This is a genomic window from Streptosporangium oxazolinicum (genome assembly GCF_039537505.1).
Classification (GTDB): domain Bacteria; phylum Actinomycetota; class Actinomycetes; order Streptosporangiales; family Streptosporangiaceae; genus Streptosporangium; species Streptosporangium oxazolinicum.
This window is the reverse complement of the sequence record NZ_BAABAQ010000009.1, coordinates 57,672-288,357: the sequence shown is the minus strand read 5'-3', so window position 1 is coordinate 288,357 and position 230,686 is coordinate 57,672. Positions and strand designations below refer to the sequence as shown.

188 protein-coding genes, 1 tRNA gene, 4 pseudogenes and 1 riboswitch (2 of these 194 only partly in view) are annotated in these 230,686 nt (G+C 71.1%); of the genes and pseudogenes, 86 read left to right on the top strand and 107 right to left on the bottom strand.

Translation table 11 applies throughout. The features are described 5' to 3' along the window. The 17 genes from ABD817_RS24275 to ABD817_RS24195 all read right to left on the bottom strand — a co-directional run. Positions 1–1,101: the 5' portion of a sensor histidine kinase gene (locus ABD817_RS24275; RefSeq protein WP_344920403.1), read on the bottom strand. Its footprint begins 612 nt before the window's first position; 1,101 of the gene's 1,713 nt are visible here — the first part of the coding sequence; its start codon is at positions 1,099–1,101; its stop codon lies off the left edge, out of view. A gap of 134 nt (positions 1,102–1,235) precedes the next feature. Continuing rightward, complete coding sequence (locus ABD817_RS24270; RefSeq protein WP_344920402.1) at positions 1,236–1,814, bottom strand: hypothetical protein; 579 nt, start codon at positions 1,812–1,814, stop codon at positions 1,236–1,238. Positions 1,815–2,017: 203 nt separating this feature from the next. Beyond that, the gene (locus ABD817_RS24265) at positions 2,018–3,841 is read right to left on the bottom strand and encodes a hypothetical protein (RefSeq protein WP_344920401.1); all 1,824 of its coding nucleotides are present in this window, start codon (positions 3,839–3,841) and stop codon (positions 2,018–2,020) included. Then, a complete protein-coding gene (locus tag ABD817_RS24260; RefSeq protein ID WP_344920400.1) occupies positions 3,834–8,111 on the bottom strand; it encodes a DUF6603 domain-containing protein in 4,278 nt (1,425 codons plus the stop codon). The genes ABD817_RS24265 and ABD817_RS24260 overlap by 8 nt, the downstream gene beginning before the upstream one ends. Further along, entirely contained in the window at positions 8,108–9,412 is a 1,305-nt protein-coding gene (locus ABD817_RS24255; protein WP_344920399.1) for a ComEC/Rec2 family competence protein, read from the bottom strand. Before ABD817_RS24255 ends, ABD817_RS24260 begins: the two co-directional genes overlap by 4 nt. Positions 9,413–9,439: 27 nt before the next feature. Beyond that, positions 9,440–12,085, bottom strand: a complete 2,646-nt coding sequence (locus tag ABD817_RS24250; protein ID WP_344920398.1) for a LamG-like jellyroll fold domain-containing protein — start codon at positions 12,083–12,085, stop codon at positions 9,440–9,442. Beyond that, the gene (locus ABD817_RS24245; RefSeq protein ID WP_344920397.1) at positions 12,082–12,246 is read right to left on the bottom strand and encodes a hypothetical protein; all 165 of its coding nucleotides are present in this window, start codon (positions 12,244–12,246) and stop codon (positions 12,082–12,084) included. The genes ABD817_RS24250 and ABD817_RS24245 overlap by 4 nt, the downstream gene beginning before the upstream one ends. A gap of 89 nt (positions 12,247–12,335) precedes the next feature. Beyond that, the gene (locus ABD817_RS24240) at positions 12,336–15,743 is read right to left on the bottom strand and encodes a hypothetical protein (protein WP_344920396.1); all 3,408 of its coding nucleotides are present in this window, start codon (positions 15,741–15,743) and stop codon (positions 12,336–12,338) included. A 706-nt stretch (positions 15,744–16,449) separates the two neighbouring features. Beyond that, positions 16,450–17,853 carry a helix-turn-helix domain-containing protein gene (locus ABD817_RS24235; RefSeq protein WP_344920395.1) on the bottom strand — a complete coding sequence of 468 codons (1,404 nt, stop codon included), beginning with the start codon at positions 17,851–17,853 and terminating at the stop codon, positions 16,450–16,452. Between the two features lie 124 nt (positions 17,854–17,977). Then, positions 17,978–19,516: an FAD-dependent monooxygenase gene (locus ABD817_RS24230; protein WP_344920394.1), complete on the bottom strand. Its 1,539-nt coding sequence runs from the start codon at positions 19,514–19,516 to the stop codon at positions 17,978–17,980. Between the two features lie 351 nt (positions 19,517–19,867). Beyond that, positions 19,868–20,296, bottom strand: a complete 429-nt coding sequence (locus tag ABD817_RS24225; RefSeq protein ID WP_344920393.1) for a nitroreductase family deazaflavin-dependent oxidoreductase — start codon at positions 20,294–20,296, stop codon at positions 19,868–19,870. A gap of 85 nt (positions 20,297–20,381) precedes the next feature. After that, positions 20,382–22,610 carry a hypothetical protein gene (locus ABD817_RS24220; protein WP_344920392.1) on the bottom strand — a complete coding sequence of 743 codons (2,229 nt, stop codon included), beginning with the start codon at positions 22,608–22,610 and terminating at the stop codon, positions 20,382–20,384. Next, positions 22,607–26,299 (bottom strand): vWA domain-containing protein, encoded by a 3,693-nt coding sequence (locus ABD817_RS24215; RefSeq protein ID WP_344920391.1) that lies wholly within the window; start codon positions 26,297–26,299, stop codon positions 22,607–22,609. The genes ABD817_RS24220 and ABD817_RS24215 overlap by 4 nt, the downstream gene beginning before the upstream one ends. Before the next feature lie 257 nt (positions 26,300–26,556). After that, complete coding sequence (locus ABD817_RS24210; protein ID WP_344920390.1) at positions 26,557–27,756, bottom strand: ATP-binding protein; 1,200 nt, start codon at positions 27,754–27,756, stop codon at positions 26,557–26,559. Between the two features lie 372 nt (positions 27,757–28,128). After that, positions 28,129–33,168: a DNA-binding protein gene (locus tag ABD817_RS24205; RefSeq protein WP_344920389.1), complete on the bottom strand. Its 5,040-nt coding sequence runs from the start codon at positions 33,166–33,168 to the stop codon at positions 28,129–28,131. Next, the gene (locus tag ABD817_RS24200) at positions 33,165–34,025 is read right to left on the bottom strand and encodes a DUF4132 domain-containing protein (protein ID WP_344920388.1); all 861 of its coding nucleotides are present in this window, start codon (positions 34,023–34,025) and stop codon (positions 33,165–33,167) included. The genes ABD817_RS24205 and ABD817_RS24200 overlap by 4 nt, the downstream gene beginning before the upstream one ends. A 183-nt stretch (positions 34,026–34,208) precedes the next feature. Beyond that, positions 34,209–34,625: a winged helix-turn-helix transcriptional regulator gene (locus ABD817_RS24195; protein WP_344920387.1), complete on the bottom strand. Its 417-nt coding sequence runs from the start codon at positions 34,623–34,625 to the stop codon at positions 34,209–34,211. A gap of 114 nt (positions 34,626–34,739) precedes the next feature. Here ABD817_RS24195 and ABD817_RS24190 point away from each other — a divergent pair, with 114 nt between their 5' ends. Further along, complete coding sequence (locus ABD817_RS24190) at positions 34,740–35,597, top strand: NAD(P)H-binding protein (RefSeq protein ID WP_344920386.1); 858 nt, start codon at positions 34,740–34,742, stop codon at positions 35,595–35,597. 100 nt (positions 35,598–35,697) lie between these two features. Here ABD817_RS24190 and ABD817_RS24185 read toward each other — a convergent pair whose 3' ends face one another. From ABD817_RS24185 to ABD817_RS24175, 3 genes are all read right to left on the bottom strand, one after another. Next, positions 35,698–36,459 (bottom strand): SRPBCC family protein, encoded by a 762-nt coding sequence (locus ABD817_RS24185; protein WP_344920385.1) that lies wholly within the window; start codon positions 36,457–36,459, stop codon positions 35,698–35,700. A 48-nt stretch (positions 36,460–36,507) separates the two neighbouring features. Further along, positions 36,508–37,368, bottom strand: a complete 861-nt coding sequence (locus ABD817_RS24180; RefSeq protein ID WP_344920384.1) for a helix-turn-helix domain-containing protein — start codon at positions 37,366–37,368, stop codon at positions 36,508–36,510. 89 nt (positions 37,369–37,457) lie between these two features. Continuing rightward, positions 37,458–37,814, bottom strand: coding sequence for an ArsR/SmtB family transcription factor (locus ABD817_RS24175; RefSeq protein WP_344920382.1), 357 nt, complete (start codon positions 37,812–37,814; stop codon positions 37,458–37,460). A 48-nt stretch (positions 37,815–37,862) separates the two neighbouring features. Between ABD817_RS24175 and ABD817_RS24170 the strand changes: the two genes are divergently transcribed. The 4 genes from ABD817_RS24170 to ABD817_RS24155 all read left to right on the top strand — a co-directional run bounded on the left by ABD817_RS24170 (position 37,863) and on the right by ABD817_RS24155 (position 40,823). Next, a complete protein-coding gene (locus tag ABD817_RS24170; RefSeq protein WP_344920381.1) occupies positions 37,863–39,014 on the top strand; it encodes a cation diffusion facilitator family transporter in 1,152 nt (383 codons plus the stop codon). A gap of 213 nt (positions 39,015–39,227) precedes the next feature. Further along, a complete protein-coding gene (locus ABD817_RS24165) occupies positions 39,228–39,827 on the top strand; it encodes a hypothetical protein (protein WP_344920380.1) in 600 nt (199 codons plus the stop codon). A gap of 74 nt (positions 39,828–39,901) precedes the next feature. Beyond that, positions 39,902–40,129, top strand: a complete 228-nt coding sequence (locus ABD817_RS24160; RefSeq protein ID WP_344920379.1) for a hypothetical protein — start codon at positions 39,902–39,904, stop codon at positions 40,127–40,129. A gap of 151 nt (positions 40,130–40,280) precedes the next feature. After that, positions 40,281–40,823, top strand: a complete 543-nt coding sequence (locus ABD817_RS24155; protein WP_344920378.1) for a nucleoside/nucleotide kinase family protein — start codon at positions 40,281–40,283, stop codon at positions 40,821–40,823. Between the two features lie 59 nt (positions 40,824–40,882). Here ABD817_RS24155 and ABD817_RS24150 read toward each other — a convergent pair whose 3' ends face one another. Both ABD817_RS24150 and ABD817_RS24145 read right to left on the bottom strand, forming a co-directional pair. Continuing rightward, the gene (locus ABD817_RS24150; RefSeq protein ID WP_344920377.1) at positions 40,883–41,293 is read right to left on the bottom strand and encodes a RidA family protein; all 411 of its coding nucleotides are present in this window, start codon (positions 41,291–41,293) and stop codon (positions 40,883–40,885) included. A 96-nt stretch (positions 41,294–41,389) separates the two neighbouring features. Continuing rightward, on the bottom strand, positions 41,390–42,262 hold the full coding sequence (locus tag ABD817_RS24145; RefSeq protein WP_344920376.1) for an alpha/beta fold hydrolase: 873 nt from the start codon (positions 42,260–42,262) through the stop codon (positions 41,390–41,392). A gap of 71 nt (positions 42,263–42,333) precedes the next feature. Here ABD817_RS24145 and ABD817_RS24140 point away from each other — a divergent pair, with 71 nt between their 5' ends. From ABD817_RS24140 to ABD817_RS24125, 4 genes are all read left to right on the top strand, one after another. Next, positions 42,334–42,855: a CGNR zinc finger domain-containing protein gene (locus ABD817_RS24140; RefSeq protein ID WP_344920375.1), complete on the top strand. Its 522-nt coding sequence runs from the start codon at positions 42,334–42,336 to the stop codon at positions 42,853–42,855. A 233-nt stretch (positions 42,856–43,088) separates the two neighbouring features. Next, positions 43,089–43,655, top strand: a complete 567-nt coding sequence (locus tag ABD817_RS24135) for an HAD-IA family hydrolase (RefSeq protein ID WP_344920374.1) — start codon at positions 43,089–43,091, stop codon at positions 43,653–43,655. 149 nt (positions 43,656–43,804) lie between these two features. Next, entirely contained in the window at positions 43,805–44,632 is an 828-nt protein-coding gene (locus ABD817_RS24130; protein ID WP_344920373.1) for a helix-turn-helix domain-containing protein, read from the top strand. 135 nt (positions 44,633–44,767) lie between these two features. Then, entirely contained in the window at positions 44,768–45,511 is a 744-nt protein-coding gene (locus ABD817_RS24125) for an SDR family oxidoreductase (protein WP_344920372.1), read from the top strand. Positions 45,512–45,742: 231 nt separating this feature from the next. On the opposite strand, the gene tenA is transcribed toward ABD817_RS24125, so the two are convergent. Continuing rightward, a complete protein-coding gene (tenA, locus tag ABD817_RS24120) occupies positions 45,743–46,429 on the bottom strand; it encodes a thiaminase II (RefSeq protein WP_344920371.1) in 687 nt (228 codons plus the stop codon). Then, positions 46,426–46,537: riboswitch (TPP riboswitch) on the bottom strand. (Overlaps the previous gene by 4 nt.) Positions 46,538–46,674: 137 nt before the next feature. On the opposite strand from tenA, the gene ABD817_RS24115 reads away from it, so the two are divergent. After that, positions 46,675–46,944, top strand: a complete 270-nt coding sequence (locus ABD817_RS24115; protein ID WP_344920370.1) for a serine hydrolase family protein — start codon at positions 46,675–46,677, stop codon at positions 46,942–46,944. On the opposite strand, the gene ABD817_RS24110 is transcribed toward ABD817_RS24115, so the two are convergent. Genes ABD817_RS24110 through ABD817_RS24095 form a run of 4 tightly spaced genes read right to left on the bottom strand, consistent with a single transcriptional unit; the run spans position 46,938 to position 52,146 of the window. Next, positions 46,938–48,320 (bottom strand): aldehyde dehydrogenase family protein, encoded by a 1,383-nt coding sequence (locus tag ABD817_RS24110; RefSeq protein WP_344920369.1) that lies wholly within the window; start codon positions 48,318–48,320, stop codon positions 46,938–46,940. The two genes, ABD817_RS24115 and ABD817_RS24110, sit on opposite strands and share 7 nt — an antisense overlap. A 9-nt stretch (positions 48,321–48,329) precedes the next feature. Next, on the bottom strand, positions 48,330–49,220 hold the full coding sequence (locus ABD817_RS24105; RefSeq protein WP_344920368.1) for a BadF/BadG/BcrA/BcrD ATPase family protein: 891 nt from the start codon (positions 49,218–49,220) through the stop codon (positions 48,330–48,332). Continuing rightward, positions 49,217–50,239 (bottom strand): SIS domain-containing protein, encoded by a 1,023-nt coding sequence (locus tag ABD817_RS24100; RefSeq protein WP_344920367.1) that lies wholly within the window; start codon positions 50,237–50,239, stop codon positions 49,217–49,219. The genes ABD817_RS24105 and ABD817_RS24100 overlap by 4 nt, the downstream gene beginning before the upstream one ends. 20 nt (positions 50,240–50,259) lie before the next feature. Beyond that, positions 50,260–52,146 (bottom strand): primary-amine oxidase, encoded by a 1,887-nt coding sequence (locus ABD817_RS24095; RefSeq protein WP_344920366.1) that lies wholly within the window; start codon positions 52,144–52,146, stop codon positions 50,260–50,262. Between the two features lie 216 nt (positions 52,147–52,362). Between ABD817_RS24095 and ABD817_RS24090 the strand changes: the two genes are divergently transcribed. Then, on the top strand, positions 52,363–53,124 hold the full coding sequence (locus ABD817_RS24090) for a GntR family transcriptional regulator (RefSeq protein ID WP_344920365.1): 762 nt from the start codon (positions 52,363–52,365) through the stop codon (positions 53,122–53,124). A gap of 2 nt (positions 53,125–53,126) precedes the next feature. Here ABD817_RS24090 and ABD817_RS24085 read toward each other — a convergent pair whose 3' ends face one another. The 3 genes from ABD817_RS24085 to ABD817_RS24075 form a co-directional block, all read right to left on the bottom strand. After that, on the bottom strand, positions 53,127–53,969 hold the full coding sequence (locus ABD817_RS24085) for a carbohydrate ABC transporter permease (RefSeq protein WP_344920364.1): 843 nt from the start codon (positions 53,967–53,969) through the stop codon (positions 53,127–53,129). Further along, on the bottom strand, positions 53,966–54,841 hold the full coding sequence (locus ABD817_RS24080; protein ID WP_344920363.1) for a carbohydrate ABC transporter permease: 876 nt from the start codon (positions 54,839–54,841) through the stop codon (positions 53,966–53,968). Before ABD817_RS24080 ends, ABD817_RS24085 begins: the two co-directional genes overlap by 4 nt. Positions 54,842–54,909: 68 nt before the next feature. Next, positions 54,910–56,199, bottom strand: coding sequence for an ABC transporter substrate-binding protein (locus ABD817_RS24075; protein ID WP_344920362.1), 1,290 nt, complete (start codon positions 56,197–56,199; stop codon positions 54,910–54,912). Between the two features lie 217 nt (positions 56,200–56,416). On the opposite strand from ABD817_RS24075, the gene ABD817_RS24070 reads away from it, so the two are divergent. After that, complete coding sequence (locus ABD817_RS24070; RefSeq protein WP_344920361.1) at positions 56,417–57,445, top strand: Gfo/Idh/MocA family protein; 1,029 nt, start codon at positions 56,417–56,419, stop codon at positions 57,443–57,445. Between the two features lie 15 nt (positions 57,446–57,460). Here the strand turns inward: ABD817_RS24070 and ABD817_RS24065 are convergent, their stop codons facing one another. Next, positions 57,461–57,658 (bottom strand): hypothetical protein, encoded by a 198-nt coding sequence (locus ABD817_RS24065; protein ID WP_344920360.1) that lies wholly within the window; start codon positions 57,656–57,658, stop codon positions 57,461–57,463. Next, positions 57,655–58,416, bottom strand: coding sequence for a sugar phosphate isomerase/epimerase family protein (locus ABD817_RS24060; protein ID WP_344920359.1), 762 nt, complete (start codon positions 58,414–58,416; stop codon positions 57,655–57,657). The genes ABD817_RS24065 and ABD817_RS24060 overlap by 4 nt, the downstream gene beginning before the upstream one ends. A 244-nt stretch (positions 58,417–58,660) precedes the next feature. On the opposite strand from ABD817_RS24060, the gene ABD817_RS24055 reads away from it, so the two are divergent. Together ABD817_RS24055 and ABD817_RS24050 are read left to right on the top strand one after the other, a co-directional pair. After that, positions 58,661–59,338 carry a pyridoxamine 5'-phosphate oxidase family protein gene (locus ABD817_RS24055; RefSeq protein ID WP_344920358.1) on the top strand — a complete coding sequence of 226 codons (678 nt, stop codon included), beginning with the start codon at positions 58,661–58,663 and terminating at the stop codon, positions 59,336–59,338. 228 nt (positions 59,339–59,566) lie between these two features. After that, entirely contained in the window at positions 59,567–60,589 is a 1,023-nt protein-coding gene (locus tag ABD817_RS24050) for a zinc-dependent alcohol dehydrogenase family protein (protein ID WP_425583401.1), read from the top strand. Between the two features lie 100 nt (positions 60,590–60,689). Here ABD817_RS24050 and ABD817_RS24045 read toward each other — a convergent pair whose 3' ends face one another. From ABD817_RS24045 to ABD817_RS24030, 4 genes are all read right to left on the bottom strand, one after another. Further along, positions 60,690–61,949 (bottom strand): acetyl-CoA hydrolase/transferase family protein, encoded by a 1,260-nt coding sequence (locus ABD817_RS24045; RefSeq protein WP_344920357.1) that lies wholly within the window; start codon positions 61,947–61,949, stop codon positions 60,690–60,692. After that, positions 61,936–62,715, bottom strand: a complete 780-nt coding sequence (locus ABD817_RS24040) for an HpcH/HpaI aldolase/citrate lyase family protein (protein ID WP_344920356.1) — start codon at positions 62,713–62,715, stop codon at positions 61,936–61,938. The genes ABD817_RS24045 and ABD817_RS24040 overlap by 14 nt, the downstream gene beginning before the upstream one ends. Then, positions 62,712–63,269 (bottom strand): MaoC family dehydratase, encoded by a 558-nt coding sequence (locus ABD817_RS24035; RefSeq protein ID WP_344920355.1) that lies wholly within the window; start codon positions 63,267–63,269, stop codon positions 62,712–62,714. The genes ABD817_RS24040 and ABD817_RS24035 overlap by 4 nt, the downstream gene beginning before the upstream one ends. 215 nt (positions 63,270–63,484) lie before the next feature. Beyond that, positions 63,485–64,372 carry a helix-turn-helix domain-containing protein gene (locus ABD817_RS24030; protein ID WP_344920484.1) on the bottom strand — a complete coding sequence of 296 codons (888 nt, stop codon included), beginning with the start codon at positions 64,370–64,372 and terminating at the stop codon, positions 63,485–63,487. A 410-nt stretch (positions 64,373–64,782) separates the two neighbouring features. On the opposite strand from ABD817_RS24030, the gene ABD817_RS24025 reads away from it, so the two are divergent. Together ABD817_RS24025 and ABD817_RS24020 are read left to right on the top strand one after the other, a co-directional pair. Beyond that, entirely contained in the window at positions 64,783–66,726 is a 1,944-nt protein-coding gene (locus tag ABD817_RS24025) for a serine/threonine protein kinase (protein WP_344920354.1), read from the top strand. After that, on the top strand, positions 66,723–68,666 hold the full coding sequence (locus tag ABD817_RS24020) for a serine/threonine-protein kinase (RefSeq protein WP_344920353.1): 1,944 nt from the start codon (positions 66,723–66,725) through the stop codon (positions 68,664–68,666). Before ABD817_RS24025 ends, ABD817_RS24020 begins: the two co-directional genes overlap by 4 nt. On the opposite strand, the gene ABD817_RS24015 is transcribed toward ABD817_RS24020, so the two are convergent. Continuing rightward, positions 68,659–69,558: a LysR family transcriptional regulator gene (locus ABD817_RS24015; protein ID WP_344920352.1), complete on the bottom strand. Its 900-nt coding sequence runs from the start codon at positions 69,556–69,558 to the stop codon at positions 68,659–68,661. The genes ABD817_RS24020 and ABD817_RS24015 overlap by 8 nt on opposite strands. A gap of 107 nt (positions 69,559–69,665) precedes the next feature. Here ABD817_RS24015 and ABD817_RS24010 point away from each other — a divergent pair, with 107 nt between their 5' ends. Then, entirely contained in the window at positions 69,666–70,526 is an 861-nt protein-coding gene (locus ABD817_RS24010; RefSeq protein WP_344920351.1) for an aldo/keto reductase, read from the top strand. Between the two features lie 76 nt (positions 70,527–70,602). Here ABD817_RS24010 and ABD817_RS24005 read toward each other — a convergent pair whose 3' ends face one another. Then, positions 70,603–72,444, bottom strand: a complete 1,842-nt coding sequence (locus ABD817_RS24005; protein WP_344920350.1) for a discoidin domain-containing protein — start codon at positions 72,442–72,444, stop codon at positions 70,603–70,605. 433 nt (positions 72,445–72,877) lie between these two features. Here ABD817_RS24005 and ABD817_RS24000 point away from each other — a divergent pair, with 433 nt between their 5' ends. After that, positions 72,878–74,491: a serine hydrolase domain-containing protein gene (locus tag ABD817_RS24000; protein ID WP_344920349.1), complete on the top strand. Its 1,614-nt coding sequence runs from the start codon at positions 72,878–72,880 to the stop codon at positions 74,489–74,491. Positions 74,492–74,686: 195 nt separating this feature from the next. Here the strand turns inward: ABD817_RS24000 and ABD817_RS23995 are convergent, their stop codons facing one another. Further along, positions 74,687–75,331 carry a response regulator transcription factor gene (locus tag ABD817_RS23995; RefSeq protein WP_344920348.1) on the bottom strand — a complete coding sequence of 215 codons (645 nt, stop codon included), beginning with the start codon at positions 75,329–75,331 and terminating at the stop codon, positions 74,687–74,689. Next, the gene (locus tag ABD817_RS23990; protein WP_344920347.1) at positions 75,322–76,584 is read right to left on the bottom strand and encodes a sensor histidine kinase; all 1,263 of its coding nucleotides are present in this window, start codon (positions 76,582–76,584) and stop codon (positions 75,322–75,324) included. The genes ABD817_RS23995 and ABD817_RS23990 overlap by 10 nt, the downstream gene beginning before the upstream one ends. 277 nt (positions 76,585–76,861) lie before the next feature. Here ABD817_RS23990 and ABD817_RS23985 point away from each other — a divergent pair, with 277 nt between their 5' ends. After that, the gene (locus ABD817_RS23985; RefSeq protein ID WP_344920346.1) at positions 76,862–77,371 is read left to right on the top strand and encodes a hypothetical protein; all 510 of its coding nucleotides are present in this window, start codon (positions 76,862–76,864) and stop codon (positions 77,369–77,371) included. A gap of 373 nt (positions 77,372–77,744) precedes the next feature. Beyond that, positions 77,745–78,719, top strand: a pseudogene (locus tag ABD817_RS23980) (RNA polymerase sigma factor); the annotation flags it as partial. 191 nt (positions 78,720–78,910) lie between these two features. On the opposite strand, the gene ABD817_RS23975 reads toward ABD817_RS23980, so the two are convergent. Both ABD817_RS23975 and ABD817_RS23970 read right to left on the bottom strand, forming a co-directional pair. Further along, a complete protein-coding gene (locus tag ABD817_RS23975; RefSeq protein ID WP_344920345.1) occupies positions 78,911–79,741 on the bottom strand; it encodes an NAD(P)H-binding protein in 831 nt (276 codons plus the stop codon). 276 nt (positions 79,742–80,017) lie between these two features. Continuing rightward, positions 80,018–80,500 carry an Lrp/AsnC family transcriptional regulator gene (locus ABD817_RS23970; protein WP_344920344.1) on the bottom strand — a complete coding sequence of 161 codons (483 nt, stop codon included), beginning with the start codon at positions 80,498–80,500 and terminating at the stop codon, positions 80,018–80,020. A 34-nt stretch (positions 80,501–80,534) separates the two neighbouring features. Here ABD817_RS23970 and ABD817_RS23965 point away from each other — a divergent pair, with 34 nt between their 5' ends. After that, positions 80,535–81,422, top strand: coding sequence for an SMP-30/gluconolactonase/LRE family protein (locus ABD817_RS23965; protein WP_344920343.1), 888 nt, complete (start codon positions 80,535–80,537; stop codon positions 81,420–81,422). Between the two features lie 121 nt (positions 81,423–81,543). On the opposite strand, the gene ABD817_RS23960 is transcribed toward ABD817_RS23965, so the two are convergent. Further along, entirely contained in the window at positions 81,544–82,023 is a 480-nt protein-coding gene (locus ABD817_RS23960; protein ID WP_344920342.1) for an Lrp/AsnC family transcriptional regulator, read from the bottom strand. A gap of 109 nt (positions 82,024–82,132) precedes the next feature. On the opposite strand from ABD817_RS23960, the gene ABD817_RS23955 reads away from it, so the two are divergent. Next, complete coding sequence (locus ABD817_RS23955; protein ID WP_344920341.1) at positions 82,133–83,245, top strand: Glu/Leu/Phe/Val dehydrogenase family protein; 1,113 nt, start codon at positions 82,133–82,135, stop codon at positions 83,243–83,245. Positions 83,246–83,645: 400 nt separating this feature from the next. Beyond that, positions 83,646–84,692 (top strand): CPBP family intramembrane glutamic endopeptidase, encoded by a 1,047-nt coding sequence (locus ABD817_RS23950; RefSeq protein ID WP_344920340.1) that lies wholly within the window; start codon positions 83,646–83,648, stop codon positions 84,690–84,692. A gap of 181 nt (positions 84,693–84,873) precedes the next feature. Here ABD817_RS23950 and ABD817_RS23945 read toward each other — a convergent pair whose 3' ends face one another. Next, the gene (locus tag ABD817_RS23945; protein WP_344920339.1) at positions 84,874–85,704 is read right to left on the bottom strand and encodes an alpha/beta fold hydrolase; all 831 of its coding nucleotides are present in this window, start codon (positions 85,702–85,704) and stop codon (positions 84,874–84,876) included. A gap of 101 nt (positions 85,705–85,805) precedes the next feature. Beyond that, the gene (locus ABD817_RS23940) at positions 85,806–86,408 is read right to left on the bottom strand and encodes a TetR/AcrR family transcriptional regulator (protein ID WP_344920338.1); all 603 of its coding nucleotides are present in this window, start codon (positions 86,406–86,408) and stop codon (positions 85,806–85,808) included. Positions 86,409–86,479: 71 nt separating this feature from the next. Here ABD817_RS23940 and ABD817_RS23935 point away from each other — a divergent pair, with 71 nt between their 5' ends. Further along, on the top strand, positions 86,480–87,325 hold the full coding sequence (locus ABD817_RS23935) for a class I SAM-dependent methyltransferase (protein WP_344920337.1): 846 nt from the start codon (positions 86,480–86,482) through the stop codon (positions 87,323–87,325). A gap of 32 nt (positions 87,326–87,357) precedes the next feature. Here the strand turns inward: ABD817_RS23935 and ABD817_RS23930 are convergent, their stop codons facing one another. Then, positions 87,358–88,566 (bottom strand): MFS transporter, encoded by a 1,209-nt coding sequence (locus ABD817_RS23930; RefSeq protein ID WP_344920336.1) that lies wholly within the window; start codon positions 88,564–88,566, stop codon positions 87,358–87,360. Positions 88,567–88,997: 431 nt separating this feature from the next. On the opposite strand from ABD817_RS23930, the gene ABD817_RS23925 reads away from it, so the two are divergent. From ABD817_RS23925 to ABD817_RS23910, 4 genes are all read left to right on the top strand, one after another. Then, the gene (locus ABD817_RS23925; protein ID WP_344920335.1) at positions 88,998–90,290 is read left to right on the top strand and encodes an aspartate aminotransferase family protein; all 1,293 of its coding nucleotides are present in this window, start codon (positions 88,998–89,000) and stop codon (positions 90,288–90,290) included. A gap of 213 nt (positions 90,291–90,503) precedes the next feature. Further along, the gene (locus tag ABD817_RS23920) at positions 90,504–91,562 is read left to right on the top strand and encodes an RNA polymerase subunit sigma-70 (RefSeq protein ID WP_344920334.1); all 1,059 of its coding nucleotides are present in this window, start codon (positions 90,504–90,506) and stop codon (positions 91,560–91,562) included. 79 nt (positions 91,563–91,641) lie between these two features. Next, a complete protein-coding gene (locus ABD817_RS23915) occupies positions 91,642–92,163 on the top strand; it encodes a pyridoxamine 5'-phosphate oxidase family protein (RefSeq protein WP_344920333.1) in 522 nt (173 codons plus the stop codon). 34 nt (positions 92,164–92,197) lie between these two features. Next, entirely contained in the window at positions 92,198–92,872 is a 675-nt protein-coding gene (locus ABD817_RS23910; protein WP_344920332.1) for an alpha/beta hydrolase, read from the top strand. Between the two features lie 81 nt (positions 92,873–92,953). Here ABD817_RS23910 and ABD817_RS23905 read toward each other — a convergent pair whose 3' ends face one another. Next, positions 92,954–93,607: a TetR/AcrR family transcriptional regulator gene (locus ABD817_RS23905; protein ID WP_344920331.1), complete on the bottom strand. Its 654-nt coding sequence runs from the start codon at positions 93,605–93,607 to the stop codon at positions 92,954–92,956. A 91-nt stretch (positions 93,608–93,698) separates the two neighbouring features. On the opposite strand from ABD817_RS23905, the gene ABD817_RS23900 reads away from it, so the two are divergent. Beyond that, complete coding sequence (locus ABD817_RS23900) at positions 93,699–94,340, top strand: NAD(P)-dependent oxidoreductase (RefSeq protein WP_344920329.1); 642 nt, start codon at positions 93,699–93,701, stop codon at positions 94,338–94,340. Between the two features lie 263 nt (positions 94,341–94,603). On the opposite strand, the gene ABD817_RS23895 is transcribed toward ABD817_RS23900, so the two are convergent. From ABD817_RS23895 to ABD817_RS23885, 3 genes are all read right to left on the bottom strand, one after another. After that, entirely contained in the window at positions 94,604–95,266 is a 663-nt protein-coding gene (locus ABD817_RS23895; protein WP_344920328.1) for a hypothetical protein, read from the bottom strand. Between the two features lie 703 nt (positions 95,267–95,969). Then, positions 95,970–96,302: a hypothetical protein gene (locus ABD817_RS23890; protein WP_344920327.1), complete on the bottom strand. Its 333-nt coding sequence runs from the start codon at positions 96,300–96,302 to the stop codon at positions 95,970–95,972. Positions 96,303–96,411: 109 nt separating this feature from the next. Continuing rightward, entirely contained in the window at positions 96,412–97,629 is a 1,218-nt protein-coding gene (locus ABD817_RS23885; protein ID WP_344920326.1) for a helix-turn-helix domain-containing protein, read from the bottom strand. A 530-nt stretch (positions 97,630–98,159) separates the two neighbouring features. Between ABD817_RS23885 and ABD817_RS39645 the strand changes: the two are divergent. Next, a pseudogene (locus tag ABD817_RS39645) lies at positions 98,160–98,312 on the top strand (imine reductase family protein); the annotation flags it as partial. 13 nt (positions 98,313–98,325) lie between these two features. After that, positions 98,326–98,631 (top strand): imine reductase family protein, encoded by a 306-nt coding sequence (locus ABD817_RS23880; protein WP_344920325.1) that lies wholly within the window; start codon positions 98,326–98,328, stop codon positions 98,629–98,631. A gap of 56 nt (positions 98,632–98,687) precedes the next feature. Here the strand turns inward: ABD817_RS23880 and ABD817_RS23875 are convergent, their stop codons facing one another. From ABD817_RS23875 to ABD817_RS23865, 3 genes are all read right to left on the bottom strand, one after another. Further along, entirely contained in the window at positions 98,688–99,644 is a 957-nt protein-coding gene (locus tag ABD817_RS23875) for a TIGR01777 family oxidoreductase (RefSeq protein WP_344920324.1), read from the bottom strand. A 235-nt stretch (positions 99,645–99,879) separates the two neighbouring features. Then, positions 99,880–100,707, bottom strand: coding sequence for a class I SAM-dependent methyltransferase (locus tag ABD817_RS23870; protein ID WP_344920323.1), 828 nt, complete (start codon positions 100,705–100,707; stop codon positions 99,880–99,882). Between the two features lie 572 nt (positions 100,708–101,279). After that, complete coding sequence (locus tag ABD817_RS23865) at positions 101,280–102,464, bottom strand: UDP-N-acetylglucosamine--N-acetylmuramyl-(pentapeptide) pyrophosphoryl-undecaprenol N-acetylglucosamine transferase (protein ID WP_344920322.1); 1,185 nt, start codon at positions 102,462–102,464, stop codon at positions 101,280–101,282. Positions 102,465–102,841: 377 nt separating this feature from the next. Between ABD817_RS23865 and ABD817_RS23860 the strand changes: the two genes are divergently transcribed. From ABD817_RS23860 to ABD817_RS23840, 5 genes and pseudogenes are all read left to right on the top strand, one after another. Then, complete coding sequence (locus tag ABD817_RS23860) at positions 102,842–104,068, top strand: leucine-rich repeat domain-containing protein (protein ID WP_344920321.1); 1,227 nt, start codon at positions 102,842–102,844, stop codon at positions 104,066–104,068. A 352-nt stretch (positions 104,069–104,420) separates the two neighbouring features. After that, a pseudogene (locus ABD817_RS23855) lies at positions 104,421–104,789 on the top strand (cellulose binding domain-containing protein); the annotation flags it as partial. A 51-nt stretch (positions 104,790–104,840) separates the two neighbouring features. Continuing rightward, complete coding sequence (locus ABD817_RS23850) at positions 104,841–106,046, top strand: cellulase family glycosylhydrolase (protein WP_425583402.1); 1,206 nt, start codon at positions 104,841–104,843, stop codon at positions 106,044–106,046. 173 nt (positions 106,047–106,219) lie between these two features. Further along, positions 106,220–106,591 carry a VOC family protein gene (locus ABD817_RS23845; protein ID WP_344920320.1) on the top strand — a complete coding sequence of 124 codons (372 nt, stop codon included), beginning with the start codon at positions 106,220–106,222 and terminating at the stop codon, positions 106,589–106,591. Positions 106,592–106,626: 35 nt separating this feature from the next. Continuing rightward, positions 106,627–107,217 (top strand): DUF4865 family protein, encoded by a 591-nt coding sequence (locus tag ABD817_RS23840; RefSeq protein WP_344920319.1) that lies wholly within the window; start codon positions 106,627–106,629, stop codon positions 107,215–107,217. A 7-nt stretch (positions 107,218–107,224) separates the two neighbouring features. On the opposite strand, the gene ABD817_RS23835 is transcribed toward ABD817_RS23840, so the two are convergent. Beyond that, positions 107,225–107,869: a LysE family translocator gene (locus ABD817_RS23835; protein WP_344920318.1), complete on the bottom strand. Its 645-nt coding sequence runs from the start codon at positions 107,867–107,869 to the stop codon at positions 107,225–107,227. Between the two features lie 167 nt (positions 107,870–108,036). On the opposite strand from ABD817_RS23835, the gene ABD817_RS23830 reads away from it, so the two are divergent. Together ABD817_RS23830 and ABD817_RS23825 are read left to right on the top strand one after the other, a co-directional pair. Beyond that, positions 108,037–108,858, top strand: a complete 822-nt coding sequence (locus tag ABD817_RS23830; RefSeq protein WP_344920316.1) for an alpha/beta fold hydrolase — start codon at positions 108,037–108,039, stop codon at positions 108,856–108,858. Next, on the top strand, positions 108,851–109,417 hold the full coding sequence (locus tag ABD817_RS23825) for a TetR/AcrR family transcriptional regulator (protein WP_344920315.1): 567 nt from the start codon (positions 108,851–108,853) through the stop codon (positions 109,415–109,417). Before ABD817_RS23830 ends, ABD817_RS23825 begins: the two co-directional genes overlap by 8 nt. A 19-nt stretch (positions 109,418–109,436) precedes the next feature. Here ABD817_RS23825 and ABD817_RS23820 read toward each other — a convergent pair whose 3' ends face one another. After that, positions 109,437–110,540, bottom strand: coding sequence for a winged helix DNA-binding domain-containing protein (locus ABD817_RS23820; protein ID WP_344920314.1), 1,104 nt, complete (start codon positions 110,538–110,540; stop codon positions 109,437–109,439). A gap of 294 nt (positions 110,541–110,834) precedes the next feature. Next, positions 110,835–111,632, bottom strand: a complete 798-nt coding sequence (locus ABD817_RS23815) for a GNAT family N-acetyltransferase (RefSeq protein ID WP_344920313.1) — start codon at positions 111,630–111,632, stop codon at positions 110,835–110,837. A gap of 198 nt (positions 111,633–111,830) precedes the next feature. On the opposite strand from ABD817_RS23815, the gene ABD817_RS23810 reads away from it, so the two are divergent. The 6 genes from ABD817_RS23810 to ABD817_RS23785 all read left to right on the top strand — a co-directional run bounded on the left by ABD817_RS23810 (position 111,831) and on the right by ABD817_RS23785 (position 119,100). Continuing rightward, positions 111,831–112,805, top strand: coding sequence for a tyrosine-type recombinase/integrase (locus ABD817_RS23810; RefSeq protein WP_344920312.1), 975 nt, complete (start codon positions 111,831–111,833; stop codon positions 112,803–112,805). A gap of 202 nt (positions 112,806–113,007) precedes the next feature. Then, positions 113,008–113,493, top strand: a complete 486-nt coding sequence (locus ABD817_RS23805; RefSeq protein WP_344920311.1) for a hypothetical protein — start codon at positions 113,008–113,010, stop codon at positions 113,491–113,493. 486 nt (positions 113,494–113,979) lie between these two features. Next, entirely contained in the window at positions 113,980–115,260 is a 1,281-nt protein-coding gene (locus ABD817_RS23800) for an Nramp family divalent metal transporter (RefSeq protein ID WP_344920310.1), read from the top strand. Positions 115,261–115,409: 149 nt separating this feature from the next. Then, complete coding sequence (locus ABD817_RS23795; RefSeq protein ID WP_344920309.1) at positions 115,410–116,108, top strand: hypothetical protein; 699 nt, start codon at positions 115,410–115,412, stop codon at positions 116,106–116,108. A gap of 639 nt (positions 116,109–116,747) precedes the next feature. Then, positions 116,748–117,398, top strand: a complete 651-nt coding sequence (locus tag ABD817_RS23790) for a lysophospholipid acyltransferase family protein (RefSeq protein WP_344920308.1) — start codon at positions 116,748–116,750, stop codon at positions 117,396–117,398. A 70-nt stretch (positions 117,399–117,468) separates the two neighbouring features. Further along, on the top strand, positions 117,469–119,100 hold the full coding sequence (locus ABD817_RS23785) for a penicillin-binding transpeptidase domain-containing protein (RefSeq protein WP_344920307.1): 1,632 nt from the start codon (positions 117,469–117,471) through the stop codon (positions 119,098–119,100). Positions 119,101–119,323: 223 nt separating this feature from the next. Here ABD817_RS23785 and ABD817_RS23780 read toward each other — a convergent pair whose 3' ends face one another. Further along, on the bottom strand, positions 119,324–119,611 hold the full coding sequence (locus tag ABD817_RS23780) for a DUF3040 domain-containing protein (RefSeq protein WP_329079866.1): 288 nt from the start codon (positions 119,609–119,611) through the stop codon (positions 119,324–119,326). A 331-nt stretch (positions 119,612–119,942) separates the two neighbouring features. Here ABD817_RS23780 and ABD817_RS23775 point away from each other — a divergent pair, with 331 nt between their 5' ends. Beyond that, positions 119,943–120,398, top strand: a complete 456-nt coding sequence (locus ABD817_RS23775; RefSeq protein WP_344920306.1) for a hypothetical protein — start codon at positions 119,943–119,945, stop codon at positions 120,396–120,398. Positions 120,399–120,674: 276 nt separating this feature from the next. On the opposite strand, the gene tuf is transcribed toward ABD817_RS23775, so the two are convergent. Continuing rightward, the gene (gene tuf, locus ABD817_RS23770) at positions 120,675–121,847 is read right to left on the bottom strand and encodes an elongation factor Tu (protein ID WP_344920305.1); all 1,173 of its coding nucleotides are present in this window, start codon (positions 121,845–121,847) and stop codon (positions 120,675–120,677) included. A gap of 415 nt (positions 121,848–122,262) precedes the next feature. On the opposite strand from tuf, the gene ABD817_RS23765 reads away from it, so the two are divergent. Together ABD817_RS23765 and ABD817_RS23760 are read left to right on the top strand one after the other, a co-directional pair. Further along, positions 122,263–122,442: a hypothetical protein gene (locus ABD817_RS23765; RefSeq protein ID WP_344920304.1), complete on the top strand. Its 180-nt coding sequence runs from the start codon at positions 122,263–122,265 to the stop codon at positions 122,440–122,442. Between the two features lie 70 nt (positions 122,443–122,512). Then, complete coding sequence (locus ABD817_RS23760) at positions 122,513–125,746, top strand: S41 family peptidase (RefSeq protein ID WP_486389324.1); 3,234 nt, start codon at positions 122,513–122,515, stop codon at positions 125,744–125,746. Positions 125,747–125,826: 80 nt separating this feature from the next. On the opposite strand, the gene ABD817_RS23755 is transcribed toward ABD817_RS23760, so the two are convergent. Then, the gene (locus ABD817_RS23755) at positions 125,827–126,675 is read right to left on the bottom strand and encodes a helix-turn-helix transcriptional regulator (protein WP_344920302.1); all 849 of its coding nucleotides are present in this window, start codon (positions 126,673–126,675) and stop codon (positions 125,827–125,829) included. Positions 126,676–127,056: 381 nt separating this feature from the next. Here ABD817_RS23755 and ABD817_RS23750 point away from each other — a divergent pair, with 381 nt between their 5' ends. The 4 genes from ABD817_RS23750 (at position 127,057) to ABD817_RS23735 (ending at position 129,628) form a co-directional block, all read left to right on the top strand. After that, positions 127,057–127,308, top strand: a complete 252-nt coding sequence (locus tag ABD817_RS23750) for a hypothetical protein (protein ID WP_344920301.1) — start codon at positions 127,057–127,059, stop codon at positions 127,306–127,308. Next, a complete protein-coding gene (locus tag ABD817_RS23745) occupies positions 127,241–127,573 on the top strand; it encodes an Atu4866 domain-containing protein (RefSeq protein ID WP_344920300.1) in 333 nt (110 codons plus the stop codon). The genes ABD817_RS23750 and ABD817_RS23745 overlap by 68 nt, the downstream gene beginning before the upstream one ends. A gap of 214 nt (positions 127,574–127,787) precedes the next feature. Next, positions 127,788–129,095, top strand: a complete 1,308-nt coding sequence (locus ABD817_RS23740; RefSeq protein WP_344920299.1) for an MFS transporter — start codon at positions 127,788–127,790, stop codon at positions 129,093–129,095. Between the two features lie 242 nt (positions 129,096–129,337). After that, complete coding sequence (locus ABD817_RS23735; RefSeq protein WP_344920298.1) at positions 129,338–129,628, top strand: DUF1905 domain-containing protein; 291 nt, start codon at positions 129,338–129,340, stop codon at positions 129,626–129,628. A gap of 153 nt (positions 129,629–129,781) precedes the next feature. Here ABD817_RS23735 and ABD817_RS23730 read toward each other — a convergent pair whose 3' ends face one another. Beyond that, a complete protein-coding gene (locus tag ABD817_RS23730; RefSeq protein WP_344920297.1) occupies positions 129,782–131,146 on the bottom strand; it encodes a sigma-70 family RNA polymerase sigma factor in 1,365 nt (454 codons plus the stop codon). Between ABD817_RS23730 and ABD817_RS23725 the strand changes: the two genes are divergently transcribed. The 4 genes from ABD817_RS23725 (at position 131,121) to ABD817_RS23710 (ending at position 134,353) form a co-directional block, all read left to right on the top strand. Then, entirely contained in the window at positions 131,121–131,960 is an 840-nt protein-coding gene (locus tag ABD817_RS23725; protein ID WP_344920296.1) for an alpha/beta fold hydrolase, read from the top strand. The two genes, ABD817_RS23730 and ABD817_RS23725, sit on opposite strands and share 26 nt — an antisense overlap. A gap of 252 nt (positions 131,961–132,212) precedes the next feature. Continuing rightward, complete coding sequence (locus tag ABD817_RS23720; protein WP_425583400.1) at positions 132,213–133,535, top strand: L-lactate MFS transporter; 1,323 nt, start codon at positions 132,213–132,215, stop codon at positions 133,533–133,535. Further along, positions 133,532–133,666, top strand: coding sequence for an MFS transporter small subunit (locus ABD817_RS23715; protein ID WP_344920294.1), 135 nt, complete (start codon positions 133,532–133,534; stop codon positions 133,664–133,666). The genes ABD817_RS23720 and ABD817_RS23715 overlap by 4 nt, the downstream gene beginning before the upstream one ends. Positions 133,667–133,804: 138 nt before the next feature. Then, complete coding sequence (locus ABD817_RS23710) at positions 133,805–134,353, top strand: methionine--tRNA ligase (protein ID WP_344920293.1); 549 nt, start codon at positions 133,805–133,807, stop codon at positions 134,351–134,353. Between the two features lie 17 nt (positions 134,354–134,370). Here the strand turns inward: ABD817_RS23710 and ABD817_RS23705 are convergent, their stop codons facing one another. Next, complete coding sequence (locus ABD817_RS23705; RefSeq protein WP_344920292.1) at positions 134,371–135,186, bottom strand: inositol monophosphatase family protein; 816 nt, start codon at positions 135,184–135,186, stop codon at positions 134,371–134,373. Positions 135,187–135,444: 258 nt separating this feature from the next. Continuing rightward, positions 135,445–137,652 carry a fibronectin type III domain-containing protein gene (locus ABD817_RS23700; protein WP_344920291.1) on the bottom strand — a complete coding sequence of 736 codons (2,208 nt, stop codon included), beginning with the start codon at positions 137,650–137,652 and terminating at the stop codon, positions 135,445–135,447. 112 nt (positions 137,653–137,764) lie between these two features. Here ABD817_RS23700 and ABD817_RS23695 point away from each other — a divergent pair, with 112 nt between their 5' ends. Beyond that, positions 137,765–138,151 (top strand): hypothetical protein, encoded by a 387-nt coding sequence (locus ABD817_RS23695; RefSeq protein ID WP_344920290.1) that lies wholly within the window; start codon positions 137,765–137,767, stop codon positions 138,149–138,151. A 198-nt stretch (positions 138,152–138,349) separates the two neighbouring features. On the opposite strand, the gene ABD817_RS23690 is transcribed toward ABD817_RS23695, so the two are convergent. Beyond that, positions 138,350–140,044: an adenylyl cyclase gene (locus ABD817_RS23690; RefSeq protein WP_344920289.1), complete on the bottom strand. Its 1,695-nt coding sequence runs from the start codon at positions 140,042–140,044 to the stop codon at positions 138,350–138,352. Positions 140,045–140,553: 509 nt separating this feature from the next. On the opposite strand from ABD817_RS23690, the gene ABD817_RS23685 reads away from it, so the two are divergent. Further along, on the top strand, positions 140,554–140,676 hold the full coding sequence (locus tag ABD817_RS23685; RefSeq protein WP_344920287.1) for a hypothetical protein: 123 nt from the start codon (positions 140,554–140,556) through the stop codon (positions 140,674–140,676). Positions 140,677–140,746: 70 nt separating this feature from the next. Then, the gene (locus ABD817_RS23680; protein WP_344920286.1) at positions 140,747–140,887 is read left to right on the top strand and encodes a hypothetical protein; all 141 of its coding nucleotides are present in this window, start codon (positions 140,747–140,749) and stop codon (positions 140,885–140,887) included. Positions 140,888–141,046: 159 nt separating this feature from the next. Here the strand turns inward: ABD817_RS23680 and ABD817_RS23675 are convergent, their stop codons facing one another. From ABD817_RS23675 to ABD817_RS23660, 4 genes are all read right to left on the bottom strand, one after another. After that, positions 141,047–141,367, bottom strand: a complete 321-nt coding sequence (locus ABD817_RS23675; protein WP_344920285.1) for a plasmid stabilization protein — start codon at positions 141,365–141,367, stop codon at positions 141,047–141,049. A 249-nt stretch (positions 141,368–141,616) separates the two neighbouring features. Then, the gene (locus ABD817_RS23670) at positions 141,617–141,934 is read right to left on the bottom strand and encodes a DUF3140 domain-containing protein (protein ID WP_344920284.1); all 318 of its coding nucleotides are present in this window, start codon (positions 141,932–141,934) and stop codon (positions 141,617–141,619) included. Further along, entirely contained in the window at positions 141,921–142,103 is a 183-nt protein-coding gene (locus ABD817_RS23665; RefSeq protein ID WP_344920283.1) for a hypervirulence associated TUDOR domain-containing protein, read from the bottom strand. Before ABD817_RS23665 ends, ABD817_RS23670 begins: the two co-directional genes overlap by 14 nt. A 203-nt stretch (positions 142,104–142,306) precedes the next feature. After that, positions 142,307–143,245 (bottom strand): YihY/virulence factor BrkB family protein, encoded by a 939-nt coding sequence (locus ABD817_RS23660; protein ID WP_344920282.1) that lies wholly within the window; start codon positions 143,243–143,245, stop codon positions 142,307–142,309. A 290-nt stretch (positions 143,246–143,535) separates the two neighbouring features. Between ABD817_RS23660 and ABD817_RS23655 the strand changes: the two are divergent. After that, positions 143,536–143,754, top strand: a pseudogene (locus ABD817_RS23655) (SDR family oxidoreductase); the annotation flags it as partial. Position 143,755: 1 nt separating this feature from the next. Beyond that, on the top strand, positions 143,756–144,754 hold the full coding sequence (locus tag ABD817_RS23650; RefSeq protein WP_344920281.1) for a DNA topoisomerase IB: 999 nt from the start codon (positions 143,756–143,758) through the stop codon (positions 144,752–144,754). Positions 144,755–144,939: 185 nt separating this feature from the next. Here the strand turns inward: ABD817_RS23650 and ABD817_RS23645 are convergent, their stop codons facing one another. From ABD817_RS23645 to ABD817_RS23635, 3 genes are read right to left on the bottom strand one after another with little or no spacing between them, the layout of a single operon-like run. Further along, a complete protein-coding gene (locus ABD817_RS23645) occupies positions 144,940–145,173 on the bottom strand; it encodes a WCX domain-containing protein (RefSeq protein WP_344920280.1) in 234 nt (77 codons plus the stop codon). A 30-nt stretch (positions 145,174–145,203) separates the two neighbouring features. Further along, positions 145,204–145,917 (bottom strand): SDR family NAD(P)-dependent oxidoreductase, encoded by a 714-nt coding sequence (locus ABD817_RS23640; protein ID WP_344920279.1) that lies wholly within the window; start codon positions 145,915–145,917, stop codon positions 145,204–145,206. Then, the gene (locus ABD817_RS23635; protein ID WP_486389323.1) at positions 145,914–147,257 is read right to left on the bottom strand and encodes an NsdA family TPR-like regulatory protein; all 1,344 of its coding nucleotides are present in this window, start codon (positions 147,255–147,257) and stop codon (positions 145,914–145,916) included. Before ABD817_RS23635 ends, ABD817_RS23640 begins: the two co-directional genes overlap by 4 nt. A gap of 255 nt (positions 147,258–147,512) precedes the next feature. Here ABD817_RS23635 and ABD817_RS23630 point away from each other — a divergent pair, with 255 nt between their 5' ends. Next, the gene (locus ABD817_RS23630) at positions 147,513–148,127 is read left to right on the top strand and encodes a hypothetical protein (protein ID WP_344920277.1); all 615 of its coding nucleotides are present in this window, start codon (positions 147,513–147,515) and stop codon (positions 148,125–148,127) included. 242 nt (positions 148,128–148,369) lie between these two features. Then, positions 148,370–148,873 carry an NUDIX hydrolase gene (locus tag ABD817_RS23625; protein WP_344920276.1) on the top strand — a complete coding sequence of 168 codons (504 nt, stop codon included), beginning with the start codon at positions 148,370–148,372 and terminating at the stop codon, positions 148,871–148,873. 17 nt (positions 148,874–148,890) lie between these two features. Here ABD817_RS23625 and ABD817_RS23620 read toward each other — a convergent pair whose 3' ends face one another. Genes ABD817_RS23620 through queC form a run of 15 tightly spaced genes read right to left on the bottom strand, consistent with a single transcriptional unit; the run spans position 148,891 to position 159,650 of the window. Next, positions 148,891–149,709: a methyltransferase gene (locus tag ABD817_RS23620; protein ID WP_344920275.1), complete on the bottom strand. Its 819-nt coding sequence runs from the start codon at positions 149,707–149,709 to the stop codon at positions 148,891–148,893. Continuing rightward, positions 149,706–150,386: a thymidylate kinase gene (locus ABD817_RS23615; protein ID WP_344920274.1), complete on the bottom strand. Its 681-nt coding sequence runs from the start codon at positions 150,384–150,386 to the stop codon at positions 149,706–149,708. The genes ABD817_RS23620 and ABD817_RS23615 overlap by 4 nt, the downstream gene beginning before the upstream one ends. A 22-nt stretch (positions 150,387–150,408) precedes the next feature. After that, positions 150,409–151,071, bottom strand: a complete 663-nt coding sequence (locus tag ABD817_RS23610) for a 3'-5' exonuclease (protein WP_344920273.1) — start codon at positions 151,069–151,071, stop codon at positions 150,409–150,411. Further along, the gene (locus ABD817_RS23605) at positions 151,062–152,150 is read right to left on the bottom strand and encodes a DegT/DnrJ/EryC1/StrS family aminotransferase (protein ID WP_344920272.1); all 1,089 of its coding nucleotides are present in this window, start codon (positions 152,148–152,150) and stop codon (positions 151,062–151,064) included. The genes ABD817_RS23610 and ABD817_RS23605 overlap by 10 nt, the downstream gene beginning before the upstream one ends. Further along, complete coding sequence (locus tag ABD817_RS23600) at positions 152,147–153,184, bottom strand: radical SAM protein (protein WP_344920271.1); 1,038 nt, start codon at positions 153,182–153,184, stop codon at positions 152,147–152,149. The genes ABD817_RS23605 and ABD817_RS23600 overlap by 4 nt, the downstream gene beginning before the upstream one ends. Continuing rightward, positions 153,181–153,852 carry a thymidylate kinase gene (locus ABD817_RS23595; RefSeq protein ID WP_344920270.1) on the bottom strand — a complete coding sequence of 224 codons (672 nt, stop codon included), beginning with the start codon at positions 153,850–153,852 and terminating at the stop codon, positions 153,181–153,183. Before ABD817_RS23595 ends, ABD817_RS23600 begins: the two co-directional genes overlap by 4 nt. Next, entirely contained in the window at positions 153,849–154,406 is a 558-nt protein-coding gene (folE, locus tag ABD817_RS23590; protein ID WP_344920269.1) for a GTP cyclohydrolase I, read from the bottom strand. The genes ABD817_RS23595 and folE overlap by 4 nt, the downstream gene beginning before the upstream one ends. A 2-nt stretch (positions 154,407–154,408) precedes the next feature. Further along, positions 154,409–155,101 (bottom strand): WbqC family protein, encoded by a 693-nt coding sequence (locus ABD817_RS23585; protein ID WP_344920268.1) that lies wholly within the window; start codon positions 155,099–155,101, stop codon positions 154,409–154,411. Then, entirely contained in the window at positions 155,101–155,775 is a 675-nt protein-coding gene (locus tag ABD817_RS23580; RefSeq protein ID WP_344920482.1) for a PIG-L deacetylase family protein, read from the bottom strand. The genes ABD817_RS23585 and ABD817_RS23580 overlap by 1 nt, the downstream gene beginning before the upstream one ends. A 2-nt stretch (positions 155,776–155,777) precedes the next feature. Further along, positions 155,778–156,905 (bottom strand): glycosyltransferase family 4 protein, encoded by a 1,128-nt coding sequence (locus ABD817_RS23575; protein ID WP_344920267.1) that lies wholly within the window; start codon positions 156,903–156,905, stop codon positions 155,778–155,780. Continuing rightward, a complete protein-coding gene (locus ABD817_RS23570) occupies positions 156,902–157,447 on the bottom strand; it encodes a phosphoribosyltransferase (RefSeq protein ID WP_344920266.1) in 546 nt (181 codons plus the stop codon). The genes ABD817_RS23575 and ABD817_RS23570 overlap by 4 nt, the downstream gene beginning before the upstream one ends. A gap of 5 nt (positions 157,448–157,452) precedes the next feature. After that, the gene (locus ABD817_RS23565; RefSeq protein WP_344920265.1) at positions 157,453–157,878 is read right to left on the bottom strand and encodes a DUF6884 domain-containing protein; all 426 of its coding nucleotides are present in this window, start codon (positions 157,876–157,878) and stop codon (positions 157,453–157,455) included. Beyond that, on the bottom strand, positions 157,868–158,566 hold the full coding sequence (locus tag ABD817_RS23560) for a 7-carboxy-7-deazaguanine synthase QueE (protein WP_344920264.1): 699 nt from the start codon (positions 158,564–158,566) through the stop codon (positions 157,868–157,870). The genes ABD817_RS23565 and ABD817_RS23560 overlap by 11 nt, the downstream gene beginning before the upstream one ends. Next, positions 158,563–158,943 carry a 6-carboxytetrahydropterin synthase QueD gene (queD, locus tag ABD817_RS23555; protein WP_344920263.1) on the bottom strand — a complete coding sequence of 127 codons (381 nt, stop codon included), beginning with the start codon at positions 158,941–158,943 and terminating at the stop codon, positions 158,563–158,565. Before queD ends, ABD817_RS23560 begins: the two co-directional genes overlap by 4 nt. 2 nt (positions 158,944–158,945) lie before the next feature. Then, a complete protein-coding gene (gene queC / locus ABD817_RS23550; RefSeq protein WP_344920262.1) occupies positions 158,946–159,650 on the bottom strand; it encodes a 7-cyano-7-deazaguanine synthase QueC in 705 nt (234 codons plus the stop codon). Between the two features lie 328 nt (positions 159,651–159,978). On the opposite strand from queC, the gene ABD817_RS23545 reads away from it, so the two are divergent. The 4 genes from ABD817_RS23545 to ABD817_RS23530 all read left to right on the top strand — a co-directional run bounded on the left by ABD817_RS23545 (position 159,979) and on the right by ABD817_RS23530 (position 164,376). Then, positions 159,979–161,406, top strand: a complete 1,428-nt coding sequence (locus ABD817_RS23545) for an NsdA family TPR-like regulatory protein (protein ID WP_344920261.1) — start codon at positions 159,979–159,981, stop codon at positions 161,404–161,406. Beyond that, positions 161,392–161,453: transfer RNA gene (locus ABD817_RS23540), tRNA-Ser, on the top strand. The genes ABD817_RS23545 and ABD817_RS23540 overlap by 15 nt, the downstream gene beginning before the upstream one ends. A 485-nt stretch (positions 161,454–161,938) precedes the next feature. Beyond that, the gene (locus tag ABD817_RS23535) at positions 161,939–163,483 is read left to right on the top strand and encodes an ApeA N-terminal domain 1-containing protein (protein WP_344920260.1); all 1,545 of its coding nucleotides are present in this window, start codon (positions 161,939–161,941) and stop codon (positions 163,481–163,483) included. Between the two features lie 182 nt (positions 163,484–163,665). Then, positions 163,666–164,376 carry a TIGR02391 family protein gene (locus ABD817_RS23530; protein ID WP_344920259.1) on the top strand — a complete coding sequence of 237 codons (711 nt, stop codon included), beginning with the start codon at positions 163,666–163,668 and terminating at the stop codon, positions 164,374–164,376. Positions 164,377–164,959: 583 nt separating this feature from the next. On the opposite strand, the gene ABD817_RS23525 is transcribed toward ABD817_RS23530, so the two are convergent. Continuing rightward, positions 164,960–168,403 (bottom strand): NACHT domain-containing protein, encoded by a 3,444-nt coding sequence (locus ABD817_RS23525; protein ID WP_344920258.1) that lies wholly within the window; start codon positions 168,401–168,403, stop codon positions 164,960–164,962. Positions 168,404–168,506: 103 nt separating this feature from the next. Here ABD817_RS23525 and ABD817_RS23520 point away from each other — a divergent pair, with 103 nt between their 5' ends. Continuing rightward, positions 168,507–168,728, top strand: a complete 222-nt coding sequence (locus tag ABD817_RS23520; RefSeq protein ID WP_344920257.1) for a hypothetical protein — start codon at positions 168,507–168,509, stop codon at positions 168,726–168,728. Positions 168,729–169,103: 375 nt separating this feature from the next. Here the strand turns inward: ABD817_RS23520 and ABD817_RS23515 are convergent, their stop codons facing one another. Further along, positions 169,104–170,063 (bottom strand): helix-turn-helix transcriptional regulator, encoded by a 960-nt coding sequence (locus ABD817_RS23515; protein WP_344920256.1) that lies wholly within the window; start codon positions 170,061–170,063, stop codon positions 169,104–169,106. 80 nt (positions 170,064–170,143) lie between these two features. On the opposite strand from ABD817_RS23515, the gene ABD817_RS23510 reads away from it, so the two are divergent. The 5 genes from ABD817_RS23510 (at position 170,144) to ABD817_RS23490 (ending at position 174,448) form a co-directional block, all read left to right on the top strand. Further along, entirely contained in the window at positions 170,144–170,890 is a 747-nt protein-coding gene (locus ABD817_RS23510; protein WP_344920255.1) for an alpha/beta fold hydrolase, read from the top strand. Positions 170,891–171,038: 148 nt separating this feature from the next. Further along, a complete protein-coding gene (locus ABD817_RS23505) occupies positions 171,039–171,962 on the top strand; it encodes an ABC transporter ATP-binding protein (RefSeq protein ID WP_344920254.1) in 924 nt (307 codons plus the stop codon). Next, the gene (locus tag ABD817_RS23500; RefSeq protein ID WP_344920253.1) at positions 171,962–172,687 is read left to right on the top strand and encodes an ABC transporter permease; all 726 of its coding nucleotides are present in this window, start codon (positions 171,962–171,964) and stop codon (positions 172,685–172,687) included. The genes ABD817_RS23505 and ABD817_RS23500 overlap by 1 nt, the downstream gene beginning before the upstream one ends. A gap of 22 nt (positions 172,688–172,709) precedes the next feature. Further along, a complete protein-coding gene (locus ABD817_RS23495) occupies positions 172,710–173,846 on the top strand; it encodes a sensor histidine kinase (protein WP_344920252.1) in 1,137 nt (378 codons plus the stop codon). After that, positions 173,843–174,448 (top strand): response regulator transcription factor, encoded by a 606-nt coding sequence (locus ABD817_RS23490; RefSeq protein WP_344920251.1) that lies wholly within the window; start codon positions 173,843–173,845, stop codon positions 174,446–174,448. Before ABD817_RS23495 ends, ABD817_RS23490 begins: the two co-directional genes overlap by 4 nt. Before the next feature lie 86 nt (positions 174,449–174,534). Here the strand turns inward: ABD817_RS23490 and ABD817_RS23485 are convergent, their stop codons facing one another. Continuing rightward, entirely contained in the window at positions 174,535–175,395 is an 861-nt protein-coding gene (locus ABD817_RS23485) for a GDSL-type esterase/lipase family protein (RefSeq protein ID WP_344920250.1), read from the bottom strand. Positions 175,396–175,574: 179 nt separating this feature from the next. Between ABD817_RS23485 and ABD817_RS23480 the strand changes: the two genes are divergently transcribed. Continuing rightward, complete coding sequence (locus tag ABD817_RS23480; RefSeq protein ID WP_344920249.1) at positions 175,575–176,804, top strand: isochorismate synthase; 1,230 nt, start codon at positions 175,575–175,577, stop codon at positions 176,802–176,804. Between the two features lie 383 nt (positions 176,805–177,187). Continuing rightward, positions 177,188–177,742 carry a GNAT family N-acetyltransferase gene (locus ABD817_RS23475; protein ID WP_344920248.1) on the top strand — a complete coding sequence of 185 codons (555 nt, stop codon included), beginning with the start codon at positions 177,188–177,190 and terminating at the stop codon, positions 177,740–177,742. A 103-nt stretch (positions 177,743–177,845) separates the two neighbouring features. Here ABD817_RS23475 and ABD817_RS23470 read toward each other — a convergent pair whose 3' ends face one another. After that, positions 177,846–179,891, bottom strand: a complete 2,046-nt coding sequence (locus ABD817_RS23470) for a hypothetical protein (RefSeq protein WP_344920247.1) — start codon at positions 179,889–179,891, stop codon at positions 177,846–177,848. Positions 179,892–180,016: 125 nt separating this feature from the next. After that, positions 180,017–194,098: a hemopexin repeat-containing protein gene (locus ABD817_RS23465; RefSeq protein ID WP_344920246.1), complete on the bottom strand. Its 14,082-nt coding sequence runs from the start codon at positions 194,096–194,098 to the stop codon at positions 180,017–180,019. Positions 194,099–194,751: 653 nt separating this feature from the next. On the opposite strand from ABD817_RS23465, the gene ABD817_RS23460 reads away from it, so the two are divergent. Together ABD817_RS23460 and ABD817_RS23455 are read left to right on the top strand one after the other, a co-directional pair. Beyond that, the gene (locus ABD817_RS23460; RefSeq protein WP_344920245.1) at positions 194,752–195,171 is read left to right on the top strand and encodes a hypothetical protein; all 420 of its coding nucleotides are present in this window, start codon (positions 194,752–194,754) and stop codon (positions 195,169–195,171) included. Between the two features lie 246 nt (positions 195,172–195,417). Beyond that, positions 195,418–196,047: a hypothetical protein gene (locus ABD817_RS23455; RefSeq protein ID WP_344920244.1), complete on the top strand. Its 630-nt coding sequence runs from the start codon at positions 195,418–195,420 to the stop codon at positions 196,045–196,047. Positions 196,048–196,058: 11 nt separating this feature from the next. Here the strand turns inward: ABD817_RS23455 and ABD817_RS23450 are convergent, their stop codons facing one another. Next, entirely contained in the window at positions 196,059–197,699 is a 1,641-nt protein-coding gene (locus ABD817_RS23450) for a radical SAM protein (RefSeq protein WP_344920243.1), read from the bottom strand. Positions 197,700–198,488: 789 nt separating this feature from the next. Between ABD817_RS23450 and ABD817_RS23445 the strand changes: the two genes are divergently transcribed. Beyond that, positions 198,489–199,829: a helix-turn-helix domain-containing protein gene (locus tag ABD817_RS23445; protein WP_486389322.1), complete on the top strand. Its 1,341-nt coding sequence runs from the start codon at positions 198,489–198,491 to the stop codon at positions 199,827–199,829. Positions 199,830–200,107: 278 nt separating this feature from the next. Here the strand turns inward: ABD817_RS23445 and ABD817_RS23440 are convergent, their stop codons facing one another. After that, positions 200,108–200,857 carry a haloacid dehalogenase type II gene (locus ABD817_RS23440; RefSeq protein WP_344920241.1) on the bottom strand — a complete coding sequence of 250 codons (750 nt, stop codon included), beginning with the start codon at positions 200,855–200,857 and terminating at the stop codon, positions 200,108–200,110. Positions 200,858–201,197: 340 nt separating this feature from the next. Further along, positions 201,198–201,857 carry a class I SAM-dependent methyltransferase gene (locus ABD817_RS23435; protein WP_344920240.1) on the bottom strand — a complete coding sequence of 220 codons (660 nt, stop codon included), beginning with the start codon at positions 201,855–201,857 and terminating at the stop codon, positions 201,198–201,200. Positions 201,858–202,319: 462 nt separating this feature from the next. Between ABD817_RS23435 and ABD817_RS23430 the strand changes: the two genes are divergently transcribed. Both ABD817_RS23430 and ABD817_RS23425 read left to right on the top strand, forming a co-directional pair. Beyond that, entirely contained in the window at positions 202,320–203,060 is a 741-nt protein-coding gene (locus ABD817_RS23430) for a M15 family metallopeptidase (RefSeq protein ID WP_344920239.1), read from the top strand. Positions 203,061–203,266: 206 nt separating this feature from the next. Next, complete coding sequence (locus ABD817_RS23425) at positions 203,267–203,977, top strand: L,D-transpeptidase family protein (RefSeq protein ID WP_344920238.1); 711 nt, start codon at positions 203,267–203,269, stop codon at positions 203,975–203,977. Between the two features lie 164 nt (positions 203,978–204,141). Here the strand turns inward: ABD817_RS23425 and ABD817_RS23420 are convergent, their stop codons facing one another. From ABD817_RS23420 to ABD817_RS23410, 3 genes are all read right to left on the bottom strand, one after another. Further along, on the bottom strand, positions 204,142–204,786 hold the full coding sequence (locus ABD817_RS23420) for a response regulator transcription factor (protein ID WP_344920237.1): 645 nt from the start codon (positions 204,784–204,786) through the stop codon (positions 204,142–204,144). Continuing rightward, entirely contained in the window at positions 204,777–205,913 is a 1,137-nt protein-coding gene (locus ABD817_RS23415) for a sensor histidine kinase (RefSeq protein ID WP_344920236.1), read from the bottom strand. The genes ABD817_RS23420 and ABD817_RS23415 overlap by 10 nt, the downstream gene beginning before the upstream one ends. A gap of 176 nt (positions 205,914–206,089) precedes the next feature. Beyond that, on the bottom strand, positions 206,090–206,782 hold the full coding sequence (locus ABD817_RS23410; protein ID WP_344920235.1) for a MerR family transcriptional regulator: 693 nt from the start codon (positions 206,780–206,782) through the stop codon (positions 206,090–206,092). An 87-nt stretch (positions 206,783–206,869) separates the two neighbouring features. On the opposite strand from ABD817_RS23410, the gene ABD817_RS23405 reads away from it, so the two are divergent. Then, positions 206,870–207,346, top strand: a complete 477-nt coding sequence (locus tag ABD817_RS23405; protein WP_344920234.1) for a DUF6194 family protein — start codon at positions 206,870–206,872, stop codon at positions 207,344–207,346. Between the two features lie 192 nt (positions 207,347–207,538). Here ABD817_RS23405 and ABD817_RS23400 read toward each other — a convergent pair whose 3' ends face one another. From ABD817_RS23400 to ABD817_RS23390, 3 genes are all read right to left on the bottom strand, one after another. Then, complete coding sequence (locus ABD817_RS23400) at positions 207,539–208,174, bottom strand: DedA family protein (protein ID WP_344920233.1); 636 nt, start codon at positions 208,172–208,174, stop codon at positions 207,539–207,541. Between the two features lie 364 nt (positions 208,175–208,538). Next, the gene (locus tag ABD817_RS23395) at positions 208,539–209,168 is read right to left on the bottom strand and encodes a YigZ family protein (protein ID WP_344920232.1); all 630 of its coding nucleotides are present in this window, start codon (positions 209,166–209,168) and stop codon (positions 208,539–208,541) included. A 43-nt stretch (positions 209,169–209,211) separates the two neighbouring features. Next, positions 209,212–211,149: a sigma-70 family RNA polymerase sigma factor gene (locus ABD817_RS23390; protein WP_344920231.1), complete on the bottom strand. Its 1,938-nt coding sequence runs from the start codon at positions 211,147–211,149 to the stop codon at positions 209,212–209,214. A gap of 610 nt (positions 211,150–211,759) precedes the next feature. On the opposite strand from ABD817_RS23390, the gene ABD817_RS23385 reads away from it, so the two are divergent. The 4 genes from ABD817_RS23385 to ABD817_RS23370 all read left to right on the top strand — a co-directional run bounded on the left by ABD817_RS23385 (position 211,760) and on the right by ABD817_RS23370 (position 216,925). Then, positions 211,760–213,178 carry a DUF1996 domain-containing protein gene (locus tag ABD817_RS23385; protein ID WP_344920230.1) on the top strand — a complete coding sequence of 473 codons (1,419 nt, stop codon included), beginning with the start codon at positions 211,760–211,762 and terminating at the stop codon, positions 213,176–213,178. Positions 213,179–213,289: 111 nt separating this feature from the next. Beyond that, entirely contained in the window at positions 213,290–213,889 is a 600-nt protein-coding gene (locus ABD817_RS23380; protein ID WP_344920228.1) for a DUF305 domain-containing protein, read from the top strand. Further along, positions 213,886–215,283: a ferredoxin reductase family protein gene (locus tag ABD817_RS23375; RefSeq protein WP_344920227.1), complete on the top strand. Its 1,398-nt coding sequence runs from the start codon at positions 213,886–213,888 to the stop codon at positions 215,281–215,283. Before ABD817_RS23380 ends, ABD817_RS23375 begins: the two co-directional genes overlap by 4 nt. 655 nt (positions 215,284–215,938) lie before the next feature. Continuing rightward, positions 215,939–216,925 (top strand): sulfotransferase family protein, encoded by a 987-nt coding sequence (locus tag ABD817_RS23370; protein ID WP_344920226.1) that lies wholly within the window; start codon positions 215,939–215,941, stop codon positions 216,923–216,925. Between the two features lie 136 nt (positions 216,926–217,061). Here ABD817_RS23370 and ABD817_RS23365 read toward each other — a convergent pair whose 3' ends face one another. The 3 genes from ABD817_RS23365 to ABD817_RS23355 form a co-directional block, all read right to left on the bottom strand. Beyond that, positions 217,062–217,952 carry a glycoside hydrolase family protein gene (locus tag ABD817_RS23365; RefSeq protein WP_344920225.1) on the bottom strand — a complete coding sequence of 297 codons (891 nt, stop codon included), beginning with the start codon at positions 217,950–217,952 and terminating at the stop codon, positions 217,062–217,064. A gap of 398 nt (positions 217,953–218,350) precedes the next feature. Then, positions 218,351–219,673, bottom strand: a complete 1,323-nt coding sequence (locus tag ABD817_RS23360; RefSeq protein WP_344920224.1) for a lanthionine synthetase LanC family protein — start codon at positions 219,671–219,673, stop codon at positions 218,351–218,353. A gap of 145 nt (positions 219,674–219,818) precedes the next feature. Continuing rightward, positions 219,819–220,622, bottom strand: a complete 804-nt coding sequence (locus tag ABD817_RS23355) for an inositol monophosphatase family protein (protein WP_344920223.1) — start codon at positions 220,620–220,622, stop codon at positions 219,819–219,821. A 267-nt stretch (positions 220,623–220,889) separates the two neighbouring features. On the opposite strand from ABD817_RS23355, the gene ABD817_RS23350 reads away from it, so the two are divergent. Both ABD817_RS23350 and ABD817_RS23345 read left to right on the top strand, forming a co-directional pair. Beyond that, complete coding sequence (locus ABD817_RS23350; RefSeq protein WP_344920222.1) at positions 220,890–221,630, top strand: GntR family transcriptional regulator; 741 nt, start codon at positions 220,890–220,892, stop codon at positions 221,628–221,630. 257 nt (positions 221,631–221,887) lie between these two features. Further along, a complete protein-coding gene (locus ABD817_RS23345) occupies positions 221,888–224,191 on the top strand; it encodes a helix-turn-helix transcriptional regulator (RefSeq protein WP_344920221.1) in 2,304 nt (767 codons plus the stop codon). A gap of 190 nt (positions 224,192–224,381) precedes the next feature. Here the strand turns inward: ABD817_RS23345 and clpB are convergent, their stop codons facing one another. The 5 genes in view from clpB to dnaK are tightly spaced (each overlapping or abutting the next) and all read right to left on the bottom strand, a layout consistent with a single transcriptional unit that may run on beyond the window. Continuing rightward, entirely contained in the window at positions 224,382–226,982 is a 2,601-nt protein-coding gene (gene clpB / locus ABD817_RS23340) for an ATP-dependent chaperone ClpB (RefSeq protein WP_344920220.1), read from the bottom strand. Next, positions 226,979–227,410, bottom strand: a complete 432-nt coding sequence (locus tag ABD817_RS23335) for a chaperone modulator CbpM (protein WP_344920219.1) — start codon at positions 227,408–227,410, stop codon at positions 226,979–226,981. Before ABD817_RS23335 ends, clpB begins: the two co-directional genes overlap by 4 nt. After that, entirely contained in the window at positions 227,410–228,354 is a 945-nt protein-coding gene (locus ABD817_RS23330) for a DnaJ C-terminal domain-containing protein (protein WP_344920218.1), read from the bottom strand. The genes ABD817_RS23335 and ABD817_RS23330 overlap by 1 nt, the downstream gene beginning before the upstream one ends. After that, a complete protein-coding gene (locus ABD817_RS23325; RefSeq protein ID WP_344920217.1) occupies positions 228,354–229,145 on the bottom strand; it encodes a nucleotide exchange factor GrpE in 792 nt (263 codons plus the stop codon). Before ABD817_RS23325 ends, ABD817_RS23330 begins: the two co-directional genes overlap by 1 nt. Beyond that, on the bottom strand, positions 229,138–230,686 hold the 3' portion of the coding sequence (gene dnaK / locus ABD817_RS23320) for a molecular chaperone DnaK (protein ID WP_344920216.1). The gene runs 368 nt beyond the window's last position; 1,549 of the gene's 1,917 nt are visible here — the last part of the coding sequence; the start codon falls outside the window, past its right edge; it ends in the stop codon at positions 229,138–229,140. Before dnaK ends, ABD817_RS23325 begins: the two co-directional genes overlap by 8 nt.

Genomic DNA, 230,686 nt, shown 5'->3' with positions numbered 1-230,686 from the left:
CAGCCGCTCGGCGTCCATCCGCCCCTCCGCCAGCTCCAGGGCGATCGCGGCCTGCCCGGCGAAGGAGTGCAGGGTGCGCAACTCCGCCTGGTTGAACGGGACGCGGCCCTGGCGCTTGCCCAGTGACAGCACGCCCCGCACGCCTCCCGCCGCGCCGATCGGCACCGCCGCCACCGGGCCGAGCGAGGCGTACTCGGCGATCACGATCGGGATCTCGGCCTCGGCCGCGTCGGTGACCATGAGCGGCTCGCCGCCGGTGAACGCCATGCCCGCCAGGGACCCGGCGACCGGGGCCCTCGCGTCGGCCACCCGCTCGTGGTTCGTGCCGTCGGCGACGACCGCCCCCAGGACCCGGCCGGTCTCGTCCGGCAGCAGGACCACCGCGATGTCGGCCCCGACCATCTGCCGCGCCCGCCGCGCGATCAGCGTGAGCACCCGGTCGGGTTCGGCGCCCGACAGCAGGCTGGTGGTGACCTCCGCCGAGGCCTGCAGCCACATCTCCCTGCGGCGCGTCTCCTCGTACAGGCGGGCGTTCTCGATGGCGACGCCGGCCGCGGTGGCCAGCGCGGTCACGATCGCCTCGTCCTCCTCGTCGAACTCCCCTCCCCCGCGCTTCTCGGTGAGGTAAAGGTTTCCGAACACCTCCTCGCGCACCCGGACCGGCACCCCCAGGAACGACCCCATCGGCGGGTGCCCCGGCGGGAAGCCGTAGGACGCCGGATGGTCGGTGATCCGGGCCAGCCGCAGCGTCTGCGGCTCCTTGATCAGCAGACCGAGCAGACCGAGCCCGCGCGGCCAGTGCTCGATCTTGGCGATCTCCTCCTCGCTCAGCCCCACCGGGACGAACTGGACGAGCGTGCTGTGATCCCCGGCCACGCCCAGCGCGCCGTAGGTGGCGTCGACGAGGGTGGTGGCGGTCTCCACGATCCGGCGCAGCATGGTCCCCAGGTCCAGGTCACTGCCCACCGCGACCACCGCGTCCAGCAGCGCGTGCACCCGGTCGCGGGTGGCGAGCACCGCCTCCAGGCGCTCCCGCAGCTCCTCCAGCAGCTCGTCCAGCCTCATGTTCGGGATCAATGGCCCCGGCTCGCCCTTTGCCATGCTCCCGAGTCTGCCACCGGCGCGCGCGACCCCCCACCTCCCGGTGGCACTCGGCGTGTGGTCACCAGCGCCGTGGCCCTCGTACGCGAGAACCCACCCCGGCCGGGGTGGGTTCTCGCGTACGTGCCCGTCGCTCACCTCAGGATCGGCAGACGCCGCACCAGCGGGGTGCGAGCCCACGGCGCGCCCGCGCCGAGGGTGTCACCCGCGTTCGTCAGGGCCAGCCCGGCCAGTACGGCGGCGTAGATCAGGTGGTCGTCGAGGAACGGGTTGGTGTCCAGCGGGAGCGCGGCGGCCCACATGAGCAGCAGCATCAGACCTCCGGCGACGGCGGCGATCCGCATGCCGACGCCGAGGACGAGGGCCGTGCCGACGCCCAGCAGGCCGATCATGAACAGCCAGTCGACCCACGCCTGCCCGGCCAGGCCGCCGAAGATCCCGCCGAGCGCGTTCTCACCGGCTCCCTTCAGGAAGCCGGTGGTCGGGCTGCCGCCCGCGATCCAGGCGCGCTCCGCGGGGGTGGCGAACCCCCAGCCGAACGTCTTGTCCAGGAAGGCCCACAGGAAGATCCAGCCGAGGCCGATCCGGGCGACCGCCCAGACGTAGGCGGCGGGCCAGGGTCCGGTTCCGGCCGGACGGGCGTCCACGGGGACCCCGCCGGCATCGGTGTGATCGTTGCGCTGATACCCCTTGGTGCCCCTGGTGACCGCCATGACCGCTCTCCTTGGTTGCGACGCGCTCTCCTGCTGTGGTTCAAGCACATCGTTTTCCGGGCTCTCGCGGCAGTGCCGTACGGCTCGCCCCCTCGGCCCGGAAGCCCCCGCGCCAAAGGACTTTCGGCCCTCGCCGGCGGACGCACGACGCACGCACGCGGCGTGCGGCGTGCGCCATGCGACGGACAGCGGACAGCGAGCGGTCAGGGGGTACGGAGGAACGTGACGCGTTCGGCGGTTTCGATCATCTGACGGGCGAAGGCGGCCGAGTCGAAGGTGGAGAGGGACACCGGGGACACGCCCAGGGCCGTCGCCATCGCGTTCGCCAGGGCCGTGACGGGCACCGTTCCGGACGCGCCGAGCGTCTGGGGCGGGACCGACGGGCCCGGTGAGCCGTCGGCGGCCCGGAGGGTCTTGCCGAACCGGCCCGCGGCCGGGCCCTGCGGCGGTGGCTCCACGCCGAAATGCTGTTCCTCCGGGGGCTGGCGCAGGTCGAGGCGGCCCAGGACACCTTTGAACAGGCAGAGCAGGACCGTCGGGGAGAGCCGTTCGAGCCGCAGCAGCGGCAGCGGCGCGCTCTCGTCGGCCGAGGCGTACCCGTCGATGAGCAGCCCCGGGTAGCCCGGCACGAGGTCGGAGCGGATCAGCGCCCCGGTGATCTTCGAGGTGTCCACCGGTGGCGGCCGCAGCCGGTCCCGGTCGGCGTCGGCCCTGGTGACCCGCCCGACGCTCGTCGCCCCGTCCAGCAGGTGGGCGATCCAGCGCGGGTCGAGCTGGAGGAACCTGATCGTCTCGACGGGCAGCAGCCGCTCGTCCGGCACGAGATACCGGTAGGGCACCCCGCGCAACCGCGCGAGGTCGTCGAGGAAGGACTTCACGTCGTCGGGCATCGTGTCGTCGATGTCGGCGATCTCCAGCGGGTGGCCGGACGGCTCGTCGCGCCCGTCGGCCATCGCCCGCCGCCGCTTCCAGGTGTAGACGCTCCTGGCCACCGTGGTGTGCTGGAGCGTGAGCAGCCGTCCGAGCTGCCAGGCCGCGGCGTAGCCGATGTCGAGCATCCCGGCCGACGGGTGGTAGCGCAGCAGTTCGTCCGGGGTGCGGACGCCGAAGCGCGTGTCGGCGGAGGAGTCGCCGGTGACGAACGGCCCCCGGTACCAGGACGCCGTCCGCCCGCCCTGCCGCAGCGTGTGCGCGACCGGCACGTACCCCTGCCGCAGGAACGGCTCGGCCTCGGGCACCCCGCTGTCGGGCAGCCGGAAGGGCCGCCCCCCGTGGGCCAGCGCCCGGACCAGGTAGGGGAACGTGAGCTCCTTCGACACGCAGGCGAACCGCCAGCTGGCCAGCGTCACCAGGCGCACCAGCGCGCCGGGCGTGTCGGGTCCCGCCCCGAACCCCGAGTCGCCGTAGCGTCCCTCGATCGAGACCAGGTGGACGGTCGAGGAGACCCCCGGGGCGGGCAGCCGGTTCGCGATGACGACCGCGCTCTCCTCGCCGGCCCGGCGTACGTGCGCGAGCCGTCCCAGGTCGTCCAGGCTCGGCATGATCGAGACCAGCAGGGAGCGCGGCACGTCGATCACGTTCACCGGGTCGGTCGCGTTCTGCCCCCGTTCCAGGGTCGGCGCCGGGATGAAGGCCCCGCCTGAGGCGAGCGTCCCGAGCGTGACGGTCTTCCGCGGTGGCTGCTCGTCCCCGCTGAACACCAGCAGGGCGAGCCAGGGCGGTGCCGTCGCGGAGGCACCGTACGCGCTCCGTTCCCACGGCAGCGTCGCCCGGTCGAGCACCACGTGGGGCAGCACGGCGGAGTGCTCGCCGAGGCCGCCGTCCGGCGGGAACACCGACCGCACCGTCTCGGGCGGCAGCGTGAAGCGGTCCCCGGACACGCTGAACGACCGGGTCGTCTCGAAGGAGGTGGTTTCCACCCTGGTGGCCGGGGCGACGCTCCGCAGTTCCTGCGTCGCCTTGATCGTGTAGTCGCCCAGCGGCAGGGACGGCCGCCGGTACGCCAGGAAGGTCAGGTCGTCAGCCATACGAGCCCACCTCGGGGGCCTGGAGGAAGTCGGTCGCGCCCAGCCCGTTCAGGTCGACGCGCAGGTCGGGCAGGAGTTTGCCGGCGATGGCCGAGCGGGCCTGTGCCCCGGCCGCGAGGTTCAGCGCCTGGCCGGTGGCCCGTCTGAACGCCGGCAGCGCCGTCCAGGAGAAGGCCGGGTCGCTGGACAGGGACGTGGCGGCCTTCAGCCTCGACAGCGGGAGGCTCTGGGTGGTCGCCGGTTCCCGTGGCGGGTTCGGCCGGATGACGTACCCGGTGAGCAGGTTGTCGCGCAGCGCGGGCTTGCCCAGCGACGGGGTGAGCTGGTCGCCCCACAGCGCCGCGGGCAGGCTCTTGCCGACCGGGTCGAAGCGGAAGGCGGAGTTCGCCGTGTCCTTGCCGCGGGTGATCGTGATCGTCTGGGTCGAGGTGAACGTGCCGGGGGCGGCCCCCACCGGCGCGATCCCGAACGGCGCGGCCCCGGTCGTGGCCAGCGCGGTCCCCGCGGACGTGGCCGAGGTGGCGGGCACGGCCGAGTCGACGAGCAGTTCCAGCTCTGCCGGGCTGACCGTGCCCAGGTGGGTGCCCGAGGAGTCCTTCGGCGAGCCGCCGCGCAGCACGACCGTGACGCCATCGGTGGTCTTGGGCAGTTGCGCCGTCCTGAACCGGCTCCACGGGACGGGTTCGGCCGACGCGCCGGACGAGGACCCGAACGAGATCGTGAAGGAGATGACGTCCAGGTCGATCGTCGCCGTCCCGCCGAACTCCGGCCCCCAGAACCGCACGTCGGTGCCGACGTGCGCGGTGATCGTGTGGGTGCCCAGGAAGGTGAACGTGTAGGAGGCCCCGACGGCGATGTGCAGCCCGGCCTCGTAGTGGTAGGGCTGCCAGGCGATGAGGAAGTCCACCGCCGCGTCGAACCAGGCCCGTAGCGACCCGTCCTCGTAGACGGCGCTGAGCGCCGCCCCGGCCATCAGCGCGCCCGGGGTGAGCGCGTAGTAGGCCGAGCCCTTCATGCTGAGCTGCGGTGTGACCTGCCAGGAGAACCCCAGGCGCGGGACGGCCGGGTAGTGGGCGGGCACGGTGAAGTTCGGGTGGTAGCCGCCGACGCTGAGCACGAAGTCGCCCTGGTGCTCCTCGCCGAACCAGGTGACGAACGCGAACCCGCCCGTGAGGCGGCAGGCCCGCGACAGCAGGTAGGAGTTGGACGTGAGCTGCGCCAGCAGCGAGAAGTAGCCGTCCTCCGGCGCGAACGTCGCCTTCAGGGCGAGCTGGATCTCCGCGATGGGCGTGACCCCCGCCTGCGCCGCGTCCGCCACCGGCAGGACCAGGGTCGACAGGCCCAGCACGTTCATCTCGAACCGGTGCCCGAACTGGGCGGTCACCAGCAGGAAGGAGTCGATCATCTTGAACGAGGTGAAGTGGATTCCCGCCGCGAGGAAGAAGTCGCCGGGTGAGGGCGGCAGGTCGTCCTCCAGGCGGGACAGCTCGGTCGCGAGCGTGCCCGGCAGGACCGCGCCGACGGCCTCGGCCACCAGCGGGAAGTCGGCGATCTTCTCGACCGGCGGTGCGACGATCCTCCGGTTGTAGCCGAACCCGGCCGCGATGCCCTCGACGAAGAAGAACGCGGGCCCGCCGATCGGGTAGTCCAGGAAGGCGTACACGAACAGCGACGGCCCCTCGGGCAGCTGCATGTAGGAGCCGAGCGCGCCGACGGTGAACGCGTCGGTCTCGATGACGGCCTTGCCGCTGTAGGCGGGCAGGCTCTTGCCCTCGTACGTCACGGTGTTCTTCAGGAACGCCCCGCTGACCTTGACGGGTCCGCCGCTGTAGGAGACGGCGAGCCCGGCCAGGTCGAACGTCGGCAGCGCGGTCGGGTTGGAGAGCGACACGCCCGCCGACAGCCCGTCGCAGGCCAGCGTGAGCCCGCCCGCCGAGATCGACGCGTCCACCAGCACGGCCAGCCGCGCGGGCCGGTCCGGCACGTGCTCGTAGGCCAGCCCCACCCGTTCGACGTGGACCGGCCCGAAGTCGGTCTGCGCCTTGTACCACAGCACGTCGTCGGCGGTCTTGGCCTGCGTCGGCGTGACCTGGGGTGGCGTGCCGACGGGCAGCGTGACGGCCCGCTCCAGCGGCCCGAGCCGCAGGTGCCCGCTGAAGGCGAACCCCGGGGGATACTCCTTGGACTCCAGCTTCGCCGCGTCCGGCGGCAGGATCGCGTTCAGCGCGGTGACCTGCTCGGGGGTGAGCGTCCCGGTGGTGGCCAGGATGCGCAGCGGGTCGAACCCGACGACCTGGTCCCCGGTCAGCCTCGGCCCGACGACGGGCAGCTTGGACAGGTCCACCTTCGCGGTGAGATCGACCTCGAAGACGTGGGTGTCGCCCTCGACGGCGAGCAGCGCGTCGTCGACGCCCACCACGATGTCGTCCGGGACGTCCGCCGCCGCCGAGGGCACCAGCGCCGCGACCAGTTCCCTGACCGTGGGTGCGGTGCCGCCCCGCCGGTAGGTGGCCGCGAACCGGTTCGCGCCGGCCTGCTGGGCGAAGTGCACCCCGAAGTCCAGTTCCAGTCCGGGTCTCACCAGGACCGCGATCGCCCCGTCGTACGTGCCGGCCCGCGTGTCGATCGCGACGGCCAGGTCCACCTCGGTCGTGTCGATCGGGAAGCGCATGCCGGCCGTGAAGAGGAACCGCACCGGCTTGGTCGCGAAGGAGGCCGCCAGGTCGTGCACGGTGAGCCCGGCCAGCGGCGCGGGCAGCGGCGGCGCGCCGAACCGCGCCGACAGCGAGTCGATCATCTCGCCGATCGGCAGCTGCTGGCCCGGCCTGCTGCCGCCCTCGAACTCCCAGCCTTTGACGGCGTCGTAGGTCGCCGAGACGTACACGCCGACGGAGGAGACCAGCAGCGCCGCCGAAGAGGCGAACGTGATGTCGTCCTGGATGTCGAAGGCGAACCTCAGATCCTCCAGCATCACGCCTTCGACGATCTCCCACTGCCCGTCCACCTCCAGCACGCCCGAGGCTGTCAGCGGAATCGCCCCCGACGGAAGCCGCACCGACAGGTCGAAGTGCTCGACCTTGAGGTCGGGCAGGTGGGTCGCACCGGTCTCGTTCGTGAACTCCTGCCAGACCTCGCGGATGTTCAGCGGCGGGTCGCCCTCGCGCAGGGCGCCGCCGAGCGCGAGGCTGTCGCCGGCCCCCGCGGTGATCTCCAGGGTGCCGTGCTCGCCGATCCCGAACAGGCCGGCCACCGCGACGGTGACGCGGGCGTCGCCGAGCGGGTCGTCCACCCGGAAGGTGAGGTCCACGGCCTGCACGACGAACAGGTCGAGATCCCACTCGTGCGACGTCTGCAGGGTCAGCGAGACGTGGGAGACCATCCGGGTGGCCTTCGGCGTGACCCGGACGGTCAGGTCGCGGGGCACCACCGGGGCGGTGACCTCGAGGTCGACCGGGATGTCCAGCGAGTCCTGCCCGAGGAAGGCGACGATCTCCTCGAAGGCGGCCTCGCCCAGCTCGCCGAGGTCGGCCTTGAGCACGAGGCTCTCGCCCCAGCCCATGATGTCGGCGCCGATGAGCACCTGGTGCGTCGTGCCCGACGCGGTGAACGGGATGGCACCGGTCAGCGCCACCCGGCCGCGCGGGTCCATGTCGCCGGTCGCGTAGTTCAGCCACGGGTCGGCGAAGATCTCGTACCGCAGGCCGGTGAGGGTCACCAGCCCGAGGTCGAGGGTGTGGCCTTCGGGCCCGTACAGCACGATGTCCGGGACGGGCGTGATGTCCAGGCCCAGCCCTTCGATCTCGGTGACCATCTCGATCTCGCCGGTCACCGCGTGGACCGCGCCGGGCATCATCAGGTCCAACGGCGCCATCGGGGTGGTGATGATCAGCGTGCCGGTGAAGGCGAGCCCGGACGGGGTCAGGTGGAGCACCGGGCGCCGGAACCGGAGCGTCTCGAAGAGGGTGGCCTTGAGCACGGGGTAGGCGGTGACGAACGTCCAGGTCTCGTCGCCGGTCCCGGTGATGTCGGCGGTGACCGCCGAGCCGTCGGCGGTGAACGTGGCGGTCACCGCGAGGCCGGTGAACGGGCCGCTCGCGCCGGTGCCCGTCACGGTCATGCCGTTCGCGAGCTCGGTGCGCCCGGTGACGGCGCCGAGGGTGAACCGTTCCCCGAGGTGGGCGGACAGCAGGGCCGAGCCGAGCGCCGCGACGTCCAGGTCCAGGGCGGCGCCCCCGGCACGCAGGGCGGCTTTGAGCTGGTCAGGCGTCATTTCGTGTTGTCCTTGGCGAGGATCGAGTACTGCCAGGTGCCGCGCGAACCGGTGATGTAGATGGGCAGCGTGGTCTTCTCCGACTCGGGGAAGTAGCTGTTGAGCTTGCCCTTGGACCAGAAGTACAGGGTGTGCTCGGGGATCTTCTCCGCCTTCTTCATCACGTCCTTGTACCGGTCCAGGACGGCCTCGGAGGGCAGGTGGTGCATCCTGATCTGCTTGCCCGCGCTCACCAGGAGCTGTTTGGGCTGGACCGCCCTCACGTACGCGGGCAGGGAGGAGGTGTTGTCGCTGGCGTGATGGCTGGCGGTCGCCAGGTCGACGCCCTTGATCCGGTCGGCGTGGTAGTCCACCACGTACTGTTCGGTGTTGAGGGTGGCGTCCCCGGACATCAGCAGCTTCTTCTTGCCGAACAGCTCGATGAGCACCACCAGGCTGCCCCGGTTCGCGGGCGTGCTGTGGTCCTTGTGGGCGATCGTGTTCACGTTGCCCGACAGCAGCGAGATCTTGCAGTTCGGCTCGTCGAGGATCAGGATGCCGCCGTCGCCGTCGAGCACGCCGCCCTCGGGCGGGTCCTCGTCCTCGTCCGGCTCTGGGACGGTCTCGCCGTTGAGCTCGATCACCTGGTCGCCGCCGTTCTCGTGGTGGTCCACCTCGAAGATGAGGCGCTCGTCGGCGGCGTGGTTCAGGATCCAGGCGCTGGTGGAACCCTTGGCGTAGGCGGCCCGTGGCTTGCTGTGGTAGACCTTCAGGAACTCGACGCTGTCGTCCATGACGGCCGAGAGCTTGTTGTAGTGGTCGGCGTCGGGATGGGTGAGGATCAGCAGGTCCACGGTGTTGCTGCTCTTGAGGAACTTCGCGTGGTTCAGGGTCCCGCTGATGATCCGCCGCAGGGCCTCCCGGTCTCCCGCCGTCTCCTTCTCCTCGTCCTCGTCCTCGTCCTCGCCGGCGTCCGGCAGGTCCTCGTCGTCCGTGATCACCTCGCGGTACGAGTCGGAGCCGCAGTCGACCATCACGATCCGGCCCTCGGGGGTACACATGATCGTGCAGTCGCCCTGGCCCATCTGGATGAACGCGGCGTGGAAGTTGACGTCGTTCCTGGTCCCGGCCTTGGCGGCGGGCCGGTCCGCTATCTCCTTGGCGCGCGCCGCCGCCACGGCCTTGGCCCGCTTCCTGGCCTCCTCCGCCTCCCTCTGCTTCTTCTTGTCACGCTCGTCCTTGGTCTGGCTGCGCGTCGAGACGCTTCCGTAGCCCTTGCTCGCGCTCTTGATGTCCGTGCGGTCGCGGGAATTCTTCGGCATGTCACACCTGCTCGGGAGGGAAGGTCTCTAGTAGGGGAAGTCGATGCGCCAGCGGCCCTGGTTGATGCGGTTCTTCTGCCGCCAGGTGTAGACGTAGCGCCGGTCGTTGTCGCGGGGCTCGTAGTCGGCCGCGTAGGCGTACTCGCCCTGCTTGGTGTTGTAGAGGTCGAACTCCAGCTGGCCCGCGGCCAGGCGCTGCAGGATGCGCAGTTCGCTTTCGCCGATGGTGATGCCGCCGATCCGGAGGTTCCGGCCGACGAGGGTCCGGGCGAGGATGTCGATGAGGTCCTCGGAGGGGATGTTGCCGTCCTTGAACGCGATGCCTTCCGGGCGGCCCTCGATCCGGTGCCAGAACTTGCTGGCGTGGTGGAAGCGGATCGTCGGGTACGTGACGGCCGCGCCCGGCGTCTCCTGCTGGAACAGCTCCAGGTACAGCGTCTGCCCGCTCGCGCCCTGGTCGGTGTCGCGGCGGAGCTGCAGGTGGTTGTTGGCGTTCTTGACGGTCACCCTGCCGTCGCCCGGCCCGTTGACGCCGACGTAGAGGCGGCCGTTCCCCGCGGTGACGTCGCCGATGCGCAGGCCCGAGCCGATGACCGTCTTGGCGGTGATGTCGACGAGCGTGTTGCCCGGGGCGGGCCCGTCCTTGAACAGGAACCCCTCGGGGCGGCCCTCGATGCGGTTCCAGAACTTGTGGGCGTGGTGGAAGCGGATGCTGGGGTAGGTGACGGCGCCCCCCGAGGTCTCCCCCTGGAAGAGCTCCAGGTACACCACCTCGCCGACGGCGCCCGCCGAGGTCTCCCGGCGCAGCTGCAGGTGCGTCCCCGACGACTCCCCGATCGTCATCCGGCTCTCCAGCGGCCCCGTGGTGCCCACGGCGACGCGGTTGCCCAGGGGGTTGATCGCCAGCGGGAGCCCGGAGTGCGACTGGATCCAGGTGTACTCGTTGGCGTAGCCCAGCCGCAGGTTGTGCGCGGACTTGCGGCCGATCACCAGCGCGTCGCCGTTGGCGTCCTGCGGGGTGTGCACGATCTGGAACCGCGCCTCGATCTTGTCCGCGGCGATGTTGACCCCGGCGGAGGAGCTGGTGAACAGCAGCGGGGTGCGGTCCACCGTCACCGTCGCCGAGCCGTCGGCGTAGCCGGGGATGTTCTCGTACTCGACGAGGATGGGGGCGTGTCCCGGTTTGGGCAGCGCGAGGATGTTGGTGAGTTCGAGTTCGATGTACTCGCCGGGGGCGAGCACGGTGTTGGCGGTGGGCGTGATCTCCCACGTCCTGACCTTGTCCGGGCGCTTCCTGCCGTTCCAGCGGGTGCCGGTGACCGAGAACCCGACGCCTCCGGCCGCGGCCACCTTGGTGAGCGCCCAGGGCGTCTTGTCGGCGTCGGCGCCGCTGTCGGCCTCGGCGTCGAAGGAGATCAGGAACGTCGAGACCGGCAGGTCCTTCCGCAGCTGGATGCCCTTGCCCGCGCGCATCGTGTTGGCGATGTGCAGCTTCAGCCTGTTGGGCGTCGTGCCGTCGCTGAGCACCCGGTCGCCGCCGACGAGGCGGATGTCCAGCGGGATGTTGTGCAGGCCCCGGTGGTTGATCACGTCCAGGTACTGCACCCGGGTGCCGGTCAGCGGCATGGTCTGGCCGGAGTATCTGATGTTCTTGTACTCCAGCTCCACCTGGGTGCCGTGGGTGCCGTCCGTGCCGTCGGCGTTGAGGCCCGCCACCTCGACCGAGACGACGCCGTCCGGTGGGATCGGCCTGGCGTTCTTCCACTGGAAGTACAGGGCCGTGCCGTCCGCCTCGGGCACCATCGCCCAGTCGGCGGAGTTCAGCGTGGGGGTGATCCCGGTGGCGAGCGTCCCCTTCCGCAGGCGCAGCGCGAAGTGGTACGTGCTGGAGGACACGCCGGTGAGCGGCATCGCCTCCACCGTGCCGCGCGAGCTGTTGGTGAGCCGCAGCGTCATCGTCTGGAGCTTGACGTCGTCGATGTACAGCACCGGCTGGTCGTCATCGTTGACGAAGGCGAAGTCCAGCGGGTGCGACCGGACGAACATCTCCAGGGGCGGCTCGTCGTCGGCCATGTCCCGCAGGATCTCCGCGGCGCTCAGCGCCCGGTCGTACACCCGGAACTGCGCGATCAGCCCGGTGTAGGCCGACGTGCCGTTGCCCCAGCCCAGGCAGAAGTCCTCCCGGTCGGCCACCCGCGCCGCGCCGCGCAGGCCCCACTCCCCCGCGAGCCCGCCGTCCACGAAGATCCGCGCGGTCACGCCGTCGTTGGTGATCGCGACGTGCTTCCACGTGTTCGGGGGGATCGAGCCGGCGCCCGAGCGGTGGCTGTCCAACCCCCGGTTCAGGGCGTAGAGGTGTTCGAGCTGCCCGTTGCTCTCCAGGCGCAGCCGGATGTTGGGCGACCGCTTGCCGAACACGGCGGTGGTCTGGCCGCCGGGCCAGTTGATCCACGCCGAGAGGGTGTAGGTGGTCAGCCCGAGGAGCGGCTGGCCCGCGGGCACGACCGCGTACTGGTTGCCGCCGCCCAGGCGCAGGCAGGCGAACTTCGGGTCGGTGACGACCGTGGGCGGCTCGACGAAGGTGCCCGTCAGCTGGTTGGGACCGCTGTCGAGGACGGCCTTCTGCGGGGCGAGGGCGTCCAGCGGCCAGTGCAGGACCAGGGAGTCGCTCATCCGTGCCTCTCCTCGGGGACCGAGGCGAGGCCGAGCTGGCCCTGGGCCTGCTGCTGCACGGTGGCGACCAGTTCGAAGACCTGGGCGTAGGGGAGTCCGCCGAGCGCGTCGAGGATCTGGTTCACCTCGGGGAGCGTCAGCGTCAGGTTGATTTTCTGCATCAAGGGGTTCCTCTACTCGGTGTTCTGAACGTGGCGTTCTTAACTCGGCGTACGAGCCTCGGTGTCCGGGACTCGGCGTCCGGAATGGGCTACTCGGTGTCGGGGACGAGCGTCAGCCAGCCCTCTCGGGCCGTCGGCAGGGCGGGGGCGCCCGCGTCGTCGTGGACGGGGTCCAGCGGCCGGTCGGTCCAGGCCGACGGGGTGCGCTCGCGCCAGCTCCACCGGTGCCCGGGGACGTCCGGCACCGGCAGCGCCAGGCTGTCGCCGTCCAGGAGCACGGGCGCGGTGAACTCCGGGACGCGCAGCGCGTCCATCGCGGCGCGGTACTGCTCGGCGGGCAGGGTGGCCGTCTTGCCGGGCAGGAAGCCGGACGTCACGTGGATCGGGGCCCGGGGGTCGGCCAGCAGGGTGAGCGTGCGCGGCGGCACGTCGATCCCGACGGTCAGCGGCGGCGCCGTCGTGACGGGCAGGAAGTCGCCGAGGCCGAGGAACAGGCCGGGCTCCTCGCGCCAGTACCCGATGAGCCCGTCGTTCAGCCGGTCGGCCGTGCCGACCCGTACGGGCAGCGCGACGTCCGGGTAGCCGTTGGAGTCGCGGGTGCTGCGCCGCATGTCCTGCCGGAAGACGTTCCAGTCCTGGTGGACGGCGGGCGGCCCCATGATCTGCAGGTCGAGTTCGGCCCGCAGCACGGCCAGCGGCCGGGCGGTGAGCACGTCCAGGCTGTGGTCCTCGGGTTCGACGCCCGCCGTCAGCGTGTCGAGGGTCGACAGGAACGCCGCGAACCCGTCCGGGCCGAGCGCCTGGATCCGGGTGGCCACCGCCCGCAGGTGCGCGTTGCCGATCCCCGGGATGCCGGTGACCGTACTGCCGGGAGAGGGCAGCCAGCGGGCCAGCCCCGCGTTGGACGGCTCCGGGCTCGCGGTGATCAGGCCGAGCTGGGTGCCGTCGTCGGCGTAGAAGGCGAGGCCGTCGTCCAGGTCGTCGGGGACGAGCCACCCGCACACCGGGGAGGTCACCGGCACGTCGTTCATCTCGCGCAGCTCGTGGTCGGAGTCCAGCCAGCGGAACGACAGCCGGGACGGCTGGGCCAGCCTCGGCGGCATCGCGGCCCAGCCGGGACGATCGGGGACGCGCATCCGTGTCGTGGTGGTCGCGGTCTCGATGTCCACGTCGCAGGCCAGCCCGAAGTTGTCGACGATCCGCAGCCGGTTCAGGCGCATCACCCCGGCGCGGATCGGGTTGAACCCCGACAGCGGCTCCGGCGCGTGCCGGGTGTCCTCGCCGACGGCCCGCGCGACGTCCGCCGCGAACCTCTGGTAGCCGGGGAAGCCGAGCGGGTCGGCGATCGGGAGCTGGCGGGTGAGCCGCCGCATGAGCAGGGCGTCGTTGAAGCCGCCGAGCACCTGGGCGAGGTTGCCGCCCTCGTTCTCGGCCAGGTGCCGGTACATCGAGATGATCGTCTTGAGACGGGCGTCCTTTCCGTTCGCGGCGTACCAGGTGATGATCGTTTCGGGGGCCTCCTGGAAGTCGGAGGGGTCTGCCGTCGTCCCGTTCGCCTCGTTGTAGGCGGCGACGACGGTGCCCGCCAGGTACCGCAGGATGCGCGCCGACATCACCGGCTTCGCGCTCTGGGACAGGACCGTGGTGCCCGAGTAGACGCTCGCGGCCCGGGTCGGGGCCTCGTACCCGGGCCGGGTCCGCAGGTCCGCCTCACCGGGGGCGAGCTCGTAGGCGTCGGTGACGAACGTCGGCGCGTAGACGGAGTCGTCCGGGTCGAGGTTGTCGCCGCCGCCGGTGGCGAGGAACTCGACCTCCCAGTGCAGGAGCACCGGGTGCCACGGGTTGTGCGCCCAGACGTCCGGTCGCAGGCCGAGCGTGGGCAGCCCCCGCTGGAGCGCCGCGGGGTCGCGCGGGTCGGCGACCGAGAGCACCCGGCAGGGCAGCAGGCCGCCGGGACTGTCCGCGCCGTCCTGGCCGTGCCGGTCGGAGGGCGTGGCCACCTCGCCGGTCAGCAGCACGACCGGCTCGGCGGGCAGGTAGAAGTGCGGCGCCGGGACGGTGCCGAGGACGAACGTCGCGCCCGACGGCCCCGCCGTCTGGGTGTTGTACGTCGTCAGAGCGGTTTCGAGGGCGGTACGGGCCGAGGTGACGGCGTTCCTCGGGCGGCTCAGCAGGTTGGTCCGCTCGTCCAGGTGGTCGATGTGCCACTCAAGATAGGAGCGCACCTCGTCGGGGTCGGGGTAGCTCTCGCGCAGGCCCGCGTTCGGGTAGGCGCAGATCATGTACCTGTACCAGTCGGCGAACAGCTGCTCGCGCGTGCCGACCAGCGCCTCCTCGGCCCGGTCGAGGTCCTCCTGCGCCACGTTGAGCTGGTTGAGCAGGTCGCCGGCCTGACGCGGCAGGGCCAGTGCCTCGCGCCGCTGGCGGGTGGCGGCGTCCACGCCCGGGGCGTCCTCGCGGCGGATCGTCCAGAGCTGTCCCGAGGGCAGCGGCCGGAAGCCGTCGGCGTGCCGCTCCTCGGCCAGCTTGGCGCCGACGTCGAGCGGCTTGGCCTCCAGTTCGCCGGCGTAGGCCAGGGCTTCGAGCAGGTTCTCGGCCTCGTCGGGGGCGACCCCGTCGAGCACCGTCCCGAGGTGGGCGGCGAGCGCCTCGGTCGCGCTCGCGCCGACGAACACGCCACCTTCCCGGTCGCGCAGCAGCGGGTTGACGGTCCGCCCGTCCGGTCTGAAGATCAGCGACGCGTAGCACACCGTGGACGCCGGGCGGGCGCTGCCGTCCGGGACGCCCCAGCCGAACCCGTCCTTCAGCGCGGTCCGCCATCCGGCACCGGTGGTCAGACCGGCGAGGGTGTCCTGCGCGGCGGCCGAGAACCAGCCCGCGACCTCGTACTGGGTGCCGCTCGGCGGGCGGGAGCCGGCGAAGTCGGTGTCCTGGAAGCCGAACACGCTGTAGCAGCCCGGGTAGAAGGCCGCGAAGGCGGGATCGCCGTGCCCGATCGCCGTCACCTGCGGCAACCGGTCTCCGGGCAGGCCCGGCCGCCACGTCTCAAGGGGCACGGCCCGGCCGAGCCTGCGGAACGGGACGCCGCCGCCGGTCGTCGGGAACGCGACCCCGGCCGCGTTCGCCTCGCCCGGCGCGGCCAGGTAGTCGCTCTCGACCACCCAGGAACGTTCCAACACCCCGTCGCGGCGGCGTGTCACCAGCCACCGGTTGGGCACGGCGGGCACCCGCGTCTTCCCACCCTCCTGGACGAGCCGGGTCAGCGCGTCCGGAAGCGACCAGTGCAGGTGCACTCCGGGCCCGAGCAGGAAGTCCTGGTCCTCGAAGGGGTCCGGGAGGATCTCCTCGCTGAGGTACGGGGTGCCTGGCCGGACATCCCGTTTCGTGATGGGATCGACGTACGGCAACCGGGTGAAGTCCACCGGTTCGACAACTCCGACCTCGTCCTCCAGATAGAGCGCCGCCAGACGCACCGGAACCACGAGCACATCAGCCATTACGCCCCTTTTCGCCCCACTATCAGACCGACCGCCACACGATATCGACACGCACGATATTCCGGGAAGACCGAATTTTAGGGCTGTAACACGGGGAGAATTTCTCCACAATTACCGAGAAGCCTCATTCATCTACCTTCCCCGAAGGTCGAATCCACCCTTCAAGCACTTCTTGCGGCCCTTCTGAGCTGTGCTTACAATTCACGTCACCGATTCTCACGAATTCGCCATTCGCCGCTCACCCCTCCGTCGGCCAACCCGCCAAAGGGGACGCGAAACACCGGTGTAACCTTTATGCACCCCTTATGTGACCCCGTTTATCCGTACGACGTCACCCGTCGTTTCCCGGTCCGGGTTCGCGGTCGACAAACAGCCCTCATGTCCCCTCCGTGAACACGTCGGAGATCTCCGCGACGGGACGGCATTCCGCCCGCGCGTCACCGGCGTGCGTCATCGCTGTGCGTTGTCGGCGTGCGTCCGCCCACGGGACGCCCTCGGCCACGGAAACGGCCCCCGGCCGATGAAAGCGGTCGGGGGCCGATCAGCCGTGCCCCGCCGCCCGCGGACCGGACGACGCGGCGTGGCGCCTCTATGTGATCGCGGCCGGAGACCCGGAGATCTCCTCCGGGCATCCCCCCCTCCTTCGAAAAGGGAAACCACGGGGGGTCAGAGGGTCGGGGGGTCAGAGGGGGTCAAGGGAAGGACGTCACCCGGCTCTCGACTCGTGCGAGACGCCGAGATGCGCTGGAACCGCCGAACCCGCCGGGATCACCACCTCACGCCATGCCGGACCGGGCGGCGTCTCCCCACGCGGGCCGACCCCCACGGTTTCGAGCGCCCTGCGATAGGCGTTCATCTGCTCCTCCGGCGCCCCGGCCCGGCCCCAGAGGTCGCCGATCTCGCGCCAGAGCCTGGCGGACTCCCGGTCGACGAAGGAGGCCACGGAGGCGACCGGGTCGGCGAGCAGCTCCTGCGCCCTCGCCAGCGCCGGGCCGCCGTCTTTGGAGCGTGCCAGAGCGAGTTCGGCCAGAACCACGTGCGCCATCGCGGGCACCGTCCCGCGTACCCCGGTGAGCAGACCGAGAGCCTGTTCGGCCAGGTCGGTGGCGGCATCCTCGTCGCCGGAGCGCAGCCGCACGCGAGAGAGCACGACCAGGCCGCGGGCGTGCTCGATCGTCCCGGGTGACAGCCGCGAGAGAATCCCGGCCGCCGAGGCGGCGAACTCGACCGCCCGGTCGAGGTCGGCGTCCTCGGGACGCACGGTGGCGGCCCACGCCCAGCGCATCGCGCTCCGGACGTAGCGGACGGCCATCCGCGCGGGCCGTCCGGCGGCGATGGCGTCCGCCGTGAGCCGCGCGGCGAGCGCGGAGTCCTCCTCCTCCACCGCGGCCGTGGCGGCCCGCCACAGGCTGAGAACCTCCGGCTCGCGGTCGACGGCGTCGGGCAGGGAGGTGGCGGACAGCACGCGCTCGACGTACGCGAGGTCGATCTCCGTCTCGGCGAGCACCGCGGCGAGGTCGAGGGCGAGCTCCCCCTGGTCGAGCCCGAGCCGGTCGGCCTGGGCCAGGGCCTCCCTCCCGAGATCCCGGGCGCGTAGCGTGTCACCGGCGCGGTGGTAGCAGCGGCAGAGCGCCACGGCGAGTGGCAGGTCGGCGAGGCGCTCGGGATGCGCCGCGACCTCCTGGCGAAGCCGCTCGTAGGCCTCGACCGCCCCCGCCGTGTCCCCCTGGGCCTCCAGCGCGCGAGCCCGGCCGTACCGCGCCTGCGCGGCGAGCGTGGCGCTGTCGTCACTCGCGGCCTCGGCCGTGTCGGCGAAGAGTCCGGCCGCGACGACCGGGTCCCCGTGGCACAGTTCGAGCTCGGCCTGACGCAGGGCGAGCCCGGTGTCGACGCGCTGGTGCGGCTCGATCCCGTGGAGCAGGAACTCCATGCCGCACCCGAGCCGCTCGGCGAGCAGGCGTGTGACGACCGGCGTGGGGGTTCGTTTTCCGGACTCGATGAGCGAAACATAACTGTCAGACAGGTCTGGCCCGGCCAACTGCGCCTGGGACATGTGCCTGCTCAACCGCAATCCACGGATGCGGTCACCGATGGTTGCTTGACCGGCCATCACCAGAGCCGTTCCGTCGGCGGCACGATGAGATCCACGTCCCACTCCTTACGCACGGTTTACTGTTAATTACAGTAGATCGTACTGCCCTTCCCGGCCTGCGGGGCCGTGACGGCCGACCGTTTCACACGGGTTTCGCGGTAACTGTCGCCGGAGGGCGGAGCGCGCACCACGCGGCCAGGGCCGTACGCAGACCGGCGTCGAGGGAGGCGGGGTTCCCGTCGTCGGTGGCCCAGGCGATGTACCCGTCCGGGCGGATCAGCAGAACGGGGAGGCCGGCGCTCGCGGGAACGGCGTGGAGCACCCGCCCGTGCTGCGGGCTCGCCGCGTCGCCCGCGGTCACCGAGGCGACCGTGGAGTCCGAGGCGCCCTCGGGGGCCAAGAGCACGAAGCGCCCGTCCCGCAGTGCCTCGTACAGCCTCTTCGGCTCCCCGGCCAGGCGGATGTCCGGCACCCTCCGGCCGGCCAGCCGATGCGTTCCCGGAAGGGCGGGGTAGGAGACGCCCAGGCCGGACACGGTCTCGGCCAGCCAGCGGTTGAAAGGGCGGACCCGCTTCGCGACGGCCGGCACCACGGTGCGGGCGGCCCGCAGCCGCCGGTTGGAGCCCATGGCGACGGTGAACAGGGTGCTGCTGATCCGCATGACCTTCCTGCCGATCGGATACCGCTCGGCGTGGTAGGTGTCGAGCAGGCCGTCCGGCGCCCAGCCCCGGGCCTCGGCGGCGAGCTTCCAGGCGAGGTTGGCCGCGTCCTGCAAACCGGCGTTCATGCCCTGCCCGCCCTCCGGCGAGTGCACGTGCGCGGCGTCACCGGCCAGGAACACCCGGCCGACACGGTAGCGGAGAACCTGCCGCTCGTCGCCGCGCACCCTCGACAGCCAGCGGGCGTCGTGCATGCCGAAGTCACTGCCCATGACGCGCCGGGTGGCGTCGCTCACCTCCTGAAGGTTGATCCGCGCGGTCTCGGGAAGCTGCCGCCGCCGGTCCCAGGCGATGATTCGGTACCAGCCGTCGCCGTAGGAGGAGACGTAGGAGAAGCCCGCCTCGTTGGCGACGAGGGCCAGCTCCCGCTCCGGCCTCTCGGCCAGGCGGACGTCGGCCAGCATGACCGACTGCACGGCGCAGCGCCCGGAGAACGGGACGCCCAGCAGGTCCCTCACGGCGCTGCGCGCACCGTCGGCGCCCACGACGAACCGCGCGCGCCAGGTGCGCGTCACGCCGCCGACGCACACGTCGACGTCCACCCCGTCCGCGTCCTGGCGCAGCCCGGCCGCCTCGGCACCGCGCACGATCTCCACTCCGAGCCGGGTGGCGCGCTCACCGAGCACGCGCTCGACGTTGTGCTGCGGGGTGCACAGCAGGAAGGGGAACCGGGACGGCAGCCGGGACAGGTCGAGGTCCAGGCCGTTGAACAGCCGCATCGTCTCGACGATCACGCCGGTGTCGATCAGCTCGTCGGCGACGCCCCGGGCGTCGAGCTGCTCCAGCGAGCGGGCGTGCACGGCGAAGGCCCGGCTGAGCTTCGAAGACCGGCTGTCCCGCTCCACGACCGTGCAGGCGACGCCTCTCGCGGCGAGGTCCCCCGCGATCAGCAGGCCCGCCGGACCGGCACCAACAACCAGCACATCCGTGTCGAACGGCACCATCAGCGTCTCCAATCCCACGCGAGGCGGCTCCGTGGCGCGACCACCGGGAGAAAACCGGCGCTGATCTACCCCCGCCTTCCCTCCACGACGAGATCCGGCCTCCCGGGTCCGGCAGGCCGCCGCTCCAGCGCCCCCGTCCTTCGCCGCCGTCCCGTCCGGCCGATGCCCGTACGCCGGGCACATCGGCCACCGGCGGCCATCTCATGCTACGACCAGGCTTTTCACGGCCGGTCGGCGGCCGTCCCTCCCACCCTCGGCATGATCGGCATGATCGGCATGAGGTTCTAGCCCGGCCCGCCGCCACGGACCACAACCCCGGACGCGGACCGCGCCGGGGCCGCCCGGTTGGGCGCACACCGGGCCAGGACCTCAGGAACGGGTGAGGATCACCACCGGGATGTCGCGTGCCGTCTTGCGCTGGTAACCGGCGTACTCACCGTGGATCCCCACCATCTGCTCCCACAGGGCGGGCTTCTCCCCCGCCGTCGCGGTCCGCGCGACGGCGGTGAACACCTCGGCCCGCACCTGCACCTCGACCCGCGGCAGGGCCAGCACGTTGTGGTACCACAGCGGGTGGTCGTCGGCCCCGCCGTTGGAGGCGACGACCACGTAGGAGTCGCCGTCGCGACCGTAGATGAGCGGGGTCCGCCGCCTCAGCCCGGACCTGCGGCCGACGGTGGTCAGCAACAGGGTGGGCCTGCCGTAGTAGAGGTGGCCCTCCGCGCCGTTCGACTCGACGTACTTGCGAAGGTGCTTGGAGACCCAGTCGGTGGGGGAATCGGTGATCTCATCACTCATGCCGATCACGCTATCGGCCCACGGTGACACTCCTTGATCCGCTCCTCCGGTCGCGCGCCGATCCGGCATCGGCCTTCTCGCTCCCTCACTCCCTGGAATCGCACCGGGTGTGGCCGTCGTGCCAGGACGCCTGGACGAGCGCCCGTTCGGTGGCCGTGAGGTGGACCGCCGCGGCGAGCCACGCCCAGGCGTACCGGTCGCCGCCGGAGTCGATCAGGCGGCCGAACACATCGCGGGTGCGGCGGTCGGCCTCCTCGGTGAGCGCGGCGACGAGGGTCGCGGAGGTCTCGAAGCCCGCGCGGCGGAGCGGGGCCCGCTGGGCGAGGGAGTCAGCGCCGCGAGCGGACTCGGCGACCGCCCGCCGCCCTCCGGAGACGGCCAGCTCGACGAGGCGGCGCGCCCGCCACAGGGGCGAGCTCGCCACGGGGTCCGCGTCGGCCTCGGCATGCTCTTGCCAGGGCGGGCAGTCGTCGCGGGACGGGAGGTGGGAACCCTGCAGGCGGTCGTACCCGAGGTCGGCGCGGTCCAGCCACTCGGCGGGCAGGCGCAGGGTGGGCCCGGCGCCTGGAACCGGCCCGACCGCGAGCGGGCGCAGGGTGGCGGCCCTGCCGGGGTCCAACCGGCCGATCACCCGTACCCGCAGTCCCGGTCTGGACGCGAGTCGCCGCAGGTTGTCGACATGGGCCAGCTCGGGGTGGGAGTCGGCCGGTACGAGCCGGATCAGTGGTCCCCCCGCCCGTCCCGCCACCGGGTCGGGCGGAGCCGGTTCGGAAAGAGGGACGGCACCGGAAGGCTCGGGTGACACGGGGAGCGGATCCGATCCGACGCGGTCCAGCTCACCGCGATCCGACTCACTGCGATCCGGCTCACCACGGCCCGATCCACGGCTCGGCTCACCGTGGCCCGATCCTCCGCGATCCTCTTCCGTGGACGGTGGTAGCTCGCGGGCGAGCAGCCGGTCCCCCTCGGCGCCGACGATCACCAGGTCGCATCCGACCAGCGGCTGTCCCGCTTCCCCGCCGTCCTGCGGATCGCTCCACCAGGCCCCGGCCCCGGAGAACGTCGCGTCGGCCGCCGAGGCGAGCGGCTGGGCGAACAGGGCGGCCAGCGGCCCCTCCGACCAGGACAGTCCCGCGACGGGATTGGCCCGCACGCCGCGTCCCGCGCCGAGACGTCCGTCCGGGGAGATCGTCGCGCCGGAGATCAGCAGTCCTCCCCGCGCCAGCTGGGCGTGGTTGACGGCCGCGGCTCCGACGGCGACCGTGGCGGTGGCGGCGCCCAGGGCGCGGGCCGATCCCCCGGGCCTGACGTCGGCGACGGAGAACCGGCTGCCGTCCTCGGCGACGAGGTGGGTGACCACTCCGCCGTAGCCGGTGGCGCTGATCACCGGTTCCCTGCAGACCCCGTACACCCTCAGTCCCTCGCCCTGCCGGTAGGCGCGGCGCGCGGTTCCCACCAGGGCGGGATCGGGGTCGGCCGCCGCGAGCCTGCTCGCGGTCAGCAGGAGTTCCCGGAGCGCGGAGACCAGGTCGGCGAGACGGTGGTCGTCATGGCGCGCGCGAGCGGCCCGCAGTTCGCGGACGACGCGGAGGGCCGCGGCCTCGGCCCGGTGCAGGCCCGCCACCCGGGCCGTGTGGGCCGCGCGGAGCAGCTCGGCCTGGGGCACCGCTCCGGCACCGGGCACCCCGCCCGCGAGAACCCCGGCGGCGGCGTCCCACAACCCGGTCGCGGCGGCCACCTGCCCGGCGTTGGGCCCGGGGAGCGGGGCGGGGTTCGAGTCCGAGGCGGACCCGGAGGCCAGGACGGGACCAGGGCCGGAACCGGGGCCGGGGGCCGGGGAGGCACCCGTCTCCGTGACCGGGGTCGCTTCCCCGCCGGAGACCGGGACGAGGACCGCGCCCGGGTCCACGGTCGTATCCGAGCCCGCACGCGAGCCCGGCCCCGTGTCCGCGAGATCCGTGTCCGCGAGCGGGTCCGGAGGCATCTGCGGGGCGGGGTCCGCGACCGGGCAGGCGCTGAGGACGGCCGCGCGGTGCAGGCAGCGGGGTGCGAGCAGGCAACCGCACCGGGCCGCGCCGGGGTCGGCGATCGTGCCCGACGGTCCCGGCGCGAGGGTGACCGTCGCGTCTTCCCCCCAGCTGACGGAGATGTTCTGACCGTCGGCGGTGATCGGGAGCCCGGCGCACCGCTCGATCGCCGCGTCGAGTTTCTTGCGCAGCCGGGGTGTGAGGTCCTCCACGGCCGAGGCGACCACGTGCGGCTCCACCGGCGGCAGGTGCCCTGCCGGGGAGGCGGCGGAGGCTGGGGGGTTCAACGGTTTTCTCCTCGGAGACGGTCGCCCACCCAGCGGGCGAGGGCAAGCGGGCTGAGTGCGGCGACGGGCATGCCGGCCGCGACGAGCTGCTGGGCGACGGGCACCGAATATCTCGGGGCTCCGGCGTCGTCCAGGGCGGCGCAGCCCAGCAGGTGCACGCCGGAGGAGACGAGGGAGCGGACCTCGCCGAGAAGCCCTCCGAGCGGGTAGCCCTCCTCGAAGTCGCTGACCACCACGACGAGCGTGCGACTCGGCACGGTGACCAGGGAGCGCGCGTGGGCGAGCCCGGCGGCGATGTGCGTACCGCCGCCGACCCGCACGTCGAGCAGCAGGGACAGCGGGTCGGCGACCCGGTCCGTCAGGTCGATCACGCCGGTGGAGAAGGCGAGGAAGTGGGTGGAGAGCGTGGGAACGCCTCCCAAAACCGCCGCTGTCAGCGCGGACCAGATCACCGACGCCTCCATCGAGCCCGACACGTCGACCACGAAGATCAGCCGCCAGTCGGCCTCGTCGCGTACCCGGGTGGTGAAGACCGGTCGTTCCGGCACGACGAGGAGCCTGCCGTCGCCGGTCCGGCGCGTGTGCGCCAGGTTGCCCCTGAGGGTGGCGGGCAGGTTGAGCCGTCCTCCGGGGCGGCGGGTGGGACGCGGCGTCGCCAGGCCGGTCAGCGCGGGACGCATCCGGGTGGCGAGCTCCTTGGCCAGCTCGGCGACCAGGCGGCGCACCAGCGGCCTCAGCCGGGAGAGCCGCTGCTCGGGCAGCCCGCCCGCCAGGGACAGGACGGAGGTCAGCAGGTCGATCGACGGGCGTACCGAGTCGGGGTCGAGTTCGGACAGCACGTCGGTCCGCCCGGCACCGGCCGCGCTGGCCAGCACCTCCTCGCGCACCTCCGCCCCGAACAGGGCGTCGAGCTCCTCGGCCCACTCGCGGGCGGAGGGGAAGGAGGCCCCCTGCCCGCCGCCGTCGCCGCCGGTACCCGATCCGGGCCCGAAGTCGCCCGCTCCCTCTCCCCGGCCCGTCCCGTACAGCTCGTCCAGGGCGTGCGCGTAGCGTCTGGCTCCGGGAGGCAGCCGCTCGGTCTCCCTTCCGAGGAGCAGGCGCCACCGGTCGGCCGGGGCGAGCCTCCGTGGGACGGCCTCCTCCCCTCCCGGCACGGTCTCCTGAGGCTCCGGCTCGCCCCCGCTCGTCTCCCCCGGCGACTCCGGTTCCCCGGCGGCCTCGCCCGCCCGGCCCCGGACGGGTGGCTCGGCCCCGTCCGGCGGGAGGGAGAGGCCGGGCACGGGCAGCCGCAGGGCGGTCAGGGCGGCCAGCCCGGCGGCGTCCGCGGCGGTCCAGAGCGCCAGGAGCTCGGGCGGGGCGCTCAGCGCCAGGTCGATACGGTCGCCGAGGCGGTCGGTCACGGCCCGCAGCAGCCGGTCGCGCGCCGCCGGGGCGAGGGTGTCGAAGCCGCCGCGCAGCGCGGGAAGCCGGTCGAGGAAACCCTGGTCGGTGAGGCCGTCGACGCGGTCGAGCAGCGGGTCGAGGGCCGCCGAGGCCGACTGCAGGAGCGGGCCCGCGGCGACCAGCAGGCCGGTGAGCAGGCGGGACAGGCGGTGGCGCCCCTCCGGCCCCGTGGCGGTGTCGACCCATCCGGCGGCTCGGGCCCCGAGGGTGTCCGGCGCGTCCATGTCGAGCAGGACGCGCGCCGCGAGCGCGGCCCCCTGGATGAGCGGGGAGCCGGTACGCGCGAGGGTGTCCAGCGCGTCGTCGAGGCTCAGGCCGAGCCGGTGCTCGGCGGAGCGGGTGACGAGCGCGATCAGGGCGGCGGCGTCCTCGGGCCGATCGCTGCCGGCCAGGCCGGGCAGTGACCGTACGGCCGCCTCCAGCAGGGTGCCCGCCAGCTCCGCCGCCCGTTCCCGGCTCCGCGGCGTGGTGCCGGGAAGGTGCTCGCGGCGCAGCGCCTCCAGCAGGTCGAGGGCCTGGAGCAGGTCGGGCGGTCCCGCGCTGACGGGAAGTGTCGAGGCGGCGTCCTCGATGCGGTCGGCGACCAGGTCCCGCAGGTCGCAGGCGGCCGCGGCGCGCAGTCCCGCGAGGATCAGCTCGCAGGTGGGGCCGCCCTCCGCGGACTGCCTGCGGAAGGTCTCGCGCAGCGTCCCCTCGGCGGCCAGGGCCGAGGTGACGCCCCGTACGCCCGCCAGGTCCAGCAGCGCGGCGGCCGAGGGCGTCCACGAGAGCAGCCACCGGGTGGTGAGGGCCGTCCCGTCACCCGTACCCGCCACCTCGGTCGGCCTGCCATAGCCGGTGCCGCACACCAGCAGGCGTTGCAGCAGGATCTCGCGGCGGCGGTCCAGGTCCGAACGGAGCGGGTCGAGGCGGACCTCGCGGGAGCCGGGATCGCCGGGGTGCGGCAGCCGCAGCTCCGCCAGTTCGGTCTCGACCGCCGGACCCAGCCCGGAGCGGGGGGTGCCCGGAGCGGTCCTGCCGCGCTCGGTGCCGACGAGGACCGTCTCCAGGGCGCGGGCGAGCGCCCGGCCGCGACCCAGGGGTTCGCCCTGGCCGAGCACGGTCGTCACCGCCTCGAGCAGCTCGCCGCGCCCCGGTGCGGGCAGCCCGCGCAGCCGGGCCAGGTCGCAGGCGAGCCGCAGCGTCTCCACGGCCTCGCCGGTGCCCGCCGTGTGCCCGGCGGCGCGCAGCTCACGGCAGACCTCGGTGATCGTACGGGCGGCGGCGTCCCTGATCCTCCCGGGATCGCCGCCCGCGACGAGGACCGCCTGCTGCCAGCGCGGGTCACGGATGCCCGCCGGGTAACCGGACCTGGAGTCGAGCAGGTCGAAGGCGTACGGGACGAGTGACGTGGCGGGCGAGGGGCCTCCGGCGGCCGGCGCGGCGGGGGTGCCCGTGCCGTGCGCCGGGGTGCCCGCACCGGAGGGCGCCTGACCCGGGGTGGCCTGACCGGAGGCGGAACGGGCCGGGGTGGCGGTGGCCGGATCGCGGGTGACCAGGGCGGGAGCGTGGAAGGCGCCGATCACCGCGGCCACCCTCCGGCCGCCGGTGGCCGCCCCGGCGAGAACCTCGCGCATGTGCGCCTCGCGGGCCAGGTCGCCGGACGACACTCCCCCCGAGTTCTCCGCGTCCCGCCGCAGCGCCCAGCCCACGCCCAGCGCCGCGCGGCGTACCGCCTCGGGCGGGCAGCCGGGGGCGAGCACCTCGACGGCGCGATCCCACATGTCGTCCCCGTCCCTGCCCGTGGCGGAGGCGGCGAGGCCGTCGGCGAAGGTCCTGGACGGCGGTGTCACCGCGCCGGACCTCACCGGATCGCCCTCCGACCAGGCGGGGGCGGAGAGCGGGAGGTCGCAGCAGAGCACCTCGGCCCCGCGTTCGCGCGCCCAGCGGATGGCGGCCAGCTCGGGCGAGAAGTCGGCGAAGGGGTAGAAGCCGAGCCGCCCGTCCCCGCCCGTACCGGCGAGGGCGACCGGCGCGAGGGTCGCCGGATCCGCCAGGTGGACCAGCCACGGCTGGAAGTCGGCGGGCAGCTCGACACAGACCACCTCGGCCCCGGCGGCGTCGAGCAGGGCCGGGACGACCGCCGCCAGCGCGGGGCTGTGGTGGCGTACGCCGAGCAGGTAGGGCCGCCCGTCACCACCCGTCTCGGCGAGCGCCTCCACCGCACCTCGCGGATCGGCACCGGCGCCCTCGCCGTGAGCGTCCACGTCAGGAAGATCGGGACCACGATCGGCCGTCACCCGGACGTCGCCGTCTCGACCATCCCCATCGGAGCCACCGGACCCATGCCCGCCCCTCACCCGGGCACCACCGTCTCGACCGTCCCCACCAGAACCACCGGACCCACCGGCCCCATGCTCGCCTCTCACCCGGACACCACCGCCTCGACCGGCCCCGTGCCCGGCCGTCACCCGGACGTCGTCTTGGGTGTCCGCATCGGGAGTGCTCGCCTGTCGTTCGCTCGTCAACGCAGGTTCTCCCGCAGGTCCCAGAGGCGGCGCCACATCGCGGAGCCGTCCTCGGCGCGGCGTCGCACCGGGCCGTCCCAGTAGCCGAGCAGCCGCGCGTGGTCGGCCGGGTCGTCCTTACGGACCACGCCGAGCAGGTGACCGGGTACCAGGTCGAGGACGTCCCCGCCGGGCAGGTAGGCCGCCGCCACCCCGAGGGAGGCCGCCACCTGCACCGCCTCGGCCGTGGACATCACGGTTCCCGGGCGCTCCACGTCCCAGCCCTCGGCCGAGCGGCCGGAGCGGAGGTCACGGAACACGGTGACCAGCGCGTCCAGCACGACGTCGTCGACGCCGAAGGCGGCACCGGCACGTCGCACCACGGCGGTGGCCTGGCCGCGCACCAGGGCGGCCTCGGCGACGGGGTCGGCGATGGGGACGACGGTCTCGAAGTTGAACCGGCGCTTGAGCGCCGCCGACATCTCCGAGACGCCCCGGTCGCGCAGGTTGGCCGTGGCGATCACGGTGAAACCGGGGGTGGCCGTCGTCAGGGCGTCGGGCGTGCCCGCGAGCTCGGGCACGCTGAGGCGCCGGTCGGACAGGATCGACACCAGGGCGTCCTGCACCTCGGGCAGGCAGCGGGTGATCTCCTCGATCCGGACGACCCGCCCGGCCCGCATGGCGGCCAGCACCGGGGAGTCGACCAGCGCCTGGCGGCTCGGCCCCTGGGCGAGGAGCAGGGCGTAGTTCCAGCCGTAGCGGAAGGCGTCCTCGGTGGTACCGGCGGTGCCCTGCACGGTGAGCGCGCTCGTGCCGCAGACGGCGGCGGCGAGGAGCTCGGAGAGCATCGACTTGGCGGTGCCCGGCTCGCCGACCAGCAGCAGGCCGCGCTCGCCCGCGAGGGTGACCACGCAGCGTTCCACCAGGGAGCGCTCACCGACGAACTTGGGGGTGATGGCGAGCCGGGCGGGCGGCACAGTGGCGCCGTCGCCGCCGTCGCGGTCCTTCGCCTGCCGGGATCTGGGCAGTTCGAGGGTCTCGCCCCCGCTGCCGCAGACGAAGGTGACGACCGCGCGCGGGGTCAGCGCCCAGCCGGGCGGGCGGGGGCCGTCGTCGTGGGCGGCGAGGAAGGCGAGTTCGGTGGCGTGCTGTTCCTCGGCCGGCAGCGTCCGCCGGTTGGGAAGGGCGGCGGAGGCCACCGGTTCGGTCATGGTCATCGGGGAGATCCTTTTGTCCGGGGGGAATGCCCGATCCGGCCGGGACTGGGCGACGAGCCCGCGCCCCGGCCGATCAGGTCTAGCGAAAACGGTGAAAACGGTTAAAACAGTGCAGGCGGCGAAACCGGTGGAAGCGGGTGTTTCCCACTGGAGCGACCCGTGCCCACGGAAATCAGCGCGTACGGTTCGTCCGCGCGGTCCGCCGTGCGAGGTCCGCACCCGCGGAATCCGCGCCTGCGAGCTACGCACCCGCGTGGTCCGCCCCCCACGGGTACGCCCCCCGCGAGGTCCGCACCTGCGAGAAGAAGGTCCGTACCCGCGAGAGGAGAGCACACGTGGGAAGACAGCGTCCGTGGGAGGAGGGCGCCCGCGTCAGCGGCGCCTGCCGCGCCGTACGCGGAGCTCCTCGAAGCGGGGAACGTCGCCGTCGCGGACCCGCTGCCACGCCCTGGCGTAGAGGTCGGCGGCGGGCTCGGCGGGCACGAGCACCCCGAGCACCGGGCTCTCCCCACTGACCAGGTCGAGCAGGGGGAACTTCCATCGTTCGAGCGGGACGTTCGGAGCCTTGAGTTCGGCCCAGCCTCCCGGCAGGAAGAGCGAGCGTCCCGCACGGGTACGGCTCGCCTCGACCACCAGGTCGGTGGCGGCCAGCTCGGCGCGGGCCGCCTTGAACCGGGCGGGCTTCCAGCCGGTCCACCGGGTGACGTTCTTGTCGGTGGGATCCGGCATCGCGAGCAGCGCCAGGTAGAGTGCCGCGGCGTCCTGGCCCAGCCCGTGCTCCCCCGCGACCTGGGAGAGCAGCGCGGGCACGGAGCGGGAGGGGTCCTGCGGCCACCAGGTGCCGTCGGCCGCGCGCTCCCCCGCCACGGGGTCTCCGGGGTCGGCGAGGAGCGCCTCGAAACGCGGATCGCGGGCGGTGCGCAGCGCCAGCTCGGCGGGGAAGGGCCGCTCCGGGTGACCGTTCAGGGCGCGCAGGGCCGGCAGGTAGGGGTCGCTCCCCGACGCGTCGAGCAGGGCGACGCGCAGACCCGGCGCGGGCCGGTCGTCATGGGTGGCCATGATCACGGCACCGTAGCGCTCCCAGCCCTCGGCGACCTCGGTGGGAGCTCCGGCGACCTTGCGGAATTCGGGAAGGTTGACGTAGTCACCCAGATCGAGCAGCAGGTCGGGATGGGCCAGCCGTTCCCTGATCGCGGCCAGCACCGCCGGCAGCGCGGCCCGTATGGGATCACCGGAGGGCAGCCGGTGGGCCAGCCACGCGGTCAGCGTGACCGCGGAGAGCAGCGTGGAATGGGTGAATCCGGTGTCGCCGCCGTCGGCAGGGGCGACGCGGTCGCCCCTCACCTGCCAGTGCAGGTCCGTGCTGAGCGCCGGCGCCGAGGCCGGGTCGAGCAGGGCGGGCAGCGCCCGGCTCGGCTCCCACGAGGTACGCATCGCGCGGGTCGCCTCCCCGACGAGCCATTCGGGGACGGCGGCCCGCCGTCCCACCCGGGCGCTCCACACGCGTGCGGCGGCGGCGACGTCCGGCCCTTCGGTCCACAGGTCGGCCGGGCGCTCGGGCAGCAGCGCGCCGACGACCTCCCGCCGTACGTCGGCGTCCATCCCGCGCAGCTCGTCCTTGGCCACGGCGGCGTCGGTCGCCTTCACCCCGAGGGTCGCCCGCAGGTCGCCGGGCAGGAAGCCGCGATCGTAGGTGTCCACGTTCGGCAGCCCGGCGACGACCAGCCGGGCCGTCGTCTCGGTCACCCCGGTGAGCCGTGCGAACTCCTCCGCGCTCTCCGGCCGCCAGGGTATGGGGCCGCGTCCGGCGAACTCGGTGAGGAACTCCCCGAGCCAGCCCGCGTGCCTGGCCTCGCCGACCGGTCCCGAGGACCGCACGGTGTAGGGGTGGGGCACGTCGAAGCGGCCCGCCGGGTCGTGGAAGAGCGCGGTGAAGCGGTAGCCGCCGCCGCTGTCGGAGCCGAAGCTCAGGAACGCGATGAGGGCGCCGTCCGCCAGCGGGAGCACGTTGCGCCAGCCGCCATCGGGACGCCTGCTCCGCACGTTGTCGATCCAGGTGTCGTCGAGGTGCAGGACGAGGCGGCGCCAGGAGGACGGTTCCGCCGAGGAGGCCAGCCCGAGCGTCTCGAACTCGGAGAGCAGCTCGCGCAGCGCGCCCGCCTGTCCGGGATCGGACGCCGACGCCGCCCGGTAGGCGAGGGCGGCCGACCGGTCGAGCAGCGGCTCCCACTCCATGGGGATGAAGGCGAGCGGCGGTCCGTCCACGTGGACGCGGACGGTCTGGCCGGAGGGCGTCAGCCTTTCGCGGCCGATCGTCCGGAGATGCTGGAAGATGCCGTGGGACGTCTCCCTGCGCCCCCAGTAGTGGGTCACGCCGAAGCCGTTGAGCGCGTCGGCGAGCAACCCGTCGGAGGGGCTTTCCGGCTCTTTCTCCTCCCGCTCGCCCGCGAGGGCGGCGGCGAGCCTGTCCGCCGCCGCGTCCAACGTGGCCCGCTGGGTCGCGGCGAACGCCACCGCCCCGGCGATCCCGGCGACCAGCGCGTCATGGGTGACCTGCGGCAGCAGGGCGCGGACCAGGTCGCGCAGCTCCTCTCGCGGCGACCGCGGAGGCTGGCCCGGCTGGCCCAGCTGCCCCGGCTGTCCGTATTGCCGTTGATCGGCGGACTCGGCGGACCCGACGGAACTCGCGGCCTTCAGCAGGGCCGCAGCCGTCTCCCCGTCGATCCGGCGCAGGGCCGACGAGCCCTCCAGGTCACGGGGTCGCATGTGGTGCCAGTAGCGAAGCGGCGGCAGCAGGGCGGTGCCCTCGGCGAAGACTCCGGGCCCGTCCCCCAGCGAGGCCGTCGCGACGACGACGCCCTCCGGGTCGACGAGCTTGACGTCGCGGTAGCCCTTGACGACGGCGCGCGGCCGGTCGTCGCCGGGGAAGGTCACCGCCCGCGACGGCCGGCCGTGCCCGTCCGGGCCGCCGCGCAGGGTGACGGCGCGCCCGGCGAGGTCCTCACCGCGCAGCGACCCGTCGGGCAGCTCGACCACCCGCCAGCCGAGCAGGCCGTCCACCGGGACGCCAACCGGAGTGACCTCACCGGAGAAGGCGGGCAGCACCCAGCCGTCCCGGAAGGTGCTGCCCGGCGGTGCCGAGCGCAGCGCGTCGGCGAGGAACCCGGGCATGCTCAGCCTGCCCTCCGTCATGGTGACCGGGTCGTGCTCGCGCCAGCCGTCGGCCTCGCCGTCCCAGATCCAGTACGAGGTCCCGTCACCGATCAGGGTGCACCTGCGGGGCACCGCGGTGTCGCCCGGGTGCAGCACCCCGGCGCCCGTGGCCCGCCCGCCGCCGGGCAGCGGCAGGGTGACCGTGCCGCTGCCCGTCCGCCACCAGCTGATCTCCCCCTGCAGCGAGAGGATCCTCCCGGCGGAGGAGTGCCAGTATCCGCGCAGCCCGTCACCGTGGGTGCCCCAGTAGACGAGCAGCTCGCCGTCGACGTGCTGGAAGTCGGGGTCGCTCCAGACGTCGTCCGGCGCGGGGCGCAGGTCGTGGACGAGCACGGTTCCCTCCAGGCCGATGACCCTGGCCCGGGAGGGGCCGGAGACGATCAGGTTCGGCCAGGCGTCGGCGGTCTCGATCTCGTCCAGCTTCTTCGGGTCGACGAGGTCGGCGACCGCCTCCTCCCAGGCCGGCCAGCCCAGCTCGTCGAGGAGCCCGCCGCGCAGCGTCCTGGCGAGCTCGGCGGCGAGGTCGGCTCGCACCGCCTCGGTGACCTCTTTCTCGGCGAGGACCAACGCCTCGCCGGGCAGCCAGGTCAGCCGCCTGAGGGCGTCGGGCAGCTGCGGCAGGCCGGTGGCGGCCGAGCGCCGGGCGACCGCGCCCACCCACTCCGCCAGCATCGTCCGGCCGCCGGGCGAGGCCGCCAGGCGGCGTACGGCCCGGATCCCTTCGCTGTCGTCGTCGAACGCATCGGCGGCGCGGTGGAACGCGGGCCGGAACCGGGGGTCGGCCTCCAGCGCGAGCAGGTCGCGTCCCTCCTTCGCGCGCGCCCAGAGCTTCAGCAGCAGGCGCGCGTCGTCGTCCGGATCGGCGACAGGTATCTCCAGCGACAGCAGGAGGTCGACCAGGTCGGGGTCGGGCACGAACGGAACGGTCCCGCCCGTCGCGGCGAGCTCGGCGCGCAGCCGTCCCGCCACCCGCTCGACCAGGGCGTACAGGCCGGGCGGCCCCGGCGTTCCCTGCCAGCCGGGCCTCCAGATGGCCAGGAAGCGCTCGAACCAGCCCGCCGTGCCGTCGGCGGGGCGTTCGTGCTCGGGCACCTCGGCCTCTCCCAGGCCCTCCCCCAGGCCCACGGTGGCGCCCGACTCCTCCAGCACCTCCAGCCAGAGGACGGGCATGTCGTTGTCGCCGTTGGCGGGCATCGTGTTCAGCAGTGTCCCGCGGAAGGCGGGCTCTCGCCGGGCGAGGTTCGCCAGGGCCGGGCGGTGCGCCTTCCACCAGCCCAGCGGCGCCCCGGAGGTGGCGGGCAGGGCGAGCAGGTCCACCAGGTACGACTGCTCCTCGATGTCCGCGTCACGCCCGGCGGCCCTGGCCAGGCGGCGCAGCTCGACGGCCATCTGCGCGGACGGCGACAGCCCGCCCGCCGTGCGGCGCACGCACAGCCGGTGGATCCTGCGCAGCGCCTCGTCCGCCGGCACCCGGCCCGCCAGCTCCTTGGCGTACACGGACAGCGCCTTCACCGGCAGGGCTCCGGCGAGCGCGAACTCCAGGAACACCGCGTCGAGCCGGTCCTCGTCGACGGGCAGGCCGTGCTCGGTCTCGGCCTTGCGCGCCTGGACGAACATCTGTGACGCGTAGGTGGTGTTCTCCACCGCGAGGAACACCCGGCCCGCCTGTTCGAGGAACGTCGGCAGGAAGTGCGGGACGGACCCGGCCAGCTGGGTGGCGAGCCGCTGGTAGGCGTCGAGGGCGGCCTTCGGCTTGGACTTCGCCTGCCGGCCCGCGCGGTCCAGCTCCGGCACCAGGGCGAGCGCGTGGTGGCCGTCCTCGGGATGATGCACGAGCACCCACTCGGGGAACCCGAGCGAGCGCCGCAGGCCCACCCCGACGACGGCCGGTTCGCCGTCCGGCTCCAGCCCGAGGAAACCCGCCGCGGCGTCCTCCGCGGCGCCCAGTTCCTCGGCGACCAGGCGCACCACCACCCGGTCCTCCAGGCCGGGGTGCCGGTAGGCGCGCGCGGTCAGCGGCACCGCCCGCTCACCGCCGTCCGTGCCCGGCGGAAGGACCGCCCCGGCCTCCAGCAGCTCCCGCGCCTCGGCGACGCGCGCCGCCTCCCGCGGCTCGGGGATCTCGGTGCCGCCCCGCCGCCCGGACGGCTCGTGCGTCCCGGCCGTGGGAGTGCTCACTGACGACGTGGCGTCGCTCACGGGTTCGTTCCCTCCTCGACGTTGCGGCCGGCGTACAGCGCCGCGGCCATGCGCATTCCCTCGGACCAGGCCACCGGGCCGACCTCCCGCAGGGGGAGCCGCCTGCCATCACGGTCGTGCCAGGTCAGGCTTCCGGTCTCGGTGTCGCCGTCCCAGTAGGGTTCTCCGATCCACACCGACGCCTCGGCGCTCCGCCCGGCGTCGCGCACCGCGCAGGTGGCGTAGCCGCCCGACACGCGGTAGCCGAGCGAGGTCGCGCGGGCGGCGAGGCCGAACCGGGAGGCGAACCTCCCCCCGGCGAACTCCGTCACCTCGGTGGCCTTCTCCGCGAGGTCGGCGGGCCTGGCCCAGGTCGCCCGGTGGATCTGCTCGACGCGCTGGGTCACGCCCAGCTCCGCGGCGAACTCCCTCAGGTCGTCCAGGTCGGGGAGCAGCACCGGGTGGGGCAGCGTCACGGTCTCCGGGGACATCCGGACGGTCTCGCCGTCCAGGTTCACCGTCCGCAGCTCGCCGGAGGCGGTGACGTCCCGCAGGAGGCCCGCCTCGTCGTCGCCGACCACCACGAGGTCGCACAGCACCGACCGCCACGCCTCGTCCGGCCACAGCCGGGCCACCAGCCCGGTGGGGACGGGCAGGGACGACACCATCCAGGCGTCCACCCGTGCCACGCAGGCGGCCTCGTGCCGGTCGAGCCACTCGGCCAGGCGGCGCAGCCGCTCGACCTCGGGATGCTCGCGCACCTGTTTGGGCAGCGACTTCAGCCGCCGTCCCGCCGCCCGGCCCGCGGTGGCCCTCGCCGCCACCCGGCCCTCCACCAGAGCGACCTCGTACCCGTCTCCCGCCGCCAGCCAGCCCAAAGGGTCCTGCCTTTCACCATGGAAGGATTGCCGACGCCCACGGGGATTTCGTCACCCGCGACCGTGATGCGCGGAACGTTAACGCCCCGGACCGACAAACCTGTACTCGGCGGCGCGCGGGTCACCCGCCACGGCACCGGATTCGCCGCGCGGCGGAAGGATGTGACGCGGCCGGCGACGCGCCTACGTCGTCCGCCGCCCGTTTCCGGCCTGCTCGTGGCGGGCGCGGGCCTCCATGACGACGGGCATCTCGCCCTCCAGCCATTCGATGAGGTCGAGCAGGCGCCGGGCGGCCTGGGCGCCAAGTGGCGTGAGGCTGTACTCGACCTTCGGGGGAATGGTCGGCTCGGCCTCGCGGTGGACCATGCCGTCGCGCTCCAGGGCCTGGAGGGTCTGGGCGAGCATCTTCTCGCTCACCCCGTCGACCCGGCGGCGCAGGGCGTTGAAGCGGTAGGTCCCGTCGTGCAGGGCGGCCATGACCAGGATGCCCCAGCGGCCGGTCAGGTGCTCCATCGTCTCGCGCGAGGCGCATTCGCGCACGAAGACGTCGAAGGTGAGCTGGCTGAACTCGTCCAGCGGGGTCGCGGCCTGGTCGTCCATCCGTTCACTCTACTTTCTCGGTGCACCGCGCGAAAGAAAGCACTAACTTTTAGTTGGCACTATACATTAGTTAGTACTAACCTGGCGGCGACCCTTTGAGTGAGGAGAAGCGAAATGATCGTTGTCACCGGTGCCACCGGTCAGCTCGGCCGCCTGGTGGTGGACGGCCTGCTGGAGCGCGTGCCCGCGGATCGTGTCGTGGCGGCCGTGAGGACCCCCGGCAAGGCCGCCGACCTGGCCGCGCGCGGCGTCAAGGTCAAGGAGGCCGACTACGAGCGTCCCGAGACGCTCAAGCGGGCCTTCGCCCCCGGCGACACCGTCCTGCTCATCTCCGGCGACGCCGTCGGGCGGCGCCTCGGGCAGCACCGCGCCGTGGTGGACGCGGCCAGGGCGGCCGGGGTGGCCCGCGTCGTCTACACCAGCGTGCTGCACGCCGACACCACACCCCTGGCGCTGGCCGTCGACCATCGAGGCACCGAGGAGCACATCCGCGCCTCCGGGATCCCGTTCACCTTCCTGCGCAACGGCTTCTACACCGAGGTCTACGCGGTGTCCGTCCTCCAGGGGGTCGAGCACGGCGCGATCCTCGGCGCCGCCGGTGACGGCCGCGTCGCCAGCGCGTCCCGGGCCGACTACGCGGCCGCGGCCGTCGCCGTGCTCACCCGCGAGGAAGACGGCGACAGGGTCTACGAGCTCTCCGGCGACACCTCGTGGAGCCTGCCCGAGCTGGCCGCCGAGGTGTCGGCGGCCTCCGGCAGGCCGGTCGTCTACCGGGACCTCTCGCACGCCGACTTCCACCAGGCCCTGATCGACGCGGGCCTGCCGGAACCGGTGGCGACCATGTACGCCGACATCGACCTCGACATCGTCCAGGGAGCCCTGTCCCCCACCCCGGGCGAGCTCCGCGCCCTCATCGGCCGCCCCACCACACCACTGCGCGAGTCGGTGGCCGCCATCCTGAAGGAGGCGTGAGCCCTCGCCGTTCCGACAGGGGTGTGGGCTCTCCCTCTCCCGATGCGGGCGTGAACCCCCGCGAGGAAACGGCATCGGCGGGGCCGGGACCTACGGTGGCTCAGTCGCCCCGCGGCGGGTCCGCGACGGCGGTGGCGTCCTGGTCGTTCGCGGTGGCCTCCGGGAAGTTCCGTGCCCACCACGCGTTCCAGCGGGATTCGAGACCGGCGAACGCGGCGTCGTCGAGGCCGTACGTGGTGAGCACCATCATGGCGGTGCCGCCCGGGTTGGCGGGCGAGGGCGGATTCTGGGCGACGACCAGCAGGCCGTCACCCCAGCCGTCGACGGTGAGGCCGACCTGGTTGGCCGAGCGGAACCGGACCTGGCCGCGCAGCGTCTCCCCGGTGGGACCCTCCAGCTCGTACGGGCTCGCCGGGGGCAACCCGGCCACCGTCACGAGACCGGTGGCCTCCAGCACCGGCGTGGCCGCCGCGCCGGAGAGGAAGACCGTGCGCCGGTCGGCGCCCGGGTGCCGTTCCAGGGCGAACGCGAGCTGGTGGACGAAGGTGATCCAGCCCTCGGTGATGTCGTCGTAGTAGGCGTCCCAGTCGGGGTCGCCACCGCGCGGGGCCCGGGTCACCCTCAGGCGCGTACGGCCGTCGAGGTCGGTCAGCTCGAACAGGTCGCCGCCCTGGGTCTCCAGCCGGTGCTCGGCGGCCGACTCCACGACGTTCTGGTGGTAGATGACCTCGATCTCCTTGTCGAGGCCGTCGAAGTGCCAGCCGTGCCAGCGCCGGATCAGCTCGGGGTCGCGCAGCGCGCTCCACACGTCGCCGACGGGTACGGCGATGGTGACCTCTATGGAGTACGGCTCGTCTGTCATGGGATACCTCCAACGTGGGAACCCCGGACCTCGGTGCCGGGAAGGATGTCAACCGCCGGTTTCCGGTGTGCCGGAGACCGGGTGCCCGGCGTTTTCTCCCGGGCCGGAGGCCGGATGCCCACCGGTGTCCGGCGTGCCGGGAATGGAAGACCCACCGGTTTCCGGCACGCCGGGGGTCGGAGACCCGCCGGTTTCCGGCGCGCCAGGGGTGGGAGACCCACCGGCTCCTCGCGGGCCGGGGGCCGGATGTCCACCGGCGACGAGACGGTAGGGCCGCCCGCCGGGGGTGTCGAAGCGGGCCGCGACCCGCGAGAGGGCGTCGGCGAGCGCGTCGGTGAAGTCGTGCACGTCGCCGGGCTCGGCGAAGCGCACCCGCGCCTCGAGGGTGAACGTCAGCAGCCGGACGCCCTGCCGGTCGGCGGCGGCGGCCATGCGGGTGACGTCGCGCACCGTGTCGGCGGCCATCTCGACGAGGTGCTCGGCGGCGTACTGGTCGGCGACACGGCGAAACCCCTCGGCCACCTCGGCGGTCCCGGTTGTCCCGCCACCGGTTTCGCCGGTCCCGCTCGCCTCGCCGGGATCACCGGGTTCGTTGGGTTCGACGGATTCGTTGGCCTCGTCGGGCGAGGTGAGCACGCCGGGATCGACGAGGAAGGCGTTCGCGGTGACCCTCATGAAGCGCTCGACGAAACCGCGCCGCGGGCGTTCCTCCACCAGCTCGATCAGCCCGGCCTCCTCCAGCACCCTGAAGTGGTATCCGACCCGCTGGCGCGGCAGGTCGAACTCGGCCGCGAGCTGGACCGCGGAGGCGGGCTCGCGCAGACGGCCGAGAAGCCGTCGGCGGATCGGCGTGAGCGCCACGCGCAGACGGTCGGGCTCGTCCATGAGTGTCATCTCGGTCGCGGGCACGAACCCATGGAACCATTGGACAAATTAATCTGTCAATTACAAGCCGATGACCACACCGTCATCCGGCGCACGCCGGTCGGGCGCCCGCGTCAGTCGTGGCGCGGGATGCCGGAGACCTCGTGGTCGGCGTGGAACAGGGCCTCGCCGATGAGCGCGCGGACGTGGGCGTCGCGGGCCCGGTAGAGCACGCGGCGGCCGTCCCTGCGGGTGCGCACCAGCCCGGCGAGGCGGAGTTTCGCCAGGTGCTGGGAGACCGAGGGGCGCGCGACCCCGATCGCCTCGGCGAGCGAGCCGACGTCGTACTCCCCCGACGACAGCAGCCACATCAGGCGCAACCTGGTGGCGTCACTGAGCATCCGGAACGCCTCGGCGGCGGCCTCCACCTGAGCGCCGGTGGGTTGCTCCTGCGACGGGTTGTCACCTGATTCATTGTCGCGTGCATACATGACTACATATACTCCGGGAAAAGGGCACCGGTCGCAAACGAGGTAGCCATGTCCGACCAGCAGGATGCCGGTTCTCCGTCCCCCCACGGGCCCACCGGCTCCGATTCCCCCCACGACCAGGGCCACGAGGCCGCGCACGGGCACATCCATGAACACGGCCACGGCCACGGCCATGGTCACGATCACGGTCACGAGCGACGGGGGCCCGCCGGGCGCCGGTTCGGGAGGCTGCTCTCACGAGCGGGCCACGCCCTCACCCCGCACAGCCACGACAGCGCGAGCAGGACCGACACCGCCCTGGAGTCCAGCAGTCGCGGGATGCGCGTGCTGGCCGTCTCCTTCGCCGTGCTCATGGTGACCGCCGCCGTCCAGGCGGTGATCGTGGCCTTCTCCGGTTCGGTCGCCCTCCTCGGTGACACGCTGCACAACGTCGCCGACGCGCTGACCGCGCTCCCCCTGGCGATCGCCTTCTCCCTCGGGCGCCGGGCGGCCACCCGCAGGTTCACCTACGGCTACGGCAGGGCCGAGGACCTGGCCGGGATCGCCATCGTCCTGATCATCGCCGCCTCCGCCGCGCTCGCCGGGTACGAGGCCGCCCGGCGCCTGGTCGACCCCCAGGAGGTGAGGGCGCTCGGCTGGGTCGCCGCGGCGGCGGTGATCGGCTTCGTGGGCAACGAGTGGGTGGCCCGCTACCGGATCAGGGTCGGGCGCCGGATCGGATCGGCCGCGCTGGTCGCCGACGGGCTGCACGCCCGCACCGACGCCCTCACCTCGCTGGCCGTGCTGCTCGGCGCGGGCGGCTCGGCACTGGGCTACCCGATCGCCGACCCGATCGTCGGCCTGCTGATCACGGTGGCCATCTGCCTCGTCCTCAGGGACGCGGCCCGTGAGATCTACCACCGGCTGATGGACGCGGTCGATCCGGCCCTGGTCGACCACGCGGAGCGGATCCTGGCCGCCACCAGCGGGGTGCGGCGGGTGGGATCGGTACGGCTGCGCTGGGTGGGCCACACGCTGCGCGCCGAGGTGGACATCGTGGTCGGCGGCGACCTGTCGCTGCTCCAGGCGCACGCCGTGGCGGTGGAGGCCGAGCACCGGCTGATCCATCACCTGCCCCGCCTGGGGGCCGCCACCGTGCACGCCGACCCGGACGGCGGGGAAGGCGCCGACCACCACGCCGTCCTGGCCGGGCACCGGTAGGGCGTACCGGACCGGTACGCCCCCGCTGAGGCCGTCCCGCGCGAGCGGAGAGCCGGGGCACGCGGTCCGGCCCCGGCGGGGACGTACCCGCGCGGGCCGGGGCGCGGGAGATGTAGTCTCACATGATCACCGTCGCGGCCCGCGGACCGGAGCGGCCCGGCCCGGCCCGCAAACCGTGGCGGATCGCCCCCCGATCCAGGAGAAGCGGCTGCGTTGGCCGACCACAGCAGAGGACGTCCCGGCTGGCTGCACGTCGGCCCACTGGAGGCGCGGTTGACGCGCACCTGGGAACCTGGCACGTTCCCACCGGCGGAGACGCTCCTCGCGATACTGACGCTGGCGGCCGTGCCGCAGGTCCTCGCCACCCGCCTGACCACCCACCTGAGCGGCGGCATCGTGGTGGGCCCCGGATCGGTGCCCGACCTTCCCGGCTTCGAGTGGCTGCGCGGCGTCGCGCTGCCCCTGCAGGCGGGCCACTGGGAGCGCAGCGCGGGCGTGTACGACCCCCGGCAGCGGCGGATCGGGGTGGGAAGCACCCCTTCGCCCTCGGTGTCGGTGTGCGGGCACGAACTCGGCCACGCCACCGACCACATGGACCGGCTGCCCTCGCACTCCCCCTTCTGGACCGGCCTGCACGCCCGCACCCGCGACCGCCTTCATCCGCCCTACCGCGACGACGTCACCGAACTGTTCGCCGAGGCCTTCGCCTGCGTGCTCACCCGGAGGGCGACCAGGCTGCTCCACCTGGTCGGCGAGGAGGCGGAGGCCGAGCGGTTGTACCACCGGCTGTCCGGGCACTACGGCATCGGGTGAGCGTGGGCGTGCCGCGACCCCCGGAGCTATGCTGAGCGAACAGCGGTCAGGAGAGACGACGGAAAGGCCACGCCATGAACGTGACCATGCTGCCGGGGGGCACCCTCCGCGTCCCCGCGACGACCACGCTGGACAACGGCACCAAGGTCGACGGCACCCGCGACATCGGCCGCGACGACCCCGAATACTCCGCGTGGCTCGCCCTGGCGCAGGACGAGGACGAGCAGCGCCGCCGCGACGTCGAGGAGCGCGACTCCGACCGTGAGATCCTGACCCGCTGGCGCACCCGCCGGAGCGCGTGACCTCCTCCGGCCCCCGAAGCCCCGGCCCCCGAAGCGCGTGTCCCCCGCCGCCCCTCCCCCGCTCCCGGATCCGATCCCGCTCCCACGTGGTCCACGCGCCTCCCGCGCCCCGTGTGCGAACCGGCCCCCGGCGCCGCCCCGTGACGCCGGGGTGAACGATCTTGTGCCGTGGATCTCACTCTGGCTGCGCGCCCGCCCCGCCCGAGCGGGCCGTACCCGCGTCCTGGCGGTCGAGGGGCGCTCGGGATCGGGCAAGTCCACCCTCGCCACCGCCGTGGCCGAGGAACTGGCCGCGCCCGTCGTACGGATGGACGATCTCTACCCGGGATGGGACGGCCTGCTGGGAGGGGTCGACGCGCTGGTCGGGTGGATCCTGCGGCCGCTGAGCCGGGAGCGGCCCGCGCGGTGGCGGCGCTACGACTGGGCCGACGGCGGCTACGCCGAGTGGCACGAGGTCCCGGTCACCGGGATCCTGGTCCTCGACGGTACCGGCTCCGGTGCCCTCGCCGCCGCGCCGTACCTGAGCGGCCTGCTGTGGCTGGAGGCGGACGACGAGGTGCGCAAGGCCCGCGCGCTGGAGCGCGACGGCGACCTCTACGCCCCGCACTGGGACCGCTGGGCGGCTCAGGAGGAGCGTTTCCACGCCCGCGACGGCGTCCCCGCTCGCGCGGACCTGACGATCACCACCACCTGAGCCCCGGTACGGGAACCCGCGAGGCATGAGGGCCCGCCGGGCGGGGAGACCGGGCAGGGTCAGTGGCGTGGGACGGCGGCGATGCCCTCGACCTCGATGACGAGGCCGGGGGCGGCGAGCGCGGCGACCACGATCAGCGAGTGCGCGGGCCAGTCACCCCGCGGGTACCACCGGGCGAACACCTCGCCCTGCGCCGCGCGTGAGCCCTCCAGGTGCTCGGTGCCGGAGAGCATGGTGAACAGTTTGAGCAGATGCTCGGGACCGGCGCCCACGGAGCGGAGGAGGCTCTCGATGTTGGCGAAGACCTGCCGCGCCTGCGACTCGGCGTCCGGACCCGCGAGGGTGCCGTCCTCCAGCACGCCGACCTGGCCGGAGATCATCAGCAGCTCGTGTCCGGCGGGCGCGGCGGCCAGGTGACTGTAGCGGCCGAGCGGCGCGGCGGGGCCGGGGGGATTCCAGCGGCGGATCATCGGTTCTCCTCGTCGTACGGTGTCGTGCGGCGTGTCACGCGACGTGTCCCATCCTCCCGTTCTCCGCGCTCCGGCCGTACCGCCGGGGAGCGGCGGTCAGCGGGGAAGCACGCGCCCGAGGAAGTCGTCGACGAGCCGGGCGATCTGGGCTCCGTGACTCTCCAGCGCGAAGTGACCGGCGGGCAGCAGGTGGATCTCCGCGTCGGGAAGGTCGCGCTGGAAGGCCGTGGCACCGCCCGGCCTGAAGATCTCGTCATGGGCTCCCCAGGCGGCGAGCAGCGGGACCCTGCTCGCGCGGAAGTACTCCTGGAAGGCCGGGTAGAGATCGATGTTGGTGATGTAGTCGCGGAAGAGCCGGAGCTGGATCTCGGCGTTGCCCGGACGCTGCAGCAGCGCGAAGTCGTGGCGCCAGGTGTCGGGGCTGACGAGGCTCTCGTCGGGCACGCCGTGGGTGTACTGCCAGCGGATCGCGTCGAGGGTCAGGGCCTGGCGGACGGCGGCCTCGGTGTCCGGGGACGGATCGGTGCCGTAAGCCTGGATCGGGGCCCAGAAGTCCTCGTCCAGCCCGTCGAGGTAGGCGTTGCCGTTCTGGGTGACGATCGCGGTGACGCGCTCGGGGTGGGCGGTGGCGAGCCGCCAGCCGATGGGCGCGCCGTAGTCCTGCACGTACATGGCGAAGCGCGACAGGCCGAGCCGCTCGGTGAAGGCGGCGGTGATCTCGGCCAGGTTCGCGAAGGTGTAGTCGAAGTCGTCCACGGACGGCGTCGCGGAGTGGCCGAAGCCGAGGTGGTCGGGTGCGACGAGCCGGTAGCGGGTGGCCAGCCTCGGGATGAGGTCACGGAACATGTGGGAGCTCGTCGGGTAGCCGTGCAGCAGGAGCAGGATCGGCGCCTCGGGGTCCCCGGCCTCCCGGTAGAAGATCTCCTGCCCGAGCACGGTGACGGTGCGGTAGCGGGTTCGCTCATCCATGTCTAACCCCTTTGAGTCGTTGAGGGAGTTACTCATGGCCAGCGAAGCACCATCACTGCTAACCTGTCAACATGCCCAAGGTGGTTATAGGAGATATTGACCTCCTCCTGGACCTGCTCAACACCACCCCCGTGGTCGACGGCGTCCCCACGGACGCGCTGGACGACCCGCGCGACGCCGCCCGGTGGCTGGGTGAGCGCGACCTGCCCCGTTCACCGGCCGCCGCCGCCTCGGCCCGCCGCGCCAGGGACGCGATCGCCCGCGTCGTCAGGGGCGAGGAGCCCGCCCGGACGCTGGAGCCCTTTCTCGAAGGGGTGTCGCGGACCCCGTCGATCGGCGACGACGGCGTGCGCTGGGAGCTGAGCACCGGTTCCGCCGACCCGTTCGGCCTGCGGTGCGTGCTGGCCTGGGCGCACCTCCAGGAGACCTTGCCAGGCCGCCTGCGCCCGTGCGCCAACGACGACTGCCGCCTGTTCCTCGTCGACCACAGCCGGGCCGACACCCGCCGCTGGTGCTCGATGGCGGCCTGCGGCAACCGCCTCAAGGCGCGGCGCCACCACCGGCGCGCGACGAGCGGGAACGGTGGCGACTGACCGGACGGTGTACGGCCGAGGACCGCCGGGATCCCGCTCCCGGCACGGCGGCCGAGATCCACACCTTGCAATCGAACACGAAGTACGATCGAATGAACACGAAAGGGTTCCGGAACGGCATCGAACGATCAGTGATCACCCTCATCCCGGCAGGCGCGAGATGTGCGGCCCCGTCCGCCACCTCCGGGGATGACACCGGGACCATCGGCGCAGACTCACTCCGAGGAGAGCCCGTGACCACGTGGATGCTGCTGGACTACGGCGAGGTCATCTCCATGCCGCAGCCGTCCGACGCGACGGCCGCCATGGCGGAGCTCGTCGGCCAGGACCACGCGACCTTCCGCGACCGCTACTGGCACGACCGCGAGGCCTACGACCGCGGCCAGGCCTCCCACTCGTACTGGAGCGGGGTCGCCGGCAGGACGCTCGCCGACGACGATCCGCTCGTCGCCAAGCTCAACGCGGCCGACGTCGCGAGCTGGTTCCACCTCAACCCGGAGAGCCTGCGCGCCATCGAGGACCTCGCGGAACACCACGGGCTCGCCCTGCTGTCCAACGCCCCGGAGCCGCTGGCGGCGGCCATCGACGCCGCCCCCTGGGCCTCGGCGTTCACCCATCGCTTCTACAGTTGCCGCCTGGCCCTGGCCAAGCCGGATCCCGCCATCTTCGAGGAGGTCCTGCGTCACCTCGACGCCGCCCCCGGCGACGTCACCTTCCTGGACGACCGGGCCGTCAACGTCCACGCCGCGGCGGCGCTCGGCATCAACGCCCTCCTCTACCCGGACTGGCCGTCCCCCTAGAGGAACCACCACTGAGCAGCCGGAACGCCAAGATCGTAATGATCGGCGATCGAGCCCGCGGCCCGTTTCCGCCGTGTTCCGGAACCCAAGGGAAGCCGTACGGCTGCCTGGGCACGTCGCACATGGAAGCGAGGGGTAGCGTGGCCGTCATGCCGACCGTGTCCATGAACAAGCTCGGAGAGTTCCTCCGGGCCCATCGCGCGCGCCTCGATCCCGTGGATGTCGGTCTGCGCGGGGGAGGCGACCGCAGGGTCGCCGGGCTCCGTCGCGAAGAGGTCGCCGTGCTCGCCGGAGTGAGCATCGACTACTACACCCGGCTGGAGCAGGGACGAGAGCGTAATCCGTCCGCTCAGGTCCTGAACGCGATCGGACAGGCGCTCAAGCTCAACATCGACGCCCGCGGCCACGTCTTCCGGATCGCCGGGCTGAATCCCAACCTGGCACCGGCCAGTTCACGAGACCCGGCCCACCCGGCGCTGCTGCAACTGCTGGATTCCCTCCCCTCCGCGGCGGCATACGTGCTGAGCCCCGCGTTCGAGGTGCTCGCCACCAACGCCATCGCCGCCGCGCTGCTCTCGCCCTTCTCCGGCGTGACCAACATGATCCGGGTGCTGTTCCAGCACCCGCAGGCGCGAACCGTGTTCGTCGAATGGCCCACCCTGACGGAGCAGACCGTCCATGCCCTGCGCCTCAACGCGGGCTACCACCCGGATGATCCGGAGATCAAGGCGCTCGTCAACGAGCTTCTGCGCACCTCTCCCGAGTTCCGGGCCCTGTGGCAGGACCAGGCCGTGAGCGGGCTTCCTCGCACGTCCAAGATCTTCGTCCATCCGGAGGTGGGCCGCGTCGAGCTGACCTACCAGACCTTCGACGTCCGCGACGCTCCCGGCCAGCAGCTGCTCGTCGGCACGGCGGAGCCCGGAAGCCGCAGCGCCGACGCCCTCGCCTACCTGGGTTCCGTACACGCCACGGCCTGAGCCGTAAGTACGAAGGTCGTGTCTTCCTGGTTGTGCCGCACCTAGGAAGACACGACCTTCTCCCGGCACGGCGGCGGACGCACGCTTGGTCTCGCGGCACTCTCGCCGCGAGCCCAGCGTTCTCCAGGAGTCCTCATGAGCAGCCCGCCGACCGCCGACAGCAAGATCGTCCTCATCACCGGAGCCAGCAGCGGCATCGGTGAGGCGACCGCCCGCCGCCTGGCCGCCGACGGCCACCACGTCGTCCTCGGCGCACGGCGGGTGGACCGGCTGGAGGCACTCGCCGGGGAGATCCGCACCGCGGGTGGCCGAGCCGACCACCGGGAGCTCGACGTGACGAGCCTCGACAGCGTACGCGCCTTCGTCGAGAGCGCCCACGAGCGTCACGCCCGCATCGACGTGTTCGTCAACAATGCGGGCGTGATGCCGCTATCGACGATCGACGCGCTGCGCGTCGACGAGTGGAACCGGATGATCGACGTGAACCTGCGCGGCACCCTGCACGGCATCGCGGCCGTCCTGCCGCACATGCGCGCCCGAGGTGTCGGTCACATCGTCAACGTCGCCTCGACGTCGGCGCACCGGGTCGACCCCACGGCGGCCGTCTACTGCGCCACCAAGTACGCCGTCTGGGCGCTCTCCGAGGGATTGCGCCAGGAGAGCCGGGACATCCGCGTGACCATCGTGAGCCCGGGCTTCACCCACTCGGAACTCACCGACCGTGGCGGCGCCCCGGAGGTACAGGCCGCCGCGCGGGCCGCGATGGAACAACTCGCCATCCCGGCCTCCGCCGTCGCGGACGCCATCGGGTACGCGATCGGCCAGCCCGGCAACGTCGACGTCAACGAACTCGTCGTCCGTCCCACCGCCCAGGGCTGATCGCGATGCGGAGGAGGCTCCCGCGCGACATGCCATCATGAACGATCCAGTACCGGGTGGGAGCCGTCGCGGCCGTCTTACTCGCCACACTCCCCTCACCACACAGACTCACGCGGTTACTCGGACCCGGTGAAGGCCACGATTCCGGTGTCGTCGGTCGTCAGTCGGCGGGGTCGTCGACCTGGGAGGGGCGACGAGGCCCGCCTGAGCGCGGGCCCCGTCATGGGATGTTCAGACCGGCCAGGACTCCCGGCGCCAGGCCGCGTCCCAGAACATCCACTCGTAGCGGGCCGTGGTGGCGAAGTGTTCCCTCGCCCTCGCCCGCTGCCCCTCGGTGGCCTCGGCGCCCACCCGGTCGGCCAGGGTCACGACCCTGCGGACCGTCTCCTGGAATTCCTCGTTCCCGTACGCCTCGATCCACCGCCGGTAGAGAGGATCCGGTGACGAGCGGGCCAGCAGGTCCTCGCCCACTCTGGCGTAGATCCAGTAGCAGGGCAGGACCGCCGCCAGGGCGTCGAGGAACGAGCCGCTGTAGACGGTGGCCAACACATAGCTCGTGTACGCCCGCGTCGTCGGCCCCACCGGAAGGGCCGCGGCCTCGTCGGCCGAACCGCCCAGGTCGGACATGAAGGCGGCGTGCATCTCCTGTTCGGCCGCGATGGCTCCGGCGGCGTCGGAGGCGAAGGCGCGGGTGGTGTCGTCGTCGGGGGCCCTGGCCGCGCACACGGCCAGGGCCCGCGCGTAGTCGCGCAGGTAGTGGGAGTCCTGGACGACGAAATGACGGAACGCCTCGTGAGGGAGGGTGCCGTCGACGAGCCCGGTGATGAAGGGGTGGGCGAGGATCGCCCGGTAGGTGGGGGCGGCGGCGTCCCACAGCTCGTCGCTGTACGTGATGGTGGAAGTCAACTCATACGTCATCGAACAGACCTGCTCCCTACGCCGGCATGACCCGGTCAGGTTCAAGCGGTCTGTGGCCGCCTCAGCCACACTCTCAGCCCGATGCGCCGGGCTCCCGCGGTGTCGTGATCAAAACTAACCGACGGAAACGAGATCCGCCACCGGGCCCAGGCTGAACAGCCCGCTCGCCGCCCCCGCCGACTCTCCGACCGCCGGGAGCAGCGCGGCCCTGGCCCGGCCGAACACCCGCGCGTCACCCCGTTCACGTGCGGCCGGCGCGAGGGTCCTTCGGCCAGGTCCGGCACGGCGGCTGGGGCCACGGCATGGCGGTGCGCCCCTACCGGGGCGGCTACGCGCCGATCGGCCGGTTCGGCTGGGACGGCGGCAGCGGCTGCTCCGCCTGCGCCGACCCGGTGAACGGGGTCACCGGGATCCTGCTCACCCAGGTCGGCATGTCGAATCCCGGCCCCGGCCCGGCTGGCCCACGACTCCTGGACCAGCCTCTACCGGGACCTCGCCCAGTAGGGAATCAGTAGGGATAGCGCACCGGCAGGTCGGTGGTGGTCAGCCAGCGCCGGGTGGTGAACTCCTCAAGGTTGGAGTCGCCACCCGACCGGCCGCCCAGCCCCGACTGCCCGATCCCGCCGAACGGGGCCAGCGCCTCGTCCTGCGGGGTCGCGTCGTTGACGTGGACCATCCCGCCGCGCAGCCGCCGCGCCACCGACAGACCCCGCCGTAGGTCGGCGGTCACGACGGAGTTGACCAGGCCGTATTTGGTGTCGTTCACCAGCCGTACGGCCTCCTCGTCGCTGTCGACCACGATCACCGGGGCGACGGGGGCGAAGATCTCCTCCCGCCACAGCGCCATGTCGCCGGTCACCGACGTCACCACGGCCGGGCGGAAGAACGGCGCCTCGGCGGGCCCGCCCGTCAGCACGGTCGCTCCCCCGGCCACCGCGCCGGCCAGCAGGTCGGATGCCCGCCGCCACTGGGCCTCGTTGATCATTGGGCCGAGGCCGACGGCCGCCGTGTGCGGGTCGCCCACCTGGATGGCGGCCGCCCGGCGGGTCAGCTCGGCGACGTAGGCGTCGGCGACGCCGGTGTGCACGATGTGGCGCCCGGCGGTGATGCAGGTCTGGCCCTGGTAGTGGAAGCTGGACCAGGCGCCGATCATCGCGGCCTGCTCCAGGTCGGCGTCCTCCAGCACGACCAGGGCGTTGTTGCCGCCCAGCTCCAGCGACACCTTCTTCAGCAGGCCGCCCGCCTGGGCGGCGATGGCGCGGCCCACCTTGGTCGAGCCGGTGAAGTGCACCATCGCGGTCTCCGGATGGGTGACCAGGCGCTCGCCGACCTCGGGTCCGCCCTGCACGACCTGGAACACCTCCCCGTCGAAGAGTTCGGCCGGCAGCGACCCGCCGCTGAGCGGGGTCTCGGGCGATGGCTTCAGCACGACCGTGTTGCCCAGCGCCAGCGCGGGCGCGACCACCCGCATGCCCAGGATCAGCGGGAAGTTCCACGGCGTGATCGCCGCGACGACGCCCAGGGGCAGCCGCTCGGCCAGGCTGACACGGCCCACATGGTTGGAGGGCAGCAGTTCGCCGACGGGCCGGGCGGCGAGCGCGGCGGCCTCGTGCAGTTCGCCGATGGCGGCGCCGATCTCGTAGTCGGCCTTGCCGGGGACGCAACCGGTCTCGCGCACGATCAGGTCGCGGGCCGTCGCCGCGCGGGCCTCCAGTCTCCCGGCGGCCCGGCGCAGCGCGGCGGCGCGTTCGGTGTAGGGCAGCGCGGCCCAGGCGGGCTGGGCCTTCGCCGAGCGCGCGATGGTGGCGTCGACGTCGGCGACGGTGGAGACGGGTACCTCGCCGAGGGTTTCGCCGGTGGCTTTGTCCCGCGAAAGGATGGGGGTGGACATGTCCGCTCCTCAGGTTTGGAGACGTCGGGCGAGTGCGACCGCGCCCGTGACCGGGGGGTCGCCGAGCAGGTGCACGGTCAGTCCCGGGTGATCTGCCGCGACCGCGTCGCGGAAGGCCGCGTACAGGCCGGGCTGGCTCGTCATGACGCCGCCCGCCGCGACGACGTCGGTGACCCCTGCCCCGCGTGCCATCAGCTGACCGACCAGGGTGGCGAGGCCGCGCCCGCCTTCGGTGATCGTGGCGCGGGCGTCGTGGGAGCCGCGCGCCGCCGCCGCGAACACGGCGGGTGCCTTGGGCGCCCAGTGCTCGGCCGTGGGCAGGTCGTTGACGGTACGGGCCAGCCCGACGGCGTCCCCGACCCCGAACGCCTCCATCAGCAGCGGCAGCAGGACATCCGTGGTGTCTCCGGCGTCGTTCCTGGTCAGCGCGGCCCTGACCGCCTCGCGGACGAGCGCGGGGGCACTGCCCTCGTCCCCGATGACCCAGCCCCAGCCGCCCGCGAAGGCGAGCTCGCCGCCCGGCAGCACCGCGACCGCGATGGAGCCGGTGCCCGAGATGACGCCGATGCCGGAGGAGAGCCCGGCGGCGGGCACCAGCAGGGCGGCGTCGTTGGTGACGGCGGCCGGGACCCCGGCCGCCGTGGTCAGCGCGTAGCCGAGTTCCGCGCAGTGGTGCTCGTCGTCGCACCCCTGGGCGCCCGCCGCGACCGCCACGACGGTCTCCGTGGAAGGACGGTGCCGCTCGACCAGATCGGCGATCCACCGGGCCGCCTCGGCGACGGGCGTGGCCGACCACGTCTCGCTCGGCACCACCGCGTCGGCCACCGGCTCCCCGGAAGGGGTCTCGTAGCGGAGGTGGGTCTTGGTGCCGCCGATGTCCAGCCCGGCCAGGACGGTCACAGGGCCGCCCCGACCTTGGTGTCGGCGTTGTCGAAGACGAACTCCTCGATGTCGACACCGGAGTGTTCGGCCGTCCGCGCGACCAGGGTCTGGAGCACGATCGCGTCCAGGATCGCGCGCTGGCTCGGCGGCACCTCCGGCACCCGCACCACCTGGAGGGCGGGGCCGTCGGCGACCTCGGCGGAGGTCACCAGGATGACCGGGTGGTCGGCGGAGGCCAGCGTGTGGGCCAGGGCGATCTCGCGCTCGTCGCCGAAGAGCATGTGGACGGTGTTGCCGGCCGACTCCATCGCGCCGTGCAGGTACTGGCGGGTGCTCATCGCCGCGCCGGGCAGGCGCACGGTCTCGCGGAACAGCAGCGCCCCGGCCTCGGCCGAGCCCGCCGCCGGGCCGCCGCCCACGAAGTCACCGGCCCTGGCCGCCGCGAAGGGGGCCGCCAGGTCGTCGGCCCTGGGGGCGAGCGCGCTCTCCAGTTCGTCGACGTGGCCGGCCAGCGCCGCCCAGGACGGGTCGATGGCGCCCCGGTTCCAGGCTTCGGCGATCATCCCGAGGGCGGCCACGGTCGCGGTGTAGCCGATGGTGGAGGCGTAGCTGTCGGGGATGCCGCCCAGCGAGACCCCCCGCCCGGCCAGCTCGCTGATCGGCGAGGGGGCCACGTTGGTCACCGAGTAGCGTAGCCACGGCTCGACCGACTCCAGCACCGCCAGCGTCTCGGAGCTGCGGCCGCTCTGCGAGACCGCGACCAGCGGGTGGACGCTGCGCGGGAACGGCAGCGGGTGGTCACCGGCGGACAGCCGCCAGGCGTGGACGCCACGGGTACGCAGCGTCCACGTCGGCGCGCACGCCGCGGCGTGGCTGGCCCCGATGGCGACGAAGACCGGCCCGGCTCCGTGGAACCACTCCCCGGCCGCGCGGGCCGCGACCTCTCCGCTGAGCCGCTCGATCGCCGCCCGCAACGCGGCGGCCTGGCCGGCCCGCGCGGAGGCGAAGGAGATGTGACCTTCTTTCGGCGTAGACATTCTTTCCCCAGATCAGTTCGTTAGGAGTGGCAGTGACCGGCCGCCGACGGCGGGATGTCCAGCGTCGGGTTGCGGCCGAAGAAGCCGGAGGGCTTGAGCGTGAAACCGGTGTGGTCGACCGGCATGACCGGCCAGTCCTCCGGGCGCGGGAAGTGCGTCATCCCGAAGGTGTGCCACACGACGACGGGGGCGCCGTCGATGTCGCGGTCGGCCGCGATCCAGGCGGGCATGCCCGCCCCGCCCGGGTGCTGGTTGACGAGGTCGCCCGCCGGATAGAGCTCGGCGGGGTCGTACGCGGTGACCCACAGGTGGCCGCTGGCGAAGGTGGCCCGGCCGTACAGGTCGGAGTCGGGGTCGGCCAGCAGCACCGGCAGGCCCTCCGGGTGGAGCACGTAGGCGACGTCCTGGCCGAGACGGTTCTGGACCTCGGCGTTGCCGACCCGCCAGACGCGGCCGCGCAGGCCGTCGGCCAGGCGCGGGGCGTCGCTCTCGCGGCGCAGCCGGGTCACCTTCTGGGTGATGCCGGTGCCGGTCGGGTTGTCCGGGCCGCGTGGCACCGCCGCCGCCTCGGCCTCTTCGACGTAGTTGGCCGGGCCGTCGACGGCCATCTCCAGGCGGGCGCTGAACAGGTGCTGGTGGTGGGGGGCGCCCAGGCCGGGGGCGACCTCGGTGGCGTAGGCGTAGGGGCCGCCCGGGTTGGGGTGGCCCGAGGTGAAGACGACGCCGGTGGCCTTGACCTCCAGCTCGATGGTGCCGTCGAGGTAGAGGTACCAATAGAAGCCGTAGTCGTAGTTGCCGACGGTGACGAAGAAGGAGATGACCAGCCGCCGGTTGCGGCGCACCACGCTGGAGTCGGTGAAGTGGGAGGTGTGCTTCCACAGCACCCCGGCGTCCTCCTCGTGGACGCAGATCGCCTGCGGGATCACGCGGGGGTTGCCGGCGTTGTCGGCGACCACGGCGTCGAGATAGGTGATCTCGCCGAGGCAGTCGCAGCCGAGCTGGAGGGAGTTGGCGAAGTTGCCGAGCAGATACTCGCCGCCGTCGAAGAAGGTCTGGAACCAGCGCTGGGGGCTCGGGTCGGCGTACGGGACGACCATCTCCGCGACCGAGGCGCGGTCGACCACCGAGCGGTCGCCGACGGTCAGGTGGCGCAGCACCAGGCCCTCGCGCGAGTCGAAGCAGACCTGGACCTTCCAGCCCAGCCACTCCAGCACGCCGTCGTCGTCGATGGTGAAGCTCGGGCCGTGGGGTTGCGTGATCTCGATCGGCTTGAGGCCCTCGCGGAGGGTGCCGTTGAACTCGGCCAGGTGGAAGTTGCCGTCCTCCGTCGGCACCTCCAGCACCCGGTCGTCGAGGACGTCCACGACCGCCTTGCCGACCACGTCGACGTGGGCGACGACGCCGTCGACCGGGTGGGCCCAGGGCAGGTCGTCGGCGTTCTTCTGGAGGAAGGTGAGACAGCGCTGCAGGCGGACGCCCTGTTCACCGGGGTTCATCGCCCTGCCCGCCGACAGAGGCTGCACCCGCAGGACCGACAGGTCGGTCAGGCCGCGCCGGGCCATCGCGGCCTGCCAGCGCTCGTCCGCGTGCACGATCGCCTCGACCATCGCGAACTCGAGCATGACGACCGGCACCTGACCGTCGGTCGCCGGGTCGAGCTCGGTGACCGACTCCAGCCGGTCGTCGGCCGGGCAGGCCACGACGTCGTGGGAGCGGCCGTCGGCCAGGTCGACCAGGAACGCGCGGAACCGGCGCGGCCCGAGGGCCTGCCGCTTGTCCGGCTCCTTGAGGCCCAGGTAGGAGACGTGGGTCGTCTCGGTCAGCAGGCCCTCGCGGTGGAGGATCGCCCGCACGGCCGAGATCTCCTCGGCGCGGATCGATCTCAGCGCGCTCTCTTGTTCGCTCACGATGGCTCCTCTCATGACCAAAGTACTACCTGTGTATTTACCACGCCATACCAATATGACCGAGCTGGTACGAGGTTGGGTTGATTTCAGGAGAAGGCAACTGCCTGTTTAGGCCTGTCCATGGTGGTATGTCAGGAAATCCGATAACCGGGAAACCGGACTCATCTGGTCTTCAGTGGTTTGCGCATGGGAGGTGAGTCGCGCGATAATGCGTCCGTGAACTCCCCGACGCCCGCGCCGATCCACGGTGACCACCCCGAACCCCTGTGGATCCAGGCCGTGAACCTGATCAAGGACCAGATCGGCGGCGGCGTGCTGAAGCCGGGCAGCCGGCTGCCGCCGGAGCGCGAGCTGTGCGACCGGCTCGGCATCAGCCGGGTCACCCTGCGCAAGGCGCTGGGCGCCCTCGTCGACGAGGGGATCCTCAGCCCTTCCCATGGCCGGGGCTGGTACGTCGCCCCCAGCCCCCCCGCCCGCGAATGGCCCAACAGCCTTGAGTCGTTCACCGAGACCGCCCGCCAGATGGGGCTGACGCCCAGCTCGACCGTGCTGCGCCACGAGGTCGTGCCGACCAACCTCGACGAGGCCGAGACCCTGTCGATCGCGCCGGGCACTCCCCTGTTCGTGCTGGAGCGGGTGCGCCTGCTCAACGACGTGCCGATCGCGCTCGACCTGACCCAGGTGCCGGCCGCGCTCGTGCCGGGCTTCGCCGACCTCGACTTCCGCTCGGGTTCCCTCTACGAGCACATCGCCGCCATCGGGCTCGACCCGGTCAAGGCCAACGCCACCATCGAGGCGCGCGAGGCCGACACCTACCTGGCCGGGCATCTCCAGCTCGAAGTCGGCAAGCCGGTGCTGGCGATGCGCCAGCTCGTGCTCAGCGCCACCGACACCCCGCTGTTCTCCTCCGTCGTCTTCTACCGCGGCGACCGCTACCGCCTGCGCACGTTCTTCCTGCGGGGCCGGGGCCGGCTGTAGTCTCACTTGCCGATGCCCTGGCTGAGGCCCTGGACGAACTGCCGCGAGAACACGACGAACAGCACCACCAGCGGCACCGCGCCGAGCGTCAGCGCGCCCAGCAGCGCCGGATAGTCGTTGAGGAACTGGCCCACGAACTGCTGCACTCCGAGCGTCACCGTCTGGTTGGCCCGTCCGGGCGCCAGGATCAGCGGGAACCACAGGTCGTTCCAGATCGGCAGCATCGTCACCGACGCCACCGCCGCCAGCCCCGGCCGCACCATCGGCAGCACGATCGACAGGGTCTGCAGCTCTCCCGCGCCGTCGATCCGCGCGGCCTCCTTGACGGCGGCGGGCACCGCCTTGAAGTACGTCATGAGCAGCGCGATCGCCAATGGCAGGCTCATCGCCGTGTAGACGAGGATCAGCGCCACCAGCGTGTCCATGAGCTGCCACGAGATCATCGTCTTGATGATCGGCACGGTGCCCAGCCGGATCGGCAGCATGATGCCCAGCACGAAGAACCCGCCGACGACCGGCGCGAACCGCACCTTGTACTCCGTCAGCGCGAACGCGGCCAGCGTCGCCAGCACCAGCGTCAGCACCGTGCTCCCGACGGTGACGATCAGGCTGTTGCGGTAGTTGAGGACGAAGTCGCCCCGGTTGAACACCCGGTCATATCCGGCCAGGCTGAAGGTCTCGGAGTTCGGCAGCGCGAACGGCTCGTTGAAGATGCCCGGCGTCGTCTTGAACGAGTTGACGACGATCACCAGGATCGGCGCGATCGCCAGCAGCGCGAACACGATCAGCAGGCCGTGCGTCACCAGCGATCCCGCGCGGCCCGCGGCCCGCGTCTTGGTCGTCACAGTTCGTAACTCCTCAGTCGACGGTGCAGCAGCCCGAAGTACGCGCCCGTGACCACCAGGATGATCAGGAAGATCACGCTGGCCACGGTCGCGCCGAGGTCCAGGTCGGAGAGCTGGCCGCTGGACCCGAAGAAGGTCCGGTAGAACAGCGTGCCGAGGATGTCGGTGCTGTAGTTGGGCCCCGGGGCCGACCCGTTCAGCGCGAAGACCAGGTCGAAGCCGTTGAAGGTCCAGATGTACGTCAGGATCGCGATCAGCCCGAACTGCGGCGCGATCAGCGGGAACTTGATCCGCCAGAAGGTCGACCACGATCCGGAGCCCTCGACCCGGGCGGCCTCCAGGATGTCGTTCGGGATGGCCAGCAGGGCGGCGTACAGGAAGATCATCGGAATGCCGACGTACTGCCAGACCGACATCAGCGAGATGGTGGGCAGCGCCGTGCGCTCGTCGCCGAGCAGCGGGAAGTCGACCAGGCCCCACAGCGGGTTGATGATCAGACGCCAGACGAAGCCGACGATGACCACCGACAGCGTGGTCGGGATGAACAGCAGCGTGCGGTAGAGCCCGGCAGAGCGGCGCAGCCGCCCGGAGGTCAGCAGCGCCGCCAGCAGCAACCCGAGCGGCACCTCCACCACCAGGTGGATGGCGAAGAACTCCAGGTTGTTGGTGAGCGCGTTCCAGAAACGCTCGCTCGTGGTGGGGTTGGTGAACAGGTAGACGTAATTGTCCAGCCCGACGAACCGGACGGGGCCGTTGTCGGTGTCGTACAGGCTGTAGTAGATCGAGTTCACCAGCGGGAGCGCCGCGAACACCACGTAGACGGCGAGCGCGGGCAGGGTGAACGCGAGGAAGTAGCGGTAGGCCCGGTTCAACGTGCGCCTTTCCGATCGCGGGCGGGGTGCCGGGCGGCAGACGCCGCCCGGCACCCCGCCCCGCCGCCTCACTGCTGCGGCGTGTACCAGCTGGACAGACCCTTCTGCAGTTCCTCGGTGGCCTTCCGCGGGGTCAGCCCGTCGTTGTACATGAGCTGCAACACCCGCCACACCTCGTCGTCGAAGGGCGGGGTGCCGACGCTGAGCCGGTCGAGGCCCAGCCGGGGGGTGAGCCGGGCACCCTGCTTGAGGGTGGCGAAGTCCCGCGCGAGCGCGTTGCTGTAGGTGACCGGCGTCTTGGCCATGGAGAAGAAGCCGGGCAGCTTGTTGACGTACAACTCAAGGAATTCGGGGCTGGTCGTCCAGGTCAGGAACTCCTCGGCGGCGGCCTTGTTCCTGCTGGCCGCGCTGACGCCGATCGCCATGTCGGGCATCTCCTGCAGGTAGCGCTCACCACCGGCACTCAGCGCCGGAGGGCCGAAGACGCCGACGTCGAGACCGTCGACGGCGACCTGGTTGATGTTCCAGGAGCCGTCGGGCAGGATCGCGGCCTTGCCGAGCGTGAACAGCTGCGTCATGTCGGGGTACTTGAGGCTCTCGAAGCCCTTGGGCAGATAGGGCTTCCAGGAGTCGAACGCCTCGAACGCCTTCACGAACTCGGGGTCGGTGACCTTCTTGGTGCCCTTGATCAGGCCCTGCCGCCCCTCCTCACCCTTCCAGTAGACCGGGCCGATGCTGTAGAGGCCGTTGTAGGCGAGCTGCCACGACTCCGACGAGCCGACCGCCAGCGGGGTGTACCTCCCGTCGTCCTTGATCTTCTTCAGCACGGCGAGGAACTCGTCCTGCGTGGCCGGGACCTGAAGACCGAGCTCGGCGAAGATGTCCTTGTTGTAGTAGAAACCGGCCAGCACCGAGGCGGTCGGCACGCAGTAGCGGCTGCCCGCGTCGTCCGACCACGGGCTCAGCGCCAGGTCGTCGAAGTTGCCGAGCATGGGCTTGCCGTCGAGCTTCTCGAAGTAGCCCTTCTTGATCCACGACCGGTTCACGTCGTACGGGCGGCAGGTGATCAGGTCAGGTCCGGTACCACCCTGGACCTGCGACTCGATCGCCGCGTTGTACTCGTTGGTGTTGGTCGGGCTGAACTCGACCTCGATGTCCGGGTGGGTCTTCTCGAAGGCAGGCAGGATCTCGTCCTGCCACATGGCCAGGTCCTCGGTCCGCCAGCTGCCCAGCGTCAGGGTCACCTTGCCCTGCGGCGCACCGCTCGCGGTGCCCTCGGACGCCGCCGCACCCGGCTGGACGCCGGTGGCGGATGGCGCGCAGGCCGAAGTCAGGACGGCCGCCGCCGCTGCGACCAACGCAACGGATGCACGTATCGCATGCATGGGGTTGCCTCTCGTCATCGTTGTCATCGCGTGGCATCACCCTGGTGGCCAGCGCCTGATGCCGCAGAGTACACACGGATTCGCTGTGGTAACAAGAGGTATTGCTTTGGTTTACCGTGATGCTACCTTTCGAACCACGGTGTGCCCCGCGCTGCCGCAGAGAGCCCACAGAGAGCCCACGGAGGACCTGATGATCGGTGTCGGCCTGCTCGGCGCAGGGTTCATCGGCGAGTGTTACGCCGATGCCCTCGACGACGTACGGGATGCGCGGCTTGTCGCGCACTACTCCCGCTCCCCTGAGAGAGCCGCCGCGTTCGCCGAAAAACCCGGACGCAACACCAGACCATACGAGACCATGACCGCGCTCTGCGCGGACCCGGAAGTCGACCTGGTCGTCATCGCGCTCCCGAACGAGGTGCACCTGGAGGCGGTCCGGATCGCCGCCGCGGCCGGGAAGGGCGTCGTCTGCACCAAGCCGCTCGCCCGCACCGGCCCCGAGGCCGCCGAGGTCGTCCGCGTCGCCACCGAGGCCGGCATCTGGCACGGCTACGCCGAGAGCTCGGTCTTCTCCCCCAACATCGCCAAGGCCCACGAGATGGTCGCGGCGGGCGGCATCGGCGACGTGATCTGGATGCGCGCCCGCGAGGGCCACTCGGGCCCGCACGCCCCCCACTTCTGGGACGCCGAGACCGCCGGCGGCGGCGCGCTGCTCGACATGGGCTGCCACACCGTCGAGTCGGCCCGCCACTTCTTCGGCAAGGACAACCCGATCACCGAGGTCTTCGCGTGGGGCGCCACGCTGGTCCACGGCGACAAGACGACGGGCGAGGACACCTCGATCGCGCTGCTGAAGTTCGCCGGAGGCCAGATGGCCTCGATCGAGTCGTCGTGGGTGGAGCAGGGCGGCATGCAGCTCCGGCACGAGATCGTCGGCAGCGCCGGGCGCCTGGTGACCGACACGGCCTCGACGCCGGTGTGGGGCTTCATCACCAAGCCGGTCGGCTACCTGGTGGAGAAGTCGGACGCGGACACGGGCTGGGTGTACCCCGTACCCGAGGAGACGAGGGCCTATGGGTTCTCGCAGCAGATGCGGCACTTCGTGGACCGGTTCGCGGCCGGGGAGGAGCCGCTGGAGACCTTCCACGACGGGCTCGTGGTGAACGAGGTGATCGACGCGTGTTACCGGTCGATGAGGTCGGGCCGTTGGGAGCCGGTCTGATCAGGACCACGGCCTTTACGGCGGGGAGGGCAGGACGCGCCGGACCACCGCCAGGAGTTCCTCCGGCTTGGCGAGGGCGGTCCGGAACTCTCGCGGATGGTCGCGGGGCAGTTCCCGGCGCGGCCGGACCGCCTCGCCGAGATCGGCGTGCGCCCGCCGCCCGGCCGACGGGTGGCCGGAAGGGGGCGGGGAAACGACTCGGCGGGCGGTCACGCCGAGAAGCGGGCCACCCACTCGCGGGCCCCGGGGAGGATCTCCTCCACCGGCGCCACGTGCGGGTACCAGGTGCGCTCCCACTCCAGGGAGACCCAGCCCCCGAAACCGCGCAGCAACTCGCCGCACTCGTCGAGGGGGACCCCGCCCGACCACATCGGCACCGGGGTCGTGTCGGTGGCCGAGACCGCGTCCTTGATCTGCGCGTACGCCAGGTGCCCGGCCAGCGCCGCCAGGGTCTCCGCGGGCTCCTCGCCGTGACGCCACGGGTGCAGCACGTCCCACAGCGCGCCCGCCGCCTCGGGAACGCCCGCCGCGTCCAGCAGCCGCCCGACCGAGGCGCCGGTCGGCATCGCGTCGTGGGTCTCCACCAGCACCCGTACCCCCGACTCCACGCACAGGTCCGCGACCGCGCGCAGCCGCCGCGCCCCCGCCTCGACGTCCTCTCCCCCGGGGAAAACCCGTACGCCGGGGGCGCCCAGGTCGGCGGCGAGCGCCAGGTCGTCCCGCAGCGCCCGCACGACGGGTTCGTCCGGTCCCGCCACGGCGATCCTGACGTATCCGGCGAGGGCGGAGATCTCCAGCCCGGCGAGGGCCGCGCGGACCGTCGCGCGTTCCGCCGGGGAGAGCCCGGCGTGGACACCGGTGTCGGGGTGGAGGCGGAGTTCGAGCCCGGCGCACCCGTACTCCACAGCCGTCGCGACGGCCTCGCTCAGGCCCTGCCCCGGCATGCCGAGCGTGCTGAACGCCAACCTCATCCCGACTCCCTCCCACCATTTTGGAAAGCGCTTCCCAAGCAAGTCCATCGTAAACGCACGCCACCTCGGGCGTGCCGGGAGCGGCAGGGGCCTCCCTCAGGTGGGGCCGCCGGGCGGGCCATCCGTCGCACCGGATTAGCGGCGCGCGAGTGAGGGGAGGCCCCAAGTGATGCCGATCGGGGGGCGCGGAGCCGGAGGAGCCCCGGACTCGCAGCGACATCGATCTTCTCAGCTGGAGAATCCCATGACTGGACGCGTATCGGCGCCGGGCGACCTCGGCCGCCGGATCGCCAGGCGACGCGAGGATCTCGGCCTCACCCGGGACGAGCTGGCGAGGCGGGCCGGGATCGATCCCGGCTATCTCGCCTACCTGGAGGACGCCGTGGCCTCACCGAACACCGGCACCGTGAACCGCGTGGCCACCGCCCTGGACACCAGGCCCGAGGAACTGCTCGGCGGGTACGCCGGTCTGCCGCCCGGACGGGGCCGACCGGCCCTCCGGCCCCCGGCGCCGGAGACACTGGACCGGGACGAGTGCCTGCGGCTCATCACCCCCGGCGGGGTGGGACGGATCGCCTTCGAGGAGATCGGCGGGCCGGTGATCCTGCCGGTCAACTACGCCCTGCACGGCAACTCGGTGATCTTTCGCACCGCTTTCGGCGGCCCGCTCGACACCACCCTGCGCACCGGGGTCCAGGGGGTCGAGTCCAAGGTCGCCTTCGAGGTCGACCGGATCGACGACGCCGGTCGCGAGGGCTGGAGCGTGCTGGTGCGCGGCGGGGTCCACCACGTCTCCTCGGAGGAGGACCGCGCCGCCCTGGCGGCGCTGGGCGTCCGGCCGTGGGCGGGAGGTGAGCGGGAGCTGTACGTGAGGATCGCCGCCACCGAGGTCACCGGCCGTCGCATCCGGCGCGGCCCGTGATCCGCACGGAGCTCAGGAGCCGACCGTGATCCTCGCAGAGCTGAGAAGCCGACCGTGATTCGCACGGAGCTCAGGAGCCGACCGTGATCCTCGCAGAGCTGAGAAGCCGACCGTGATTCGCACGGAGCTCAGAAGCCGACCGTGATCCGCACAGGGCCCGGGAGCCGCCCGTGATCCCCGCGAAGCCCAGAAGCCGACCGTGATTCCCGCGGAGCTCAGGAGCCGCCCATGATCCCCACGGAGATGGACGCCTGGGTCGTCACCCGTCCCGGGCCGATCGCCTCGCGCCCCCTGCGGCCGGTCCGCGTCCCGGTTCCCTCCCCCGGGCCCGGTGAGGTGCTGGTCCGCGTCGAGGCCTGCGCGGTCTGCCGTACCGACCTGCACCTCGCCGAGGGCGATCTCCGGCCGCGACGCCCGAGGACCACGCCCGGCCACGAGGCGGTGGGCCGGGTGGTGGCCGCCGGTCCCGGCGCCGGGCGGCTGGCGCCGGGCACCCGGGTGGGCGCGGCCTGGCTCCGCTCGACCTGCGGGCACTGCCGCTACTGCCTGCGCGGCGCGGAGAACCTCTGCCCCGACTCGACCTACACCGGCTGGGACGCCGACGGCGGCTACGCCGAATACCTGACCGTTCCCGAGGACTTCGCCTACCCGCTCCCCGGCGACACCCCGGCGGAGAAGCTGGCGCCGCTGCTGTGCGCGGGGATCATCGGCTACCGGGCCCTGCTCCGCGGCGACCTGCCGCCCGGCGGGCGCCTGGGCATCTACGGCTTCGGCGCCTCGGCGCACCTGACCGCGCAGATCGCCATCGCCCAGGGCGCGACCGTGCACGTGCTGACCCGCTCGGCCAGGGCCAGGGAACTGGCCCTGGACCTGGGCGCGGCCTCGGCGGGCGACGCCGCGGACGCCCCGCCGGAACCGCTGGACTCGGCGATCCTGTTCGCCCCGGTGGGCGAGCTGGTGCCGGTCGCGCTGGCCGCCCTGGACCGGGGCGGCACCCTGGCGGTGGCGGGCATCCATCTCAGCGACATCCCGGCCCTGACCTACCAGCGCCACCTGTTCCAGGAACGCACGCTGCGCAGCGTCACCGCCAACACCCGCGCCGACGGCCACGCCTACCTGGAACTGGCCGCACTCCACCCACCCCGGGTGACGACGGTGCCCTACCCCCTGGCCGAGGCCGACCGGGCCCTCGCTGACCTGGCGGCGGACCGCGTCGAGGGCGCCGCCGTCCTGACGCTCCCCTCATCCTGACCCGGACGCCGCACCCAGCCACCGCCTTGACGCTCCCCCTCCCCTGACCCGGACGCCGCGCCCACCGGCGCTTCGCGCGACGAGGCCGCGAGGGGCGGGTTCAGCTCAGGAGCCCGGCTTCGCGGGCGTCATGGCGCAGCCGGTCGCGGTGGTCCGGGTGGGCGACGCGGATGAGCGCCTCCGCCCGCTCCCGGAACGTCCTTCCCCGCAGTTCCGCGACGCCGTACTCGGTGACGATGTTGTCGACCGTGTTCTTGAGCGTGGTCACCACACTGCCCGGGGTCAGCCGCAGGTTGACGCGGCTGGTCCCGTCGTGCGTCGTGGAGTGCAGGACGAGAAACCCCTGCCCTCCCTCGGAGTACATCGCGCCGCGTGCGAAGTCGGTCTGGCCACCGGAGCCCGACCAGTAGCGTCCGGCGATGGTCTCGCTGGCGGCCTGGCCCATCAGATCGACCTCGCTGGTCGCGTTGATCGACACGACCCCCGGCTCGCGTGCGACGACGCGCGGGTTGTTCACCCAGGCGGCGGGCGCCATCGCGACCGCGCCGTTGTGGTCGAGCCAGTCGTACAACCGCCGGGTGCCGACGCAGAAGGTGGCCACGTGCTTGTGGCGCATCTGGCGTTTGCGCGCGCCGGTGACGACACCGCCGAGGACCAGCTCCATGATCCCGTCGGAGAGCGCCTCGGTGTGCACGCCGAGGTCGCGGTGGCCGGAGAGGGAGGACAGCAGCGCGTCCGGGATGCGTCCGACCCCGACCTGGAGGCAGGCCCCGTCGGGGACGCGCCCGGCGATGTGTCCGGCGATCGCCAGATCCCGATCTCCCGGCTCGCTCGGGAACACCTCGGGAAGGGGCTCCCGCGACCGGCACCAGCCGACGGCCTCGTTCAGGGGCAGCTGGTTCTCCCCCGCCGTGTGGGGCACGTTGGGGTTGACCTCGACGAAGAAGGGAACGTCGCCGATGAAGGAGGCGGTGTAGTCGGCGCTGGTGCCCAGGCTGACGTAACCGTGCCGGTCGGGCGGGCTGACGGCGGCCAGCACGATGCTGCACCTGGTCGTCGCCCGCATCACCGCCGCGGCCTCGCTGAAGTGGACGGGCACCAGGTCGCATTGGCCCGCCCAGTACGCCTCACGAGAGCCGGGGCCGAGGAAGTAGTCGACGTGACGCAGGTGGTCGCCGAACTCGCCGCGGATGTAGGCGCGTTCCCGGTAGGGGTCCATCCGGTGGATCCGCACGCCGTCGAGCCGGTCGGCGTTGGCCTCCAGCGTGTCGAGCAGCGTGACGGGCTCTCCGGCTCCGATCGGGACGATCACGTCCGCGCCGGGCGGGATGTGGCCGAGCACGTCCTCAGGGGCGTTCATCGCTCTCCTTCCCGGCGAGGATGCGACGGGCCAGTTCCAGGCGAGGCTTGTCGATCATCTGGCCGTCCACGCGGACGGCCGCGCCACCGGAGTCGTCGGCCGCGCCGACGACCCGACGCGCCCAGGCCAGTTCGGCCTCGGTCGGTGAGAACGCCTGGTTGACGGCCGGTACCTGACGTGGGTGCAGGCAGAGCTTGCCGGTGAAACCGAGCCTTCGGGCACGCAGGGCGTCGGCGGCCGTACGGGAGGGGTCGTCGAGGTCGGTGGTCGGCCCGTCGACAGGGCCGTCGAGGCCGTGCGCCCGGGAGACCACGACCAGGCGGGAGCGGGCGTACAGCAGGTCCTCGTCGGTGACACCGGTGTCGAGGGCGAAGTCGACGGTGCCGAACGCCAGCCGTACGACGCTCGGATGGGCGGCGACGGCCGCCGCGTTCTCGACCCCCGCGGCCGTCTCGACCAGCGCCACCACCCGGACGGAGCCGGGCATACCCTCCGGTTCCTCGCTCTTGGGCAGCATCACCCCGAGCAGCCCCGGCAGGCCGGCGAGGGCCTCCATGTCGGCGTCGTGCCAGGCGGTGCCCACACCGTTGATCCGCACGTACGCCCGGTGGCCGGTCAGCCAGGCCACCACGGCGTCGCGGGCGGCGGGCTTGTCGTCGGGGGCGACCGCGTCTTCGAGATCGAGGACGGCGGCGTCCGCGATCACCGCCTTGGCGAACCTGTCCGGCCGGTCGCCGGGGGTGAACAGCCAGGAGCGCGGGCTCACGGACGGTCCAGGGCTCGCTCGGCACGGGCGTCCCAGACCGGCTCGACGGCGGTGACGTCCGGGCCGTTCCCACGCCGGTAGATCATCATGGTCCGCTCGAAGATGATGACGATCTCGCCGCGTTCGTTGAAGCCGACGGTGCGGACGGAGACGATCCCGACGTCGGGCCGCGACGCGGACTCCCTGGCCCCGAGGACCTCGGACTGGGAGTAGATCGTGTCCCCCTCGAACACCGGGTGCGGCAGCCGCACCTTGTCCCAGCCGAGGTTCGCCATGACGTGCTGGGAGACGTCGGTGACGCTCTGGCCGGTGACCAGGGCGAGGGTGAACGTCGAGTCGACCAGGCGGCGCCCGAACTCCGTCTGCGACGCGTAGTGGGCGTCGAAGTGGACCGGCATCGTGTTCTGTGTCAGCAGGGTCAGCCACACGTTGTCCGAGGCGGTCACGGTGCGGCCGAGCGGATGCCGGTAGACGTCGCCGACCACGAAGTCCTCGAAGTAGCGGCCATGCCATGACATCTGTCGCGAACCGGCCCTGGCTGGCCGATCATTCATGTCAGTTCTCCCGGGACGCGGTGGAGCACGCCTCGCGCTCGTGATATTCGCATCCAAACGTGCTCACCCCGGGCCGGGTGGCGCGCAGGGCGGAGAGATTGCAGTGACTTCACGTAATCGTTGGAGCTTTTTCACTACGCGTCGCCGTATGGAGAGGCGTGCCCGCACGGGACGCGCCGGTCCCCGGTACGGCGCCCGCTGAGATCGAAGGAGCCTCATATCTCCTTGAGGACGCGGTGCAGGAGAGCCGTCGTCGCGGCCGGTTGTTCGGCCTCGATGCCCAGGCGGTTCATGACGTGCCAGTAGCGCTCGACGTCGGCGAGCTTGTCCAGGTAGAGGGCGCCGGTGAGCTGTTCGAGGTAGACCACGTCGGGCAGCTCCCCCTCGGGGAAGCGGAGGATGGTGGCGGAGCCCGTCGCCGCGGCGGCCGCTCCGGCGCTGAACGGCATGATCTGGAGGGTGACGTGGCCGAGTTCGGCGACCTCCGCGAGGTGCCGGATCTGGTCGCGCAGCACCTTGAGACCTCCGATGGGGCGATGCAGCACCGCCTCGTCGATGACGAACCAGAGCGTGGCGGGCTCCCGCCCGGTGAGGAGTCTCCGGCGCTCCATCCGCAGGGCGACGCGGCGCTCGATCTCGAACTCGGGGGCACCCGCGCAGGCGGGGCGGATGAGGGCTCGGGCGTAGTCCTCGGTCTGCAGCAGCTCGGGGACGAACTGGACCTCGTAACCTCGGATGAGAGAGGCGGCCTGCTCCAGCCCGAGGTAGGCGTCGAACCAGGAGGGGACCACGTCGGCGTAGGCGTGCCACCAGCCGGGCCTGTTGGCCTGCGCGGCCAGGGCGAGCAGCGGGGCGCGCTCGTCGTCGTCGACGACCCCGTAGAGGGTGAGCAGGTCGGCCACGTCGCGCTGCTTGAAGCCGGTGCGCCCCAGCTCCAGACGGCTGATCTTGGAGTGCGACGCGCGGATCGCCTCTCCCGCCTCCTCGCGCGTGATGTGGCCGTTCTCGCGCAGCCGCCGGAGCTGCGCCCCCACCAGCATGCGGATCACGGTGGGCCCGGCCTGCCGGTGATCCGGATTCTGACCGTCGACGTGCTCGCTCATCGCCCGAACAATGCGCAAGTTCGCTCCCTTTAACCGCTTAACCGCGGCTGGCCGGCCTGTGAGTATTCAAGCTTTTCACGTCCGGGCCGTTCCCCGCAGTGAGACACGGACTCCATACGGTGAATCACCGCTGTCCTCGCGGAACGGCGGCTTCGTGAAAGCCCGGACGAGAACGTCGCCGGACCTCATGCCGCACCGCGCACCGGGCCGCGCGTCCATCCCCCCGTCACCCCGGCGCTGAGCGAGTCGCCACCGGGCTCTCACGAGGGGTGACGCCGGGCGGGCGCACCGGAAACCGTTCGCGACATTTCGGAGAAGTTCTCATCTCTTCTCCTGACTTCTCCACTTTACGATGCCGAATACTCATAATTAGTGATCTCATATGGACTCCTCGGAGAGGAAGCCAGACCATGCCCGATATCGGCCCCGTACGGGCGGGGGATCCCGAACGCGTGGACGAGTACCAGATCGTGGGACGGCTGGGAGAGGACGTCTACCTCGCCACGGCCCCCTCGGGGGACCGGGTCGTCGTGCGCCTGCTCCCCTCGGACGTGAGTCCCGAGCGGTTCCGGGAGGCGATGGAACCGCTGCGGGAGATACCCGCCTTCTGCACGGCCCAGGTGCTGGACAGCGGACTGGACGGCGGAGTTGACGGCGACAGGCCGTACATCGTGAGCGAGTACGTCGACGGCCCCACGCTGGAGGAGGCGGTGGCCTCCGAGGGCGTCCTGAGGGCGGCCGCGCTGCACCGGCTCGCCGTCGGGACGATGACCGCCCTGGTCGCCCTGCACCAGGCGGGTACGGTCCACGGCGACCTGCGTCCCGGCGCCGTGGTGTTCGGCCCCGACGGGCCACGGGTGATCGACCTCGGCATGGCGCGAGCGCTGGAGGCGACCGCGTCCAGCACGACCCGCAAGGTCGACGTGCCCGCCTACAGTTCGCCGGAGAGGCTCATGGGCACCTCCCCCGGGCCCGAGGGAGACCTGTTCTCGTGGGGGGCGACGATGGTCTTCGCCGCCTCGGGCCGCTCCCCCTTCGAGGCGGAGACGATGTCGGGCACGGTCAACCGCATCGTCAACGACGAGCCCGACCTCGGCGCGCTCCCCGGCGACCTGCGCGGGCTGGTCGCGGCCTGCCTCGCCAAGGACCCCGCGCCGCGGCCGACCGCGAGCGATGTCCTGCTCCGCCTGGTCGGGGGGTTCCTCACCTCCGACCAGGTGCCCGCCGATGTGCCCGCGCCCGGTGCCCCCTCCACCCGGCCGCTGCGGCGTGCCCGCCCCGCGCTGCTGGTCGCGGGCGCGCTCGCCGTCGCCCTCGTCTCCGGTGGCGTGGTCTACCTGGCGGTGTCGGGCGACCCCGCGCCCGTGTCCGCCCCGCGCCCGGCCCAGAGCACCGCGCGGGGCGCGCTCGCCCCGGCCTTCACCCCTCAGCCCCAGCTCAGCCCGAACGTCACCGAGGCGCCCTGGGAGTCGGTGGAGAAGACCACCAAGGACGTCGAACTGCCGGGGACGGGCATCACCCTGCACGAGAGCCCGAAGGACCCGGTCAAGCTGGGTGGATACCTGAACGTCAAGCCGCCCTTCGCCGCGTTCGCCAGGGAGAGGGGAAAGGAGACCTTCAGGCAGGTGGCCAGCGCCCTGCAGCCGGTGCTGTCACCGGGGGGCGACCTGGTGGCGCTCAACCCGTTCGGGAAGTTCACCGAGTCGTCCTTCGACTACCTGAGGATCCACGACCTGAGGAACGGCTCCCAGTTCAACGTGCCGACCGTCGAGCGCCCGCTGGAGGGACACAGCCCCGTGTGGTCGAAGGACGGCTCCAAGGTCCTGCTGTCGGTACGGAATCCGGACAAGGAGCGGTCCGACGGGTTCGTGGTGGTGGACGTGGCGGCGCGCAGGGCCACCTACGTGCGTACCGAGTCCGTCGGCGCCGACACGTTTCCCGCCACGTTCGCGCCGGACGGCTCGGTCGCGCGGGGATACTACGACGGCGAGAACTACGGGCTCGACTTCTACGGCCCGAACGGGCAGGCCATCCGGACGATGCACTGGGTCGGCCAGCCGCGCAACGTCGGCTGGTTCTCCCCCTCAGGCGCGCTCTTCGCGACGGTGTGCCCCAAGGGGAACAGCATGTGCGTGTGGGACACGCTGAGCGGCAACCGGCGCTACACGGTCAAGGTCAGCGAGAAGTCCCGTTTCGTGGGCTGGTTCAACAACAATCACCTGCTCATCCAGAACCCCGTCAAGAAGGGGTCCAAGATCGAGGTGGTCGACCTGTACGGCGCGTCCATCCGGGTGCTCGCCGACCTCAAGAAGGGCGACACGGCCTTCCTGAGCTTCACCTCGGCGGCCGGATGACCAGGGTCCTGCCCCCGGCTCCCGGCGATCCCGGCCGGATCGGGCCGCACCGGGTCACCGGCAGGATCGGCCGGGGCGGGCAGGGGACGGTGTACCTGGCGGAGTCCCCCGCCGGGGCGCGGGTCGCGGTCAAGGTGCTCGGCGGGGGCGGCGGCGAGCAGACCCTGGCGCGCTTCCACCGCGAGATCGAGCTGGCCCGCCGGGTGGAGGCCTTCTGCACCGCGCAGGTGCTGGAACACGGCGAGACCGACGGCATGCCGTACATCGTCAGCGAGTACGTCGACGGGCCCAGCCTCGCCCAGGTGATCGACGAGCGGGGGCCGCTGCGCGGGGCGGAGCTGCGCAGGCTCGCGGTCGGGACCGTCACCGCGCTGGCCGCCATCCACCGGGCGGGCGTCGTGCACCGCGACTTCAAGCCCGCGAACGTGCTGCTCGCCCGCGACGGCCCCCGGGTGATCGACTTCGGCATCTCCCGCGCGCTGGACGCCACCTCGACGGCCTCCGACCAGCTGGTCGGCACCCCTCCGTACATGGCGCCCGAGCAGTTCGACGGGCGCGAGGCGGGGCCGTCGGCCGACCTGTTCGCGTGGGCGTCGACGGTGGTGTGCGCGGCGACGGGGGAACCGCCCTTCGGGACCGGCCCGGTGCCCGCGGTGATCCACCGGATCCTGAACGCCGAGCCCGTACTCGGTTCCCTGGACGACGAACTGCGCGAGCTGGTGGGCGAGTGCCTGGACAAGGACCCTCGGGCGCGTCCGGCGGCCATGCCGGTGCTGTTGCGGCTGCTGGGCCATCCGGCGGAACGGCCGTCGTACGGGACGGGTCACGAGGTGCTCGGCGAGGGCCGCAAGCGGGCCGCTCCCCCACCGGCACGTCGCCGCGCCTCGCGCCCGGTGATCGCCGCCCTCGCCGCGCTGGCGCTCGCGGCGGCCTCCGGCGTCGCGGTCCTCGCGGTCCGGGCGGCGGGGACGGAGGAGCCCGCGAAGGTGGTCGCGGGTGAGGAGGGCACCCCCTCCCCGCTCGCGAGACCGGCGATCGGGACGATGCCCGCCACCTCGACGACCGACCTGCGGATCCCGGGAACGAAGATCACCCTGCGGGAGAACCCCGCGGACCCGGAGCGGGTCACCACCTACCGGGACTCGCGGAAGAAGGCCGGTGGCGCCCCCGTCTACCTCCGGCGGGGCGACAGCGCGGAGTTCAGGTTCCTGGGGACGCTCATGACCGCCGTGGCCGCCCCGGGAGGAGCGCGCGTCGCCGCCAACCCCGACAACAAGTTCGAGCTGGGGGCGTTCGACCTGATCCGGCTGGTGGATCCGGCGGGAGGGCCGGAGACCCAGATCAGGACCGTCGACACCCCGCTGACGACCTTCAATCCCCACTGGGACCGGAACGGGACGAGGATCCTGCTCACGATCTACGAGGGATTCGGGGAGGAGCAGCGCTCCCGGGGCTTCGTGATCGTGGACGTGGCCTCGCGCACGGCCCGCGTCTTCCGGGTGCCGGACGACGACCACCGCTCCGACTACGTCTGGGGCGCCGACTCGGCCTCGGTCCTCCACTCCGGGCCGGACGGGTCGGTCCGCTTCTACCGTCTGGACGGCACACCGCTGCGGACGGTCCCGAAGGTCGGCGCGCTGGTGCTGGACGACGTCAGGACCACCTCGCTCGGCACGGTCTTCACCACCCGCTGCCAGGAGCGGCCCGACGACGTCTGCCTGTGGGACGCCGCCACGGCGACGCGCAGGGCCGTCGTCCCGATCGGGAAGGGAACGACCTTCAACGGCTGGCTGGGCGACCGCCACTTCCTCGGCACCGTGACCGAGGGCAGGACGACGAAGGTCGTCATGCTGGACCTGCGCGGAGAGGTCGTGCGCGTCCTCGCGGACGGTCCCGCCACGGAGCTGGAGAAGATCAGCCTCTACTACACGCTCAGGTGACGGGCTCCGCCGTCGTCCGGCCGCTCCTCGCCTCGTGGACCTCGCGCAGCAGCGCGGTCGCCGCCGCGCTCGTCGGGTCGCCCGTCACCGTGACGATCTCCCAGGACGGCACGGCCCCGGCGAGCCCGACGAAGCGCACCCGGTCGGTCTTGACCGCGAAGGACTGCGGCACGAGGGCCACGCCGAGCCCGAAGGTGACCAGGTCGAGCAGCGAGGGCACGTCGTTCACCTCCAGCGAGACGTGGCGTTCGACGTCCGCGGCGGCGAACACGTCGTCGACCAGGTCCCGGGTGCCCCAATCCGGTTGGAAGTCCACGAACCGCTCCGCCCGCAGCTCCGGCAGCTCGACCTTCTCCCTGGCCGCGAGCGGGTGATCGTGCGCGCAGGCGAGCACGATCGGCTCGTCGGCGAGCGGCCCGACCACGACGTCGTCGGGGCACCGGGACGGGCGGGAGACGAACGCCAGGTCCAGCCGTCCCGCCCGCACCTGCTCGATCAGCTCGCCGGATCCCCCCTGGCGAAGCCGGATCTCCAGGCCGGGGTACGCGGCCAGGAAGCGGGCGAGCACGGCCGGAAGGTGCACCGCGGGCAGGCACTGCAGCGTGCCGATGGCGAGGCTGCCGCGCAGCAGGCCCCGTACCGCCGCGACGGCGTCCCTGGCCGCTTCGGTCGCCGACAGCGCCCGCCGCGCCTCGGCCAGCAGCGCCCTCCCGGCGGGGGTGAGCTCGACCTGCCGGGTGCTGCGCAGGAACAGCGAGGCGCCCAGCTCGCGCTCCAGCGAGCGGATCGAGGCCGACAGGCCGGACTGGGCCACGCGCAGCCGGTTCGCCGCCCGCGTGAAGTGGCACTCCTCGGCGACGGCGACGAAGTACTCCAGCTGCCGTAACTCCATGATTCATCACCCGGGCCGCTTAAAGAGATCAGTTTCTTCTATTGGACAGCTTAATCGGGGCAGGAGAGGGTGGAGGTGTACTAACCGATCTCCGAGGAGGAACTCCCATGCAGACTCGCCGTATCGGCGACGTCCAGGTCAGTGCGATCGGTCTCGGCGGAATGCCGATGTCGATCGAGGGGCGCCCCGACGAGCAACGTTCGGTCTCGACGATCCACGCCGCGCTGGAGGCGGGCGTGACGCTGATCGACACCGCGGACGCCTACCACCTGGGCGCGGACGAGGTCGGCCACAACGAGTCCCTGATCGCCCGCGCGGTGGCCTCCTACGGCGGCGACACGTCCGACGTGCTGATCGCCACGAAGGGCGGTCACGTGCGCCCCGGCGACGGCTCGTGGACGCTGGACGGCTCGCCGGAGCACCTGAAGAGGGCCTGCGACGCGTCGCTCGAACGCCTCGGCGTCGAGGCCATCGGGCTCTACCAGTTCCACCGGCCGGACCCGAGGGTTCCGTACGCGGACTCCGTCGGGGCGATCCGCGACCTGCTGGACGCGGGCAAGATCCGCTTCGCGGGCGTCTCGAACGCCGACCCGGACCAGATCCGGCTGGCCAACGAGATCCTCGGCGGGCGGCTGGTGAGCGTGCAGAACCAGTTCTCGCCGTCGTTCCGCTCCAGCGAGCCCGAGCTGGAGCTGTGCGCGGAGCTGGACATCGCGTTCCTGCCGTGGAGCCCGCTGGGCGGAATCTCTCAGGCCGGTGAACTGGGCTCGCGGTTCGCCGCGTTCACGGACGTCGCGAAGGCGCACGGGGTGAGCCCGCAGCGGGTGTGCCTGGCGTGGATGCTCGCCAAGGCGCCGGTGGTGATCCCGATCCCGGGCTCCTCGCGTCCCGAGACCATCCGCGACTCGGTCGGCGCGGTCGACGTGAAGCTGTCGGCCGAGGAGCTGGCCCGCCTCGACGCGGCCTGACCCCGAGCGGCCCGGCAGGGCGCTCCGGCCGTACCGGCACCGAGCGGTGCCGGTACGGCCGGAGCGCGAGGGGTGGCTAGGAGGAGTAGACCTCGAACGAGGAGAGCTGCCCGGCGGGCCAGCCGGTGTTGCCGGTGATGTTCAGCCGCACGTACCTCCTCGTCGTCGGCGGGACGGTGACGGTCACGGTGTTGCCGGTGGCCGGGTTGAAGGTGAGGCCCCGCGACGACACGAGGGTGTCGAAGGCGGTGCCGTTGGACGAGCCGAGCACCGACAGCGTCTGGGTGCGCGTGCCCCAGGCGCTGGACGGCGGCAGCTTCAGCACCAGGCGCCCGACGGTGGTCTGCGCGCAGAGGTCGACGGTGATCGACTGGGGGAAGGCGTGGTTGGCGCTCTCCCAGTAGGTGTTCGCGTTGCCGTCGACGGTGTTGGCCGCCGTGTAGTTCTGCGTGGTGCTGCTCGCGGTGACCGACTTGCCGCGGGCCAGGTCACCGGTGCCGGGAGAGCAGCCGGGCGGGGGCCCGGTCGTCGCGGTCACCGTGCCGGAGGGCGGCGAGGTGTTCTGCGCGGCGTCCCTGGCGACCACGTAGAAGCCGTAGGACGTCGAGGGCGTGAGACCGGTGACGGTGAACGAGGTACCGGTGGTGCCGCCCACCCTGACGTCAGTGGCGCCCGCCTCGCGGTAGACGTCGTAGCCGGTCACCCCGACGTTGTCGGTGGCCGCGGTCCAGCTCACCGTGATGCTCGTGCTGGACGCCGGGACGGCGCGCGCGGCGCCCGGCGCGGTGGGAGGCTGGGTGTCCCGCGTGCCACCGGCCCTGCGGGTCTCGAACTCCGTCGCCCAGTACTTCGTCCGGTCCAGGTACGCGGTCTCCGCGGCGGCCCCCGTCTTGCCGTACGCGCCCTCGAACGTCTGGTAACCGAACCCGGCGGGCGGGGTGGAGTCGGCGGGCTCGATGGAGCTGCCCTCGTGCCACTCGTTGAACGAGGTGATGGAGACCCAGGTCGGCAGGCCGCCCTTGGCCGGGTCGAGGGCGTTGGACCACTCCAGGTCGTAGGTGGCGCCGTTGGCGCGGCCGAGGGTCGGGGTGGTGTTGCCGGGCACCGCGCGGTCGTCGATGTAGCCGGGGGCGACCGAGGGCGCCCAGATCAGGTTGTTCTGCTTGGCGTACGCGCTCGCGTTGGCCCAGCCGGGGGCGGTGGCCCCGGCGATCCCGTCGTAGGTGTACATGCCGGAGAAGTGCGCGATCTTCGAGGTGTCGGTGGTCTGGGCGAGCACGATGTTGCCCGCGGTGACCTGGTCGAGCACGGCCCAGTCGGTGATCCTCAGGCTCTCGAACACGTAGAACGCCGCCCGGTTGCCGTGCTCGGCGTCACGGTAGAAGGCGGGGTGGGAGCCGTAGCGGGTGTTGATGTAGCGGATGTCCTCGACGGTGGAGGCCGCCGTGCGCCCGCCGTACGGCTCCAGGTGCCAGGCGACCTTGACGCCGTACTGCGCGGCGGCGTCCATCACGCCCTGGGTGAGCCTGTCCTCGAAGCTGTCGCGGCCCCACCAGCTGTAGACGATGACGCCGACCCCGGCCTGCTTGATCCACTGCATGTGCCTGGTGACGGCGCCCGCGTAGTCGCCCGAGTCGTAGGCGCCCAGGCTGGGATACAGGTCGGCGCCCACGTCGTTGGGCGGGGTGTGGCCGCCCTGCTGCCAGTGCCGCCAGTCACCGCTCGTCTGGGGGTTGCCGTACCAGGAGTAGTAGAACAGGTGGACGTTGGAGGACTGCTCGGGGACGGCCGCGCCGCGCGCCGGGAGCGGCGCCTGGGCTCCGGCCCAGCACAGGGTGGCCAGCAGGAGCGCGAGGACGATCTGGGCGCGTCGCCCGGTATGGCGTAAGCGGCTGACAGATTGGTCGGATGTCTTCATCGGCTGACCCTTCGTCACGCGGGGCCGGATCGCCGCGGTCGGCGGGGCATACGGTCGCCGCGATCCAGCCGGGTGGGGGGCGGAGAGGCTGCCGCCGTCACCGGGGAGGTCGGTGAGCGGCGTTGTGCACACCATAGGATGGCGAACAGGTGTCCGCAATGTTTCTACTTCTTTTCGCAAAAATATGCCTACGGTATGGCTTTGTGTGATGCGTTTACCGGCAGAGATCGACAGAGAGGGCGGCGGAGCAGGTGGGCCGGGACACCGGACCTGGAACGGTCCGACGTTTCACTTTCTCGAATCTTCTCGAATCGCCACCGGGACCACGTGGGGCGGCAGGCCGTCCGGTGCCGGGAACCCGGTGGTTTTTCGCAGGTGGACGCGGAGGGATCTCGCAATGGTCCGGGCGGGACGGCGTTTGTAGCGTCGACCGGTGCCCACATCCAAGGTCATCAACGGTCCGCTCCCCCTCTCCCGGCATCTCGTGAGCCGCCTTCCGGCCACCGGCGCCGTCACGCTCGCGGCGACCCTCCTGGCGGCGGCAACGGCCCTCGCGGGGACGGGCCCGCCGCCCGTATCGGTGACCCTCGCGGGGACCGGTCCGCCGTCTGTCGCGTCGGCGGCCTTCGCGGGGACGGGTCCCGCCGCCGGGGAGATCGGTCCCGCGTCCGTCGACCGTTTCGTGAACGCCTACCGGGAGACGACCGGCCTGCCGGGGGTCGCGGTCGCCGTCACCAGGGGGGAGGAGATCGTCCACGTCTCCGGCTACGGCCACACCTCCTCCGGCGAACCCGTCACGGCGGACACCCCCATGGCGATCGCGTCGCTCAGCAAGTCCTTCACCTCCCTGGCCGTCATGCAGCTGGTGGAGAAGGGAGCGGTCAGGCTCGACGAGCCGGTGCGCGTCCGGCTCCCCGAGTTCGTGATGGCCGATCCTCGGGCGGCCCGCGTCACCGTCCGCCAGTTGCTGGACCAGACCTCGGGCATGGCCGACGAGGCCTTTCCCGAAAGGAGCCTGCCCCAGCCCGGCTCGCTCCGCGAGGCCGTCGCACGGCTGAGGGGGGCGAGGCTGGCCGCCGACCCCGGCACGCGGTGGAGCTACCACAACACCAACTTCCAGGTCGCCGCGCGACTGGTCGAGGTGGCGAGCGGCATGCCCTTCGCCGCCTACCTCGAAAAGCACGTGTTCGGCCCGCTCGGCATGCGGAACAGCACCACGATCGACACCGAGCGCGACCTCCCCGCGAGCGCGCGGGGCCATCTCCGCCTGCTCGGCGCCGCGCTCGCCCTCCCCGAGCCCCCGGGGTTCGGCAACGGCTCCGGCGGGGTGATCAGCAGCGCGAGGGACATGGCCCAGTGGATGATTATGCAGAGCGGCGAGGGGGCCGGTCCCGGCGGCGTCCGCGTCGTCTCCGCCGCGAGCGTCGCGGAGATGCGCACCCCGTCCAGGATCAACGACTCCTACGCCCTGGGCTGGTCGATCGGCATGACCGCGAAGGGCTCACCGATCGTCGAGCACGGCGGCGACCTGCACACCGCGACGGCCCAGCAGACGCTCCTGCCCCGGTCGGGGTACGGCATCGTGGTCATGGCCAACACCGGCACGGCGTACGCCGACAGCGACGCCATCGCGGACGCGCTGGTCGCCATGGCCGAGGGAGAGGAGCCCGAGCCGCCCCCCTCGGTCTCCCCGTCCCTGATCGTCGATCTCGTCATGGCGCTGGCCGCCGTCGCGACGCTCCTCCTGGCGGGCCGCGGGCTGGCCCGCTCCCGCGGGTGGGCGGCGCGGCGTGCCGGTCACCCGCTGTGGCGCGCGGTGGCGCGCCTGCTGCCGTACGTCGCGCCGGGGGTGCTGTGCCTGACGATCGCCGATGTCTTCGGGGTGCTGGCCAGGGGAAAGGACACCACCTGGAGGCATGTGGCCTACCTCTATCCGTCCTTCATGATCTGGCTCGTCCTCGCCACCGGGGCCTGCCTGGCCTTGATCCTGGTACGGGCCGGCCACCTGGTACGGACGCGCCGGGTGCCCTCGCCCGGTACCGGGTGAGGGCACCCGGTCCCCTTTGACGCGGGCACGGCCGCCCCTCTCTGACGCGGGTGCGCGACGGACGGCAGGACAAGGCTTCCGGGCTCCGGGCTCCGGGCTCCGGGCTCCGGGCTCCGGGCTCCGGGCTCCGGGCTCCGGGCTCCGGGCTCCGGGCTCCGGGCTCCGGGCTCCGGGGAAACGCGATCACAGCGTCGCTCAGCCGTCCAGGTAGCGCAGGATCGCCAGGACGCGGCGGCTGTAGCCGGGGGTGCGGGACAGCCCGAACTTGTCGAAGATCGCGTTGACGTGCTTCTCCACCGTGCTCTGCGACACGTGCAGACGCTCGGCGATCGCGGCGTTGACCAGGCCCTGGGCCAGCTGCTCCAGCACCTGGGTCTCCCGCCGGGTGAGCCTGCTCAGCGGATCGGCCCGGGTGGTACGGGCGAGCAGCCGCCTGACCACCTCCGGATCGAAGACGGCCCCGCCCGCGCGGACCCGCTCCAGGGACTCCAGGAACTCGCCCACCTCGGTCACCCGGTCCTTGAGCAGGTATCCCAGCCCTTCGGGGGTTCCGGCGAGCAACTGGGCGGCGTAGGCCGTCTCGACGTACTGCGACAGCACGAGCACGCCGACGTCCGGCCAGCGCTCCCGGATCGTCAGCGAGGCCCGCAGCCCCTCACCGGCCTGGCCCGGCGGCATGCGCACGTCCACGATCGCCACGTCGGGGCGGTGCTCGTCCACGGCCCCGAGCAGCCCCGCGGAGTCGCCCACCGCCGCCACCACCTCGTGCCCCGCCTCCTCCAGGAGGCGGACCAGGCCCTCGCGGAACAGCACGGAGTCATCGGCCAGGATCAGGCGCATGGCGGCTCCGGGCGTTCGGCCCCGCCGTGGGGCAGGGTCGCCGTGACCCTGGTCGGGCCACCGGGGGGGCTGTCCACCTCGAAGGTGCCGTCCAGCGCCAGAACCCGCCGCTCCAGCCCGGACAGGCCGCCACCGGCGGGATCCGCCCCGCCCCGGCCGTCGTCGGTGATCTCCGCGGTCACCGTGTGCCCGTCCTCGCTCAGGACCACCAGGACACCTCGGGCGCCCGCGTGTTTCGCGGCGTTGGCGATGGCCTCGCGGACCACGAAGTAGACGGCCGTCTCGATCTCGGAGACCGGGCGTTCCGCGAGGCCGTAGCGGACGGTCACCGGCACGCCCGCCCGATCCGCCACCCCGGCCAGGGCCGCGCGCAGGCCCAGCTCGTCCAGCGCGGCCGGGTAGACCCGCCAGGCCACGCTGCGCAGTTCGTCGAGGAGGCGGCGCGACTCCGCGTACGCCTGGTCCACGAGGGCGGCGACCGCCGCCGGGTCGGCGCCGTGCCGTGCCCGGCCCAGCAGCATCCCCAGGGCCACACCTCTCTGCTGGACGCCGTCGTGCAGATCGCGTTCGATGCGCCGCCGCTCGTCGTCGACGGCCCGCACGATGCCGCTGCGGGTGGCGGTCAGCTCCGCGATGCGGCGGCGCATCGCCTCCCGCTCCCCCGGACCGGCGAAGTACGTGGCCAGCCGCCGCTCCGCGGCCACCGTCGCCGCCCCCCACAGCGCGGACACGCTCAGCAGGGCCAGCCCGTAGGCGACGCCCAGCGGCCCGCTGTCGACCGTCAGGCGCACGCCGGGATATCTCAGCGGGACAAGGTACGACGCGCCGGAGAGCAGCCCCCCGATGCCGCCGGACAGGAAGAGCATGCCGACGAAGAGACCGGCGAAGGTCAGGTGGCTCGCGAACGTGCCGAACGTCGCCCGCAGCGCGAGGTAGCCGTACCCGCTCCCCACCGGCACCGCGCCGGTGTCGTGGTCGAACCACGTCGCCAGCCGGGCGCGTTCCAGCGAGACCAGCCGCGCCGTCCCCACCGCCGCGAACCGCCGGGCGGCGCGCCGTCCCGAGGGCCACGCCGACAGGATCGCGAACAGGACGCCCGCGACGCACAGGAAGCCGAACTCCGCGACGCCCGTCACGGCCCCCACGGCCAGACCGGCGCCGCGCCGGACGGCCGACACGACCGGTGCCCCGGCCCGGACGGCGGGCCGGGGCACCGGCCGCGGCATGGCGTTCGTTCTCGGCGTCATCGACATCAGATGAAATTGTATTGACCTTCCCCTACCCCTTCGAAGGACAGCGGGAAAACGGCGTCCAGCCCCGAAACCGGGCGAGGCGGCACGGAGACCACAGGAACCCCGGCCCGGGAACGCGGTGAAACGCGGCATCGGCCGTCCCCCGAAGGGAACCCTCGAGCCCGGAGCCCGCGCGGACGATCACCAGGGAATCCAATAAATACGCAAAAGCCCCGAAAGCCTGCCACAGGCACGAATTCGCGTTGACCGACCACCGGGGATTGGTCATATTTGCGCAATGATTCATCTACGTCCCCTCGCGGGAGCGATCCTCGCGTCCGTTCTGCTGACCGGATCCCTCGCCGCCCCCGCCTCCGCCTCGACCCGGGAAACCGTCGCCGTCTCCTCGACCGAGGCTGCCGCGCGACCGGGTAACGGAAAGATCCTCTACGACCGCATCAGCGGTGGGCGGGGCACGCTGAAGGTCAAGAACGGCACCAGCAGGGACTCCGTCGTCACGCTGGTCCGGGGCAGGTCCAAGGCGATCAGCATCTACGTCCGCGCCCGGTCCACCGCCTCCGTCACCGATGTCAGGGACGGCACCTACACCATCTTCTTCACCTCCGGCTCCGCCTTCAGCACCTCCCGGGGCAGGTTCACCCGCACCCCCTCCTACCAGCGCTTCACCAGCCGGCTGAGGTTCACCACGACCGCGACGAGCTCGACCATCTGGACCCTGACCCTCAACCCCGTCAGGGGTGGCAACGCCCGGACGACCGGCGTCAACCCGAACGACTTCCCTGCCTGATCCGGCCTGATCCGGCCTGATCCGGCGAGATCCGGAACCCGCTCCCCCACCCCGTACGCCCACCGTCACGGCAACGCCCGCAGCGTCGCCGGAAGATCCGCCGGGCCGCCCTCCCCAGCCGGGAAGGCGGCCCGGCGCCCGTTCGGCGACAAATTCGGCGACAAAGCAGAACAGCCGCGCCCCCCGCGAACGCCTCCGGCGGCGGAGGCTCTCCGCTCCCAGCGAAGGACGCGACGGCGAGCCAGGCGCCACAGCACACCGTCGCGGGACGTACCTTGAACTGCACGGGTTGTTGTATCTGACCAGACCTGGGGAAGGTGTGAACGCCATGGAAGCCGCCACCGTGGAAGGCACCGTTGAGGTTGTCGAGGCCGAGGAAGAAGAGCTCGTCCTGACCGACGACGACGAGACGCCCGCAGCCCTGGAGGCGAGCGTCGGAGCGAGCACCGACCCGGTCAAGGACTACCTCAAGCAGATCGGCAGGATCCCCCTGCTCAACGCCGAGCAGGAGGTCGAGCTCGCCCGGCGCATCGAGGCCGGGCTGTTCGCCACCGAGCGGCTCAACGACGGCGACCGGCTCCAGCCCGACGTGCGCGCCGAGCTCGAATGGCTCGCCGAAGACGGCCACCGGGCCAAGAACCACCTGCTGGAGGCCAACCTGCGCCTGGTGGTGTCGCTCGCCAAGCGCCACACCGGCCGGGGCATGCTGTTCCTGGACCTGATCCAGGAGGGCAACCTGGGGCTGATCCGCGCCGTGGAGAAGTTCGACTACACCAAGGGATTCAAGTTCTCCACGTACGCCACCTGGTGGATCAAGCAGGCGATCACCCGGGCGCTCGCCGACCAGGCCCGCACCATCCGCATCCCCGTGCACATGGTCGAAGTGATCAACAAGCTGGCGCGCGTGCACCGGCAGATGACGACCGACCTGGGCCGCGAGCCCACCCCGGAGGAGCTGGCCGTGGAGCTGGAGATGACCCCGGAGCGGGTCGTCGAGGTCCAGGGGTACGGACGGGAGCCGATCTCCCTGCACAGCCCGCTGGGCACCGAGGGCGACAGCGAGTTCGGCGACCTCATCGAGGACTCCGAGGCGATCACCCCCGAGGACGCGGTGGCCTCCGCGCTGCTGCAGGAGCAGCTGCACACGATCCTGGAGGCGCTGTCCGAGCGTGAGGCCGGGGTGGTGGCGATGCGGTTCGGGCTCGGTGACGGGCGGCCCAAGACCCTGGAGGAGATCGGGCGTGCCTACGGGGTGACCCGCGAGCGCATCCGGCAGATCGAGTCCAAGACCATGACGAAGCTGCGCCACCCCTCGCGCTCGCGAGCCCTGCGCGACTACCTGACCTGATCGGCCCCGGCTCCCCCGGCACCGACCTGATCCCGCCGACACCTACCCTGATCGGCCCCTCGGCCCCGCCGAGACCCGACCTGGCCCGCTCCTGGCCAGGCCGACACCCGACCTGCCCTGATCGGCCCCCGGGCCGGTCCGCACTCGGGCCGACCGGCCGGGGAACACTCAGCCGGCCGTACGGGGAACGCTCAACCGGCCGTGCGGGCGATGAGGGCGGTGACCGTCTCCTCCAGGCTGGACGGCGGCCGATCCAGCAGGCGCGCGAGGTCGGGGCCGGTCTCGGCGAGGGCACCGGCGCGCACCGCCGGGAACACGCCTCCCAGCCAGCCCGCCTCCGCGTCGGTGATCTCCCGATGCTCGACGGGCCTGCTCAGGACGCGGGTGAGGACCTCGGCGAGCTCCGGATAGGTCCAGAGCGGACCGCGCAACTCGTAGGTCGCGTTCTCGTGCCCGGAGCCGGTCAGGGCGGCACTCGCCGCCAGCGCCAGGTCACGGAACCTCGCGGTGTTGAGTGGCTGCCCGCCGGTGGAGGAGGTGATCTCACCTTCCTTCCCGGCCTGGGCCAGCGCGGCGCCCAGGAACGCCTCGGAGTAGGGGGCGTTGCGCAACACGGTGTAGGCCGGCCCCGCCTCGCGGAGCGCCCTCTCCGTCGCCGTGTGGTCGGCGACGGGACCCTGGCCGTCTTCCGCGCCCGCGCCGCTGGTGTAGACGACACGGCGTACCCCGGCCCGGTCCGCGGCGTCGACGACGGTGCGGTGCTGCCGTACGCGAACCCCGGGCGTCAGGTCCGGCCCGGACACCAGGAGCAGCACGTCGATCCCGGCGAGCGCGGTGTCGACGGACGCGGTGTCGTCATGATCGCAGTGCCGCACCTCGACGCCACGGCCCGGCAGGTCCCCCGCCTTCTCCGGGGTGCGGGCGAGCGCGACGAGATCGCCGGGAGGGACTCTGGTGAGCAGGTCCTCGACGACGAGGCGTCCGAGATTGCCCGTGACACCGGTCACAGCGATCCTGGTCAACGGCGTTTCCTCTTCTCTTTCGTGGCCTACCGGCTTCTCTTCCGCGCCTTCCCGCGGGTCTCCCGCGAGCTCCCCACCGGGTTCCGCGCCGGTCCGGCGCGGGCGGCCCGTCGGTGGCGACGGGAAGATGCCCGGGGAGCGTACCGGCGAGGACGCACCGGCCGCCTCACATTTAATTCCTGTCCGGCGAGGTCCCCCTCGAAGGGCTTGAAGGTCCCTCTCGAAGGGCCTGGAGGTCCCTCTCGAAGGGCCTGGAGGCGAAGATGAGCACCGCCGTCAGCTCGGCTCGCCCTCAAGCGCGTCGGAGAGCAGGTTCGCCGGGTGAGGGACATGCAGGCCACGCTCGAAGAAGCTCTCCAGCACCATGATGGTCCGCGTCCCGGCCACGCCCTCGATCTCGAAGATCCTGCGCAGCACGTCCTGCAGCTCCCGCGTGCTCGCCGTACGCACCTTGGCCAGCAGTGACGCCGGGCCCGCGACGACGTGCGCCTCCTCGATCTCGGGAATCGCCAGCAGCGCCTCGCCCGTCGCGCCCATCCACGCCCTTCCCTCCACGAGGACGAACGACAGCACTCCCCTGCCCGCGGCGATGGGATCGACCTCGATGGTCGTCCGCCGGATCAGCCCACGTTCGCGTAATTTGCGCACCCGCTCGTGCGCGGCACCACCCGACAACCCCACCGCGGCGCCGAGTGCGGCGTAGGGCTGACCGGCGTCGGCCTGAAGAAGACCAATCAACATCTTGTCTATATCATCCATAGGCATATCGTATTCTGCGATCAAGGAGCATTGCATGACGGAATCCATTCCGGCGGAGTTCGAGGCGCTCGACGAGCGATTCGCCGGCGTCGGAGGCGACGGGCGGATCGAGCGGATCTATCACGGTTGCCGATGGGCCGAAGGTCCCACTTACGTCCCGGCGGGCCGCTATCTGCTGTGGAGCGACATCCCCAACGACAGGATGCTCCGCTGGGATGAGATGACCGGGACCGTGGGCCCCTTCCGCACCCCCGCGGGCTACAGCAACGGTCACACCCTCGACCGGCAGGGCCGGTTGATCTCCTGCGAGCAGGGCAACCGGCGGGTGACCCGCACCGAGCACGACGGCTCCATCACCGTCGTCGCCGACAGCTGGCAGGGCAAACGTCTCAACAGCCCCAACGACGTGGTGGTCAGGTCGGACGACTCGATCTGGTTCACCGACCCCAGTTACGGCATCCTCAGCGACTACGAGGGGCACCGCGCCGAGAGCGAGATCGGTGGCGACCAGGTCTACCGTCTCGATCCCGGCACCGGAGAGGTCACGGTGGTGGCCGACGACTTCGTCCGCCCCAACGGCCTGGCCTTCTCACCGGACGAGTCCCTGCTCTACATCGCCGATACCCACCACAGGCATCTGCGGGTCTTCGACGTACGCGGCGGCGTGCTGGAGAACGGCAGGGTGCTCGCGGAGTGCTCGGCGGGCGGCTTCGACGGGATCAGGCTCGACACCACCGGCCGGATCTGGGCGGCGACGGCCGAGGGAGTGCACTGCTTCGCCCCGGACGGCACGTTGATCGGCAAGCTCAAACTTCCCGAGAAGACCTCCAACCTGGTCTTCGGCGGCCTCAAGCGCAACTGGCTGTTCATGACGGCCTCCACCTCGGTCTACGCGATCATGACCAACGTCCGCGGGGTGTGATCCTCCCCGGGGCGGGTCCCGGATGACATGACCGGCCCCCCTCCGCGAACCGCCCCGGGGCGGCGCGGGACGGTTCGCGGGGGGCCATGCTCGCAGCCGTATCCCGGCCGGGGTCCCGCGCTCAGTTCACGGCACTGGACGGTACGTCGGGAAGCCTGGCCGGGGCGGTGTCGTGAGCCTGCTGGAAGATCACCGAAGTGCGGAATCCGGCGATCTCGCGGCGTTTGCTGAGCCGGTCCAGGAGGAAGGCGTGCAGGTGGTCGAGGTCCTGGACCGCCACATGGAGGAGGAAGTCGTCACCGCCCGCCAGCACGAAGACGCTGAGAACCTCGGGCAGGGCGTTCGCGGACTCCTTGAAGGTGTCGATGACGGCGCGGCTGAGCGGGCGCACCTGCACGGAGACCAGGGCCTGGACGCCGCGGTTGAGAGCCACGGGGTCGATGTCGGCGTGATAGCCGCGGATGACCCCTCGGCGGGTGAGCGCCCTCACGCGTTCCAGGCAGGTCGAGGGCGCGACACCGAGTTTGCGGGCCAGCTCACGATTGGACTGCCGCGCATCCGTTTGGAGAAGACGGATGATCTCCGAATCAAGTTCGTCCACGACCAGTATTTTGCCGGTCATTCCGGCCATCCGTTCGATCGGAACTCCGGGCGGCGGCCAGATGCTTGATTCTTGGACCCGGATGTCGCTCACATGAGGGGGTTGCCACATGTCCGGGTTCGACCACGAACAGGTCGTGGTTCACACGGGGTCACGCTCCGGCCTGCCCGTCATCGTCGCCGTCCATTCGACGGCGCTCGGCCAGGCGGTCGGCGGATGCCGGATCTGGCACTACCCCGACTGGCGGGACGGCCTCACCGACGCGTTGCGCCTGTCGGCCGGAATGACCGCCAAGTGCGCGGTGGCCGGGCTGGACAACGGCGGCGGCAAGACCGTCGTCGCCGTACCCGAGGGGGTCGACCTCGACCCGGTCCGCCGCCGTCACGCGCTGCACGACGTCGCGGACGTCATCGCCTCCCTGGACGGCCGGTACGCGACCGGCCCGGACGTCGGGACCAGCCCAGCCGACATGGCGGTCATCGGCGAGCGCACCCCCCACGTGTTCTGCAGGCCCGCGCGACAGGCCGGTAGCGGCGACTCCTCACCGCACACCGCGACCGGGACGCTCGCCGCGCTGCGCGCCGTCGGACGGCGGCTCCACGGCACCCCGAGCCTCACCCGCCGCCGCCTCGCCGTGGTCGGCCTGGGCAACGTCGGTGAGAAACTCGTCCGCCTGCTCGCCGCCGAGGGAGCCGAACTCCTGGTCGGCGACATCGACCCCGGCAAACGGGCACTGGCCGACGAGGTCGGCGCCACCTGGGGCGACCCCGCGCGGGTCGTCACCGCCGACGTCGACATCCTGGTACCCGCGGCCCTCGGCGGCGTCCTCACCGAGGAGATCGTGCCCGACCTGCGGTGCGCCGCCGTCGCGGGGCCCGCGAACAACCAGCTCACCGTCCAGGCCGTCGCCGGCCTGCTGCACCGCCGTGGCATCATCTGGGTGCCGGACTACGTCGCCGGCGCGGGCGGAGTGATCCACGCCCTCACCGTCGAGCTCAACGGCGGCACCGCGGACGAGGCGCTCACCCGCGTCCAAGGAATCGAGGACACCGTCGGCACCCTGCTGGCCACCGCCGAACGCACCGGCACCACCCCCGCCCAGGCCGCGTCCGAGCTGACCCGGCTCCGCCTGCGCGCGGCCGCCGCCTCACACCGTTCCCGGCCCGGCCTCGCCGGGGAGAACGGGGAGACCAGGGAGGGACGACAAGTCCGCCACGGGTGATCACGGAGACCACGCCTCCGGCCGCCGGAGCTACGACGCCGTGGCCGAGACGCGCCGGGCCTACCTGCCGGCCCGCCGGGACTGAACGGCCCGGCGTACGGTCGTGCCGGACGAGGATCGACCGGCCGGACACTCCAGACCGTCACCGGACGTTCCAGACCGTCGCCGGACGCCCGGCCGACGGCGTCCTCGGGACAGGCGGCACAGGACTCAGGCGTACAGGATTCGGACGTACGGGACTCAGATGTACGGGGCTCGGGCGTACGGCGGAACCGAACGACGCCGGGTGTCGTTGTGGGGGAGGGGTAGCGAGAGCGCGGGTGGAGCGTCGAGCGCGACGAGGCGCCTCCCACCCTCCGACCTCATAAACTCCGTGAATCCATCGAAACGGAATGAAGCCATGCACGTCCCCCAGGACCCCCGGCCCGCGGCGACGCCCCCGCGGCCTCCCGGCCCTCCGCCTCACCGGCCCGGCGTTCCCGATGCGCCCGGCGCCTCCGGCGTGCCCGTGGAGCACTTCCCGCCCCCGCCTCGGCACGACCCCTGGCTGGTGGCGGCACCATCCGGCAGCCGCTACGACCGGCTGGCGCGCACCCGCCTGCGCGCCTGGTGGCGGCCGATGCTGGGCACGGTCGTGGGTCTCGCGGCCCTCATGCTGGCCGGACTCGTCGTCATCCTCGGCGGTGCGACGATCGGCGTGCTCGTGGGCGCCGACATGGGCGGATCCGACGGGCAGATCTTCACCGATCCGGTGCTCGACCTGGGCGTCAACCTGCTGTCGATCGCGGCCGTCCTGCCGGTCGTGTACGGCGTGGTGGCGTGGATCCAGCGGCGCCCGCCCGGCACCCTCTCCTCGGTCACGGGCCGCCTGCGGTGGCGATGGCTGGCGCGGTGCGCGGCGGTGGCGACCGGCGCCGTGGTGCTGGGCCAGGCCGCGGTCGCCGTCACCTACGTCGCCAGCGGGGAGGACCTCGGCGACCTGTTCGGCTGGGTCGGCTGGGAGCGCTTCCTGCCCGCCCTGGTCGTCACCCTGCTGCTGGTGCCCTTCCAGGCCGCCGCCGAGGAATACGTCTTCCGGGGGTGGCTGATCCAGGCGTTCGGCACCTTCCTCTCCAATCCGTGGCCGGGCATCCTGCTGGGCACCGCCGGTTTCACCGCGGTGCACGCCTACGTCGACTGGGGCATCCTTGACGTTTTCGCCTTCGGGTTGCTGATGGGCTGGCTGGCGGTGCGGACCGGCGGCCTGGAGGCGGCCATCGCCCTGCACGTGGTCAACAACGTGCTGGCGTTCGGGGTCAGCGGGGCCGACGGGAGCCTCTCGGAGGCGCTGAAGCAGGGGTCGGTGCCCTGGCAGACCCTGGCGGGGACGGTGGTGCAGCTCGGCCTCTACGCGATCGTGGTGGTGGTCATGGCCAGGAAACAGAGGATCGAGACGGTCTCCCCCTGACACCCCCGGCGACCGCCGCCCGGATCCCCGCGCGGCGGCCCGGGACCGCCGCCCGGCTCCCCCACGGCGGAGCGATGACCGCCCCCCCCCCCAGACGAGACCCCACGGCGAAGAGACGACCGCCATCCGGAACCACTCCACGGCCGTCGCCTCGCCACCCGGACCACCTACGGCCGTCGCCTCAGGTCACCGCGCGGCGGATCGGCGCGAGGGTGGGCACGGGGTCGAGCGCCAGGAAGTCGACGATCATCTTGTTGCAGAACTCCGGTTTCTCCACGAGGAGCCCGTGGGAGGTGCCGGGCACGACCGCGAGCTCGGCGTCGGGCAGGGCCCGGTACATCGCGACGGCGTGTTCCAGGCTGACCTCGTCGTCGTCGCCGACCATGACCAGCGTCCGGCTGGTGACGCGCTTCAGCTCGGAGTCCGCCAGCACCGGCTCCTCCGCGTGCATCCTGGCCAGCTTCGCGGCCACGACCGGGAAGTGCTCCGGCCCGTCGGGTGAGACCTCCCCGTAGCCGGCCGCGAGGAAGCCCGCCGACGCGTCGTCCATCTCGGCCGTACCGGGAACCCAGCCGTCACGGTGGAAGACCCCGGCGGCCAGGACGAGACGGCGGGCCAGGTCGGGGCGGAACATCGCGACCAGCAGGGCCACGGTCACGCCGTCGCTGCAGCCGGCCAGGTGCGCCGGGCCGCCCACCACGGTCTCCAGGAACGCGATGGTGTCGCGCGCCATCGCCTCGTACGTGATGGGACCGTCGACGTCCGGCGTGCGGCCGTGCCCGCGCCGGTCAGGGGTGAAGACGCGGAACCGCTCCGCCAGCGCTCCGGCGTTCGGCGCCCAGGCCCGCGCGTCGACCATGCCGGGGTGCAGCAGCACCAGCGGCTCCCCCGTGCCGTACTCGTCGTACCAGGTGCGCACGCCGCCGACCTCCGCGTACCCCGCCATCACGCCCAGCTCCCTCCGAACGGCGACGGTGCCGCGAGAGCGGCTGGAGACCGTCGCGGTCGCCACCTCGCCCATCCCCGAGGCGAAGGAGGTCCACTGTAGATCGCGGGTCCGACAAAACCGCCGGGAGGACCGGTGGCGAGGCTTCTCGCGGACCGCCGGACGGTTCAGAGCAGTCGTCGCTGCACGACATCGGCGACGACCGTGGTCACGACCTTGTCGACGGCTCCGGCCTCCGGTAGGGCGCCCGCCCGCCCGGCGAACAGCAGGTGCCCGGCGCCGATCAGTGAGAGCGCGAGTGAGTCGACGTCCGCGTCGGCCGCGATGCGGCCCAGTTCGCACTCGTCGGTGAGATAAGAGGCGATCATGGCCGCGGCCTCCGTCAGGACCGGGACACCGTGGGCCGGACCGGTCTGGCGTAGCCGGGCGCGCAACTCATCCCGGAAGATGACGAGACCGACGATCGCCACAGCGACCGGGTCGAACAGGTCCATCAGCGCGCCGGTGAGGTTGCCGGCCACGGTGCCGGTCCCGGCGGAGCCGCCCAGGGCGGTGGCCTGGATGCCGATCCGGATGACGCGGTCCCGTACGAGCTCGGCGAGGAAGTCGTCGAAGTCGGCGAAGTGCCGGTGCAGGACGCCCTTGGCGACGTCCGCCTCGGTGGTGACCGCGCGGCTGGTCAGCGCGCTCGGCCCGTCCCTGAGCAGGACGCGCTCGGCGGCGTCGAACAGTTGCCTTCGCGCGTCGCGGATGTGCACCCCGGTCGGCACAGCGCGTCCCTCCGTCTCTCGGCGGCCCTCACCCGATTGACGAGTGGGCACACGCCCATTACGGTGGGCGCATGCCCACTATATCGCAGGGGGGATCACGCCCCTCCGAGAACGAGTCCCACAGGGCCAGGCGGATGGCGGAGTCGTTCGGGGTGGACGCCGAACGCTATGACCGGGCCCGGCCCCGCTACCCCGACGCCCTGGTGGAGCGGATCGTCGCGGCCAGTCCCGGACCCGACGTCCTCGACGTCGGCTGCGGCACCGGCATCGCGGCCCGGCAGTTCCAGGCGGCCGGGTGCCGGGTGCTCGGGGTCGAGCCCGACGCGCGGATGGCCGAGTTCGCCCGGCGCACCGGGGTCGAGGTCGAGGTGGCGACCTTCGAGACCTGGGAAAGCGCCGGCCGGACATTCGACGCGGTCGTCGCGGGCCAGGCCTGGCACTGGGTGGACCCGATCGCCGGCGCGGTCAAGGCGGCGCGGGTGCTGCGGCCCGGCGGCCGGCTGGTGGCGTTCTCGCACGTGTTCGACCTCCCGCCCACCGTCGCGGAGGCCTTCGCCGCGGTCTACCGGCGGGTGGCACCCGACTCGCCGCTCGCCCTCCAGCCGCCGGGCGACGACCGGTCTCCGAGGCAGGCCCTCGCCCTCTACCAGGCGATGTTCCCCAAGTTCGCCGACGGGATCCGGGAGGCGGGTGGATTCGGCGACCCGGAGCAGTGGCGATTCGACGGGGAGCAGTCCTACACCCGCGACGAGTGGCTGGACCTGGCGCCCACCACCGGCGCCCTCACGCTACTTCCGCCGGACAGGCTGGCCGAGGTGCTGGAGGGCGTCGGAGCCGCCATCGACGCGATCGGGGGCGGCTTCACCATGCCGCGCACCACGCTGGCGGTCACCGCGGCGCGCACCGGCGCCGCCTGACCCGGCTTGCCGGACGGCCGGGGTGAGGTCGGTCACGGCACCACCAGCGCTCCTCGTCGTCCGATCAGCCAGATCGTCAGGGCGAGTCCCGACAGCACCATGCCCGCGAGGCTCACGGCGTGCCATTCCCCCACCGACCACAGCACCGCGGCGGCGGCCGATCCGATCGCCCCACCGATGAAGTTCCCCGTCACGAAGGCGGTGTTCAACCGGCTCCGCGCCTCGTTGGACACCGCGAAGATCCGCGTCTGGTTGAGAATGTTCAACGCCTGGATCGCCACGTCGATCAGCACCACCACGACGAGAACGAGCACCACGGACCGCCCCGCGAACATCGCCACGATGAACGACACGAGCACCAGCACCCACGCGACACCGGTGGCGGGAAGGGACCAGCCACGGTCGTGTAGCCGCCCGGCCCGCCGCGCCGCCAGTGCTCCGGCCAGGCCGGCCAGGCCGAAGAGGCCGATCACCGAGACGGGGTACTCGAAGGGCGGCGAACTCAGCAGAAAGGTCAACGACGTCCAGAACATGGTGAAGATCGCGAAACCCGTCCCACCCAGCAGCAGCGTCCACCGTACCGCCCGCTCCCGCCGCACCACCGAGAACACCGACGCGATCAGCCGGAAATAGGGCAGCCGTGTCTTCGGCTCCAGCGCGGGGATCTTCCGGTGGAGCAGGGCCGCCAGCAGAACGGCCACGACGGCGGCGGCCACGAAAACAGTCCGCCAGCCCGCGAACTCGGCGACCAGGCCGCTGATCGTACGCGAGATCAGGATGCCCGTCAGGATGCCCGACGTCACGGTCCCGACCACGTGGCCGCGCTGGGCCTCCACGGCCAGGTCTCCGGCCAGCGGTGTCAGCAACTGCCCGGCCACGGTCGTGACGCCCAGCAGCGAGATCGCCGCCAGCAGCACCCCGAAGGACGGTGCCAGGGCGCACAGCACCAGCATCACGGCCGCCACGAGCATCATCAGGGGGATGAGCCGCCGCCGATCCAGGACGTCGCCCAGCGGGACGAACAGCAGGATGCCGGTCGCGTAACCGACCTGGGTGGCCGTAACGAGCCATCCGGCGGCGGCGGTGGAGGCGTGCAGGTCGCCTGCGATGAAGTCGAGGAGGGGCTGAGCCCAGTAGAGGTTGCCGACCGCCGCGCCACCGGCGACGGCGAAGAGGAAGGTCAGGCCACCGGTCATGACCTGGGGAGCCTGGGGAGGAGGTGGTGCGGGTTGTACCGTCACCCGGACATGCTCGCATGTGGGTGTCGCCGGTCCCGGCAGGAGGGGTCGGGAGGGGCCGGCTCACCGGGCGCGTTCCGCCGAGCGTGGATCGTCGAACGTCCGGACGCCGTGGAAGGTCTCGCCGGTGACGCGACAGCCGTGCGCGGCCTCGCCGCCACGGCCATGACCACCGGCACGGTACTACTGACCGACCCGCGCCGTGGAGGCCCCGTCCGACGGCGTACGGATCTCCCTCGCGGCCAACCCCTGCGGCATGTACCGGTCGCCGCTTCGGTTCAACGAACGCCCGGGGAACCACGGGTTCCCGCGCGATGAAGCGCTCCGAGCCTGGTGGAGACTGGAACCCGGCCCATATGCCCTGTTTCGATGACAAACGTCCGCCGGACCGATGAGTAGGAGTAGATGTGAGGAATGCGCCATTCTGGAATGATGTGGAACGTCACCTGATCCGATACGGCGCGACGTTCACCCCAAGGATCATCGAGCGGGCGGCGGGATCGTACGTGTACGACGACGCCGGGACGGCGATCCTCGACTTCACCTCGGGTCAGATGAGCTCGATCCTCGGGCACTCCCACCCCGACGTGGTCGCGACCGTCTCGCGGTCGATCTCATCGCTGGATCACCTGTACAGCGGCATGCTGAGCCGGCCCGTCGTCGATCTGGCCAACCGGCTCGCGTCGACACTTCCCGACGGCTTGAGCAGGACGCTGCTGCTGAGCACCGGCGCGGAGTCCAATGAGGCCGCGATCAAAATGGCCAAGCTCTACACCGGCAAGTACGAGATCGTCTCGTTCGACCGGTCGTGGCACGGTATGACGTCGGGTGCGTCCTCCGCCACCTTCTCGGCCGGCCGGAGAGGGTACGGCCCGCCCATGCCGGGCAACCTCACGCTCCCGTCGCCGAACGCGTATCGGTCCCCTTTCCGCCACGCGGACGGATCCTACGACTGGGAGGCCGAGCTTGAGTACGGGTTCGATCTCGTCGACCAGCAGTCGTCCGGAAGCCTGGCCGCGTGCATGGTCGAGCCGATCCTGTCCTCCGGCGGGATCATCGAGCCCCCGGCCGGATACCTGCGGCGGCTGAAGGCGATGTGCGCGGAACGCGGCATGCTGATGATCGTGGACGAGGCACAGACCGGACTCGGGCGCACCGGCGAGATGTACGCCTTCGAACGCGACGGCATCGTCCCGGACATCCTGACGCTTTCCAAGACCTTGGGCGCGGGCCTGCCGGTGGCGGCCGTCGTCACGTCGTCACGGATCGAGGAGGTCTGCCACGAGCGCGGGTTCCTGTTCTTCACGACCCACGTCTCGGACCCGCTCGCGGCGTCCGTCGCGGTGACCGTGCTCGACGTCATCGAACGCGACGGCCTCGTGGCGCGGGCCGCGGTTCTGGGCGGGCAACTCAACGAGCGGTTGCTGGACCTGCGTGACCGCTTCGAGGTGGTCGGCGACGTCCGCGGCCGCGGGCTTCTGCAGGGTCTGGAACTGGTGACGGACAAGCTGAGCAAGTCCCCCGCGGACACGCTCGGAGCCGCCGTGACCAGGGCGTGCCTGGAGCGCGGGCTCCACATCAACATCGTCCAGCTACCGGGAATGGGGGGAATCTTCAGGATCGCACCGCCGCTCACGATGAGCGATTCGGACCTGCACTCCGGACTGGACATCCTCGAGGCATCCCTGAAAGCGGCCGTCTCCGAGGAGGGGCGCACCTCACGTTGACCACCGTAATTCGCCCCGGTTGGGCACGCGGCCGCTCGCAGAGACCCGGATCCCGCGTCACCGCGCGCCCCGGGAGCGCGACGGGCGGCGAGGGCTCGTCGCCCTCTCGTCCGGACACCCGCCCGGCGGGAGAGCCGGGGCGCACCCCGCGGCGGGAGAACCCGACCTGTCGCCGGGTGGGACTAACGTGTCGTGCATGCATCCGGGCGGATCATGAATGAGGCGGGGGCCGAGGAGGGCGCGCTGGTCGCGGCCGTCCTCGCGGGCGACGATCGGGCGTTCACCGGGCTTGTCGAGCGTCACCGGCGAGAACTCCGGGTGCACTGCTACCGGATGCTCGGCTCCTTCGAGGAGTCCGAGGACCTGGTGCAGGAGACGTTCCTGCGGGCGTGGCGCGGGCGCGGGACCTTCCAGGGGCGTTCCACCGTCCGCGCGTGGCTCTACCGGATCGCGACGAACGCGTGCCTGGACTTCCTCGACCGCCACCCCCGCCGCCCGCGACCTCGCGACGCGGAACCGGGACAGCACCCGTCGCCGGTCTCGCCTCCGGCGGATGTGCCGTGGCTGCAGCCCTACCCGGACCGGATGCTGGAGCCGATCGCGTCCGGCGACGTGGAGCCGGACGTGGCCGTGGTGGGCAAGGAGACCGTCGAGCTGGCGTTCCTCACCGCCATCCAGCATCTGCCGCCCAGGCAGCGGGCCGCGCTGATCCTGCGCGACGTGCTCGGCTGGTCCGCCAAGGAGACCGCCGCGCAGCTGGAGATGAGCGTCGACTCGGTCAAGAGCGCCCTGAAACGAGCACGCTCGACCCTGAGGACCCACCTTCCGGAGCGACGTCTCGAATGGGCGCCGTCGACGGCGCCGACCGCCCGGGAGCGGGAGCTGCTGCGTCGCTTCATGGACGCCCACGACAGGGCCGACCCCGCCGCCCTGGCGGAGCTGCTGAGCGAGGACGTGCGGATGACGATGCCTCCGCTTCCGTTCTGGTGCTCCGGCCGCGACGCGGTCGTGGCCTTCGCCGCGCACGCCTTCGGCCCTGCCTCACCGCTGTACCGGGGACGGTGGCGGAACGTGCTCACGCGGGCGAACGGGCAGCCCGCGGTGGCGGGCTACATCCGGCTGCCGGGCGAGTCCGCCTACCGGGCCCAGGTGCTCAACGTGCTGAGGATCGAGGACGGCGGGATCGTCGAGATCACCGTCTTCGAACCGCACCTGCTGGCCGCGTTCGGACTGCCGCCGACGCTGCCACCGAACACTGCCTCCGGACGGTGACCCCTTTTGGGAACCTCACCCGTCTCAACGGTGGACGACCTCGATGAGCGAGGTCGACCACCGCTGAGGAGCACCGACGATGACGATCGACGATCACAAAGATGTGATGACGCTGCCGCAGGGCGACGTCCGCCTGCTGGACAGTGACGTGGCGCGGCGCCTGCTCGCCTCGACGGAGCTGGCACGGCTGGCGTACGTGGCGGCGGACGGCACCCCGCGCGTGTTCCCGATGCTGTTCCACTGGACGGGCACCGACCTCGTCATGTCCACGTTCGCGGGAGCGGCCAAGATAGCCGCGCTGCGGGCCAGGCCCGACGTCGCCATCACCATCGACGCCGCCTCGACACCCCCGGCGGTGCTCCTCGTCCGCGGCCGGGCGTCGGTCACCGACGTCGCGGGGATCGTGCCGGAGTACGCGCTGGCCCAGCACCGGTACGCCGGGGCGGAGCAGGGCGCCGCCAACGTGGCGGCGGTGGACCACCCCGGTACGAGGATGGCCCGCATCGCCGTCCGCCCCACCTGGGTCGGGGTCCTCGACTTCCAGACCCGGCTTCCCGGGGGCGCCAGCACGGAGGACTTCGAGCGCCGGGGCCAATCGTGAGCCCGCGGCACGACTCCCGGAAGGACCACACGACATGACCACCTACGTGTTGATCCCCGGTGCCGCGGCCGACTCGTGGTACTGGCACCTGACGGCCGCCGAGCTGCGTGCGCGCGGCCATGACGTGGTCACGCCCGACCTGCCCTGCGACGACGACTCGGCCGGGCTCTCCGAGTACGCCGACGCGGTGGCCGACGCCGTCGGCGACCGTACCGGCCTCGTCGTGGTCGCCCACTCCTTCGGCGGGTTCACCGCGCCGCTGGTGTGCCGGCGGGTGCCGGTCGAACTCCTCGTGCTGGTTTCGGCCATGATCCCGGTACCGGGCGAGCCGCCGGGTGACTGGTGGGCCAACAGCGGCTGGGAGCGGGCGAGGCGCGAGCAGGACGAGCGCGACGGCCGGGCGCCGGACGACGAGACGGCCCTGTTCTTCCACGACGTCCCGGCCGAGCTGGCCAAGGAGGCCAGGAAGAGGGGCCGCGACCAGTCGTCCACCCCCTTCGCGGCGCCGTGGCCGCTCGCCGCCTGGCCGTCCGTGCCGACGGCGTTCCTGCTGTGCCGCGACGACCGCTATCTACCCGCCGAGTTCATGCGCCGTCTCGTCAAGGAACGCCTGGGCATCGTCCCCGAGGAGATCGGCGGGGGCCACAACGTCGCCCTCAGCCGTCCCGGGGAACTCGCCGACCGGCTGGTGGCGTACCGCCGGATGTGAGCCGCCCGGTCCCGCCGTGACACCGGCCGCGCGGCGAGGCGCCTCCCGGCGGGCCGGGCACCCCGTGTACGTGACGACCGGCTAGTCCTCGTCGCGTACACGGGCCGGCCGGGCGGGTGGTCCGGGCTCCCGGACGCCCTCCAGGAGTGTCCTGGTCAGAGCGGCGGCGAACTCGTCGAGCGGCTGGGCGGCCGGGCCCATGAACGGCTGATCCCCGGCGAAGGATCTCATGAAGGCACGATGGAAGCACGCCCCGAGGAACAGGACCGCCGCCGCCGCGAGGTCGGCGTCGGCGCGGACCCGCCCGGCGGCGCGTTGCCTGCCCAGGTAGGCGGTGAGCGCGTCGAGCGGCTTGTGCGGGCCCAGGTTGAGCGCGGCCAGTTCCTCGGCGTGCCGCCGTAGCAGCACCGGATCGGAGAACAGGGAGGCGCCGATCGGGAAACTCGACGCGTAGAACGTCGCGGTCTGCCGGGCGATCTCGACCAGGGTCTCCTCGATGTCGTCCTCGTCTCTCGGCCCTCCGGTCTCCAGCTCGACGAGAAGGGGGGCGAATTGCGGCATCCGCTCCTTGAGGACGAACACGAACAACTCCGACTTGCTCTCGAAGTGCTTGTAGAGCGCGGCCTCCGAGCATCCCGCCGCGCGGGCGATCGCCTTGGTGGTGGTGTGGGCCAGGCCGATGGTTCGCATCAGCTGGTCGGCGGCGTCCAGGATCCGGACCCGCGTCGGCTTCATGCTGGGTGCTCCTCGGGGTTGACGAATGGTGGGTGAACACTCACTATAGAGGTTAGTAAGCATTCACCAACTCGCGGGCGGGAGAAACGCCATGAAGCTGACCGTCTGCGGAGCGACGGGCGGCACGGGGCGGGAGGTCGTGCGGCAGGCGCTGGAGGCGGGGCACGAGGTGACGGCGGTGGTGCGCGATCCCGCGCGGCTGCCGGAGGGCCTCACCGGCGCGCGGGTGGTGACCGCCGACCTGGCCGACCCGGAGTCGCTGCGCCCCGCGATGGAGGGACGGGACGCCGTGATCTCGGGCATCGGCCCGCGCAGCAGGAAACTCGCCCGGGACGGCGTCGTCGCGCCGGCGGCGCGGAGTGTCCTGTCCGTCATGGAGGTCTGCGGGGTGCGCCGCTTCGTCGCGGTGAGCGCGGCCCCGGTCGGCCCGTCACCGCAGGGCGACCCCTTCCTCGACCGCAGGATCGTGACCCCGCTGGTGCGATGGGCGTTGCGTGACGTCTACACCGATCTGAGGGCGATGGAGAAGATCGTCTGGGGCAGTGGCACCGACTGGACGGTCATGCGACCGCCCCGCCTGCTGGACAGGCCCCTCACCGGGAGATACCGGCTGGCCATCGGCGGCAATGTCCCCGGCGGACACACGATCGCCCGCTCCGACCTGGCCCACGCGATCCTCGCCCTGTTGGACAACCCCGCGACGGTGGGTCAGGTGGTCGGCGTCGCGTACTGAACCCCCGAGGCCGCGCCCCTCCGTGACACGGGCGCCGGGAGGGGCACCATCGGCCCCGGGTGTTCTTCGCGCTCATCCGAACCAGACCATCCCCGGGGGGGGAGGGCACCGGGCCCGGCGTCCACGACGCCGGGCCCGGTGCCCTATTCGGGGGTCGTATCCGCGGGAACTCGTGGCGAACAGCACGGCCAAGGCCGTCGCGCATATCGCCATCACCCGCCAAAGCCAGCGTGCGGACGATGAAGATCACGTTTCCGACAGTTTTAGGACGCGACGGTGTCTGTGTCGGTAAGGGGGAATTCAAGCGGCGCGGGCTGGAGGTCATGGACCTGGACGATCAACTGGGTGGCCAGCGCCCGGCGAATCGACACCTCGTCCTTCAGACTGATCTCGACGTTGTGTTCGCCCGTGTGGAGCGCCCCGTGGCCCGGGCCGGGGGTGAACATGTCGGCCAGTACGGCGGCGGGTTCGGCGCGGGCGACGGTGCAGACGGTAGAGGAGATGCGAAGCTGGGGGCAGGTGGCCAGCGCCTCGGGGATGCAGGCCCAGCAGGTCGGCGGAGCGCTGGTGAGACCCCCGGTGGGATCCTCGGGGAGTTCGCGGAACGCGCTGTCGGTCATGATCCAGGGGGTGCGTCCGATGGCGGGGTCGGTCGCGGCCTGCCCGCAGACCTGGCACAGCAGCTTCACCATGCAGCGCCATTGACGCAGGGTGTTGAGCTTGCGCCACTGCGGCGCCCCTCGCCGGTTGTTCAGGACGCGGACCCGCAACACCCCGTTGACCCGGTCGCCACGGCGTTCGTCGGCGTAGGCGAGCCGGAGCCCGCCCAGCGGGCGGCGCACGAACGTCAGGGGTTGCGGTGCGATCTCCTCGGCGCGGGCGATGACGTAGGGGATGCGAAGCTGCGTCGGCGCGACGCCGGTCATCGTCTCCCCCTGTCCGGTTCGAGTGACCACAGCACCCGCGCGACCAGACACCCCAGCTCAAGGTCTCGAAACGTCGTCGCGGTCACATCGGCCGGAGTGTTCGCGGGGCCGCCTGTGCGGCGTGCCTCACGAGAGCCGCCCGGCTTCTTCGTGACGTCGGACTCCGGCCCGGCCGGAGCATCGGGCTCGAATCCGCGCGGCGCCATCTCATACATGCCCCGGTGCGATAGCCCGCCGACCGGTCCGTCCAACAGGCGCGCGGCTCTGGCCTGGAGCCCAGTGACATTCCCGGCGACGTCCGGGACGTCGTCCACGTCAGCGCTCCCCACCATGCGGGGCGCGGGCGGGCCGGGCGGCGGGATCGTGCCGGTCCGGGCCTCGATGCCGCCGCGCACCGCGTATGGCAGGTCATCCCCCCGCAGGGCTCGTCTCAACGCTCAGCTCTCCTTCTGGTCGTCGAAGCAGCCCTGGTAGCACTTGGCCGCACTCGGTTTTCTGGGTCCACAACTCGGAGATGACCGGCAGGCCGGTGGCCCGCGGGGTCTCGACGGTGACGCCGATGGCGGCCAGCGGGTCGGGCCGCGCCCGTCCGGGTGTGGCAGAACTCGGCATAAGCCCGGGTGTAAGCAATGAAGGTGTGCCGGCCGACGTCGACCGGCTCGGACGGAGACAGCCGCACGTCCGGTTCGCGTCCGCACGTGATTCAGCCGCTACGCGACGTCTTGTAGAGGGCGGCGGCGATCTGTTCGACGACGTCGTCCACGTTGTCGGCAGGCGCTTTGAACTCCCGAGGGGCAGCGCCTCGCCGGCTGACCCGCCAGCAGTAGATCAGGTCCTCTTCGGTTGGCTTGACCCACACCGTCACCTCGTTGCCCACGTGCAGCTTGGAGCCACCCTGGTAGCTGATGGACGGATAGATCAGATGTTTGTGCAGGAGATCGCGGAGACGAACGAGGGCGTCACTGGCCTGGACGAGGCCCACAGCCCGATCTGCCGCCGTCGTGCCGTAGGGCGGGAGCGTATCGCGGTGAGGCATGACACTAAGTGAACGCCCGGTGACAAGCGCGAGGGGGGAGGATTCCTCCCCCCTCGTGAAGGGAGAGGAATCCTCCACGCTGGAGGGAGAGGAATCCTCCCCCTTGACATCAGGCGGCAGGCGCCAGGTTGATCTTGTGCGCTAGATTGCGTGCCTCGTCCCGCACTGTCGCGCCACCGGTGGTCATCAGCTCACTGACAGCTGAGCGGGTGAAGAGGTTGTAGGAGATGGTGTCCGGGCTGATCTCGTACGCCTTGTTCAGCAGGTGCATCGTCGAGACCGGTTCCCGCTTCAGGTAGAAGCCGCGGGCGATCTCCGCGATGTGGAATGCGCGGCGCGTCCTTGAGGGGACGGCCGACAGGTCGATCCGGTCACCTTGCCGGGTGGCCTCGTGCCCGAGGATCAGGTCAGCGGACATCGTCACCGCATACGCGTCGACTACGGGGGTGCCGAAGATCAGCCACGGGTGAGGACTGGTGAGGGATTCGGCCGCCCGTCTCGACTCATCCCAGTGACGTTCAGCGTCGCCGCGACGGCCGGTCTTGGCGTACGACAGGGCCATTGCCAGTTGCAGTAAGCCCCAGAGACTGCGGTCCTCCTCATTGATGTCGGGGCGTAGCAACCGACCCGCCTGGTGGGCGAGGTCGATACGGCCTTCTGCCTGCTCTCCTGCGTCCCTCCACACGTGGTTGAGGTACCAGCTTGCCGCTGCCATGGCTTTCGGGTTGTCGGCGTCCTGGGCGGCTTGCATCGCCCGATCGCCAGTTAGCAAGATGAGTTCCGGGTACGGCTGGAACGACAGGAAAAGCTGCGTCAAATGGTAGACCTGCGCGAGAGAGGCCAGGGCGCGACGCCGCTCGTTGCCTTCGAGGAGCCTGACGGAGGTGCGGGCGTCCTCCAGGAGGCGCGGCAGGATCGTGGCCACCGCAGTCCGCTGGTTAGGGGAGCCGTGCCAGACCATCCACGCCTGCGCCACGTTCGCGGCCAGGGCGTCCGCGCTTGTCGGCTCACGATCCGCAAGAGCCAGCGGGTAGGACGTCAAGGCTTGAGCGATGCCCGACGTCTGGCCGTGGGAGCGCTTGGCGTAGGTGACGCTGGTAAGGCGATTCTCACCGGTGAACTTGGCGAGGTCATTGACTTGGAGGATGTCCGCCATGCGGATCAGCATGCGCAAGCCAGGCATGCCGGTCCCGCCGTTCTCGATGGACTTGACCCAGGCGCCGCTGCGACCGCAGAGGTCACCGAACACGGCGCGCGACATGCCTGCCCGATCCCTGAAAAACCGGACCCTGCCGCCGAAGGTTGCGAGCGTGTTATCTTCTGGCATAGCCCTGCCTCTTCCTGAAGTCTCGACAACTCCAGGCTAGATGTGCAGGGCTAATTCATGTCAGAGGTCCAACCATAAGTTCTGCGGATATCGGCAGCGGGTCCGCTTGAAAGTCAGTTCCACTACAAGTGTCTGACTCCCGGGAACGCCGCCGTAATGCTCACTGATGAGTACGTCAATCTGTGCTTGGCGAATTACGCCGAACGACCATATCCGTCCGCACCGGCCTACAGCCGCGAGAGGTACCTTTAACCGCACGCGCCGGCAGCCGTACGCGACACTGCTGGCCGATCCGGACGCCCTCGCTCACGCCATGTATCGGCGCTGAGGGCGGAAGATGGGTGGAGGCCCTGTCCAGGCCGCGTACGACGTACGAGTCAGCGATGCCATGACCTTGTTTCAAGGGCTAAGCCGAACTATCTCTGCCGCAGGCATCAACGGCCAACGGTCGCATCGTCCTCACCCACCTGTCGCTCCGGCATGGCGTCACACGTCAGGACCGTCGTCAACGACAGCGGCGAACTCGGTGGTTGGCGGGCTTCTACCACGCCGTCGCCCTGGTCGGCGCCTCGGGCGTCGACCCGACCGTCTTCGCGACGGTGGCGGCGGGGCACATGCCGTTCGTCACCTCGTTGATGACCGACCACGCCCGCCAGATCGAGGACGGCCGCTTCCCGGACGACGGCGGCAGACTCGGTGGGCACCGCCCCCGAGGTGTTCGCCCCGCTGGCGGTCCGATGGCTGCACGGGATGGCCGGGTTCCTGCCCGAGCTGGCGCGCGAGGCCGGATCGGCGGCGTACGCGGACGGGGTCTCCACGGTCGACCTGAACCGGGTCGCGGTCGACGGTCTCATCCGCCTCAGCGGTGCCCACGGTGTCGCCGCCGACGTCCACGAGCCGCTGAAGGCCCTGCTCGACAAGTGGTCGGCCGACGGTCACGGCCAGGACAGCTTCTCCAGCGTGTTCGAGCTGCTGAGGTCGCGAGACACCCCTCGGCGATGAACGTGGGGCGTGGGCCGGCTGAGCGGCAGTCCTGGACTCACCCAGCGGCCCTGGACTTAACCGGTGGGGCCGGGCCCGCCGCGTACGCGCCGCACGAGGTCGTCGGCGGCCTCCGGCCACCGGGCGTGGTCGAAGGTGAAACCCGCCTCAAGCAGGCGGCCGGGGACGACGCGGCGGCTCTTCAGCAGGAGTTCGGTGTCCGAGCGCAGCGCGAACGCGCCGAGTTCGGCCATCCACCTCGTCGCGGGCAGGCCCACCGGGACACCCCACGCGGCGCGCAGCACCCGCATGAACGTACGCTGCGGCAAAGGCTCGGGAGCGGCGAGATTAACCGGCCCGGCGAGGTCGTCCCGGTCGGCGAGGAACTCGACGGCGCGGACGAGGTCACGATCGTGGATCCAGGACACGTACTGCGCGCCGCCCGCGACCGGGCCGCCGAGTCCGAGCCGCACCAGTCGCAGCAGGACGTCGAAGACGCCGCCACGGTCGGGACTCATCACCATGGCGGAGCGCAGGGCGACCTTGCGCGTGTCCGGGGTCTCGGCTCGCTCCTGCGCCCGCTCCCACGCCTTCGCGATCTCGACGCTGGAGGTCCAGTAGCCGGGGACGCCGGATTCGGTGCCGCCGAGCAGGCCGGTCGCCTCGTCGTTGGGCGCGTCGAAGCGGTGGGAGTAGATAGTGGCGGTGCTCATCTGCAACCAGACCCGGGGTGGTCGCGCGGCGGCCGCGATCGCCTCGCCCACGACCCGGGTGGAGTGCACGCGCGAGTCCATCATGGCCCGCAGATTGGCCGCGGTGTAGCGGCAGCTGACGCTGCGTCCGGCCAGGTTGACCACGATGTCGCTGCCGTCGATCTCCTTCGCCCACGAGCCCAGGTTCTCGCCGTCCCAGCGGACCTCACGGTCACGCGCCGGCCGCCTGGTCAGGACCACGACCTCGTGGCCGGCGAGGGTCAGCGCGCGGTTCAGGATCGTGCCCACCTGCCCGGTTCCCCCGGGTATCACTATCTTCATCAGGCTTCCCCTAGGTAGGTGGGACGAGCCTAGCGCAGCGAGTTGAACGCGTTCGAAAGTGGGTCGGTGTCCACGCCGGGGGGACTCAGCACGGTTCCGGGCCGCAGGACCGGGAGGAGCGCGGGACCGGGAGGAGCATGGGACCGGGAGGAGCGCGGGACCGGGAGGAGCGCGGGGGGCGCGCCTCGCGCGGAACCGGCGCCCGTCCCGCGCCCCGGCGGGCTCTCACGGGCTCTCAGTGGCGGACTGCGGTGAACAGGGCGTAGCTGACCTGCGGGATCTCCCCGAAGCGCCGGTATGTCTCCCCGCAGGCGATGAGCCGCTCGCCGAACTCGCCGCCCAGCCGGGCGGCGGAGGCGGGGAGGATCTCCCCCACGAGCCGGAAGGACCGACTGATATTTGCCCATATGTCGTGGAATATCTCGATCTTCAGCCCGGCGCGGTCCATCTCCTCGTAGAACTCGTCGACGGTGGGCAGGAAGTGGACGTCGAAGGCGCGGGAGAAAATCTCCAGATCCGCGGCGTCGTCGGCGGCGAGAGGACCGAGCAGATACCACTCCCCCACCACGAACCGCCCGCCGGGGCGCAGCACCCGGGCGATCTCACCGAGGGCCGCCGCCGGGTTCTCCATGTGGGCGAGGGACTCGATGGCGTACGCGGCGTCGAAGGAGTCGTCGTCGAAGGGGAGCCACATCGCGTCGGCGAGCTGGAAGCCGGCGTGTCCCTGCCCCCGGCCCGCCTCGGGGCGGGACTCGGCCAGCCGTACCTGGTCCTCGCTCAGGGTGACCCCGGTGACGTGGACGTCACGCGCCACGGCGATGCGCACGGCGGGCCTGCCGGTGCCCGAGCCCACGTCCAGGACCCGCTCCCCGGGAACGACCTCCAGGCGTTCGGCCACCAGGTCGGTGAGGTGGTCCGTCGCCTGGGCGACGGGCGCCTCGTCGTAGTCGTCCGTCCAGTAGCCGACGTGCAGGTTGCCGCCGAACGCGTCGGCGCGGGAATCGGTGAGCTGGTTGTACATCTCGCCGATCACCTCGGGCGAGAGCTTTTCCTGACGGGCCATGACCAACCTGTCTCTCAGGGGCGGTCTGCGTGGAACTCCACGGCGGGAAAGCCCCATGAAAGACGCGCCTGCCTGGGAGCATGCGGCCGGGTGAGACCGCACGGTCACCCGCCCGCGACATTTCTCTGGAAATCCCGGGACGAACGCTCGCGGTGCGGTGTTCTCGGCTCCACCGCGCGGTGTTTTGGCTCCACCGCGCTTCACCGCGTGCGGTCGCCAGATTACTCAGGCCACACCCCGGCAGGTGCCGGGCCGGCACCGCCTGTTCGGTAAACCTTCGGACATGAGACACGCCCCCCGCGCGGACGCCGGAGCGGCCCCGCGGACCGCCGCGACGGCTCCACCGGACCTCCTCGGGTCCGTCGCGGTCCGGACCGATCCTCCTCGCGACCATCACGATCCGGGCCGATTCGCGTCGCGGCCGTCGCAATCCGGACCGATTCGCCTCACGGCCAGCGCCGCACCCGCCGGGAGGTCACCCCCCGGCCCGCCGAACGGCTTTCCCCGAGACACCGAGACACCGAGACACCGGGACACCGGGACACCGGGCGCCGACCCGCCGGGCATCGGGCTCAGCCGGTCTTGTCGTCCGTCCTCGCCTCCTCCAGGAGCACCAGTGCCAGGCTGTCGGCGGCGTCGACGCGGCCGAGGGCACCGGCGGCACCGGCCATGGCGGCGCGGGCCCGCGGGTCCCGCAGGAGGGCGTCGAGCTCGGCCAGGAGCCGGTCGGCGGTGGGGCCGTTCTCCAGGAGGGCGCTGGCGGCGCCCGCCTCGGCGAGGTAGCGGGCGTTCTGGCGCTGCTCGTCGGCGGCGGAGGGCACCAGGGGGATGAGGACGGACGGCTTGCCCACCGCGGTCAGCTCGGCGACCGTGCCCGCCCCGCTGCGCGAGACCACGACGTCGGCGGCGGCGAGCACGTCGGCCAGTTCGGCGCCGACGTAGGGCACCGGGTGGTAGCGGTCGCGCAACCCCACGGGAAGCCCCGCGGCGGTGCGGGTGAGCTGGGCGATCCAGCCGGGGCCGCACTGGTGGATCACCTGCGCGCGGGAGAGCAGCTCGGGCAGGATCGCCTCGACCATGGTGTTGATCTGGCGGCTCCCCTGGGCCCCGCCGGTCACGTAGACCAGCGGCAGGTCTGCCGAGAGCCCGAAGTGGCGCCGCCCCGCGTCGACGTTGCCGCGCAGCAGGTGGGGGCGGACCGGGTTGCCGGTGACGACGGCCCGGTCGCGCACGCCCGCGGGCAGGTGCTCGATCGAGGAGGGGTGGGTCAGCGCGATCCGCCGGGCGAAACGCGACAGGATGCGGTTGGCCAGGCCGAGCGAGGTGATCTGCTCGTGCATGACCAGCGGCCGGCCCAGCACCCGTGAGGCGACGCCCAGCGGCACGCACACGTACCCGCCGGTCGACAGCACCACGTCGGGGCGGTAGCGGGCGGCGATGCCGAAGGCCTGGAACACGCCGACCGGGATCCGGAACATGTCCGCGAGGTTGGTCGCGAGCTCTCGCGGGTTGGGCGAGCGCCTGAGCTTCCCCGCCGTGATGGCGCGGAACGGGATGCCGTGCTCCGCCGCGACGCGGGCCTCCAGGCCGGCCGCCGTACCGACCCAGAGCACGTCCAGGTCGAGCCCCCGCGCGGCGGCGTGGTCGCGCAGGGCCGCGACGGTGGTCAGCGCGGGGTAGGTGTGACCACCGGTCCCGCCTCCGGTGACGAGCAACCGCAGGGTCCGGCGATTTCCGGCCTCCATAAGTCTGTCCATCCTTCCGATGTCACGCTGGTCCGTGCCCGGCCCCTGCCCGGCACCCTCTCGGGTCCGTGCTCGATCGCCGCCCGGCCCATGTTCACGTCCATGTTCGGGCCTGTGCCCGGGTCCGTGTTCGGGCCCGCGCTCAGGTTCACACTCGGTCCCGCGCCCGGGGCCGCGCGCGTTTTGTGTTCATGTTCACACTCGCTCCGTGTTCGCGGGCCGCGCCGGAGCGCTCAGGGACCCCGGGCACGGTACCCGAGGTCCCGGGGAAGATCCACTTTGCCCTTCGTCGCCGCGCGGTCGCACCCGGTACTTCCCGACACGCCCGCCATCCGGGAGCGTCATCCGAACGGCTTTCGGAATTCGTGGCGATGAGTACGGTATGTGACATGGATCTGACGGATGAGCATTTCTCCGGGGCGGCGGAGCGTCTCGGTGACGCGTTGACGGTGCTCCGGCAGCGGGCCGGGGCCGGCGCGGAGGCGCTGGACTATTTTGGTGACATCACGGAGGAGTTGCACCCGATCGGATCCTGGTTACGTCAACCGGCCCAGGCCGGGGAGTGGCCGCACCACATCATGCCCCCCGTCTACGGTCTGCTGTTCGCGCAGGCGTGGTCGCTGGCGTTTCCCGACGAGAAGCCCCCGGTCTTCCCCGACGGCGCGGAGCGGACGGAATCGGGATGGATCGTGCATCGGGCCACGATCTGGTTCGGCGACACGTACGTTCCCGGCTGGCTCGACGTGAAGGCGCCGCTGATCGTGATCGGCGGGCTGGCGGTGGAGGGGCTGCTCGACGACGGCGACGTCTCGGAGAGCTACCTCGCGGTCGCCGGTGACCTGCGGGCCCGCGCGATCCACAGCGCGGCGGACCATCTGGTGCTCGGTACGATCGCCGCGGGAGTGATCTTCTGTTCGGGCAACGACGGGGTCCTCATCGCGGGCGGGGACATCATGGCGGACCTGTTCGTGCCCGCCGAGCACGCGTACGAGCACTACGGCCTGCTGCGGGCCGGGGTCATCGGCGCCGGTGACCGCGCCGACATCGTGGCCGAGCGGCTGGCGCCGTGGCTGCCCTCGGGCTACGTCCGGCTCGGCGGGCAGGGCGCGCCGGTGGACAGGTGGCGTGTGCTGCAGGAGGCCGCCGCCGGACGGTCACCGGTGCTCGCCCAGCCCCGGCCGGTGATCCTCCCGCCCCCGGCGCTCCTGCTCTCGGCCCTGGCCGCACCCTCCGGGGTGGAGGAGCTCGACCTGTCCGGCAGCCGCCTGCACCGCGTCCCCGAGGACATCTCGGCCCTCACCTCGCTGACCCGGCTGGATCTGGAGCACACGCCGCTGACCGGCCTGGACGGCATCGAGGGCCTGCGTACCCTGGAGCACCTGTCGATCAGGAACACGCCCGTGCGGGCGCTGGCCCCGCTCCAGGCGCTGAAGGACCTCCGCCACCTCGACGTCTCCTACTGCGACGACGTCCAGGACTGGGCCGTGCTCCTCGACCTGCCCGCGCTCGACACCCTCGTCGCGCACGGCTGCGCCCTTCCCTCCTCCGTACGCGCCCAGCTCGTCGCCAGGCTCGGAGACCGGATGATCGGGCGGGGGCCCGGCCCGGTCGGCTGACGGGGTCCGGCCCGGGGAGCCCGGGGAGGGGGCGGCGTGGCCGCCTCCGGGCGCCCAGCGGCCCTGCGGGCGGCCGGGGCGGAGGGCGAGAGCGGCAGGGCCGCGAGGACCGGCGGAGTCGTGCGCGGACGTCTCACGGCGGCCACCTCCGAGTCGCGGCGTGTGCGGGGTGCCGCCATCCTTCCCCGGCCACGTCCGTTAGTAAAGCTTCCTAACGATTAAATTTTCTTCGGCGGGCAAGGGCATCGGGGTCTTGCGTGACACGCCCGCTCCACCTAACGTCACGTTTCACGTTAGGAAACTTTCCTAATAAAGCGCCACGACGTGTCCACCACCCCCCACGCAAGGAGCGATGATGCGGCGCACCACCCCAGCCCTGGTGCTGACCGGGCTGCTGACGTTACTGTTCACCCTGCTTGTCCCGTCCGCCGCGCACGCGGACACCGCGACGTTCACCAAGGCGCAGGATTGGGGCAGCGGCTACAGCGGCCAGTACACGGTCAAGAACACCGGGACCGCCACGCTGAACGGCTGGACGGTCTCCTTCGACCTCCCGTCGGGCACGAGCCTCGGCACGTACTGGGACTCCCTGATGACCAGCAGCGGCAGCCGCTACACCTTCAGGAACCGGGATTACAACGGCACCCTGGCCCCCGGGGCGAGCACCACCTTCGGCTTCACCACCTCCGGCTCGGGCTCGCCGGTCAACTGCACGCTCAACGGCGCCCCCTGCGGCGGCGGGCAGAACCCCGGTGACACCACGCCGCCGAGCGTGCCGTCCTCCCCGCGCGGCACCGGTACGACGTCCTCCTCCATCGGCCTCGCCTGGAACGCCTCGACCGACAACAGCGGCACGGTCAAGGACTACCGGGTCTACGAGGGTTCCGCCGTGGTCGCCACCGTGACCGGCACGAACGCCACGATCTCGGGACTGGCCGCCTCGACGACCCACACCTACACCGTCACCGCCCGCGACGCCGCGAACAACGAGTCGGCGAAGAGCGCGCCCGTCACGGCGACGACCCAGGCGGGTGGCGGCGGCGGTGGCACGCCGGTCGCGGCCAACGGGCAGCTGCGGGTCTGCGGCACCAAGCTGTGCAACAAGAACGGCAAGCAGATCCAGCTGCGCGGCATGAGCACCCACGGCCTGCAGTGGTACCGGCAGTGCGTCACGAGCGGCTCGCTGACCGCGCTGGCGACCGACTGGAAGGCCGACGTCGTGCGCCTGTCCACGTACGTCCAGGAGGGCGGCTACGAGACGAACCCGCGGATGTTCACCGATCTCGCGCACACGCTCATCGAGCAGGTCAGCGCGCAGGGCATGTACGTCATCGTGGACTGGCACATGCTCACCCCCGGCGACCCCAACTACAACCTCGCCCGAGCCAGGACCTTCTTCACCGAGATCGCCCAGCGGCACGCCGCCAGGCCGAACATCCTCTACGAGATCGCCAACGAGCCGAGCGGCGTGAGCTGGAGCACCATCAAGGGCTACGCCGAGCAGATCATCCCGGTGATCCGGGCGCAGGACCCCGACGGGATCGTCCTGGTCGGCACCCGCGCCTGGTCCTCGCTCGGGGTGTCGGAGGGCGCGTCGGAGACCGAGGTGACGGGCAACCCGGTCAACGCCTCGAACATCATGTACACCTTCCACTTCTACGCGGCCTCGCACGGCACCGAGTACCTCAACACGCTGTCCCGCGCGGCCGACCGCATCCCCATGTTCGTCACCGAGTTCGGCACGCAGAACTACGCCGGGGAGGAGGCCAACGACTTCACCATGTCCCAGCGTTATCTCGACCTCATGGCGAGCAAGAAGATCAGCTGGGTGAACTGGAACTTCTCCGACGACAACCGTTCCGGTGCGGTCTTCAAGACCGGCACGTGCGCCGCCGGCGGCCCCTGGACCGGTACCGCGCCACTGAAGGAGGCCGGCGTCTGGATCCGTGACCGGATCCGCACCGCCGACGACTTCTGACGAAAGACCCGGGGGGGAGGGAGGCCGGCGCGGGAACCGGCCCCCTCCCCCCGGTGGTCCGGCGGGACCGCGAGCGCGGTCCCGCGAAGACATACAGCGGCGCCGGAGGGTTCTGCCAGGATGGTCCTGCGGAGACGTACGGGGGCGCCGGAGGGTTCTGCCAGGATTGGGACATGGTGAGGATCGGGCAGGTGGTGCTGGGCGTCACCGACATGGAGCGCGCCGTCGGGTTCTGGACGCGGGCGCTGGACTACGCGCCCCGCGAGGGCCAGACCGGAGACGACTGGACCGTGATCGAGCCCGTGGAGGGGAACGGCGTCCCGCTGGCGCTCGACGTGACGCGGACGCCGGTCCAGGAGCACCCCCGGATGCACCTTGACCTGTTCACCCCCGACGCCGCCGGGCAGGCGGCCGAGGTGGAGCGGCTGGTGTCACTGGGCGCCGAACGGGTCGACTGGGACCTCTACCCGGACGACCCCGACTTCGTGGTCCTCGCCGATCCCGAGGGCAACCTCTTCTGTGTCATCGACCTCAGCCACGGCTGAGCCCCGCAAGCGACAAGCACAGGAGGTCTCCTTCCATGCACGCCATGCAGTACGAGATCGGGCTGCCCGCCGACTACGACATGGGGGTCATCCGCGAGCGGGTGGCGACCAGAGGTCACGCGCTCGACGGCTACGCCGGGCTGGGGCTCAAGGCGTACCTGATCAGGGAGCGGGGCGTGGGCGGCTCCACGGTCAACCAGTACGCGCCGTTCTACCTCTGGAGCTCCCTGACCGGCATGAACGACTTCCTGTGGGGCGGGGGCGGCTTCCAGAACATCGTGCGAGACTTCGGCAGGCCCGTGGTCCGGCACTGGACCGGCGTCGGCTACGAGCGGGGGCCGTCATCGGCGGCGGCCCCCCGTGCGGCCTCGCGCCGTACGGACCCGATTCCCGCCGACCTCGACCCCGCGGCCGTGGTCGAGCGGGCCCTGGCCGAGCTGCGGCGGCACGCCGGCGCGGCGGGTGTGCACTCCTCGGCCCTCGCCGTCGATCCCCGGCACTGGGAGCTGGTGCGCTTCACACTGTGGGAACACGAGGTCTCCGGAGAGGGAGACGGGACCGCCTACCAGGTGCTGCACCTGTCGGCACCGCACCTGGACGACATCGCGACGGGCCGCCACTGGTAGCCAGCCATTACGCGGCCACGGCGGGCGAGCGGTCGGTGGCGATGCGGAGGGCGAGCCCCCCGAGTACGGCGCCCATCAGATAGCGCTGCACGCGCATCCAGGTGGGCCGCCCGCCGAGGAAGGCCGCGACCGAGCCCGCGGTCAGCACGATCAGCGCGTTGACCGACAGCGCGATGACGATCTGGGTGGCGCCCAGCAGCAGGCTCTGCGTGCCGACGTCACCGCGCGCGGGATCGACGAACTGCGGCAGCAGCGACACGTACAGAATGGCGATCTTGGGGTTGAGCAGGTTGGTGACCAGCCCCATGGAGAACAGCCGCCGCGGCGGGTCCGCGGGAAGGGCGCCGGGCGCGAAGATCGGCTGGGTGCCGGGCCGGATCGTCTTCCAGGCCAGCCACAGCAGGTACGCGGCGCCCGCGAGCTTGATAGCGACGTACACGGCGGGCACCATCGCGAAGATCGCGGCGATCCCGGCCACCGCCGCCAGCAGGTAGATCAGGAAGCCAGCCGCGACGCCCGCCAGGGAGATCATGCCGGCCAGGCGGCCCTGCGTCACCGACCGCGACACCAGGTAGATCATGTTGGGTCCGGGAGTGAGCACCAGGCCGAGGGCGACCGCGGCGATGCCCGCGAGAGCGCTGACAGAGATCATGAGCACATCATCGAGCATCCCGTTCACCGAAAGAACGGCCAATTTCGGGAATTGGCATGGAGCCGGTACCGGCAGAGCTCGGATCGCGCTCATGGCGCGGGCGGGCCTTGACAGAGAAAGCTACTGCAATTAGCTTTTGGGCTATGGGAGATAGCCAAGGAGTGCGCGTGACGGGTACGGAGTTCCTGGAGGTGCCCGGCGGGCGGCTGGCATACGAGGTCGGCGGGCCGCAGGACGGGCACCTGGTGGTGTGCGCGCACGGCATGGGCGACACCCGCGGGGTGTTCCGGTTCCTGGCCCCGCTGCTGGCGGAGGCGGGCTATCGGGTCGCCACGGTCGACGTGCGCGGCCATGGCGAGTCCAGCACGGGCTGGCCCGACTACAGCCCCCGGTCGATCGGCGCCGATCTGCTGGCCCTGGTCCGTCATCTGGGCGGCCCCGCGGTCCTGGTCGGCAGCTCCTCCAGCGCGGGGGCGGTGGCGTGGACCACGGCGACCGCCGCCGAGGGCGAGGTGAGCGCCGTGGTCATGCTGGCGCCCTTCGTCGGGCGGCCACAGCTCGGTCTGATGCTGCGGCTGGTGCAGGACCTCGTCATGGCCAGCCCGCTCCTGTGGGGGATGTACTACCGCTCCCTCTATCCCACGGCCAGGCCCGCCGACCTCTCCGGCTACCTGCGCGCGCTGAGGGCCACGCTGCGTGAGCCCGGCAGGATGGCCGCCGTCTCGGGGGTGGTCGCCCCCTCCGAGGGCCACTGGACCGACTGCGCCCCCCGCATGACCTGCCCCGTCCTGATCGTCATGGGGTCGAAGGATCCCGACTTCCCCGACCCCGCCGCGGAGGCGCGCCTGGCGGAGGAGCTGCTGAGGCCGTACGCCGCCACGACCGAGGTCGGGATGATCGAGGGCGCCGGCCACTACCCGCACGCCGAGATGCCCGAGGCCACCTTCGCCACCCTGGAGGGTTTCCTGGCCGGAGCGGTCCGTGCCTAGGGCCGGACTGACCTCCGGCGCGGTGGTGGACGCGGCGCTCGCCCTGATCGACGAGGAGGGGCCCGCCGCGCTGACGCTGGCCGCGGTGGCCGCCCGTACGGGCGTGGCCGCGCCCTCCCTCTACAAGCACGTCCGGGGCCTGCCCGAGCTGCGCAGGCTCGTCGGCCTGCGGGTGATGGACGACATGGCCGCGAGGCTCGGCACGGCGGCCATGGGGCAGAGCCGCGACGAGGCGACGGCCGCCCTGATGCGCGCCTGGCGGAGTTACGTGGTCGACTTCCCGCACCGCTACGCGGTCTTCCCCGACAATCCGCTGATCGATCCCGGCCTGGTCGACACGGCGACCCGCCTGCTGGAGGTGATCCTCGCCGTGCTGCGCGGCTACGGCCTGGAGGGGGCGGAGGCGATCCACGCCACCCGCTGCGTCCGCGCGGCCGTGCACGGTTTCGCCTCCCTGGAGGCGGCCGGCGGGTTCGGGCTCGGGGAGGACCTGGACACCAGCTACGAGACGCTGATCGCCATGGTCGTCTCGGGCCTGCCCCGGTCACCCGCGTCCTAGCCCAACCGAAACGACGCGCTCAGGCTTCCAGGAAGCGGATGTCGCGGGACGTCGCCGCCGGGGCGACGAAGTCGAGCGTGCGCGCCCCCTCGACCTCCAGATCCGCCCGCTCCCCCGCGCTCACCGGCGCGAAGAGCTCGACCTCCAGGATCGCCTCGCCCCGTTTCTCCGTCACCCTCCACATGCCCCGTACGAAGCCGTCGACCAGCACCGTCGCCTTGATGATGCCGTTGACGGTGAAGACCCGTCCCCGGTACTCCTCCTCCGTGATCCGGGTCCTGGTCCGCTGGGCGAACGACAGCAGCGTGTTGTCGAACTCCGACAGGTAGCGCACCGGGGCGGGAGTGCCGGGGTCGGGGCGCGACGCCTCCGGCAGGTCGAACAGCTCCGCGCCGTCCTCGGTCACGAAGGCCCGCAGGCCCATCCCCCGGACGGTCTCCCCCAGGCGGGTCATGCCCGACCACTGCTGGACGTCCATCACCGTGGCGGGGCCGTAGGCAGCGAGATAGCGGCGGATCGCCTCCTCCGCGGAGGGGCGCTCGTCCTGGGAACGGCCCAGCCACGCCTCCGCCGTGGTGTGGGCGGCCTGCCCGCCCGCCCCCCAGATCCCCCTCGGCGGGACCTGGACCAGCGCCAGCGTGTTGCGCACCCCGGCGACCAGGTCGGCGGTGGGAGCCTCCGGCCACCGCTCCCGCAGCAGCGTGCCGAGCTCGCGGAAGGTCAGGGGGCGTTCCTCCACCAGCTTCCGCCCCACGGCGGCGAGCTCGTCCAGATCCACCCCCGCCAGGCCCCTGCCATGCGCCGTCCCCCGCAGGCCCCGCGCCAGCATGGGGGCGAGCAGCGGGCGCAGCGCCAGGCAGTCGTCGGCGGTGACCAGGTGGATGGTGGAGCGCATCAGCGACAGCCGCACCACCAGGCGCTCGTTGATCAGCCGGGCGAGATCGTCGTGGGCGAACCCGGACAGGCGGCTCCACAGCCCGATGTAGGGAGGATTCTGCGCCTGGGCCTGCATGCCGTACAGGTGCCGGACCGCCTCCAGCGCGGGCAGCTCCGCGCGGGCCAGCAGCAACTGCCGCTCCAGGGTGGCCCGGTTGAGCGCGCGCCGGCTGAGCACCTCGGGCATGCGTGCCCCCTCGTGACGAGTCGCGCCGCCGGGGAGTGGCGGCACCGCGAGTCCACTTCAAAATCCACGTCAGAATACCAGAACGGAATGATTCGTTCCACATGTTTCCGCTCGGCATCCAGCCCCCACGGGAAGACCGGCCACCCCTCACAACGGCCCGGCGGGAGATCCCGCAACCCTCGACCGCAGGCCGATCCGTCTCCGCGACCGGCTCACCCGGGCGCGTCGCGCTGTCCCCTCGCCCGTCCGGCGTCGTCGTCTCACCCGGGCGCGCCGCCCTTCACCCCCGCGTGATCAGAGGGTCGGCGGCACCCACACGTACGGCGTCGTCGTCGTGATCGCCTCCAGACCCAGCCGGGCGAGGATCGGACGGCTGGCGTCGGAGGCGTCCACATGCACCAGGCGGAAACCCCGCGCCACCGCCAGCTCCGCCCGGTACGAGACCATCGCCCGGTAGACGCCCCTGCCCCGCCACTCCTTCAGGGTCGAACCGCCCCAGAGCGAGGCGAAGTCGGTGCCCTCGTGGAAGCGCGCCCACGCCGCGCACACCACCTGGCCGCCCGCCTCGGCGATCACCACCGCGCACGGGTCCCCGGGGCCTGCGAGGTCGCGCTCCAGCATGCCGGGCAGCCAGCCGTGGTCGGCGTCCCAGACCGTCTCCTCCAGCTCGCGGATGCGCTCCAGGTCCTCTCGCCCGGCCGCCTCGCGCAGCCGTACCCCGGCGGGTGCCGTCTTGGCACCGGCCAGCTCACCGGCCTCGCCGACGAACACCGTCTCCCGCTCCCCCGGCTCGAACCCGGCCGCCGCGAGCCGCTCGGGCAGGTCGGCGGGCAGGTCGTAGCCGTGGTACTTCCACTCGACCTCGCGCCCGACCCGGGTGAAGAAGTCTCGCTGGCCCACGATGAAGGCGTCCAGCTCGGCGCCCTCCAGACCACCCAGGTCCCGATATGTCAGGAAACCCTGGCCGTGGCCGTTCGACACGGTCCTCAGCAGCGGCCCGACCCGCTCGGCGGTGCGGCCCGGCATCGGCCTGGCCCGGAGCTGCTCGTCGTATGCCCTGAGGTAGGCGGAAGCCCGTGATGAGATGTCCATTGCGAACAGCCAACCACACACTCACCGCCTCCGACATGGCGTTATGGACCTAGACACGGTCCGAGGGTTCCCGTCCCTCCCGCCGTCCGGCCGCCCTTGCCGCTCCGGCCGAGCGCCCGGACACGGTCCGGAGGTCTCCGTCCCGCCACGGTGCCTTTACAGTGTAGATTCTCGCGGGCGGCCGGTAGGGTCTGCACGGTGAGCGTGCCAGCCCTCCCCACCCCGCCCGGCCCCTCCATCGAGCCCGCGCGAGATCCCTACCGGGTGTATCTCGACTCCCTGACCAGCGCGGAGTCCCGCCGCACCATGCGCGGCTGCCTCGACAGGCTCGCCGCGCTCGTCTCGGGCGACACGGTCTCCTCCGGCGCGGGCCAGCCCTGGCACCTGCTGCGCTACGAGCACACCGTGCGCATCCGCGCCCTGATGACCGAGCGCGGCTGGTCTCCCTCGTACGTCAACAAGCACCTGGTCGCGCTGCGCAGGGTGCTGCGCGAGGCCTGGCGGCTCGGCCTGATGACCGCCGAGGAGTACCAGCGCGCCGCCGACCTGCCGACGGTCGAGCACACCCGCCTGCCCGCGGGCCAGCACGTGCCGCCCGAGGTGGTGGGCGCCGCGCTCGCCGCGTGCGACCGCGACGACTCACCGGCCGGGGCCCGCGACGCCGCCCTGCTGGCGGCGCTCTACTCCACCGGCTGCCGCCGCGCCGAGATCGCCGGGCTCACGCTGGGCGACTACGACCCCGGGTCGCGCTCGCTGCGGGTACGCGGCAAGCGCGACAAGGAGCGGATGGTCTACCTGACCACCGAGGCCCTCTCCAGGATGGAACGCTGGCTGGCCGTGCGGGGCCGCCCCGCCGGTGCCCTGTTCTGCCCCATCAGCAGGCTGGGCCGGCTGCGGACCAGGAACGGCGGGCCCGCCCCCATGACGGGACAGGCCGTCGCCGACATCCTGGCCAAGCGCCTGGCCGAGGCGGGGGCCACGGCGCGCACCCCGCACGACTTCCGGCGCACCTTCATCGGCGAGCTGCTCGACGCCGGGGTGGACCTGGCCACCGCGCAGGCCCTCGTCGGCCACTCCTCCCCCGCCACCACGGCCCGCTACGACCGCCGCCCGGAACGGCGCCGCCGCGAGGCCGTCGACAGGATCACCCTCCCCGCCCCCAAACCGCTCTGACCACCGGCGGAGGCCGCTCCCGCGGAACCGGCCCCGCCGTCCGGCGCCCGATCCGGGGCCTCTCGGGGCCGGTCGCGGGCACCGGCGGGCGGCGTTCCCCGGCACCGTGACCGGAGCCTGATCCCGACACGTTCCACCGGCCGCGCCGTAACTGTCGGTGGCGACCCCTACTATGAGCCACCTCAAGGAGGGATAGCCGCTCATGGTGGACGCGCTGAGGGTTTCGCTGCTGGTCACGACCGATCTGCCGCCCGATACCGATCTGAAGGAGTTCGGGCGGTTACTGGTCGACTCCGTGCTCACGCTCCAGCGGGGCGAGGCGACATATCCCGCGCTCCTGCGCGGCGGGGTGTTCTGGCTGGACCGGCCGCTGCCGCCGTCCGACGACGACGGGCTCCCCCGCGCGGCGGCCGAGGAGTTGCGGTTCGCGGCGCTGCTGGGCCATCTGTCGGCCGCCCACCCGCCGGGTTCGGCGCGGGAGACGGTCGCCGACGCGGGCCGGGCGATCACCGCCGCCGTCGTCGCCCGGTACGGCGACCTGGGCAGCCCGCCCGCCGTGATGGCGATCCGTGGCGAGGACGTGCGCGAGCGCACCCCCCGTTCGGCCATCCCGGTGGGATTGGAGACAGTCGCGGGGCCCCTGCCCGAGACGGTGCCGTCCCTGCCGTCCCTGGGCGCCCCCGCTTGAGCGCCGCCCGGCGCGGGGTCCTCTCCGCCCCCGCCCCGGCGGGCTGGTAGCTTCCCATCCGTGGAGGTGACGATCCGGTACGGGCGCACCGAGGATGCCGAGGCGCTGCCGGCCTTCTGGCTGGTGGCCGCCGAGGGGACCGACAGGCGCCGGGCATTCCGCGGGGAGGTCGGCGCGGCTCGCCGGAGACCATCATCATTTATACGACTTTCCGCCTTTTAGAAATATAAGAGGTGGATTCCCGAGGCGTGCTATTTATTTGCTCCGGCTAGCCCTCAACCGCTTGTCTTCATTCTTTGGCTGCGTAATCCTTGATTTGCGGCACTGAGGCTGCGATATACCGCTAATTCACGCTTTCCGGTGATTCACTCGCGAGCGCGGGACGTCGCGCGATCTCGCACTGCCGAGGCGGGGCTCGACGCCCGCTCGCCGGTGAACGCCCGCCGAACACAGGTGACGGCGGGCATGACACGCCGGGAGGCATGGATGAACGACGACGGCACGCTGACGCTGTCCCCACCCGCCTCGGCATCCCGGCCTCCCAAGCGGCCGGGCGGTTCGCGGGCGGCTCCGATCCTGGGACCGGCGTTCGTCGCGGCGATCGCCTACGTGGATCCGGGCAACGTGGCCACCAACCTGACGGCCGGGGCGACGTCGGGCTACCTGCTCGTGTGGGTGGTCGTGCTGGCCAGCCTCGTGGCGCTCCTCGTGCAGTTCCAGGCGGCGAAGCTCGGCATGGCGACCGGCATGAGCCTGCCCCGGCTGTGCCGCGAGCGTTTCTCCCGCCTCGGCGGCCTTCTGCTGTGGCTCCAGGCCGAGGTGGTCGTCCTGGCCACGGATCTGGCCGAGTTCGTCGGCGCGGCCATCGGGATGCAGCTGCTCTTCGGGATGCCGCCCGCGATGTCGGCGGTGGTCACCGCCGTGGTGGCGCTGCTCATGCTGCGGCTGCGGCGGCACGGCCGGACGCGGCGGTTCGAGCTCGTCAGCGCCGCGAGTCTCCTGCTCGTCGGGGCGGGTGTCGTCTACGACGTCGCCGAGGTGGGCGGCCAGTCGGTCACCGGGCTGGCCGGTGGGCTGGTACCTCACCTGGACGGCGGCGGCTCGCTGGTCCTCGCCATGGGGATCGTCGGCGCCACCGTCATGCCGCACGCCATCTACCTGCACTCCGCGCTGGTGCAGGGACGGGGATGGCCGGCCGGCATGGCGTGGCGACGGCCCGCGCTCGTCCGGCGGGCACTGCGGATCGACTGCCTGCTCGGTCTCGGCACCGCCACGGTCGTCAACGTGTCGATGATCGCCCTCGGGGCCGGGCTCGGGGCGGCGACGGGCGGAGCCTGGACCGGCGACCTGTTCGCCGCCCACGCGGAGTTGCTGAACCGGGTCGGCGGCGCCGCCGCCCTCGCGTTCGCCGTCATGCTCCTGTCGTCGGGAGTCTCCTCCTGCGGGGTGGGCACCCTGGCGGGGGACGTGGTGATGCGGGGCTTCCTGAACCTCCGGATACCGATCCAGCTACGGCGCGTCGTGACGATGACACCGGCCGTCCTCGCCCTGGTGCTCGGCGTGCCGCTGACCAGCCTGCTGATCGTGAGCCAGGTGGTCATCTCACTCGGCGTGCCCGTCGCGCTGTTCCTGCTCGTCCACTTCTGCCGCGACCGGTCGATCATGGGCCCCCTGGTCAACGATCCGCTGACCACGCGGATCTCGGCCTGCGCGGGCGCCGCGGTCGCCGTTCTCGGGTGCTGCCTCCCGCTGACCCTCCTGTTCTGAAAGTTCTGAGAGCTCTCACACCGAAACCCGGCCACGAGCCCGCCCCGGCATCCCAAGGAGCTGAACCCGCATGACCGGCCCGACCGATGAGAACATCCCGCAGCCGCAGCGCGATGGCGAGGGCGCCACCGACACCGGCTCCTGACGACATGAACGCGAGGCAGCGGGCGGAGCGGAGCGGGCACCCGGGCGAGCCCCGGCTCCCCGCCGCGTACGCGGTGGTGGTCGCCGCGGCGCTGTACGCGGCGCTGCCGGGCAAGCTCATCATCGGGCCGAGGTTCGTCATCCCCGCGCTGGAGCTGTTGCTGCTGGTGCCCCTGATAGCGATCAATCCCCGGCGCATGGTCCGGGAGAACTGGCTGATGAGGCGGCTGTCCATCGCCCTCGTCCTGGTCATCGCGATGGCCAACGGGGTGTCGCTGGTCCTGCTCATCATCGAACTGGTGTCCGGTCAGGTCAGGGAGGGCAGGCAGCTGCTGCTCGCCGCCGGCCAGGTGTGGGTGACCAACATCATCATCTTCGGGCTGGCCTTCTGGGAACTCGACCGGGGAGGGCCCGTGCGGCGTACCCAGGCGAAGGGCGAGCTGCCGGTGGCCGACTTCCGCTTCCCCCAGGACGAGGACCACGACGCCGTCGCCGAGGTGGCCGCCCGATCGTCGGCGAGATCGGGGTGGACGCCCGGCTTCGTCGACTACCTCTACGTGTCGGTGACGAACTCCTCCGCCTTCAGCCCCACCGACACCATGCCGCTGTCGGCGCGGGCGAAGCTCCTCATGTCCGCGGAGTCGGTGTCGGCGCTCATCCTCTCGGTGCTCGTCATCTCACGAGGTGTCAGCCTGCTGCGATGACGCGTCCCGGACAGGGCGGACATGCCCACACCGTACGGGACGAACAAGATCCGCTTGATCCGGATGCCGGCGAACCGTGCGGCCCCTTCCCGCACGCCGATCACGAACAGCGCACGGGAGGGAGCCGACGGTGTGCGCCACCACCGCGACGACCACGGCCGGCAGCCGGTCACGACATCGGCCGACGGTTCTCCGAGAGGGCGTCGAGGGGCTGTGACCTGCGGATCCACGGGGCTCGCGGCCGCTCGGGACACGCCGGTGATCTCAAAGCGGAATAACCAGCGGCGGACGTCGGTTAGAGTGATCGTGCCGATGTGGTTTGTGTCCCCCGGGCCGCAAATTACCGCCTTCACGGAATACCGTTCGGCTGGAGCCGTGTTGTGCCTCTCGCCGAGGAGGCGACCGCCACATCGGCACCAAACGTCACGCCCCGCGGGCCCTCCCGGCCCGCGGGGCGTTTCTCTGTTGCCCCGCTCCCTCCGTGCCCGGTGGGTGGGTTTCATGGGATTCGCCCTGGAAAGGCGCGACGGTGTTGGAGGAGGGCTACAAACCTGGAAGCTCCGCTTGTGCGGGTGCGTACAACCGTCGGCCGTCGGGTGACCACCTAGTGTTGGGTAACCCGTCTCATGAGGAGAGCCCGTGCTCTATCGCCTGACCAAGATCGTCGGCGCTCCGATCCTGCATCTGCTCTGGCCGACCACGGTCACCGGAAACGAGCACGTCCCCGTCACGGGTCCGGCCATCATGGCCTCCAACCACCTGTCGATACTCGACTCGACCTTCCTGCCGCTGGTGCTCAAGCGCCAGGTGCGCTTCGTCGCCAAGGCCGAGTACTTCACCGGCAATCCCGTCACCGCGACGTGGATGCGCGCCACCGGCCAGATCAGCATCGACCGGCAGAGCCCCACCTCGGCCCAGGACATGCTCGACGCGGCCTCGGAGGTGCTCAAGAACGGCGAGCTGTTCGGCATCTACCCGGAGGGCACCCGCTCCCCCGACGGGCGCCTCTACCGGGGCAAGGTCGGCGTCGCCTGGCTCGCCCTGGCCACCGGCGCGCCGGTGATCCCGGTGGCGATGGAGGGCACCGGCGAGGTGCTGCCGATCGGCGCCGCGAGACCCAGGCGGGGCCGGGTGAACGTACGCATCGGCAAGCCGATGACCTTCACCGGCTCGGAGAGCAGCGCACGCGACCGGCGCAGGGTGACCGACGAGATCATGTTCGCGATCCAGGAGCTCTCCGGCCAGGAGTACGTGACGAGCTACGCACCCAGCCGCACGCAGAGCAAATGATCATTTATGTACATATGTCGCTTTAGCGCACGCTAGGCTGCGGCCCTGGGCAAAAAGACTGGGGGATCAGGTGGCACGGGGCAAGACGATCGCGATCACATCGGCAGCCGTCGTGCTGGTGGCGGGGGCCGCCGGGGGCGGCGCCTGGTGGTACCTGCACACCAGGGGGACCCCCCAGGAGACCGCGGAGCGGTTCGTCAGCGCCTGGCAGAGCGGCAACCTAGCGGGCATGCGCGCCGAGCTGGGAGCGCCGGACCCGGCGTTCGCCAAGGCGTACGACGACATGCGCAAGGCCCTGGCGGTGGAGAGCACCGCGGTGCGGCTCGACGGGGTGCGCGAGACCGGCGACGGCACGGGACAGGCCTCCTACACCGCCACGCTGAGGCTCAAGGACGTCGGCGAGTGGAGTTACTCCGGCAGCGTCGACCTGGCGGTCGTCGACCGGCACTGGCGCGTCAAGTGGTCGCCCAAGGCCGTCCACCCCGACCTGACCGCGGCCACCGCCTTCGCGCTGAAGACGAAGTGGCCGGAACGGGCCGCGATCACCTCGGCGAGCGGCGACCGCATCGACGGTGCCGACGCGGGCGGCTCGGTGCAGCAGATCGTCGGCTACCTGGAGAAGGCCACGGCGAAGAGCGTCGCGAAGCTGGGCGTGCCCTACAAGGTGGGTGACGCGGTCGGCACGAGCGGGCTGCAGCACACCTTCCAGGAGCGCCTGGCCGGCACCCCGGACACCGAGATCGAACTCGTCGGCGCGGACAAGAAGACGGTTAAGACGCTCGACACGATCGAGGGCAAGACCGGTGAGGCCCTGGAGACCACCCTGGACATGCGGGTCCAGGGGGCCGCGGTCGAGGCCGTCCGCGACCTGAAGAAGACCGCCGCCCTGGTCGCGATCAGACCCTCGTCCGGCGAGATCCTCGCGGTGGTGAACAACCAGGGCGGCTTCAACCGGGCCCTGGACGGCAACTACCCTCCCGGCTCGACCTTCAAGGCGGTCACCGCCGTGGGACTGCTGGCCGAGGGGATGAGCCCCGGCGACCGGGTCACCTGCCCCAAGGACGTCACGGTGGGCGGCCTGCCGATCCGTAACTCCAACCACGCCGCCTACGGCTCGGTGTCGCTGTCCGACTCCTTCGCCTACTCCTGCAACACCACCTTCGCCCCGCTGACCAAGGAGCGGCTGAGCTCCGACAAGCTGCTGAGCACCGCGGAGCTGTTCGGTTTCAACAAGCCGCTCAACATCGGCGTCGTGGCCGCCAAGGGCAGCTTCCCCAAGGCCGAGAGCGACGCGGAACTGGCCGCGGAGTCGTTCGGCCAGGGCCGGATCACCGCGAGCCCGCTGATGATGGCCTCGGTCGCCGCCGCGCTGGCCGACGGCACCTGGCGCCCGCCGACCCTGGTCCCCTCGATCAAGCAGGAGACGCAGCCGCAGGCCCTCCCCGAGGCCGTCCTGTCGAACATGCACCGGATGATGTCCGCGGTCGTCACCAAGGGCACCGCCAAGGACGCGGGCCTGCCCCGGGGCACCCGGGGCAAGACCGGGACCGCCGAGTACGGCGAGCAGGACGACCTCAAGACGCACGCCTGGTTCATCGGCTTCCGCGGCGAGGTGGCCTTCGCGGTGATCGTCGAGGAGGGCTCGGGCGGTGGCGCGGTCGCCGCCCCGGTGGCCGCCGACTTCCTGCGCGCTCTCGGCTGACAGCGGTCCCCGGGCGGGCAGCGGTCCCCGGGCGGGCAGCCGATAAGCCAGGCGGGCACCCGATGGGAGTGGTCCCGCCCGTCCAGATCCCCCCAGACCCCTGTCTCCTCGTTCCCGGCCTTCCCGGCGGTGATCCGCCGGGGCGTCCACGTCCCGAAGATCTATACGCGGCCGGGGGCGACCGGCACCCGCACGAGGTCACCCGTCACCCCGGCGGTCGCGATCACAACGGGAGCGCCGCGACCGCCTCGTGCCGCAGGACCATGATGAGAAGCGTGGCGATCAACGTCGCGATCAGCAACCAGCTGAACATGATGATGACCGTCGAGCGGCGGAGACGCCTGGAGGAGCGTCCCCGCCCCTTCTTGGTGCCACGCCTGCGACCGCCGCCCTCCTTGCGCTGGACGCGCTCGTTGAACGACTCCAGCCGCGCGGCGAGCCGTGGATCCTCATCGATGAGGTGGCGCTCGATCTGCAGCAGCATGCGCTCCTCGTCTTGTGACCAGGCCATGCATCACCTCCCCGGAACGCAAGCCGTGTGCGGACGTTCTGCCCAATCGTGAAGATCATTATCCTTTCACATGGCTTCGATTTACCTCTTCTTTTCACGGGCGCAATCCAAGCACGCGATCATGCCCTCGCACGGGGCCGGCGCGGCACCGGCCGGAGTGTCGGGCGATTCCCAGCCTTCTCCGCGATCTCGACATTCCACCGCTCCTGACCTTCCCCATCACGCCGCCCGGCAGGTCGCGGCCACTTTTCGTGACGCCACCACCACGTCCGGCGACAATGGATCGTCAAGCCTTCTTGACGTCAGGGGAACTTGACGAAATGCTGGGGGCATGTTCACACCAGACAGCCTCGAAGGCGACTTCACGCTCCTGACCGCCGCCGCCCGCTACGACGAGCTCCGCGTGCGCGACGCCCTGGCCCCGGCGGCGGGTGACGCCACCGGCGGAGAGCACCCCGACGACCCCAACGACCCCGCCGATCCCGAGACACCGTCCCTCACCCGCGACGAGGTGCTGGAGCTCCTCGCCCTCGGGGAGGTGGTCGCCCGCAAGGCGGGCTACGGGCGCCAGCTCGCCGTACGCTCCGCGCGAGCCGTGGGCGCGTCGTGGTCGCAGATCGGCGCGGCCCTGGGCACGAGCAAGCAGGCCGCGTGGGAGGCGCACGGCCGGTGGATCGACGACCAGGCCGAGCAGCACCGGCTCAGCGGTTACGAGGGCATGAGCGTGCGCGACGCGGCGGCCGCGCGCGCCCTCGCCGGGGCCCCGGACGGCGAGAGCGAGGCGTGAGCCCCGGACAACGAGAGCGGCGCACGAACGAGAACCCAGGATGGCGAGGGCGAGGCGTGAGCGAGAGCCTCGGACGGCGAGAGCGGCGCACGAACGAGAGCTCTGGGCCGCGCCACCGGCCGTCCTCGCGAGCGTGACGGGCTTCGCGAGCGTGACGGGCTTCGCGAGCGTGACGGGCTTCGCGCCGGTGACGTCACCCGCCCCCGTACGGCGACTCGCCATACGGGGGGCGGGGACGTCACCGGCGCGGCTCGTACCGGATCGCGCGGGCCCGTCTCAGTCGAGCGGGGCCGTCACCGTGCCCGCGCCGACCGTCCTGCCGCCCTCGCGGATCGCGAAGCCGAGACCGGCCTCCACCGCCACCGGCCTGCCGAGCTCGACGGTCACCTCGACCGTCTCGCCGGGCAGCGCGAGGCCGGTGCCGCCCAGGTCCATCCGGCCCGGCACGTCGGTCGTCCGCAGGTAGAACTGCGGGCGGTAACCCGTCGCGACGGCGCCGTTCCGCCCGCCCTCCTGCCCGGTCAGGAGGTAGACGCGGGCGGTGAAGGCGCGGTGGGCGGTCTGGGTGCCGGGGGCGGCCAGCACCTGGCCGCGCCGTACCTGCTCGCGCCGGACCCCGCGCAGCAGCAGCGCCGCGTTGTCACCGGCCTCGCCCCGCTCCATGGTCTTGCCGAAGGTCTCGACCCCGGTGACGACGGCGGTGAAGCCCTCGCCGAGCCCGACGGCCTGGACGGTGTCGCCGACCCTGACCGTGCCGCGCTCGATCGCCCCGGTGACGACCGTGCCCCGCCCGGTGACGGTGAGCACGTTCTCCACCGGGAGCAGGAACGGGGCGCCGGTGTAGCGGACCGGCACCGGGACGTGGTCGTCGACCGCCTGGAGCAGCGCCTCGACCGACGCCACCCACTCCGGGTCGCCCTCCAGCGCCCGCAGCCCGGACACCCTGACGACGGGCACGTCCAGGTAGCCGTGCTCGGCGAGCAGGTCCCGCAGCTCCAGCTCGACGAGGTCGGCCAGCTCCGGGTCGGCCCCGTCGGACTTGTTGAGCGCGACCACGACGTACTCGACGCCCACCCGCCGTGCGAGCAGCACGTGCTCGCGAGTCTGCGGCATGATCCCGTCCAGCGCGGACACCACCAGGATCGCCCCGTCGAGCTGCGCCGCCCCCGTGATCATGTTCTTCACGTAGTCGGCGTGGCCGGGCATGTCCACGTGCGCGTAGTGCCGCGCGGCCGTCTCGTACTCGACGTGGGAGATGTTGATGGTGATGCCCCGCGTCGCCTCCTCGGGGGCCCGGTCGATCCGGTCGAACGGCACGTACCTCGCGCCGCCCCGCTCGCTGAGCACCTTGGTGATGGCCGCGGTGAGCGTGGTCTTGCCGTGGTCGACGTGTCCCATCGTGCCGATGTTGAGGTGCGGCTTGTTCCGCACGTAGGCCTGCTTGGCCATGACTGTTCTTTCCCTCGATGCTCGCCTGTGACGGCGACCCGTGCTCGGCCGACCCCTCCCCGCCGGGTCACCGGGACTCACGGGAAGGGGTCAGCGCTCCGCGCCGTCGAGCCGCGACGCGGCGGACATCGGGGCACGCCCCGGCGCGCCCGCGGTGGCGGGCGTCGCGAGGATGGCGTGCCGGAACATGCGTTCATGGTCGGGTACGGCCGGGCGGAACCGCAACCGGATTTCCGGCCCGCCCCGGGCTGCCCCCGACCGCCCCGGCCGGCACCCGCTGGACCCGCCGCGCCACCCGAGCACACTCCGTGTTTGATTCGCCACGCATCGTGGATGATTGATGTCCGTAAAGGGTACTAAACCTCTTTGAATGCCTAATCAACGGCATCGTCCATCAAGCACAACGGGGGAAACGATGACGGACTCCAAGGACGCCAAGGATTCCAAGAACAAGGCCGCGAAGGGCTCGGGGAAGAGCAAGAAGGCCGCGATCAAGGCGACACGATCGGCGAAGGAAGGGAAGAAGCAGGGCGAGCAGCCCGAGGCCAGGCCGCAGGAGACGGGGTCCGCCTACCAGGGCGGGCGGGCCGTCTGACCGCCGAGGGCGTGAAATCATGATCGGGTGACCGGGGTGAAACCCGGTCACCCGATCATGGAGTGACACGATGCCCGCCTACCTGCGATTTCCGACGATTTTTGGTGACATGGTCGTCTTCGCTGCCGAGGACGACCTGTGGATGGTCACCGCCAACGGCGGGCGGGCCTTCCGGTTGACCGCCGGGGTGGCCGAGGCGGGCTATCCGCGCTTCTCCCCCGGCGGCGACCGGCTCGCCTTCGTCGGCCGCGAGGAGGGGCCGGAGGAGGTCTACGTGATGCCCGCCGACGGCGGCGCGGCCCGGCGGGTGACCTACCACGGGGCCCGTTCCAGCGTCACCGGCTGGGATCCCGGCGGCGGCATCGTCTACGCCAGTGACCAGGGGCAGCCCTTCGAGGGCCGTACCTGGCTGCACCGGGTGGAGCCGGGCGGGGTGCCCGAGCGACTGCCGTACGGCCCGGCCAACACCATCTCGTACGGCCCTCGGATCGTGCTCGGCCGCAACACCGCCGACCCCGCCCGGTGGAAGCGCTACCGGGGCGGCACGATGGGCGACCTGTGGATCGAGACCGGCGAGGAGGGGCGGTTCCGGCGGCTCACCGCGCTGCCCGGCAACCTCGCCTCGCCCCGCTGGGCCGGTGACCGGGTCTACTTCATCTCCGACCACGAGGGGGTCGGCAACGTCTACTCCTGCGACGCGAACGGCGGCGGCCTGCGCAGGCACTCCGACCACGCCGACTACTACGCCCGCAACCTGTCGGGCGACGGCCACCGGCTGGTCTACCACGCCGGGGGCGAGCTCTACCTGGTGGAGGACGGGGAGTCGCGTCCCATCGAGGTGCGGCTGCGCAGCTCGCGCACCCAGCGCAACCGCCGGTTCGCCCCGGCCGAGGACTTCCTGGACAGCGCGACCCTCAGCCCCGACGGCGTCGGCCTGGCCGTCACCACCCGGGGCAAGGCGTTCTCCCTCGCCGCCTGGGAGGGCCCGGTGCGCCAGCACGGGGCGCTGTACGGGGTGCGGTACCGGCTGCTGAACTGGCTCAACGACGGTGAGCGGCTGGTGGCGGCGGCCAGCGACGAGGGCGACCGCGAGGTGCTGACGGTGCTCACCGCCGACGGCGTCACCGAGCCCGTCAGGCTCGACCGCCTCGACACCGGCCGGGTCATCGAGCTGGAGGTCTCCCCCACGTCCGACCTGGTCGCGGTGGCCAACCACCGCAACGAGCTGATCCTGGTCGACCTCACGCCCCACCCGGCCTCCGACTCGGCGCCCGGCTCTGCGGCCGGGGAGGGTCCGGCCCGGGGCAGGGTGATCGACTCCAGCAGGTTCGGCGCGATCGAGGACCTGGCCTGGTCCCCCGACGGCCGCTGGCTGGCGTACGCCTGCCGCGACACCGCGCAGACGACGGCGGTGAAGCTGTGCCGGGTCGAGACGGGCGAGACGTCCTTCGCGACCCGGCCGGTGCTGTGGGACGCCCGCCCCGCCTTCGACCCGGGCGGCGACTACCTCTACTTCATCGGCCAGCGCGTCTTCAACCCGGTCTACGACGAGCTCCACTTCGACCTGGGCTTTCCCCTGGGCTCCCGCCCCTACGCGATCGCGCTGCGCGCCGACGTCACCTCGCCCTTCGTCCCCGAGCCCCGGCCGCTCGGGGACGACGACGATGACGATGACGACGACGGCCGCGACGAGAACGAGGAACCGCCCGAGGTGGTCATCGACCTGGAGGGCATCGAGAACCGGGTCGTCGTCTTCCCCGTCCCCGAGGGGCGCTACGACGCCATCGCCGGGATCAAGGGCAAGGCCGTCTACCTGACCTTCCCCGTCGAGGGCAGCCTGGGCGACGACTACGCCGACTCCTCCGACGGCACCCTGCACGTCTACGACTTCGCCAAGCAGAAGCAGGAGACCCTGGTCGGGGACGTGTCGGAGTTCCGGCTCGGCCGCGACGGGAGCACGCTGCTCTACCACTCGGGCAAGCGGCTGCGGATGGTCAAGGCGGGCGAGGAGCCCGAGGACGACGACGCGCCCGGCCGTACGAGCGGGTGGGTGGACCTGTCCAGGGTGAAGGTGTCCATCCGGCCCGAGGCGGAGTGGCGGCAGATGTTCAGGGAGGCCTGGCGGCTGCAGCGGGAGAACTTCTGGACCGAGGACATGGCGGGGCTCGACTGGGACGACGTCTACCGGCGCTACCTGCCACTGGTCGACAGGGTCACCACCCGGGGCGAGTTCTCCGACCTGCTGTGGGAGCTGCTCGGCGAGCTGGGCACCTCCCACGCCTACGAGAGCGGCGGCGCCTACCCGTCCCGGCCGCACTACCGGCAGGGCAAGCTGGGCGTCGACTGGGCGTTCGCGGACGGCGTCTACCGGATCGCGAGGATTGTCGGCGGCGACCGGTGGAATCCCGAGGCGACCTCGCCGCTCAACCGTCTCGGCGTGGACGTACGGCCGGGTGACGCGGTGCTGGCCGTCAACGGCCAGCCCGTCGGCGTGGACGCGAGCCCGGACGAGCTGCTGGTCAACCAGGCCGACCAGGAGGTCCAGCTGACGATCCGGCGCGGCGACGACCGGCGGACCGTCACCGTGCGGGCCATCGGCGACGAGCAGCCGGGCCGCTACCGCGACTGGGTGGAGGCCAACCGGGCCCGCTGCCACGAGCTCGGCGGCGGCCGGATCGGCTACCTGCACATCCCGGACATGGGCCCGGAGGGCTACGCCGAGTTCCACCGGGGCTTCCTCGCCGAGTACGACCGCGAGGCCCTCGTGGTGGACGTCCGCTTCAACGGCGGCGGCCACGTGTCGGCGCTGCTGCTGGAGAAGCTGGCCCGACGCCGCCTGGGCTACGACTTCCCCCGCTGGGGCGTGCCCGAGCCCTACCCCGACGAGTCGCCGCGCGGCCCGATGGTGGCCATCACCAACGAGTGGGCCGGATCCGACGGCGACATCTTCAGCCACACCTTCAAGCTGCTGCGCCTGGGTCCCCTGATCGGCAAGCGCACCTGGGGCGGGGTGATCGGCATCTGGCCCCGGCACCACCTGGCCGACGGCACGGTCACCACCCAGCCGGAGTTCTCCTTCGCCTTCGACGACGTGGGCTGGCGGGTGGAGAACTACGGCACCGACCCCGACATCGAGGTCGACATCACCCCGCAGGACTACGCGGCGGGGGTGGACACCCAGCTGGACCGGGCGATCGAGGCGGCCAAGGAGCGTCTGGTCCTCCAGCCACCCCACACCCCCAACCCGGCGGCCAGGCCCCGGCTCGTGGTGCCGCGCCTGCCGCCCCGCCAGCGCCCCCTCTGACGGGGCGCGTACGGACCGCCGAGGCACCGGAACGGGCCGGGCGTGCGGGCCTCGCCTCCCCCGGGGCGGTCCGAGGGTGGTCAGGTCGCCTGACGGGCCCGCGGCGGTCTTTCCGTCTCCCGCGCGGCCGGCGGGCGCAGCCACTCGAAGGCGGCCGCGGTCGCCGAGGCGGGTTCGGCCTGATAGACGACGAACTGCTGGTGCGGGGCGCCGTTGACGGTGAAGGAGGAGAACTGGACGGCCAGGTCCCCCACGCGCGGATGTCGCAGGTGCTTGACCCCCTGCGTCTTCGACCTCACCTCGTGGCGGGCCCACAGGCCGGCGAACACGGGGCTGGCCGAGCTGAGCTCGTCGACGAGCCGGTTGACGCGCGCGGACTCCGGATCGTGGCCGTGGGCGGCTCGCAGTTCGGCCACGCAGGAGCGCGCGGCCCGCTCCCAGTCGCGGTAGAACGTCCGCCCCGCGGGGTCGGTGAACACCATGCGGGCCAGATTGCCGGAGGCGAACCCCTCGTGGAGGGCGGTGGCGAGCGCGTTGGCGGCCAGGATGTCCAGGGCGGGGCCCAGCACGAACGCCGGCGAGGCGGGCCAGCCGTCCATCAACCGCAGCAGCTGCGGGCTGACACGGTCCTCGGCGTCGTCTCGACGCCGGGAGGCGGGCCGGACCAGGCGGCGCAGGTGCTCGGTGGCCTCCTCGTCCAGGCCGAGGGCGCGTGCCACCGCCTCGACCACCCTCGGCGAGGGGTTCGACTCCCGGCCCTGCTCAAGCCGTACGTAGTAGTCGCCGCTCATGCCCGCCAGCATCGCCACTTCCTCGCGGCGCAGCCCCTTCACCCGGCGCCGCCCGTACTCCGGCAGGCCGGCGTCCTGTGGGGTGAGAGCCTCACGACGGGCACGCAGGAATTCTGCCAAAGGTGTGCTTTTGGACATTTTCCCAAGCTAGACGATGGATTCCGGGTCAGCCGTGACACGACAGTGTCAGCGGGGCTTTCCGGGGACTCCGACGAGGTTCGAGGCCGTGATCTCAGACGGGTGAACGTCGGTACCGGCCGCTACGAGCTCTGGCCGCACCGCACGGCGCCGTGTTCTCGTGCGCGTAACGCTCCCGGGCCACGTGCCCGTCGTCTTGACAGTGTGACGCCGGTGTCAAGACCGGCCTGCCCGGCGTCCTTCCGTCCGCGCCGGCCGGGACGCGTGTCTTCCTGGGTGTGGCACTCCCAGGAAACCGGCGGCCTTCTTCCCGGCGGTCGACCTGGACAGACTCAGACCTGTGAGCGGCCGAACCCGTGCCGCACCGAGGGAGAAGGTCTCGTGAACGCCGGCACGCGACTCGACCGGCCGCGCCGCCAGGTCGCCGCCCCCGGTCGGCACGTCCCGCTCACCGGCGCCACGATCGTCACCGTGGATCCCCGGCTCGGCGTCCCGCCCGAGGACGACCTGCCTGTCCGGGGCGGCGAGATCGCCGCCCTCGGCCCCGACCAGGAAGGCCACTTCCGTGAAACCGAACGTGCTGTTCGCGCTCAGCCTGCTCACCATGCTGACCACCGCGTGTTCCAGCCCTGAGCCCGGCGGGGCACCGGCCCGCGGCGCCGGTGGCCACCCCCACGTGGGCATGTGGGTGACCGCCGACGGCCGCATCCGGCAGGAACTCCTGCCCAACGGCCGGTACGAGGAGGAGCGCGACGGCCGCGAACGCGCCTACACCGGCCGCTACACCGTCACCGGCGATCACATCGACTACGTCGACGACACCGGCTTCACGGCCACCGGCGACGTCCGTGACGGTGTCCTCTACCACGAACACCTCGTGCTTTACCGGGAGCGGTAGGGGCGTCGGCAGGAAACGCGGTGGCCCTTTCGCGGGGTCCAGCGGTCGGCGGCGGTTTGCCCCGTTCTCCCCGAGCCGGCCGGACCGGCGAACGGCGACACCGGCTTTCTCCTGGATCATTCCGCCCTTCGGGTAGCTGCCTTCGATCGCGAATACGAAAACAGCGGAAACGTGATACTCCGCGCTTTATGGCTCTGGTTCTTATCCCTATAAGATGCCCGAGTTCGTAAGAGCAAGGAGAATAATGCGCCATTACTATATTCCTGTCTGGTTAAAGCCTGCCTTGGCGTTCGCGGTCAATGGTGCGCTGTATGGCAGTTTGCTCACCAGATATCCGGAAATCGCGGACCGGGTTGGCGCGAGTGAGGTCACGTTCGGGGTGGTGCTGTTCGCCGCCGCCCTCGGCGGGATGATCGGTTCGGTGGCCGCCCCGTTGCTGGTCAGGAAGTTCGGCGAGGTGGGGGCGACGGCGACGGCCGGTTGCGGATACGCCCTGCTGACGATTTCGGTGGCCTCGGCGCCCGAGCTGGTCCTGCTCGGGACGGCACTGTTCCTGATGGGATTCGTCGACGGTCTTCACGACGTCTCCATGAACGCCTTCTCGGTACGGATCCAGCAGAGCACCGACACACCCATCATGGGGCGGGTACACGCGACATGGTCGCTGTCCATGGCCGCGGCGGGTGTCCTGGGAGTCACCGCGGCCGCCCTCGGGGTGCCGATCGTCGTCCATGTCGCCGTGGTCGCGTCGGCCGCGTTCGCCCTGCAGCTCACCGTACTGACCCGCCGGTACCGGGACCGGTCGGAGACGGCCGGTCCCGGGTCCGCGTCCGCGAACGGGCCGGGCGCCGCGACGCACGGCTCGGACCGGAAGCGCCTGCGGCACGTCCTGCTGGTGCTGGGGGTGGCCGCCCTCGCCGTCAGCTACGTCGAGGGCCCCGGCCAGGAGTGGACGGGCCTGCTCCTCAGCAGGGGTTTCCAGGCGGAGACCGGGGTCGCGGCGTCGGGGACGCTGGCGTTCACGGTCGGCGTGGTGGCGTCCCGGCTGGTCCTCGACACGCTCAGCAGGCGGGTCGGCGTCGTGGTCGTGAGCTCCGTCTCCAGCGCGACGATCACCCTGGCCATGCTCGCCGGCCTGCTGACGGCCGTCGCCGGGGGGCCGGTGTGGTGGGCGCTCGCCGCCATCGCCCTCGCCGGTCTGGGCGCCGGGCCGGTCTTCCCCCTGCTCTACGGGGCGGCCGACCAGATGTCGGTACGGCACGGCATCGCTCCCGCGACGACGGCCTCCATCGTCTCCACCCTGGCGAGGATCGGGACGATCAGTGCGCCGATCATCGTGGGTCCCCTCACCGAGACCTTCGGGTTGTCCATGGTCTTCGTGGTCATCGCGGCCGGTGGCGGCCTGCTGCTCTTCTCCCTGCCGGGGGCCCTGCGGGTGAACGACGCCCGCTCGGACGACCGGCCCGACGACCGTCCCGACGACCGGGGGGTGGCCGGTGGCTCACCGGTCCGCCAGACCTGAAGGGCGCCGATCCCGCCGGGTGAGACGACGTGGAGGACGATCCGTGCCGTGACGACGACGTCGCGCCGGGCGTGGGCGATCCGCGGCGGCGGTCGTGCGAACACCGTCGAGGACCCCGGCCGCCGCCCCTGTGACGGTTCGCGAAGAATTCTCGCTCGCGGGCGATGATTCCGCCCCGTCCAGGGAGTCACCTCTCCGACCGGCCGCGGCACGCCATCGGCAGACGACCTCAGGAGACGAAGATGCCCACCCAGAAGCCCGCACAATCGCTCGACCACACCTTCACCGCACCGATCGAGAAGGACGGGGCCTTCGCCACCTTCGTGACCGTGCCGGGCTCCGCCGAACTCCTCGGGACGAGGCGGGCGGTGAAGGTCGGCGGGACGATCGACGGTCACCCGTTCACCGCCACCCTCATGCCGTCGGGCAACGGCCCGCACTGGCTTCCCATCAGGGCGGCGTTGTGCAAGCTCATCGGCAAGAGCCAGGCCGGCGTCGAGGTGACGTTCCACCTGGACCAGCGGCTCAGCTGAGCCACCCGGGCGGACCGCCGGGCCGATGATCCCCTCACGGAGGCGTCACGGCGACATCGGGGCCGGTCGCCGGTGGCGGCCGGTTCCACGACCGCGCGACGTCGATCCTCGCCCGGCCGGGACCACCGGGTCGGGTGAGACCGCCGCTCCCGGTCAGGGCAGCGAGGCGGGCAGTCCGAACGAGACGAAGTGCTCAGGGCCGATGAACGAGGTTATGTCGGCGATCCGCTCGCCGCGCAGGGTGAACACGTTGATCGCCCAGGCGAGGTGGGCTGCGGAGGCGGCGTCCCAGCGGTAGCCGCCCACGGCGGCTTGGCCGTTCGCGCTGACCGGGAGGTGCCTCCAGCTTCCGCAGCTGGTCAGCGGGACCCGTACGGCGAAGTCGGTGACGGCCTCCAGGCCGCGGTACCAGTGCGCCATCGGCGGCATCGACCAGGTGACGTCCTCGGTCAGCAGCGCGACCAGGGCGTCGGCGTCTCCGCGTTCCAGCGCGGAGGAGTAGTCGGCGACGATCTCCCGTACGCGGGCGTCGCCGATCTTCCGCAGCGTCAGCTGCTGGGTACGGGGGAAGACCTTGTCCGCGACGACCTTGCGGGCCCGTGCCAGGGCGCTGTTCACCGACGTGATGGTGGTGTCCATCGTGGTGGCGATCTCCGCGGCGGAGAAGCCGAGGACCTCGAACAGCAGCAGCGCCGCCCGCTGGTTGCCCGGCAGGTGCTGCAGGGCGGCGACGAAGGCGAGTTCGACGGCCTCGCGCTGCTCGTAGCGCGTGTCCGGGCCGGCCGGGGCGTCGGTGAGACCCGCGTCGGGGTAGGGGCCCAGCCAGGCGATGTCGGCCACCGGGGGGTCGCCGGGCACGACGCGCTCGCTGGAGGGGCCGAGATCGACGGGCAGTGCCCGCCTGCCGCGGGCGGCGACGACGTCCAGGCAGGTGCGGGTGGCCACGGTGTAGAGCCACGAGCGCAGCGAGCTGCGCCCCTCGAAGCGCCCGAGTCCGCGCCAGGCCCGCAGCAGGGCGTCCTGCAGGGCGTCGTCGGCGTCGTGGGTGGAGCCGAGCATGCGGTAGCAGTGGGCGTGCAGTTCGCGACGCAACGGCTCCACGAGGCGGGTGAACGCGGCGTCGTCCCCACCGCGCGCCCGAGCCAGGTCGTCGTCCCCGACCCGCGCCGAATCCGTGTCCCCGACAGGAGCCCGAGCCGAATCCGTGTCCCCGACAGGAGCCCGAGCCGAATCCGTCCCCCCGTCACGAGCCCGAACCGAATCCGTCCCCCCGGACCGCGCCTGGGCGATGTCCTCTCCGGCACCACGTGCCCGGACCTGGTCTACGCTGGCGCCACCTGCCCGGACCCGGTCGGTGTTCCCGGCGTCTTCCGCCGCCACGCCCCCGGACCGCGAGGAAATCTCCTTCACAAGCGACGATTCTGCCCCACTCCGGAAGTCTCCACTTCGACGGGGCGCGACAGCACCGTTCAAACCGTTCCAGGAGGTTGCGATGAAGCACACGAAGGCCGTCACCATTGGGTCCCTCAAGGTCCCCGACGCCACGCTCCACTACGAGGTACGGGGGCAGGGGCCCCTCGTGGTGCTCGTCGGCGCCCCGATGCACGCCGCGCACTTCGCGCCGCTGGCCGACCTGCTCGCCGCCGACCACACCGTGCTCACCACCGACCCCCGGGGCGTCAACCGCAGTTCCCTCGACGACCCCGGCCAGGACTCGACCCCGCAGAAGCGCGCCGACGACCTCGCCCGGCTCCTGACCCATCTCGGCGCCGAATCGGCCGCGGTCTTCGGGTCCAGCGGCGGTGCCGTCACCGCGCTGGCGCTCGCCGCCGCCCACCCCGAGCGGGTGCGCACCGTGATCGCGCACGAACCCCCGCTGAACCGCCTGCTCGACGACCCCGAGGCCCGCGACGCCGCGGTCGAGGACATCATCGCCACCTACGTCGCGGGCGACGTCGCGGGCGCCTGGATGAAGTTCATGATCAACGCCAACATCCCGCTGCCCGAGTTCGAGGAGTCCTCCGACGGTCCCGCCGAGGCACCGGCCGAGCCCGATCCGCAGCAGGTGGCGGACGAGCGCTTCTGGTTCCTGCACGAGATGCGCGGGACCACCCGCTGGCAGCCCGACATCGACGCCCTGCGCACCGGACCGGCCCTCGTCGTGGTAGGCATCGGAAAGGAGTCGGCCGGCCAGCTCTGCGACCGCGCGTCGACCGCGCTCGCCACGGCGCTCGGCACGGAGCCGACCTACTTCCCCGGTGGTCACATCGCCTTCGCCGACGACCCCGAGGGGTTCGCCCCCCGGCTGCGCGAGGTCCTGCGGGAGAGCTGAGCGGCGACGTCGTGGGGGCTGAAAGCGTGCTGCACGTCGGTTTGATGGCCGTGTACTCATGGCCCGAGAGCGTGAACGTGGCGTGCCGCACGCTGCTCTCCGTGCCAGTTCTATCGTGAATCGTTTCAATTGCCGCATCAGCCACTCTCGACGAATCAGGTGATCACGGAATACGGTGTATGCATGCCAGACGAAAAGGTACAAACCCCCACATTTGCCGTCTCTTCTGGTTTTTTCAGCCGCGCGCGTACGGTGGCGCCTCCGACCTGGAGTCGCTGGCTGATCCCCCCTGCGGCGCTCTCGGTGCACCTCGCCATCGGCCAGGCCTACGCGTGGAGCGTCTTCAAGCCACCCCTGGAGTCGGCGCTCGGCCTCTCCGGCACGGCCAGTGCCCTGCCCTTCCAGGTGGGCATCGTCATGCTCGGCCTGTCGGCCGCGTTCGGGGGAACACTCGTCGAGCGCAACGGCCCGCGCTGGGCGATGTCCGTCTCCACGGTCTGCTTCTCCCTGGGCTTCCTGATCTCCGCGCTCGGCGTGGCCACCCGGCAGTACTGGCTGGTCGTGCTGGGGTACGGCTTCGTGGGCGGGATCGGTCTCGGCATCGGCTACATCTCACCGGTGTCCACGCTGATCAAGTGGTTCCCGGACCGGCCGGGCATGGCCACGGGCATCGCCATCATGGGATTCGGCGGAGGGGCCCTCATCGCCTCACCGTGGTCCACCCAGATGCTCGACGCGTTCGGCACCGGCACGGGCGGGATAGCCACGACCTTCCTGGTGCACGGCCTGGTCTACGCCGCCTTCATGTCGATGGGCGTGCTCCTGATCAGGGTTCCGCCGGAGGGCTGGCGGCCACGAGGCTGGGAACCGGCGAAGGCCGCCGCCCACCCGCTGGTCACCGCCGCCGACGTCTCCGCGCGCAACGCGATCCGCACGCCGCAGTTCTGGCTCCTGTGGATCGTGCTGTGCTTCAACGTCACCGCGGGCATCGGCATCCTGGAGAAGGCCGCGCCGATGATCAAGGATTTCTTCGCGAACACCAGCATGCCGGTCACGACCGCCGCGGCGGCGGGCTTCGTGGCCCTGCTGTCCCTGGCGAACATGGCGGGGCGCTTCGTGTGGTCCTCGACCTCGGACCTGATCGGCCGCAAGAACATGTACCGCGTCTACCTCGGCGTGGGCGCCCTCTTCTACCTGGCGATCGCCCTGGCCGGGGACTCCCACAAATTCCTGTTCATCCTCTGCGCGCTCGGCATCCTGTCCTTCTACGGGGGAGGATTCGCCACCGTACCGGCCTACCTGAAGGACCTGTTCGGGACGTACCAGGTGGGGGCCATCCACGGCCGGCTGCTGACGGCCTGGTCCACCGCCGGCGTCCTCGGGCCGCTGATCGTCAACGCCATCGCCGACTCGCAGAAGGCCGCGGGCCGGTCGGGACCGGCGCTCTACACGACGTCCCTCTACATCATGATCGGACTGCTGGCGGTCGGCTTCCTGGCCAACGAGCTGATCCGCCCGGTGCATCCGGCCCACCACGAAAATCCCGTCCACCACGAAACAGGAGGCGACGCGTGACGGCGGACGACCGCGCCCCGGCGGGGAACAACACCTCTTTGATGATCCTGGCCTGGTCCTGGGTCGGCATCCCCTTCGCCTACGGCGTCTACGAGCTGTTCCAGAAGCTCACCCAGCTCTTCGGCGGCTGATCGTCGCCGAAGCTCAGCCGACGACCCTCGGGTCACGTCATCGGGCCGCGCTGGTCGAAAGCCTCTACCATGGGGTCATGAACGCGTCCGCATGTCAGACGATGATGCCCCGCTCACGGGGCCGCTGACGCTGCACGGATGATCGTTTCCGAGGCCCTGGTACGGGGCCTCGACGTATGTCCGCGGTCGGAGCACCAGCTCTCCTGGAGGTCACGATCCCCCTCCGGTGAGGCACCGGCCCCCGGCGCGGAACGCCTCCGGGAGGCATGTCGACAGGCCCCCGGCCTCATCGGCACCGCGCTGGCCGAATTCGACTTCCGCCGGGCCACCTCCGCGGTCTGGGGCATCGTCGACGAGGCCAACCGCTACGTCAACCACAGCCGCCCCTGGGAACTGGCCAAGGCCGAACGCGCCGGTGACGAGCACGCCGGGCACCAACTGGACGCGACCCTGGTCGCGCTCGTGCGAGCGTGCCGGGCGATCGCCGAGCGCCTGTCCCCCTTCCTGCCCGACGCCGCGGCCCGCGTCGCACGGCAGTGCACGCCCCTGGACGGACGGCTCCTCAGCCCCTCGCCCGTCTTCCGGAGGATCGCCACACGCACGGACGCCTGCGGGAAGCCCGCCCAGGCGATGGGCAGCCTCGAACCGGAACCACTCGGCGATCCCGCCCAAGGCGTCACGCCGTGAGCTTCACGATCCGGTGGTCACGGAGCCGCGGAGGACTGATCGCCGATGAGTTCGAGCAACGCGGCGTGTGTCCCATGGTCGGCCGCCACGACGAGCCCGCCCGCGCCGGTGTGCGGTGGCTGGCCGTGGATGCCCGTCACCACGCACCCGGCGGCCCGGCACACCGCGATCCCGGCGGCGAAGTGCACGTTGTCCCGCGTATCGCCGTCGGTGACGTACGCGGCTCGGCGGCCCGCGGCGACCCAGGCCACCGCCAGAGTGGTGGAGAGGACGCGCGGCTGGAACCGCCTCACGAACCCGGGGTCGGCGAGCAGCCGTCCCGCCCGGAAGCCCGGCTCGTTCGGGAACGGTGGATCGAGGTTGACGTCCACCAGCCGCGACTCGGGCGACGGCACGAGTTCCTCGTCCTCCACGCCGTCGCGGCGGACGTAGGCGCGGTCACCGTCCGTCCAGAACACCTCTCCGGCGAAAGGGTCGGCGCAGGCGGCCACCGTGACGTCCGGGCCCACGCGCAGGGCGACGTTCACCGCGACCAGCATGTTGCGCGCGGCGTAGTTCAGCGTGCCGCACAGGGGGTCGACCAGCCACATGCGCTCCGCCTCGGCCGAACCGGTGCGTCCGCTCTCCTCGCCCGTCACGGCGTCGTCCGGCCGGGCGGCGCGGATGACGTCGAGGATGACGCTTTCGGCCTCGATGTCGGCGCTCGTGGCGAAGTCACCCGCGGACTTCTCGAAGCGCGTCAGCGACGCACCGTACATGGCTCTCACGACGTCGGCTCCCGCCCGCACCGCCGCGAGGGCCACTTCCTCGTCCGTGACGTCCGTGATCGGCATGTGGACAGGATAGACGCGCTCCCCGCCGCTTGATCGACGGGATCGTGGTCTCCATCGAAGGCGCCGCGAATGGCGGTCCTTCGAATCACCAGGGCAGTGGTTCGCGGTCGTGAAAAGGTCACCGGTGGGGAGGGTGGCGAGCCAGACCGGGGCATCGATGCGGTTGCTGCGGCGGTGGCCGGGTCTGGACCTTCGGGCGAGAATGAGACGGGCCCTCCGGCGTGGTTCGCCGCCGGAGAGCCTGTTCGCTTTACAGGATCAACTGCTCTGGAACGGCAGGTTGCTTCCCTTGTCGTGACCGACGATGTTCCTCGTCCACCAGACTTCCTGGATCACCGGCGGCGGGGCGGGCTGGCCCGGCGTCGGTGCGACCGGGACCTCCCGGAAGATCCTGACAGAGGAGATCTGGCAGCGCGCCGGCTGGTAGGTCCAGACCTGGCCCGACCCGATGTCACCGAGCCGTCTCACCTGGTTGCCGTACATGTCGTAGAGCACGGCGAACTGCTTGTATCCCCCGAGGTTGGTGTAGACGACATTGTTGACCAGGCCGTAGTTCGTGCCCAGCCTGACGTAGTCGGACGCGGTCGACGTCTGGCCATCGGGGCCGTAGGCGATGAGGGTGTAGGTGTCGTCGCCTTCGCTGGTCCCGACCCCGAGGGTGTCCTCCCAGGCGTCCATGGTCTCCCGAGGGATGGTTTTGATCTTTACGTCGTCCTTCAGGATGTCCAGCTTCGTAGCGCCGCGAACCTTCCAGGTGACCTTGATGTCCCGTGGCTGGCACACGCCGATCTGCTCGTAGTCGGTTTGGAAGTACGAGATGACGGGCGCTCCGCCGGTCCAGCCGATCGCCGTCCGCCAGGGAGTGACGAGGTGGAACGCGTGGAACGGGCGCACCTTGACGAGATATTGCGTATCGGTCTTGAGCCCGGTGATGGTGTGGGTCATGACGCCGGTACCCGGATTCGCCGGAAGCTCGTGCTCCACCAGGCGGCCGTCCACGTCGTACACAATCTGATAGTTCTGCTCGCCGACGGCGTTGTCGGTCCACCGCACGGTCAGTGATGTCTCCGTCGCCCGGGTGACGGACATGTTCGACGCCATGGGCAGCATGGGATCGTAGGTTCGGCTGCACTGTGTGCTTCGAGCTTCGCTCGGCCTGTCGTTACTGGCCACGACCCGCAGACAGACGCCGGTACCCGGTGCCAGTCCGGTGAATTTGTACGACGGACTGGCGGACGCGGCCTGGGAGCCCGCGGGGACCCAGCCATTGCCGATGTCCTTGGTGAGCGTGTACAGGTCGGCGTTCGGATCCGCCTCCCAGCGGAAGTTGAGCGTCGTGTCGGTGATGTCCTCATAGCCGATGTTGAAGTTCGGCGGTGCGACCGGAGGCTTGATCGTCACGTCCTTGCAGCCGAGTTCCCTGTCGGCTCCCACCCCCGTGGCCAGGTTCCGGGCCCTGACACAGACGGTGTGCTTGCCCGTCTCGATCTTGATGAGGTTGGGAAGGGTGACATCGTAACCGTGGTCGGCGCCGTAGCCGGGCAGGTCGCGGCCGACCTCCTCGCGGTACTGGTTGGCGACGGCATTGTGCACGAGCTTGCCGTCGAGGTAGACGTCGACCGTCACCGGCGATGTCCTGGCGTCGTCGTCGACCGCCCAGCCGACGACCCTCAGGTCCGTACCGGTGCGCTTGACCTGGTCGAGGGCACCCCACGGCAGGTGCCGGACCGTGTAGGGCTTGCAGCCGAAGTCGGAGTGGGCTCCCGGTCCCGCGTTGATCATGACCAGGCAGACATGGTGCTCACCGTCGGCCGGATTCTCCGGCAGGACCGTCTCGAACCCGTGGTAGTCGCCGTAGCCGGAGTTGTCGTCCCCGACGTCGGATCGCGGCTTGTCGGCCATGGCCGAGCCGAGGAACCCCTTGGTGTCGTACATGTCGATCTGCACGGCGGCGGTGGTGTCCGGGTCGATGACCCAGCCCTTCACCCGGATGTTGTCGCCCTCGCGGGTCATCGACTCCCAGGCGCCGAACGGGTTGATCTTGATCGTCTTGGTGACACAGCCGATGCTCTTGTCCTTGCCGGCACCCATGTTGCGCACCTTGGCGCACACCTGGCCACCGGCACGCGGCGGCACCACCCCGTCGAATTTCTGCGACCGGCCCTGGTTGGCCGTGACACTGCCGGCCAGGACGCCGTCCACGGTGATGTCCACCGTGACCACGCTGGTCGGGTCGCTCGGATCGTGGGCCGAGCCGATGACCTGGATCCCATTGAGCTGACGGACAACCGCCGTCAGCTCTCCCTCCGGGTCGTGCGCGCCCGGCGGGTCGGGATCGTCGTTACAGATCGGGCGCGGGTCTCCCTCCTGGCAGCCCGGGTCGGCCGCCGCGGGCGTGCCGTTGATCACCACCAGTGGCGCGAGCAGCAGGGTGAGGGACAGGATTGTCCTCAATAATCGCCGCACAAGAAGCTCCTTCTCGGATCGTTTCTCTGGCGGTCGCGGCGTGTGGCCGCCTACGAAATCGACATCCGGCACACGACGCGACCCAGCCTCAAAAGATCGTTTCTGGTCCGCCTTGGGGCTCAGTTGCAACTCACTGGTTGGTCGACCGACGCCGGTCACCGCGCGGCAGGTCGTACTCGACAACCAGGCCGCACCCGAGCGGCTCAACGCGACCAAGCACTTCTACGGCGTGAACAGCTGCAAGCCCGGCTGTCTGTGGCGCATCGCGGACGACAGCGACTACGTCTGCGTGAACCAGGCCAGCTACGACGAGACCAAGGCCGACGACCTCGCGTGTGAGTCGCGCTGGACGAACGGCCCCTACGGCCCGCAGACCTGCGTCTACGGCTACGTGTGGCGGGAGGCCTTCATCGGCGACAAGGTGTGCGTGACCGGCGCCGTACGGGAACGCACCCGCCCGGAAAACGAGACCGCCGGGGACCGCACGGTCCTCTGGTGACGGCCAGCGGGCCGCCCCGGTATAAGCGCACATGGCCGTGTGTGGCGGCCCGTGGACACATCGGCGCCATGTCATGGAACGGCGTAAGGCAGGATTTCACGGTTGGCCAGATCTCGCCGTACAACAAGCCGTACGACAAGCTGCCCGCGAGATCCCCGGTGGGCCGGGTCCGGAGAATCCGGCCCACCGGGGCGGGTCCTACGGAGCCGGGTAATCCGTGATGTACACCGGCGCGCCGACCTTCGTCATGTCGGCCGCCTCGCCCACGCCGTTGACGACGTGGTCGATGATTCCGGCACTCAGGTTGACGGTCATGATGTGGTGCAGCTTGACGCCCGGGGTCTGCGGAACCTCGAAGCCGTTCTCGGTGTGGATCTGCGGGTTGTTCTGGTTGAAGACGTAGACCCCACCGCCGTAGAGGAGGTGCCTCTTCACGTGCCTGCCCACCTTGTAGCCGGCATAGCCCTCGACATCGCCGTCCATCCAGTCGGCCTGGGTCGGCGGGTCGTACGGCAGCTCGTTCTGGTAGAGGATCGTCGTGCCGTCCTCGCCGTTCCAGATGGTGTTGTGCCGCTGGAAGTGCTCGACGAACAGGCCGGTCGCGGTCACGTGGTCGCCGTTGATGATGGCGCCGTTGCGGCCGTCGTTGGTGTTCCACCGCTGGGTGTCGGTGAAGCCCTCGACACCGTGGTCGGCGCGCCACACCCAGGTGTGGTCGATGAGCACGTGGTCGCTGTTGACCTCGAGCGCGGTGTTGGTCCTGCCGACGTGGGGTCCGCCGACGCGGAAGTACACGTCGGACAGGGTGATCGGGTTGTCCGCCGTGCTGTGGCTCCGCTTGTCCTTCTTGCCCACCTTCAGCAGGACCTGCGACTTCTTGAGACCCGCGTCGACGGTCACGCCGGCGACGATCACGCCGGGGACGGAGTCGACCTCGATCGGGGTCGAGGCGTTGACGGCGGTCAGCGTGGCGTGCCCGATGCCGAGGACGACCGTGTTCGGGCGCTCGATGTCGATGCTCTTCTCGATGTCGTACACACCGGGTGTGAGCAGCAGGTGCTTGCCGCTCTTGAGCGCGTTGTTGATGGTCTTCACCGAATCCGACGGCTTCGCGATGAAGAAGTCGCTGATCGGCAGCGTGTAACCCGGGGTCATGCCGTTGGCCCACGTGATGCCGCGTGAGTTCTTCTGGACGGCGGGCACGCGGACGTTGTAGTTGCCCTGCGCGTCGACGAACAGGTAGGGCTTCTCACGGCTGACGGGAGTGGTCTCGAGGGTGGTGTAGGGAGGGCTTGGGAACCCGGCGTCGTCCGGTGCGCCGACGACGCCCGAGAAGACCTGGTTCCACACGGCGTTCGACCAACCGGCGACCTCGCTGTTGCGGGTCAGCCACTGCTGCTGCGATCCGTTCGTGACGGACGGCAGCTTGGAGTCGGCGATGAAGCCCCCGCTGGCGTACTGCGGGCCGGCGGTGCAGTAGTCCATGAGCGACAGGGTGCCGCTGTTGATGTTGAGACGGCGCAGGGACACCGCCTGGGAGACGGCCCAGAAGTTCGCCGACCCCCGGCAGCCGTCCTGGCCGGCCGCGTTGATGTTGATCGACAGGTTGGACAGGGTGCGCCAGAAGTTGACGAGCGCGAGGCAGTTGCTGGTCCCGCCGCCCTCCAGGCAGCGGTTGTAGACCTCGACCTTGCCGTTGATGACGACGTCGGTGGGCGAGGCACCCAGGCCGGAGACCTCGGTGTAGTAGCCGACCTTGATCTGGAGCGGCTGCTCCGCGGTGCCGTACGTGCCGGGCTTGAAGAGGTACGCGTGTCGCGTGGTGCCCATCTCGTTGTTGACCTGGGCGGCGTGCTTCGCGTCGAGGGTCGCCTGGATTGAGCTGACGGGCATGCTCGGATCGAAGACGGTGACGTTCGGCCCGAGATCAGGGACGCCAGGGGCCGACGATACGGCGGTGGCGGGCGTTCCGGCCGTCATGACGGTGGTCGCGAGTAAGAGACCGAAGGCCAACGCCCGACCGATCTGCCGACGGCGCGGGCGCCGCGTCGTCACACTCCCGTCGCCGGGAGGCTTGGTCGTCATACGGTTCGTCCTTTCCGCTGCGTGCGCAGCGGTCGTTTGGGGGGTGAGATCCTTCGACGGGCGGCCGACGACGCCGGACCGTGAGAGCGCTCTCTTGAGTAAGGTGCAAGACTTGTAACAAGGGTTGAAGGAATTGATACGTTTCTATCGCGTGAACTGGCCGAAGCACAAGTACACGAAATGTGTCGGCCGGGCGCGTCCCGTGGATCTTTGATAATGGTTTGGCGTAGATCATCGCAGCGGACAGGAACCGGATCCAGGCCCGCCCGGCCGGATCGGCCCCGCCGACCAGGTGAAACCCGGCCATGGTCGAAACGATGAAAGAGACCGGCGTCGAGATCCCCGTCGAGACCGTCCAGTCCAGCGACGTGGTCATCACGATGGGACGCGGAGACGCCTGCCCGTCCTTCCCCGCGAACGCTCCGAGGACTGGCAGCTGACCGACCCGGCCGGGCAGGACGCCACCGCCGTACGGCCCATCCGCACACTTATCGGCGACCGGGAACCGGCATGAGCTCCACCGTGCACATCACGACCATGACGGCCGGGCACGCCGAGCGAGTGCTGGACGTCTACGGGGCAGGCCCCCACGTGGACGGACTTCAACGCCACCCGGCCACCCGGCACCTTCGACGCGACCGGGCGGGTTAAGGGCCGGGTGGCTGCGGTCGCGGTGTCCGGCCGGTGCGCCTACGCCGAGGTCGTCGAGCACTCGGTCCACGTCCACCCCGGCGCCCGCGACCACGGCGTCGGCTCCGCGCTCGTCATCCGCTCAGTGTGGAGGGCGCCAACCCGGCGTCGCCTCGATCCTTAGCCCAGCGCGTTTTCCAGTTGCGCCTTGGACATCTTCGACCGGCCCTTGATGTTGCGCTTTTTGGCCTCGGCGTACAGCTGATCACGAGTTCGGCCACCGGCGCCCGAATGCGAGCGAAGCCCGCCACGGCGGGATGAGGAGATGTCCTGAGTCGACGTGCGACTCGCGGTCCTGGACTCCCCCGCTCTGGCACGCTCCTTGTTCACCGTCCGGGCAGCGATCTCCGCGGCTCGCTCGTCGCTCTCGCCGCGCTGTTTCACGCTGTCCTTGATGTGCTCGTACTGGCGCTCTCGTTTGGGACTGGATCCTCTAGGCATCTCCCGCTCCTTCGGTGAGCTCGTGCTTAACGGTTCACCTGCCCGTTTCGTCGCGGCATATCACCGTGGCGGGATGTTCACCCCGCCTCGGGCGCCCCGCATGATGCCCCCGGCGACCGGCACCGTCGCGGGGACCGCTCTGCCGCCGAAGGCCGCGGCGGCCGGCGTGTGCACGTACATCGCCATCATGACCAGAGGCGTGCCGAGAGCCTGGCTGGTCGGCTCGGTGCCGCCGGATTCCGGCCGTGACTACTTCTGCGGGTCGTGGCCCCAGTTCATCAGCGAATACCGCCACGGCGTGCCACTGACGTCGCCCTTGGGCCGCTGAGCCAGGTGGCGGTGCACGTAGCCGGTCACCTTGCGCATGTGGGCCCGGTCGGCGTCGGTGATGTCGGTCCTCTTCTTGCGCAGGATCGCGACGATCTTCCGCCCCGACTCGTGGCCGACCGACTCACCCCCCTCGGTCTTCTGGCCGACGCTCCGCGACTCGTCGGTGCCGAGCCACTTCTCCAGTTCGGCGGCCGTCATGTTGACGGCGCCGTCGAAGTCCTTGTCACCCGTCGTCATCGAGGGCCTCCGGCTTGTGTACGGCGGTCCGCCCGCTCTTGTCGCTGCGCACGCGATACTGCGGCTCCTCCGGCGAGGCGTCGACCTCACGTCCCGAGTCCTCGGCGCGCTTGGTGATCTTCTTCTCGACCTTGCCGTGAACGGTCTGACCGTGACTCTTCCACGTCACTTCGTCACCTTTAGAGCGTTCACCCCTTTTGTCCATATTTACGCCGTACCCAGGCATGTGTAGCGGAACCTGGGGTTTTAGGAGTTATAGGGAACCACGGCGAATATGCAGCAGGACGCGCGATGCGACCTCGGCCGGTTCGACCTGACCGAGGGTGAAGCCGTCGAACATCGGGTCACTTCGCCAGGGCTGTCGAACCGGCTTCAGTCATCGATCTTGCGAGTGTCCCGTGGTTCGACGTAGGGCTCCTCGTCGGCGGGGTGCCCCGTGGCGATGGCGCGCCCTCTGGCGATCTCGGCGTCGAACTCCACCCCGAGGAGGATCGCGATGTTGGTGATCCACAACCAGATCAGGAAGACGACGACGCCCGCCAGCGTGGCGTAGGTCTTGCTGTACGTCCCGAAGTTGGCCACGTAGAAGCCGAACAGGGCCGACGAGGCGATCCACCCGATGACCGCCACGGTGCTGCCCGGGGTGATCCACCGGAACCCCGGATGCTCGACGTTGGGCGCGAACCAGTACAGCAGCGCCAGCACGAAGATGACCACGACCACCAGGACCGGCCACTTGGCGATGTTCCAGATCGTCAGCCCGGCCTCACCGATCCCCAGCAGCCGTCCGGCCTGCTCGGCGAGCGTGCCGGTGAACACCACGGCGACCGCGCCCACGGCCATCAGGACGACCAGGATGGCGGTGATCCCCAGCCGGAGCGGCAGCGTCTTCCAGATCGGCCGTCCCTCCGGCATCTCGTACATGACGTTCGCCGCTCGCATGAACGCCCCGACATACCCCGACGCCGACCAGAGGGCGACGGCGAGGCCGATGACGGTGGCGATGCCGGCCGCGCGTGGGCTGCTCTGCAGCGACTGGAGAACCGTGTCGATGATCTGCTTGGCCGGGCCCGGCGCGATGGCACTGAGGTTCTCGGAGATCGGCTGCGTGGCCGACTGACCGAACACCCCCAGAAGGGACACCACGGCCAGGAGCGCGGGGAAGATCGACAGGACCGCGTAGTAGGTCAGCGCGGCGGCCCAGTCGGTGATCTTGTCCTCCTGGAACTCCGCGACGGTTCGCCGCAGCACCTGCCACCAGGAACGTCTCAGCACATCGGTCGGGCGGTCGGGCGCCTGGAGCTCGGTCATGGGCGACCGTCTACCCGAGACGGGCGACCTAAGTCGCGTGCGGCCGCAGTCGCTCCTCCGCCGGCGCGTACGGATCGGCGACGGCCACCGTGAGACCGGGACGGCTCACTCCCCCGGACCGGCCGACGGAACCTCAGGCAGGCTCCCGAGCGGGTGTTCGTACCGAAGGTCGGTCCTCCTGACCGCAAAGCCTGCCCATGGATTCGCGACCTTCGTTAGGTGGTCACGACGACGGGCACAAGGCGGGGATGCCTGAGGAAACGAACCAGACTCCACCGGCCCGGAACCTCGTCAACGCGGTCGCTCCGGGGCCGGTCTGGACCCCGCTGACCCCGGCCACGTTCCCGCCGGAGAAGGTGGACGAGTTCGGCAGGCAGGCCCCGATGAAGCGGGCCGCGGACCCCGACGAGATCGCGCCGTCATATGAGTTCTTCGCCTCCGGACGTCTCTCGTCCTACTACACGGGAGAGGTCCTGGCGCCCGTCGGCGGCGAGACCCTCCCCGGCTGACATGACCGAGTTGCGGCCCAGTGATCCCGCCGAACCCGGCATCACGCGCCGCCGGCGCGGGCGTTCCTTCTCCTACGCCTACGGCGACGGCCGCCCGGTAAAGGACGGGCGCACCCTGCGCAGGATCCGGGCCCTGGTCCTTCCCCCGGCCTGGCGGGAGGTCTGGATCTGCCGTGATCCCGACGGCCACATCCAGGCCGTGGGAACCGACGCCGCGGGCCGCCGCCAGTACCGCTACCACGACGTCTGGCGCGAGGAACAGGACCGGGCCAAGTTCGAGCGGGTCGGCAAGCTGGCCGAACGCCTGCCCGGCTTCCGCGAGAAGATCGCGGCTGATCTCGACGAGAAGGGCCTGACCAGGGACCGGGTGCTGGCCGCCGCGGCGCGCATGCTGGACATCGGTCTTTTCCGGGTCGGCGGCGAGTCCTACGAGTCCTTCGGCCTGGCCACCCTGCGCCTGGAGCACGTCACGTGCTCCAACGGCCGGGTGACCTGTTCCTATCCGGCCAAGGGCGGCATACCCCGGGAGATCGAGATCACCGATCCGGAGGTCTGCGCGGTCGTCACGGCGTTGCGCGAAGCTCGCGACGAGGGCGAGTTGCTCGGCTACGAGAAGGACGGCGTCTGGGTCGACGTCAAGAGCGACGACATCAACGCCTACCTGCGCGACCGTTTCGGCGCCGAGGTCACCGCCAAGGACTTCCGGACCTGGCACGCCACCGTGTACGCCGCCGTCGGCCTGGCCGTCTCCAAACGGGTCCGCACCCGGACCGGCCGCCGTAAGGCCGTCACCCGGGTCATGAAGGAGGTGGCCGACCACCTCGGCAACACCCCGGCGGTGGCTCGGGCCTCCTACGTCGATCCCCGGGTGATCACAGCGTACGAACGCGGGAAGACCATCGACCGTGCCCTCGCCGATCTGGGCGCGGGCGACGGCCCGGCCACGCACGGCGCGGCGGAGCGCGCGGTCATCGCCCTGCTCAAACGCACCCGGACCTGACGACCGTGTTGATCCGGCCCGCCGAGAGCCCAGAATCGCGGGCGACACCGTCATGCACCCGACCGCCCCGTCACCGGGCCACGGATGGGAAACCGTCATGGAGATCACGTCATCCCCGCGAGGCCCTCATGCCGCTGAGCGAGCTCTTCGAGGCTGATACCGCCGGGTGAGGGAAGGACCGGGGGTCAAGGTGGGGAGGCGTCGGCAGAAGCGAGGAGGCGGGTGGCGAGGGCCCTGATCTCGTCGCGCAGCTCGGCGAGGGCGATCACGGTGAACGGCCGGCCGAGCCCGGCGAGCATCTGCGCCATCCCGTCCAGCCGCTCGGCCCTGACGGCCAGCAGCGCCCCGCCGGAGGTCTCGGCCAGCGTCGCCGTGGCGGCCCGGATCCGCGCGGCGACCCCCTCCAGGGTGGTCTTCATCGGAGTCACCCCGAATGGCGATTCCTTGGATCACCAGGACAGTGGTTCGCGGTTGTGGAAGAGGCCGCCGGTGGGGCCGTCGTCGGGGAGGGTGGCGAGCCAGACCGGGGTGTCAGTGGCCTGCTCGGGTGTCCTGTCGGTCTCACCAGCCGCCATGCGCGTGCTGATCCGACCGGGTGAGACGGCGTTGACCAGGATGTTGGTGCCCCGGAGCTCGACGGCGAGGATCCGGGTGAGCGCGTTCAGCCCGGCCTTGGAGACGCGGTAGGCCACGTTGGTGTCGGCCATCGTGGAGATCGACCCAAGGTGGCTGGTGATGTTGACGATCCGGCCGTAGCCGTTGGAGCGCATCTCGACGATCGCGGCGGCGGCGCACCGCCACGCCCCCATCAGGTTGGTCTCCATCGTCGCGTGGACGCGCTCAAGGTCGGGGCCAGCCGCGAGCTGGCCTCGATCGATGGCGATTCCGGCGTTGTTGACCAGCACGTCCAGGCGGCCCTGCTGGATGCCGACGTCGGCGAAGCAGAGAGCCACGCTGACCGGGTCGGTGACGTCGAGCTGATGCCCCGAGGTCACCAGGCCCTTCTCGTTCAGCTCCCGGGAAAGCGCGTCGGCCGCCTGGGCGTCCCGTGCGGTGATGATGACACGAAGGCCACGTTCGGCCAGTTCGGTGGCGATGGCTCTGCCGAGGCCCCGATTGGCTCCGGTGACGACGGCGACGCGCTGAGGGTCGGTCATGGTCATCCCGTCAGGGTAGACAAACGCTGGTCGAGGTCGTTTCCGCGGATGCCATCGGGCAGCCGGTCGCGGACCGCGACCAGCCGGTCGACATTGCGCCGGGAGGGGGCCTGCTCGATCAGTGACACCGCCTGATGAAGCAGGTCACCGGCCTGGTCGGCATTGCCAAGTTCGTTCTGAACACGGGCGCGCATGACGAGGTAGGTGGCATGGTCCAACGGTTTGGCCGTGAAAAATCCTTTCAGGGCCTTGTCCAGGCGCGAATCCGCCTGTCGCATGTTGCCGAGTTCGAGGTAACACATGCCGACCTGGGCATGGAACTCGCCTTCGTCGAAGTAACCGATCCACGCCGGATCGTCGTCGCGCGGCCCCTGACCGAAGTACGTGTCGGCGACGCCCAGCAGGCGATGAGCCTCGGCATCGTCGTGAACGCTCGCATGCGCGCGGGCCAGCCGTACGGCCAGCATGCCGACGGTCCGTGGCGTGGCGTTCCCGGCGCCCTCGTAGGCGGTGCGGGCGATGGCCAGAAAGCCGGAGAAGTCACCGAAGTCGTAGCACTGCAGGGCCATGGACTTGAGAATGTTCGCCCCCAGCGCACGGTCACCGGCCGCATGCGCGGAGTGGACGGCCGCGACCCAGTAACGCTGGGCCGCCGAGTGCAGTCCCGCGTCGAAGGAGATGTATCCGGCCAGGCGTCCAAGCTCCGCAGCCAGTCCGTGCAGGCGTTGGGCGACGGCCACGCTGTAGGAGGACTTCTCCAGCACCTCGGCGACCATGCCGAGCTCGGCGTCGATCAGCCTGCGCGACCGCTGCCCCCCGTAAGCCTCTCCCAGCATGCGCAGACGAGGCATGCCCGCCTCGATCTGAGACACGAAGTCTTCGGTGATCCGTCCACCCCGCAGGACGGACGTCAACTCCACCGGGTCGACGTTGAGCCACTCGGTCGCGAACCCGGCCAGACCCGCTCCGGTCAGTCGCATGAAACCGCGCCGATCCATCATCGCGTTCCCCAACGCCTGATCGATCGCGAGCATGCTGCCCGGTTGATCCCAGGAGAATTCGGCTCGAATGGGGTCGCCGGCGGGCAGCCACTCCGGCCACGGCTGCGTGTCGATGAGTTCTTGGCGGATGCCGAGCTCGGCCGCCAGGGCGATCTGCGTCTCACGATCGGGAACGACCCCCCAGTGTTCCCAGCGCCATGCCTTCTCCCTTCGCCGCGCCATGTTTCCGGCTCGCCTGGCGATGACGTCCACCAGGTCCTGGTAGCTCCATCCGCGTTCGGCACGGATGTAGCTCAAAGGGTGCACGAGGACTCCGTCAGCCTGTGTCAGCACTCGTCGGGACATTCGCATCGCCTCCTTTCCCGTGACTGTAAACCTGATCGATCCAGCCAGACTGGCCGTAATGGGCTTCCGCCGGAAGAAGACAACAGCGAGACAACATGTTTTTCCTGTTCGTGGTGGGACCGAAGGGGTTTTCTTGATTCCACCGGGCGAACTCTGCGCCCACCCCATTACTGTCTGCGATCGATATATCACAGTCGTACGAAGAGGGATCACCCTGCGAATGGGATCGGGACAGGAATTCACCATGGAGGTCAGGTGAGGAATGTTTTTCCTGCGGCCGAGCGCCCGGTCGTCGTCGACCTTGGCGATCGTGTGGCCGGTGACCACCCCACGCGAGCTGGGTACCGCGAGCCGCCCCAATGTGTCCCACTGGCCTTGCTCACCAATCCGTCGAATACCGAGAAACTGATCCGCCTGGGAGTGCTCGACACCAACTATCAGCTCTCGGTGTGGGTTCTGGAGTCCGGGTCGGTCGCGCGCGGAGCACGCTCCGCGGTTCGTCAGGCTCTTCGGGCGGCCTCGATAGCCGACGACGAGGTGAGCAACGCCGAGAGCATCGTCGCGGAGCTCGGAGCGAATGCCGAGATCCATGCTGAGCCTCCGTACGAACTCCGCATCCTCAGCATCGGTGAGATGCCGATGTGGTGCGAAGTTGTGGACGGGGATCGAGACCCGGCCACGGTCTCCATCATTCTGGGCAAGCTCCACCAGGGCGAGACCGAGAAGTCTCCGGATGCGGAGACCGGACGGGGGCTGCCGCTGGCGTACCTGCTCTCTCAAGGCCGCTGTCGTACTTATCCGACCAGGATTTTCAGCACCAATCAGGCCGGTAAAGCCATCGCCTTCGCACTACCGACACGTAGCGGTTGACCACCTGGCCCCCAAAACCGGTCCACGCCTGGCTCCCCCGTGCCAGGTGTGGACCTTCCGGAAGGCCAGCGTCCGTGGACCTGATCCCATCCTTGTCCTGGACGCCGGCCCCCTTCATCTCGAACAGGCCGCGGTCACATCGACATGCGGATCTTCTCCGTTCCGGTCACCTCGCCTCTGTGCCAAGCTCGGATCTCGTTCCCCGTAGGTCCAACAGCCAGCCGTGAGAGTGATCGTCAGAGATGTCCGTGAAAGAGGCCACCGCCAGCGTGTTCGTCTTCCACCGCTTCGCCGGAGGCTGGAAGATCGGCTTGATCTGGCATCCCCGCCTGGAGTCGTGGATGCTCCCGGGCGGGCACGTCGAGCCCAACGAGAATCCCGCCGAGGCCGCAGTCCGGGAGGTCACCGAGGAGACCGGCCTGGTCGTCACACTCGTGCAAGGACCTTCGGTCCCGCTGCCGGCCGCGTTTCCCCATCCGGCCATCCCCGCCCCCTGGTGGGTGGTCGAGCTCAACGTGGCGGCCGACCGGCACACCACCGCGCCACACGTCCACGTCGACCATCTGTATGTCGGCACAGCGCCATCAGCCGAACCGCGATCAGAATCGGTGCATCCGTTCACCTGGTTCGATGCCGACGAAGTGGCCATCGTGGAGCATATGGCGGAGGACTCTCGGATACAGGTCAAGGAGTTGTTCGAGGTGATCGACGAGATCAGCGACGTACCCTCGCCCCGCAGTGGGTGACGTATCGCCCTCCCGACTCAGCGCAGCCAGCCCATCACCGGGGAGGCGGGATCCCGGGATGCCGGTAACAGGCCATGGCGCTCGAAGATCCTGGCCACCTCGTCGGGGTCCAGCGATCGGTGGAATCCCTTGCGAGTGACGCCACGGCGTACGGCCAGGTCTTCGCAAACGACGACCCGGACGCCCGCCAGCAAGTGGCTGAGAGCCACTTCGATATCAGGCAGATGATCGAGGGTGTCGATGATCCAGAGCGCGTCGGGGCAGGGCATGCCATACGTCTGGGCGGGTTCGACCACCGGAATCCCGTCCTGGCCACGGCGGCGGAGCCTCCACCGCAGGAAGTCCGTCGAGGGCGAGTCGTAGTCGCATGCGGTCACGTCGAACCCGGCGTCGAGGAGCGGCAGGGTGTCATTTCCGACGCCACATCCGAAATCCACGACCGTCCGCGCTCTGGCGACATCGAGGAGCGGGATTCCGGCTGCCGCGTAGTCGGGACGGTTGCCGCTGGCCTGCCAGATGACCAGGTTGTAGAGGTACGCGGCGCTCTGCCGGAAGAACTGCGCAAGGCCCTCTGCATCCGGAGGGCCTTGCTCCCGCCAGTCCTCGGCCAGGGTCGCGGATGAGTCGAGGTAGGGGACGAAGTCCTCACCGAGGAAGGTTCGCAACTCGGTGTAAGCGGTGCTGGATGAGGCCGCCTCCCAGCGGTAGCGGTTCCAGCGATCCCGGCATGATGAGCATTCGGCAAGGTGCTCCCGGATCCCATCCTTGTCCGCGAGATTTCCGCAAAGGTAGCGGGGAAGCATGTCGCGGACGTGCGAGCAGAGCCGGTGACTCATGGCATCGTCTCCTGCCCGAGGCTCAGCCACGGGGCAAGCAGCGAGATCGCCTCGTCCTCTTCGATATCTCTCCGATCCAGGAGACGCACGCACCCGGGGTCGGATTGGGCCAGATCGAGGAAGAGTCGGGCCGAGAGAGCGTGCAGCCGTTTTTCCTCGGCGCTGAACACTCGACGGTCTCGTGCCTCGGCCCGGGAAAGCGCGCTCTCGACATCGTCGGCGATCAGAATCACCCGGTCTGGCAGAGGCCGCCAGCGTCCGGCGAGGGCAAGGATCTCGCGGGCGTGGCGCCGCGCCGCTCCGAAGTCGTCCGGGTGATGGAGCACCGCCTGATAGACGGCGACGGCATGCACACCACGCCCTTCGATCACGTTCCGGCCCTGGCGAAGCTCGGACAGCGCGGTCTCGTACTTGTGCATCTGCAGGGCCAGCAGGAGCAGCGTCTCAGAGGCCAGGTAACCACCACGGAGAAAGGGATCTCCAGCCGATGCGCTGACCAACTCCCCAATGATGATGCTGCCGAGGTCGGGGCGACCGAGCCGCTCGGAGAAACCGTCAACCTGCTGTGGGGCGTCCGGGCCGAGCTTGGCCAGCGCACGAGCGGTCAGGTAGGTCTTACCGGTACCGCTGATGCCTTCTACAGCGACCAGAGTTCCCCAAATTTGGACATTTCGCATGAGCTCTCCGTTCAACGAGGAGTCAGGGGAAAAGCGGGTCTTGTCGCCCTTTCGCCGTCTCCCTCTCGATGTCGAGCGCTCGCGGGGTGATGCCGGCAACCGCCTGGAGTTGCGCGAGGCTCGTCCACGTCGTCCCTTCCAGCATTTGGGTGAAGACGGCCAGGGTGACGAGGACGTCGGGTAGCGCCCGGTGCCTGTCGACCGGCGGCGTGATCTTCAGATGCCGGACCAGGTCGTCCAGCCGGTGCCGCCGCATGTCGGGGTAGGCGGCACGTGCCAGGCGGACGGTGTCGAGCAGCGGCGTCCGGGCCAGGGCGGGACACGAATCGCGCCGGTCGAAGATGAGCCCGGCCTCGTAAGGCGCGTTATGAGCGACGAGCAGGTACGGCGGTTGCGTGAGTCTCCGTTCCAGGGTGGACATCACCGTGGCGGCGTCGGGTGCCTGGGCGACCATCTCCGCGGTGATACCGGTCTGGGCGGTGTCGAACCGGGTGATCGCCACGTCGCCGGGTGGCCGGATCAGTGAGGTGAACCGGCCGGTTTCCACGAAGGCGCCGTCACGAGGGCGCACCGCGACAGCGGCAATCTCGGTGGGCTCCGGCCGCCGTCCCGAGGGGGTGACGGTCTCGAAGTCGATCACGATGAACGTGACGGCGCTGAACGCTTCCTCGTCGATCAGGCCCACTGGCGTACCTCCCGCGTGATGGTGTCGGCGAGCTGGCGGATCCGCTCGTCGTCATCCTGCTCCTGGATGACGACGGCCAGTGTGCGATCCACCGATTCCCGGGCGCGCGGACATGGCGCCGGTCCGTACGAAACCATCGCGGGAAGCTGGTCTGCGGAGATCAGTCCGAAGGTTCCGACGCTGTTGGGCACTCCGGCGTGCGCCAAGCGCAGGCAGAGCTCGCGGGGGCGCGACAGAGCCAGACGGAAGATCGGCGCGTAGCCGTTCCAGGTCTCGGCGATCGCGGGAAACGGGAAGACGACCCCGGGAAGGCCGTCCAGGAGGGCCGCAAGCAAGGCGGTCTGACGGCGACGGCGTGCCAGGAGCTGGGGGAACAGCCGGAGGTTCGCCTGGGCAAGAGCGGCTGTGAGTTCGGGCATCCGGTAGTTGTGGCCGAAGCGCGTTCCGGCTCGCGAATGCCTGACCTGACCGTGGGTGCGGAACCGGCGTGCCGTATCCGCGAGCTCGGCGTCATTGGTGAGGACGTAACCTCCCTCTCCGGCCCACAGGATCTTGCCGTCCTTCAGAGAGAAGCATCCAGTTCCGTGAGTTCCCGCGAACCGGTCGCCAAAGATGCTTCCCTGAGCTTGGCAGGCGTCTTCGATCAGCGCGAGACCGTGCGTACCGGCGAAGTTCGCCAGCCGTCTCAGATCAAGGCAGCGACCGGCGAGGTGAACAGGCAGGACGGCTCGCGTGCGCGCTGTCAGTTTGCTCGACAAATCGTCGTAGTCGAGCTCGAACCCCGACTCGTCACAGTCCACTGGGATCGGACGTGCCCCGCAGTGGATGACGGCCGCGAGGGTCATCGGGACACAGACGGCGGGAACCAGCACCTCATCACCTGGCCCTGTCCCCGCCGCGACAAGGGCGGTATGTAGGGCGGCGGTTCCGGAGGAGACCGCGACGGCGTGAGCCGTTCCAAATGCCGTTGCCAGCTCCTTCTCCAATTCGGCGACTAAAGGGCCTCCTGCCGCCGACGGCATGCGTTCGACGGTGGCGAGCAGTGTCTCGGCGAGTGTGCTCGTACGGCCCACGATCATCGGGGACCTTCCGAGGTATCGGAGATCGCCACCGCGTCCATCAGTGGCCACATGTTCACGCAGTCGCGGGAGAACAGTCCGCAGGCCGCTCCACAACCGGCCACGGCGGGGAACAGTTCCGCGGCGTTCCGTCCTTTGATGGTGCGGCGCCGTCCTTGCGGCGTCTCGGCGATCTTCAGTGACGAGGGACAGTCCCAGACCGATCCGTCCGGCTGCACGAAGCGTAAGCGGTGACCACCGAAGCAGTCGGCGACCGTTCCGGTCTCATGGAGGATGGTGGAGACCACCTGACCCGGGAAGGTGCTCCGCGGAAGGGACAGGGAGAAGCCGCTCTCGTAGAGTTCGGCGAAGGCTTCACGTAACGGGACGACGTCCTCGGGCCGCAGGGACAGCTCGTCGTGGAACCTGTGCGTCCGCTCCAGAGCCACCGGCTGCGGCACATAGTAGTCACACCCCAGATTGGCGGCGAGCTTGGCGACCTCGACGACCTGCGGGATGTTCAGCCTAGTGACGACGGAGTAGAGACCGATTCGGGGATGGACACGCTCGGCTCGTCTCTCGACCAGTGCGCGGATCCCGGTGATGACCTGGTCCCAGCCATCCATACCGTTGCGGGAAGGGCGCCACCGGTCGTTGTAGCCGGGGTCTGCCGAGTCCAGTGACACGGAGACAGCTTCCACGCCGTACGACAGCAACCCGTCCACAACGTCAGGCCGGTTGAGCGGGATGCCGTTGGTGCAGACGACCACCTCGATCTCCGCCGCCTTCAGCACGGCGATCAGGTCGATGAGCGGTGGCCAGATGAGCGGCTCCCCTCCCGCTAGGAACACCCGGCCCACGGCCGAGTCGCCGAGCGTGCGGGCGAACGCGAATACCTCTTTCACGCTCAGATCGGCACGCGACAGATGTGAGAGCTGCCCGGCCTGTGCCGGCGCCTTTACCCGATGCTCCTCGATCGTGCCGAAGTAGCAGTACGGGCATCCCAGATTGCAGGGGGACCGCAGCGACCACAGCAGCGTGATGTGCCGCTTCATCTTTCCTCCCGTGAAGCGAGCGCCCGGCAGACGGCGGCCAGGGCCTCGACGGTCTGCTCCTCGTTCAGCTCGCGCCGGTCGATGATCGTGTAACGGTGCGGCTGCCGCCGGGCCAGCCACAGGTAGAGGTCATGGGCACGTGCCATCAGCCGGCGCTGATCGGGCGTCGCGGAGACTCCGGTCCGTTCCTCCCAGCGGACCAGGCACAGATCGGGGTCGTCGAGCAGGAGGACGGACAGATCAGGTGCGGGACACCAGGCGGCGGCTGTATCCAGAAGCGCGAGGACGACCTCAGACTCATGATCGGCGTCCTCGGTCAGAATCACCGCCTGATAGACGGCCACGGTGTCCGTTCCCCGGTCTTCGAGAACGACCGTGGGCTTCCCCGCGAACGCTCCGGCGACGTGCTCGTAGCGCCGGACCGCGAGCCCGAGCAAGGTGAAGGTCTCCGCGAGCGGAAACCCCGTCCTGAGGAATGGATCACCGCCTGCCTGAAGCGCGGCCACGAGCCTGCCGGACAGCCGATCCGCCCCGACGTCGGGCAGCTCCGCGAGAGGCGTGACCGTGTCTTCGAGCCGTACCGCGACCTGGTCGATCAGGTAGGACTTGCCCACGCCGTTCGGGCCCTCGACACTGACCCGGCTGTGTCGGATTCGAGGCGCCGTCACGACTTTCCCTCCGAGGTTCCGGAGAGCATTCGTGCGGCCAGGTGCGGGTCGTGCGGGAACCGGCCGTGCCAGGACTGGGTCACGGTACGTGCCCCCGCCGACCGAACGCCCCGCATGCTCATACACAGGTGATGGCCGACGCCGGTCACGGCGACGTCGGCGCTGCCCGTCACCTTCATCACCTCTGCGGCGATCCGCTCGACGATCCGTTCCTGCACCTGGAGGCGACGGGCGGCCATCTCGGTGATGCGGACGAGCTTCGACAGACCCAGCACGGAGCTCGCCGGAACGTAGCCGATGGTCACTCCCAGGTCGATGGGGAGCAGGTGGTGCTCGCACATCGACCAGGATCGGATCCCGCTGACGAGCACCAGGTGATCGCCGGTGATCTCCTGGGCGAAAGCGGTGTCGGTACGGCCGGCGTCGTAGCCGAGGAAGTCCCGCCAGAAACCGGCCGCGCGCCGAGGCGTGTCGCGCAGCCCCTCCCGGTCCGGATCCTCTCCGAAAGCGACGAGAAGCTCCCGGTAGAGCTGCTCGACACGAGTGATGTCCATGGTCATGACGTCACCAGCGGGTGAATCCGTCCCCGGTTCTCCAGGAGGGCGCGGGCGTCCGGGCCGTGGCGCATGAGCAGGTCGAGGGCGGAGAGAGGCTGTTCGCCGGTCGTCTCGTAGGTGGCCACCTGAACGGCGATCCCGGCGTCGGCCAACACGGTGGGTTCCAGGTAGCGGGCCGCACCGGTGCCGACGCGCAAGACGGTCTTTCCCGTGCGGCGGGCAAGGTCGGCGAGCATCCGCGTTCCCGTTCCCTCAGGTGCGAGATCCGACGAACGGACACACCGGATTCGCAGCCCGAAAGCCTCAAAAAGGAACCGCAGAAGCGCCTGGTTGACGTCGACCAGGCGCTCCCATCCTGCGGCGTAAATGGCCCGCAGCCCTTCGCCGTACCGGGGCCAGAAAGCGGCCTTGCGGTAGCACTGGTCGATGGAGCGCCAGTGCCTCTCCGCCCATACCGTGTCAGCGAGCCGCACCTCGCGGATGGACTGTCCGAATCGTCTGCGGACCGGAACGGTCAGCCGGAGCCGGTCACCGCGAACACCCCGGATGAAGTTGCGGTGCTGCCAGCCGCGTTCGGAGAACTGGACGTGGTCCAGCAGCACGAGGGTCTCGGTGCCGACAAGCCGGGAAAGGTAGCCGGGCCAGGGCAGGTAGGCGGGCTGGTGAGCGACAAGAACGCGTGTGCCGTTCATCAGAACGCCATCCGGTAGGCCACGAAGCTCTCCGCGAGCTCGCTCCCGATCGCGGCGCCACCCGCCGTGTCAATGGCGCGAACACGCTCGATGCTCCGGGGGTGGGAAGGGTCGCGCATCTGCGAGATGTAGCACCCGAGTGCCTTCTCCTTGCTCGCCCACACGGAGGTGGTGTCAACATGGACGTTGAGCGTGCTCCGGCCCGAGCCCCATGTGCGGTCCTCGGGTCCGGCGTACCCCAGCACGATGCGCGGCTTCGGACGCGCGTTCCCCACCGGGCGCGCGGCGGCGATGGCGGCCTGGTGAACGGCACGGTGGTCCTGGTGAAAGGAGCCGTGCACAGGAATCAGGAGCGCTGCGGGACTCAGCGCCCGCAACGACATCTCTGCGCCGAACTCGATGAGTTCGACCAGGTCGCGAGCGCGACCGGCGGGATCGCGCCCGCTCACCCCCGGCCAGGCGATCGCCCTTCCGGTGACGCCGAGCGCGTCGCAGGCTGCGCCGAATTCCGCCAGCCGCTCCCCCTCCCCGGTGACACCACATCCGATCGCCAGGACGTGGACCTGAAGACCGTATTCGACGAACCGGGCGATGGTGCCGCCCGCGCCGAGGGTCTCGTCATCGGCATGAGGTGCGATCACCAACACCTGTTCACCAGCGGAAAGCGCCATCATGCTCACCGAATACTCCTCTGGTTCGATTCCGCTCCGATGGCGGCCAGCAGGGTGGTGACGACTTCAGCAGGATGGTTCCGGCTGACCTGTCCTGGAGCCGCGAGGGAGGCGGCGTGGTAGGCAGCGGGCTCGTCAAGGAGGTCGCCGAGTTCACGCCAGAGAGCACCGAACCCTTCTTCCAGCGGGATCAACGCCCCTGCCCGTCCGGTGAGGTAGGGCAGGTTGCCCAGATCGAACCCGCACACCGGAGTCCCCACGCTCAACGCCTCGGCAGCCGCGTTGCAGAACGTCTCCGGTTCGTAGCTGGAGACGACCGTGGCACTCGCTCCGGCGAAGAAATCGGGTACCTGTTCCCAGCCCAGAGCAGGCAGCATACGCACGACATCCGGCCTCTTCTCCGCCGCCGTACGGCAGGCGGCGAGGACCTCATCCTGCATGCCGTCCCAGTATTCGAACCCGGCGAAGGCCAGCACCAGCTCGACCGGCCTGGTCCACGTCGGCGGGATGGCGCTCAGCAGTTCCGCCAGCCCCTTGTACGGCTCGGCACGCGAAACAATGCGGACCGGTGCACTCTGGCGGAGATGCTCTCGCCTTGCGGCGGATACGGGAGTGCCTTCGGAAAGCAGGGCGTTGGGGACGAGCCGCCAGGCACGGGTGTCGAACCCGGCGACATCCCCTTCGGCCAAGAGATAGTCACTGATCGGGCACACCAGGTCGGCACCGGCCAGCGCGTCGTCGAAAAGCCGGTCGTCCCGGATCTTGTGGACCATCAACACCGAGTGGGTTCGTGACGGTACGGCGTTCAGATAACCGAGACCCCAGAGCGCGTCGGCCCAGCAGACCACGTCGGCTCGCTGGTCATCGAGCACCTGCCGTAACTCGTCGACGACGGCGGACGGATCCGCGAGCGCGTCGAGAATGTGTTGCTTCAGGACGGGCCGGGGCAGAACGAGGGAGCGGAGCGGAATGACGTCGGGATCAACGGGCGGCTCCCCCGCGTGGGAGGCGGTCAGGATGATCGGCCGATGACCCAGGAGCCGACACCCCTCGGCCAGGGCCGCCACGCTGCGCTCGATCCCGGCCGGTTCGTCACGGGCATAGCTGAGCAGGCAGAACGCGATGACGCTCATGGTTCCTTCCTCGTCTGAAGGCGCTCGGGGAGGGAAAGACGCTCGCTCCGGATATCCGGCGGCGGAGTTTCCCAGGGGAAGACGACCCAGTCGGCGACGTCCCAGATCCAGAGGTCGGGATCTCGGGCAGCGCCCAGATTTCGGCAGAGGACCGCGGTTCTGATCGAACCGGTGACGACGGCACCGAGGGCGCGGGTGACCGCGTCCATCGTGGCTCCCGAACCGCAGATGTCATCGACGAGCAGGATCCTTCGTGGATCACAGTCCGTCCCGAGGTCGATCGGATCCACTACGACACGGCCGGTGTCCGCGAGGCCGACGGTGTCGTCGGTGTTGTGCTGGGCCCGGACGATGCGGGCCGGAACATCGAGGAGAATCCCGAGGCGGTGGGCGAGTCTTACACCGCCTCGTTCGATTCCGACGATGAGCGTCGTTGGCCGGAGTCGTTCGTGACGGCCGATCGCGTGGGCCGCGGCCAGGAACGTCTCGTCGGAGACGATCCATGTCCGCTCACGCTCGAAGACCCTCTGCTGCTCGTCCACCGTTGTCACGGCCACCCCCACGAGTCCAGCACCGTGGCGACCTCAGGCCAGGAGCCCACCGGGTCGGCGATGAGGCGACCGGCGCGGTCGGGCAGGGCCCGGCTATAACCGTGCTCCATCAGGAGCAGCGTCTCCGAGCGCGGTATGTCCGCGAGCACCGCCGTGCACGCGGCCCGCAGCTCGGTTGCCCTCTCCGGGGTCATCCGTACGTCGTACGGCAGGAGCGGGGTGTCGGCGGTGATGAGGCCGTGCAGCGCGGAGAGGATCAGGACGCGGACTCGGTGACGAGGGCTGCTCGCGATCCGCCCGCGCAACTGCGGGAAACAACAGCCCAGATAGAGCTCCAGCGCGGCGACCGGGGTCGCGGTGTCGAGCTTGCGACGGGAGCAGCCGACGATGATCAGCTCGTCCGCGGTGCCGTCAGTGGCCACGAGCCGCCTCCCAGAGGAGTACCTGCAGGCGGAGGGTCAGATGCCATCCGTGGGCGACAACCTCGTCCGCGAGCTTCAGCGCACGGTCCAGTACGACGTCGGCGCGTGCTCCTTCCGGCATCACCCAGACGGGCGACAGACCGTAGCGACGCTCGGCCTCGGCTATTTCGTCGAGGTCGTCGTGGTTTTCGGCGACGAACTTGAACACGGCCTGGCCGCTCGCGGCGAAAGCGATCAGGGCGTCCTGCACCAGACGTCGATCATGTGGCATTCCGGCGTTGCGGAGCTTGGGTGAGACATTGAACTGAACGCCCTTCCGGACCAGCCCCGGGTCGGGAACGACCGTACCGTTCGTTTCGATCTCCACCCGTCGGTCCGCCGCGATCAGCTCGGTGACCAGCGGGATCAGACCGGCCTGCTGAAGCAGGGGCTCTCCTCCGGTGATGACGACCAGGCGAGGCGACAGGCCGAGCGCCCAGGCCGTCAGAGCAGAAACCGTCATGGTCCGGGCCTCGGCGCGCGGGTCGTAGCGGCTCCAGTCCCAGGTGTAGGGGGTGTCGCAGAAGGAACACCTGAGATTGCAGCGGGAGAGACGGATGAAGACGGCCTGCCGGCCACAGCTCGGCCCCTCACCCTGCAGGGTCGGCCCGAAGGTCTCGGCGACCAGAAGAGATGCCTCGCTCGTCACGGCTCCACCCGATATTCGGCCGAACTCGTCTCGGTCTCCGAGACCGTGACCGCCAGCAGCCGTCCGGGCAGACCGGCCTGAAGGTTGTCGAGGAACCATTCGGCCAGATGCCGGGCGAGGTTCTCCGAGGTGGGTTCGATGTCGAGGACGTCGTTCAGCAGCCGGTGGTCGAGCGCGGTGTCCAGATATTTCTGGACCGGGGCCAGGTCGGCGAAGTCAGTGACGAAGCCGGGGCTGATCAGCCTGTCAGCGGTGAGTTTTACGTCCACCCGGTACGAGTGCCCGTGCAATCGGCCACATGGATGCCCTTCGGGCAGCCCGTCCAGGCGATGGGCCGCCTCGAACCGGAACCGCTTGGTGATCTCGAACGACCCCATGGTCACCGTCCCTTGGAGGTCGACGATGCGATCGCGCCGTAGGCCGTCGGATCGGGCACACTCGCCAGCTCGAACGCCTCGCGCCGCTCGATGCAGGTGCCGCAGGAACCGCAATGCCTCTCACCGCCTCGGTAACAGGACCAGGTCATCGCGAAAGGCACACCGAGCGACGCGCCTCGGGCAACGATCTGCCGCTTCGTCCATGTCACGAACGGAGCGATCACCCTGATCGGCGATTCCGTGTCCTCGGTGGCCGTCCGCGCGAGCCGGTCGGCCAGGTCGACAAAGGCGGGCCGACAGTCCGGGTAGATCGCGTGATCTCCGGCATGCACGCCAAGGGCGACGCACTCGCAGCCGCTCGCCGAGGCGATGCCGACCGCGACCGCCGTCATGATGGCGTTCCTGTTGGGAACGATGGTCGACCTCATGCTGAGGTCCGTGTAGTGACCATCGGGAACGGCGACCTCAGGATCGGTCAGGGCCGACCCGGACAGCAGGCGTCCGACGGATACGAGGTCGACCACCTCGTGAGGGATGTTGATCTCGTCGGCGATCCGGGCGGCGGCACGCAACTCCACCCGGTGGCGCTGACCGTAGTCGAAGGAGACCAGCCGGAGCCGGTGTCCTTGATCGAGCAGATGATAGGCCAGCGCCGTGCTGTCCAGACCACCTGAGGCTATGACGAGAATGTCGTCGCCACTTTCCATGGCGCTCCTCCCAGATCACCGCAGTGTGCGGCCGGGGCCGTGACGGCGGTCGCCGTACGGTCAGGGTGGGCGGGTTGATGTCCGCCCAATCGCGCGTCTTCAGGAGAACGCGGGGCGCCGGAGCGGAGGAAGCGGGCGCGGGACAGCGTTCCGGAAGCGTTTAGCCAGCGGGCCGTCCGGGGGACCGGGCAGCGCGCGGGCGGCGGACGCCCCGGCGAAAGCGCGGCGCGGCTGACGGATCGCCGCCCACGATCTATCGTCCGATCTATCGCCTCTGCCGCCTCTGTCGTCGGAGAGGGCGGCGCGGTACGAGAGCCGAGGAGGAGTGATGGCCACCGAGCGGAGTACCAACGGGCCGAACGAGCGGTTGCGGCACTGGTTCGAGCTTTCGGGATACAGCAAGCACGCTCTGGCCCAGGAGGTCACTCGCCGCGCGCACGCCGACGGGCACAACCATGTCGCTCCCGACGGGAGCCGTGTGCGGCGCTGGCTGGTCGACGGCGAGCAACCCAGGGAACCGGTACCGACCATCCTGGCGCGGGTCCTTTCCGAACGGACGGGCGCCCGCCTCTCCCCCGGCGACCTGGGAATGGCGAACCCTCTCGACGATGAGGCGGGAGACCGGATTCCACATGGCCCGGCCGCCACCGTCGAGGCCATCCGCCGCCTGTCCCGCACGGACATGCTGCGAGACGCGACCTCGGCTCCCGAGGTCGTCGCCTACGACATCTCTCCGGAGGAACTACTCACCCATCTCCAACCCTGGGTTCACAACAGCCCCTCCTCGCTGCACAGCGCGTCTCCTGATTCCGGTGGAGCCCTGGGACTGGCCGATGTGAACCGCGTCCAGGCGGTGACCGAGGTTTTCCGGCAGCTGGACAACGCCCACGGCGGAGGCATGTCGCGCGGCGCCGTCATCGGGCAACTCTCCTGGGCCAACGGTTTGCTGGCCAACGGGACATACAGCGAGCAGGTCAGTCGTGCGCTTTTCTCAACCGTCGCCGACCTGAGCGGCATGGCCGGCTGGATGTCACACGACGCGGGCGCCTGCGAGGACGCCATTCGCTACCTGGTCCTGGCCGTCCAGGCCGCGAAGGAGTCGGGCGACCGCAACCTGGCGGCTCACCTGCTTCAGTGCCTCGCCCGGGTCTACGGCTACATTGGCCAGCCCGAGGCCGCCCTGGAATTCGTGACGCTCGCCCTGTACGGCTCCCGCGAGACGGCGACTCCCCGGATCAGAGCCGGACTGTACGCACTGGAAGGCCGCTTCAACGCCATGCTCCGGCGCGACAGGGAAACCCTCCGGTCCATCGGCCACACCCACGACGCCTTCTCCAGCGCAGGGAACATCGGCGAGGAACCTGGATTCGTCTCCTACCTGGACACCTCCGAGCTGGCGAGCACCCTGGGCGAGGTTCACCTGTTCCTCGCCCGCGCCCTGGAACACCCACAGCACGTTGTTCCGGCAATCGGGCTACTGGAGTCCGCCGTAGCGCTACGTCCACCGGAACGAGTCCGCAGCCGGGCTTTCGACGCGATCGGCCTGTGCCGGGTGCACCTCGCGATCGGCGAACCGGAAACCGCGGCCGCGACGGCGACCAGCGCGCTTGAGCTGACCTCCACCCTGATGTCGGTCCGGGTCACCAACCGGCTGCGTGACGTCATGCGCGAGAGCGAGCCGTACGAGAAGACTCCGGCGATAGCGTCGTTGCGCGAGCGCATCTCGGACAGGCTACGACCTGCGGCGGGCAGATAATCGGACTTCTAATCCGACGGTCGCAGGTTCGAATCCTGCAGGGTGCACGTCTCGCGAGCAGCGTAAGAGGGCCCCTGACCAGCGGTAACGCCGGTCAGGGGCCCTCTTGGTGTGTGTGGTGGTGTGCGGCTGTCGGCGAACGTCTGCGGCTGGCTGTGCCAAATACGTGCCCAGATTCCGTGTCGGATCCGGATCACTTATCCGTCCTCAGAGCGTCGAAGATCCCAGCGCTTGGTACATGTGAAGCCGTCGGCCCCGTCTGGGGGCATCATCCGCGTCCAAGCAAGGGCTGTGGCTCTCAGTGGAGTGCTACACGACCGCGATGACCCCAATAGCGATGCCTTACGCCGCTCGGTTGCCGGACGTATAGCCAGGAGGCGGTCTTGCCGCCGACAGCTTGGGCCATAGTTCAGACCCTCCCTGATCCTGACCCACTCTCGGCCGAGACACGCCAGACGGTTACTCCGATTGCTCTTTGTAGGAGTAGAGAAATGGGATGTCCTAGCGACCATGCGACAGTACCGTGACATACGTGGCTCAAGACGAGAAAACCCGGCGTTCCGGCCGTTTCTGGCTGCCCGATGCTCCCGAGAAGACCGTGGGCGGCTGGCTCGATCTTTCGAGTCGTTGGCCCTTGCTCATACTCGCGGACCCCCTCACGCCGTCCATGCGAGAAGTGTCCCGATCCATCTCCGCGGACGGCACTCCGTTCTCGACGATGGTTCCGACTGACGACGGTCAGGCAAGCGACAGCCTCGTCATCCACGGGATGATCCGCAATCCCTCCGGGAGGGTCACTCTCGTCGGTGCCGTCACCGCCGGGCGTTCAGAAATCATTGGTGGTGTGGTCCGTGACCCAGGCGAGCAGCGGTTTCGAGCCGAGTACGTTCTCGTAGGACCACACCAAGTGGGCGCTGACGCTACCTTCACCATGGCACGGATTCGAGTAAAACACCTCGACTCGTGGGCGAACCTGCCGGGCATCGCGATGGAGCTCGCGGAGGACTGGAGCCAGATCACCGCTCGCTACGAAAAACACGAACAAGCATCCGCCGTAATGGCAGGCGGTAGGGAACTTGTCCTTGACGAGGTGGTCAACCTCCAGGAACCGACAGTCCTTGGAGCTGGGTTCAAGCGCTCGGTCGAGTTGCGACTTAACGAACCTGCTGGACTCACCGTGGACGAGTGGTGGCGGCGATTTGTCACACCGATGACCGAACTTCTCACTATGGCAATTGGGGTCCCTTGCCCGCCTGTCGACCTGAAGCTCTTCCGGGACGAGAACAAGGAATGGGTGGATGTTCAGCATCCACAGCTTCGGGAGGACAGCGGCGATCTGCTTCACGCGTACCAGGTCTTTCTCGCTCGTGATCGACTCACGCTTGATCACCTAGCGAGATGGCTGGAGGTCGCGGCGGACCTATCCCCGATTCCGGCCCTCGTGACGGAGACGATCAGCGCTCACGAGCGTCCTCTGCCGAGCCAGCTCCTTGAGATGACCATCGCCGCAGAAGGGCTGCATCGTCGACTCCAGCCGAAGGCTCAAGTAATGACCCGCGGCCAAAAGGACAGGGCCAGGAAACAAGCGAAGGAGGCGGTTTCCGAAGAGCTGAAGGAGCGCGTCAGCGAGGCGCTCATGCACATCGATGCGCCCTCCTACATCGAGAGGCTGCGCTACCTCACGAATCTCACTCGCGAAGCGATCCCCCAAGCGGCTGGGCTAATGGTCGCAAGCCAGGAAGAACAGAAGCTTGACACCACAAAAGGTTGGGAGGATCGCATCAAGGCCGTCCGCAACGGCTTCGCTCACCAGGCTCCACGTCGGGACGACGCGCCTGATGACAAGGAATGGCAGGAGCAGGTGATCCTCTTGAGAACGCTCTACTGGGTCCTCGCCGCCGCTTTGCTACTGCAGACCGGAGTGGAGCCTGCAAAACTCAGGGAGCGAATCGAGAACTATGAGCCCTATCGTGCCCTGCTTAGACAGGCTCGCCAGTGGCTTCCCGCAATCTACGTGGTCCAACCCACATGCCCGCCGACTGAGCATCTTGCGGCGAGCAGCACACTTGAGGACTGATCTGCAAAGCAGGAGCCGTGTCACTTCGGCAAGGATCAAGAGCGCTGGCACAGAGAACTCACTCGCACTCTGCCGAAGGCACCGATAGATTGCTGCCCACGATGAGGCGGAGGACGATGATGCCAATCAACTATGAGTGGGTACTCGCGGAGTGGGACCGTTTCCTCAAAATATCTGAACGCGTGAAGACCGACGAGACTAGAGGCGAAAGAAGCAAACAGCCGATCTACCGGTTCGCCGCGACCGAAGAAGACGTGCGACGCCAAGCATCGGTCGTTCGACAGGCAATTCTCGCCGCTTTCCCCTCCGAGCAGTTTAATTTCTCCATGGACCGATCATTCGCGGTACAAGTGAAGGAGCTTCGCGAGCTATTAAACGAGTTGATCCCACTCGTCCAACGCTCCGAAGAGATTGCCGCGAACATCGGTGACGATAATCGTGGTCCGACAATATCCGCAGAGTCCCTTCACCCATGGGTGTGGGACGCCGCCCGTCCGCATTGGGAGAGCGGAAACTACCGGGCAGCTATTCATGCAGCAGCTACCAATGTAAATTCACGGTTAAGAAAGAAGCTGGGGCGTCATGACGTGTCAGAAGGCAAGGCGGTACAGCAGGCCTTCAGCATTGAGGACCCTGAAGTTAACCGCCCTCGACTGCGCCTCGCTTCCAAGGAGGACCCAGACCACTTCAAAAGTGTACAGGTAGGGGCCATTCAATTTGGATGCGGCCTATTTTCGGCAGTACGCAATCCAGTAGCACATCTAGCTGACGACGATCACGACGTTGAGGAGCAAGAAGCGCTGGAATCCATCGCTGCCTTCAGCCTGCTTTCTCGCTGGATTGATCGCGCAACTCTTGAGGTAGCCGACACAGCCAGCTCGGCCACTAACTGACGTTCTCAGCGACACTCTTTTACAGAAATTACCCTTTCCTTGTGTTCGCCCAATGACAGCCGATCTCCGTTCAAAACATGGGAGATCGATGGTTCGAATCCTGCAGGTACAGGTCTCGCACGTAACAAGGAAAAAAGCCCCTGAGCAGCGAAACGCTGGGCAGGGGCTTCCTTGATGTAGCCGGTGTGCGCAGCCAATGGCGGGCCTTGGCGCTGGATACGTGCTCAATTTTATGGACCGGCTTTAAGTCACTCTTCGCCCTCCCTTAGCGCGTCGGAGATCCGCTGCTTGGCCACCTCCTCCTGGCCAACGATGCATTTGGCATAGATCCTGAGTAGGACTTCCACGCTGTGGCCGCGGAGCGGCCATTCCCACTCCGTGGACCATCGAACCGGCGGCGACAAGCTGACCACCGGGCAAGACACGTGGAGAGCCCGTTGCGTTGAAAGGCGCACGGCGGGTTCGGGACGGCGACTCGGGGAAACGGGCCGACACCGACACCGACACCGCGCCCCGAGCCGACCGCACAAGCACACACGGCCTGTCACCGCCATGTGCCAAGATCGTCATGCCGCGTTGCCATTCAGGACAAAGCGGGCTCGACCCAACCGAGAAGTTGGCGGAGGCGCACACTTTCGACCTCGTCGGACGTGGTCGCGAGTGCCGCCTTCAATGTGGTGGCCGCCTTCTCGGCAGCGCCCACGTCCAGAAGCTGTTCGACCGCCCGCCAGCGGAGTTCCGACGAGAGGGTGGGCTGCACGCTCACAGCGCACCAAAGCGAGTTGGCGGCGCCCACCTCGCCTTTGGCTCTCAGGAGTCCGGCCAGCCTGGCGCACTCGTCACCGGAGAGCCCACACACCGCCTCGATCAGTGACATGATCTGCGGAACCGACTCCGGCCCGGCCACCAGAATCCAGGCGTGCACAGCCTTGAGAAGTTCGTCCACCGTCCGCCCGGGGTCGAAGAAGACCTCCCGGCACAGCGCGACGGTGGCCTCCTTCTGCTGGTGTTTCGACAGGACTGGAAGCAGTGCCGCCGTCAGCGTCGTGGAACCCATCGGACGAGCACGAAGCGCCTGAGTGATCTCCTCGCTGGCCTTGGAACCGACGTGAATGAGGAGAATGTCGGCGGCCCAGGTGAAGGTTTCCTCGGTTGCTCCGGCGAAATTCATGGTCCGCCGAGCAAGGACACACGCCGCCGCCGCGAAACCCTCTTCGATCATCTGCTGCGTGAGCATGTGGAGTTTCCCTGGTTCGACACTGTGCTCGTTCAACCAGTGCAGCGCTTCGTCGATAACGGATTCACCCAGCGCGGACAGTAGCACCTCCACAGCCCACGAAGCATCATGCGAAGATGGTTTCTCTGGTCCCCCAAGAATCCGGCGAGCCAACTCGACCGCTGCCTCAGGGTGCCCCAGTTCGAGAAGCTGACGGGCGACGCGGGACCGCTCGTCAATATTCCAATTGATAAAACCGTCAAACACAGCGACGATTTTTTCCGCTCCATCGGCTCCTTCCGTCTCAATCCACGCCTCGACGACTTCCCGGATGTCATCGTCAGTCGCGCTTTTCAGCAGGACTTCACGCGCATGCGGCTCCGCCGCCACAGCGTCACCAGCGTAGAACAACAGCTTGGCGAGTCCAGCGTGCGCCCACTCGTTGTTCCACTTCCGGTCCGCTGCAACCCGAACGATCTCGGGGGCGGCGGATTCACCTTCGACAGCCAGCCAGATGTCTCCTGCGGACTCGAGCAAGGAACCGTTCTGCTCGCCACCTCCCAGAATGAAACGGGCGAGCTCCACCGCCCCCTCGTTCTCACCGAGCTCAATCAGCTCCCACATGGCCTTCACCCGCCACCATGCTTCATCGCCGTCGACCGCACGTCTCAGCAGCTGGATCCTGGCTTCGGTCGCAGGCGCGTCAAGCACGGCAAGATGACGCACGATCCCGATCAACCCCTCGGGGTCGTCCACCCGGTCCGCCAGCTCATGCAGCAGGCGCACTCCACCCGGAAGATCAGCCACCCGTGCGTACGCGGCCGCCGCAGAGGACCGGAACGCAATCGGCAGCCCATGGGTTCGCGAGAGACGCTGCAGAAGCTCCGCCAGTCGTTCGTTGCCTCGGAGCTCGGTCAGTTCGGTGAAGAGTTCGTGATCGGGTCGCGAATACCTGCGCCCACGCGACTCGAACGGCTCGCTCAGCACCCGGTCAATCACGGCCCCTTCCAACTCGGCCCCCATCGGGACTCCAGCCGTGACCAGACGCAGCGCCATGACCCTGTATTGCAGGTTCTCCGCCAGCAGCAACCGCACTACCGTGGACGCGTCATTCCCCTGCTGGCGAACCCAATGGGCGAGGGTGAAGAACACATAGTTCCGCGAGGTCTCAGCCTGAACTCGCTCCATCCACGCGACGAGCCCCGGGAACTCGGCGGAAATCCCGGCCGCCTCCTGTCTGGCCGCTATGAACTCGGCGAACGACCGGTGTAGAAATGACAGCTCCGTTCCGTCGAACACCAGCACCCCGGTCTCCGCGAGCAGTCGGCCCAGGTCGCCCTCCATCCCGTCGCGTAGCCGCAGCCCCTCTGGCATGTTCGCGCGCAGCCAGCCGACCGCCGAATCCAGTGTCAACGGCTGCCGCCCGGTCTCCACCTGCGCCAGGTGAAGCCGCAGGCGTTCCTGGTTGGCGATAATCCAGTTCATGGTTCCGGCGCAGCCCAACTCCTCCCACCGGACTCGGAGTCGCCCGTGAATGTCCGCCCGGTGCGAGCGCACGTCGGAAAGCTCCTCAAGGAACTTCTCGTAGAGCTCGATCCGTCCTCGGGGCAGTGACCGTCCAGGCTTCCTGGTGTAGAACGTGGCCGCGATCGTGGCGAAAAGCGGAACCTTGATCAGTTCGACGAGTCCCGCGATCTCGACCTCTTCGAGGAACGCCGTCACGGCCTTGGCCGGATCCTTTATCTTCTGCGCCGCGAACCAGCGTTCGGCGAAAGCCCGCTGCTGAGCGCCGTCGAACCCGCTCAGTGTATAGAAACCAACGCTTCGCGCCTGAAACGGTTTCAACTCCTCCTGCGGAAGGGGCCGCGAAGTGATGACCAGCCGATAGGCCGAACCGTGCTCCACCCGGGCCGCCAGAGCGCGTAGCACAACCTCACGGTTCTCGGGCGAGGCGACCTCGTCGAGCCCGTCCACAACCACGAGCCAGCGCGTACCGTGCGTCCGCCCTCCGAAGATCCTCGGATCGATCGGCTCGGTCAGCGCACTCGCCCAGGAGGCGCTGACCAGCGCTTCGGCCCAACTGCGGGCCGCGAGCACGTCAGCGGCGGTGATACGGACCCCGACGACCGGTTCAGCGCACCACGCGACCTCGTCGCCAAGCTCGGAGAGCCACGCCTGGGCGATCTGCCAGATCAGGTGCCTCCCCAGAGTGGTCTTGCCCGTGCCGGGCCCCCCGGTGATGAAGAGGTGATCGTGTTCGCTGAGGACCTGGCGCAGAGACTTCCCAACCGCAGGAGGGGCGGCCCGAGGATGCTTCTCAGCCGATCCGTCGTGAGACCCACGGGTCACCGCGGGCTGCACATCCTGCTCGACATAGACCTCGGACAGCAGAGGGGGAGAAACATCGAGCAGCCGGTATGGGAATCGGTCGGGCGCGTCTCGCTGCCCGATCAGCAGTTCCCGCAACCAGCCTTCGGGCGTGGGCAGGTTATCCCACGAGGCAGCGCCCGCCTGCCAAGGCGGCTGCTTGGTGCGCATGGACTGCCTAGCCCGCTGCCACAGCTCCTGAACCGTACCGGCCTCCTGCCCCAGGGCGTCGGCCATCAAGGCGGTCGTCTGCCAGTCGAGAAGCCTCTCTCGCCGGAAGAACTCGTACACACCGTTCTTCGGCAGCGGAAATCCACGCCGAGCCGAAGCGGACAGGAGAGATCGGGGGTTCGAGAACTCGGCATGCCGCTCGAACCAACAGACCAGCTCCTGGAGCTCCACGTACTTTTCGCGATCGTGCTTGCGCGGCCTGCCTGGCGGCACGGCATCCCTCCCGGGTTTCCCGACAATTTCCTCACACTAGAAGGAAATCCGAGCCATCGGTCACTGTTTTGTTCGTCCCAGCCGTTGTTGTGAGGAGCGACGAATGAAGACCCTGGAAGCCCTAGCCACCGTCCCCGAAGGCGTGCTGTTCATCGGCATCGTCTGTGTCCTCGTCGGGTGGTGGCTGCGGTTCCGCACCAACGTGTATCGAGAGGACTCCCGGACCCGAAGGCTGGAACTGTCCATCCGAGAAACGAAGTCCGAGCACCGGGAGGCCGTGATCCGTGCCTGCTTGGAAACACCAAGCAACCGACTTGTCCAGTGAACCCCATGCAAGGTGATTGAACCCGTCGATCTCAATCGGGGTAGGGGCATGCGACCACCGCCGAGAGCATTCGTGTGTCGGATGGCCAGCGTCACACCGGGGTGTGTGACGATAAGGCCGAGAACCTGTACATCGGGGCTGAGTACGCCACCTCGCTCCCTCGGCTTCCACACCGTCGCCGACACCAATGGAGCCGAAGACTAAAACCACAAACTGAGGTGCCTAGCAGATTCCGAACAGGGATGATTGTCTCCCCTACTGGTGGCGCCCAGTGCCGTACATCCAGAGCGCCTCCGCTGGACGTTCCTCTGCCATCCGCCACAAAATCAAGGTCAGCACAGGATGCCCTCGCCTGGATGCCGCGACGGGCCGGGGTCAGGGTGGGGAGGCGTCGGCGGAGGTGAGGAGGCGGGCGGCGAGGGCTCTGACCTCGCCGCGTAGCTCGGCGGGGGCGATGACGGTGAAGGGCCAGCCGAGTCCGGCGAGCATCTGGGCCATCCCGTCCAGCCGTTCGGCCCTGATCGCCAGCAGCACCCCGCCGGGGGTCTCGGCCAGGGTCGCCGTGGCGGCGGGGATCCGCGCGGCGGCCTCCTCCAGGGTGGTCTCCAGCAGCACCCTGACCTCGTGCCGGTACGGCACCGCCGACAGCGATCCGACCACGTGGGCCACCGGGTCGAAGCCGTCGGGCACCCGGAAGCCCCGCTCGGTGCGCGCGGCGCTCGCCACCCGGTCCACCCGGAAGGTCCTGATCTCCCCGCTGTGGTGGTCGAGCCCGGCGACGTACCAGCGGCCGGAGTGGAAGACGAGGCCGTACGGGTCCAGATCGCGCTCGGAGGCGTCACCGCGCCAGGAACGGTAGGCCAGCCGGACGGTGACCCGGCGCCGGGTGGCGTCGGCGAGGGCGAGCAGCGGTCCCGCCCTCGGGGTGCTCGTTCTCGGCGCCGCGTTCGCGGTGTGGCCCAGCGTCTCCGACACCGCGTCGACGCGCTCGCGCAGCGGGCGCGGGAGCACCCGCTGGATCTTGGCCAGCGCGCTCTCGGTCGCGGCCTCCCCCACCGCCAGCCCGGTCCGCCGCCCGGCCAGCAACCCCAGCACCACGGCGGTGGCCTCGTCGTCGGTGAGCATGAGCGGCGGGAGCTTGTAGCCGGGCAGCAGCCGGTATCCGCCGTGGCGGCCCCGCTCGGCCTGGACCGGCACCCCGAGCTCCGACAGCCGCACCGCGTAGCGGCGGACCGTGCGCTCGTCCACCTCCAGCCTCGCGGCGAGGTCGGGACCGGTCAGGCCGGGGACGGCCTGCAGCAACTCCAGCAGCGCGAGCACCCGGGCGGCGGTCATCGGAATTCCCCTCAAAAATCAGGACCGATACTGTCCGGATTCGATTCTAGGGTGAAACCAGGCGAACAGAGGAGACAAAAATGAGCACATACGTTCTGGTCCCTGGTTTCTGGCTCGGCGCGTGGGCCTGGGAGAGGGTCACCGGGCCGCTGCGCGAGGCCGGGCACGACGTCCACCCGGTCACGCTCACCGGCCTCGGCGACAGGGTCCACCTGGCGGGCCCCGAGGTCGACCTGGAGACTCACATCCAGGACATCGTGCACACCGTCGTCTTCGCGGACCTGACCGAGGTGATCCTCGTCGCCCACAGCGGCGCCGGCGCCCCGGTCACCGGCGCGGCCGACCGGATCCCCGAGCGCGTCGCCCGGATCGTCTACGTCGACAGCGGCCCCCCGGCCGACGGCATGACCCAGCTGGACCTCACCGAGCCCGAGTGGCGGGCGGTCGTCGAGACGCGGGTCGCCGAGGAGGGCGGCGGGGTGGGCTACCCGCTCCCGTCCTGGGAGGAGCAGGAGCGGGCCGGGGCCAGCCTGGAGGGACTGGGCGAGGCCGAGCGCGAGTGGCTCGCCTCCCGCGCGACCCCGCAGCCGTACGGGACGATGACCCGGCCGCTGGTGCTCAAGGGTGGCGTGGACGCGCTGCCCAAGACGCTCGTCGCGTGCTCGTTCCCGCTGGAGCAGGTGCACGCCCTGATCGCCTCCGGCCACCCCTTCTTCGCGGCGCTCGCCGGGCCCGAGTGGAGCTTCGCCTCGGTGCCGACCGGACACTGGCCGATGTTCTCCAAGCCGGAGGAGACGGCCGCCGCACTGGCCGCGCTGGCGGGCTGAGGGGACGGGCTTCGCGGGCCCCCGGACACCGGGGGCCCGCGAAGCCCTGAAGGGCCGGGAAAGCGGGCACCGGTAGGACATTTGTCACGGGTGGGCCTGGATCGATGGATCTGCCGGGGGTGACCCGCCTCTCCGTAGCGTCGTCCGCATGACAGACGACGCGAACGACGCGGTGTCCCTCAGGGGCGTGACCAAGCGTTTCGGGGCGGTACGCGCCGTGGACGACCTCAGCCTCGACATCCCCGCCGGGCAGACCGTCGCCCTGCTCGGTCCCAACGGCGCGGGAAAATCGACCACGATCGGGCTGCTGCTCGGGCTGCTGGCCCCCGACTCCGGGACGGTGCGCGTCCTCGGGGGCACCCCCGAGGCCGCGATCCGGAGCGGGCGGCTGGCGGCGATGCCCCAGGAGGGCGGCCTCGTTCCCCGGACCACGGTCCGCGAGCTGATCGGTTTCGTCTCCGGGACCTACCGGGCGCCGCTCCCCCTGGAGGAGGTGCTGGCGAGCGCCGGGCTGGAGGGGCTCGCCGGTCGCAGGATGGAACGGCTGTCGGGCGGCCAGGCGCAGCGGGTCCGCTTCGCGCTCGCGCTGGCCGGAGACCCCGAGCTGATGCTGCTGGACGAGCCGACCTCGGCGCTGGACGTGCGGGCCAGGCGGGAGTTCTGGGAGAGCATGCGCGCCTTCGCCGCGCGCGGCAGGACGATCCTGTTCTCCACCCACTACCTGGAGGAGGCCGACGAGTACGCCGACCGGGTGGTGGTGATCGACAGGGGCCGGATCGCGGCCGACGGCACCAGCAGGGAGATCAAGCGCCTGGTCGCGCTGTCCACGGTCAGCGTCACCGCTACCGGGGACACCGCCCCGCTGGAACGCCTGCCCGGCGTCGTCTCGGTCGAGATCCGGGGCGAGCGGGCCCACCTGCGTACCCGCGACGCCGACGCCACCGTCGTGGCGCTGGCGGCGGCGGGAGCCGTACGAGACCTCGAAGTCGTCCCCACCGCGCTCGAGGACGCCTTCCTTTCTCTGACAGGGCAGGCGGGGCGGGCAGCGGGTCTGACGGAGGTGGACGCCTGATGCTCGGCTACATCCGCCTGGAGGTCACCAGGATCCGCCGCGACCCGGGATATGTGATCATGGGTTTCGCGATGCCCGTGACGATGTACCTCATCTTCACCAACCTCGGCGTGGCGGGCGACGACCGCGTCTGGGCCGCCCTCTACGTGATGGTCAACATGGCCGCCTTCGGCGCGATCGGCTCGGCCTTCAACAACGGCAGCGGCATCGCCGAGGACAGGACGGCGGGCTGGCTGCGGCAGCTGCGGATCACTCCCCTCGCCCCGGTACGGGTGGTCGCGGGCAAGGCGGCGACCGGCGTGCTCGTGGTGCTGCCCGTGATCGCCGGGGTGTGCCTGTCGGCGGCGCTGCTCAACGGGGTACGGCTGGAGGCCTGGCAGTGGATCTCGATCGTGCTCCTGCTCTGGGTAGGCTCCCTGCCCTTCACCCTGCTCGGCCTGGCCTTCGGCTACCTTTTCAGCGGCCAGACCGCCGCCGTGCTCAACATCGCGGCCAACATGACGATGGCGATCGTCGGAGGGCTGTGGCTGCCCACGGAGGGCTTCCCCTCCTGGTTGCGGGCCGTCGCGGAGTGGACGCCGAGCTTCGGCTACGCCGACCTGTCGCGGAAGGTCGCCTTCGGCGAGGTCCCCGAGGTGGGCACGGCGCTGACGCTGACCGGCTGGCTGGTCGCCTTCGGGCTCCTGGCGGTGTACGGCTACCGCCGGGCCGGGCGCGTGAGGTGAGCCGCGTGATAGGAGTGGCCGGGTGAGCGTGAAGGCGGAGGAACCCCGGGACGCGCCGCGGGCACCGGAGGCGGCGGGCCGGAAAGAACGGCGGAAGGATCCCGGGGGAGCCTGGAGGAGAGAGCCGGGAGAGCTCGCCTTCTACCCGTGGCTGCTGATCGCCTACCCCCCGATCAGCGACCTCGCGGCGGGGGAGGTTCGGCCGGTGCTGCCGGCCGCGCTGGGCGTCGCCACCTTCGCGGTCCTGTACGTGCTGTGCATCCGGCTGTCCTTCCGCGACCGGCGCCGGGCGGCGGCCGTGGCGCTGGCCGGGCTGCTGGCGGCGGCCTTCCTGTTGCTGGCGGGACCCGCGCACAACTGGTTCTATCTCGCGCCGCTGATGACCATCGCCTGCGGGGTCGTGCTGCGCGGCAGGTCCGTCTACCTCCTCCTCACGGTGCTGACGCTCGCGCTGGTCGCGGTGATGTGGTACGCCGGGGCGAGCTGGGCGAACATCTCCCTGGCCACCTGGGGAACGGCCGCCGGTGGCCTGGTGGTCAGCATCGTCCTCAAGCTGTTCTCCGTGATCGCCGAACTCCAGGAGACCCGCGAGGAGCTGGCCCGCGTCGCGGTGGCCGAGGAGCGGCTGCGCTTCTCCCGCGACCTGCACGACCTGCTCGGGCACACCCTGTCGGTGATGGTGGTCAAGGCGGAGGCCGTACGGCGGCTCGCCCCCCGCGATGCCGAGGCGGCGGCGCGGCAGGCGGCCGACATCGAGGCCGTCGGCAGGGAGGCGCTGACCGAGGTGAGGGCCGCGGTCACCGGCTACCGGGGCCGGGGGCTGGCCGCCGAGCTGGCCTCGGCGCGCACGGCCCTGGCCGACGCGGGCATCGCCGTCACCGTCACCGTCACCGGGGAGCGGCCGGCACCGGAGGCCGACGCCCTGCTGGGCTGGGCCGTGCGGGAGGGGGTGACCAACGTGGTCCGCCACAGCGCCGCCGGCGCCTGCGAGATCGTCCTGGAGGGTACGACGCTGGAGATCCGAGACGACGGGCGGGGGCGCGACGGGAGCCCCCTGGGCAACGGCCTGCGCGGCCTGACCGAGCGGGCCGTCGCACTCGGCGGGACGCTGGAGACCCACGACCGCGACGGCTTCCTGCTGAGGGTGACCCTTCCATGATCAGAGTGCTGCTGGCGGAGGACCAGGGCATGATGCGCAGCGCGCTCGCCCTGCTCCTCGACCTGGAGGACGACATCGAGGTCGTCGCCACGGTCACCAGGGGCGACGAGGTCGTGCCGGTCGCGCTCACCGCGCGCCCCGACGTCGCCCTGCTGGACATCGAGATGCCGGGGGCCAGCGGCCTGGAGGCCGCGGCCGGGCTGCGGGACGGGCTGCCGGGCTGCCGGGTGCTGATCCTGACCACGTTCGGCAGGCCCGGCTACCTGCGGCGGGCGATGGAGGCGGGCGCCGCGGGGTTCCTGGTCAAGGACGGTCCCGTCGAGGAGCTCGCCGCGGCGATCCGCCGGGTCCTGGCGGGCGAGAAGGTGATCGACCCGGCGCTGGCCGCCGCCGCGCTGAGCACCGGTGCCAGCCCGCTGACCGATCGCGAGCGGGACGTGCTGGCCGCGGCGGCCGACGGCGCGACGATCTCCGACATCTCACGGCGGCTGCACCTGTCGGAGAGCACGGTGCGCAACTACCTGTCCGCCGCGATCGGCAAGACCGGCACCCGCAACCGCATCGAGGCCGCCCACACCGCCCGGCACAACGGCTGGCTCTGAACCACCGGGTCCCCGTACCCCCGTGGGAACCCGGCGCACCCCCTCGCGGGACGACCGCCCGCGAGAAGGAGCCCGCCACGGCACGGTCAGGGAATGAGAAGGGGAACGGGCTCGGTCTCCTCCTCGGTGAGCCAGTCGCGCATCATCGCGTAGGTCTTCTCCGCGATCAGCTTCTGGCCCGCGGCGTTGGGGTGGAAGAAGTCCCACTTGCTCAGGTGGCCGGTCGTGAACCGCTGCCTGAACACCTCGTTGCCGTCGAACCGGCAGGCGGGGCCGTACGCCGCGCAGACCCTGGCGAGCGCGGCGTTGTAGTCGGCCACCCTGGCGCGCACCCGGTCGCGGCGCGCCCGGTCGGTCGCCGAGGTCGAGGTGGGCCGCGCCAGCATGGTGGGGCAGATCCGGCCCACCGCCCAGAACCCGCGCGCCACCGGGTCCTTCCTGCCGATCTGCCACAGCCGCTTGACGTCGGGGATGCTCGCCACGAACACCCGGCCGCCGGGCCGCCCGGCCCGGAACAGCGCCAGGGCCTCGGCCACCCGCCGCTCGTAGACGGCCACGGGGGTCATCAGCCGCTCCTCGGACACGCAGGCGTCCTGGGCGCCGATCAGCACCGTCACGTAGTCGGCACGCCGACCGACCGCCCGGGTCACCTGCCCGGCGAGGTCGGCGCTGGTGGAGCCGGGAATGGCGAGGTTCACGTTGTTCCCCGCGACGGCCGCGTCCGCGGCCCGCAGCCTCACGTACTGGCTCCGGACGCTCTGGTGGTCACCGGTGGACCAGGAGCGCGAGGTGCAGGGGAGATACCAGCCGCAGGCGTTGAACCCCGCGCTGATGGAGTCACCGAGCGCGGCCATGATCACCGGCCGCCAGGGTTCCGCCGTCCGGGTGGCTCCGGCCGGGGTCGCCCAGGCGGTCGTGAGGGCGGTCAGCCCTGTGAGTGCTGTCACAGTCGTGCGAAGCATGACACCTCCGCTGAGAGATCGCGTCTGCTTCGGATGTATCACCGCAGGCCAGGACGGTAGAGTCCATTGACCGAGTGCCTTGGTTTTCTTGACACCGCGTGGCGGGTGTGCTGACGGGAGAACCACCGTCGAACACGTTCAGTTTCCCGCATAGAGTGGCGGGGGTGAGTGTAGCGCTCGGATCAACCCGTCCTCTCGTGGTGACGACCACCCCCGTCGACGACCCCGGGGACCTGTTCGCACGACTGCCGGAGACCGCCCCCTACGCCTGGGTCAGGCACGGGGAGGGTCTCGTCGCCTGGGGTGAGGCCGTCCGCCTGGCCGTGCCGCCCGGCCCCCGGCGTTTCGACTGGGCCCGCGACCGGCTGTCGGACCTCTTCGGCGAGGCGCACGTCGACGACGACGTGACGGCGCCCGGCTCGGGTCCCGTCGCCTTCGGCTCGTTCACCTTCGACCCGGAGGCGCGCGGCTCGGTCCTCGTCGTCCCCCAGACCATCCTCGCCCGCCGCGACGGCCGCGCCTGGCTGACCACCGTCGGCGAGCGGCGGCTCGACACGGTCCCCCCGCTCCGCGCCCCGGGCAGGATCCGCTACGGCGACGGCAGCCTCACCGCGCCCGAGTGGGAGCACGCCGTGGCCAGGGCCGTCCGGCGGATCAGGTCGGGCCGGCTGGAGAAGACCGTGCTGGCCCGCGACCTGACCGCCGTCGCGGAGCGGCCGATCGACGTCCGGCTGCTGCTCACCCGCCTGGCCGGCCGCTACCCGGAGTGCTACACCTTCTCCTGCGCGGGGCTGGTCGGTGCCACGCCCGAGCTGCTGGTCCGGCGCACCGGGGAGACCATCGAGTCCCTGGTGCTGGCCGGCACGACCCCGAGGGGCGCCGACCAGGCCGACGACGTGGCGCGCGGCACGGCCCTGTTCACCTCGGAGAAGAACCGCCACGAGCACGCCTGCGCGGTCGCCTCGGTGCGCGAGGCGCTCGACCCGCTCTGCGCCGAGCTGAAGATCCCCGAGGAGCCCGAGCTCCTGGTGCTCTCCAACGTCCAGCACCTGGCCAGCCCGGTGAGCGGGCGGCTGTCGGACGGGGCCTCGGTCCTGGACGTGGTGGCGGCCATGCACCCGACCGCCGCCGTCGGCGGCACCCCGACCGAGGCGGCGCTCGACGTCATCCGCGAGCTGGAGGGCATGGACCGCGCCGGGTACGCCGGGCCGGTGGGCTGGATCGACGCGCGGGGTGACGGAGAGTGGGGCATCGCGCTGCGCTGCGCCCAGATCGAGGGTTCCACGGCCCGGCTGTTCGCCGGCTGCGGCATCATGGGCGACTCCGATCCCGCCTCCGAGCTCGCCGAGGCCGAGGCCAAGCTCCGCGTGATGCGGTACGCCCTGGAGGGCTGACACCGGTCACTCCTCGCGGGCGTTCCCGCACCGGAAGGGCCGGTCACCCCTCCCGGCCGGTTCCCCTCGCCGGACCTGGTGATCGTCGTGGTGGTGGACACGACGATCGTGCGGGTCCTGCTGCCGGTCAGGGGGCCCGGTGGGCGCCACCCCCCGCCGGCTCGCCCCTGATCCGCCTCTGGGAGAGGTCGGGTGGTCACGGCGGGTGACCCTCCGGGTGTCACGGCCGGGCGATTCCCGCCCGGTCTGGTCGCCGCCCCGCGAATAGGCGTACCCTCACAAGTGCAATACATCGGACATTTCCGGCAAGAAAACGATATTTTCTCCAGCTCGGCGTCCTCTCGTCGCCGTACGGCCGGTCAACTCGTCAGGGAGAGGGAAACATGGCGCTACTGACCACCGCCCGCCTCACGGTACGTGACTGGAGTCCCGACGACGCCGCTGAGGCCCTTGACATCTACGGCGTCCCAGAGGTCACCCGGTGGCTGTCCCCGGCGATGACGCAACTCGACGGCGAGCAGGCGATGCGGGCCACGCTGGAATCGTGGGTCCACAGCCGCGGCACCCTGACACCCCCGCTGGGCCGGTGGGCGATCGTCCGCAACTCCGACCAGCGGATCGTCGGCGGCCTCTCCCTGCGGTACCTGCCGCCCGACGAGGAGGACATCGAGATCGGCTGGCAGCTCTCCCCCGACGCCTGGGGAAAGGGCTACGCCACCGAGGCCGGCCGGGCCCTCGCCGCGTGGGCGTTCTCCATCGGCGCCCACGAGCTCGTCGCGGTCGTCCGGGTGAACAACGACCGCGGCGCGGGAACGGCCAAACGGATCGGCATGCAGTGGGTCGGGGAGACGGACAAGTACTACGAGACGCGCCTCAACGTCTACCGTCTCTGGCCCAGCGACCTCACCCCCGCCGACAAGGACCCGCTCCGGCCCTGACGGGAGGCCGGCCCGCACGTCCGTCCCGGCTCCGGGAGCCGGGACGACGGCGGGCCCGCACCACCGGCCGCTTCCGGCCGTGACGGACGGGTGGCGACGAGGTCTAGGGGAACCCCTCGCCGGTGTCGCCGCTGTCTCCGGTCTCCCCGGTGTTCTCGTTGCCCCCGGGTGGGGTGCCGCCGGTCGTGACGATGTCGTCGATCGTGGTCGTGGTGGTCCCGTCGATCGTGCCGTCGGCCGTCGTGATGTCGTCGATCTCGATCTCGGTCTCGGTCTCGGTGAAGCCGCATGCCTCCTTGAGCGTCTGCCGCGCCGTGAGGGAGCGCCTGTTGTCGACGCGCGCCGCGTAACCGTCGAGGCTGAACGGGTTCTCCTGGCTGAACGGGTGGTGGACGGCCACGGAGGCGACCCGGTCGTAGAGCGGCTGGAGTTCACCCCGGAAGTAGGCGTCGGCCAGCTCCTGCTCGGTCACCCCCGCGTACTCCATGAGCGCGGTGATCGCCATGTGCTGCGGGCCGTACTGGTCCTTGTCCCGGACGAGTTCCCCGCCCTCCAGGAGCAGCTGGGTGAAGTGCTCGGTGAGGCCCTCGTTGAACCAGAAGCCGAAGACGTCCAGCACCGCCGGGTGGGAGAGCTTGTGGACCGTCTCGTGGTATTCGGTACCGCTGCCGGTGCAATCCTCCCGGACGTAGATCTCCTCCTTGACCTGGAGTCCGTTCGTGGTCTCCGACTGGGCGAACCTGTCGTTCGTGCGCGCGTCGTCGATCTCCTTCTGGTCGTTCGGCATCCTGTCGAGCACGAGGACCGCGCCCAGCTGGTCCTGGGTGACGTAATGGATGTGCTCGTCGCGGAGCCAGTCGGGCCGCTCGGGCAGTGTCACGTAGCGCGCGAACTCGGTGCTGCCGGCGAAAAGATCCATGATCTGTTTCGCGTTCAGCCTCGGCGCCCGCCCCTTCCCGGACTCCGGCACGATCTGCTGCAGCGCCTCGGTGACCTGCGGCGGCACCTCGATGGCCTGAAACGGGTCCTCCTCGGGCGCGTCCACTCCCTCGGACACGTCCACTCCCTCGGGCGCGTCCGGTTGCTCCTCGGACTCGTCCGTCTGCTGCGACTCGAACAGGGCGCCGACGATCAGGTCGGGGACGATCACCAACTCCTGGCCTCCCACCTCGATGATCAAGCTGAACGGGGAGAGCTGCGTGGCTTCCACCCTCCGGTTCACGAGCCCGATCTTCCGGTAGGTCCCCCGCGGGACGGTGACGAGCTTCGCACTCCTGACCCGGCCCTGGTCCACCGCGCTCTTGGGGACCGCGGACAGTGGAGTGGAGAGCTCCACCTCCGTCAACTCCTGAAGCGGTTCGAAGACCTTCGTCCAGAACGTCCTGAGCCCCTCGTCGGACGCGGCTTCGGCGTCGTCTATCACCTGCAGCGTTCTCTGGTACGTCCGCTCGACGAAGGCGTCCCGGCCGATGAAGTACTCTCCGCCGTCTATGTAGACGCAGGCGACCATCGGCATGCCCTTCGCGTCGCGAACGGGCACCGGCCGGCCGATCGTGTACAGGAATTGGTTGATATATCTGAACGGCTCCCCCTGGACGTCACCGATGTCGCCGTCCTGCCTCTTCTCGTAGACGGGTGTGCTGGCCTGGTCCAAGACTTTGAACTTCGGGTGCGGCACCAGCCCGACCTTCGACGCGGGAACACCGGGAGGCGATCCGAGATCGAAGTCGAAGTTCATGGAGAAACCGGGGTCCGTCAGGAACCCCCGCTTGCTCAGGGTCAGCTCATCGGTTTCCTCGGTGTCCTGCCGCTCTTCGGACACGGTCCGCTCCGGCCGGATTCCCTGCGGAGACCCCCGGAGATCCCCCCGGCTCAGCGCGTCCAGGTCGTCCAGGATCCTCTGCATCTCCGAGTCGGTCGACTCGACCGCCGTCTCGTCGTCGATGGTGGTCGTGCCCGACAGCGCGCTCAGGTCGCGCATCATCTTGTCCCAGTCGACCTCTCCGCTCTCGTCGCCGGTCTTCTCCGGGGGCGGGGCGGATTCCTCCTCCGAGGACGAATCCTTGCCGGAGGAGTCCACGTCAAGGTCGGTGACGCCGACGGCCTTCTTTCCTCGTAACGATCTTCTGTTATTGCTTCTGCTGCTCATCGTGCCTCCTCCTGTGTGGCCGACCTCGTCGTGCTCCCGGCGTCCGGGCGGAAGGTGGTGGCCCTCCGCCCGGAGCCCCGGCGCGGGGCGGGGCGGGGCGGTCGTCGGACTGGTCGCCGGGCCGGTCAGCGGACGGCGGCCTGGTACATCAGCACCAGGGTGACGTTCTTCAGGGCGCTCCGGTCGCCCTCGACGGTGAAGGCCCAATCGGACGGGCCGCCGCCGTTGAGACTCAGGCCCGGGGTGTTCAGCGGAACGCCGTCGGCGAGCGGGAGCCGCCGCCCGGTCTCCAGCACCAGCCGCGCCGTGCCTGTCGGGGTCGCGGCGGCGTACTCGTACTTCGGGTACAGGCCGGTGATCCTGCGGCTGCTCATCCCGGGGAACAGCTCGGGGGAGAGCGGCAGCACCAGGCGGTCGCCGCCGTCGAGGAACGCCGCCCACTCCTTCGGGAAGTCGCGGGCCACGTCGACCAGGTGGGCCGCCGGGTAGGGGCGCAGCATGCCCTTGACCGACTCGGTGAACACGTCGCCGCCGTGCTCGGCGGTGTAGCGCACGGTGAGCACCACGTCGGTCAGGGCGCCGGCCCCGGCGAGGCCCCGCAGGCCGCCGCCGAGTTCCAGCCGCCAGGTGGACACCGCGCCGGTGCCCTCGAACGGCAGGTAACGCTCGTCGTCGTAGCGCAGCTCGAACAGGCCGTTGTTCTCCTGCGGGTACTCGGCCTGGGACAGCGCGACCCGCTGGCCGGGACGCCAGTCGCCGCGCAGGGTGACGGGGGCGTCGCCCTGCGGGTCGAGCAGGTACTTGACCGCCTTCGGGTCGGCCTCCAGCACGGTCTTGCTGTTCAGCTGGGTCAGCGTCGCGTTCAGCCCGAGCTGCTCGCCCGCGGCGTCGGCGAAGGTGACCGACACGGTGCGGATCTGGCGCAGGAAGTGACCGGGGAAGTCCCGGCCGAACAGGTCCTCGCCCAGGGCGAACTCGCACCGGCCGCCGGAGCGCAGCCGCAGCAGCGCCACCGGGTCCAGCTCCAGCAGGGACACCTTCTTGGTGATCTCCATGCCGCGGGCGTTGCCGGTGGCGTAGGCCTGGCCGAGCCGTTCCAGGTCCATGCCGAGGCTCTCGGCCGCCTGCAGGCCGCTGCGCCGGCTCTCCCAGTACGCCGGCCGGATCAGCTCGGGCTCGCCGTCGCGGACGCCGCGCTCGAACCGGTACGCCGCCTCGGCCGCCCGCGCCGCCTCGTAGGCCATCTCGTAGGCCTGGAAGCACAGGCCGGACAGCCGCGCCGACAACCACCCGTACAGCTCGGCGCCGGTGAACTTGTCCCGCATGAACGCCGCCGTCGACGCGTTGTGCGCGATCTCCTGCTCCAGGATCCCCAGCTCCTGCCGGGCGGCCTCCAGCCGGTGCCCCGCGGCGGTGATCTGGTACCCGATCTGGAGCACGTCGCTGTCGGCGATGGCCAGCTGCAGCCTCCAGTCCTCGACGGACCGCTCGTGCTGGGCGCGCACGCCCAGCGCCTCGCCGGTCATGCTGAGGCCCTCGGCGGCGGACTCCGACACCTCGCCGGCCTTGTCCAGGCCCCGGCCGACCTGCTCGCCGCCCCACTCGGTGCCCAGGATGAACGGGCCGACCTTGACCTGCGGCGCCGGGTAGGCGAACGCCGCGCCGGTCTTGAGGAGGGCGGCGACGACGTGCAGGGACGCGCCGATGGACATCATGGCGAGCTGGCCGTGCTCCAGCGACGACAACCCGTTGTCGATGAGGTCGCCGTAGTGGTCGGAGCGCCCCTTCGCCGAGGACAGGCTCTCCTGCAGCTCGGCCAGGTCCTCCTCGGCGATCCGCACCTGCGCCCGCCGGACGGCGAGCGTCAGGCCGAGGACCGTCCCCTCCTGCCTGACCTGGAGCAGGCTCAGCTCCTCGGCGTCGCGCCGCTCCAGCACGCCCAGCAGGTCGGCGCCGAACTGACGGACCCGGTCGGCCAGCTCCTGGGCGCGGCGCAGGGCCACCGGGAACCGCTGCGGCGGGACCGGCACGGCCGTCGCGGCGGCGGCGGCCTCGCCGAGCGGGGTGCCCGCGGCGGCGGCGCGCACCAGCAGCATCGGGTCCAGCGGCGGCTCGAACAGCGGCAACGGCTGGCTGACGCCCAGGATGTTCAGCGACTCGCGGATCTTGCGCAGCCGGTCGACGACCCGCTGCCAGTACTCGGCGAACACGCTGTTGTCCGGGATGTGGAAGTAGGAGGCGGCCACGCCCGCGTGCGCCTGGCCCGCCCGCTCCAGCAGGGAGCCGCCGCCGGTCAGGTAGCCGAGCAGGTCGAGGTCGCCCGGCTCCTTCTCCAGCTCCTCCTCCAGCTCGGTGAAGGTCCGCGTCTCCGGCGGCAGCGCGGTGCCCAGCCGCTCCGGGGCCTCGCCGAGCAGGTCGAAGGCGAGGATGTACAGCATCCGCGCCTCGTCGACGCTCTCCGGCGTGTACTGCCGGAACAGCATGTCGCCCCAGTCGAGCAGGTTGTCGACGTAGCCCATCACCACGGCGCGGCGATAGGCGACCGGGCGCAGCCGGGCGATGGCGTGCGGGTCGAAGGGGTCCTCCCGGTAGGCCCGCAGCAGGTCGGCCCGGCCGCCCAGGGCGCGGAGCTGCTTCTCCAGGTCGGCGAGGACGGCGGTGCGCTCCCCCAGCGCGGCCACGGCGGCGGCCTGCCCGGAGGTCAGCCCCGCGGTGCCCGCCAGCGTGGTGACGGCGTCGGCGACGGCCCGGTGGGTGTCCTCGTCGGTGACGGCGAGCACGTCGCTCTCGCGGGGCCGGCCGTCGCCGGTGTCGGCGGCGGCCAGCCGGCGCAGCGCGGCCAGTACGCCCGCCAGCCCGGCCTCCTCGACCGTCGTGACGGTGACGCCGAGCTCGCGCAGCACCTCCAGGTCGCGCGCGCAGCCGTCGGCGAGCGCCCGCAGGTCGGCGCCGAGGAACGGCAGGAACCGCCAGTGCCCGTGCGGGTTCGTCGGGTCGAAGACGTACTCGTACCACCGCTTGGCGTCCTCGAAGCGCTGCGCCTCGTTGAGCGCCTGCGCGATGAGCAGCGGCGCGTGGAAGAAGATCTCCCAGTAGTAGACGCCGTTGGCGCTCTGGAAGTCCAGGTGCGCGCCGGTCGGCAGCCGCCCCTCGTCCACCCTGTCCTCCCGGACCCGGACCGCCGTGGCGGCCTCGGAGTCGACGGTGACCGTCACCTCGTCGGTCTCCTGGGTGGCGGTGTCCAGCAGCGCGGCCACCCCGCCCGACAGCAGCCGCTGGTTGAGCACGGCGGCGGTGCCGGTGGTCAGCCGGATGATCTCGAAGGGCAGGGAGACGCGCTCGTACGGGCGGGGCACGGCCGCGACCCTGGGGCGGCGCGCGTAGAAGCCGCCGGCGAACAGGAACAGGCCCTCGTCGGAGTCCATCGCGGCGTCGAACGGGGTGGGCGACTCGCGGGGCAGCCCGCCCCAGGCCCCGGCGACCGGCAGGTACTCCCCGGCCGCGCCGGGCCCGCCGCCGGTCGCGCCGCGGGCGTAGGTCGCGCCGGAGAACAGGTAGACCGTGTCGCCTCGGGTGAAGGCGGTGTCGATCTCCTTGGCCAGCGGCTTGGGGTAGCCCTCGTCGACGAGGCGGCCCGGCAGGCCGTCGCCGGCCAGGGTGTAGCGGACGTACTCGGTGCCGCTGGTCAGGTACAGCTTGCCGTCGCCGGTGTAGGCCGCGCCGACCTTGCCGGTCGAGGCCAGCGCGGTGGTCGCGCCGATCCTGTGCTGGGTGGTGGTCCCGTTGGAAGTGATCTTCCGGTAGAAGCCGCTGCCGGTGCCGCCGACGGTGCCGTTGTCGCCGTTGTCGAAGAAGTAGGTGACGTCGTCGCGCCACGCCGCGGCGTTGACCCGGGTCTGCGGCAGGCCCGTCCGGTTGCCGGCGAGGGGAAGCGGATACCTGTTCTGCCCCTGCGGCTCGTCGAGGACGAACCGGCGCCGCCGCTGCCCGCCGCTCCCGTGCCCCCTCCCGTTCCCGTCCGGGTCGGTCCTCCAGACGAAGCGGGCGTAGGAGTTCCCGGCGAGGGCGAAGGCGAAGCGGTCGTTGACCAGCACCGCGTCCAGCGGACTGAGGTTGCCCGGCATGTCCTCGAAGACCCGCAGGTCCTCCAGCCGGTGGTCGGCCGGGGCCTCCGGAGGGTTCCTGGCCGCCCCGGCGGCGATGTCCTCGGACGTCATGTAGCGCCCCAGACCGTAGGAGAGGAAGTACTCGACGCCGTCGGGGGCGGTGAACGCGACGTCCACCTTCGTCCACGGCGGGAGGTTCTCGCCGCCGGTCCTGATGTTCTTCGGATAGCCCTCGTCGATGACCTGGAACGGGACGCCGGTGAAGCGGACGTAGCGCTGGCCGAAGAAGACGAAGGTGTGCTGACCACGGGTGAGCACCGTGTCGACCTTGTCGGCCCTGGGCAGGACCGTGGGGACCAGGCCCCACCGGGAGGCGGTGGACAGCCGCCCGCTCAGCGCTCCCGCGGGCGTCCCCGCCGGGGCCCCGTCCGGGACCTTGCCCGGCACCGACTCCGCGTACTGCCCGGCGGTGCCGTCGAAGAAGTAGCGGGCGCCGCCGGGCAGCTCGACCGCGGCGTCCACCCGCTCCCACGCCGGCAGCCCGTCGCCGTTGCCGGCCAGCGGCAGCAGGGTGGCCGAGTCGTCCGGGCCCACGTCGGCCGGGCGGCACAGGAAGCTGCCGCCCTTGACGTCCACGCTGAACCAGGAACCGGACTCGGCCGCGACCGGGGTGTCGAACCGGACGACGTCGGCCGGGTTCACCGGGTCGACGAAGATCTTGGCGACCCGCTCGGCCGCCGCGGCGAGGGCCTGGGCGACCTTGTCGTCGGTCTCGCCGGCGACCCACATCCCGGCCAGCACCTCCAGGACTGAGCCGTGGAAGATCCCGAAGGGCAGGTCGGAGAAGCCCGGGATGTCGGCCAGGGCCCGCTCGGTCAGGTCCTCGGCGACGAGCTCGGGGCTGAGCGAGAACATCAGGCCGAGGCGCCGCACGGTCGGGCCCTGCGGCTTGCCGTCCTTGTCCGGCGGGTTCGGCGTGGTCACCGTGTGGGCGCAGGCGACCACGACGGAGGTGCGATCCTCGCCTGCGGCCACCGGCTGGATGAACAGGGTGACGCCGTCGATCGTGCCTCTGCGCGGGGCGCCCACGCCGAGCGTCTGCGCCGTCACCCACTCCTTGTTCAGGTTCTGGAACGAGTAGAGGATCTTGATCTGCCGGGTCGGCGGCCTGCCGTTGACCTGCTGCCCGCCACCCTTGGGCTCGGCCACCACGGTGGTCGTCGCCCCGTCGTCGGCGACCGGTTCCACGACCGCCCAGAAGACGAACATCCGGCCGAACGCGTGCACCGGGTGCACCTCGTCGGCGTCGATCTGCAGGCCGACCTTCTGCCACGGCTCCCAGGACGCCGACAGCCGGTCCCGGCTGGTGAACTCCGCCCGGCGGTGGTAGTAGCGCCGCGGGTCGGTCTTGGTGCGCCCGAACAGCGCCAGCCGGTACGGGCCGTCGGCCGCCCGGTCCTTGGTGTAGACGTACCCGCCGGCGATGGTGAGCCGGGAGACCTCGGTGTACTCGTCGAGGTAGCGCTTGTATGCCTGCTCCACCGCCACGGGGGTGATCTCGTTCTGCAGCAGGTCGCCCTCCAGCGCGAGGAAGGCGGGGGTACGGTCGGCGCGCAGCTCCGGCCGGATGTAGTTCTCCGGGTAGAGGAAGACCTTGCGGTTGGCCTCCCACAGCCGGTAGCCGCGCATCCACCGCCACCACTCGCGGATCCGGCGGCGGGCGTCCTCGGCGGACTCGACGACGCCCCCGGACCCGCCGGACCCGTTCAGGGCGACCACGCCGGACCCGGTCGACGCGGCCCCGTTGGGCGCGGAGGACTCCAGGTTGAGCAGGTAGCGGTGCACGTAGAGCTGGACGGCGGCGATGGCCTCCCTGACCCGGGAGGTGTTGCCCCGGGCGCCCATCTCGACGTCGATCAGGAACCGGTCGAACAGGTCCCTGGGGGTGCGCAGCCCGTCGCCGGGGCTTCGGGCGAGCACGGCCGCGACCAGCGCGTCGCGCCGCAGCACGTTGAGCTCGTCGTGCAGGGTGCGCCGCAGCGCGGGCCGGACGGCCGGGTCGTCGCGGCGGATCAGCAGCTCCTGCAGCGCCTCGGCGGCGGCGTCCAGCGCGGTGCCGTCGCCGTCGCCGTCGCCGTGCAGCCGGGACCACACGTCGGCGTGCAGCGCGGACGGCACGGTGCCCAGCCGGGCGGCGAACGCGAACAGGCCGGCGATCCGGATCAGGAACTCCAGCTCGAACAGCGACTCGTCGGCCGCGCCGGCGGTCAGCAGGCCGACCCGCCGCCGGCACCACCGGATCTCGTCCGCGTCCCAGCCGAACAGATCGGCCAGGTAGCGGTACGGGTCCTCGACGGCGGCCTCGCCGGGCAGCAGGAAGGCCGCCAGGTCACCGGAGTGGGCGCGGGCCAGCTCGGCGAACCGGGCGATCGTCCGCACGTCGCTCAGCCGGAAGTCGGCCGTGCCGGACCAGCGGTGCGGGAACGGCTGGGGATAGGTCCGGTCGGGGGTGTCGTAGCGGTCGCCGGAGTAGCGGACGTGCTCGGTGCCCCGGCACAGGTAGGCGCGGCCCTCGAAGGAGAACGCGGCGTCGGGCCCGGCGTCGAACGCCTCGGGCAGGTTGCCCCAGTCGCCGGCCACCGGCCTCGGGTAGCCGTCCTCGACGGTTTTGAGGCGGGTCATCCGGTAGCGGGCGTACTGGCCGCCGCAGAACACGTACAGGTCGCCGTCGCGGGAGGTGAACGCCGCCTCCACGGTCGCCCCAGGGCGGCGGAAGGCGTTGTCCACCACGCCCCAGGCACCGGCGACCGGCGCCTCGGCCGCCTGGCCGCCGGCGATCCGCAGGTACCGGGACCCGGCGAACAGGTACACGGCCCCGTCGGCGTCCTGGAACGCCGCGTCGATCGCGTCGCGGAAAGCCTCGGGCAGCTCGGCGATGCCCAGCTCGGCGGGCAGCGCCTCGGCGACGACCCGGGGGTAGCCCTCGTCGGCCTGGTCGTAGCCTCCGGCGTCGGAGTAGCGGACGTACTGGTCGCCGGAGAACAGCAGGGTGCGCGGGCCGCCCTCCTCGCCGGCCGTCCCGCCCCCCGTCCCGGCGATCACCAGGGCGGCGTCGACCCGCCGCCGCTCGGCGACGGTGTTGCGGACCCGGGCCAGCGCCGCCTGGTCGAACCGCGCGGTCAGGCCGCGCGACAGCACGTGCCAGACGCCGCCGGACAGGATCCGCACGGTGCGCCCGCCGCCGGTCACGGCGTCGACCATGGCCCGCCCGTCGGCCTCCAGCCGGTCGGCCAGGTCCTCGTCGAACGACACCGGCAGGCCGGTGAACGCCTCCTCGGCGCGCAGGTTGCCGACGATCGGCCGGGGGTAGCCGGGGTCGGCGTGCCGGTAGGAGGTGCCGGTGTAGCGGACGTACTGGTCACCGGAGAACAGGTAGGTCACCCGGCTCCCGTCGGCGGAGGTGTCGGCGAACGCGGCGTCGACCACGTCGTCGCCGGTGCCCAGGAAGTTGTTGCGGGTCCGGCCCCAGGCCTCCCGGATCGGCCGCCGCTCCGCCGGGGTGCCGTCGTGGCGGGCGAACTCGCCGGGGAAGAAGAAGTACGTGGCGCCGTCGCGGCCGACGAACGCGCTGGTGAGGCCGTCGGCCTTGGCCAGCCCGCGCCAGGCGCGCTCCAGCGGGCGCGGCTGTGACCACGCCCCGGCCACCGGCCCGCCGGTCGTCGTGCCCGCCGGTCCCGCCGGGTCCCGGCGCACGTACCGGCCGTCGAACAGCAGCAGCGTGCTCTCGCCGACGGACAGCACGGCGTCCGGCACGGTGAACCCGGCGGGCAGGTACTCCTCGGGCACTCCCCAGAACCCGGCGGCGGCGACGCGCGGCACCCCGCCCTCCGGTGCCCGGGTGTAGTCGCGGCCGGTGTAGGTGACGTAGCGCATCGTGCCGTCGGCCCTGGGCGGCTCGAACAGGTACGTGGTGCCGTCCTGCACGTAGGCGAGCGTCACCCGGGTCAGACCGCCCCAGTGTTCCGCGATCGGCAGCGGCGCGCCCTCGACGTCGGCGTCCATCGTGGCGGCGCCGGCGTACACCACGAACTGGTCGCCGCTGAACAGGTACGTCTTCCCGTCGGTGCCGACGAACGCGGCGTCCACCGCGTTGTCGTGGTAGACGTTGTTGCGCGGCCGGCCCCACTCCTCGGCCAGCGGGTAGGCCCGCCCCAGCCGGGCGTCGAAGCAGGACGCGCCCTTGAACAGGTAGGTGTTGCCGTCGGCGCCGTGCAGCACGGCGTCCAGGTCGGCGCGGAAGTCCGGCGGCACCGCGCGGGGGAACCGCGGCCGGGCCCGCCGCGGCTCGACGGCCTCCCGCTCCGGCTGGCCGTGCAGGTACCAGCCGCCGGCCCGCTCGGCCAGCAGCGCGCCGTCCTGGTCGAACGCGCAGCGGACCGGCTCGGTGAGGGCGTTCCCGTAGCGGCGGTAGGCGGTCCGGGAGACCGCGTGGCAGCGCCCGCCGCCGAACAGGTACACGGTGCCCCGGTCGGCGAACGCGGCGTCCAGCGCGGCCGGCGCCTCCTTCAGGTTGCCCAGCCGGGGCTCGCGCGACAGCGCGGACAGGACCTGCGGGTAGCCGAGGTCGGGCGTGGACAGGTCGGTGCCGGTGTAGCGGACGTACTGGTTGCCGGAGAACAGGTAGGTGCGGGTGCGCTCGACGCCGTCCGCGCCGGTGTCGGCCGCCACGAGGGTCGCGTCGATCCGTCCGGTGCGGGCGATGGCGCTGACGACGTTCCCCCAGAAGCGGGTGATCGTCGCCGGGTAGCGGTCGTCGATCCGGGTGTGGTTGCCGGTCGAGCAGCGGACGTACCGGGTGCCGGAGAACAGGTAGGTCCGGCCGTCCTTGCCGAGCAGGGCCGCGTCGACCCGGTCGAACGGCAGGTCGTCCCACTGCCGGCGCAGCGGCTGCGGCTCCGACCACCAGCGGCGCTTGTTGTCGAAGGTGGCGTACTTGTCGCCGCAGAAGAGGTACACCAGGCCGTCGCGGCCGGTGAACGCGGCGTCCACCTTGGCGAACGGGGCGTCGGCCAGCCCGTCCGGCAGGTTCCACCGGCCGGCGGCGAGCGCCTGCGGGTGGGCGGCGTCGGGGGCGGTGTAGTCACTGGCCGAGTAGCGGACGTGGAAGGAGGCCTCGGACTCCTCGGCGCTGTGGACCTCGATCCGTTCCCCGAAGGCCCGCTTCCCGGTGATCGGGTTCACCGCGGCCGGGTCCACGGCGCGACGCAGCACCAGCCGGATCCCGTGGTCGGCGGTGACCCGCCACTCGGGACCGGCCCCGGACACGGGCGCGTCCTCGGCGGCGACGACGCCGTGCTCCAGCAGCAGCCTGCGCACCGGGTGCGGCAGGCGGCCGGCGTCCAGGTCGCCGGCGTGCTCCACCGGGAGGCAGGTGATCAGCCCGGCCGTGCCGAACAGGTGGGTGGCGCCGCCCAGGGTGAACGCGGCGTCCACCCGCAGCAGCCCGCCCCAGTCGTCGGCGACCCGCCGCGGGTAGCCGGGATCCACCGTCGAGTAGTCGGCGCCGGAGTAGCGCAGGTAGCGGTCCCCGGAGAACAGGTAGGTGCGGCCGTCCAGTCCGACGAGGGCCGCGTCGACCCTGCCGCCGGGCAGGGCCGTGCCGACGCTCCCCCAGCGCTGCGCGGTGGTCGCGATCTCCGGCCCGCCCTGGCGCAGCGCGACGGTCCTGCCGTTCCTGAACAGGTGCAGCACCCCGGCCGGGTCGCGGAACGCGGCCTCCACCCCGCCGGCGAACTCGGCGGGGACGCCCGGCAGGAACGCCTCGATCAGCTGCGGGAAGCCCGCGTCCACCCGCAGCTCGCCGCTCTCGACGTCGCCGGAGTAGCGGAACACCTGGTCGCCGGAGAACACCAGGTGGGCGGCCCCATCGGCGCAGGCGGCGTCGATCCGGCCGGTCTCGGCGAACGCGTTGCGGATCCGCCCCCAGGCGTCGGCGACCGGCCGCTCGGCGGCGGTGCCGTCCACGGCCAGGAACCGGTCGCCGGAGAACAGGTAGGTGGTGCCGTCGGTGCCGCGGAAGGCCGCGTCCAGCGAGCGGCGGAACCGGTCGGGCAGCTCGGCGCCGCGCTGCCCGTCCTCCCACCACTCGCCGATCCGGCGGGGGTGGCCGGGGTCGACGTGGTCGCGCCCGGCCCCGGAGTAGCGGACGTACTGGTCGCCGCAGAACAGGTAGACCCGGCCCTCCTCGTCGGTGAACGCCGCGTCGATCGCCGCGGGGGCGTCGAAGGCGTTCTCGACCACGCCCCACTCCTGCTGGTTCGGGGCCCACCGGGCGCCGCCGCGCTGCCGGGTGAAGGTACGGGTGACGCCGCCGGTGTCCCGGCCGATGACCCAGTCGGTGCCGCTGACGTCGCTGAACGCGGCGTCGACGCCGGTGAGATCGGCGAACCGGCCGGACAGCTCGGTCAGCGGCACCGGTTCGGCACCGGCGCGGGCGTAGCCGGGGCCGTACACCCAGCACTCCCGGTCCCGGAACAGGTAGACGTTGCCGTCGGAGCTCTCCAGCAGGGCGTCGATCCGGTCGACGCCGCGGGGCGCGGCCAGCGGCTCGGGGAACTTCCCGGCCAGGTCCTGGTCGCGGAAGGCGAGGACGATCTGGTTCGCGTCGAGGCCGAACTTCCCGGCGAGCAGGGCGACGGCGCGGATCCGCCGCAGGGCGGCGCGCGAGTCGGCGGGCAGGCCGGCGCCGCGCCCGGCACCGGCCGGCGCGGGGGCGGCCGACGCGGGGACGGCCGACGCGGGGACGGCCAGCGCGGGGGCGACCAGGAGCTCCACCGCCTCGGCCGGGCCGCCGGTGACCGCCGCGCAGGCCGCGGCGGCGATCGGCGCGCTCACCCCCAGCTCGTCCTGGAGCACGGCGAGCAGCGTGGCGCGCTGCCGGGCGGCCAGCGCCTCCAGCTTGACGGTGATCTCGGCGATCGCCTCGTTCGTCCGCACCGCGACGGCGTGCAGCACGAAGAAGACGTCCTTGGCGAAGTCCTCCAGGCCGGGCAGGACGAAGTCCAGCGCGTTGTACATCTCGGCGAAGTAGCCGAGCCGGTGTTCGGGGACGCCCAGCTCCGGGGTGAGGTGCCCGGCGTTGACCAGCCTGGCCACGAGCTGCTCCTGCTTGCCCGCGTCGAAGCCGAACTCGGCCGACGCCGCCGGGTCGACCCGGTAGGGAAGGTGGTCGGCCAGCGCGGTGGCGACCCGCTGGAAGATCGCGGAGTTCTCGGCCGCGGTGAACCCGGCCAGCTCCAGCCGGTTCGCCGGGTCGGCGAAGAACGCCCGGCTGCCCCGCAGGATGCGGTCGTCGGCCAGGTGGACGCCGTCCAGCAGGTCGACCGCCCGCTGCGCGGCGGCCGGGTCGGTGATGTCCAGGAAGTCCGCCGGGGTGACGGCGAGCAGCGCGGCCCGCGCCTTGGTGAGCAGGCCGCGCAGGGCGCCCAGGACGTGCCTGCGGTACGGGTAGAACTCCAGGGCCAGCGCCGGCTCGCCGAGACCGGGGTCGAGCAGCGCGGCCGGGTCGGCGAAGAAGCCGTCGGCGTCGATGTGGCCGTTGAACCGCAGGCTCTCCACCAGGGCGGTGACCTGCCGCGGCGACAGCGGCAGCGCGGCGAGGACCGCCGGGTCGAAGGCGACGGCACCGCCGGTGAACCGGGTGGCCAGCTCGCGCAGCCGGGTGTGCACGCCGGCCGCGACCCCGCCCAGGTCGGCGTTCACCGCGAACGCGGCGCGGTTCTCCCGGAGGGCGAAGAAGGCGGGCCGCAGCACGGTCCCCTCGTCGTCGAGGTAGCCGTTGAAGATCAGGTTGTCGTACAGCTCGGCGCGCTCCCCCTCGTCCAGGTCCGCCAGCTTCGCCAGGTCGGAGGGGAAGAAGGCGGCCGGCTCCGGCAGCGGCTCGCCGGGGGGCGACACCGGGCACAGGCTGCGTACCAGGTCGAACAGCGCGTCGCGGTGCCCGCCGAAGTCGCGGGCCAGTCGCAGTCCGGTGGGCGTCTCCGGCAGCCGGTCCGCCACCAGGGCGCCGCCCGGCTCCAGGTGACCGGCGAGCACCAGGTTGGTGTAGACCTTGACCGCGAGGCGGTCGCCGAGCCCGATCCCCTCCAGGTCCCCGCCCACCACCATGTCCAGCTCGGTGAGGGCGGCGTAGGCGGCGTTCGCGGCGCGGGCCGGCTCGACGCGCAGCAGCCGGGCGTCCCGGCGGGACACCACGCCGTCCGGGTGGGCGACGGCGATGTCGTGGATCACCGCGGCGGCGCGCGGGCCGAACCGTTGGGAGGCGAACAGCTCGGGAGAGGGCGCGAGCTCCTCGAACCGGTGGCGCAGCTCCGCCAGCAGGGCCGCGTCGGCGTCTAGCACCTCCGGCCCGCCCTGCCCGTCCGAGGCGCCCTGCCCGTTCGAAGCAGCCTGCCCGCCGGTCCCGGTCCCCGCCCGCGCCGCCGCGAGGCCCAGCACGGTGGCCAGCTCCCGGCCGTTCAGGTCGGCCGACAGCATCCACGGCACCACGGCCAGCAGGGTCTGCGCCAGCCACAGGCCGGAGGCGACGTCCCCGCCGGCCAGTACCGCGTGGTAGTCGCCGGTGCTCACCCCGGTGTCGATCAGCAGCGGGAAGGTGGTGTGCCGCCGCAGCGCCGGGTCGCCCTCCAGGGCGTCGAGCACGTCGAGCAGCTCCTCGGCCGAGACGCCGAGCGCCGCGGAGAACCGGTGGATCCGGTGCAGCAGCGACAGCTCGGCCGGGCCGGTCGCGCGGTCGAACGGGGGCGGCGGCGCGGTGTCGTCCGAGGCGGGGCGTTCCCGGAAGCGGGTGACGAGGGCGGCCAGCTCGCCCTCGGTCAGGGACAGCGCCGCGGTGACCCGCCGCCGGTACTCCCCGTTGCGGGTGGCGAGGACATCGCCCGTGCAGGCGAGCACCGGCCGGCCGGCGTAGCCGTGCGGCACCCGCGCCGACCCGAGGATCACCGGGGCGCCCGCCGTGGCGAAGGGCACGTTGAACACCCGGTCGAACAGGTCCCGCGGCGCCTCGCCGTCGCCCGCGCCGAGCGTGTTCAGCGGGGCGACCAGGCTGACGGCGACGTCGATCGGAACGTCCAGGCCGCGGCTCAGGTGGAGCAGCACGGCGAGGTGCCGCAGCGCCGCGGCGTCGATCCGGTTTCCGCAGCAGTCGCGCAGCACCAGGTCGAGGTCGGTGAAGGTGAGCCCGGTGCGGCGGGCCAGCCGGACGAACCGGGAGGCCCGGTCGAACCAGGCCGCGGGGATCTGCTCGCCGCCGCCGGAGGAGTCGGCGGGGTCGGCGGGATCATCGACGCGGACGAGCCGCTCCTCCTCGGTGTCCAGGCCGACCACCGGGCCGCCGTAGTGGACGAAGAACGCGGACGCGGCCGAGCGCTCGGGGCGCGCCCCGCCGGTCGAGGCCGCGCCGAGGCCGCCGTACAGCAGTTCCCGCAGCTCGACGCCGGTGATCGACGCGGCCTGCCGGAACCGGGGGACCGCCTCCAGCACGCGCAGGGTGGTCTCCCCGTTCTTGGGGTCCAGCCCCCAGTGTCCGCGCAGTACGGGACCGTCGCCGAGCGGGGTGGTGAGCACCTCGACGTCGTCCCGGGTGAGCCCCAGGTACTCGCGGGCGACGACGTCGGCGTCGGGGGCGTCGGCGAGGTGGCGGTAGAGCTCGGCGGGCTCGACCTCCAGGTGGTGCAGCAGCCGGCGCAGCCGCGCGTGCCGCAGCGAGAACGGCATGGTGAACGGGTGCCGCAGCGCCCGCAGCACCTGGTCGGCGCCGCCCGTGCGGCCCCGGAGCAGTTCCCGCTCCAGGACCTCGTTGACCACGTCGAGGTAGGGCAGCTCGGTGTAGGTGTTCGCGCCGTCGAGTGGAACGTTCCCAAGAGTGGGTCGGCGGGAGAGGAGGTCGCCGAGCAGGCCGGACGGGGCGTCGTCGCCGAGGAGCTGGAGCAGTTCGGCGAGGTAGGCGGCGGGTGAGTACACGGAGCGGGACTCGTCGCGCTCGCGGAAGTCGAGATCGCCGAACAGCTGCTCGTAGCTCGGGAGGGAGTCGGCCGGCTGCATAGATCCTCCTGGACGGGCCGCGACGAGACCGCGGGCGCGCACAATCCGAATGGGCATGGAAACAGGCAGGAAAGGTGCCTGGTATTTCGGGCAGGACGTATCGGCGCGCCGTCCTTGGTGGGTGCTGCCGACGGTGCCCCGTCACGCGAAAAAACGCAGCCGACCTCAGGTTCCCCTGAGCAAAAGATCATGGATGCGTAACGGACGAATAGTATCAACCTCATAAGAGGTTGGCTATAGCCTCTCAACCGGACGGTCTATTTAAAACGCCCAATAGTAGCGAATCATACTTTTAGGTAAGGCCACTTTTCGGTCAGACTCTTTCAGCCGGACGGACGCCGGAAAGTTCGCCACATCGACAGGACATAAGGGACTTCCGTAACCTGCGTTGCAGGAGTCCTACCATCGCGCCCGAAAACAAGCACACCACACACCTTTCGGACGCCCGGCAGCAGGATCCGGGAGAACGAGGAGTTCAGCCGAGCCGAAACGTTCTGGCAGACACGCCGCGCATAAGGACCATACGTGGAGTAACCGGTCGGCGCGTCCTTCGCCCCTCATAGTCCGTAGGCGCCGGCCACGCGGGTTCCCGGCACCTCGTCAGGGCGGGGTATCGATGAGAGCGGGCGGATGGAGGGTTCTAGTCTGGGGAGATGGCATTCATTCCACGCCACACGTCGGCCGCGACGGCACTCGCTCTCCTCAGCGTGACCGGAATCGCCGCGGCGACGGTCGCGGCGTCCCCGCCGGTGACCCCGCCGACGACCCCACCGGTGTCCCCGTCGGCGACCCCTGCCCCGGGCACATCGCAGGCGTTCACCGCCACGGTGACGCGGGTGTCCGCGGGCCAGCTCCGCCATTCCTGGCGTCGGGGATGCCCGGTGCGACCCGACGACCTCAGGATGATCACCATGACCCACTGGGGCTTCGACGGCAGACCCCGTACGGGAAAGATGGTGATCAACGAATCGGTGGCCGACCAGGTCGTCTCGGTCTTCAGGGAGCTGTACGGTCAGCTGCTGCGCTGGATGGACCCGAAGCACTCCCCCCAGATAGACATCAGAGTCGCCTGACCGAGGACCGACGGCCCGTACGAGCGCCGCGCCGACGATGCCACCGATCTTCCAGGGGCACTCGCCGACGTCGCGGAGCGCCTTAGGACGCGCCGTGAGCCGGGTGTTCGCACGTTCGGCGGAACCTGAACCGCGCTGGGCTTCATGGAAGCCGGTATGGCCACAACCCTCTCGGGCTGCGTCTGGAGCCCTGGGGAATTCGGGAATTTCCGAGGCGTCCGACGCCGCTGTTACTACGCTGGCGCGATGAGCGATCAAACGATCCCTGCTGGCGGGTCGGCGACGAGCCTCGACCTGGAGGCCATCATGGTCGCGGGGTGGGCCGTCCCCGAGTCCTTCGCCACTGAGGAGTTCCGCCGAGCCGAAGCGTTCTGGCGGAAGCGCCGTGCGGAGGATGAGCGTCTCCTGCGGGTCCGCACCAAGGCAGCTCGCCTTGTCGAGTCCTGGACGGGGCACACGCCGCGTGACGTCGGCTCCTTCGGGATCCAGCTCAACCTGGAGACCAGCGATCTGGATCTGGGGATCGGCTACCCGGTCGCCGGCCGCGAGGAGCTGATGGCGGCGCTCGCCCCGCACGCGGCGTTCAAGGGCGAGCGCTACACCCGATTCACCACCACCCGGCTGGTGTTCTCCTTCGAGGTAGACGGCGTCGAGATCGACCTGTCGGCGCTGACCGAGGAGGACTTCGTGGTCGCGTGCCGCATGCTCGACGAGATCGACACCGGCATGAGCCGGGAGGAGCGGATCGCCCACACCTGGGTCAAACACCTGCTGCGCGCCACCGGCCGGACCCAGGAGTACGCGGCTTGGAAGCTGGCCACGTACTCCCGCTACTGCCCGGAGTTCAACTGGGTGCCAATTTCTGAGCCTGCTTGACCTGCAGCGGGTCAGGTCCCACACGGATCAGCCGCGTTGATCAATGTCCAGCCTGTCGTGGCCGCCCACCGGCTGTGCTCGCGGACGAGCCGGTCAGCGGCCTGCGGCGGCAGCGCCGTGACGACCCTGGGCACGGTGGCGGCCATGCGGCTGCGCAGCACCTCGACCTGCCCGTCCAGCATGGCGTCCAGCCGGGTGATGAGCTGCCTCAGCTGCGACGGGTCGGCGTGCTCGTCGATGAGGTCGAGCATGGCGGTGAAGACGGCGAACGCGGCGTCCTTGATGACGACGCGGGCCGCGCGAACCTCACGGCGCGGCTCACCGTCCAGCACCTTCTCCAGAGACTTCAGCGTGTAGTCCAGCGCGAAGTTCCGGTCGACCCACAGCTGTGCCCGCTCGGAGCAGGCGCCGATACGTGGGTCGGCGAAACGAGCGTCGATGCGGCCCATCGACGGGCGCACCGTCCCGGCCAGGCCGGCGGTCTGGACCATGCGGGTGTAGGCGGCGCCGACCAGCGGCTCCATCGACACCAGCATGTAGGAGATGCCGGTGTAGAACGGCCGGCCGGTGCTGTGCTCGGCGACGAACGCCGGGTCGCGGACCCCGTCGACGATCTCCTCGGCGCTCAGGTGCGGCAGCGGACGCAGCAGCAGATCCGTTCGCCCCTGGAAGGCGTGCGTGGCGTGCAGCTCTTCCATGCTCATCAGCTGGTCGAACGTGATATACGTGAACCGCGTCGGCACGCCGAGCGCTGAGAGGGTGCGGATCGCCACCGCGTTCTGCTCTCCGGTGGTTTCCTTGTTGAACCTCCGCAGGATGGAGGTGACTCCGGACTCCACCCCGAACAGCATGCGGCGCAGTCCGTCGCGGACGAGGGCGCGCCACATCTCGGCTCGCTCGATGTGCCAGGCCCGGTCGTGGCCGGGGTGGACAACCTGGTCGATGCGGCACGACGTCTCCCACTTGAAACCCGCTTTGCTGATTTCAGCGGCGACGGCCAGAGCCCGCGGGACGGCGTCGTCGCCGCGTCCGATGGCCTCCTCGTCCACCAGGTACAGGGTGCGGGAGATCTCAGGGTGGCGGGCGAACTCCTCCTTCAGCGCGTCCAGCATCCACGGCAGCTGCTCGGGTGCGCCGCCCGCCCACATCCCTTTGTGGCCGCGCGGGCAGAACGAGCACTGGCTGGTGCAGCCGCGGGTCGTCTCCAACTGCATCACCCCCTGGTGGGCGAAGGTGTCCTGCAGCAGGTCCAGCTCGGGGAAGAAGTCGTCGGCGTCGCGGTTGGGCACCGCCGCGGTGCGGCGTCGGCCGACGGCCATCGCGCCGCCGCGCGCCGCGCCGACGTAGCCGATGCCGTGGACCTGGTCGCGCTCAAGGTCACCGTGCCAGTGCGCGATGACGTCGCGGATCGTTGGCTCTCCAGCCGCGCGGGCAACGAGCAGCTCCGGATACTTCTCCAGCAGCAGCGCCTCGTTGCGGACGGTCAGGCTGCCGCCGACCAGGATCAGCGGCACCGTGCCCTGAACGGCGTCCAGCAGGCGAATCATCAGATCGTGCTGGCCGAACGTCGCACTGATGCCGAGGATGTCGGGCTGCTTGGTGTGAACCGCGTTGATGATGTCGTCCAGGGTGACGCTGAGCTGCATGTCCATCAGGTCGACCCGGCCGGACAGGGTGGAGCGGGCTGCCCGGGCCAGGTCGGAGATCGCCAGGGGAAGCGCGGCAGCGGAAAGTACTCGGGATGGCCTCCGGCGCGACCCCCATCGCCTGCACCGCCTCCACCAGCACGAGGAAGTCGCGCATGTGATGCACCGTCAGGACCGGCACCACCTGCGCCAGACATCCCGGAGGCGTGAACAGCGGCAGCTCGGCCGTGAGCGGCATCTGGTCGCGTAGCGCGGTCATCTCGGTCGCGGTGAACGGCACCCGCCGCACAGCGGCCAGGATGTCTCTCACCTGGTCGGGCAGCAGGCCGGTTGTCTCCTCCAGCACCATCGTCACGACGAGCGTGCCCGCCGCGGCGGCTTTCGGTTGCACCGGCGCTCCGGCCAGCAGGCGCACGCGTCCCCCGGCTCCGACCTGTAGCCGCCGATCCAGCCGGTCGCCCGTCGGTTCGCTGACGTCGGTGACCTTGCCGATTGCCTCGATGATCGCTGCGAAGACCATCGGTGTGTCCGCCGGCTCGCCTTGGAGCTCGATGGACTGGGCGCGCGCCAGCGGGATCATGCGTACCTGCCGGCGATTACTACGAAGATCAAGATGATCATGCGGGGCTCCTTCCTGGAAAGGCGCAAGGAGCAGGCAACGGCCACGCCGGATACCCCTGTTGCGCTTTGCACTTATCTGGTCACGTTCTGATCTCAGACAAGCGGGTGTCGAGGGCGCGTGACAGGGCCTCGCCGTAGTCTCGCTGTAATCCCCGGCCCTTCAAGGGACACGACATGAGCAGCGATCAACCTCTGATTCGCCACCCTCTGACCTATCTGCGGGAGCGCCGAGGGTGGACTCTCTCCGATGTCGCCGAGCTGGTGCGGCGCCGGTCAGTCCTGAACATGGCCACCCACCGACAGAAGATCTACAGGTGGGAGCACCACCAGGTCGTGCCCGAGCTCGCCGCGCAACTCGCCATCGCCACAGAGGTAGGGGTCGACGCCCAGACGGTGTTGAATCTTGGGTGGCCTTCGTGGTTGCTGACCGTTGACGGGACCGAGCCACTGGACCAGGCGTGGACACCTGAGACGGCGAAACAGATCATGGTGGGGTGCGTGGGTGCGGACACCGACCGGCGATCCTTCCTCCTGCTGTCGGGGGACGAAACCGTCGAACTGGCAGGCACCTGGGCCGCCGTCCCCACAGAAAAGATCATTGACGCCAGTGGTGGCGGCACCGTCGACGCCGAGGTGGCGACCTGGGTCGAGAACCGTATCCACCAGCTGTGGCACCTCGATGACCTCGTCGGCGGCGATTACTGCCTGCACCTCGCCCAAGCCGATCTGCAGCTAATAGCCCGGCTGCTGCAGGACGGCCGCTACCGTTCAGCGGTCAAGCGGCGCCTGTACGGCGCGGCCGGAGAGCTGCTGCGCTTCGCCGGTTGGTGCGCGTTCGACGGCGACCGGCACGCCGCGGCGGCACGGTACTGGCACGCCGGACTGCGTACCTCCGCCGCCGGAGGCGACACTCTGACCGGCGCCTACATCTTGTCGCTCATGGCGATGCAGCACACCTACGCCGGAGACGGCCGAGCCGCGATCAACCTGCTGCACGCCGCCCGGGAACGCATAGGCCCCGGAGCACCTCGTACGGTGCACGCCATGCTCGACGCGTGGCAGGTCCGCGCCCACGCTGTCGCCGGCGAGTCCCGCCAAGCCGTCGAAGTCCTGTTCCGCGCCGACGACCACTGGGGGCGTCGCGACCCGGACGAAGACCCGCCGTGGATCTACTGGATGCGCCAGCCGTCCCACACGATCGAGATCGGTGCGGGCTTCGTGCGGCTCGGCCGCCCGGACATCGCGATGCACTTCCTGGAGGACGGTATGACCGGGCGCGGCATCGACTACACCCGTGACACCGTGCTCGGCCTGACAGCCATCGCCGACGCACAGCTCGACCAGGACGACCTCGACGGTGCCCTCGACACGGCGCGACGCGCCGTCGAACTCGTCACCGACGTCGATTCCAGCCGCGTCGCCGACCAGCTCAACGCCTTCGCCCAGCGGCTTCCCGCCGGAGAGGCCCAAGCCGAGGAGTTCCGCACCTACCTGGACACGTTGCCGCACCGCTGAGGAGCTACCGCTTCCGGTTTGTAGACCATCCGAGTGAGGGCACGACGCTGTAGTCCAGGCCGGGCAGACTCATGGTGGCCGTACCCTCTCATCGTGCCCCGGTCGCGCAGCGGAGGCTCGACGCACTCAGGTGGTGGGCGACTCTCCGTCACGGCGGCGCGACCACGTAGGAGCGGTACGGCGGTCATTCGGCCGCCCTGTCGCGCGTCTCGCCCACGGCGGGCGGCTCACGGAGTCTCCAAGGCCTCGCGGACGCTGCTCCGGTGCCGTCATGCGGCTTATGGGCGCCAGCGCTGGATCAGTTGCCCGGCCAGGGCCGGCAGGTCGGGCGCGACGAGGTTGGGCTGTGGCAGGGAGGCCACGGGCAGGGGCGCGTTGCCCGGCCGGGTGACCAGACCCGCGGTGTAGCCGGCGCTCTGGGCGCCCACCGTGTCCCAGACGTGGGCGGCGACCATGAAGCAGGTGGACGGTGGCACCTCGAGTTCCTGGGCCACCAGGTGATACACCTGCGAGGCGGGCTTGTAGGCGCGAACGGTCTCGACGGTGAACCGCCGCTCGAAGAAGTGCGCGAGGCCGGCGTGCTCCAGCGGGCTCTCGCCCTGCGGGTTGGACGGGGAGTTCGTCAGCGTCACCAGGCGAAAACCCGCGTCCCTCATCCGGGTCAGCCCCTCCTCCACGTCGGGGTGCGCGGGCATCGTCAGCATCGCCTGCCTGATCTCCTCGACGTCGGAGCCGGAGACCTTCACCCCGTGGATGTCCCCGACCATCTTGAGCAGTCCCTGACCGAGGGTGAAATACCCCTCGTAGAGACCGGACAGGGTGACGGTCATGGAGTACATGATCAGATGGCCGAGCCACTCGCGCATCACCCGCCTGTCGCCGAAGATCCGCTCGAAGAGCGGGTTCATCGACTCGAAGTCGATCAGCGTCTCGTTGACGTCGAACACGAGCACCGACGGCTCCCCGCCGATCCACTCGGCGCCGTTCGCCCCCCGCCGGTTCGCGGACATCGCCAGGTCGTCGTTCATGGTTTCGCTCCCCCTGTTGAGTGATCTTCAGGCGGCGTGGATCGCACCTCGAAGGGGCACGACACGGCGGTCACGGTCGTCGACGCCGCATTTTCGATCCGTACGAACTCACCCGCCCGCAGGCGCGACCGGATACCCGCGGCCCGGGTATGGGCCGATCACGATCCCTCCCCCGAGGAGGCGCTCGGCCCTCGCAAAAGATGGCATACCCCGACGCCAACGGCGGAACGCTTCGACGGCGATCGCCCGCCTCCGCCTGCCCCAAACACGGATACCTTCACGGACCTCCCCTGTCAGGGGGACACGCTCCGGCCTTCGGGGAGAATCGGATCGCGAATCGCTACGCGAAGGCAACGACGGCATACCGCTCGTCCTGGATGGGCCGCCCCCACAAAGCGGCGTCACGGAGTGGCTCGACGCGCAACGTCCTGACCAGCGGGCGTAGCACCCGCGCAAGCCGCTCGGCCTCGACCCCACCCATCCACGGCATCGCCTCCGATTCCACCTCATAGGGCTGATCCTCGCCCGGCTCGGCACTCGCCCAGCGCCCCTCGACGAGCACCAGACGCCCTCCGGGGCGCAGCAGGCCGATCCATCGGCGCAGCGCCTCCCGCGGATCAGGCAGGGTCCACAGCAGGTGACGGGAGAGGATCACGTCGAAGGACACCCCCGCGCGCGCGGGCGGGTCGCTCGCATCGCCCACCATCATCACGGCGTCGAAGCCGGCCTCCGTGAGCTTGCGCTGAGCCTGCTCGACCATCAGCGGCGCCAGATCCACCCCAACCGGCCGGTGGCCCTGCTCGGCGAGCACCAGGGACAACGAGCCGGTGCCGCACCCCAGGTCCAGGACGTCGGCGGGCGAATCAGGCATCCACCACCGCAAGCGCTCCGCCCATGCGGTCCTGACGTCTGGATCACGAAGGCCGTGGTCGGCCTCCTCGTCGAAGGAAGCGGCGACAGCATCCCAGAAGGACGCGATCGAAGCACTGTTTTCCGGCATCGGCCGATCATGGCACCCGGCACCGACAAAAACGCGCGCCGCTGCTGCGCAGCGTCCGGAGAAGGGTTCCCACCGTGCCCGGCATGGTGACCTCGGCCTCCGGCATCGTCTCAAGCGGGCCGCAACACCGCGGCCGAAGCCTACGACCGTCAGCGACCCAATGGCCGGTAATTGCCCCTTCTCCTCGGGAATCGGCAGCGTCGGGCCTGGTTCAATGCCTCCCCGGATCACGTGCGGGAAGACGCGCTCCGAATCCGACGCGAACCCGCACCGAAGAGCACAATCGCGATGATCATCACTGTGTCCCGTTGATCGCAGTGTGCTCGCGATACATGTTCGCCCGCCTGCGGATTGTCTTTTGCCCCTTACGGTTCGCAGGCGCCGTCCGCGCGGGTTCCCCACACCTCGTCAAGGCGGGGGTATCGATGAGGGCGGACGGATGGAGGGTCCTAGTCTGGGGGGATGGCATTCATTTCACGCCACACGTCGGCCGCGACGGCACTCGCTCTCCTCAGCGTGACCGGGATCGCCGCGGCGACGGTCGCGGCGTCCCCGCCGGTGACCCCGCCGACGACCCCACCGGTGTCCCCGCCGGTGTCCCCGTCGGCGACCCCTGCCCCGGGCACATCGCAGGCGTTCACCGCCACGGTGACGCGGGTGTCCGCGGGCCAGCTCCGCTATTCCTGGCGTCGGGGATGCCCGGTGCGACCCGACGACCTCAGGATGATCACCATGACCTACTGGGGTTTCGACGGCAGACCCCGTACGGGAAAGATGGTGATCAACGAATCGGTGGCCGACCAGGTCGTCTCGGTCTTCAAGGAGCTGTACGGTCAGCGCTTTCCCATCCGGCGGATGCAGCCGGTGGAAGCCTACAAGGGCAGCGACGACGCCTCCATGGCGGCGGACAACACCTCGGGCTTCAACTGCCGGCGCGTCGGGACCAGCGGCAACTGGTCGCAGCACGCCTACGGCCTGGCGATCGATGTCAACACCCGGGAGAACCCCTACATCCATCCCTATCCGGGCGGCACCGTCGATCCCCCGAACGCGAAGGGCTACGTCCGGCGACCCTTGGACCGGCCGGGAGTCATCAACCCCGGTGACGACGTGGTTCGCGCGTTCAAGAAGATCGGCTGGGGCTGGGGCGGATCATGGTCGACCTCGAAGGACTACCAGCACTTCTCCCAGAACGGGCAGTGACGCCTTCGCGCTGAGATCTCCCGGTGCCGTGCCGCGGTGGGAGCCACCGGCGGCTGGTGCGCTCTGAGCGGATGTGAGCCGGGGCCGGCGTCACCGCGCGACGTGGCCGAGAACGTCCGGCGCGAGCGAGGCATCTACCATGATCAAGGCTCTGACCTGGCCCTCAGCCACACCGAGCACGCCTCTGACCTGGTTAACCTGCACGTATGGACAACGTTGACCGGAGGGCGCCCGCGAACGTGAGAACGGCCTCCCTCGTGAGCGCCGCCCTGCTCGCACTCGTCATGGCCTTCAGCGGGTCCTTCGGTGCCCGTGCCGTCTCCGCCTCCACGGCCACCGCCCTGCCACCCCCGTCGCCGGGACGGCAGCTCATCACCGTGACGGCCGACGCCTACCAGAGGAGCACCGCCACACTGGTCGCCTACACCGCGGAGAACGGCCGCTGGGTGAGGACGTACGGGCCGTGGACGGCGAACGTCGGCAGAAGCGGCATCGCCCCGCCGGGCCAGAAGCGGGAGGGCGACGGGCGCACCCCGTCCGGCACGTACGGGTTCGACTTCATGTTCGGGGCCAAACCCGATCCCGGTGTGAAGTTCCCCTACCGGCGGGCGTTCTCCTACGACAAGTGGAACGACGATTCCGCCAGTCCTCTCTACAACACGTGGGTGGACACCCGCCACACCGATCCGGGGGTCGCCCCCGAGGACATGATGAACCCCCCGGCCTACGACTACGGCGCCGTGATCGCCTACAACACCGAGAAGCGCACACCCCACCTGGGTAGCGCGATCTTCCTCCACGTCAGCAACGGCGGGCCCACCAGCGGTTGTGTCAGCCTGCCGGCCGACAAACTGCTGCGGGTGCTGCGCTGGATGGATCCGAAGCACTCCCCGCGGATCGACATCAGAGTCGCCTGACCGAGGATCGACGGCTCATACGAGTACGAGCGCCGCGCCACGATGCCACCGATCTTCCAGGGGCCCACCTTGGGCCAGGTGTTCACACGTCCGGCGAGGGCCCGAGCGCACCGTGGCCCTTGTCGTGGCGGTGGAGAACCCAGGGCGGCGGTCGAAACCCACGCTCAGGAGCCGAGGTAGCGCAGCACGGCCAGGACGCGGCGGCTGTAGCCGGTGACGTGCAGCAGGCCGAGTTTGTCGAAGATGGCGTTGACGTGCTTCTCGACGGCGCTCTGGGAGACGTGCAGCCGCTCGGCGGTGGAGGCGTTGGTCAGACCCTGGGCCATGTGGTCGAGCACCTCACGCTCGCGGGAGGTCAGGCGGCCCAGCGGATCGGCGTGGGTGGTCCTGGCCAGGAGCTGGCGTACCACCTCGGGGTCGAAGGCCGCTCCCCCGGCCCCGACACGGTCGAGCGCGTCGAGGAAGTCGGCGACCTGGGCCACCCGGTCCTTGAGCAGATAGCCCACCCCGTCCACGTCACCGGTCATCAGCTCGGTGGCGTAGCGCTTCTCGACGTACTGCGACAGGACCAGCACGCGCGTCCCCGGGTGGCGCCGCCGGATCTCCAGCACCGCCCGCAGCCCCTCGTCGGTGTGGGTCGGCGGCATCCGCACGTCGGCGACCACGACATCGGGACGGTGTTCGGCGACCGCGGCGACGAGCGCCTCGCCGTCGCCGACCGCGGCCGGGACCTCGTGGCCCTCCTCCAGCAGCAGCCGGACGAGCCCCTCGCGCAGCAGCGTGGAGTCCTCGGCCAGGATCACCCGCACGGGAGCTCCGCGGTGATCGTGGTGGGCCCGCCGGGCGGGCTGTCGACGCGGAGGCGGCCGTCCAGCGCGGCCACCCTCCGGGCCAGGCCCGACAGGCCGCCGCCCGCCGCGCTCGCCCCGCCCAGGCCGTCGTCCCGTACACACACGACGACCATTGTGTCGCGTTCGCGAACCTCGACGGTGATCGCGGTGGCGCGGGCGTGCTTGGCCGCGTTGGTCACCGCCTCGCTGACCACGAAGTACGACGCCGTCTGCACCGCCATCGGCGGTCGTACGGACAGCTCGCAGACGACCTTGACCGGGACGCCGGAGCGCTCGGCCACCCCGGCCAGCGCGTCGGCGAGCCCGAGGGAGTCCAGCCCCGACGGGTAGACCCGCCAGGCGACCTCACGGAGCTCGGCCAACGCCTGCTGCGCCTCCTCGTGCGCCTGCGCGAGCAGTTCGGAGCGCCCTCTGCGCGCCCGGCCGACCAGCATGGACAGCGCCACCAGTCGCTGCTGCAGCCCGTCGTGCAGGTCCCGCTCGATCCTGCGCCGCTCGGAGTCGACGGCCTCCAGCACGCCCGCGCGGCTCTCGGCCAGCTCGGTGATGCGGCGCCGCAGCGCGTCGGCGGGGTCGGGGCCGAGCATGCGCACGGCCAGCCGCCGTTCCAGCGCGTGCACCCCCGCCAGGCCCGACAGGTCCAGGAACAGCAGGACGACGCCCCCCAGGAGAAGGTAGGCGAGCAGCGGCACACTCGGCGTCATGCCGTCGAACGGCAGGCCCCTCCCCCAGGACCAGACGAGGGTGACGGCCACCCCGACGCCGTAGACGAGCAGGGTGAGCACCAGGCCGCCGAGCACGCCCACCGGCACCCTGGCCGCCAGGTAGCGCAGCTCCCGGCCGTCTGGGCGATCCGTGCCGAGGTCGAGGGCGGCGGGGTCGAGACGCAGGCGGCGGGCCTCGATCACGGCCAGCCGCCGGGCCGTCCCCCGCACGGCCGGATGACCGGCGAACGGCAGCGCGAGCAGCAGGAACACGACGTCGAGCAGGGCGGTGACCGTCCCGAGGACCACCGCGCGCAGCAGCCGCAGCCCCTCGGCGGCGGGACCCACGCCGCCCCTCAGCGGCGGTACGAGGGGCGGCAAGCGTCCCGCCGTCCCTCGTACCGCTCGGTCGCCCCGGCACCCACGATCGACGTCCCAAGGCTTTCCACCGGTCCAACCGGCCCATCTGACATGCCCTTGAGGCTACAAACGATCGGGACGTGGCCGGAATGGGGTACGTGGCCGTTCCGGGACTGCGGAAAACCACACCGCCGGTCTCAGGCCGACGGTGTGATCAACGCGCCGAGCGCGGCGGCGCCGTCGAGGAGGGCCCTCGACCGGGCGTCGACGCTCGCGTCCCGGGCGGCCAGCGTGGCCATCACCTCGTCCCAGCGGCGGGTGCGCCGCAGCTCCGGCATGAGCGCCCGCAGCGGGGCGATGCGATAGCCGGCCATGCGCAGCTGGTGGACGATCCGCGCGTCCCGGACATCGTCCGGGAGGTATCGTCGCGGTCCTCCCGGGGAGTCCCGCCGGGGTACGACGAGGCCCTCCGCGTCCCAGTGCCGCAGCGTCGAGGGGCGTACGCCGAGCGCGACGGCGAGCTCGGAGACGCCCATGACGTCCGAGGGGCGTACGTCGCCGATCGACTCCCCGGAGATCGTCTCGGCGGCCTCCCTGGCCAGCCCGAGCTCCCGCCGCTCCGTGTCGAGCCGGGCGTGTGCCGCGTCGAGCAGGGCGAGCAGGTCCGAGGCGGGGTACGCGTGCGCCGCGCGCATGATCCGCCTGGCCTCGGCCGGCCCCGCACCGGCCGCGAGGGCTCGATAGGCCAGCGCGGAGCGCAGGTGCGCCTCGTCGTAGACCCGGTATCCCGTGCCGGTGCGCGTCGCCGGGGGCAGCACGCCGTCGCGCTCCAGGTTGCGCACCTGCTGGACGGAGCACCCGGCGTGGCGTGCGACGTCGACCGTCCGCATATTAGTTGATTTGCGACTTTTCACCCGTCTACCTCGACGTATCCGGGGAAAAGTCTCCACAACCACATGAATGACACGCTACAACACATGAGTATCGACGAGATCATCGAATTCCTCAGCGGCCTCGACGGGATCCTGATCCTCAGGCCGGGCCCCGGGGACGGTTCACCCGAGCTCAGCTGGGGCGACGTGTTCTTCTACTACGCGCCCGACGGCGAGGTCCCGAAGGCGACCCAGCCCTTCGCGACGATCGTGACGAAGGACTACCCGGAGGACGAGCGGTCACGGCTGAACCGTCCCGGCGCCTTCCGCCTGAACGTCTCCGCGGGAAAGGACGCCTTCGTCAGCTGGACGGGGCTGCGGCCGCGCGACGCGCCCGCGAGCGAGGCCGACCCGAGCGTGGCCGACTCCGTGATGGCGCACCCCGTCTACGGCCCGCTGGGCTGGCTCGCCGTGGTGAACCCGGGGCCGAGGACGGAGCAGGCGGTCCTGGAGCTGCTTCGCACGGCCCACGACCTGGCCCGCTCGCGCCACCGGCGGCGCGCCGGATCGACATCCCCCTGATCCGCCACGTCCTTTCCGGCTCTCGCCCTCCCGGCTCTGCGCGACGCGTGGAAGACGCGTGGAAGACGCGTGGAAGACGCGTGGAAGACGCGTGGAAAAGGGCCCGCCGGGAGAGGAGGGGGAGCGACCGGGGCCGAGGACCCGGGCGCGAGCCCCGCCACTCCCGGCGGGCCCTGATCGGCGCGTTCACGGCTACGCGTGGTGCCTGCCCTTGCGCCTGTCGGACAGCCTGACCACGATGAAGACGATCACGGCGAGGATCACGATGCCCAGCACCGCCTTCGACACGATCCCCATGTACTGCTCGACCAGGTCCCACTGCTCACCGAGCAGGAACCCCGCCATCACGAAGGCCGTGTTCCAGATGAGGCTGCCCAGGGTGGTGAGGAGGGTGAAGATCGTGATCGGCATCCGCTCGACCCCCGCCGGGATCGAGATGAGGCTGCGGAAGATGGGGATCATCCGGCCGAAGAAGACGGTCTTCCTGCCGTGCCTGGCGAACCACGCCTCGGTCCTCTCGATGTCGGAGACGCTGACCAGCGGCAGCCTGGCGGCGATGGCCACCACGCGCGCCCGGCCCAGCAGGGCCCCGACCCCGTACAGCGCCAGCGCGCCGACCACCGATCCCAGGGTCGTCCAGAGCACGGCGTCGAACAGCCCCATGTTCCCCTTGCTCGCGGTGAACCCGGCCAGCGGCAGGATCACCTCGCTGGGCAGGGGCGGGAACAGGTTCTCGAGTGCGATCGCCAGCCCCGCCCCGGGCGCGCCCAGGGTTTCCATAAGGTTGATCGCCCATCCGGCGATCCCGTCGACATTCGGTGAACTCATAGGGACAAGGCTACGGAGAGCTGCGTACGGTGTGGATGCGGAACGCTTCCCACCTCGCCGGGTGCGCGCCGTAGAGCGCGGCTGCGGAAAACCGCAGCCGCCCGCGACGCGGCCGTGCGGGCCGGGGGTTCCCCGGGATTCCCGCACGTCAGGGCGGCGCCAAGCGGCCAGGACGGGGGTTGCGGGGGCGCGGGCGGAGCCCGTCGCGCCCCGGGGGACGGGCGGCCGGGGCCGTCGATCAGTGCCGCCGTCCCGCGGCGAGTGTGACCCATCCCACATTCGTCGTCCCGGGGTCGGCGCGTGTCCGGGGCCTTTCCGGGGAATGATCTCCGGTTCGCGCGGGAGTCCAGGAGTCCGGCGCGGGTCAGGCGTCCCTGAGGTGGATCGCCTCGCCCGGCTCGATCCCGGCGCGCCCCGCGGTCAGCGTGGCGACCCAGCCGGGGAAGGCGGGCAGGTCCCGTTCGCGCACCCCGACGCGGAAGCCGACGTCCGCGCCGTAGAGGACCTCCCTGACCTCGTACGGCGAGGCGCGCAGGTCGTTCTCCAGCCGCCCGGCCCTGACGTGGTCCACGGTCACGGTCATCACCCTGGCGGGCACCATCCCGGCCAGGGGCGTGAGGTCCAGCGTCTTGCCGACCGACGAGCCGTACGCGCGGACCAGGCCCCCGGCGCCGAGTTTCACCCCGCCGAAGTATCGGGTGACCACCGCCACCGCGTCGGCGACGCCCCGGCGCAGCAGGGTCTCCAGCATCGGGGTCCCGGCGGTGCCGCCGGGCTCGCCGTCGTCGTCGGCCCGCTGGACCCGGCGGTCGCCGCCGATCACGTACGCCGAGCAGTTGTGCGTGGCGTCGCCGTACAGCCGCCTGCGGGTGGCGACGAACTCCCTCGCCGCCTCCTCGGAGGGGGCCGGGCCGACCGCGCACAGGAACCGGGAGCGCTTGATCTCGATCTCGTGTTCCGTGGTCTCCCGCGGAGTCAGGTACGGGTCGGGCACCCGGCAAGGGTATCCAGCCCGGCGACGCCCCGGGGCACGGCGCTCAGCGGGCCGCCTGGAAGGCGCGGCCCGCGCGGGTGACGGTCCCGTCGCCGCGGAACAGGCCGCTGTTGGGCTCGGTGTCGGAGGAGGGCAGGCCGAACCAGGCGTAGCGCCGCACGTACGGCAGGGAGGCGAGCATCTTGGTGGACGCGGTGACGAACGCGGCCTGCTGGGCGTCGCTGGCGTAGCGGGTGCCGTTCGAGAAGTCGATCAGGGCGTACTCGGTGAGCCAGATCGGCTTGCGGTAGCGCTGGTACACGGCCTGGATGTACGACTTGAGCTGGTTCGCCGCGGGCTGGGGGCGGAAGTCCGCCCCGTACCAGTGCAGCGCGATGAAGTCGACGCGGTAGCCCCGCTCCTCCGCCCCGGACATGAAGCGGTCCAGCCAGCCGCCCGGGGTGTCGGCGCCGAACGCGACGGAGGGGCTGCTGAGCACCCGGCCCGCGGACATGAGTTTCGGCCAGAGCGACAGCGCCTCCTCCACGGTCATGTTGGCCTGCTGGGGCAGGTCGGGCTCGTTGAAGGCGAGCAGGTAGGGTCCGGCGCTCCTGGCCTGGGCGAGGTTCTCCGGGGTGACGCTGCCCGATCCCCAGATCATCGGGACGAACCCGTCCGCCCTGGGGCCGGTGACGCCCTCGCGGCGGGTGGACCAGGTGTAGTACCAGCTCGCGCCGGACTTCGCGAAGGCCGAGCTGAGACCGGGCATCTTCCACACGCCCACGCCCTTCCTGGCGGAGGAGACGACGGCGGGCGGCGGGGTCGGCGTCCGGGAGACCTTGGCCCGGCGGGGGGTGGGAGACGGGGAGGGCTTGGGGGTGGCGCGCGCCGACGGCGTCCGCGACGGTGACGGTGACGGCGAGGGCGGCGGCGACGGCGACGGCGAGGCCGTCGGCGCGGGGACGGCCAGCGGCGGGGCGGGCTCGGGGGCGGGGGCCGTGAGCTGCCCGAACACCAGGACGCCGGTGACGATGACGGCCGCCGCGCCGCCGATCGTGACCGGGGCGGGGGGCAGGGAGGCGAGCAGGCCCGGCCGCGTCGTCTCCAGGGCGTGCGCGCCGTGGGAGGCGCCCCAGGAGGTGGCGTGCGCCACCGCCTCGACGGCGGGGGGAACGGCCTGGAGGTGGTGCATGGCGAAGCCGACCGGCAGGGGCAGCAGCGGCAGCCCGCTGAGCAGGCGGTCGATGGGCAACAGGCCCGCGGTGCGTCCCTGGCAGACGGCGCAGTCGCGGATGTGCCGGGCGAAGCGCTTGCGCCACAGCGGGCTGGGGATGCCGTTCCAGTTCGCGGTGAGGGCGCGCAGCTCGTGGCATCCGGAGTCGGCGCGCAGCGCCCGCACGATGGTGCGCGCCGTCTGGACCTGCTCCTTCATCCGCTGGACGCGTACGGCGGCGTGGCGCCCCGACAGGCCGAGGGCTCCGGCCAGGTCGGCGCGGCCGAGCTCGCCGGTCTCCTCCAGCCACCACAGGGCGAGAAGCGCCTGGTCGTCGCCGTCCAGCCAGCGGGTGGCCTCGGCGACCTCGCGGCGCTGGTCGGTGAGCCCGAGCCGCAGGATGGTCACGGCGGCGAAGTCGGAGGCGGGGTCGGGCACCTCCTCGGCGGTGTCGAGGTCGGCCCTGCGGTGCTGGGTGGTCCTGCGGTCCTGCTCGTGGTCGCGCACCTGGCGGACGGCGATGGCCACCAGCCAGGAGCGGTACGCCTGCGGGTCCCGCAGGTCGGGCAGGGCGCGGACGACCCGGAGGAACGTCTCCTGGACCACGTCGTCGACGTCGGTGTGGCCGTTCAGCGCCCGTCCGACGATGTTGTAGACGAGCGGGAGGGAGTCGGCCACCAGGGCGTCCAGCGCCCGCTGGTCTCCGTCGCGCGCGGCGGTCACCATCGCCGTGTCGGGTCCGCCCCTGCCGGTTCCGAGCATCGCACTCCGCTTCCTGTCGTCGTCCACGGTCCGTCGCCCCCGCGCCGCTCCGGGTGCCGGGCAGGGACGATTCTCTCCATAACTCCCGATAGCGGAAGACCGACGAGCCCCCTCTACGGAGACCGGCGCCAGGTCAGATGGACAACGAAAATTTTCTCCGCCCTTTTTCTGAGTTTTTGTTGTCGCCCGTCCTCCCGCCCGTCTCCTGTACAGGAGCAGAACACGCCCGGCGCCGGGCGTGACGGCGGAGGAGGCTCGTGACGATGGCACCGGGGAGGCGCACGGTAGCACTGTTACAGGACTATATGTCCTGTTCAGTGTGCTGCTACTGTGCACGGCGGCGGTGTTCGCGCCCCCACTCCCCCACCTCGCCCGAGCGACACGGCCCCGTCGTCTCCCGTGCCGCCACCGGCGGCGGCCGGTGGGATCGCCGTCCCGGCGACCTCCGGCCACACCCCGATCGGGGGTGGTCCCATCCGCCCGGACCCTGCCGGAGCGGTCACGGCCACCCGGCGCCGCCAACGCCTCCCCCACAGGGCGCCGTCCGCTGACACGCCGGGCCACGAGCCGGTCCGGCCGAGACGCCGCCGAGACATCACGTCCATCACACCTCGATCCCCCTAAGGACCTCATCCACATGAGTGAGACTGTTCCGAGCACCACGGCCCCGGGTCGCAGATCGGGCGGGCGAGTCCACCGCCTCGCGCTCGCCGGTGCCCTCGCGACCATCCTGGGCGCCTCGCTGGTGAACGGCGTCCTCCCGGCCAGCGCGGCGGAGGTTCCGCTGTCGCAGAGCGGCAAGGCCACCGCCTCCTCCTCCGAGAGGGGTGACCTGTCCGCCTCCGCGGCGATCGACGGCAGGGAGAACACCCGCTGGTCGAGCGCCTTCAGCGACCCCCAGTGGCTCCAGGTCGACCTGGGCGCGTCCAAGGCGATCGAGAAGATCGTGCTGAACTGGGAGAACGCCTACGCCACGGCCTTCACGATCCAGACCTCCGCCGGTGGCGGCGAGTGGAAGACGATCCACACCACCACCGCGGGCAAGGGCGGCGTGCAGACCCTCAACGTGTCGGCCACCGGCCGCTACGTGCGGCTCAACGCCACCAAGCGCTCCTCCCAGTACGGGGTCTCGCTGTGGGAGTTCGAGGTCTACGGCACCGGGTCGGGCACCGCCACCCCGAAGCCGAGCACCACCCCCACCGCCACTCCCAAGCCCAGCACCACTCCCAAGCCGAGCACCACCCCGACCACTCCGGCTCCCGGCGGTAACCTGCCCAAGGGCCCGGTCCCGCCCGGCGCGGTGCGGGTCGCGGAGTTCCTCGCCGAGTGCCCCTACACCCACCGGCTGCCCGACGACCCGATCGTGATGCCGGGCCTCGCCGGCGGGTCGCACATGCACAGCTTCTTCGGCAACACCACGACGGACGCCGACTCCGACCTCGAGAGCCTGCAGAAGGGCGGCACCAGCTGCAGCCCGAAGACCGACATCTCCTCGTACTGGGTGCCGACCCTCTACAGCGACGACAAGCCCGTCGAGCCGACCGGCACCACGTTCTACTACCTGGGTGAGGGCATCAAGGACGAGCTGATGGCGCAGACCCGGCCGCTGCCGCTGGGCCTGCGGATCGTGGCCGGCAACGCCAAGGCCACCCAGCCCGACGCCAGCAGCAACGCGCGCTGGTCGTGCCTGCACGCCGGCGAGGTGGGTTCCTCCAAGAACTTCGTCAACTGCCCGGCCGGCAAGATGCTGGAGTCCTACCTGGACTTCCCGCACTGCTGGAACGGCAAGGACCTGGACTCCCCCGACCACAAGAGCCACATGTCCTACCCGGTGAACGGCGCCTGCCCGGCCTCGCACCCGGTGATCGTGCCCAAGCTGCGCCAGGTGCTGCGCTACCCGGTCAGCGGCGACCCGGCCAAGTTCCGGCTCTCGTCGGGTCCCGGCTTCACCATGCACGGTGACTTCTTCAACGCCTGGCCCGAGGCCGAGATGGAGCGCCGCGTGCGCGACTGCATCCGCCCGATCGTCAAGTGCGGCGCCGACGGCACCCCCTGAGACGGCAGGTGACCGTCTTCGGGCGGAAGCGTACCGTCTGACCTGAACGGGGCGAGGCCCGGCATACCGGGCCTCGCCTCCCCCTGGGAACGGCGTGAGCGGAGGAGCGACATGAAGGTGTCCACGATCGGTGCGTCGGTGCTCGTCGTCCTCACCGTGCTGCTGGTCTCTCGATGTGTCGCCGCCGAGCCGCAGACCCATTCGGCCGTGAACCACCCACCGTCGCGAAGCGGCCCCGCCGCGCTCCCCACACCTACCGGGAGCGTGTCGGGCTCCTTCAACGGCACCGACATCGCGTGGCTGCAGCTGATGATCCCGATGACCGAGCAGGCGGCGCGCCTGCTGGAGCTGGCCCCCGGCAAGACCTCGAATCCGAGGCTGAAGCGGTTCGCCGAGGAGTACGTCGCCGATCGCCGCACGACGCTCCAGGAACTGCGCGATTTGCTGCGGCGGTCCGGGGTGCCGGAGAGCAACGAGCACGAGGGACATGACATACCGGGCATGGTGATTCCCAACGACTTCGCGGCCCTGAAGCGGGCCGACGGCGAGGCGTTCGACCGGCTCTTCACCAAGGACGCGCGCGAATATCTCACGCAGTCCGTCCTGGTCGCGAAGGGCCTGCAGAAATCCGGCGCCGACCCGGAGACCAAGGCGTTCGCCGCCGCCCTGGAGAAAACCTACAGCGGCCAGCTTCCCCGGCTGGAGCCGTGAGAGGCGCCGCCCCCGATTCCGGTACGCGCCCGCGCCCCGCCACGCGTACGCGGCGGCACGGAACCCCCGCCCGCCCGCCCGCGCGCCGGGCGCGGCCGTCCCTGGTCCTCGCCCTGATCGGCGCCGGAGCCGTCGCGGCGACCGCGACGTGCTGGTCCGACCTGACCTCGGTCTCCGGCTTCACCGGGGCCCTGGCCTGGGCGGGCAGGCTCACCGGCCTGCTCGCGGGCTACGCCTGCGCCGTCCTGCTGGTGCTGATGGCCCGCGTTCCCGCGCTGGACCGCGGGGTCGGAACCGACCGGCTGGCCCGCTGGCACGCGACGGTCGGCCGCCACACCATCGTCCTGTCGGTGGCGCACATGCTGTTCGCCGTCGCGGCCCACGTGGCGCGGTCCGGCGCGGGCGTGCTGGAGGGCACCGCGGGGCTGGTCCTGGACGGCCCGGCCATGCTGGAGGCGACGGTCGCCCTCCTGCTGCTGACCGGCATCGCGGTCGTCTCGGTGCGCGCGGTACGGCGCCGGATGCGGTACGAGATCTGGCACTACCTGCACTTCGTCACCTACGGGGCCGTCTTCCTCGGGTTCGGCCACCAGCTCACCGGCCCGGACTTCGCCGGCAGCGCCGTCATGAGCGTGTTCTGGTACGCGCTGTACGTGTCCGTCGTCGCCCTGCTGGTCTGGTACCGCTTCCTCACCCCCGTCCGCCGCGCCCTGCGTCACCGGCTGCGGGTCGCCGGGGTCCGCAGGGAGTCGTCCTCCGTGGTGTCGGTCTACCTGACCGGCGAGCACCTGGACGAGCTGGGCGCCGAGCCCGGCCAGTTCTTCCGGTGGCGGTTCCTCGCCCCCGGCATGTGGTGGACGGCCAACCCCTACTCGCTGTCGGCCCCCGCCAACGACCGCTTCCTGCGGATCACCGTCAAGGGCGTCGGCGACCACAGCGGCGCGCTGGCCGGTCTGCGGCCCGGCACCCGCGTGTGGGCCGAGGGTCCCTACGGGGCCCTCACCGCCGCGCGGCGCCGCAGGCCCCAGGTGCTGCTGGTCGGCGGCGGCGTGGGGATCAGCCCGCTGCGCGCGCTCTTCGAGACGCTGCCCGGCGAGGTGACGCTGGTCTACATGGCGCGCCGCGACGAGGAGCTGATCCTCCGCGACGAACTGGACGCCATCGCCGCCGCGCGCGGCGCCACGATCCACTACACCGTGGACGAGCTGACCGGATCGTCCGGTAAGCGGAGCGTGCCGCTCACCGGGCGCGCCCTGCGGACCCTCATCCCCGGCCTGGCCGTCCACGACGTCTACCTGTGCGGCCCCGCCGGGATGACGGTCGCGGCCCGCCAGGCCCTGCGCCGCGCGGGCGTGCCCGACCGCCGCATCCACGTGGAGTCGTTCGACTTCTGAGCGGTTCACCTGGTTGCCCCGGTTCACGGGGGCGGCGGTTCCTCACGCGCCGCTTCGCCGGATCTCCCTCATTCCCGGTTTGCCACCACCGCATTACCTGCGTATCAATGATTTGTCGTGACATTAGGACTTACGAAATCGCGGCGGCGCCCCTCACCCCAGGTTCACCTTTGTGCCACGACATTCGCGTCCGCCTTTGCCTGGGCTTTCACCGATCGTCGGCGCGGCGTGACCGTACGGCCCAACGTGCCGCGCATCGCCCGCCCGGCACCGGCCGGGGAACGAGATGGCACGTCACGGCACCGCGGAGGCCGTTTGGCGGCGGCCCGGACGGGAAGGGAACCCGGGCCGGGTCGTGGGAGGACGGGGTGCGGGTCTCCCGGTGACGTCGAATCCGGAATACGGCACAGGTATCCTGTTTATTCATAACGCGACAAAATTCTTCTTCGGCAGCGAAATAGCGGAAAAAGACTCAGCGTTCACCGAACGGGACAGCATCCTTCACGTCCATGACCTGGAGATAGGCACCGACGACCGAAATCCCCGCAACCGGGAAGTCCCTTGGAGCACGGCGATCGCGTGGCCGGACACTTGCCTTCGCCGGAAAAAGGGCTATATTTACCAATAATCATAGTAGGGATTAAGGGTAATAGCGATGCCCCTGCCGAATTTCCTCACGATCGGTGCTCCCAAAGCCGGGACCACCGCCCTGCACGCCGCGCTGGCCCGGCACCCGGGACTGTTCATGTCCCCGGTGAAGGAACCGAAGTTCTTCCTCAGCGACGGCCCGCCACCGACCAAGGGAGGACCTGGCGACGCCCAGACCTACCGCGAGCACGTCTGGCGACGCGAGGACTACGAGGCCCTGTTCGGCGCGGCACCACCGGGCACGCTCACCGGCGAGTCCACCCCGTTCTACCTCTACGACCTGGCGGCGCAGCGGCGCATCAGGGCGGCCATCCCCGACGCCAGGCTCATCGTGGTGCTGCGCGACCCGGTGGAGCGCGCCCACTCCAACTGGACCCACCTGTGGTCGGCCGGGCTGGAGCCGATCGGCGACGTGGTGAGGGCCTGCGCCGAGGAGGAGCGACGGGTCAGGGCGGGCTGGGCGCCGTTCTGGCACTACCTCGGGCTCGGCAAGTACGGCGAGCAGCTCAAGCACCTGTTCACCCTGTTCCCCCGCGATCAGGTGCTCGTCTACCGCTACCGCGACCTGGTCGACCGCCCCGCCGAGACCCTCGACCGGATCTGCCGCTTCCTCGGGGTGGAGACCGGCGTGGTCACCGAGGTCCCCCGGGAGAACGTGACCGCCCACCCCGAGCCGACCCTCGAACACCGGATGCTGTCGCGGGCACTGCGCGTGGGATCGTCGGTGGGACGGTTCCTGCCGTCGCGGGTGAGCGTGGCGCTGACCGACCCGCTGGAGCGCAGGCTGCAGGAGCGGGCCCGCTCCCGCCAGCCGCTGACCTGGGACCAGCGGGAGAAGCTGATCTCCTACTTCACCGAGGACGTGGCACTGCTGCAGAAGGTGACCGGCGAGGACTTCAGCGACTGGCTGCTCCCCCGCGAGCGCTCGGGCGGTCTGGTGGGCATCCGCCCCGACGGCCAGCGCCAGGCGCGCAACGGCCGCCCTCAGCAATAGAACCTCTCGTAGAGGGACGATCCAGGACGTAGTCCACCGATCTCCGAGCATGGCTGAACGGTCCCGGGCACCGCCTCGTGCCCGGGACCACGGCCGTCCGGCGCGTGATCCGCGCGCCGGGACGGTCGTACGGTGATCAGCGCAGCTCGGTGCGGAGCTCGTGCGCCCCGTCCGCGCGGGTGTACTCGTAGTAGAGCCGCCGCCCGCCGCCCGGCAGGTCCACGATGTCCATGTAGCGCAGGCCGCCGCCCGCGTAGGGCGAGATCCCGACGGGTTCGGTGCCGAGCGGGGTCAGCTGCGCCGGGTCGGTGCCGACCGCGACGCCGGTCTTCTCCTCGTAGTTCTCCGCCGCGGTGGCCCTGCCGTCGTAGAAGGCCATCACGCCCTCGCCGAGGAAGCGGACCGCCGCCACCCGCGCGCCCCTGGCGTCCCAGGTGTCGGGACGGCCGCTGAGCGCGGTGCCCTGCCAGGTCCACTCGATGCCGTCGGCGCTGGTGGCGTAGTCGCTCACCATCTGGTCGGCCTCGTGGGCCTCCTCCAGCGGGTGGCAGGAGGCCCACAGGTGCCACACGCCGTCCCGCAGCACGATCACCGGGTCCTTGACGCCGGTCTTCGGGTCGCCGGGCAGCACGACCTGCCGCTGCGTGGCACGGAAGCCGGACGGGTCGTCGGCCTCCAGCACCTCGACCCGCCAGTGCTTGGTGTCGTAGGTGGCGCAGCTGAGGTAGAGCCTCCAGCGCCCCTCCGGCGTACGGACCAGGGTGGGCCGCTCCAGCGACTCGGTGTCCATCTCCTCCCTGCCGATGGTGAGCAGGGTCTCGAACCGCTCACCGTCGGTGGAGCGGGCGATGGCGACGGCGTAGCCTCGGCCCTCGCCGACGGGGCGGCGCAGCCGGTAGGCGAGGTAGATCAGCCCGTCGCTCGCCACGGCGCTCGGGGCGCCGGCCCAGTGGCCGGCACCCGGCTGCGCCGGTTCGATCGCGACGGTGGAACGGTCGGGGTCGGGAAGGAAATCCTCGATTGTCACGACACCGAGATTAGGCAAGCCTTGGGTAGCACTCACGGAGAATCACCAATCGTCATCACGAGCTTTGTCACCCCTTGACGGCCAAAGGGCACATCGTCCTTGCTTTTTCCGGCGCGAGGGGCACCGGTGGCCGCCCTCTCCGGGCCGGATCGGCACGATCGGGCGTACCGGGGGTGACACGGTCCGGGGTGCCGGGGGACGTGTCCGTGGCGCCGGGCCTGGTGGAGGCCTCGATGCCCGACCGTACAGGGTGGGAGGAGATGCGTGGGCGCGGCGGGCCGCGGTGGCCCTCGCGTCGCGCTCCCGGCGCCCTCCGCGCCGCCTCACGGCGGCGGCCCCTCGTCACGCTCACCCGCGACGACCGGCCGGCTCGGCGGCGGCGTGCCCTCCATGATCGTTCAGGACCGGCGGAGCGTCGCACTCGGCAGCGGGATGGCGGGGAACGGGTTGTCCGGCGGCAGGATGAGCCGCCGGGCCTCCTGCGGGCGGGCGGTGGCGTCCAGGTGCAGGAGAGCGGCCCCGACCCCCGCCGCGCCGACCATGTAGCCGGTGTCGGCGGTGACCTCCCAGGGGCGCAGCCGCCGGTAGGCCTGGTACCAGCGGGTGCCTTTGCCGTCGTGGCCGGTGGCCCGGCCGACCAGGCTCTCCCCCAGGGTGCGGGCGAACTCCAGGTGCCTGCTGTGGCCGGTCGCCGCCCAGAGCCCGACGAACAGCTCCACCAGTCCGGCGGTGCCGCAGCACTGGCAGGCCGAGTTCCAGGAGCCACCGCTCTGGTTGGCGGGGGCGCCGCTGCGGACGATCCCCCTGGCCAGCCGCTCGGCCCACTCCAGGTCCCCGGCGTCGCCCGAGACCCGGTGCAGCTCGTAGAACATCCGGGCGACCCCGGCGGAGCCGGAGCAGAAGCCCAGGTAGTGCAGGTCGCGCCCCTGCGGGATGTGGTGCGGCACCAGCGCGCACCGCTCGGTCACGGCGCTGACCGCGCGGACGAAGTCGGCCCCCCTGCGGGAGGCGCCCAGGAAGTCGCTCTCGCCGGTCACGCCGTACAGGCGGGCGAGCAGGAAGGCGGTGCCGGCGGTGCCGGACAGGAAGCCCGGGGTGACCGCGTCCAGCGGCAGGTCGGCGCAGGCGCCCTCGCCGAAGCGGTGGCCGGGGACGACGAGCGTGGCGATGCGGGCGCCGGCCTCGACGGCGATCTCCTGGTAGGCGGGCGCCCCCAGGATGCCCGCGGCGTGCAGTAGGCCGAGGATGATCCCGCCGTCGCCTCGCTGCGCGGGGTCGCCGGTCCAGCCCAGGCCGCCGTCGATGGGGCGGGCGCTGCGCACGATGTGGTCGGCGACGGCGCCGGCCTCGACCTCGAAGTCCCCCTCGCCGGTGGCCCACCCGGCCTCGGCCAGGGCGAACATCACCCCGGCCAGGCCGTGGTGGAGGGAGAGGTCGGCCTGCTCCCGCCAGGTGGCGGCGAGGTAGCGGGCCCCGGCGGCGGCGTCGTCCAGATAGCCGTCGTCGCCGGTGGCGGCGGCGAGCTCCAGGAAGAACAGGATGATCCCGGCCGCTCCCGAGTAGAGCGACAGGGGGTGGTCGGGCATCGCGGCCCGGCCCCGAGGGTCGGGGTTGGCCCGCCAGTGCCGCCCCCGCTCGTCGTCCACGGCCGCGGAACGGATCCAGCGCGCGGCCCCGACCGCGGTGGCCAGCGGGCTCTCGGCCTCCGGCTCCAGGCTCATGGCGGCTCCTTCGTACGGCGAGACAATCATTTTACCTGTATTTCCTACAGGATCAATAGGTAATGCGGTGGCCGACACGCGGAACCTGCCCCGCGCGAGGGTCTTCCACGCGGGCCTCTCGCCGCCCCGCCCGGCTCACCGGCGCTCAGGCCGGACGGACGGGCGGGAGCAGGTCGCTCATGACCGACCCCGCCAGGTCGAAGCCCCCGACGTGGGCGAGGTAGCCGCCGGTCTCGAAGATCGACCCGTCCAGCGGGATGAAGACGCCTCCCGCCTGACGGATCAGCAGCGACCCCGCCGCCATGTCCCACGGACTGACCCTACTGCCGTAGGCGACGTCCGCCCACCCTCCGGCGACGTGCGCCAGCTTGAGCGCGGTGCTGCCGGGACGGCGCGTGGAGGCGAACGCCGCCACCATCCGGCCGAACCGGCGCAATGCCTCCTCCCCGACCTCCGCCAGCTCCCAGGGGGTGGGATAGCTGGTCAGCAGCACTCCCTCCCGGTCACGCGCGGCGCCGACGCTGCGCAGCCGCACGCCGTTGCACCAGGCCCCGCCCAGGTCGGCCCGGAACTCGTCGTCGCGCACCGGGTCGTACACCACCCCGGCGACCACCTCGTCCCCGACGGCGGCGGCGATCGACACGCAGAAGAACGGCAGCCCGGCGGCGAAGTTCGCGGTCCCGTCGATCGGGTCGACGTACCAGCGGATCTCACCGGACCCCCTGCTGCCGCCCTCCTCGCCGATGATCGTGCTCCCCGGGACGCGCCTCTCGATGACCTCCCTGATGGTCTCCTCCGCGGCGCGGTCGTGCTCGGTCACCGGGTCGTGGAAGTCCCGTTTCGTCTCGACCTCGGGACGCGACCTGAACGCCTCGCGGAGCCGGTCGCCCACCGCGCGGGCGGCCTCGACCGCGACGGCGGAGAGGTCTGTCGCGGTGCTCTGGTCCATGCTTCCTCCCATGGTGCGGACCCGGTGGCGCGAACCGGCCGCACCGGTCGCCGGCGGCGTCCGGGCGGCGGGCCGGGACGTCCCCTGGACACCCCTTCCGGCCCGCCGCCCCGCGCGCCCCGCCCTCCATCCTGTACGAGGAATCCTGGACGAGGACACCGGCCCCGTACGCGCGCGCCGGGCGTCTCCACCGGCCCCGGACGGTTTTTGTCAAGACATTCTGATGTCCGCTAGCCTGACGGCGCGGCGTGTCAACCGGGAGGGCGAATGACGGCACAGCTCGCCATCGATCTCGACCGATCCAGCCCGGTCCCGCTCTACTTCCAGGTGGCCGAGCAGATCTCCGAGGCCATCCGCCGAGGCGACCTGCCCCCGGGGTCGCGGCTCGACAACGAGATCCTGCTCGCCGACCGGCTGGGCCTGTCGCGGCCGACCGTCCGCCAGGCGATCCAGTATCTGGTCGACAAGGGCCTGCTGGTGCGCAAGCGGGGCGTCGGCACCCAGGTGGTGCACGGCCAGGTCAAGCGCTCCGTCGAGCTGACCAGCCTCTACGACGACCTTCGCAGGGCCGGCCAGGAACCGGCCACCAGGGTGCTGCTCATGGACCCGGCGCCGGTGGAGGATGAGGTCGCCACGATCCTCGGCGTCGCGCCCGGCACCGAGATGCTCCGCCTGGAGCGGATCCGCTACGCCGCCGGTGAGCCGCTCGCCCTGCTGCACAACTGGCTGCCCTCCGGTCTCGCCCCGCTGACCGCCGAGGGCCTCCAGGAGCGCGGGCTGTACGAGACGCTCCGCGCCGCCGGGGTGCGGATGCGCGTGGCGAACCAGCGGATGGGGGCGCGGGCGGCCACGGCGTCCGAGGCCAGGCTGCTCGGTGAGCGACGCGGGGCGCCGCTGCTCACGATGACCCGCACCACCTACGACGACCAGGGCAGGGCCGTCGAGCACGGCTCCCACGTCTACCGGGCCTCGCACTACTTCCTGGAGGTCACGCTCATCGAGCGCTGACCGGTCTTCCCGGGGGCATGCTTCATCGAGCGCCGACCGGACTCGCTAGGGGCACGCTCATCGAGCCGCCGCCCGGACTTCCTGAGGGGCACGCTCATCGAGCGCCGACCGGGCGAGGGGATCCGTACGGTCAAATCTGGGCCAAACCACCGGTGCGCGACGGTGCCCGACGCGTGGTGATTCGTCCCTTGGGGATGTCATATGCGTAATCACTGCGGAGGAAGCCCGCCGTATGACCCCAGATCCGAGACAGGACTATGCGCGGCCGGAGAGATGAGTGGGCGGCGGTCCTCGCCCTGCTGGACGGCGTCAGGTCCACGACCGGGAACGTCGTGCTCGTCGAGGGCGAACCGGGAGCGGGCAGATCACTGCTGCTCGCCGAGGCCGCGAGCGCGGCGAGCGCGCGAGGGACGCCGGTGGCGAGCGGCCGGGCCGACGAGCTGGGACGGCTCACCCCGCTGGGGCCGCTGCTGTCCGCGCTCGACGAGTCCCCGGCGCCGACAGCCCCGGCGCCCATGTTCAGAAACGCCTCCCCCGACGCGCCGGGCCTGCTGCTGTGGCTGGCCGAGCAGGTCCGCGCCTCGCTGGAGAGGAGGCTGGCCTCGGGGCCGCTGCTGGTGACGCTGGACGATCTCCAGTGGGCCGACCCCGCCACGGTCATGGCCCTGCGGACGATGCCCTCGCGGCTGGCCTCGTATCCGGTGGCGTGGCTGCTGGCCTGCCGCGACGCCCCGGCGGGCGGCGACGTGGGGCGGCTGTTCGACCTGCTGGAGGAGGAGGGGGCCACCCGGATCGTCCTGCGCCCCCTCGACGAGGACGCGGTGGCCGAGATCTCCGCCGACATCCTGGGTGCGGTCCCCGGGGAGGACCTGGCGGCACTCACCGCCCAGGCCGGTGGCAACCCGCTCCTGCTCTCCGAGCTTCTCACCGGGCTGCGCGAGGAGGGCGCCGTCCTGGTCGAGGACGGCGTCGCCCGGCCGGCCGTGCCCACGCCCGCCGGGGCGGTGCTGCCCCCGCGCCTGCACGCCGCCGTCCGGCGGCGCCTGGACGAGCTCGGCACCAGGACCCGCTACCTGCTGGAGGCCGTCGCGGTGCTCGGACGCTCGGTCACCCCGGCGTACGTGGCCGAGACACTCGGCGAGACCCCCGCCGCGCTGCTTCCCCCGCTGGAGGAGGCGCTGGCGGCCGGCGTGCTCGTGGCCACCGGCGACGAGCTGACATTCCGTCACGAACTGGTGTGGCGGTCGGTCGTCGACGGGGTGCCGTCACCGGTGCGACGGGCGCTGCGGGAGCAGGTCGAGCGCTCCGCCGGAACCCGCCGGGCCCTCGTGCCCCGGGGCGGCGACGGGGCCGGGAGGCTCGTGGACCTGGCCCTGCTCGCGTGGGACGAAGGCGGGCTCTCGCGCGGGCTGGACCTGGCGCGCGAGGCCGTGGAGCGGCCGGCCCGGGGCGGGCACCGGCAGCCGCGCGCGGTACTGGCCTCGATGCTCATCGACCTCTGGCTGCTGGACGAGGCGGAACTGGTGACGGAGAGCGCCGCCGAGGAGGCCGACGCCGAGAGGGAGCCCGCGTGGGCCGCCGAGATCCCCGTCCTGCGCGCCCGGCTGGCCCTGACCGCGGGACGGCCCGGCAGCGCGATCGAGCACGCGGAGACCGGCCTGGCCGCCGCCGGACCCCTGGACGCCCCGCTCCTGGCCTCCTCGGCCCTGTCGGTGCTCGGCACCGCGTCGCTGCGGTCGGGCGACCTGCCGGGGGCCGTCAGGTACATGGAGAGGGACCTGGCCAGGTCGGCACCCGGCACGCCGCCGTGCGCCCGGCTGCGGTCGGAGCTGGCGGCCGGGCGGATCAGCGAGGCGCGCGACGGCGCGGCGGGCGGCATGAGCTCGCTCGGCGGGGTCTACGACGCGCTGCCCCGGCACGCCGGGGCCCTGGCCGGTGAGCCCACCGGCGCGGCGTGGCTGGTGCGGGTGGCGATGGCGGTGGACGACCGGCGCAGGGCCGGGGCCGTGATCGACGCGGCCGAGGACGTCGCCCGGCGCAATCCCGGCCTGCCCGGCCCCTCGGTGTCCGCCGACCACGCGCGGGGGCTGCGGGAGGGCGACGCCGAGGCGCTGGGCCGCGCGGTCGCCGGTTACACCGACCCCTGGGCCAGGGGGTCGGCGGCGGAGGATCTCGGCGTGCTGCTCCGCGCGGGCGACGGGCGCAGGGACCTGGCCGTGGAGAGCCTGAAGACCGCGCTGGCCTGCTACGGGGCCGTGGAGGCCACCAGGGACGCGGCGCGGGTACGGGGCAGGCTGCGGCTGCTGGGCGAGCGGTGCCGCCACTGGGTCAGGACCGACCATCCCGTGTCGGGGTGGGCCAGCCTGACCGGTACCGAGCAGGCCGTCTGCGACCTGGTCTCCCAGGGGCTGACGAACCGGCACGCCGCCGAGCAGATGTTCATCAGCGAGCACACCGTCGCCTTCCACCTTCGGCAGGTCTTCCGCAAGCTGGGCATCCACTCGCGGGTCGAGCTGGCCAGGCTCGCGGCGCAGGAGAGCGGCCACCGGCGCTCCCTCTGAGGGGCGGGGGCCTCACCGTGGCATGGAGGCGGTGACCTGGAGACGGCGCTCTTAGCCGCCCCCCCACCCGGGGGAGCCTCACCCCGGCGAGCTCCTCGGCGACCCGATCGAGCGCCGGGCCGAAGGTGACGGCTCAGCCGCCGTACGTGACAGCCCAGCCGAAGGTGACGGCTCAGCCGTACATGACAGCTCAGCCGTAAGTAACGACGAGCTCGTCGTCGGCGAGATCCACCCGGACCACCGCCCCCTCGTCCGCCTCTCCCGACAGGAGCGCGCGGCCGATGCGCGTCTCGACCTCCCTGGCGATGAACCGGCGCAGCGGGCGGGCGCCGTACACGGGGTCGTACCCCCGCTCGGCGATGTACCCGAGCGCCGCCTCGGTGACCTCCAGCCGGATGCCCCGCTGATCGAGGCGGTCCCGCAGCTCGACGAACATCAGGCCGACGATGCGCTCGATCTCCTCGGGGGTGAGCGGCTTGAAGATCACAATGTCGTCGACGCGGTTGAGGAACTCGGGGCGGAAGTGGGACCGCAGCTCGGCCATGATCTGCTGCCTCGCGTCGGGCTTGATCTCCCCTGTCGACGTGACGCCCTCCAGGAGGTACATGGAGCCGAGGTTGGAGGTCATGATCAGGACGGTGTTGCGGAAGTCGACGGTCCTGCCCTGCGCGTCGGTGAGCCGCCCGTCGTCGAGCACCTGCAGCAGCGTGTTGAACACGTCGGCGTGCGCCTTCTCCACCTCGTCGAAGAGCACCACGGAGTACGGCTTGCGCCGCACGGCCTCGGTCAGCTGGCCGCCCTCCTCGTACCCGACGTAGCCGGGGGGCGCGCCGACGAGGCGGCTGACCGTGTGCCGTTCCTGGTACTCGCTCATGTCGATGCGGATCATGTTGTCCTCGGTGTCGAAGAGCGCCTCCGCGAGCGCCTTGGCCAGCTCCGTCTTGCCGACGCCCGTCGGCCCCAGGAAGACGAACGACCCGATCGGGCGGCGCGGGTCCTTGATGCCGGAGCGGGCCCGGATGACGGCGTCGGCCACCAGCCGCACCGCCTCGTCCTGGCCGATCACCCGCTCGTGCAGGATCTGGTCGAGCCGCAGGAGCTTCTCGCGCTCGCCCTCGCGCAGACGGCTCACCGGGATGCCCGTCCACCGCGAGACGATCATCGAGATCTCCTCGTCGGTGACGACCTCGCGCAGCAGGCGCGACGCCCCCTGCTTGGAGCACAATCGCTCCTCCTCGGCCTCCAGCCGTCGCAGCAGGTCGGGCAGCCTGCCGTGCCGCAGCTCCGCGGCGCGGTTGAGGTCGTAGTCACGCTCGGCCCGCTCGGCGTCCGCGCGTACCTGCTCGATCTCCGCGCGCAGGGCCTGGACGGCGCGCAGGGCGTGCCGCTCGGCCTCCCACTGCGCCCGCATGGCGTCGGCCTGGGCACGCAGGTCGGCGAGCTCCCTGCGCAGCTCCTCCAGCCGGGTCCCGCTCGCGGAGTCCTCCTCCTTGGCGAGCGCGGCCTCCTCGATCTCCAGGCGCATCACCCTGCGGGTGAGCTCGTCGAGCTCGGCGGGCATCGAATCGATCTCCGTACGCAGCATCGCGCACGCCTCGTCCACCAGGTCGATGGCCTTGTCCGGCAGGAAGCGGTCGGAGATGTAGCGGTGGCTCAGCACGACGGCCGCCACCAGCGCGCTGTCCTGGATCTTCACCCCGTGGAAGATCTCCAGGCGCTCGCGCAGGCCGCGCAGGATGGACACCGCGTCCTCGACCGAGGGCTCGTCGACCATCACCGGCTGGAACCGGCGCTCCAGGGCGGCGTCCTTCTCGACGTGCTTGCGGTACTCGACCAGGGTCGTCGCCCCGATCATGTGCAGCTCGCCGCGGGCCAGCATGGGCTTGAGCATGTTGCCCGCGTCCATCGCGCCCTCGGCGGCTCCCGCGCCCACCACGGTGTGCATCTCGTCGACGAAGAGCAGGATCCGCCCCTCGGCGGCCTTGATCTCGTTGAGCACCGCCTTGAGCCGCTCCTCGAACTCGCCCCGGTACTTGGCCCCGGCCACCAGCGAGCCCATGTCGAGGCTGAAGACCGTCTTGCCCTTGAGCCCCTCCGGCACGTCCCCGTGGCTGATCCGCAGGGCGAGCCCCTCCACGATGGCGGTCTTGCCCACGCCGGGGTCGCCGACCAGGACGGGGTTGTTCTTCGTCTTGCGGGACAGGATCTGGATGACGCGGCGGATCTCGGCGTCGCGCCCGACGACCGGGTCGAGTTTGCCCGACACGGCGTCGGCCACCAGGTCGCGCCCGTACTTCTCCAGCGCCTCGTACGCCACCTCGGGCATCGCGGACGTCACCCGCTGGTTGCCGCGGATCGCGGTGAGCGCCTTGAGGAAGCCGTCCCTGGTCAGCCCCTGTTCGTGCAGCAACCGCCCGGAGGAGGCCGAACTGCCCTCGTCCAGCAGGGCGACGAGCAGATGCTCCACCGACACGTACTCGTCCCTGAGCCGGTCGGCCTCCCGCTTGGCCGTGTCCAGCAGGCGGGAGAGCCGCTGCGTCACGTAGACCTGGCCGGGCGAGGCGCCGGGGCCGCTCACCCGGGGGCGGCGGTTCAGCTCGGCCTCCAGCTCGGTCCCGAGCCGGTCGGTGTCGACGTTCGCGTACGAGAGCAGGCGGGGGATCAGCCCCTCGGGCTGGTCGAGCAGCGCCAGCAGCAGGTGCTCGCCGTCCACCTCGGTGTGCCCGAAGCGCAGGGCCTTGGTCTGCGCGTCGTGCAACGCCTCCTGTGACTTCTGTGTCAGCTGGTTCATGTCCACGGCGGGCCTCCGGTGGGTCGGGTACGACCGCGCTGGGCGGCCTCCAGGTCGGCGATGCGGTCCAGCAGGTCCATGACGAGGCCGAGCGCCGCGTAGTTGATCGAGAATCCGGCCCGCAGCCGCCGGGCACGCGCCATGGTGAGCAGCTGGGAGGGCGGGAACCACAGGTGCCCGGCGGCGTCGGTCCAGGCGTCGAGCACGCCCAGCGCGACGAGGCGCCGCACCAGGTCGGGGTGGGCGCCGGTCACCCTGGCGAACGTCTCCAGATCCAGGCGCGCGGGCCTGGCCAGCTGGTAGGTCCTCCCCGCCTCCCGCCGTGCCTCCTGCGGAGCCTCCCGCCGGGCCTCGCGCGGCCGGGAGGCCGCGCCCTCGTCCGGGGGCCCCGGGCGGGGTGGCCTGCGCTCAGGGAACGGGTGGGTCATCACCGCCTCCTCGGGTCGAACGCGGAGGCCGCGGCGAGCTGCTCGAACAGCCGCCGCTCCTCCTCCGTCAGCCGCTCCGGGACCATGATCCGCACCTCGGCGTACAGGTCACCCGGCCTGTCGCGGCGGCTGGGCATCCCCCGGCCGCGCAGCCGCAGCCGCCTGCCGCTGGACGTTCCCGGTGGCACCTTCACCTTGGCCTCTCCTCCGGGGGTGTCGACCGCGACGGTGGCGCCGAGCGCCGCCTCCCACGGGGTGACCGGGAGCAGGACGTGGATGTCGCGCCCCTCGACCCGGTAGCGGGGGTGCGGGGCGATCCTGACGATCAGGTAGAGGTCGCCCGCCGGGGCGCCGTCGCCACCCCGGCCGCCCTGTCCGGCCAGCCTGACGCGCTGCCCGTCGGTGACGCCCGGCGGGATGTCGACCCGCAGCCCGCGCGAACCGACGGTGATGGAGCGGCGCCCGCCCCGGTAGGCCTCCTCAAGGGTCAGGACGATCTCGGCCTCCTGGTCGGCGCCGGGGATCGGCCCCCAGTTCGCGCCGGACCGGCCCCTTCTGCCGGAGAACAGCCCTTCGAAGAGGTCGCCGAGATCGACTCCCTCCTCGAAGCCGCCGAAGCCGTCGAAGCCCTCGCCTCCGCCACGGGGACCGGCCCGTCCCGCGCCCGCCCCCCGGCTCCTGGCGCGCGCCCACGTCTCGGGGTCCACGTCCTCGGGCACCTGGCGGAACTCCGGCCCGAACGCGTCGTAGCGGCGCCGGGTCTCGGGGTCGGACAGCACGCTGTAGGCCTCGGAGACCTCCTTGAAGCGGTCCTCGGCGGACGGGTCCTTGTTGACGTCGGGGTGGTTGGCCCGCGCCAGCTTGCGGTAGGCGCGCTGGATGTCCTCCTGGCTCGCGCCCCGCCGCACGCCGAGGATCTCGTAGAAGTCCCGGTCGGGGGGCATCACTCCCCCTTGGCCACCACGACCAGCGCGGGCCGCAGCTGCTGTTCGCCGTCCCCGTAGCCGGGCCGCACGACCCGCACGATCGTGCCGTCGGGCACGCCCTCCTGCGAGAGCACGCCCACCGCCTCGTGCCTGGCCGGGTCGAACACGGTCCCGGTGTCGTCGCGGCGCGCGTAGCCGAGGCGGGAGAGCACCTCCTGCGCCTGGCCTCGGATCGCCCGCATCCCCTCGGCGATGGAGGCCGGATCGGTCTCCGCGTGCTCCAGCGCGCGGTCCAGGTTGTCCAGCACGGGCAGCCACTCCGCGGCGGCACGGGCCCGCTCCTCGGCCTGTGTCCGCACCGCGTCCCTGCTGACGCGCTTGCGCAGGTTGTCGAGGTCGGCGAGGGCCCGCCGCCAGCGGTCCTGGAGGTCGGTCACCAGGGCCTGGAGCTCCACGACGCGGTCCTGAAGGCCCTCCGGGGCGGGCTCGGCCCCTTCCGGGACCTCGGGCCCCCGGTCGCGCGTCCCCTGGCCACCGCGCCGGGTCTCCGCCTCCCGAGGTTCGCGCGGATCGCGGGCCCGGTCCTCGGCTCGCTCCTCGGCCCGGTCGTGGGACCGGTTCCGGGCTCGCGTCTCCCGGCCCGCGTCCTCTCCCCGGTCGTGCGGTCCCCGGTCGTACGGTCCCTGGTCGTGCGGTCCCTGGTCGTACGGCTCCCGGTCCTGCCGCTCCCGACCCGACGGGCCGTACCCGCCGCGCGGATCCCGGTCGGGGCGCGGGACGTGCCGGTCGCGCCCGGATGCCTCACTCATCGGTCGTGAACTCCGCGTCGATGACGTCGTCGTCCCGGCCGCCCGGGGAGCCGGACGCCCCCGAGGTCCCCGGACCGCCCGTGGACCCTGTGGACCCCCCAGCCCCCGCGGCTCCGGACCCCGCCGCGCCAAGGCTCTGGTAGACCTGCTGGAGCTCGGGGGTGAGCGAGCGGACCCGGTCGAGCGGGGCCTCCTGCTTGATCGCGTCGCGGGCGTCGTGCACCAGCATCTCGGCCCGCGCCTTCTCGTGGACGGGTACCGAGCCGCCCAGCTCCGCCAGACGGCGCTCCACCTGGTAGGCGGCGGAGTCGAGCTCGTTGCGCGCGTCCACGACCTGCCGCGTCCGCCGGTCCTCCTCGCGGTGCCGCTCGGAGTCGGCGACCATCCGCTCGACCTCGCTCTTGTCCAGGTTCGAGCTCTCGCTGATCGTGATGCGCTGCTCGGCTCCGGTGTCCTTGTCCTTGGCCGAGACGTTCAGGATCCCGTTGGCGTCGACGTCGAAGGTCACGTCGACCTGCGGCACGCCGCGCGGCGCGGGCCGGATGCTCTCCAGCCGGAACCGGCCCAGGGAGCGGTTGTCGGCGGCGCGCTCGCGCTCCCCCTGCAGCACGACGACGTCCACGGCGCTCTGGTTGTCCTCGGCGGTGCTGAACGTCTCCGAACGGCGGGCCGGGATGGTGGTGTTCCGCTCGATGACCTTCGTCATCACCCCGCCGAGCGTCTCGATGCCGAGGGAGAGCGGAGTCACGTCGAGTAGTACGACGTCCTTCAGCTCGCCCTTGATGACGGCGGCCTGGATCGCGGCGCCCAGGGCCACGACCTCGTCCGGGTTGACCGTCATGTTCGGTTCCTTGCCGCCCGTCATACGGCGTACCAGGTTCTGCACGGCGGGCATCCTGGTCGAGCCGCCCACCAGGATCACCTCGTCGATGTCGTCGGCGGTGAGCTTGGCGTCGGCCATCGCCTGCTGGACGGGGCCCCTGCACCGTTCGAGCAGGTCGGCGGTGATCTCCTCGAAGGTCGAGCGCCTGAGCGTGGTGTTCAGGTGTTTGGGGCCCGAGGCGTCCGCGGTGATGAAGGGCAGGCTGATCTGCGTCTGGGTGACCGACGACAGCTCGACCTTGGCCTTCTCCGCGGCCTCGAACAGCCGCTGTAGGGCCTGCGGGTCCTGGCGCAGGTCGATGCCGTTGTCCCGCTGGAACTCGTCGGCGAGGTAGTCGACGACGCGCCGGTCGAAGTCGTCGCCGCCCAGGTGGGTGTCGCCCGCGGTCGACCGTACCTCCACGACACCGTCCCCGATGGCGAGGATGCTGACGTCGAAGGTGCCGCCGCCCAGGTCGAAGACGAGCACGGTCTCGCTCTCCTCGCGGTCGAGGCCGTAGGCGAGGGCCGCCGCGGTCGGCTCGTTGATGATCCGCAGGACCTCCAGACCGGCGATCCTCCCGGCGTCCTTGGTCGCCTGGCGCTGGGAGTCGTTGAAGTACGCGGGCACGGTGATGACCGCTTCGGTGACCTTCTCCCCCAGGAACTTCGAGGCGTCG

Excerpts from the sequence above, each read along its gene's own strand:
- ABD817_RS23325 (WP_344920217.1), bottom strand. The coding sequence starts at position 229,145 with ATGAGTGAGGCATCCGGGCGCGACCGGCACGTCCCGCGCCCCGACCGG.
- ABD817_RS23780 (WP_329079866.1), bottom strand. The coding sequence starts at position 119,611 with ATGGCCTGGTCACAAGACGAGGAGCGCATGCTGCTGCAGATCGAGCGC.
- ABD817_RS23815 (WP_344920313.1), bottom strand. The coding sequence starts at position 111,632 with ATGGACATCTCATCACGGGCTTCCGCCTACCTCAGGGCATACGACGAG.
- ABD817_RS23845 (WP_344920320.1), top strand. The coding sequence starts at position 106,220 with ATGGTGAGGATCGGGCAGGTGGTGCTGGGCGTCACCGACATGGAGCGC.
- ABD817_RS23545 (WP_344920261.1), top strand. The coding sequence starts at position 159,979 with ATGGCCACCGAGCGGAGTACCAACGGGCCGAACGAGCGGTTGCGGCAC.
- ABD817_RS23755 (WP_344920302.1), bottom strand. The coding sequence starts at position 126,675 with ATGTCCAAAAGCACACCTTTGGCAGAATTCCTGCGTGCCCGTCGTGAG.
- ABD817_RS23955 (WP_344920341.1), top strand. The coding sequence starts at position 82,133 with ATGTCCGGGTTCGACCACGAACAGGTCGTGGTTCACACGGGGTCACGC.
- ABD817_RS23835 (WP_344920318.1), bottom strand. The coding sequence starts at position 107,869 with ATGATCTCTGTCAGCGCTCTCGCGGGCATCGCCGCGGTCGCCCTCGGC.
- ABD817_RS24260 (WP_344920400.1), bottom strand. The coding sequence starts at position 8,111 with ATGACGCCTGACCAGCTCAAAGCCGCCCTGCGTGCCGGGGGCGCCGCC.
- ABD817_RS23520 (WP_344920257.1), top strand. The coding sequence starts at position 168,507 with ATGAAGACCCTGGAAGCCCTAGCCACCGTCCCCGAAGGCGTGCTGTTC.
- ABD817_RS23765 (WP_344920304.1), top strand. The coding sequence starts at position 122,263 with ATGACGGACTCCAAGGACGCCAAGGATTCCAAGAACAAGGCCGCGAAG.
- ABD817_RS23795 (WP_344920309.1), top strand. The coding sequence starts at position 115,410 with ATGAACGCGAGGCAGCGGGCGGAGCGGAGCGGGCACCCGGGCGAGCCC.
- ABD817_RS24245 (WP_344920397.1), bottom strand. The coding sequence starts at position 12,246 with ATGCAGAAAATCAACCTGACGCTGACGCTCCCCGAGGTGAACCAGATC.
- ABD817_RS23620 (WP_344920275.1), bottom strand. The coding sequence starts at position 149,709 with ATGAGTCACCGGCTCTGCTCGCACGTCCGCGACATGCTTCCCCGCTAC.
- ABD817_RS24255 (WP_344920399.1), bottom strand. The coding sequence starts at position 9,412 with ATGCCGAAGAATTCCCGCGACCGCACGGACATCAAGAGCGCGAGCAAG.
- ABD817_RS24010 (WP_344920351.1), top strand. The coding sequence starts at position 69,666 with ATGCAGACTCGCCGTATCGGCGACGTCCAGGTCAGTGCGATCGGTCTC.
- ABD817_RS23915 (WP_344920333.1), top strand. The coding sequence starts at position 91,642 with ATGACGATCGACGATCACAAAGATGTGATGACGCTGCCGCAGGGCGAC.
- ABD817_RS23965 (WP_344920343.1), top strand. The coding sequence starts at position 80,535 with ATGACGGAATCCATTCCGGCGGAGTTCGAGGCGCTCGACGAGCGATTC.
- ABD817_RS23900 (WP_344920329.1), top strand. The coding sequence starts at position 93,699 with ATGAAGCTGACCGTCTGCGGAGCGACGGGCGGCACGGGGCGGGAGGTC.
- ABD817_RS24125 (WP_344920372.1), top strand. The coding sequence starts at position 44,768 with ATGAGCAGCCCGCCGACCGCCGACAGCAAGATCGTCCTCATCACCGGA.
- ABD817_RS23860 (WP_344920321.1), top strand. The coding sequence starts at position 102,842 with ATGGATCTGACGGATGAGCATTTCTCCGGGGCGGCGGAGCGTCTCGGT.
- ABD817_RS24025 (WP_344920354.1), top strand. The coding sequence starts at position 64,783 with ATGCCCGATATCGGCCCCGTACGGGCGGGGGATCCCGAACGCGTGGAC.
- ABD817_RS24250 (WP_344920398.1), bottom strand. The coding sequence starts at position 12,085 with ATGAGCGACTCCCTGGTCCTGCACTGGCCGCTGGACGCCCTCGCCCCG.
- ABD817_RS24140 (WP_344920375.1), top strand. The coding sequence starts at position 42,334 with ATGCCCAAGGTGGTTATAGGAGATATTGACCTCCTCCTGGACCTGCTC.
- ABD817_RS23465 (WP_344920246.1), bottom strand. The coding sequence starts at position 194,098 with ATGCAGCCGGCCGACTCCCTCCCGAGCTACGAGCAGCTGTTCGGCGAT.
- ABD817_RS24035 (WP_344920355.1), bottom strand. The coding sequence starts at position 63,269 with ATGAATGATCGGCCAGCCAGGGCCGGTTCGCGACAGATGTCATGGCAT.
- ABD817_RS23455 (WP_344920244.1), top strand. The coding sequence starts at position 195,418 with ATGAGCGATCAAACGATCCCTGCTGGCGGGTCGGCGACGAGCCTCGAC.
- ABD817_RS24150 (WP_344920377.1), bottom strand. The coding sequence starts at position 41,293 with ATGATCCGCCGCTGGAATCCCCCCGGCCCCGCCGCGCCGCTCGGCCGC.
- ABD817_RS23840 (WP_344920319.1), top strand. The coding sequence starts at position 106,627 with ATGCACGCCATGCAGTACGAGATCGGGCTGCCCGCCGACTACGACATG.
- ABD817_RS23360 (WP_344920224.1), bottom strand. The coding sequence starts at position 219,673 with ATGAGCCTGGAGCCGGAGGCCGAGAGCCCGCTGGCCACCGCGGTCGGG.
- ABD817_RS23690 (WP_344920289.1), bottom strand. The coding sequence starts at position 140,044 with ATGCCCGTCAGCTCAATCCAGGCGACCCTCGACGCGAAGCACGCCGCC.
- ABD817_RS24050 (WP_425583401.1), top strand. The coding sequence starts at position 59,567 with ATGATCCCCACGGAGATGGACGCCTGGGTCGTCACCCGTCCCGGGCCG.
- ABD817_RS23490 (WP_344920251.1), top strand. The coding sequence starts at position 173,843 with ATGATCAGAGTGCTGCTGGCGGAGGACCAGGGCATGATGCGCAGCGCG.
- tenA (WP_344920371.1), bottom strand. The coding sequence starts at position 46,429 with ATGACGTATGAGTTGACTTCCACCATCACGTACAGCGACGAGCTGTGG.
- ABD817_RS23645 (WP_344920280.1), bottom strand. The coding sequence starts at position 145,173 with ATGAAGACCACCCTGGAGGGGGTCGCCGCGCGGATCCGGGCCGCCACG.
- clpB (WP_344920220.1), bottom strand. The coding sequence starts at position 226,982 with ATGAACCAGCTGACACAGAAGTCACAGGAGGCGTTGCACGACGCGCAG.
- ABD817_RS24060 (WP_344920359.1), bottom strand. The coding sequence starts at position 58,416 with ATGAGGTTGGCGTTCAGCACGCTCGGCATGCCGGGGCAGGGCCTGAGC.
- ABD817_RS23505 (WP_344920254.1), top strand. The coding sequence starts at position 171,039 with ATGACAGACGACGCGAACGACGCGGTGTCCCTCAGGGGCGTGACCAAG.
- ABD817_RS23380 (WP_344920228.1), top strand. The coding sequence starts at position 213,290 with ATGAAGGTGTCCACGATCGGTGCGTCGGTGCTCGTCGTCCTCACCGTG.
- ABD817_RS24240 (WP_344920396.1), bottom strand. The coding sequence starts at position 15,743 with ATGGCTGATGTGCTCGTGGTTCCGGTGCGTCTGGCGGCGCTCTATCTG.
- ABD817_RS23820 (WP_344920314.1), bottom strand. The coding sequence starts at position 110,540 with ATGCCCGAGGTGCTCAGCCGGCGCGCGCTCAACCGGGCCACCCTGGAG.
- folE (WP_344920269.1), bottom strand. The coding sequence starts at position 154,406 with ATGGACATCACTCGTGTCGAGCAGCTCTACCGGGAGCTTCTCGTCGCT.
- ABD817_RS23335 (WP_344920219.1), bottom strand. The coding sequence starts at position 227,410 with ATGACCCACCCGTTCCCTGAGCGCAGGCCACCCCGCCCGGGGCCCCCG.
- ABD817_RS23510 (WP_344920255.1), top strand. The coding sequence starts at position 170,144 with ATGAGCACATACGTTCTGGTCCCTGGTTTCTGGCTCGGCGCGTGGGCC.
- ABD817_RS23615 (WP_344920274.1), bottom strand. The coding sequence starts at position 150,386 with ATGCGAAATGTCCAAATTTGGGGAACTCTGGTCGCTGTAGAAGGCATC.
- ABD817_RS23740 (WP_344920299.1), top strand. The coding sequence starts at position 127,788 with ATGCCCGAGTTCGTAAGAGCAAGGAGAATAATGCGCCATTACTATATT.
- ABD817_RS23990 (WP_344920347.1), bottom strand. The coding sequence starts at position 76,584 with ATGTCGATGACGCCGAGAACGAACGCCATGCCGCGGCCGGTGCCCCGG.
- ABD817_RS23775 (WP_344920306.1), top strand. The coding sequence starts at position 119,943 with ATGTTCACACCAGACAGCCTCGAAGGCGACTTCACGCTCCTGACCGCC.
- ABD817_RS24110 (WP_344920369.1), bottom strand. The coding sequence starts at position 48,320 with ATGTCCACCCCCATCCTTTCGCGGGACAAAGCCACCGGCGAAACCCTC.
- ABD817_RS23950 (WP_344920340.1), top strand. The coding sequence starts at position 83,646 with ATGCACGTCCCCCAGGACCCCCGGCCCGCGGCGACGCCCCCGCGGCCT.
- ABD817_RS24190 (WP_344920386.1), top strand. The coding sequence starts at position 34,740 with ATGATCGTTGTCACCGGTGCCACCGGTCAGCTCGGCCGCCTGGTGGTG.
- ABD817_RS23995 (WP_344920348.1), bottom strand. The coding sequence starts at position 75,331 with ATGCGCCTGATCCTGGCCGATGACTCCGTGCTGTTCCGCGAGGGCCTG.
- ABD817_RS23430 (WP_344920239.1), top strand. The coding sequence starts at position 202,320 with ATGGCATTCATTTCACGCCACACGTCGGCCGCGACGGCACTCGCTCTC.
- ABD817_RS23970 (WP_344920344.1), bottom strand. The coding sequence starts at position 80,500 with ATGGATGATATAGACAAGATGTTGATTGGTCTTCTTCAGGCCGACGCC.
- ABD817_RS24030 (WP_344920484.1), bottom strand. The coding sequence starts at position 64,372 with ATGAGCGAGCACGTCGACGGTCAGAATCCGGATCACCGGCAGGCCGGG.
- ABD817_RS24145 (WP_344920376.1), bottom strand. The coding sequence starts at position 42,262 with ATGGATGAGCGAACCCGCTACCGCACCGTCACCGTGCTCGGGCAGGAG.
- ABD817_RS23440 (WP_344920241.1), bottom strand. The coding sequence starts at position 200,857 with ATGAACGACGACCTGGCGATGTCCGCGAACCGGCGGGGGGCGAACGGC.
- ABD817_RS23805 (WP_344920311.1), top strand. The coding sequence starts at position 113,008 with ATGGTGGACGCGCTGAGGGTTTCGCTGCTGGTCACGACCGATCTGCCG.
- ABD817_RS23705 (WP_344920292.1), bottom strand. The coding sequence starts at position 135,186 with ATGCCGATCACGGACGTCACGGACGAGGAAGTGGCCCTCGCGGCGGTG.
- ABD817_RS23640 (WP_344920279.1), bottom strand. The coding sequence starts at position 145,917 with ATGACCATGACCGACCCTCAGCGCGTCGCCGTCGTCACCGGAGCCAAT.
- ABD817_RS23405 (WP_344920234.1), top strand. The coding sequence starts at position 206,870 with ATGAGTATCGACGAGATCATCGAATTCCTCAGCGGCCTCGACGGGATC.
- ABD817_RS24005 (WP_344920350.1), bottom strand. The coding sequence starts at position 72,444 with ATGAAGACATCCGACCAATCTGTCAGCCGCTTACGCCATACCGGGCGA.
- ABD817_RS23515 (WP_344920256.1), bottom strand. The coding sequence starts at position 170,063 with ATGACCGCCGCCCGGGTGCTCGCGCTGCTGGAGTTGCTGCAGGCCGTC.
- ABD817_RS23500 (WP_344920253.1), top strand. The coding sequence starts at position 171,962 with ATGCTCGGCTACATCCGCCTGGAGGTCACCAGGATCCGCCGCGACCCG.
- ABD817_RS23600 (WP_344920271.1), bottom strand. The coding sequence starts at position 153,184 with ATGAAGCGGCACATCACGCTGCTGTGGTCGCTGCGGTCCCCCTGCAAT.
- ABD817_RS23370 (WP_344920226.1), top strand. The coding sequence starts at position 215,939 with ATGCCCCTGCCGAATTTCCTCACGATCGGTGCTCCCAAAGCCGGGACC.
- ABD817_RS23670 (WP_344920284.1), bottom strand. The coding sequence starts at position 141,934 with ATGACGACGGGTGACAAGGACTTCGACGGCGCCGTCAACATGACGGCC.
- ABD817_RS24070 (WP_344920361.1), top strand. The coding sequence starts at position 56,417 with ATGATCGGTGTCGGCCTGCTCGGCGCAGGGTTCATCGGCGAGTGTTAC.
- ABD817_RS23605 (WP_344920272.1), bottom strand. The coding sequence starts at position 152,150 with ATGATCGTGGGCCGTACGAGCACACTCGCCGAGACACTGCTCGCCACC.
- ABD817_RS23875 (WP_344920324.1), bottom strand. The coding sequence starts at position 99,644 with ATGAAGATAGTGATACCCGGGGGAACCGGGCAGGTGGGCACGATCCTG.
- ABD817_RS23475 (WP_344920248.1), top strand. The coding sequence starts at position 177,188 with ATGGCGCTACTGACCACCGCCCGCCTCACGGTACGTGACTGGAGTCCC.
- ABD817_RS23585 (WP_344920268.1), bottom strand. The coding sequence starts at position 155,101 with ATGAACGGCACACGCGTTCTTGTCGCTCACCAGCCCGCCTACCTGCCC.
- ABD817_RS23385 (WP_344920230.1), top strand. The coding sequence starts at position 211,760 with ATGAGTGAGACTGTTCCGAGCACCACGGCCCCGGGTCGCAGATCGGGC.
- ABD817_RS23650 (WP_344920281.1), top strand. The coding sequence starts at position 143,756 with ATGACCGAGTTGCGGCCCAGTGATCCCGCCGAACCCGGCATCACGCGC.
- ABD817_RS23800 (WP_344920310.1), top strand. The coding sequence starts at position 113,980 with ATGAACGACGACGGCACGCTGACGCTGTCCCCACCCGCCTCGGCATCC.
- ABD817_RS23910 (WP_344920332.1), top strand. The coding sequence starts at position 92,198 with ATGACCACCTACGTGTTGATCCCCGGTGCCGCGGCCGACTCGTGGTAC.
- ABD817_RS24055 (WP_344920358.1), top strand. The coding sequence starts at position 58,661 with ATGACTGGACGCGTATCGGCGCCGGGCGACCTCGGCCGCCGGATCGCC.
- queD (WP_344920263.1), bottom strand. The coding sequence starts at position 158,943 with ATGGGGTCGTTCGAGATCACCAAGCGGTTCCGGTTCGAGGCGGCCCAT.
- ABD817_RS24270 (WP_344920402.1), bottom strand. The coding sequence starts at position 1,814 with ATGGCGGTCACCAGGGGCACCAAGGGGTATCAGCGCAACGATCACACC.
- ABD817_RS23905 (WP_344920331.1), bottom strand. The coding sequence starts at position 93,607 with ATGAAGCCGACGCGGGTCCGGATCCTGGACGCCGCCGACCAGCTGATG.
- ABD817_RS24170 (WP_344920381.1), top strand. The coding sequence starts at position 37,863 with ATGTCCGACCAGCAGGATGCCGGTTCTCCGTCCCCCCACGGGCCCACC.
- ABD817_RS23410 (WP_344920235.1), bottom strand. The coding sequence starts at position 206,782 with ATGCGGACGGTCGACGTCGCACGCCACGCCGGGTGCTCCGTCCAGCAG.
- ABD817_RS23985 (WP_344920346.1), top strand. The coding sequence starts at position 76,862 with ATGATTCATCTACGTCCCCTCGCGGGAGCGATCCTCGCGTCCGTTCTG.
- ABD817_RS23435 (WP_344920240.1), bottom strand. The coding sequence starts at position 201,857 with ATGCCGGAAAACAGTGCTTCGATCGCGTCCTTCTGGGATGCTGTCGCC.
- ABD817_RS24185 (WP_344920385.1), bottom strand. The coding sequence starts at position 36,459 with ATGACAGACGAGCCGTACTCCATAGAGGTCACCATCGCCGTACCCGTC.
- ABD817_RS23470 (WP_344920247.1), bottom strand. The coding sequence starts at position 179,891 with ATGAGCAGCAGAAGCAATAACAGAAGATCGTTACGAGGAAAGAAGGCC.
- ABD817_RS23580 (WP_344920482.1), bottom strand. The coding sequence starts at position 155,775 with ATGATGGCGCTTTCCGCTGGTGAACAGGTGTTGGTGATCGCACCTCAT.
- ABD817_RS23735 (WP_344920298.1), top strand. The coding sequence starts at position 129,338 with ATGCCCACCCAGAAGCCCGCACAATCGCTCGACCACACCTTCACCGCA.
- ABD817_RS23625 (WP_344920276.1), top strand. The coding sequence starts at position 148,370 with ATGTCCGTGAAAGAGGCCACCGCCAGCGTGTTCGTCTTCCACCGCTTC.
- ABD817_RS23885 (WP_344920326.1), bottom strand. The coding sequence starts at position 97,629 with ATGCCAGAAGATAACACGCTCGCAACCTTCGGCGGCAGGGTCCGGTTT.
- ABD817_RS24015 (WP_344920352.1), bottom strand. The coding sequence starts at position 69,558 with ATGGAGTTACGGCAGCTGGAGTACTTCGTCGCCGTCGCCGAGGAGTGC.
- ABD817_RS23760 (WP_486389324.1), top strand. The coding sequence starts at position 122,513 with ATGCCCGCCTACCTGCGATTTCCGACGATTTTTGGTGACATGGTCGTC.
- ABD817_RS24100 (WP_344920367.1), bottom strand. The coding sequence starts at position 50,239 with ATGTCTACGCCGAAAGAAGGTCACATCTCCTTCGCCTCCGCGCGGGCC.
- ABD817_RS23675 (WP_344920285.1), bottom strand. The coding sequence starts at position 141,367 with ATGCCTAGAGGATCCAGTCCCAAACGAGAGCGCCAGTACGAGCACATC.
- ABD817_RS23870 (WP_344920323.1), bottom strand. The coding sequence starts at position 100,707 with ATGGCCCGTCAGGAAAAGCTCTCGCCCGAGGTGATCGGCGAGATGTAC.
- ABD817_RS24175 (WP_344920382.1), bottom strand. The coding sequence starts at position 37,814 with ATGTATGCACGCGACAATGAATCAGGTGACAACCCGTCGCAGGAGCAA.
- ABD817_RS23935 (WP_344920337.1), top strand. The coding sequence starts at position 86,480 with ATGCCCACTATATCGCAGGGGGGATCACGCCCCTCCGAGAACGAGTCC.
- ABD817_RS23710 (WP_344920293.1), top strand. The coding sequence starts at position 133,805 with ATGATCGTTTCCGAGGCCCTGGTACGGGGCCTCGACGTATGTCCGCGG.
- ABD817_RS23895 (WP_344920328.1), bottom strand. The coding sequence starts at position 95,266 with ATGACCGGCGTCGCGCCGACGCAGCTTCGCATCCCCTACGTCATCGCC.
- ABD817_RS23460 (WP_344920245.1), top strand. The coding sequence starts at position 194,752 with ATGGCATTCATTCCACGCCACACGTCGGCCGCGACGGCACTCGCTCTC.
- ABD817_RS24045 (WP_344920357.1), bottom strand. The coding sequence starts at position 61,949 with ATGAACGCCCCTGAGGACGTGCTCGGCCACATCCCGCCCGGCGCGGAC.
- ABD817_RS23450 (WP_344920243.1), bottom strand. The coding sequence starts at position 197,699 with ATGGACATGCAGCTCAGCGTCACCCTGGACGACATCATCAACGCGGTT.
- ABD817_RS23890 (WP_344920327.1), bottom strand. The coding sequence starts at position 96,302 with ATGCCTCACCGCGATACGCTCCCGCCCTACGGCACGACGGCGGCAGAT.
- ABD817_RS23575 (WP_344920267.1), bottom strand. The coding sequence starts at position 156,905 with ATGAGCGTCATCGCGTTCTGCCTGCTCAGCTATGCCCGTGACGAACCG.
- ABD817_RS24225 (WP_344920393.1), bottom strand. The coding sequence starts at position 20,296 with ATGAGTGATGAGATCACCGATTCCCCCACCGACTGGGTCTCCAAGCAC.
- ABD817_RS23345 (WP_344920221.1), top strand. The coding sequence starts at position 221,888 with ATGCGCGGCCGGAGAGATGAGTGGGCGGCGGTCCTCGCCCTGCTGGAC.
- ABD817_RS23725 (WP_344920296.1), top strand. The coding sequence starts at position 131,121 with ATGAAGCACACGAAGGCCGTCACCATTGGGTCCCTCAAGGTCCCCGAC.
- ABD817_RS24130 (WP_344920373.1), top strand. The coding sequence starts at position 43,805 with ATGCCGACCGTGTCCATGAACAAGCTCGGAGAGTTCCTCCGGGCCCAT.
- ABD817_RS24265 (WP_344920401.1), bottom strand. The coding sequence starts at position 3,841 with ATGGCTGACGACCTGACCTTCCTGGCGTACCGGCGGCCGTCCCTGCCG.
- ABD817_RS23730 (WP_344920297.1), bottom strand. The coding sequence starts at position 131,146 with ATGGTGACGGCCTTCGTGTGCTTCATCGCAACCTCCTGGAACGGTTTG.
- ABD817_RS23680 (WP_344920286.1), top strand. The coding sequence starts at position 140,747 with ATGAGCTCCACCGTGCACATCACGACCATGACGGCCGGGCACGCCGAG.
- ABD817_RS24235 (WP_344920395.1), bottom strand. The coding sequence starts at position 17,853 with ATGGCCGGTCAAGCAACCATCGGTGACCGCATCCGTGGATTGCGGTTG.
- ABD817_RS24020 (WP_344920353.1), top strand. The coding sequence starts at position 66,723 with ATGACCAGGGTCCTGCCCCCGGCTCCCGGCGATCCCGGCCGGATCGGG.
- ABD817_RS23330 (WP_344920218.1), bottom strand. The coding sequence starts at position 228,354 with ATGCCCCCCGACCGGGACTTCTACGAGATCCTCGGCGTGCGGCGGGGC.
- ABD817_RS24195 (WP_344920387.1), bottom strand. The coding sequence starts at position 34,625 with ATGGACGACCAGGCCGCGACCCCGCTGGACGAGTTCAGCCAGCTCACC.
- ABD817_RS24210 (WP_344920390.1), bottom strand. The coding sequence starts at position 27,756 with ATGACCATGACCGAACCGGTGGCCTCCGCCGCCCTTCCCAACCGGCGG.
- ABD817_RS23660 (WP_344920282.1), bottom strand. The coding sequence starts at position 143,245 with ATGACCGAGCTCCAGGCGCCCGACCGCCCGACCGATGTGCTGAGACGT.
- ABD817_RS24160 (WP_344920379.1), top strand. The coding sequence starts at position 39,902 with ATGAACGTGACCATGCTGCCGGGGGGCACCCTCCGCGTCCCCGCGACG.
- ABD817_RS23355 (WP_344920223.1), bottom strand. The coding sequence starts at position 220,622 with ATGGACCAGAGCACCGCGACAGACCTCTCCGCCGTCGCGGTCGAGGCC.
- ABD817_RS23425 (WP_344920238.1), top strand. The coding sequence starts at position 203,267 with ATGGACAACGTTGACCGGAGGGCGCCCGCGAACGTGAGAACGGCCTCC.
- ABD817_RS23400 (WP_344920233.1), bottom strand. The coding sequence starts at position 208,174 with ATGAGTTCACCGAATGTCGACGGGATCGCCGGATGGGCGATCAACCTT.
- ABD817_RS23635 (WP_486389323.1), bottom strand. The coding sequence starts at position 147,257 with ATGTCCCGACGAGTGCTGACACAGGCTGACGGAGTCCTCGTGCACCCT.
- queC (WP_344920262.1), bottom strand. The coding sequence starts at position 159,650 with ATGGAAAGTGGCGACGACATTCTCGTCATAGCCTCAGGTGGTCTGGAC.
- tuf (WP_344920305.1), bottom strand. The coding sequence starts at position 121,847 with ATGGCCAAGCAGGCCTACGTGCGGAACAAGCCGCACCTCAACATCGGC.
- ABD817_RS23685 (WP_344920287.1), top strand. The coding sequence starts at position 140,554 with ATGAAAGAGACCGGCGTCGAGATCCCCGTCGAGACCGTCCAGTCCAGC.
- ABD817_RS23920 (WP_344920334.1), top strand. The coding sequence starts at position 90,504 with ATGAATGAGGCGGGGGCCGAGGAGGGCGCGCTGGTCGCGGCCGTCCTC.
- ABD817_RS23445 (WP_486389322.1), top strand. The coding sequence starts at position 198,489 with ATGAGCAGCGATCAACCTCTGATTCGCCACCCTCTGACCTATCTGCGG.
- ABD817_RS23350 (WP_344920222.1), top strand. The coding sequence starts at position 220,890 with ATGACGGCACAGCTCGCCATCGATCTCGACCGATCCAGCCCGGTCCCG.
- ABD817_RS23865 (WP_344920322.1), bottom strand. The coding sequence starts at position 102,464 with ATGGACAGACTTATGGAGGCCGGAAATCGCCGGACCCTGCGGTTGCTC.